At 60.0% G+C, this 225,493-nt stretch carries 220 protein-coding genes, 6 tRNA genes and 10 pseudogenes (1 of these 236 cut by a window edge); 156 read left to right on the top strand and 80 right to left on the bottom strand.

Annotated features, from left to right (window positions below):
• Window positions 1-452, top strand: the 3' portion of a protein-coding gene (locus ABRP86_RS01140; protein WP_349862132.1) for a mannosyltransferase family protein. Its footprint begins 634 nt before the window's first position; only the last 452 of its 1,086 coding nucleotides appear in the window; the start codon falls outside the window, past its left edge; its stop codon occupies window positions 450-452.
• On the opposite strand, the gene ABRP86_RS01135 is transcribed toward ABRP86_RS01140, so the two are convergent.
• Window positions 449-1,291, bottom strand: a complete 843-nt coding sequence (locus ABRP86_RS01135) for a DMT family transporter (protein WP_284770731.1) — start codon at window positions 1,289-1,291, stop codon at window positions 449-451. The genes ABRP86_RS01140 and ABRP86_RS01135 overlap by 4 nt on opposite strands.
• A gap of 240 nt (window positions 1,292-1,531) precedes the next feature.
• Between ABRP86_RS01135 and ABRP86_RS01130 the strand changes: the two genes are divergently transcribed.
• A complete protein-coding gene (locus ABRP86_RS01130) occupies window positions 1,532-2,797 on the top strand; it encodes an aspartate kinase (RefSeq protein ID WP_349862131.1) in 1,266 nt (421 codons plus the stop codon).
• 43 nt (window positions 2,798-2,840) lie between these two features.
• Window positions 2,841-3,872: an aspartate-semialdehyde dehydrogenase gene (locus tag ABRP86_RS01125; RefSeq protein WP_349862130.1), complete on the top strand. Its 1,032-nt coding sequence runs from the start codon at window positions 2,841-2,843 to the stop codon at window positions 3,870-3,872.
• Between the two features lie 133 nt (window positions 3,873-4,005).
• Here the strand turns inward: ABRP86_RS01125 and ABRP86_RS01120 are convergent, their stop codons facing one another.
• The gene (locus tag ABRP86_RS01120) at window positions 4,006-5,364 is read right to left on the bottom strand and encodes a YkvI family membrane protein (protein ID WP_349862129.1); all 1,359 of its coding nucleotides are present in this window, start codon (window positions 5,362-5,364) and stop codon (window positions 4,006-4,008) included.
• A gap of 260 nt (window positions 5,365-5,624) precedes the next feature.
• On the bottom strand, window positions 5,625-6,167 hold the full coding sequence (locus ABRP86_RS01115) for an RNA polymerase sigma factor (protein WP_349862128.1): 543 nt from the start codon (window positions 6,165-6,167) through the stop codon (window positions 5,625-5,627).
• A 183-nt stretch (window positions 6,168-6,350) separates the two neighbouring features.
• Between ABRP86_RS01115 and ABRP86_RS01110 the strand changes: the two genes are divergently transcribed.
• Entirely contained in the window at window positions 6,351-7,901 is a 1,551-nt protein-coding gene (locus tag ABRP86_RS01110; RefSeq protein WP_349862127.1) for a catalase, read from the top strand.
• Between the two features lie 137 nt (window positions 7,902-8,038).
• Here the strand turns inward: ABRP86_RS01110 and ABRP86_RS01105 are convergent, their stop codons facing one another.
• Window positions 8,039-8,263 carry a hypothetical protein gene (locus ABRP86_RS01105; protein WP_349862126.1) on the bottom strand — a complete coding sequence of 75 codons (225 nt, stop codon included), beginning with the start codon at window positions 8,261-8,263 and terminating at the stop codon, window positions 8,039-8,041.
• Window positions 8,264-8,327: 64 nt separating this feature from the next.
• Here ABRP86_RS01105 and ABRP86_RS01100 point away from each other — a divergent pair, with 64 nt between their 5' ends.
• Together ABRP86_RS01100 and ABRP86_RS01095 are read left to right on the top strand one after the other, a co-directional pair.
• Entirely contained in the window at window positions 8,328-8,588 is a 261-nt protein-coding gene (locus ABRP86_RS01100; RefSeq protein ID WP_349862125.1) for a hypothetical protein, read from the top strand.
• 107 nt (window positions 8,589-8,695) lie between these two features.
• Window positions 8,696-10,159 (top strand): YhgE/Pip domain-containing protein, encoded by a 1,464-nt coding sequence (locus ABRP86_RS01095; protein WP_239268950.1) that lies wholly within the window; start codon window positions 8,696-8,698, stop codon window positions 10,157-10,159.
• Between the two features lie 264 nt (window positions 10,160-10,423).
• Here ABRP86_RS01095 and ABRP86_RS11585 read toward each other — a convergent pair.
• Both ABRP86_RS11585 and ABRP86_RS11580 read right to left on the bottom strand, forming a co-directional pair.
• Window positions 10,424-10,559 (bottom strand): annotated as a pseudogene (locus ABRP86_RS11585) (IS1249 family transposase); the annotation flags it as partial.
• A 37-nt stretch (window positions 10,560-10,596) separates the two neighbouring features.
• Window positions 10,597-10,718 (bottom strand): annotated as a pseudogene (locus tag ABRP86_RS11580) (transposase-like zinc-binding domain-containing protein); the annotation flags it as partial.
• Window positions 10,719-11,049: 331 nt separating this feature from the next.
• Between ABRP86_RS11580 and ABRP86_RS01090 the strand changes: the two are divergent.
• The gene (locus ABRP86_RS01090; protein WP_349862124.1) at window positions 11,050-12,414 is read left to right on the top strand and encodes a CitMHS family transporter; all 1,365 of its coding nucleotides are present in this window, start codon (window positions 11,050-11,052) and stop codon (window positions 12,412-12,414) included.
• A 534-nt stretch (window positions 12,415-12,948) separates the two neighbouring features.
• Here ABRP86_RS01090 and ABRP86_RS01085 read toward each other — a convergent pair.
• The gene (locus ABRP86_RS01085) at window positions 12,949-13,152 is read right to left on the bottom strand and encodes a hypothetical protein (RefSeq protein ID WP_349862123.1); all 204 of its coding nucleotides are present in this window, start codon (window positions 13,150-13,152) and stop codon (window positions 12,949-12,951) included.
• Window positions 13,153-13,806: 654 nt separating this feature from the next.
• Between ABRP86_RS01085 and ABRP86_RS11575 the strand changes: the two are divergent.
• Both ABRP86_RS11575 and ABRP86_RS11570 read left to right on the top strand, forming a co-directional pair.
• A pseudogene (locus tag ABRP86_RS11575) lies at window positions 13,807-13,928 on the top strand (transposase-like zinc-binding domain-containing protein); the annotation flags it as partial.
• 37 nt (window positions 13,929-13,965) lie between these two features.
• A pseudogene (locus ABRP86_RS11570) lies at window positions 13,966-14,101 on the top strand (IS1249 family transposase); the annotation flags it as partial.
• A 128-nt stretch (window positions 14,102-14,229) separates the two neighbouring features.
• Here ABRP86_RS11570 and ABRP86_RS01080 read toward each other — a convergent pair.
• Both ABRP86_RS01080 and ABRP86_RS01075 read right to left on the bottom strand, forming a co-directional pair.
• A tRNA-Pro gene (locus tag ABRP86_RS01080) sits at window positions 14,230-14,303 on the bottom strand.
• A gap of 68 nt (window positions 14,304-14,371) precedes the next feature.
• Window positions 14,372-15,259 (bottom strand): metallophosphoesterase, encoded by an 888-nt coding sequence (locus ABRP86_RS01075; RefSeq protein WP_349862122.1) that lies wholly within the window; start codon window positions 15,257-15,259, stop codon window positions 14,372-14,374.
• A gap of 43 nt (window positions 15,260-15,302) precedes the next feature.
• Here ABRP86_RS01075 and ABRP86_RS01070 point away from each other — a divergent pair, with 43 nt between their 5' ends.
• Window positions 15,303-15,767, top strand: coding sequence for a GatB/YqeY domain-containing protein (locus ABRP86_RS01070; protein ID WP_349862121.1), 465 nt, complete (start codon window positions 15,303-15,305; stop codon window positions 15,765-15,767).
• 3 nt (window positions 15,768-15,770) lie between these two features.
• Here the strand turns inward: ABRP86_RS01070 and ABRP86_RS01065 are convergent, their stop codons facing one another.
• The gene (locus ABRP86_RS01065; protein WP_349862120.1) at window positions 15,771-18,242 is read right to left on the bottom strand and encodes a transglycosylase domain-containing protein; all 2,472 of its coding nucleotides are present in this window, start codon (window positions 18,240-18,242) and stop codon (window positions 15,771-15,773) included.
• 145 nt (window positions 18,243-18,387) lie between these two features.
• Between ABRP86_RS01065 and ABRP86_RS01060 the strand changes: the two genes are divergently transcribed.
• The 4 genes from ABRP86_RS01060 to ABRP86_RS01045 all read left to right on the top strand — a co-directional run bounded on the left by ABRP86_RS01060 (window position 18,388) and on the right by ABRP86_RS01045 (window position 20,274).
• Window positions 18,388-18,711 (top strand): WhiB family transcriptional regulator, encoded by a 324-nt coding sequence (locus ABRP86_RS01060; RefSeq protein ID WP_005276491.1) that lies wholly within the window; start codon window positions 18,388-18,390, stop codon window positions 18,709-18,711.
• 90 nt (window positions 18,712-18,801) lie between these two features.
• Complete coding sequence (gene sp36, locus ABRP86_RS01055; protein ID WP_126318073.1) at window positions 18,802-18,960, top strand: Sp36 family protein; 159 nt, start codon at window positions 18,802-18,804, stop codon at window positions 18,958-18,960.
• Window positions 18,961-19,419: a RidA family protein gene (locus ABRP86_RS01050; RefSeq protein WP_349862119.1), complete on the top strand. Its 459-nt coding sequence runs from the start codon at window positions 18,961-18,963 to the stop codon at window positions 19,417-19,419.
• Between the two features lie 18 nt (window positions 19,420-19,437).
• Window positions 19,438-20,274, top strand: coding sequence for an MBL fold metallo-hydrolase (locus ABRP86_RS01045; protein WP_284771980.1), 837 nt, complete (start codon window positions 19,438-19,440; stop codon window positions 20,272-20,274).
• An 88-nt stretch (window positions 20,275-20,362) separates the two neighbouring features.
• Here the strand turns inward: ABRP86_RS01045 and glxR are convergent, their stop codons facing one another.
• Complete coding sequence (glxR, locus tag ABRP86_RS01040) at window positions 20,363-21,046, bottom strand: CRP-like cAMP-activated global transcriptional regulator GlxR (protein WP_005276495.1); 684 nt, start codon at window positions 21,044-21,046, stop codon at window positions 20,363-20,365.
• A 341-nt stretch (window positions 21,047-21,387) separates the two neighbouring features.
• Between glxR and nth the strand changes: the two genes are divergently transcribed.
• The 4 genes from nth to ABRP86_RS01020 all read left to right on the top strand — a co-directional run bounded on the left by nth (window position 21,388) and on the right by ABRP86_RS01020 (window position 24,599).
• Window positions 21,388-22,041 (top strand): endonuclease III, encoded by a 654-nt coding sequence (nth, locus tag ABRP86_RS01035; RefSeq protein ID WP_349862118.1) that lies wholly within the window; start codon window positions 21,388-21,390, stop codon window positions 22,039-22,041.
• Between the two features lie 4 nt (window positions 22,042-22,045).
• On the top strand, window positions 22,046-22,642 hold the full coding sequence (locus ABRP86_RS01030) for a TlpA family protein disulfide reductase (RefSeq protein WP_349862117.1): 597 nt from the start codon (window positions 22,046-22,048) through the stop codon (window positions 22,640-22,642).
• The gene (locus tag ABRP86_RS01025; protein WP_349862116.1) at window positions 22,639-23,340 is read left to right on the top strand and encodes an NUDIX hydrolase; all 702 of its coding nucleotides are present in this window, start codon (window positions 22,639-22,641) and stop codon (window positions 23,338-23,340) included. The genes ABRP86_RS01030 and ABRP86_RS01025 overlap by 4 nt, the downstream gene beginning before the upstream one ends.
• A gap of 62 nt (window positions 23,341-23,402) precedes the next feature.
• Window positions 23,403-24,599: a MarP family serine protease gene (locus ABRP86_RS01020; protein ID WP_349862115.1), complete on the top strand. Its 1,197-nt coding sequence runs from the start codon at window positions 23,403-23,405 to the stop codon at window positions 24,597-24,599.
• A 33-nt stretch (window positions 24,600-24,632) separates the two neighbouring features.
• Here ABRP86_RS01020 and ABRP86_RS01015 read toward each other — a convergent pair whose 3' ends face one another.
• Window positions 24,633-25,541 carry an alpha/beta fold hydrolase gene (locus ABRP86_RS01015; RefSeq protein WP_349862114.1) on the bottom strand — a complete coding sequence of 303 codons (909 nt, stop codon included), beginning with the start codon at window positions 25,539-25,541 and terminating at the stop codon, window positions 24,633-24,635.
• A 78-nt stretch (window positions 25,542-25,619) separates the two neighbouring features.
• A complete protein-coding gene (locus ABRP86_RS01010) occupies window positions 25,620-26,123 on the bottom strand; it encodes a phage holin family protein (protein ID WP_023025036.1) in 504 nt (167 codons plus the stop codon).
• A gap of 126 nt (window positions 26,124-26,249) precedes the next feature.
• Between ABRP86_RS01010 and ABRP86_RS01005 the strand changes: the two genes are divergently transcribed.
• The 8 genes from ABRP86_RS01005 (at window position 26,250) to ABRP86_RS00970 (ending at window position 31,911) form a co-directional block, all read left to right on the top strand.
• Window positions 26,250-26,966: an oxidoreductase gene (locus ABRP86_RS01005; protein WP_349862113.1), complete on the top strand. Its 717-nt coding sequence runs from the start codon at window positions 26,250-26,252 to the stop codon at window positions 26,964-26,966.
• A 350-nt stretch (window positions 26,967-27,316) separates the two neighbouring features.
• Window positions 27,317-28,387, top strand: coding sequence for a septum site-determining protein Ssd (ssd, locus tag ABRP86_RS01000; RefSeq protein WP_349862112.1), 1,071 nt, complete (start codon window positions 27,317-27,319; stop codon window positions 28,385-28,387).
• A complete protein-coding gene (locus ABRP86_RS00995; RefSeq protein WP_349862111.1) occupies window positions 28,384-29,586 on the top strand; it encodes a TadA family conjugal transfer-associated ATPase in 1,203 nt (400 codons plus the stop codon). The genes ssd and ABRP86_RS00995 overlap by 4 nt, the downstream gene beginning before the upstream one ends.
• Window positions 29,579-30,358: a type II secretion system F family protein gene (locus ABRP86_RS00990; RefSeq protein WP_349862110.1), complete on the top strand. Its 780-nt coding sequence runs from the start codon at window positions 29,579-29,581 to the stop codon at window positions 30,356-30,358. Before ABRP86_RS00995 ends, ABRP86_RS00990 begins: the two co-directional genes overlap by 8 nt.
• A complete protein-coding gene (locus ABRP86_RS00985) occupies window positions 30,355-30,978 on the top strand; it encodes a type II secretion system F family protein (RefSeq protein WP_349862109.1) in 624 nt (207 codons plus the stop codon). The genes ABRP86_RS00990 and ABRP86_RS00985 overlap by 4 nt, the downstream gene beginning before the upstream one ends.
• 65 nt (window positions 30,979-31,043) lie before the next feature.
• Window positions 31,044-31,247 carry a DUF4244 domain-containing protein gene (locus ABRP86_RS00980; RefSeq protein ID WP_005276515.1) on the top strand — a complete coding sequence of 68 codons (204 nt, stop codon included), beginning with the start codon at window positions 31,044-31,046 and terminating at the stop codon, window positions 31,245-31,247.
• Between the two features lie 33 nt (window positions 31,248-31,280).
• Entirely contained in the window at window positions 31,281-31,595 is a 315-nt protein-coding gene (locus tag ABRP86_RS00975; RefSeq protein ID WP_023016597.1) for a hypothetical protein, read from the top strand.
• Window positions 31,588-31,911, top strand: a complete 324-nt coding sequence (locus ABRP86_RS00970; protein WP_349862108.1) for an Rv3654c family TadE-like protein — start codon at window positions 31,588-31,590, stop codon at window positions 31,909-31,911. Before ABRP86_RS00975 ends, ABRP86_RS00970 begins: the two co-directional genes overlap by 8 nt.
• On the opposite strand, the gene ABRP86_RS00965 is transcribed toward ABRP86_RS00970, so the two are convergent.
• Window positions 31,908-34,280 (bottom strand): DEAD/DEAH box helicase, encoded by a 2,373-nt coding sequence (locus tag ABRP86_RS00965; protein ID WP_349862107.1) that lies wholly within the window; start codon window positions 34,278-34,280, stop codon window positions 31,908-31,910. The genes ABRP86_RS00970 and ABRP86_RS00965 overlap by 4 nt on opposite strands.
• 180 nt (window positions 34,281-34,460) lie before the next feature.
• Between ABRP86_RS00965 and ABRP86_RS00960 the strand changes: the two genes are divergently transcribed.
• Complete coding sequence (locus ABRP86_RS00960; protein WP_005276524.1) at window positions 34,461-34,664, top strand: cold-shock protein; 204 nt, start codon at window positions 34,461-34,463, stop codon at window positions 34,662-34,664.
• Window positions 34,665-34,679: 15 nt separating this feature from the next.
• Here ABRP86_RS00960 and ABRP86_RS00955 read toward each other — a convergent pair whose 3' ends face one another.
• A complete protein-coding gene (locus ABRP86_RS00955; RefSeq protein WP_239268918.1) occupies window positions 34,680-35,318 on the bottom strand; it encodes a DedA family protein in 639 nt (212 codons plus the stop codon).
• Window positions 35,319-35,564: 246 nt separating this feature from the next.
• On the opposite strand from ABRP86_RS00955, the gene topA reads away from it, so the two are divergent.
• Together topA and ABRP86_RS00945 are read left to right on the top strand one after the other, a co-directional pair.
• Window positions 35,565-38,570: a type I DNA topoisomerase gene (gene topA, locus ABRP86_RS00950; protein ID WP_349862106.1), complete on the top strand. Its 3,006-nt coding sequence runs from the start codon at window positions 35,565-35,567 to the stop codon at window positions 38,568-38,570.
• Between the two features lie 26 nt (window positions 38,571-38,596).
• Window positions 38,597-39,355 (top strand): hypothetical protein, encoded by a 759-nt coding sequence (locus ABRP86_RS00945; protein WP_349862105.1) that lies wholly within the window; start codon window positions 38,597-38,599, stop codon window positions 39,353-39,355.
• Here the strand turns inward: ABRP86_RS00945 and ABRP86_RS00940 are convergent.
• Entirely contained in the window at window positions 39,348-40,556 is a 1,209-nt protein-coding gene (locus tag ABRP86_RS00940) for a DUF418 domain-containing protein (protein ID WP_349862104.1), read from the bottom strand. The genes ABRP86_RS00945 and ABRP86_RS00940 overlap by 8 nt on opposite strands.
• A complete protein-coding gene (locus ABRP86_RS00935) occupies window positions 40,556-42,088 on the bottom strand; it encodes an adenylate/guanylate cyclase domain-containing protein (RefSeq protein ID WP_034659466.1) in 1,533 nt (510 codons plus the stop codon). Before ABRP86_RS00935 ends, ABRP86_RS00940 begins: the two co-directional genes overlap by 1 nt.
• Window positions 42,089-42,125: 37 nt before the next feature.
• Here ABRP86_RS00935 and ABRP86_RS00930 point away from each other — a divergent pair, with 37 nt between their 5' ends.
• From ABRP86_RS00930 to ABRP86_RS00920, 3 genes are all read left to right on the top strand, one after another.
• Window positions 42,126-43,325 carry a DNA polymerase III subunit delta' gene (locus ABRP86_RS00930; RefSeq protein WP_349862103.1) on the top strand — a complete coding sequence of 400 codons (1,200 nt, stop codon included), beginning with the start codon at window positions 42,126-42,128 and terminating at the stop codon, window positions 43,323-43,325.
• A 101-nt stretch (window positions 43,326-43,426) separates the two neighbouring features.
• Window positions 43,427-43,502: transfer RNA gene (locus ABRP86_RS00925), tRNA-Thr, on the top strand.
• Between the two features lie 89 nt (window positions 43,503-43,591).
• The gene (locus ABRP86_RS00920; RefSeq protein WP_034666791.1) at window positions 43,592-44,068 is read left to right on the top strand and encodes a hypothetical protein; all 477 of its coding nucleotides are present in this window, start codon (window positions 43,592-43,594) and stop codon (window positions 44,066-44,068) included.
• On the opposite strand, the gene ABRP86_RS00915 is transcribed toward ABRP86_RS00920, so the two are convergent.
• On the bottom strand, window positions 44,052-45,674 hold the full coding sequence (locus ABRP86_RS00915; RefSeq protein ID WP_349862102.1) for an AMP-binding protein: 1,623 nt from the start codon (window positions 45,672-45,674) through the stop codon (window positions 44,052-44,054). The two genes, ABRP86_RS00920 and ABRP86_RS00915, sit on opposite strands and share 17 nt — an antisense overlap.
• A 151-nt stretch (window positions 45,675-45,825) precedes the next feature.
• Here ABRP86_RS00915 and ABRP86_RS00910 point away from each other — a divergent pair, with 151 nt between their 5' ends.
• Genes ABRP86_RS00910 through ABRP86_RS00900 form a run of 3 tightly spaced genes read left to right on the top strand, consistent with a single transcriptional unit; the run spans window position 45,826 to window position 48,393 of the window.
• Window positions 45,826-46,641 carry a GDSL-type esterase/lipase family protein gene (locus tag ABRP86_RS00910; protein WP_349853423.1) on the top strand — a complete coding sequence of 272 codons (816 nt, stop codon included), beginning with the start codon at window positions 45,826-45,828 and terminating at the stop codon, window positions 46,639-46,641.
• 52 nt (window positions 46,642-46,693) lie between these two features.
• The gene (locus ABRP86_RS00905; RefSeq protein WP_349862101.1) at window positions 46,694-47,779 is read left to right on the top strand and encodes an S-(hydroxymethyl)mycothiol dehydrogenase; all 1,086 of its coding nucleotides are present in this window, start codon (window positions 46,694-46,696) and stop codon (window positions 47,777-47,779) included.
• Window positions 47,779-48,393: an MBL fold metallo-hydrolase gene (locus tag ABRP86_RS00900; protein ID WP_298695095.1), complete on the top strand. Its 615-nt coding sequence runs from the start codon at window positions 47,779-47,781 to the stop codon at window positions 48,391-48,393. Before ABRP86_RS00905 ends, ABRP86_RS00900 begins: the two co-directional genes overlap by 1 nt.
• Here the strand turns inward: ABRP86_RS00900 and rfbA are convergent.
• The 6 genes from rfbA to ABRP86_RS00870 all read right to left on the bottom strand — a co-directional run bounded on the left by rfbA (window position 48,390) and on the right by ABRP86_RS00870 (window position 55,931).
• Window positions 48,390-49,238, bottom strand: coding sequence for a glucose-1-phosphate thymidylyltransferase RfbA (rfbA, locus tag ABRP86_RS00895; protein ID WP_298695097.1), 849 nt, complete (start codon window positions 49,236-49,238; stop codon window positions 48,390-48,392). The genes ABRP86_RS00900 and rfbA overlap by 4 nt on opposite strands.
• A 2-nt stretch (window positions 49,239-49,240) precedes the next feature.
• The gene (rfbD, locus tag ABRP86_RS00890) at window positions 49,241-50,626 is read right to left on the bottom strand and encodes a dTDP-4-dehydrorhamnose reductase (protein ID WP_349853418.1); all 1,386 of its coding nucleotides are present in this window, start codon (window positions 50,624-50,626) and stop codon (window positions 49,241-49,243) included.
• Between the two features lie 2 nt (window positions 50,627-50,628).
• Entirely contained in the window at window positions 50,629-51,633 is a 1,005-nt protein-coding gene (gene rfbB / locus ABRP86_RS00885; protein ID WP_298695101.1) for a dTDP-glucose 4,6-dehydratase, read from the bottom strand.
• Window positions 51,634-51,766: 133 nt separating this feature from the next.
• Window positions 51,767-53,323 (bottom strand): DUF222 domain-containing protein, encoded by a 1,557-nt coding sequence (locus tag ABRP86_RS00880; protein WP_349862100.1) that lies wholly within the window; start codon window positions 53,321-53,323, stop codon window positions 51,767-51,769.
• A 163-nt stretch (window positions 53,324-53,486) separates the two neighbouring features.
• Window positions 53,487-54,812: a M1 family metallopeptidase gene (locus ABRP86_RS00875; RefSeq protein ID WP_349862099.1), complete on the bottom strand. Its 1,326-nt coding sequence runs from the start codon at window positions 54,810-54,812 to the stop codon at window positions 53,487-53,489.
• Window positions 54,813-54,851: 39 nt separating this feature from the next.
• Window positions 54,852-55,931 (bottom strand): alpha/beta hydrolase, encoded by a 1,080-nt coding sequence (locus ABRP86_RS00870; protein WP_349862098.1) that lies wholly within the window; start codon window positions 55,929-55,931, stop codon window positions 54,852-54,854.
• A 643-nt stretch (window positions 55,932-56,574) separates the two neighbouring features.
• Here ABRP86_RS00870 and lpdA point away from each other — a divergent pair.
• Window positions 56,575-57,987: a dihydrolipoyl dehydrogenase gene (gene lpdA / locus ABRP86_RS00865; protein WP_349862097.1), complete on the top strand. Its 1,413-nt coding sequence runs from the start codon at window positions 56,575-56,577 to the stop codon at window positions 57,985-57,987.
• 92 nt (window positions 57,988-58,079) lie between these two features.
• Here the strand turns inward: lpdA and ramB are convergent, their stop codons facing one another.
• Window positions 58,080-59,489, bottom strand: a complete 1,410-nt coding sequence (gene ramB / locus ABRP86_RS00860) for an acetate metabolism transcriptional regulator RamB (protein ID WP_349862096.1) — start codon at window positions 59,487-59,489, stop codon at window positions 58,080-58,082.
• A 372-nt stretch (window positions 59,490-59,861) separates the two neighbouring features.
• Here ramB and ABRP86_RS00855 point away from each other — a divergent pair, with 372 nt between their 5' ends.
• From ABRP86_RS00855 to ABRP86_RS00840, 4 genes are read left to right on the top strand one after another with little or no spacing between them, the layout of a single operon-like run.
• Window positions 59,862-60,617, top strand: coding sequence for a succinate dehydrogenase cytochrome b subunit (locus tag ABRP86_RS00855; protein WP_005276563.1), 756 nt, complete (start codon window positions 59,862-59,864; stop codon window positions 60,615-60,617).
• A gap of 15 nt (window positions 60,618-60,632) precedes the next feature.
• The gene (locus tag ABRP86_RS00850; protein WP_284636605.1) at window positions 60,633-62,648 is read left to right on the top strand and encodes a fumarate reductase/succinate dehydrogenase flavoprotein subunit; all 2,016 of its coding nucleotides are present in this window, start codon (window positions 60,633-60,635) and stop codon (window positions 62,646-62,648) included.
• The gene (locus ABRP86_RS00845) at window positions 62,648-63,397 is read left to right on the top strand and encodes a succinate dehydrogenase/fumarate reductase iron-sulfur subunit (RefSeq protein ID WP_005276565.1); all 750 of its coding nucleotides are present in this window, start codon (window positions 62,648-62,650) and stop codon (window positions 63,395-63,397) included. Before ABRP86_RS00850 ends, ABRP86_RS00845 begins: the two co-directional genes overlap by 1 nt.
• A 56-nt stretch (window positions 63,398-63,453) precedes the next feature.
• Window positions 63,454-63,828 (top strand): hypothetical protein, encoded by a 375-nt coding sequence (locus ABRP86_RS00840; RefSeq protein ID WP_349862095.1) that lies wholly within the window; start codon window positions 63,454-63,456, stop codon window positions 63,826-63,828.
• 219 nt (window positions 63,829-64,047) lie between these two features.
• Here the strand turns inward: ABRP86_RS00840 and ABRP86_RS00835 are convergent, their stop codons facing one another.
• The gene (locus tag ABRP86_RS00835) at window positions 64,048-66,633 is read right to left on the bottom strand and encodes a DEAD/DEAH box helicase (protein WP_349862094.1); all 2,586 of its coding nucleotides are present in this window, start codon (window positions 66,631-66,633) and stop codon (window positions 64,048-64,050) included.
• A gap of 2 nt (window positions 66,634-66,635) precedes the next feature.
• Entirely contained in the window at window positions 66,636-68,519 is a 1,884-nt protein-coding gene (locus tag ABRP86_RS00830; RefSeq protein ID WP_349862093.1) for a site-specific DNA-methyltransferase, read from the bottom strand.
• Window positions 68,520-68,717: 198 nt separating this feature from the next.
• Here ABRP86_RS00830 and ABRP86_RS00825 point away from each other — a divergent pair, with 198 nt between their 5' ends.
• The 4 genes from ABRP86_RS00825 to ABRP86_RS00810 are packed head-to-tail and all read left to right on the top strand — an operon-like array spanning window position 68,718 to window position 71,259.
• Window positions 68,718-70,049: a DUF445 domain-containing protein gene (locus tag ABRP86_RS00825; RefSeq protein ID WP_349862092.1), complete on the top strand. Its 1,332-nt coding sequence runs from the start codon at window positions 68,718-68,720 to the stop codon at window positions 70,047-70,049.
• A 33-nt stretch (window positions 70,050-70,082) separates the two neighbouring features.
• Window positions 70,083-70,517, top strand: coding sequence for a CGLAU_01105 family protein (locus tag ABRP86_RS00820; protein WP_349862091.1), 435 nt, complete (start codon window positions 70,083-70,085; stop codon window positions 70,515-70,517).
• Between the two features lie 5 nt (window positions 70,518-70,522).
• Window positions 70,523-70,813, top strand: coding sequence for a DUF2516 family protein (locus tag ABRP86_RS00815; RefSeq protein ID WP_349862090.1), 291 nt, complete (start codon window positions 70,523-70,525; stop codon window positions 70,811-70,813).
• Window positions 70,814-70,815: 2 nt separating this feature from the next.
• Window positions 70,816-71,259, top strand: coding sequence for a deoxyribose-phosphate aldolase (locus ABRP86_RS00810; RefSeq protein WP_349862089.1), 444 nt, complete (start codon window positions 70,816-70,818; stop codon window positions 71,257-71,259).
• Here ABRP86_RS00810 and ABRP86_RS00805 read toward each other — a convergent pair.
• Genes ABRP86_RS00805 through ABRP86_RS00795 form a run of 3 tightly spaced genes read right to left on the bottom strand, consistent with a single transcriptional unit; the run spans window position 71,256 to window position 73,443 of the window.
• Entirely contained in the window at window positions 71,256-72,059 is an 804-nt protein-coding gene (locus ABRP86_RS00805) for an LmeA family phospholipid-binding protein (protein WP_349862088.1), read from the bottom strand. The genes ABRP86_RS00810 and ABRP86_RS00805 overlap by 4 nt on opposite strands.
• A gap of 49 nt (window positions 72,060-72,108) precedes the next feature.
• Window positions 72,109-72,918 (bottom strand): class I SAM-dependent methyltransferase, encoded by an 810-nt coding sequence (locus ABRP86_RS00800; protein WP_349862087.1) that lies wholly within the window; start codon window positions 72,916-72,918, stop codon window positions 72,109-72,111.
• 33 nt (window positions 72,919-72,951) lie between these two features.
• Window positions 72,952-73,443, bottom strand: a complete 492-nt coding sequence (locus ABRP86_RS00795; protein ID WP_349862086.1) for a DUF2505 domain-containing protein — start codon at window positions 73,441-73,443, stop codon at window positions 72,952-72,954.
• 24 nt (window positions 73,444-73,467) lie between these two features.
• Between ABRP86_RS00795 and ABRP86_RS00790 the strand changes: the two genes are divergently transcribed.
• Window positions 73,468-74,595: a UDP-N-acetylmuramate dehydrogenase gene (locus ABRP86_RS00790; RefSeq protein WP_349862085.1), complete on the top strand. Its 1,128-nt coding sequence runs from the start codon at window positions 73,468-73,470 to the stop codon at window positions 74,593-74,595.
• 160 nt (window positions 74,596-74,755) lie between these two features.
• On the opposite strand, the gene ABRP86_RS00785 is transcribed toward ABRP86_RS00790, so the two are convergent.
• Window positions 74,756-75,232, bottom strand: coding sequence for an S-ribosylhomocysteine lyase (locus ABRP86_RS00785; protein ID WP_023025084.1), 477 nt, complete (start codon window positions 75,230-75,232; stop codon window positions 74,756-74,758).
• Window positions 75,233-75,302: 70 nt separating this feature from the next.
• Between ABRP86_RS00785 and ABRP86_RS00780 the strand changes: the two genes are divergently transcribed.
• Window positions 75,303-76,472 carry a YihY/virulence factor BrkB family protein gene (locus tag ABRP86_RS00780; protein WP_349862084.1) on the top strand — a complete coding sequence of 390 codons (1,170 nt, stop codon included), beginning with the start codon at window positions 75,303-75,305 and terminating at the stop codon, window positions 76,470-76,472.
• 65 nt (window positions 76,473-76,537) lie between these two features.
• On the opposite strand, the gene ABRP86_RS00775 is transcribed toward ABRP86_RS00780, so the two are convergent.
• From ABRP86_RS00775 to ABRP86_RS00760, 4 genes are all read right to left on the bottom strand, one after another.
• Window positions 76,538-78,091, bottom strand: coding sequence for an AMP-binding protein (locus ABRP86_RS00775; RefSeq protein ID WP_239268862.1), 1,554 nt, complete (start codon window positions 78,089-78,091; stop codon window positions 76,538-76,540).
• Window positions 78,092-78,102: 11 nt separating this feature from the next.
• Window positions 78,103-79,812, bottom strand: a complete 1,710-nt coding sequence (locus tag ABRP86_RS00770) for a long-chain-fatty-acid--CoA ligase (protein ID WP_349862083.1) — start codon at window positions 79,810-79,812, stop codon at window positions 78,103-78,105.
• A 70-nt stretch (window positions 79,813-79,882) separates the two neighbouring features.
• Window positions 79,883-80,410, bottom strand: coding sequence for a methylated-DNA--[protein]-cysteine S-methyltransferase (locus tag ABRP86_RS00765; RefSeq protein ID WP_349862082.1), 528 nt, complete (start codon window positions 80,408-80,410; stop codon window positions 79,883-79,885).
• Window positions 80,411-80,432: 22 nt separating this feature from the next.
• Entirely contained in the window at window positions 80,433-82,151 is a 1,719-nt protein-coding gene (locus ABRP86_RS00760) for a long-chain-fatty-acid--CoA ligase (RefSeq protein WP_239268856.1), read from the bottom strand.
• 66 nt (window positions 82,152-82,217) lie between these two features.
• Between ABRP86_RS00760 and mshA the strand changes: the two genes are divergently transcribed.
• The 4 genes from mshA (at window position 82,218) to ABRP86_RS00740 (ending at window position 86,309) form a co-directional block, all read left to right on the top strand.
• Window positions 82,218-83,483: a D-inositol-3-phosphate glycosyltransferase gene (gene mshA / locus ABRP86_RS00755; protein WP_349862081.1), complete on the top strand. Its 1,266-nt coding sequence runs from the start codon at window positions 82,218-82,220 to the stop codon at window positions 83,481-83,483.
• Window positions 83,484-83,524: 41 nt separating this feature from the next.
• Window positions 83,525-84,271 carry a phosphoglyceromutase gene (locus ABRP86_RS00750; protein ID WP_005276632.1) on the top strand — a complete coding sequence of 249 codons (747 nt, stop codon included), beginning with the start codon at window positions 83,525-83,527 and terminating at the stop codon, window positions 84,269-84,271.
• A 68-nt stretch (window positions 84,272-84,339) separates the two neighbouring features.
• Window positions 84,340-85,602 (top strand): sensor histidine kinase, encoded by a 1,263-nt coding sequence (locus ABRP86_RS00745; RefSeq protein ID WP_502880292.1) that lies wholly within the window; start codon window positions 84,340-84,342, stop codon window positions 85,600-85,602.
• The gene (locus ABRP86_RS00740) at window positions 85,599-86,309 is read left to right on the top strand and encodes a response regulator transcription factor (RefSeq protein ID WP_239268850.1); all 711 of its coding nucleotides are present in this window, start codon (window positions 85,599-85,601) and stop codon (window positions 86,307-86,309) included. Before ABRP86_RS00745 ends, ABRP86_RS00740 begins: the two co-directional genes overlap by 4 nt.
• A gap of 14 nt (window positions 86,310-86,323) precedes the next feature.
• Here the strand turns inward: ABRP86_RS00740 and ABRP86_RS00735 are convergent, their stop codons facing one another.
• Window positions 86,324-87,223 (bottom strand): DUF3109 family protein, encoded by a 900-nt coding sequence (locus ABRP86_RS00735; RefSeq protein ID WP_239275275.1) that lies wholly within the window; start codon window positions 87,221-87,223, stop codon window positions 86,324-86,326.
• Window positions 87,224-87,256: 33 nt separating this feature from the next.
• Here ABRP86_RS00735 and ABRP86_RS00730 point away from each other — a divergent pair, with 33 nt between their 5' ends.
• The 6 genes from ABRP86_RS00730 (at window position 87,257) to ABRP86_RS00705 (ending at window position 91,754) form a co-directional block, all read left to right on the top strand.
• Window positions 87,257-88,186, top strand: coding sequence for a Ppx/GppA family phosphatase (locus ABRP86_RS00730; protein WP_198010509.1), 930 nt, complete (start codon window positions 87,257-87,259; stop codon window positions 88,184-88,186).
• Between the two features lie 9 nt (window positions 88,187-88,195).
• On the top strand, window positions 88,196-89,416 hold the full coding sequence (locus ABRP86_RS00725) for an Rv0497 family membrane protein (RefSeq protein WP_349862079.1): 1,221 nt from the start codon (window positions 88,196-88,198) through the stop codon (window positions 89,414-89,416).
• An 81-nt stretch (window positions 89,417-89,497) separates the two neighbouring features.
• Complete coding sequence (proC, locus tag ABRP86_RS00720) at window positions 89,498-90,289, top strand: pyrroline-5-carboxylate reductase (RefSeq protein WP_239268844.1); 792 nt, start codon at window positions 89,498-89,500, stop codon at window positions 90,287-90,289.
• A gap of 252 nt (window positions 90,290-90,541) precedes the next feature.
• The gene (locus ABRP86_RS00715; protein ID WP_005276651.1) at window positions 90,542-90,730 is read left to right on the top strand and encodes a helix-turn-helix domain-containing protein; all 189 of its coding nucleotides are present in this window, start codon (window positions 90,542-90,544) and stop codon (window positions 90,728-90,730) included.
• Between the two features lie 345 nt (window positions 90,731-91,075).
• Window positions 91,076-91,177, top strand: coding sequence for a 30S ribosomal protein bS22 (locus ABRP86_RS00710; RefSeq protein WP_003855542.1), 102 nt, complete (start codon window positions 91,076-91,078; stop codon window positions 91,175-91,177).
• A 211-nt stretch (window positions 91,178-91,388) separates the two neighbouring features.
• A complete protein-coding gene (locus ABRP86_RS00705; protein ID WP_349862078.1) occupies window positions 91,389-91,754 on the top strand; it encodes a DoxX family protein in 366 nt (121 codons plus the stop codon).
• 75 nt (window positions 91,755-91,829) lie between these two features.
• On the opposite strand, the gene ABRP86_RS00700 is transcribed toward ABRP86_RS00705, so the two are convergent.
• Complete coding sequence (locus ABRP86_RS00700; protein ID WP_239268842.1) at window positions 91,830-92,867, bottom strand: HAD family hydrolase; 1,038 nt, start codon at window positions 92,865-92,867, stop codon at window positions 91,830-91,832.
• Window positions 92,868-92,964: 97 nt separating this feature from the next.
• Here ABRP86_RS00700 and ABRP86_RS00695 point away from each other — a divergent pair, with 97 nt between their 5' ends.
• The 9 genes from ABRP86_RS00695 to ABRP86_RS00655 all read left to right on the top strand — a co-directional run bounded on the left by ABRP86_RS00695 (window position 92,965) and on the right by ABRP86_RS00655 (window position 102,344).
• Window positions 92,965-93,204, top strand: a complete 240-nt coding sequence (locus tag ABRP86_RS00695; RefSeq protein WP_239268840.1) for a glutaredoxin family protein — start codon at window positions 92,965-92,967, stop codon at window positions 93,202-93,204.
• Window positions 93,205-93,280: 76 nt separating this feature from the next.
• Window positions 93,281-94,615 carry a glutamyl-tRNA reductase gene (locus tag ABRP86_RS00690; protein ID WP_239268838.1) on the top strand — a complete coding sequence of 445 codons (1,335 nt, stop codon included), beginning with the start codon at window positions 93,281-93,283 and terminating at the stop codon, window positions 94,613-94,615.
• Window positions 94,616-95,512 carry a hydroxymethylbilane synthase gene (gene hemC, locus ABRP86_RS00685; protein WP_239268836.1) on the top strand — a complete coding sequence of 299 codons (897 nt, stop codon included), beginning with the start codon at window positions 94,616-94,618 and terminating at the stop codon, window positions 95,510-95,512.
• A 209-nt stretch (window positions 95,513-95,721) separates the two neighbouring features.
• Complete coding sequence (locus ABRP86_RS00680) at window positions 95,722-97,398, top strand: bifunctional uroporphyrinogen-III C-methyltransferase/uroporphyrinogen-III synthase (protein WP_239268834.1); 1,677 nt, start codon at window positions 95,722-95,724, stop codon at window positions 97,396-97,398.
• 29 nt (window positions 97,399-97,427) lie between these two features.
• Window positions 97,428-98,411, top strand: a complete 984-nt coding sequence (gene hemB, locus ABRP86_RS00675) for a porphobilinogen synthase (RefSeq protein ID WP_239268832.1) — start codon at window positions 97,428-97,430, stop codon at window positions 98,409-98,411.
• 9 nt (window positions 98,412-98,420) lie between these two features.
• On the top strand, window positions 98,421-99,290 hold the full coding sequence (locus tag ABRP86_RS00670; protein WP_349862077.1) for a hypothetical protein: 870 nt from the start codon (window positions 98,421-98,423) through the stop codon (window positions 99,288-99,290).
• Entirely contained in the window at window positions 99,287-99,841 is a 555-nt protein-coding gene (locus ABRP86_RS00665) for a tellurium resistance protein TerC (protein WP_349862076.1), read from the top strand. The genes ABRP86_RS00670 and ABRP86_RS00665 overlap by 4 nt, the downstream gene beginning before the upstream one ends.
• 85 nt (window positions 99,842-99,926) lie before the next feature.
• Window positions 99,927-100,961 carry a uroporphyrinogen decarboxylase gene (gene hemE / locus ABRP86_RS00660; RefSeq protein ID WP_239268826.1) on the top strand — a complete coding sequence of 345 codons (1,035 nt, stop codon included), beginning with the start codon at window positions 99,927-99,929 and terminating at the stop codon, window positions 100,959-100,961.
• Window positions 100,962-102,344, top strand: a complete 1,383-nt coding sequence (locus ABRP86_RS00655; protein WP_239268824.1) for a protoporphyrinogen oxidase — start codon at window positions 100,962-100,964, stop codon at window positions 102,342-102,344.
• Between the two features lie 419 nt (window positions 102,345-102,763).
• Here ABRP86_RS00655 and ABRP86_RS00650 read toward each other — a convergent pair whose 3' ends face one another.
• The gene (locus ABRP86_RS00650; protein ID WP_239268822.1) at window positions 102,764-103,804 is read right to left on the bottom strand and encodes an HNH endonuclease signature motif containing protein; all 1,041 of its coding nucleotides are present in this window, start codon (window positions 103,802-103,804) and stop codon (window positions 102,764-102,766) included.
• Window positions 103,805-103,919: 115 nt separating this feature from the next.
• Window positions 103,920-104,759, bottom strand: a complete 840-nt coding sequence (locus ABRP86_RS00645; RefSeq protein ID WP_349862075.1) for an NAD(P)-dependent oxidoreductase — start codon at window positions 104,757-104,759, stop codon at window positions 103,920-103,922.
• Between the two features lie 135 nt (window positions 104,760-104,894).
• Here ABRP86_RS00645 and hemL point away from each other — a divergent pair, with 135 nt between their 5' ends.
• The 7 genes from hemL to ABRP86_RS00610 all read left to right on the top strand — a co-directional run bounded on the left by hemL (window position 104,895) and on the right by ABRP86_RS00610 (window position 111,387).
• Entirely contained in the window at window positions 104,895-106,205 is a 1,311-nt protein-coding gene (gene hemL / locus ABRP86_RS00640; protein ID WP_349862074.1) for a glutamate-1-semialdehyde 2,1-aminomutase, read from the top strand.
• Window positions 106,206-106,283: 78 nt separating this feature from the next.
• On the top strand, window positions 106,284-106,892 hold the full coding sequence (locus ABRP86_RS00635) for a histidine phosphatase family protein (protein ID WP_023025111.1): 609 nt from the start codon (window positions 106,284-106,286) through the stop codon (window positions 106,890-106,892).
• Window positions 106,892-107,509, top strand: coding sequence for a TlpA disulfide reductase family protein (locus ABRP86_RS00630; RefSeq protein WP_298693957.1), 618 nt, complete (start codon window positions 106,892-106,894; stop codon window positions 107,507-107,509). The genes ABRP86_RS00635 and ABRP86_RS00630 overlap by 1 nt, the downstream gene beginning before the upstream one ends.
• Window positions 107,510-108,313 carry a cytochrome c biogenesis CcdA family protein gene (locus ABRP86_RS00625; RefSeq protein ID WP_298693955.1) on the top strand — a complete coding sequence of 268 codons (804 nt, stop codon included), beginning with the start codon at window positions 107,510-107,512 and terminating at the stop codon, window positions 108,311-108,313.
• 7 nt (window positions 108,314-108,320) lie between these two features.
• Window positions 108,321-109,952: a cytochrome c biogenesis protein ResB gene (locus tag ABRP86_RS00620; RefSeq protein WP_298693954.1), complete on the top strand. Its 1,632-nt coding sequence runs from the start codon at window positions 108,321-108,323 to the stop codon at window positions 109,950-109,952.
• An 82-nt stretch (window positions 109,953-110,034) separates the two neighbouring features.
• On the top strand, window positions 110,035-111,129 hold the full coding sequence (gene ccsB, locus ABRP86_RS00615; RefSeq protein ID WP_298693952.1) for a c-type cytochrome biogenesis protein CcsB: 1,095 nt from the start codon (window positions 110,035-110,037) through the stop codon (window positions 111,127-111,129).
• Complete coding sequence (locus tag ABRP86_RS00610; RefSeq protein ID WP_298693950.1) at window positions 111,130-111,387, top strand: helix-turn-helix domain-containing protein; 258 nt, start codon at window positions 111,130-111,132, stop codon at window positions 111,385-111,387.
• Here ABRP86_RS00610 and ABRP86_RS00605 read toward each other — a convergent pair.
• Window positions 111,384-111,659, bottom strand: a complete 276-nt coding sequence (locus ABRP86_RS00605; protein ID WP_298693948.1) for a hypothetical protein — start codon at window positions 111,657-111,659, stop codon at window positions 111,384-111,386. The genes ABRP86_RS00610 and ABRP86_RS00605 overlap by 4 nt on opposite strands.
• Before the next feature lie 38 nt (window positions 111,660-111,697).
• Between ABRP86_RS00605 and ABRP86_RS00600 the strand changes: the two genes are divergently transcribed.
• Window positions 111,698-112,021 carry a DUF4229 domain-containing protein gene (locus tag ABRP86_RS00600; RefSeq protein WP_298693946.1) on the top strand — a complete coding sequence of 108 codons (324 nt, stop codon included), beginning with the start codon at window positions 111,698-111,700 and terminating at the stop codon, window positions 112,019-112,021.
• Between the two features lie 7 nt (window positions 112,022-112,028).
• On the opposite strand, the gene ABRP86_RS00595 is transcribed toward ABRP86_RS00600, so the two are convergent.
• The 5 genes from ABRP86_RS00595 to ABRP86_RS00575 form a co-directional block, all read right to left on the bottom strand.
• A complete protein-coding gene (locus tag ABRP86_RS00595; protein ID WP_349862073.1) occupies window positions 112,029-112,934 on the bottom strand; it encodes a 1,4-dihydroxy-2-naphthoate polyprenyltransferase in 906 nt (301 codons plus the stop codon).
• Window positions 112,935-113,012: 78 nt separating this feature from the next.
• The gene (menE, locus tag ABRP86_RS00590; RefSeq protein WP_349862072.1) at window positions 113,013-114,149 is read right to left on the bottom strand and encodes an o-succinylbenzoate--CoA ligase; all 1,137 of its coding nucleotides are present in this window, start codon (window positions 114,147-114,149) and stop codon (window positions 113,013-113,015) included.
• Between the two features lie 66 nt (window positions 114,150-114,215).
• Window positions 114,216-114,356 (bottom strand): hypothetical protein, encoded by a 141-nt coding sequence (locus tag ABRP86_RS00585; RefSeq protein WP_023028231.1) that lies wholly within the window; start codon window positions 114,354-114,356, stop codon window positions 114,216-114,218.
• Window positions 114,357-114,371: 15 nt separating this feature from the next.
• Window positions 114,372-115,340 carry a 1,4-dihydroxy-2-naphthoyl-CoA synthase gene (locus tag ABRP86_RS00580; protein WP_349862071.1) on the bottom strand — a complete coding sequence of 323 codons (969 nt, stop codon included), beginning with the start codon at window positions 115,338-115,340 and terminating at the stop codon, window positions 114,372-114,374.
• 303 nt (window positions 115,341-115,643) lie between these two features.
• The gene (locus tag ABRP86_RS00575) at window positions 115,644-116,105 is read right to left on the bottom strand and encodes a DIP1984 family protein (RefSeq protein ID WP_284628522.1); all 462 of its coding nucleotides are present in this window, start codon (window positions 116,103-116,105) and stop codon (window positions 115,644-115,646) included.
• Between the two features lie 104 nt (window positions 116,106-116,209).
• Here ABRP86_RS00575 and ABRP86_RS00570 point away from each other — a divergent pair, with 104 nt between their 5' ends.
• From ABRP86_RS00570 to ABRP86_RS11560, 3 genes and pseudogenes are all read left to right on the top strand, one after another.
• Window positions 116,210-117,232: an o-succinylbenzoate synthase gene (locus ABRP86_RS00570; RefSeq protein ID WP_349862070.1), complete on the top strand. Its 1,023-nt coding sequence runs from the start codon at window positions 116,210-116,212 to the stop codon at window positions 117,230-117,232.
• Window positions 117,233-117,366: 134 nt separating this feature from the next.
• Window positions 117,367-117,488 (top strand): annotated as a pseudogene (locus tag ABRP86_RS11565) (transposase-like zinc-binding domain-containing protein); the annotation flags it as partial.
• A 37-nt stretch (window positions 117,489-117,525) separates the two neighbouring features.
• Window positions 117,526-117,661: pseudogene (locus ABRP86_RS11560) on the top strand (IS1249 family transposase); the annotation flags it as partial.
• A gap of 158 nt (window positions 117,662-117,819) precedes the next feature.
• Here ABRP86_RS11560 and ABRP86_RS00565 read toward each other — a convergent pair.
• Window positions 117,820-118,365 carry an OsmC family protein gene (locus tag ABRP86_RS00565; protein WP_239268790.1) on the bottom strand — a complete coding sequence of 182 codons (546 nt, stop codon included), beginning with the start codon at window positions 118,363-118,365 and terminating at the stop codon, window positions 117,820-117,822.
• A 227-nt stretch (window positions 118,366-118,592) separates the two neighbouring features.
• Between ABRP86_RS00565 and ABRP86_RS00560 the strand changes: the two genes are divergently transcribed.
• Genes ABRP86_RS00560 through ABRP86_RS00550 form a run of 3 tightly spaced genes read left to right on the top strand, consistent with a single transcriptional unit; the run spans window position 118,593 to window position 121,415 of the window.
• Window positions 118,593-119,762 carry an ABC transporter substrate-binding protein gene (locus tag ABRP86_RS00560; protein ID WP_349862069.1) on the top strand — a complete coding sequence of 390 codons (1,170 nt, stop codon included), beginning with the start codon at window positions 118,593-118,595 and terminating at the stop codon, window positions 119,760-119,762.
• Between the two features lie 14 nt (window positions 119,763-119,776).
• Window positions 119,777-120,658, top strand: a complete 882-nt coding sequence (locus ABRP86_RS00555; RefSeq protein WP_284628528.1) for an ABC transporter permease — start codon at window positions 119,777-119,779, stop codon at window positions 120,656-120,658.
• Window positions 120,651-121,415, top strand: a complete 765-nt coding sequence (locus ABRP86_RS00550; RefSeq protein ID WP_349862068.1) for an ABC transporter ATP-binding protein — start codon at window positions 120,651-120,653, stop codon at window positions 121,413-121,415. Before ABRP86_RS00555 ends, ABRP86_RS00550 begins: the two co-directional genes overlap by 8 nt.
• A gap of 77 nt (window positions 121,416-121,492) precedes the next feature.
• On the opposite strand, the gene ABRP86_RS00545 is transcribed toward ABRP86_RS00550, so the two are convergent.
• Window positions 121,493-123,487 (bottom strand): FAD/NAD(P)-binding protein, encoded by a 1,995-nt coding sequence (locus ABRP86_RS00545; protein WP_349862067.1) that lies wholly within the window; start codon window positions 123,485-123,487, stop codon window positions 121,493-121,495.
• Window positions 123,488-123,762: 275 nt separating this feature from the next.
• On the opposite strand from ABRP86_RS00545, the gene ABRP86_RS00540 reads away from it, so the two are divergent.
• The 6 genes from ABRP86_RS00540 to ABRP86_RS00515 all read left to right on the top strand — a co-directional run bounded on the left by ABRP86_RS00540 (window position 123,763) and on the right by ABRP86_RS00515 (window position 131,142).
• Entirely contained in the window at window positions 123,763-126,177 is a 2,415-nt protein-coding gene (locus ABRP86_RS00540; RefSeq protein WP_349862066.1) for an excinuclease ABC subunit UvrA, read from the top strand.
• 78 nt (window positions 126,178-126,255) lie between these two features.
• Window positions 126,256-127,011, top strand: a complete 756-nt coding sequence (locus tag ABRP86_RS00535) for a hypothetical protein (RefSeq protein WP_302522616.1) — start codon at window positions 126,256-126,258, stop codon at window positions 127,009-127,011.
• Window positions 127,012-127,093: 82 nt separating this feature from the next.
• Window positions 127,094-128,716, top strand: coding sequence for a 2-succinyl-5-enolpyruvyl-6-hydroxy-3-cyclohexene-1-carboxylic-acid synthase (menD, locus tag ABRP86_RS00530; RefSeq protein ID WP_302521614.1), 1,623 nt, complete (start codon window positions 127,094-127,096; stop codon window positions 128,714-128,716).
• A complete protein-coding gene (locus ABRP86_RS00525; RefSeq protein ID WP_349862065.1) occupies window positions 128,717-129,166 on the top strand; it encodes a DUF3592 domain-containing protein in 450 nt (149 codons plus the stop codon). It begins immediately after the preceding gene.
• A 60-nt stretch (window positions 129,167-129,226) separates the two neighbouring features.
• Window positions 129,227-130,426 carry a glycosyltransferase family 4 protein gene (locus ABRP86_RS00520; RefSeq protein WP_349862064.1) on the top strand — a complete coding sequence of 400 codons (1,200 nt, stop codon included), beginning with the start codon at window positions 129,227-129,229 and terminating at the stop codon, window positions 130,424-130,426.
• 11 nt (window positions 130,427-130,437) lie between these two features.
• Window positions 130,438-131,142, top strand: a complete 705-nt coding sequence (locus ABRP86_RS00515; protein WP_005276807.1) for a demethylmenaquinone methyltransferase — start codon at window positions 130,438-130,440, stop codon at window positions 131,140-131,142.
• A gap of 16 nt (window positions 131,143-131,158) precedes the next feature.
• Here the strand turns inward: ABRP86_RS00515 and ABRP86_RS00510 are convergent, their stop codons facing one another.
• Window positions 131,159-132,427: a geranylgeranyl reductase family protein gene (locus tag ABRP86_RS00510; protein WP_349862063.1), complete on the bottom strand. Its 1,269-nt coding sequence runs from the start codon at window positions 132,425-132,427 to the stop codon at window positions 131,159-131,161.
• A 98-nt stretch (window positions 132,428-132,525) separates the two neighbouring features.
• On the opposite strand from ABRP86_RS00510, the gene ABRP86_RS00505 reads away from it, so the two are divergent.
• Together ABRP86_RS00505 and ABRP86_RS00500 are read left to right on the top strand one after the other, a co-directional pair.
• Window positions 132,526-133,530 carry a polyprenyl synthetase family protein gene (locus ABRP86_RS00505; RefSeq protein ID WP_349862062.1) on the top strand — a complete coding sequence of 335 codons (1,005 nt, stop codon included), beginning with the start codon at window positions 132,526-132,528 and terminating at the stop codon, window positions 133,528-133,530.
• A gap of 110 nt (window positions 133,531-133,640) precedes the next feature.
• Window positions 133,641-133,722: transfer RNA gene (locus ABRP86_RS00500), tRNA-Tyr, on the top strand.
• Between the two features lie 900 nt (window positions 133,723-134,622).
• Here the strand turns inward: ABRP86_RS00500 and ABRP86_RS00495 are convergent.
• The 4 genes from ABRP86_RS00495 to ABRP86_RS00480 form a co-directional block, all read right to left on the bottom strand.
• Window positions 134,623-135,054 (bottom strand): hypothetical protein, encoded by a 432-nt coding sequence (locus ABRP86_RS00495; protein ID WP_284639975.1) that lies wholly within the window; start codon window positions 135,052-135,054, stop codon window positions 134,623-134,625.
• A 351-nt stretch (window positions 135,055-135,405) separates the two neighbouring features.
• Window positions 135,406-136,209 (bottom strand): ABC transporter ATP-binding protein, encoded by an 804-nt coding sequence (locus tag ABRP86_RS00490; protein ID WP_349862061.1) that lies wholly within the window; start codon window positions 136,207-136,209, stop codon window positions 135,406-135,408.
• A 22-nt stretch (window positions 136,210-136,231) separates the two neighbouring features.
• On the bottom strand, window positions 136,232-137,287 hold the full coding sequence (locus ABRP86_RS00485; protein WP_237791537.1) for a FecCD family ABC transporter permease: 1,056 nt from the start codon (window positions 137,285-137,287) through the stop codon (window positions 136,232-136,234).
• The gene (locus tag ABRP86_RS00480) at window positions 137,284-138,231 is read right to left on the bottom strand and encodes a FecCD family ABC transporter permease (RefSeq protein WP_005276827.1); all 948 of its coding nucleotides are present in this window, start codon (window positions 138,229-138,231) and stop codon (window positions 137,284-137,286) included. Before ABRP86_RS00480 ends, ABRP86_RS00485 begins: the two co-directional genes overlap by 4 nt.
• Window positions 138,232-138,372: 141 nt before the next feature.
• On the opposite strand from ABRP86_RS00480, the gene ABRP86_RS00475 reads away from it, so the two are divergent.
• The gene (locus ABRP86_RS00475) at window positions 138,373-139,410 is read left to right on the top strand and encodes an ABC transporter substrate-binding protein (protein WP_284611438.1); all 1,038 of its coding nucleotides are present in this window, start codon (window positions 138,373-138,375) and stop codon (window positions 139,408-139,410) included.
• A gap of 164 nt (window positions 139,411-139,574) precedes the next feature.
• Here ABRP86_RS00475 and ABRP86_RS00470 read toward each other — a convergent pair whose 3' ends face one another.
• The 5 genes and pseudogenes from ABRP86_RS00470 to ABRP86_RS00450 form a co-directional block, all read right to left on the bottom strand.
• A complete protein-coding gene (locus ABRP86_RS00470; RefSeq protein ID WP_349862060.1) occupies window positions 139,575-141,152 on the bottom strand; it encodes a phospho-sugar mutase in 1,578 nt (525 codons plus the stop codon).
• A 3-nt stretch (window positions 141,153-141,155) separates the two neighbouring features.
• A complete protein-coding gene (deoC, locus tag ABRP86_RS00465; RefSeq protein ID WP_349862059.1) occupies window positions 141,156-141,815 on the bottom strand; it encodes a deoxyribose-phosphate aldolase in 660 nt (219 codons plus the stop codon).
• 11 nt (window positions 141,816-141,826) lie between these two features.
• A pseudogene (locus tag ABRP86_RS00460) lies at window positions 141,827-143,175 on the bottom strand (MFS transporter).
• Window positions 143,176-143,206: 31 nt separating this feature from the next.
• Window positions 143,207-143,932: a purine-nucleoside phosphorylase gene (deoD, locus tag ABRP86_RS00455; protein WP_023025153.1), complete on the bottom strand. Its 726-nt coding sequence runs from the start codon at window positions 143,930-143,932 to the stop codon at window positions 143,207-143,209.
• 92 nt (window positions 143,933-144,024) lie between these two features.
• Window positions 144,025-144,981, bottom strand: coding sequence for a sugar-binding transcriptional regulator (locus tag ABRP86_RS00450; protein WP_349862058.1), 957 nt, complete (start codon window positions 144,979-144,981; stop codon window positions 144,025-144,027).
• 175 nt (window positions 144,982-145,156) lie between these two features.
• Here ABRP86_RS00450 and ABRP86_RS00445 point away from each other — a divergent pair.
• The 7 genes from ABRP86_RS00445 to rplA all read left to right on the top strand — a co-directional run bounded on the left by ABRP86_RS00445 (window position 145,157) and on the right by rplA (window position 148,503).
• Window positions 145,157-145,232: transfer RNA gene (locus ABRP86_RS00445), tRNA-Thr, on the top strand.
• Between the two features lie 48 nt (window positions 145,233-145,280).
• Window positions 145,281-145,352, top strand: a tRNA-Met gene (locus tag ABRP86_RS00440).
• A 137-nt stretch (window positions 145,353-145,489) separates the two neighbouring features.
• Window positions 145,490-145,562, top strand: a tRNA-Trp gene (locus ABRP86_RS00435).
• A 172-nt stretch (window positions 145,563-145,734) separates the two neighbouring features.
• Window positions 145,735-146,067 carry a preprotein translocase subunit SecE gene (gene secE, locus ABRP86_RS00430; protein ID WP_284869936.1) on the top strand — a complete coding sequence of 111 codons (333 nt, stop codon included), beginning with the start codon at window positions 145,735-145,737 and terminating at the stop codon, window positions 146,065-146,067.
• 129 nt (window positions 146,068-146,196) lie between these two features.
• Window positions 146,197-147,117, top strand: a complete 921-nt coding sequence (nusG, locus tag ABRP86_RS00425; protein ID WP_349862057.1) for a transcription termination/antitermination protein NusG — start codon at window positions 146,197-146,199, stop codon at window positions 147,115-147,117.
• A gap of 169 nt (window positions 147,118-147,286) precedes the next feature.
• Window positions 147,287-147,730: a 50S ribosomal protein L11 gene (gene rplK / locus ABRP86_RS00420; protein WP_023016714.1), complete on the top strand. Its 444-nt coding sequence runs from the start codon at window positions 147,287-147,289 to the stop codon at window positions 147,728-147,730.
• Window positions 147,731-147,798: 68 nt separating this feature from the next.
• Entirely contained in the window at window positions 147,799-148,503 is a 705-nt protein-coding gene (rplA, locus tag ABRP86_RS00415) for a 50S ribosomal protein L1 (RefSeq protein WP_023025157.1), read from the top strand.
• 110 nt (window positions 148,504-148,613) lie between these two features.
• On the opposite strand, the gene ABRP86_RS00410 is transcribed toward rplA, so the two are convergent.
• Window positions 148,614-149,954 carry a cryptochrome/photolyase family protein gene (locus tag ABRP86_RS00410; RefSeq protein ID WP_349862056.1) on the bottom strand — a complete coding sequence of 447 codons (1,341 nt, stop codon included), beginning with the start codon at window positions 149,952-149,954 and terminating at the stop codon, window positions 148,614-148,616.
• A gap of 286 nt (window positions 149,955-150,240) precedes the next feature.
• Here ABRP86_RS00410 and rplJ point away from each other — a divergent pair, with 286 nt between their 5' ends.
• The 7 genes from rplJ (at window position 150,241) to ABRP86_RS00375 (ending at window position 161,088) form a co-directional block, all read left to right on the top strand.
• Complete coding sequence (rplJ, locus tag ABRP86_RS00405; RefSeq protein WP_023025159.1) at window positions 150,241-150,762, top strand: 50S ribosomal protein L10; 522 nt, start codon at window positions 150,241-150,243, stop codon at window positions 150,760-150,762.
• A gap of 88 nt (window positions 150,763-150,850) precedes the next feature.
• Window positions 150,851-151,240: a 50S ribosomal protein L7/L12 gene (gene rplL, locus ABRP86_RS00400; protein ID WP_023025160.1), complete on the top strand. Its 390-nt coding sequence runs from the start codon at window positions 150,851-150,853 to the stop codon at window positions 151,238-151,240.
• A 173-nt stretch (window positions 151,241-151,413) separates the two neighbouring features.
• Window positions 151,414-151,692, top strand: a complete 279-nt coding sequence (locus tag ABRP86_RS00395) for a type II toxin-antitoxin system RelE/ParE family toxin (protein ID WP_084529702.1) — start codon at window positions 151,414-151,416, stop codon at window positions 151,690-151,692.
• Entirely contained in the window at window positions 151,667-152,002 is a 336-nt protein-coding gene (locus ABRP86_RS00390; protein ID WP_349862055.1) for a HigA family addiction module antitoxin, read from the top strand. The genes ABRP86_RS00395 and ABRP86_RS00390 overlap by 26 nt, the downstream gene beginning before the upstream one ends.
• A gap of 76 nt (window positions 152,003-152,078) precedes the next feature.
• Entirely contained in the window at window positions 152,079-153,071 is a 993-nt protein-coding gene (pgfA, locus tag ABRP86_RS00385; protein ID WP_349862054.1) for a cell envelope lipid trafficking protein PgfA, read from the top strand.
• 394 nt (window positions 153,072-153,465) lie between these two features.
• Window positions 153,466-156,960: a DNA-directed RNA polymerase subunit beta gene (rpoB, locus tag ABRP86_RS00380; RefSeq protein ID WP_349862053.1), complete on the top strand. Its 3,495-nt coding sequence runs from the start codon at window positions 153,466-153,468 to the stop codon at window positions 156,958-156,960.
• 132 nt (window positions 156,961-157,092) lie between these two features.
• Complete coding sequence (locus ABRP86_RS00375) at window positions 157,093-161,088, top strand: DNA-directed RNA polymerase subunit beta' (RefSeq protein WP_349862052.1); 3,996 nt, start codon at window positions 157,093-157,095, stop codon at window positions 161,086-161,088.
• Between the two features lie 161 nt (window positions 161,089-161,249).
• Here ABRP86_RS00375 and ABRP86_RS00370 read toward each other — a convergent pair whose 3' ends face one another.
• The gene (locus tag ABRP86_RS00370) at window positions 161,250-162,005 is read right to left on the bottom strand and encodes a hypothetical protein (protein WP_349862051.1); all 756 of its coding nucleotides are present in this window, start codon (window positions 162,003-162,005) and stop codon (window positions 161,250-161,252) included.
• Window positions 162,006-162,517: 512 nt separating this feature from the next.
• On the opposite strand from ABRP86_RS00370, the gene ABRP86_RS00365 reads away from it, so the two are divergent.
• The 8 genes from ABRP86_RS00365 to tuf all read left to right on the top strand — a co-directional run bounded on the left by ABRP86_RS00365 (window position 162,518) and on the right by tuf (window position 171,051).
• Window positions 162,518-163,132 (top strand): ECF transporter S component, encoded by a 615-nt coding sequence (locus ABRP86_RS00365; protein ID WP_349862050.1) that lies wholly within the window; start codon window positions 162,518-162,520, stop codon window positions 163,130-163,132.
• Between the two features lie 13 nt (window positions 163,133-163,145).
• Window positions 163,146-164,573 carry an ABC transporter ATP-binding protein gene (locus tag ABRP86_RS00360; protein WP_349862049.1) on the top strand — a complete coding sequence of 476 codons (1,428 nt, stop codon included), beginning with the start codon at window positions 163,146-163,148 and terminating at the stop codon, window positions 164,571-164,573.
• Window positions 164,566-165,336: an energy-coupling factor transporter transmembrane component T family protein gene (locus ABRP86_RS00355; protein ID WP_349862048.1), complete on the top strand. Its 771-nt coding sequence runs from the start codon at window positions 164,566-164,568 to the stop codon at window positions 165,334-165,336. The genes ABRP86_RS00360 and ABRP86_RS00355 overlap by 8 nt, the downstream gene beginning before the upstream one ends.
• A 26-nt stretch (window positions 165,337-165,362) precedes the next feature.
• The gene (locus ABRP86_RS00350) at window positions 165,363-165,914 is read left to right on the top strand and encodes a nucleoside/nucleotide kinase family protein (protein ID WP_349862047.1); all 552 of its coding nucleotides are present in this window, start codon (window positions 165,363-165,365) and stop codon (window positions 165,912-165,914) included.
• Between the two features lie 263 nt (window positions 165,915-166,177).
• A complete protein-coding gene (rpsL, locus tag ABRP86_RS00345) occupies window positions 166,178-166,549 on the top strand; it encodes a 30S ribosomal protein S12 (protein ID WP_005276879.1) in 372 nt (123 codons plus the stop codon).
• A 6-nt stretch (window positions 166,550-166,555) separates the two neighbouring features.
• Window positions 166,556-167,023 carry a 30S ribosomal protein S7 gene (gene rpsG, locus ABRP86_RS00340; RefSeq protein ID WP_023025169.1) on the top strand — a complete coding sequence of 156 codons (468 nt, stop codon included), beginning with the start codon at window positions 166,556-166,558 and terminating at the stop codon, window positions 167,021-167,023.
• Window positions 167,024-167,341: 318 nt separating this feature from the next.
• Entirely contained in the window at window positions 167,342-169,471 is a 2,130-nt protein-coding gene (gene fusA, locus ABRP86_RS00335) for an elongation factor G (protein ID WP_023016729.1), read from the top strand.
• Window positions 169,472-169,860: 389 nt separating this feature from the next.
• Window positions 169,861-171,051 (top strand): elongation factor Tu, encoded by a 1,191-nt coding sequence (tuf, locus tag ABRP86_RS00330; protein WP_349862046.1) that lies wholly within the window; start codon window positions 169,861-169,863, stop codon window positions 171,049-171,051.
• A 201-nt stretch (window positions 171,052-171,252) separates the two neighbouring features.
• On the opposite strand, the pseudogene ABRP86_RS11555 reads toward tuf, so the two are convergent.
• Window positions 171,253-171,388: pseudogene (locus tag ABRP86_RS11555) on the bottom strand (IS1249 family transposase); the annotation flags it as partial.
• Between the two features lie 37 nt (window positions 171,389-171,425).
• Window positions 171,426-171,547: pseudogene (locus tag ABRP86_RS11550) on the bottom strand (transposase-like zinc-binding domain-containing protein); the annotation flags it as partial.
• Window positions 171,548-171,976: 429 nt separating this feature from the next.
• On the opposite strand from ABRP86_RS11550, the gene ABRP86_RS00325 reads away from it, so the two are divergent.
• Window positions 171,977-172,321 (top strand): hypothetical protein, encoded by a 345-nt coding sequence (locus tag ABRP86_RS00325; RefSeq protein ID WP_349862045.1) that lies wholly within the window; start codon window positions 171,977-171,979, stop codon window positions 172,319-172,321.
• Here the strand turns inward: ABRP86_RS00325 and amaP are convergent.
• Genes amaP through ABRP86_RS00295 form a run of 6 tightly spaced genes read right to left on the bottom strand, consistent with a single transcriptional unit; the run spans window position 172,310 to window position 175,596 of the window.
• Window positions 172,310-172,885, bottom strand: a complete 576-nt coding sequence (gene amaP / locus ABRP86_RS00320; RefSeq protein ID WP_023025173.1) for an alkaline shock response membrane anchor protein AmaP — start codon at window positions 172,883-172,885, stop codon at window positions 172,310-172,312. The genes ABRP86_RS00325 and amaP overlap by 12 nt on opposite strands.
• Window positions 172,878-173,444 carry a DUF6286 domain-containing protein gene (locus tag ABRP86_RS00315; RefSeq protein WP_349862044.1) on the bottom strand — a complete coding sequence of 189 codons (567 nt, stop codon included), beginning with the start codon at window positions 173,442-173,444 and terminating at the stop codon, window positions 172,878-172,880. The genes amaP and ABRP86_RS00315 overlap by 8 nt, the downstream gene beginning before the upstream one ends.
• Complete coding sequence (locus tag ABRP86_RS00310) at window positions 173,437-174,567, bottom strand: Asp23/Gls24 family envelope stress response protein (RefSeq protein WP_239269117.1); 1,131 nt, start codon at window positions 174,565-174,567, stop codon at window positions 173,437-173,439. Before ABRP86_RS00310 ends, ABRP86_RS00315 begins: the two co-directional genes overlap by 8 nt.
• Window positions 174,567-174,761: a hypothetical protein gene (locus ABRP86_RS00305; RefSeq protein WP_023025176.1), complete on the bottom strand. Its 195-nt coding sequence runs from the start codon at window positions 174,759-174,761 to the stop codon at window positions 174,567-174,569. The genes ABRP86_RS00310 and ABRP86_RS00305 overlap by 1 nt, the downstream gene beginning before the upstream one ends.
• 2 nt (window positions 174,762-174,763) lie before the next feature.
• Window positions 174,764-175,111 carry a Rossmann-fold NAD(P)-binding domain-containing protein gene (locus ABRP86_RS00300; protein WP_023025177.1) on the bottom strand — a complete coding sequence of 116 codons (348 nt, stop codon included), beginning with the start codon at window positions 175,109-175,111 and terminating at the stop codon, window positions 174,764-174,766.
• 5 nt (window positions 175,112-175,116) lie between these two features.
• Window positions 175,117-175,596 carry an Asp23/Gls24 family envelope stress response protein gene (locus ABRP86_RS00295; RefSeq protein WP_005276899.1) on the bottom strand — a complete coding sequence of 160 codons (480 nt, stop codon included), beginning with the start codon at window positions 175,594-175,596 and terminating at the stop codon, window positions 175,117-175,119.
• A 711-nt stretch (window positions 175,597-176,307) separates the two neighbouring features.
• Between ABRP86_RS00295 and rpsJ the strand changes: the two genes are divergently transcribed.
• From rpsJ to rpsQ, 11 genes are read left to right on the top strand one after another with little or no spacing between them, the layout of a single operon-like run.
• Window positions 176,308-176,613 carry a 30S ribosomal protein S10 gene (rpsJ, locus tag ABRP86_RS00290; protein ID WP_003848085.1) on the top strand — a complete coding sequence of 102 codons (306 nt, stop codon included), beginning with the start codon at window positions 176,308-176,310 and terminating at the stop codon, window positions 176,611-176,613.
• Between the two features lie 23 nt (window positions 176,614-176,636).
• Window positions 176,637-177,293: a 50S ribosomal protein L3 gene (rplC, locus tag ABRP86_RS00285; RefSeq protein WP_349853299.1), complete on the top strand. Its 657-nt coding sequence runs from the start codon at window positions 176,637-176,639 to the stop codon at window positions 177,291-177,293.
• Window positions 177,290-177,943: a 50S ribosomal protein L4 gene (rplD, locus tag ABRP86_RS00280; protein WP_005281229.1), complete on the top strand. Its 654-nt coding sequence runs from the start codon at window positions 177,290-177,292 to the stop codon at window positions 177,941-177,943. Before rplC ends, rplD begins: the two co-directional genes overlap by 4 nt.
• Window positions 177,943-178,245 (top strand): 50S ribosomal protein L23, encoded by a 303-nt coding sequence (gene rplW, locus ABRP86_RS00275; RefSeq protein WP_005276934.1) that lies wholly within the window; start codon window positions 177,943-177,945, stop codon window positions 178,243-178,245. Before rplD ends, rplW begins: the two co-directional genes overlap by 1 nt.
• Before the next feature lie 35 nt (window positions 178,246-178,280).
• Window positions 178,281-179,117 carry a 50S ribosomal protein L2 gene (gene rplB, locus ABRP86_RS00270; protein ID WP_349862043.1) on the top strand — a complete coding sequence of 279 codons (837 nt, stop codon included), beginning with the start codon at window positions 178,281-178,283 and terminating at the stop codon, window positions 179,115-179,117.
• 13 nt (window positions 179,118-179,130) lie between these two features.
• A complete protein-coding gene (rpsS, locus tag ABRP86_RS00265; protein ID WP_005276936.1) occupies window positions 179,131-179,409 on the top strand; it encodes a 30S ribosomal protein S19 in 279 nt (92 codons plus the stop codon).
• 3 nt (window positions 179,410-179,412) lie between these two features.
• Window positions 179,413-179,775, top strand: coding sequence for a 50S ribosomal protein L22 (rplV, locus tag ABRP86_RS00260; protein WP_005276938.1), 363 nt, complete (start codon window positions 179,413-179,415; stop codon window positions 179,773-179,775).
• Complete coding sequence (gene rpsC / locus ABRP86_RS00255) at window positions 179,775-180,521, top strand: 30S ribosomal protein S3 (protein WP_005276941.1); 747 nt, start codon at window positions 179,775-179,777, stop codon at window positions 180,519-180,521. The genes rplV and rpsC overlap by 1 nt, the downstream gene beginning before the upstream one ends.
• A gap of 3 nt (window positions 180,522-180,524) precedes the next feature.
• Window positions 180,525-180,941, top strand: coding sequence for a 50S ribosomal protein L16 (gene rplP, locus ABRP86_RS00250; RefSeq protein WP_005276943.1), 417 nt, complete (start codon window positions 180,525-180,527; stop codon window positions 180,939-180,941).
• Entirely contained in the window at window positions 180,941-181,171 is a 231-nt protein-coding gene (gene rpmC, locus ABRP86_RS00245; protein WP_005276944.1) for a 50S ribosomal protein L29, read from the top strand. The genes rplP and rpmC overlap by 1 nt, the downstream gene beginning before the upstream one ends.
• Window positions 181,172-181,173: 2 nt before the next feature.
• Complete coding sequence (rpsQ, locus tag ABRP86_RS00240; protein ID WP_023025182.1) at window positions 181,174-181,482, top strand: 30S ribosomal protein S17; 309 nt, start codon at window positions 181,174-181,176, stop codon at window positions 181,480-181,482.
• A gap of 71 nt (window positions 181,483-181,553) precedes the next feature.
• Here the strand turns inward: rpsQ and ABRP86_RS00235 are convergent, their stop codons facing one another.
• Window positions 181,554-182,348 (bottom strand): siderophore-interacting protein, encoded by a 795-nt coding sequence (locus ABRP86_RS00235; protein ID WP_349862042.1) that lies wholly within the window; start codon window positions 182,346-182,348, stop codon window positions 181,554-181,556.
• A 127-nt stretch (window positions 182,349-182,475) separates the two neighbouring features.
• Here ABRP86_RS00235 and ABRP86_RS00230 point away from each other — a divergent pair, with 127 nt between their 5' ends.
• From ABRP86_RS00230 to ABRP86_RS00215, 4 genes are all read left to right on the top strand, one after another.
• Window positions 182,476-183,423: an ABC transporter substrate-binding protein gene (locus ABRP86_RS00230; protein WP_349862041.1), complete on the top strand. Its 948-nt coding sequence runs from the start codon at window positions 182,476-182,478 to the stop codon at window positions 183,421-183,423.
• Entirely contained in the window at window positions 183,424-184,503 is a 1,080-nt protein-coding gene (locus tag ABRP86_RS00225; RefSeq protein ID WP_349862040.1) for a FecCD family ABC transporter permease, read from the top strand.
• Window positions 184,500-185,534 carry a FecCD family ABC transporter permease gene (locus ABRP86_RS00220; RefSeq protein WP_349862039.1) on the top strand — a complete coding sequence of 345 codons (1,035 nt, stop codon included), beginning with the start codon at window positions 184,500-184,502 and terminating at the stop codon, window positions 185,532-185,534. Before ABRP86_RS00225 ends, ABRP86_RS00220 begins: the two co-directional genes overlap by 4 nt.
• 84 nt (window positions 185,535-185,618) lie before the next feature.
• Entirely contained in the window at window positions 185,619-186,446 is an 828-nt protein-coding gene (locus tag ABRP86_RS00215; RefSeq protein WP_349862038.1) for an ABC transporter ATP-binding protein, read from the top strand.
• 38 nt (window positions 186,447-186,484) lie between these two features.
• Here ABRP86_RS00215 and ABRP86_RS00210 read toward each other — a convergent pair whose 3' ends face one another.
• Complete coding sequence (locus tag ABRP86_RS00210; RefSeq protein ID WP_023016742.1) at window positions 186,485-186,880, bottom strand: hypothetical protein; 396 nt, start codon at window positions 186,878-186,880, stop codon at window positions 186,485-186,487.
• The gene (locus ABRP86_RS00205) at window positions 186,877-187,761 is read right to left on the bottom strand and encodes a carbohydrate kinase family protein (protein WP_349862037.1); all 885 of its coding nucleotides are present in this window, start codon (window positions 187,759-187,761) and stop codon (window positions 186,877-186,879) included. The genes ABRP86_RS00210 and ABRP86_RS00205 overlap by 4 nt, the downstream gene beginning before the upstream one ends.
• Before the next feature lie 20 nt (window positions 187,762-187,781).
• Between ABRP86_RS00205 and ABRP86_RS00200 the strand changes: the two genes are divergently transcribed.
• Window positions 187,782-188,990, top strand: coding sequence for a glycoside hydrolase family 32 protein (locus tag ABRP86_RS00200; RefSeq protein ID WP_349862036.1), 1,209 nt, complete (start codon window positions 187,782-187,784; stop codon window positions 188,988-188,990).
• 124 nt (window positions 188,991-189,114) lie between these two features.
• On the top strand, window positions 189,115-191,130 hold the full coding sequence (locus ABRP86_RS00195; RefSeq protein WP_349862035.1) for a sucrose-specific PTS transporter subunit IIBC: 2,016 nt from the start codon (window positions 189,115-189,117) through the stop codon (window positions 191,128-191,130).
• 293 nt (window positions 191,131-191,423) lie between these two features.
• Here the strand turns inward: ABRP86_RS00195 and ABRP86_RS00190 are convergent, their stop codons facing one another.
• Window positions 191,424-191,915, bottom strand: coding sequence for a hypothetical protein (locus ABRP86_RS00190; RefSeq protein ID WP_349862034.1), 492 nt, complete (start codon window positions 191,913-191,915; stop codon window positions 191,424-191,426).
• Window positions 191,916-192,303: 388 nt separating this feature from the next.
• Between ABRP86_RS00190 and rplN the strand changes: the two genes are divergently transcribed.
• From rplN to rplE, 3 genes are read left to right on the top strand one after another with little or no spacing between them, the layout of a single operon-like run.
• Entirely contained in the window at window positions 192,304-192,672 is a 369-nt protein-coding gene (gene rplN, locus ABRP86_RS00185) for a 50S ribosomal protein L14 (protein ID WP_023025193.1), read from the top strand.
• Window positions 192,673-192,676: 4 nt separating this feature from the next.
• A complete protein-coding gene (gene rplX / locus ABRP86_RS00180) occupies window positions 192,677-192,991 on the top strand; it encodes a 50S ribosomal protein L24 (protein WP_005276967.1) in 315 nt (104 codons plus the stop codon).
• A 2-nt stretch (window positions 192,992-192,993) separates the two neighbouring features.
• A complete protein-coding gene (gene rplE / locus ABRP86_RS00175; RefSeq protein WP_023025194.1) occupies window positions 192,994-193,545 on the top strand; it encodes a 50S ribosomal protein L5 in 552 nt (183 codons plus the stop codon).
• A 1,202-nt stretch (window positions 193,546-194,747) separates the two neighbouring features.
• On the opposite strand, the gene ABRP86_RS00170 is transcribed toward rplE, so the two are convergent.
• Window positions 194,748-198,164 (bottom strand): choice-of-anchor M domain-containing protein, encoded by a 3,417-nt coding sequence (locus tag ABRP86_RS00170; RefSeq protein WP_349862033.1) that lies wholly within the window; start codon window positions 198,162-198,164, stop codon window positions 194,748-194,750.
• A gap of 233 nt (window positions 198,165-198,397) precedes the next feature.
• Window positions 198,398-198,895, bottom strand: a complete 498-nt coding sequence (locus ABRP86_RS00165) for a sortase (protein WP_349862032.1) — start codon at window positions 198,893-198,895, stop codon at window positions 198,398-198,400.
• Window positions 198,896-199,533: 638 nt separating this feature from the next.
• On the opposite strand from ABRP86_RS00165, the gene ABRP86_RS00160 reads away from it, so the two are divergent.
• A complete protein-coding gene (locus ABRP86_RS00160) occupies window positions 199,534-200,319 on the top strand; it encodes a formate/nitrite transporter family protein (RefSeq protein ID WP_349862031.1) in 786 nt (261 codons plus the stop codon).
• Here ABRP86_RS00160 and fdhD read toward each other — a convergent pair.
• Both fdhD and ABRP86_RS00150 read right to left on the bottom strand, forming a co-directional pair.
• Window positions 200,316-201,134 (bottom strand): formate dehydrogenase accessory sulfurtransferase FdhD, encoded by an 819-nt coding sequence (gene fdhD / locus ABRP86_RS00155; protein ID WP_349862030.1) that lies wholly within the window; start codon window positions 201,132-201,134, stop codon window positions 200,316-200,318. The two genes, ABRP86_RS00160 and fdhD, sit on opposite strands and share 4 nt — an antisense overlap.
• Window positions 201,134-201,382, bottom strand: a complete 249-nt coding sequence (locus ABRP86_RS00150) for a DUF6457 domain-containing protein (RefSeq protein ID WP_005276987.1) — start codon at window positions 201,380-201,382, stop codon at window positions 201,134-201,136. The genes fdhD and ABRP86_RS00150 overlap by 1 nt, the downstream gene beginning before the upstream one ends.
• A 353-nt stretch (window positions 201,383-201,735) precedes the next feature.
• On the opposite strand from ABRP86_RS00150, the gene rpsH reads away from it, so the two are divergent.
• The 7 genes from rpsH (at window position 201,736) to ABRP86_RS00115 (ending at window position 204,662) form a co-directional block, all read left to right on the top strand.
• Window positions 201,736-202,119 carry a 30S ribosomal protein S8 gene (rpsH, locus tag ABRP86_RS00145; protein WP_005276990.1) on the top strand — a complete coding sequence of 128 codons (384 nt, stop codon included), beginning with the start codon at window positions 201,736-201,738 and terminating at the stop codon, window positions 202,117-202,119.
• A 15-nt stretch (window positions 202,120-202,134) separates the two neighbouring features.
• Window positions 202,135-202,671 (top strand): 50S ribosomal protein L6, encoded by a 537-nt coding sequence (rplF, locus tag ABRP86_RS00140; protein WP_023025203.1) that lies wholly within the window; start codon window positions 202,135-202,137, stop codon window positions 202,669-202,671.
• 3 nt (window positions 202,672-202,674) lie between these two features.
• The gene (rplR, locus tag ABRP86_RS00135; protein ID WP_023025204.1) at window positions 202,675-203,076 is read left to right on the top strand and encodes a 50S ribosomal protein L18; all 402 of its coding nucleotides are present in this window, start codon (window positions 202,675-202,677) and stop codon (window positions 203,074-203,076) included.
• Window positions 203,077-203,116: 40 nt separating this feature from the next.
• Complete coding sequence (gene rpsE, locus ABRP86_RS00130) at window positions 203,117-203,740, top strand: 30S ribosomal protein S5 (protein WP_349862029.1); 624 nt, start codon at window positions 203,117-203,119, stop codon at window positions 203,738-203,740.
• Between the two features lie 3 nt (window positions 203,741-203,743).
• Window positions 203,744-203,929 carry a 50S ribosomal protein L30 gene (rpmD, locus tag ABRP86_RS00125; protein ID WP_005276997.1) on the top strand — a complete coding sequence of 62 codons (186 nt, stop codon included), beginning with the start codon at window positions 203,744-203,746 and terminating at the stop codon, window positions 203,927-203,929.
• Between the two features lie 3 nt (window positions 203,930-203,932).
• A complete protein-coding gene (gene rplO, locus ABRP86_RS00120; RefSeq protein WP_005277000.1) occupies window positions 203,933-204,379 on the top strand; it encodes a 50S ribosomal protein L15 in 447 nt (148 codons plus the stop codon).
• Window positions 204,380-204,521: 142 nt separating this feature from the next.
• The gene (locus tag ABRP86_RS00115; protein WP_284639917.1) at window positions 204,522-204,662 is read left to right on the top strand and encodes a hypothetical protein; all 141 of its coding nucleotides are present in this window, start codon (window positions 204,522-204,524) and stop codon (window positions 204,660-204,662) included.
• Between the two features lie 105 nt (window positions 204,663-204,767).
• On the opposite strand, the gene ABRP86_RS00110 is transcribed toward ABRP86_RS00115, so the two are convergent.
• Together ABRP86_RS00110 and ABRP86_RS00105 are read right to left on the bottom strand one after the other, a co-directional pair.
• A complete protein-coding gene (locus tag ABRP86_RS00110) occupies window positions 204,768-206,270 on the bottom strand; it encodes an FAD-binding oxidoreductase (protein ID WP_349862028.1) in 1,503 nt (500 codons plus the stop codon).
• An 11-nt stretch (window positions 206,271-206,281) separates the two neighbouring features.
• On the bottom strand, window positions 206,282-207,589 hold the full coding sequence (locus tag ABRP86_RS00105) for a class I SAM-dependent methyltransferase (protein ID WP_349862027.1): 1,308 nt from the start codon (window positions 207,587-207,589) through the stop codon (window positions 206,282-206,284).
• Window positions 207,590-207,973: 384 nt separating this feature from the next.
• Here ABRP86_RS00105 and secY point away from each other — a divergent pair, with 384 nt between their 5' ends.
• From secY to eccB, 12 genes are all read left to right on the top strand, one after another.
• On the top strand, window positions 207,974-209,299 hold the full coding sequence (gene secY, locus ABRP86_RS00100; RefSeq protein ID WP_349862026.1) for a preprotein translocase subunit SecY: 1,326 nt from the start codon (window positions 207,974-207,976) through the stop codon (window positions 209,297-209,299).
• Window positions 209,299-209,844 (top strand): adenylate kinase, encoded by a 546-nt coding sequence (locus ABRP86_RS00095; protein ID WP_349852287.1) that lies wholly within the window; start codon window positions 209,299-209,301, stop codon window positions 209,842-209,844. Before secY ends, ABRP86_RS00095 begins: the two co-directional genes overlap by 1 nt.
• Window positions 209,844-210,638 (top strand): type I methionyl aminopeptidase, encoded by a 795-nt coding sequence (map, locus tag ABRP86_RS00090; RefSeq protein WP_349862025.1) that lies wholly within the window; start codon window positions 209,844-209,846, stop codon window positions 210,636-210,638. Before ABRP86_RS00095 ends, map begins: the two co-directional genes overlap by 1 nt.
• Window positions 210,639-210,704: 66 nt before the next feature.
• Entirely contained in the window at window positions 210,705-211,496 is a 792-nt protein-coding gene (locus tag ABRP86_RS00085) for a L,D-transpeptidase (protein WP_349862024.1), read from the top strand.
• Window positions 211,497-211,755: 259 nt separating this feature from the next.
• Window positions 211,756-211,974 (top strand): translation initiation factor IF-1, encoded by a 219-nt coding sequence (gene infA / locus ABRP86_RS00080; protein WP_003854422.1) that lies wholly within the window; start codon window positions 211,756-211,758, stop codon window positions 211,972-211,974.
• A 182-nt stretch (window positions 211,975-212,156) separates the two neighbouring features.
• The gene (gene rpsM / locus ABRP86_RS00075; RefSeq protein ID WP_023025213.1) at window positions 212,157-212,525 is read left to right on the top strand and encodes a 30S ribosomal protein S13; all 369 of its coding nucleotides are present in this window, start codon (window positions 212,157-212,159) and stop codon (window positions 212,523-212,525) included.
• Between the two features lie 3 nt (window positions 212,526-212,528).
• Window positions 212,529-212,933: a 30S ribosomal protein S11 gene (gene rpsK, locus ABRP86_RS00070; protein ID WP_005277076.1), complete on the top strand. Its 405-nt coding sequence runs from the start codon at window positions 212,529-212,531 to the stop codon at window positions 212,931-212,933.
• 21 nt (window positions 212,934-212,954) lie between these two features.
• Window positions 212,955-213,560, top strand: a complete 606-nt coding sequence (rpsD, locus tag ABRP86_RS00065) for a 30S ribosomal protein S4 (protein WP_023016758.1) — start codon at window positions 212,955-212,957, stop codon at window positions 213,558-213,560.
• A 114-nt stretch (window positions 213,561-213,674) separates the two neighbouring features.
• Window positions 213,675-214,685: a DNA-directed RNA polymerase subunit alpha gene (locus tag ABRP86_RS00060; protein ID WP_349862023.1), complete on the top strand. Its 1,011-nt coding sequence runs from the start codon at window positions 213,675-213,677 to the stop codon at window positions 214,683-214,685.
• A 67-nt stretch (window positions 214,686-214,752) separates the two neighbouring features.
• On the top strand, window positions 214,753-215,250 hold the full coding sequence (gene rplQ, locus ABRP86_RS00055; RefSeq protein ID WP_349862022.1) for a 50S ribosomal protein L17: 498 nt from the start codon (window positions 214,753-214,755) through the stop codon (window positions 215,248-215,250).
• 392 nt (window positions 215,251-215,642) lie between these two features.
• The gene (gene truA, locus ABRP86_RS00050) at window positions 215,643-216,524 is read left to right on the top strand and encodes a tRNA pseudouridine(38-40) synthase TruA (protein WP_349862021.1); all 882 of its coding nucleotides are present in this window, start codon (window positions 215,643-215,645) and stop codon (window positions 216,522-216,524) included.
• A gap of 92 nt (window positions 216,525-216,616) precedes the next feature.
• Window positions 216,617-217,900 (top strand): type VII secretion protein EccB, encoded by a 1,284-nt coding sequence (gene eccB / locus ABRP86_RS00045; RefSeq protein ID WP_349862020.1) that lies wholly within the window; start codon window positions 216,617-216,619, stop codon window positions 217,898-217,900.
• On the opposite strand, the gene ABRP86_RS00040 is transcribed toward eccB, so the two are convergent.
• Together ABRP86_RS00040 and ABRP86_RS00035 are read right to left on the bottom strand one after the other, a co-directional pair.
• Window positions 217,897-219,147, bottom strand: a complete 1,251-nt coding sequence (locus ABRP86_RS00040; RefSeq protein WP_349862019.1) for a S8 family serine peptidase — start codon at window positions 219,145-219,147, stop codon at window positions 217,897-217,899. The two genes, eccB and ABRP86_RS00040, sit on opposite strands and share 4 nt — an antisense overlap.
• Complete coding sequence (locus ABRP86_RS00035; RefSeq protein ID WP_349862018.1) at window positions 219,147-220,595, bottom strand: ubiquitin family protein; 1,449 nt, start codon at window positions 220,593-220,595, stop codon at window positions 219,147-219,149. Before ABRP86_RS00035 ends, ABRP86_RS00040 begins: the two co-directional genes overlap by 1 nt.
• A gap of 152 nt (window positions 220,596-220,747) precedes the next feature.
• Between ABRP86_RS00035 and ABRP86_RS00030 the strand changes: the two genes are divergently transcribed.
• The 5 genes and pseudogenes from ABRP86_RS00030 to ABRP86_RS00010 form a co-directional block, all read left to right on the top strand.
• Complete coding sequence (locus ABRP86_RS00030; RefSeq protein WP_349862017.1) at window positions 220,748-222,091, top strand: cell division protein FtsK; 1,344 nt, start codon at window positions 220,748-220,750, stop codon at window positions 222,089-222,091.
• Complete coding sequence (locus tag ABRP86_RS00025) at window positions 222,070-223,572, top strand: recombinase family protein (RefSeq protein ID WP_046202906.1); 1,503 nt, start codon at window positions 222,070-222,072, stop codon at window positions 223,570-223,572. The genes ABRP86_RS00030 and ABRP86_RS00025 overlap by 22 nt, the downstream gene beginning before the upstream one ends.
• 405 nt (window positions 223,573-223,977) lie before the next feature.
• A complete protein-coding gene (locus tag ABRP86_RS00020) occupies window positions 223,978-224,406 on the top strand; it encodes a hypothetical protein (RefSeq protein ID WP_248100326.1) in 429 nt (142 codons plus the stop codon).
• A gap of 204 nt (window positions 224,407-224,610) precedes the next feature.
• Entirely contained in the window at window positions 224,611-224,865 is a 255-nt protein-coding gene (locus ABRP86_RS00015) for a hypothetical protein (RefSeq protein ID WP_034659529.1), read from the top strand.
• A pseudogene (locus tag ABRP86_RS00010) lies at window positions 224,865-225,107 on the top strand (recombinase family protein); the annotation flags it as partial. The gene ABRP86_RS00015 and the pseudogene ABRP86_RS00010, both read left to right, overlap by 1 nt.
• 36 nt (window positions 225,108-225,143) lie before the next feature.
• Here the strand turns inward: ABRP86_RS00010 and ABRP86_RS00005 are convergent.
• The coding region (locus ABRP86_RS00005; protein ID WP_349862016.1) for an integrase core domain-containing protein at window positions 225,144-225,493 on the bottom strand (350 nt) is incomplete at its 5' end.

Genomic DNA, 225,493 nt, shown 5'->3' with positions numbered 1-225,493 from the left:
CGGTATCGGCGCTACCCTTAGCCGGCTATATCTGGTGGGCGAATCGCCATTTATCCGGCGCCGGCGGCTACTTTGGCCTGCAGGAAAAGCACTGGAATTCCGGTTTCGACGGCGGCCGGGCGACGGTGTCCTGGGTGGCGGAGACGCTGTCTAGCGCCACGAACGGCGGGTATTTGCTCAGCGCCGCGGTGATCATCGCCGCCCCCATCTGCCTGCTGCTGGCCTGGGGGCGCCTGCCGCTGCCAGCCTGGCTCTTTGCCGCGGTGCTGATGGCTAATGTGCTGCTTTCCGATGGCATCATGCACTCCCGCCCCCGCCTCTTACTGCCCGCAGCGGTGGTCTTGGTGCCGTGGGTGGGCAAGAAGGGGGCATCGGCAAGCGTGGGTGCCTGGGTGCTCTTCGGGGCCTGGTTTTCTGCCTATATGCTGGCCGTATTCGAGTGGGCCATCTAGCTGCGCTGGCTGACCGGGTTGCGGGACAAAATGATGGTCGCGGCAATCATGACGCCGAGCGCTGCCACCATGACGAGCCAGCCGGCGGTGGAATCGATGAGGAATTTTTCGCCCAAGACCATATAGCCTAGGCCGAAGGCGACGATGGGCTCAAAGATGGTCATGGCCGGCAGCGACTGTGCCAGCGGGCCGGCGTTAAAGGAGTATTGCTGCACTACGGTGCCGGTCAGGGCGAGGCCGATGAGGCCGTAGAACTGCCAGCTGCCCACCAGGACGCTCAAGCCCTCGTGGGTGAAGATATCGACCACGGCCTTAGAAAGCAGGGCAACGAAGCCGTAGATGACGCCGCACGCCGTGCCCAGGGCGAGCGGACGCTGCTCGCGGAATTTATGGCCGGCCACGCCCAACGCGACCAGGGTGGCCAGGCCCAATAGCAGCGCGGGCCACCACTGGCTCCACTCGGGCCGGGGATTGCCGGCAACGGGGCGGCCGTAGACCACCATCACGCCGACCGCCACCGTCAGCGCAATGGACCAGAACGTCTCGTGCACGGGCATGGGGCGCTTGGCGTACCAGGCCGAAAGCGGCAGGGTAAACATGAGCGAGAGGACCAAAATGGGCTGGACCACCAGCAAGGTACCAAACCCCAGGGCAACGACCTGGAGGCCATAGGCGAGGATGGCCGCGCCAGTGCCGACCCACCACAGTGGGTTGGTCATAGCGGAGCGCATGACTGAATCGTCTGCTTCAAGGGCGATGCGGTGGCGAACGACCGTGCCCCAAGCAACCGTAAGCGCGGAGGCGAGCGCGAAGAATACGGCGAGGAGGTTGCTTAACACCCGCTCAACGCTAGTAAAAAAGTGACGGAGATGCATTTTGCTTATCGATGCCGCCCCCGCCCCGCCACCCAGCGCGCGCACGGGGGTGGGTGTGAATAAAATAAAAGTATTGTTTCGGAATTATGATGAGGTGTAGCGCCTTGCGGGGTAGCATAGGAATTTGACTAGTGTCCGACAGGTATTTCTGTGGCGCGTCTGCGCGCAGGGGTGCCTTTTAAAACGAAAGGTGGCAACCACACCGTGGCCCTGATCGTTCAAAAATACGGCGGCTCCTCCCTCGAATCCGCAGATCGCATCCGCGCGGTAGCGGAGCGGATTGTGGCCACTAAAAAGCAGGGCAATGATGTCGTCGTGGTGTGCTCCGCTATGGGGGATACCACCGATGAGCTTCTTGACCTTGCAGCGCAAGTCAATCCCGTTCCCCCGCAGCGCGAAATGGATATGCTCCTTACAGCGGGCGAGCGCATCTCCAATGCGCTCGTGGCCATGGCGGTGGAGTCCCTCGGCGCGAAGGCCCAGTCCTTTACCGGCTCCCAGGCGGGCGTGCTGACGACCGAGCGCCACGGCAATGCGCGCATCGTTGACGTCACCCCCGGCCGCCTGACCGAGGCCCTAGAGGAGGGACAGATCTGCATCGTCGCCGGATTCCAGGGTGTGAATAAGGACTCGCGCGATGTGACCACCCTGGGCCGCGGCGGGTCCGATACCACCGCGGTGGCCTTGGCCGCGGCGCTTAAAGCGGATGTGTGCGAAATCTACTCCGATGTCGATGGCGTCTATACCGCCGATCCGCGCATTGTTCCGGATGCGCAAAAGCTAGAAAAGCTCTCTTTTGAAGAGATGCTGGAAATGGCCGCCGTAGGATCCAAGATTCTGGTCCTGCGCAGCGTGGAATACGCCCGCGCTTTCAATGTTCCGTTGCGAGTTCGCTCGTCTTATTCAAATGACCCCGGCACGTTGGTGACCGGCTCGATGGAGGATATCCCCGTGGAAGAAGCAGTACTTACTGGTGTAGCAACTGATAAATCCGAGGCGAAGGTAACCGTGCTGGGCATCCCAGATCGCCCGGGCGAGGCCGCGAAGCTTTTCCGCGTCATCGCCGATGCGGAGATCAATATCGATATGGTGCTGCAAAACGTCTCCTCCTTGGAGGATGGCACCACCGACATCACCTTCACCTGCCCGCGTGCCGATGGTCCCCGCGCGATGGAGCTATTGAGCAAGCTGCAGTCTGAGGACGGTTGGTCCAATGTGCTTTACGATGACCAGGTGGGCAAGGTCTCCCTCGTCGGCGCCGGCATGAAGTCTCACCCAGGCGTGACGGCGGACTTTACCGAGGCCCTGCGCGATGTGGGAGTGAACATGGAGCTTATCTCCACCTCCGAAATCCGCATCTCCATGCTGACGCGCGAGGCAGACCTGGAGAAGGCGGCGCGCGCCCTGCACGATAAATTCCAGCTCGGCGGCGAGGAAGAAGCCACCGTCTATGCTGGAACCGGACGCTAAACCAGAGCACTACAGAGCAGTTCAGAGCAATTAAAGGAAGACAATGACTACCGTTGCAGTCGTCGGCGCCACCGGCCAGGTCGGCCGCGTGATGCGCTCAATTTTGGAAGAACGCAATTTTCCGGCGGATAAGGTGCGCTTTTTCGCCTCCGCCCGTTCCGCCGGCACCGAGTTGGAATTCCGCGGCGAGCAGATCGAAGTGGAGGACTTGGCCGAGGTCACCGAAGAATCCGTGGCCGATGTCGATATCGCGGTATTTTCCGCGGGCGGTTCCACCTCTGAGAAGTGGGCCCCGGTCTTTGCCGCCGCGGGCGCTACCGTGGTGGATAATTCTTCGGCCTACCGCAAGGACCCGGAGGTCCCTCTGGTGGTAACTGAGGTAAACCCCGAGGAGGCGAAGAACCCGCCGAAGGGCATTATCGCCAATCCGAACTGCACCACCATGGCCGCCATGCCGGTGCTGAAGGTCCTGCACGATGCCGCCGGCCTCAACAAGCTGCACGTATCGTCCTACCAGGCAGTATCCGGCTCCGGCCTGGCGGGCGTGCAGACACTCGCCGCGCAGGTCTACAGCGTGGGCGATCACAACGTGGATCTGGTCCACGATGGTTCTGCCCTCGATGATGAGGACCTGGGTCCCTTCGTTGCGCCCATCGCCTACAACGCCCTGCCCTTTGCCGGCAACCTCGTCGATGACGGCAGCAATGAGACCAACGAAGAGCAGAAGCTGCGCAATGAATCCCGCAAGATTCTCGGCCTGCCGGACCTCAAGGTCGCCGGCACCTGCGTGCGCATCCCTGTCTTTACCGGCCACACCCTGACGATCCACGCGGAGTTCGCCAAGCCCATCACCCCGGAGCAGGCCACCGAGCTCCTGAGCGATGCCCCAGGCGTGACGCTTGCCGATGTCCCCACCCCTCTCGCCGCCGCCGGCAAGGACGATTCCTTGGTCGGGCGCATCCGCCAGGATCAGACGGTAGATGACGATAAGGGACTCGTGCTTGTTGTCTCCGGTGATAACCTGCGCAAGGGCGCTGCGCTCAATACCATCCAGATCGCAGAACTCTTGGTATAGCCGCAAGGCACCACCGCGCCGGGCAGAGCTGTGAAGCCTTGCCCGGCGCTTTGCAATATGAAAAATCGGCTCCTCGCTTCCCACTGCAGGAAGGAGGAGCCGAATTGCGTTTTGCTTCGCTAAGGCTTAGTCCTTAGCCTTCGTCTTTCTTGCCAAAGTCCAAGTCACTATCGACGGAAGGTACTTCCGGCTTCGTGTGCTGGACGTAGGTGACGGAAGGCGCAGGCTCCGAACGGTCGTAGTCGAGTTCATCGTCCTCTTCGAGCTCCTCGTGGATATCCTCGGCGAGGTGATCGATGAATTCTTGCGTCCCCATATTGGATGCTGCGGCTAGCATGCGCAGCTCGCGCTCATTCTTCTTGGTAAAGCGCTCGCGCGGGTCCAACTTGCGGGCGACGAGATCGTGGGCGCGCATGCGGCGATCGGATTCATCGGCAAGCATGCCGCGGTTTTTAATGCGGTTATAAACCATCACGACAATCATCAGCAGGCCGAGGTAACCCAGGATGGGGTAGACGTTGCTGACTAGGGACTGGAAGCCGATGAAGGACAGGATGAAGCCGATGATGCAGGATGCGGCATATACGGGGTAGAAGCGCTGTGGGTTATTGCGGGTCAGGCGCTTGCCCAGCGCGTAGAACATACCGATGGCCGTGTTAAAGACCATGCCGTAGATGACGAAGGTCATCAAGACGCCGAGAACCGGGTGGATACCGGTAATCAGCTTCAGCACCGGCATGTCCTCGCCGTTGACGTCCTTGGCCTCGAAGAAGAGGGCGAAGACGAGCAGGGCCAGCAAGATGAGGTAGAGGAAACCACCGATGACGCCGCCGATGCCCACGGCGCGGTTATCCAGGAAGTTACCGCCGATGACGATGGACATGGACACGGCCGTCATGACGTTCAGGCCGGTGTAGTTTAAGGCGGAGAGCCACCAGTTAGGCAGCGAGGTATTGACATTATCGATGGCCCACGTGTTTAGGGACGCGAAGTCCACATCGGCCGTAAGGATGGTATAACCGGTGGCCAACACCACGAAGAAGATGATGAACGGGGTGATGGTACCGATGACGCGGGTGACGCGGTCCACGTCCATAAGGCCCACCAGCAGCACGAGGATCAGCATGACGGTGCCGCCGACCCACACAGGGATGCTGGGGAATTGCTGGTTGATATTGGAGCCACCACCGGCGAACATGACGAAACCGATGGAAAACAGCGTAATAAGCGTGGACCAGTCCAAGATCTTGGCGGTGACTGGTGAAGCGATCTTGTTATAAACAGCGGTGTGTTCCACCGCTTGGAAATAGGAGCCCAGCTGCAGGATGGACACGCCGGTGACCATCATGAGGGCGGCGGCGAGGGCGATGCCCCACAGGCCCCACTCGCCGAAAGCTACGAAGTACTGCATGGCTTCTTGGCCCGAAGCAAAGCCTGCGCCCACAACGATGCCAATAAACGCCATGGAGATTCCGATTGCGCGTTTAATCATGAGGGGAGAAACTCTCTTACTCACACTCGCCGGGCCCGGCTTTGGGAACGCGCGGGCCCGGATCGACGGTCGATTTATCACGTGTGTGTATCTAATAGAATCACATTTCACCCGTGACTTCACAGCTGAAATCGTGTCACTTTAGTATTTTTCTACCCCGACCTCAGGCCGCATGCGCCCGCTGCGCTGCCCTAAGTACCTGCACGTTGATAAGTATTGCGGCGAAAGTATGTGTCCAAGCGCTCGAACATTCGGGGGTATTAATTTGCGCCCTCGATGAGGTCCTTGCGGGCGCGCGCCACGCGGGAGCGGATGGTGCCAACGCGCACCCCGGCAATCTTGGCCGCTTCCTCATAGGTATAGCCCAGTACCTGGGTGAGGATGAGGGCTTCGCGGCGGTCGGCCGGCAGGGCATCGATAAGCGTCCGGGCATCGATCCAATCGCTCCAGGAGCCGGAATTTTCCGCGGCGGAGCTCATGGCATCCTCGTATTGTGTGGCGGACTTGCGGGGCCGGGCCATATCGTGGCGGATATTATCCACCCAGACGCGCCGGGCCAGCGAGAGCAACCAGGTGCGGGCGGAAGAGCGGGCGGCAAAGCGCGGCAAGGCACCGATGACGCGCAGGTAGGTCTCTTGGGTGAGGTCGTCGGCGATTTCGGGGCCGCCCAGGTGGGCGAGCAGCCGCCAGACATCATCCTGGGTAGCCTTGATGAACTCCGTAAGTGCTGCTCGGTCGCCGCGCCCAGCCCGGAGGGCGAGCTCGGTGACGCGGGCGTCGTCTGCTGCGGAGTGGTGTGTCACCTGAATGAATTTACCAGTAGCTGTTGTATTTCTTAGCCAAGGTTGCGGTGGCTGGGGCATCGGCAAGCAGCATATGCGCGCATAAGGTAGCGCAGCACCGTTATACGTAGTAAACTATGGGTTGTCCGTGATTGATAATTGACCCCAAATTATCGACTGATTGCCAGGAGGCAAAGACATACCATGACTGATTCCACCGCTGATGACATCCTGAACAAGGGACAGCGTCCCGCAGGTAAGGGCAATACTACTCGCCCGTCCGGCCAGCCCGTGCCTTCCGAGAACACGTCCGTGACCGCCGGACCCCAGGGTCCGCTCGCGCTCAACGATATTCACCTCATTGAAAAGCTCGCCCACTTCAACCGCGAGCGCGTACCCGAGCGTACCCCGCACGCCAAGGGTCATGGCGCCTACGGCGAGCTGCACATCACCGAAGATGTGTCCGCCTACACCAAGGCCAAGGTCTTCCAGAAGGGCACCGTCACCCCGATGATGGGCCGCTTTTCCACCGTCGCTGGCGAGCAAGGCTCCCCGGATACCTGGCGCGACGTGCACGGCTTTGCCCTCCGCTTCTACACCGAAGACGGCAACTTCGACATCGTGGGCAATAACACCCCGGTATTCTTCGTGCGCGATGGCATGAAGTTCCCGGACTTCATCCACTCCCAGAAGCGGCTTGGTTCCAATGGCCTGCGCGATGCCGATATGCAGTGGGACTTCTGGACCCGCAACCCGGAATCCGCCCACCAGGTGACCTACCTGATGGGTGACCGCGGCACCCCGAAGACCACCCGCCACCAAAATGGCTACGGTTCCCACACCTTCCAGTGGGTCAACGAAGACGGCGAGGCATTCTGGGTGAAGTACCACTTCATCTCCCGCCAGGGTGTTGAGAACTTCACCGATGAAGAGGCCACCGTGGAAGCCGGTAAGAACCCGGATAGCCACCGTGCGGATCTTTACAACGCCATCGAAGAGGGCAACTACCCCATCTGGGACGTCAAGGTGCAGATCATGCCGCTTGCGGAGGCAGAGGACTACCGCTTCAACCCCTTCGATCTGACCAAGGTCTGGTCCAAGAAGGACTACCCATTGCACGATGTGGGCTACTTCGAGCTCAACCGCAACCCGCGCAACTTCTTTGCTCAGATCGAGCAGGTTGCGCTGGATCCCTCCAATATCGTGCCGGGCGTTGGCCTGTCCCCGGATAAGATGCTGCAGGCCCGCGTCTTTGCCTATGCGGATCAGCAGCGCTACCGCATCGGGCCGAATTACAAGCAGTTGCCGGTCAACCAGCCGCGCAATGCGGAGAAGGTCAATACCTACGAGCACGAGGGTCCAATGCAGTATTTCTACAATGCTCCAGAGGATCCGGTGTACTCGCCCAACCGCCATGCGAAGGGTACGGGCGTGCTTGACGATGCCTCCGTAAACAACCGCGAGGACCTAGAAACCACCACTGCGGCGGACCTCTACGTGAATCCGGACCCCCACGGCCAGGACTTGGTCCGCGCGCCGTACGTGCGCCACGCGGAAGACGATGACTTCGTCCAAGCTCGCGACCTGTACGAAAACGTCTACGACGACGCCGCCAAGGAGCGCTTGGTCACTAATATCACCAACGCGATGGCCGGCGTGTCCGAAGAAACCGAAGAGCGCGTGTACCAGTACTGGACCAACGTCCACCCGGACCTGGGCCAGCGCGTGCGCGAGGTCTTCGCCGAAAAGAAGTAGCCTGCCACTGCGGTTGTATTGCTTTTAGAGGCATAAAACAAGGCCGCCTTCGACCATCCCTGCGTCCTCACCCCACAGCGAGCTGCTGTGAGTTGGGTGGAGTAATTGGTCGAAGGCGGCTTGTGCGTTAGGCGGGATTAATCGCAGCGGCGCATATTGTCTGCAACAAAGCTCGGCGCGCCCTGATTGATCCATTTGTCCACGTCATAGCACGGTACGGTCAAACCACTATTTGTTTCACCGATGGGTTCAATAGTTGTCCATGCGCCATCGCTAAATCGTGCCCAAGCGGTCCAATCTGTACTGTCTTTGCCAAAATGAGCCCATTCCCCGTCGCAATCCGACACCAAAATATTGCCCATATCGGGCTCTAGAGAAGAGAAGGCGCTTGGGGAACAATCACCTTTGGCCTGCGTGGTAGTGGTAGTGACTGTTGTCTCCTGTGGTGCAGGTGGTTGTGTAGTAGTTTCTACCGTTTCTACCGGGGAGGTTGTGGGTGAGTCCGTCGCAGTCGCCGTTTGTTCCGTGGAGCTTGCAGGGCTGGAGCTAGAGCTAGAGCTGGATTGTGCCACGGCATCAGAAAACTGGGGCTCACTGGAATCGCCAGAGTTATCGGCATCATCGGTGCAGGAGACCAATGCCATGCACAGCGGAAACGCGGCTACGCACGCCAAGGCGCGGGAGTGAGAGAGTTTTAGAGGATTAGACATGTCTTAATAGTAGATTCTCTTTGTAATGCGTGGGGATCGGCGCGCCTGCAGAAAGGGAATGACCTGCAGCGATAGGTTACTAGCATGACCAAACGCCTTGCCTCGACCGCGCCCACCGCGTCCGCGAGTTCCTCGCGGTGGCGCACACTCTTACTGCTCGTATTGCTCGCCGTACCGCTTATCGTTGGTACCGCAGTGGCGGCCTGGTCGCAGTGGGAACCGGCGCATGCGTGGTCGAGCGCCGCGCAGCCTTATGGCGCGCCGCAGGCGAATTCGACCTCGCCAGAGCTTAAGGAAGCCGCCGAGGCCGCCAGCCACGCCCAAGCGCAGGCTAGCATCCTGAAATCTGGCGCGGATCGGTTAAACAAGGGCACCAGTGAGCTGGATAAGGGTGCTGGGGAATTAGGCGAGGGCGTCGAAAAGCTCGCCGGTGGTTCGCAAGAGCTGGTGTCGGGGCTTAACCAGTTGCAGTCAGGGACCAATACCCTCGGCGGTGGGGCGACGGAACTGGCCAATACCGTCGGAGGGGCCGTTGACCAGGTCGTGGGCCTGGGAGCCGTCCAAGGCCAAATCCTAGAAGCCATCGACGGTACGGTGCGCGACCTGAAAGGAAATGATTCCAAGGAAGCGAAACAAGTTCGTTCCCAGCTGGGGGATTTGCGCAAGCAGGTGGAAAACTTCCGCCTCGATGAATCCCTGACTGGGGAGCTGAAGAAGCTGAAGGATGGCTCGCGCGATCTCTCCAATCAGCTCGCGGTCAGCGGTTATGCCTATCACGATGGCATCAATCAGGCCGTGGCAGGCGCGCAGCAGCTCAACCAGTCCATAGCGGAGCTCAATAGCCGTGTGGATGAGGCTCTCGATGGGGTGGGCCAGCTTGACGATGGCGCCGGCAAGCTCACCGGCATGGCGGAACAAAACCAATCGAACCTGGGCGCGGTTCAGCGCGCCCTGCCTCCTGCGCACGTAGCCGCAGAAGAGGACGCACGCCAGCTAAGCCCGGTCATCGCCATGCTCATTTCCGCGCTCGTCCTGCTGGCTGGTTCCGCCGCTGGGGTGGCATGGAAACTGGGCTTCCGCCCGTGGCTGATGGTTCTAGGCGGATCGCTGGCCGCGGTGGCCATCGGGGAAATCCTGCTCTTCGTCTTGTCCATCGGCCTGACCCCCATCGCTGCGGTAGCCGCCGGAGGGGCGCTGTTCTTGGGCGCCCTGTCCTCTGCACTTATCGTGCGGGGCTTGCTCGAACTGTGTGGCATGACTGTGGGATCCATCCTCGCCGCGATCTTTGGCATTGGGCAGACCGCATTGGTGGGGTGGCTGTGGAAATCCGCGGCCATCGCCGGGGTGGACAAGGTGTGGCAGGTAGTAGCTAACCTTTTGCCGCTCAACTGGACAACGGCCGCAGTCACCGTGGCGGGCAACGACGGTGAGGCAGTGGTGCTGTGGACTGGCCTGGCTGTCTTGGGCGCTATCACTCTCGTAGGTCTGAGTGCAGTGAAATGGATCGTGCCTGCCAGGAAGAACCCAAAAACAGGCGCTAAAGTATGAAATTGTATACTTAAATAGGCAAAAGCTTGTATGAAGCTGGCAATATTTGCCATCGCTATGGTTGGAATGCGAGGAGTGTTATTCTTGCTAGTGCTCACACCGTCTACTTAGGGGGTAGGCGAACGGCTTGCGCCGTTGTGAGTGATAGGGAATAGGGACGACGCGGTGCTGTAGGGGCGCCGCGTCGTTTGGGTTAAACGACAAAATGTGTTGTTTTCTGGCGTGTCGGGGTAAACGACATTTTGTGTTGGTGGACTGCGTGGTTTAGGGCATGTGGCCTTTGCGTATTCCCATAGAGTGGTTGTAGGCAACTGTCGAAAGTTGCTGGTCGGCCGTATTCACGGCCGATGGTGGCTTGTGTTTCTTGGTTGGCTAGGGTGTGTGCTTTGGCTCGTGGGTCTGCGCCCTGATTCGCCCACTTTCCTGGGTCGGCCTCTAGCGCGAGTGACAGTGGCTTTACAGGCGTTCCATCGCCATCGCTGGTGCATAGGTGCTTGTAGTCCCGTATTTTGGTGCACACCTCGCTACAGACGGGGCATCGAGGATGATTCTTACTCATCCATTCATCGTGAACCTCAGCGCTTAGCACATCAGCACGCCCCCGGCGGTATTTCAGGTCCGAGGCTGCGTTATGTCTCCGGATAAGTGAAATAATCCTAATACCAGCAGGCCAGACGGGCTAAACATATAACTTCACCAACACATCCTGTCGTTTAGGCCCGTCGTTTCCCGTTTTGCCCAAAGCTATTTATCCACGGCCGGGCCAGGGTTGATGCATGCGGCCCACGGCAGAAATGTGCGCTACCACACAGTAATGTTTAACATTAGCTATACGTCCATTGGCTAATGGCGTGCGCCAGGCGGGCGCCAGTGACTTTTGAAGGAGCGCAATGCAGACCTCCCTGGGGCTGACCCTGATGGGATTGGCCATCATCTTTGTGACGGTGGGCATCCTCATCCGCGGACGCGTTAATCCCATCATTCCTATGACCTTGGTGCCCGTCATTGGCGCTGTGATAGCCGGTTTCGGCGTAGAAGATATCGCGGATTTCTTTGGTGAAGGATTAAGTTCTGTCATCAACGTCGTGGTGATGTTCATCTTCGCCATCATTTTCTTCGGCATTTTGCAGGATGTGGGGCTTTTTACCCCGGTGATCCGCAGCCTCATCAAGGCGACCCGCGGCAATGTCATGGCCGTGACCATAGGCACGGCCGCCATCGGCATCGTGGCACACCTCGATGGATCGGGTTCCACGACCTTCCTTATTACGATTCCCGCATTGCTGCCGCTGTACCGGGCGCTGCACATGTCGCGCTATGTCCTAATTACCATCGTGGCCCTAGCCGCTTCGGTGATGAATATGGTCCCGTGGGGCGGGCCACTGGGGCGTGCCGGTGCGGTGGTTGAGCAAGACCCGAACGATATTTGGCTGCACTTATTGCCCATTCAGGGTGTGGCAGTGGTCCTCATCTTTGCTACTGCCACCCTGTTGGGTTGGCGCGAAAAGCGCCGCTTGGCCAAGCTACAGGAAAGCGGCGAGATTAAGGGCACCATCTCTGTGGACGTGAACTCCTTGGCGGATGATTTTTCCGCCAAGCAGGCCGAGGAACAGCAGAAACTCGGGTTCAGGTACCGGAAATCCCGGTGGGTTACCATCGCGAATATCGTCGTTGCTTTGGCTGTGCTCGCAGCCTTGCTTTCTGGCTTGTTGCCACCGGCGCCCGCGTTCCTCATTGCTACCACCATTGCCTTGGTGGTGAACTTCGACGGCGCGATGGAGCAAGGCGATGCCTTGCGGCGTCATGCCCCCAACGCCTTGTCCATGGCCGGAGTGATCATTGCGGCCGCGATGTTTTTGGGCGTGCTCAATGAGACCAAGATGCTAGAAGAAATCGCGCTGAGCCTGGTGAATGTCCTGCCGGAAAGCGTGGCGCCGTATCTGCACGTCATCGTGGGATTCTTTGGGGTTCCGCTGGATCTGTTGACCTCCACGGACGCGTATTACTTCTCGGTACTGCCCATCGTGCAGGGCACGGTGGAGTCCTTCGGCGTCAGCGGTATGGGCGCTGCGAGCGCCCTCATTATCGGCAACGTGGTGGGAACCTTCGTCTCCCCATTCTCGCCGGCGCTGTGGCTGGCGCTGGGACTGGCGGAGGGGCAGATGGGCAAGTACCTCAAGATAGCCTTCCCCATCGCATGGGTATTTTCCATCTTCCTCGTTGCCATCGCGTTCTTTACTGGGATGCTGGCCTAAGAAGCAGCGGCCCTGGAATCCAAGGCGAAGGGTCTTTTGCGAAACTACCCGCCCACCTGCACAATCAGTTTCCGTAGCCGGTTCCGTTGGGAAAACGCAGTTTGAAGTGTTCCAGATTTTCTCATCTGCTCAAACGGAATAAAACCTAGGACACTTCAGTCTGAAGAAGAAACCCACCTTCACGGACGAAGGTGGGGTTGAAGATTTTGTCGGTGGTTATGCTTCATTCATGGGGGCCAACGTACAGAACCTTAATATTGTCAGGTCCCCAGTAGCACCAGTAAATCCTCCATGCTTGGGGAGTGTGATTCTCTACATAAGAGATATAGATGGTCTCACCATTATTGGCCGTCTTACCCTTCATGGTATGCGTTTTAAGGCTTGGGTATGAAGGACCTGGGTCTTCCAAGAACCCAATTGCTTTCTTGACCCTTTTCCTCTTGTCGGGATACTTGGCTAGCGCTTTCTCAAGGTCTTCTGCGGCGGATAGAGCAAACTGGATCTTGAAGCGTGGCATTTCTTCTTGCTGGTCAGTTAGAGTTCAAAATCCACAAATCGGCCGTCTGCGTAATCTTCCAGGCTATCTCGGAATACGCGAAGGGCATCGGGATTGGAGTAAAGAAGCTCGATATCTTGGTTCATATCTTCTTTCGCAACGTGGGTTACGCGACCTGTGGAGTCCGAAAATGCAAGCATCTTCCCGCAATCAGCCGCGTTCTTGTGAAGCGTGTTGCTCATGCTGCGTCCTTTCTGTGTTCAACCCGTCCAGTTTAAATCCGGTTGGGTTTCCCGTTGATTGTCTCCGTCGGGCTGCTTTCCATTTTCTCATAAAGTGTGACAGCGGTGCACTTGCTTGAGGCTGTGTGCGCTCTGAGCTTGTGGTTCTGGATCGGGTGTCTAGAATATCGAAAGAAAGGAACCCCAAACAGGGGGTGATCTTATCTCGTCCCTAGATTCATCAGGTCTGGGTATCAAGGTCGGTGAATGCAGGAGCCAATGTTATGTTCGCCCCACCTTTGAATGTTGTGTCATTTTCTTCATCTTCCCTGCACAAATAGGGTATCGTGGTCGGTTAGTAGGCATCGGAAACTTCAACCAACTCACCGCACACCACATGCAGGTGCCATTCCGATGGATTGAACAAACAGCAGGACCGAATAGGTCACAACAGCTTATTCAGCTCCTATTTAGACAAGCTAACCAAGGCTTACGCTGAAACCGAGACACATTTGGCCTAAACGACAGGATGTGTTGGTGAAGTTATATGTTTAGCCCGTCTGGCCTGCTGGTATTAGGATTATTTCACTTATCCGGAGACATAACGCAGCCTCGGACCTGAAATACCGCCGGGGGCGTGCTGATGTGCTAAGCGCTGAGGTTCACGATGAATGGATGAGTAAGAATCATCCTCGATGCCCCGTCTGTAGCGAGGTGTGCACCAAAATACGGGACTACAAGCACCTATGCACCAGCGATGGCGATGGAACGCCTGTAAAGCCACTGTCACTCGCGCTAGAGGCCGACCCAGGAAAGTGGGCGAATCAGGGCGCAGACCCACGAGCCAAAGCACACACCCTAGCCAACCAAGAAACACAAGCCACCATCGGCCGTGAATACGGCCGACCAGCAACTTTCGACAGTTGCCTACAACCACTCTATGGGAATACGCAAAGGCCACATGCCCTAAACCACGCAGTCCACCAACACAAAATGTCGTTTACCCCGACACGCCAGAAAACAACACATTTTGTCGTTTAACCCACACATTTTTTGCTATTTGATCCGAAAAAGCCCGCAGTTTCCTGCGGTCTACTGTCGGGATAACAGGATTTGAACCTGCGACCTCTTCGTCCCGAACGAAGCGCGCTACCAACCTGCGCCATATCCCGGTTTACTGCTTAAAAGCAGTACTGAGATACTTTAACGCATGGTGAATGAGATCGACAAAACGGCAGGTCTAGTCCGCCTCAGTGATCCTCAGCAGGGTGGCAGAGGGGCGGCAGAATAAACGCACCGGGGCGAATTTGGACGTGCCCAAGCCATTGGAGACGTGCATCTTCATAGGGCCAAAATCATGCAGGCCCTGTGCGCGCGGGCGATCAATGCCGCAGTTGGTCACGATGGCGCGCGACCCAGGTAGGCAAATTTGCCCACCGTGGGTATGACCGGAAAGGGAAAGCTGGTAGCCATCGGCGGCGAACTTTTCGATCACGCGCGGCTCGGGGGCGTGGAGCAGGGCGAGCGATAGATCGGCATCCTCGTGGGGCGGGCCGGCGATTTCGGAATAATCATCCAAGTCGTGGTGCGGATCGTCCACCCCAGCCACGGCGAGGCGGACATTGCCTACCTTGAACTCGTGGCGGGCTTGGTTGCCGTCGTACCAACCGTGCTCCACGAAGGCCGCGCGCATGCCGCGCCAAGGCAGGTCAACGTAGGAAGGCTCGCGCTTTTTGCCCAGCAAGTACTTGAAGGGGTTGACCGGGCGCGGCGCCCAATAATCATTGGTGCCAAACACGAAGACGCCGGGCCGGGCGAGCAGCGGGCCGAGTGCGCGCAGGGTATCGGGTACGGCCTGCTTATCGGAGAGGTTGTCGCCGGTATTGACCACGAGGTCTGGCTCCAGCGCATCGAGGGCGGAGACCCAATCGATCTTGGTCTGTTGCCCCGGGATCATGTGCAGGTCAGAAATGTGCAGCAGGCGGAACTCTTCTTCGCCGCGCAGGGTGCCTTTGGGCAGGAGCGGAAGGGTAAATTCCTTGAGCTCGAATTTCGTGAGCTCGCTAAAGCCCCAAGCAGCAACACCTAGGCCGGCGGCGACGCCGCCAAGAATCCGTTGAAGTTTCACAGCTTCTACACTACCTGCCTTAAATGGACGTATATTGAAAGGCATGAGCGAGCTAAAAGATACTATCCGAGCAGATCTGAAAACGTCGATGAAGGCCAAGGAAAAGCAGCGCACCAGCGCCATTCGCGCGCTGCTCGCGGCAATCCAGGCCGAGGAAACCACTGGCTTCCGCCATGAGCTGGAGGATGAAGACATCCTCAAGGTCATCGCGCGCGAGATTAAAAAGCGCCGCGAGTCCGCAGAGGTCTATGAAGAAAATGGCCGCCCGGAACTGGCAGAGGCTGAGCTTGTCGATGTCCCCTTCTTCGAGGCCTACCAGCCGCGCCAGCTCGATGACGCGGAGCTGAAGGCATTGGTAGAAGAAGCAATTGCTGAGGTAGAAAAGGAAAACGGCGAAGCACCCACCATGAAGCAGATGGGTGCGGTCATGAAGGTGGCCAATGCAAAAGCCGCCGGCCAGGCCGACGGCAAGCGCCTTTCCGCTGAGGTAAAAGGCCAGCTTAACTAATCTTTAGCGGCCGAGGAGATTGCGGATATCGTTGCGGAAGTTATCGATATCTTCTTGGCGGATTCCAAAGTCCTCTGGGCTGAGGTTTAATCCGCCGCCGTTATTTCCTCCCCAGTTGCTCACACCGGTAGTGTTCGCGCTGCCGGTGTTATTTTGTGTGCCGGTCGTATTCGCACTGCCCACACCGCTGGAGGGGGATTGGGTGGCAGAGGTGCCATCGGAAAGCTGCAGGGTAATCTCGGCGCCGTCCTTCTTGCCATCCTTGCCGGTAATCGCGCGCACCACGCGGCCGTAGGGAACATCCCCGCCGACGACGCGGGAGGTCTTTACCACATAGCCCTTGGCCTCAAGGGTGCTGCGGGCCTGCGACTCGTTTTTCCCGCGCAAGCTATCGAGCAGCTTATCCCCGGTGGTGCCGTCATCGTATTTCTTATTGTAATTGGGCAGACCACCCTGGGTAGCCCGCGGCAGCTGCGATGCCATGGTGAAAAATGTCTGCGCGGGCTCCAAGCCACCAAAGAGGTTGCCGGCGCCGGTGCACTGGCGCACAGGTGAGGTACACAACGGCTGGGTATCGGTGCCGTCGTTATAAATATAAGGAGCGGCGGCGAGCCCATCGTTGAATCCCAAAAACGCCGAGGACTGGTTGGACTCGGTGGTACCGGTCTTGGCGGCGACGGGGGAGCTAAAGCCAGCAGCGTGGGCGGCATCCTTGGCGGTTCCCTGCTTGGCATCTTCAGACAGCGCATTGGCCAGGGCGTGGGCCACATCCTGGTCTACCGCCTGCTCACACGGGGTCTCCTTGAGGTAGACCTCATTGCCGTCCTTATCCAGGACCTTGTCAATGGGGTTGGGCTCGCACCACCGGCCATTGGAGGCAATCGTTGCGCCGACATTGGATAGCTCCAGCGGATTTACCGGGTTGGGGCCCAAGGTAAAGGAACCGGAATTGGCGTCCTTCGTGCGCTGCGCGATGGAGGTGTCCTTATCAAAGGTGCCCTTTTCGTCATAGGAGCGCAGGCCAAGGCGCACTGCCATATCTACGATGGGTGCCACGCCAACCTGCTCGGTGAGCTTGATAAATGGCGTATTGGGCGAGTGGGCCAAGGCCTCTTGCAGTGTCATCGTGGCCTTATAGTTGCCCGCGTTTTCCACACAGTAGCGGTTGGCGGGGCAGTTATCGGCGCCGCCGTGGCCAAGGCCTTCGGCTTCGTAGCGGGTGGGCACATCCACCGTATTTTTAATGCCGTAGCCAGATTCGAGGGCGGCTGCGGCGGTAAAGGCCTTAAAAACCGAGCCGGCGCCATTGCCCACCAAGGAGTTGGTCTGCGGCAGCAGGGTTTCATTATTGTCTTGGTCCAGCCCGTACGCACGGGACGAGACCATGGCCAGGACCTTGCGGTCCGACGTGCCCGGTTCGATAACGTCCATCACCTCAGCGACGCCCTGGGCATTTGGGTTGGTGCGCGACTGCACTGCGGACAGCGCCGAATCCTGCACCTGCGGGTCCAGCGTGGTCTTTACGGTGTATCCACCGTGGGCGAGCTGGTCTTGGTCTATGCCCTTTTCCTCGAGGTACTGCAGCACATAATCGCAGAAAAAACCGCGATCATCTGCGCCGATGCAGCCATTGGCCAGGGTATTGGGCTGCTTGCCGACGCCCAATTCTTCCCCCTTATACTCATCCGCATCCGCCTGCTCCAGATAGCCGTTATCCACCATGGATTGGAGCACGACGTTGCGGCGGTCAAGCACCTCTTCCTCATTGGTATAAGGGTTGAGGCGCTCTGAAGACTGCACCATACCCGCCAGCATCGCCGCCTGCGGCACCGTGAGGTCCGCGGCGTGGCTATCAAAGTAGGTCCGCGCGGCGGCTTCCACACCGTAGGCATGGTTACCAAAGGAGACCAGATTGAGGTAATTGGTGAGGATTTCCTGCTTATCCAACTCCTCATTCATCTGCGTTGCCATGCGCATTTCGCGCAGCTTGCGGGTGGCGGACTGCGCGGTCGCAGCAGCCCGTTCTTCATCGTTTTGTGCGGAGACGAGCAGGAGGTAGTTCTTGACGTACTGCTGGTCAATGGTGGATGCGCCCTGAGATACCCCGCCGGAGGTCAGGTTGGTCCACAGAGCGCGGAAATTGCCTTGGAGATCAACGCCGCCGTGCTCGTAAAAGCGCTCGTCTTCAATGGAGACGATGGCGTTTTTCATCGCATCCGAAATCTCGTCACCATCTACGGGGTGGCGGCGTTGGCTATAGACATAGGCCATATCTTTGCCCGAGGCATCCTGCACCGTGGTAACACCAGGGATATTGCCCGCTGTTAGGTCTTGCAGGTCCGATTGCATGGTCTGGTTGGTGCGGGCGATCGCCACGCCGGAAATGCCCGCAAAGGGGGCGAGCGCGAGCGCGATGAGCGCGGCTACCAAGACCGTGGACAGGGCTATCTTGGACAAAGATTTGAAGACAGTCACGCCCAATACCCTACGTGGTCTGCCTGGCAATGGGGAAGGTGACCTGCACCCCCTAAAGTGTGACCTCGTAGACAATCTCGCGTTCTAGTGAATAGACTCAGGCTTCGGTACATAGTATTCCGTCTGGGAAGGAGAACACTCACCCATGACCGTTCGAGTGAAGACTGCGGGAATGTCCAATACAGCCCGAAATCCCGAGCGTGGTGAGTGGGTCACTCAAGCAAAGTGCCGCAATGAGGACCCGGACGCATTATTCGTGCGCGGCGCTGAACAGCGCAAAGCCGCCGTCATTTGCCGCCACTGCCCCGTATTAACGGAATGCCGCGCAGATGCCCTTGATAACCGCGTGGAATTTGGCGTGTGGGGCGGGCTGACCGAGCGCCAGCGCCGCGCGCTGTTGCGCAAGAACCCCCACATCACGGACTGGGCCAATTACCTGGCTAAGGGTGGCGAACTCGTCGGTATTTAAGGCGGTCAGGGGTGTGACTGCCCGCGTAGCGGTGGCAGCGCTGCCAAATAGGGGCGGCATAAGTCGTACTAAATCGCTAGAATGAACCCCATGACTAAATGGGAATACGCAACCGCACCAGTACTGACCCACGCCACCAAGCAGATCCTTGATTCTTGGGGCGAAGACGGATGGGAATTGGTCTCCATCACCCCTGGCCCGAACCCGGAGAACGTGGTGGCCTACTTCAAGCGCGAGGTGGCAGAGTAAATGAGCTTTTCCGCTCGCTTGAAAGAATTAGGGGTGGAGCTGCCGGGTGTCGCAAAGCCGCTGGCTTCCTATGTGCCGGCGCTGCGCGTGGGCAACCAGGTATGGACTTCTGGCCAGCTTCCCTTGGTAGATGGCTCCCTGCCGGTGACCGGCAAGGTCGGCGCTGATGTCACCACGGAGCAGGCCCAGGAACAGGCTCGCACCGCCGTGCTCAACGCGTTGGCGGCTGTCGATGCGGAGATCGGGCTGGACAATATTTCCCGCGTGATCAAGATCGTTGGCTTCGTGGCTTCGGATCCCAGCTACGAAGAACAGCCCGCGGTGGTCAACGGGGCATCGGATTTCATCGGGGAGGTATTCGGCGAGGCTGGCACGCACGCGCGTTCTGCAGTCGGCGTAGCTGCCTTGCCAAAGAATGCTCCGGTGGAGATCGAATTGATCGTAGAGATCGCTGAGTGATCGGTTAGGCTGGTAGGCATGGAGCACCCCGCATACAGTCAATTGCGTCCCGTAAGCCAATCCGTTGGCGTAGTTCTTTGTGATAATCCCAGCTATACCGCCCTCGAGGGCACGAATACCTGGATTATCAGTGCCTCTGAAGACTCTCGGTCGATCGTCGTAGACCCGGGGCCGGAAGATGAAGGCCACCTCAACGTTGTGCATCGCCATGCCGGTGAGGTGGCTTTAATTCTGCTTACCCACCGCCACGATGACCACGCTTCGGGCGCGCAACGGCTTCGGCAGATGACCGGCGCGCCCATCCGCGCCTTCGATCCCAGCTATTGCAATGGCGCGGAGGCGTTGCAGAATGGTGAAATTCTGACTTTGGAAGGCATCACCCCGCAACTGGAGGTCCTGCACACGCCGGGCCACACCGCGGATTCCACGTCCTTTTTCGTGTGGAGCGGTGAGGTAGAACATTCCCGGCTAGAAGGCATTATCACCGGCGATACCATCGCGGGGCGCCACACCGTTTTGCTCTCAGAAACGGACGGCGATTTGGCCGATTACCTGCATACCCTGGATGTGCTGGAATCTCGCGGCAAGGATGTTCCGCTCTTCCCGGGCCACGGGCCGGATTTGGAGGATACCTCGCAGGTGGCGCGCAAGTACATTGACCGCCGCCACTACCGCCTCGACCAGATCCGGGAAATTCGCTCCCGGCTGGGCGATGACGTGGACCTGACCACCTTGGTCAATGAAATGTATGACGATGTGGATCCGGTGCTGCGCCATGCCGCAGAGCAGTCCACGCGCACCGCGTTGAAGTACCTCGACGGTACCGGTACCGATGGTACCGGTACCGAAAACTAACGCGCTGCGCGGCAGGCAGCCGGCTTAAAACGTTTATTCCCTCCACCCCTAGTGCTTATGCACGGGGGACGGAGGGAATTGTTTGGTTTTAGCGCGCTCGGCGGGCGAGGTGCTCGGTATCGACGATGAGCACGGACTTGCCCTCGAGGCGAATCCAGCCGCGGTGGGCGAAGGTGGCTAGGGCCTTGTTGACGGTCTCGCGGGAAGCGCCCACCAACTGGGCAATCTCTTCCTGGGTGAGATCGTGGTTGACGCGCAGCGCGCTGCCTTCCTGGACGCCGAAGCGGTTAGCCAGCTGCAGCAGGGTCTTGGCAACGCGGCCGGGCACATCGGTGAAGATGAGGTCCGCCAAGTTGGCGTTGGTGCGGCGCAGGCGGCGGGCCAGCACGCGCAGCAGCTGCTGGGCGATGGCGGGGTGATCGCTGACCCACTTATCCAGCAGCTCGGAGTTCATGGTGGCGGCCTGGACCTCGGTCACGCAGACGGCGGACGAGGTGCGTGGGCCCGGATCGAAGATGGAGAGCTCACCGAACATATCGGAGGGACCCATCACAGTCAGGAGGTTTTCGCGTCCATCCGGGGCGTGGCGGGCGAGCTTAATCTTGCCGGAGGTGATGATATACAAACGGTCACCGGGCTCGCCTTCATCGAAGATGGTGGTACCGCGCGGGAAGCGCACTGTCTCCATCTGCTCGAGAAGATTCTGCACTGCTACGGGATCAACGCCTTGGAAGATTCCGGCGCGGGAGAGGGTGTCCTGTACGCCTTCCACGTTTTACTCCTTGGATGTCGACTGCGAAAAGTCACTAAAGTGCTTGGGCCACATCCTTTTGCGGGCTCCAGGGAGGCACGCTAATGCGGAACAAGCGGGGTCAATTTTTAGCCTACCCCATTTTACAGTGCAGTTAGTCACTTTTGGACACTGTCCCCATAATGGTCACACGACAGAAATGGGTTCACTTACGCCCCTAGCGTTACAGCCAGCGGATTTCCGGCTAATCGGCGAAGACAACTGCTTCCAATTTTTCCATGAGGAGGGCGAAAAGGGCGATACCAAGCGGTACAAAAATAACAAGTGAAATCATGTATTCCTATCCTACTAAGCTTGGCGGCATGAGTTCATCACTGCCGGCCACCGCGGCCCCGAGTAAGAGAGCGCCCATCATTAACGAGCGATTGGCAAGCGAACACCCCGATGCGCGGTGCGAGCTCGATTTCGACTCTCCCCTCCAACTCTTGGTGGCCACGGTGCTTTCCGCGCAGTGCACGGATGCGCGCGTGAACTCGGTAACCCCTGAGCTGTTTCGCGCCTATCCCACCGCGGCCGATTATGCGGCAGCCAGCCGGGAGGATCTGGAGGCGATCCTGCGGCCGCTGGGGTTTCAGCGGGCGAAGGCGGGGCATCTTATGGGCATCGGCGAGCGCCTAGTTTCTGAATTCGGCGGCGAGGTGCCACAGACCGTAAAGGAACTGACCTCCCTGCCTGGGGTGGGCCGCAAGACGGCGCTGGTGGTGCTGGGCGATGCCTTCGGGGTACCGGGCCTTACCGTGGATACGCACTTTAGCCGCCTGATGCAGCGCCTGGAGCTGACGGGGGAGAACACGCCGGTGAAGATAGAAAGGGACATCGCCAAGCTCATTGCAGAGGCCGAGTGGACGATGTTTTCCCACCGCATCATTTTTCACGGCCGGCGCGTCTGCCATGCCCGGAACCCGGAGTGTGGGAATTGCGTGGTGCGGGATCTGTGCCCAGCTGCATTAAGCTAGCGGTATGAAAAAATACGTCTTCGGCACCGTCATTGCGGCCATTGTCATCGCAGCCCTCGTGGTGGTGGGGGTCATGCAGCTGCGTGGGGATGACAACGGCACGGGCGATTCGGCGCAGGCCCCTGGCGCGGGATCGGAATCGGGCGCGGCGGGTGACCAGGACGTGGCCGAGCGCCCAGATTGCCCCGCGGGGCCCATCGCCGGAGTGGAACTGGAATGCTTGGGCGGCGATGATGCACGCGAAGGGGACAAGGCGGATGAAGGCATTACCATCGCCAATGTGTGGGCATGGTGGTGCGAGCCGTGCCGCGCGGAATTGCCCCACCTGGACGAGGTGGCAAAGTCTCACCCTGACTGGAAGGTCATTGGGGTGCACGCGGATAAAAACGCCGCCAACGGGGCTGCCTTTCTCAACGATGTGGGAGTAGACCTGCCGAGCTTCCAAGATCCGGATAATAGCTTCGCGGGCACGCTGGGACTGCCGGGCGTGGTTCCCGTGACTGTGATTCTCCGCGATGGCGAAGTGATAAAACAGGCGGCGCAGCCGTTTACCTCTGCGGGCGAGATCGAAAAGACGGTTGAGGAGGCGCTTGCTGGATGAGTAAATTATGGCCCGAATACGCGCCCGAGTGGATAAAACCCGCGCTGGGCGTCGATACGAGTCAGGTGCAAGAGCTCATTGGTAAACGGCAGGCATCGCAGCTCAATGGCTCGGAGGAAGAAGTGCCGATCAAGCGAGAAGCCGCTGTGCTGATGCTGCTGAGCGGGAACAGCGTGGAGAGTGGCGAGATTTTGCTGACGCACCGCTCGCCGTCCATGCGCTCGCATTCCGGCCAGATTGCCTTTCCCGGCGGCCGGCGGGATCCGGGCGATACCTCGCTGGTAGACACCGCGCTGCGGGAGGCATGGGAGGAAACCGACCTGCAGCGCCACACGGTCACGCCCTTAGAACAGTGGGAACAGCTGCACATTCGCGCCACTGGAAATCCGGTAAGCCCGATTTTGGCCCACTGGAAGCAGCCGGGCGAGGTCTATCCCGCAAGCCCGGCGGAGACCGACGATGTGTTTTTCGTTCCGATTAAGGAGCTCATTGATCCCCGCAACCGCCTGCTGGTGGGCTTCAAGCAGTGGCAAGGGCCGGCGTTTTATGCCAATGACTACGTGATTTGGGGCTTTACTGCCGGGGTGCTGGCAGCGTTATTGGATCATTCTGGGTGGAGCGTACCGTGGGATAACAATTCGGTCATAGACCTGCGTGACACCCTCAAAAAGTCCCGCAATAATGAGAAGATGTCCTAATTGCCCGCGCGCTTAAGGCGTCGGGGGACGCACGAGATTTCGATGAAGAAAGAACCAAATCCATGACTGCTGCGCTCATTGTTGACGGCTTGATCGTGCTTGCCGTATTAGCAGCACTGCTCAGTGGTTGGCGCAATGGCGCGCTCGCCGCGGTGCTCTCTGCCATCGGCGTGGGCGCGGGCCTTGTGGTGGGTATCGCCGTAGCGCCTAGCGTATTGCGCAAGGTAGACGAGCCTTCGCTGCGCCTGCTCCTGCTCGTTGGCATCCTGGTTTTGCTGGTGGGCATTGGGCAAATCATCGGTTCCTCCCTGGGCACCAGCGTGCGCGATCGCATGAAGGCGCGCAGCACCCAGCGGATAGATTCGTTATTCGGCGCGGTTTTTCAGTCCTTCATCGCGCTCATTGTCATCTGGATGATTTCCATTCCCGTGGCCACCAATTTGGGCGGATCCGCGGGGCAGGGGCTGCGCGATTCCCGCATCCTGAGCAACCTCAACGCGGCCGCACCGACGCGCCTGGCTTCCCTTCCCAATGGCGTGGCGGCGTTGCTCAATGAATCGGGGCTTCCGCCCTTGGTCTCGCCGTGGGAAAATTCCATCAGCGGCAAGGACGTTGAGGACCCCGCCCCAGACGTGCAGGATCCGGAGCTGGTGCGCAGCATCCGCCCGTCCATCATTCATGTGCTTGGCGATGCCGAAGAATGCTCCCGCCGCCTCATGGGTTCCGGTTTTGTGGTGGATAATGACTACGTGGTCACCAATGCGCACGTAGTGGCCGGCACCCAAACGGTGAGGTTGGATACGAAGCTCGGGCTGAAAGACGCCACGGTGGTCTACTACAACCCAGAGGTCGATATCGCCGTCTTGCATGCGCCGGATCTGGGTATCCAGCCCCTGCCGTGGGCGCAGCAGTCGGCGCAGACCGGCGATGATGCCATGGTTATGGGCTTCCCACACTCCGGTCCCTTTAATGCGGAAATGGCCCGGGTGCGCGATCGCATCACCATCGCCGGGCCAGATATCTACTCCCAAGGCCGGGTAGAGCGCGATTCTTATACCGTGCGTGGCAATATCCAACAGGGCAATTCTGGCGGCCCCCTAGTCAATACCGCGGGCGAGGTCTTGGGTGTTATCTTCGGTGCCTCAGTGGATGATTCTGAGACCGGATACGCACTGACTGCAGATGAGGTCATCGGCAACATTGGGGATGTCACCCAATTGCAGCGCCCGGTAGAAACCGGCGAGTGCGTGGCGCACTAGCTTTCGCGTTGGACCCGCGTAGGGCAATCCGCCCTACGCGTCGAGCCAGCGGCGCAGCTCGTCGACGAACTGTTCAGGGGCCTCGAGGAAGGGCAGGTTCTTGGCGCCAGGAATCGAAGTGGCGCTAAAACCAGCGCGGGCGCGCAGGGAGGCCCGCTGGATGACGGGGTTCCACAGGCGCTGTTGGGCGTGGATGAAAAGGACGGGGCGCTTGACGGCTAATTCGGACCAGTTCAACGGCACCACGGCGGTGCGCATTCGGTGGTTCCATAGGATCCCGCGGCGCACCTTGCCAATCTGGGAGGCGCGCAGGCGCAGGGCAAGGATGGACTCTAAGGTGGCATTGGCAAGCGCGGGCCCCGTATCCAAACTGAGCTCCTTGCGGTAGGCCCGGGGGCTGAGCAGCAGGGTATTCGCGCGGGTGACCTTGGGCAGGTGGCAGAGGAGGGAACGCAGGATCATCCACCCAAAATCCCAGGGGCGGGCGGCGATGGCGCGGCGGATATCAACCGGGTGCGCGGCCGAGACCGAAACCAAGCCGCGCACGCGATTGGGGCGCTCGGCGGCCAGGCACCACGCCACCGCGCCACCGGTATCGGCGCCGACGATATAGGCATCATCGTGGCCCAATGCCTGGATGAGGCCATCCAGATCCCCGACCAGGGTGCGGATATCTTGGCCGGGATCGATGGGCGGCTTATCGGACATGCCAAAGCCGCGCATATCCACCGCGGCAACGTGGTACCCGCACTGGGCGAGGGGCCCGATGACCTCCTGAAAATCGAACCAGCCGCCAAAAGCGCCGTGAATAAAAACAACGAGGGGGTCGGCACTATCGCCCGCTATGGCCACGTGCAGGCGGATGCCCCGGGTGTGGACAAACTCGTGCGCAAAGGGTCCTTCCAGCTCAACCGTGGAGGGGGGCAGTGGTGCTAAGGCCATGGAGGACAAGGCGCCTTTCTATGTGTACAGAAAATCCGCCCCAGGAAAGGCTGAGGCGGATCTAATAGTGCGTGCGGTTTAGGTATACAGGCCGTGAGTGTCCTTCCGGTCCAGCGACTTCTGCGCCTTGCCCGGAATGAGGTTCTTGAGTTCCTTGGTGGAATCTATGGTCTTCTGCGGTGCCTTAACCTTCTTGACATTCTTGACGCCGAGTAGGGCGAGGGCACCGGCCGCCACGATCATCACGAGGAAGACGATCAAGAAGGCAGCCCAGCGGTCCAGCCAGAGGGCGAGGAGCTCAGCGAGGAAGAAGAAAAAGAAGAAGGAGCTGTACAGCGCGATGGTGCCCGCTGCGCCGAAGAAGCCGGCGCCAATGCCGCCCTTCTTGGCGGACTCCGCCAGCTCCGTCTTGGCGAGCTCTACCTCAGAGCGCACGAGCTGGGACATCTGCTCGGTGGCATTGGAGACCAACTTGCCGATGGAGGTTTCGGAGGACGATGCATCAACATCGCTCAAAGGAATCGAATTAACCTTTGGTGCGAATTGATCGGTGCCGTCAGTAAATAATCCATCGTTGCTCACGATTAATTCTCCTCGTTTTCATCTAAACCTTGTAACGGCCCCAATGATAATAGATACAGCGCGGTTTTATGGTGCCGCGCCAGTCACAGGGGGCGTTCGGGGCTCGGGGCGTCTAGGGCTATCCTAATGTATATGCCAGAAAATGACGCGTTATCCCCGCTATTTCGCTTCCCGGGGGTGAAAGAAGGTGCGGAAAAAGCCGCAGCAGCCATCGCGCGCGCCCACCGCAGGCCGGCCGGGCTGCGCAGGTATGAGGTCATCTCCGCGGAGTCCTTGATGCGCGGGGCGCGCGCCAGCGTGGCCTTGGATGGGCACGCCATCCCCCCACACCCTGGCCCGGGCGATGTGGAAAGCGGGCCGCTCGCCGGCGCGGTCAGCGCGTATTCCGTGGCGGCGCCTGAGGTGGTGGATTCCACCGTCCGCTCCTTTGCCCGCGCGCCGCTGCAGGTGCTCGCGCGCATCGACGTCGCCGCCGGAGGAAACGGGATTCCCAGCGGCGATAGTACGCGCTTGCAGGGCTTGGCGCGCCTGATTGCGCAGGGCAGCGGCCCCGCATTCCGCGATCTCTTGCCAAGCGTCGTGCATGCCGAAATCGCGGCCGGTGAATTCTTTGGCCCGCGCAGCGGTGTCGTAGCGCGCGTTGCGGCCCGCCTTGCCGCTATTCATACCGGCTTTGATCCCCGCGGGTTCGCCGTTCCAGAGGTGTATTTCCACCGCCATTCCAAGGACTACCGCGAGTGCCGCGCGAACTACCGCGACAGGCCCGGTGAGGTGGTGCTTTTTCACCTCTCAGCCTGGGCGGCAGGCGGTAAAGAAGCCGATGCCATCGCCCGCGCGGCCTAGCCGTATCCTCGTATTCGGTAGGCGGCGAACATCCATTCGGCGCAGGTCAGCGCCGTGCAGGTAGATTATTTTTCTTAGCTGTTGTGATCGGGTAATGAACGTGTCATAATAATCGGTGCAAGGCCCCGATATACTGTGTGGCCTGCCCCGGCTCGCCCCCCGAGGCCGGGTTACTGACGGCCCGCGCGCACCCCCCGATGCGCGGGCCGTCACCTATATCTACGGTTATCCACAAGGTTTTGTTGGAAATTCAACTAACTGAGCGCTAAGTGGTGGCTTTCGCCCGCTTATCCACAGGCGGGAAGTCCCGTCCCTAGTGCAGGTGGCGCGGGTGCTTCAGGCTAGGGGACATGAATACAGCACACTCTCGCTCCACCATCGTCGTCGCCATAGGCGAGGAAGCCCTGCGCGCCGAGGCGGTCCATGCCGCCGCCGCGACCAGCCACGAGGTCATCACGGTAACCGATCCCCGCGATATCCCGCGCAGCCTCCCCGGAGCCTATACGGTCTTGGTCGACGCGCTCATGGCGCGCGTTATCGCCTCGGCCCAAGCCGCGCAGACCGCTCCCGCTCCGGTGCTTTTCCTCGCCGCGGACCCAGGGCCCATCGATTATGAAGCGGCGCTTGCCTGCCATGCGGACCACGCCTTTATAATCCCCGCGGAGATTAAAGACCTGTTGGCCGCAATCGCCCAAGCCGCGCACCCACCAGAAGATCGCCCCGGTAGCGCCACCATCGCGGTGGTGGGCGCCAGCGGTGGGGTAGGCACCTCCACCTTTGCCGCCGCCCTGGCGCGCTCCCACTGCATGGCGGGTGAGCAGGCGCGGGCGCTGCTTATCGATGCCACCGCGCACTCCGGCGGCCTCGATCTCCTCCTCGGCGTGGAAGCTTTGCCAGGCGCTCGCTGGCCAGAGCTCAATATTGGCGATGGCAGCATCGACGCCGCCGATCTCTACCGCGCCTTGCCTTCTACCGCCGATGGCATAGCGGTGCTATCCGCAGCGCGCAGCACGGTGAAAGACACCTTCACGCTAGATGCCACGCTTTTGGCGGCGGCGACGTCCGCGGCGCACGCGGGCGAGGGCTTGTGCGTGGTGGATTGCACGGCCGAAAATATCCCGGCTGCCTGCACGCACGTGGTGTTGGTGGTGGCCGCGGAGGTGCGCTCGGCAGCGGCGGCCGCACAACTCATCCTGCGCATGGATGAGGCCCGGCGCGACATCGTGGTGGTCCTGCGCCAACGGCAGTGGGCGGCTCTCAGCGCGCCAGAGGTAGAAGACATCATCCACCACCGAGTCAGCGCCCAATTGCCCACCGTGCGCGGGCTCACCCGCAGCATCGAGATCGGTGGACTACCGGCCCGGCTTCCCGCAGCGCTTGCCAAAACCGCCCGTGCGGTGCGCGAGGAGGTAGGGGCATGAGCGCGGCGATGGATAGTTCGGCCGAAACCATGGAAAAGACCATGGAGAAGATGCAGCGCGTCATTGCCGCCGAGCCGGATCTGGTGCACGACGCCCCTAGCCTGGCCCGGCGGATCCGGGAAGAAGCAGGGGTTATCAGTGACGTCGCCGTGGTAGATCTGCTCCGGTGCCTGCGCCAGGATGCCACCGGCATGGGGCCACTGGATGCCTTATTAGCCCGGCAGGGCGTCACTGATGTCGTGGTCAACGGGCCAGAGGACGTCTTTATGGACCGCGGTGAAGGATTAGAGCGCAGCGATATCACCTTTCGCAACGATGGGGAGGTGCGACAGCTCGCTTCCCGGTTGGCCGCGGCCTCGGGAACGCGGCTTGATGATGCCCAGCCTTTTGCCGATGGCCGCGTTACGCGCCCCGATGGCGTCGTGCTCCGCGTGCATGCCCTTTTAAGCCCACCCGCCGTGGGCGGAACGTGCATTAGCCTGCGAGTATTGCGTCAGGCGCAGACCACCCTGCCGCAGTTGGTGGCCAATGGCACCGTGCCGGCGGACATCGGCCAGCTGCTTGCCGCGATGGTGGACAAGCGATTGTCCTTCCTCGTCATTGGCGGCACCGGTTCCGGAAAGACGACGCTGCTCTCGGCGCTTTTAGGGACCGTATCCGAGCGTGAGCGCATCGTGGTCATCGAAGATACGGCGGAGCTATCACCCCACCACCCGCATTGCGTGAGCATCGTCTCGCGCCGGGCAAACGCGGAGGGCAGCGGGGAAATCACCATGGCGCAATTGCTGCGGCAAGCGCTGCGCATGCGCCCGGACCGCATCGTCGTCGGTGAGATTCGAGGTCCAGAGGTAGTCGATCTCCTCGCCGCGCTGAATACGGGCCACGATGGCGGCGCGGGTACCTTGCACGCCAATTCCCTCTTTGAGGTACCCGCCCGCATGGAGGCCCTCGGCGCACTCGGCGGCCTGGACCGCAGCGCCCTGCACTCGCAATTAGCGGCCGCCGTCAACGTGGTGCTGACCATGGAGCGCACGCCACATGGCCGGCGCCTGGCTCATATCGGCGTCTTAGAGGGCAATCCGGTCACCCCGCGCATCGTCTGGAGTGCAACCGAGGGCCCCGCGCCCGGCTTTGCGGAATTCTCGGCCGCGCTGTTGGAGGAACCGCACGAAGAAGCAGGAGGTCAGGCGGATGCTTAGCTTCTTATTGCTCGCCGCAGCGCTGTTGCTGTCTGTGCCCTCGAGCGCGGCCCGCATTGCTGGCAAGGGCAGCCGGATAAAGGCCAGCTCCTTAGCCATTTTGGGCGCCGTATTCTGTGGCAGCTTGGTCTTCTTCTCGGTCGGGCGGATGAGCATTGCGGTTGCGGCAGCGATCATCGCCTGGTGCGTGTCGTGGTATATCAAGGACATCATGGCCGCCCGCGCGCGCCGGCGCGGCCGCGAAGCCCTAGCCGGATACTTTGGGGTCGTCACGGCTGACCTGCGCGCCGGGGCAACCCTTGGAAGCGCGCTATCGCGCGGGGCGGAGTCCCTTCCCGCGACGACGCCGCGGGATATGATCGCAGCCTTAGAATCCACCGCTACCGCCGCTGCGCGCGGTGCGCCCCCACACGTGGCGCTCTCTGGCGCCCATGCGGATGCAGAACTTACCCGGCTGGGCCACCTGCTCGAATTATCGACACAGCACGGCATTGCGGTAGCAAGCCTCTTTGAGCAGGCCCAAAGCCGGATGGATGCGCTGCGCCGCCACCACCAATCCACCGCGGCCGGCCTGCAAGGGCCCCAAGCTACGGCCACGGTCTTGGCCTGCCTGCCCATTGCGGGCATCGCCATGGGTGGGGCGATGGGGGCCAATTCGCTGGGCTTCTTGCTCGGCGGGGGATTAGGCGGAATCCTGCTGGTCATCGGGGTGGGGCTTGCCTGCGGCGGCTTTGCCTGGTCCCGCGTCATTATCAGGAAGGCGGCACCATGATGGCCTTTATCTGCCTGGCGCTGGCCGTGCTCGTTGGGCTGCCGGCCACCAAGGGGCGGCTGGGGCCGGCTACGGCACAATACACAGCGCAGCACACGGCGAAGACCCCGCGCGCCGGCCCAAGAAAGCGCGATGGCGCAACAGCGCGCGGGGGATTGATGAGCAAACTCCAGCCATCTACCACCGTGGATCCACTCCTCGTGGCCGGGGATATCGAACTTTTCGCAGCTTGCCTGAGTGCGGGCCTGACGGTGCACGCGGCTGCTACGGCAGTCGCGCGCACGGCAGAGGCCGATACCCAGCACCTGTGGGAGACGGTATCCGCGCTCCTAGGGGTTGGCGTGCCCACGGAATCTGCATGGGACCACATGAAAGGCCATGCGGGACTAGAGGACGTGGCGGGGCTTGTCATCTTATCGGGCCAATCCGGCGCCACCATAGCCGCCGGATGTACGCGAATCTGTACTTCATTGCGCGCCGAAGCATCTGCTCACGCTACGGCTAAAGCAGAGCGTGCAGGAGTATTCATTGCCCTCCCACTGGCGGTGTGCTTCCTGCCAGCATTCATCGTTCTAGGCCTCGCGCCCGTAGTGATCAGCTTGGGCGCGCAGCTTTTCTAGACGCACCACCTTTCACTTCTACTCAACCACTCAACCACCACACCTTTTAAGAAAGGACTCCTAAAATGTCTGCACTATTTATTAAGTACTCCCAGCTCACCCGCGCCCTCGTCCGCAACGATGAGGGGATGAGCACGATTGAATACGCCATGGGATCGCTCGCGGCCGCAGCGCTTGCCGGCGTGCTGTACATGGTTATCAACGGCGGCGGTGTGGTCGATGCCATCGAGGGAATTATCACCGATGCGCTATCGAATACTCCAAGCTAGCCGGGCGCACTAGAACACAAGAAAGGAGGAATCATGCGCACGGTAGTCGATGACGATGGTTCCGTGACCATCGAGGCCGCCCTGGCATTAAGCTCCCTCGTCCTCGTGGCGGCGGGCATCATCGGTGCGATTGCGACGATGGCGTCCTATATCGCGGCGGTGGATATGGCGGGCGCGGCGGCTAGGTCGCACGCCATTGGCGTCGAGTACCAACCGGCGCGCGAGGATGCCCGGGTGAGCGTGCAGGAAAGTGCGGGGCTTATCAGGGCATCGGTAAGCGTCGATGCTCCCATTGGCACTATGAGCGCGGAAGCGGTCTTTCCCGCCGAGGTGGCCGGCAATGACTAGCAGGCTCCACGGCGAGGATGGATACGCCACCATCGCAGCCACCGGAATCATCGTCGCCATTATCAGCTTATTGCTGGTCATCGCGGCGGTGGGATCCCGTGTGACCGCGCGCCATGAAGCGCAAGTGGCCGCGGACCTTGCCGCCGTGGCCGGCGCGTGGGCCTTAGCCACCGGCAAGGATGCATGTGCGGCCGCAGAAAGCACCGCGCGGGATAACGGCGCGAGCCTCGAGGAATGCACAGAAAATGTACCCGATATCATCGCCGTTGCCGCGGTGCGCGGCCAGAGCGCCACGGCCAAGGCGGGCCCGGTCTAAACCGCGGCCTCCTGCGTCATGGTGACGAGCGCGCCGAGCAGCTTGATGGCACCGTCCTTGCTCAGCGGGTTATTGCCATTGCCGCACTTGGGCGATTGCACGCACGATGGGCACCCGGCCTCGCAGGGGCAGGAGCGCACCGCCTCAAAGGTGGCCGCGATCCACTCGGGGAAGCGGCGGAAGCCTTCTTCGGCAAACCCGGCGCCGCCGGGGTGGCCGTCGTAAACAAAGATGGTGGGAAGCTGTGTATCCGCGTGCAGGGCGGTGGATACGCCGCCGATATCCCAGCGGTCGCAGGTGGCGATAAGCGGCAGCAGGCCAATGGCGGCATGTTCGGCCGCATGCAGGGTGCCGGGGATATCGGCGGCGGTAATGCCCATCGCAGAAAGCGCCAGCGGGTCGATGGTATAGGCCACGGCGCGGGTGGTCAGCCGCTGTTCGGGGAGATCGAGGGGGATATCGTCGCCGATGGTGCCATCGGCAAGCCGCACCTGATAGCCGGTGACGCGGTCGGTGACCTCGACCTCCACGTCCGCCACCCACAGGCCTGGGGAGTAATTGACCAGGTTATCGGCCTCGCGCACGATGCGAATATCCGTCGTGGAGCGCGGGGTGGTCGAATACTCGGGGGTCTCCGGGCGGGCAAGCGCCACATAATCGGATAGGAGGAGCTCCTCGATGACAAAACTTTCGCCCTGGTGCAGGTAGACCGCGCCGGGGTGGACCTGGCTGGTCGCGCGCGCTGCATCGATGGTGCCCAAGAGCCGGCCATCTGAGGCATCCACGATCATGACCTCCTCGCCCGCCCCACCGCGCAGCGATACCGCCGAGTGGGCGGTTTCTGGCGAAAGCTCTTCCGCGCTAGAGGCAGGAATGGGCACGGCAAACCACCCGCGCTCGCGGCGGCGGACGAGTCCCTGCTCCGCAAGCTGGTGGATGACCTCGCTGGCACCCCACTTAGCAATGGTGGCATCATCGAGCGGTTTTTCCACCGCCGCGCAGTAGATATGGCCAAAGAGGATATAGGGATTCGTGGGGTTGAACACGCTCGCTTCCACCGGCTTGCCCAAGAGCGCATCGGGGTGGTGCACCAGGAAAGTATCCATGGGTTCATCGCGGGCGACGAGCACCACGAGCGAGCCTTGCCCGCGCCGGCCCGCGCGCCCGGCCTGCTGCCAAAAACTGGCCACCGTGCCAGGAAATCCGGCGGTGACCACGGCATCGAGCCCGCCGACGTCGATGCCCAGCTCGAGGGCGGAGGTGGTGGCGACGCCTAAAAGGGAGGCATCGTCAAGCGCCTGCTCCAGGCGGCGGCGGTCCTCGGCCAGGTAGCCGGCGCGGTAGGCGGCGATGCGCTGCGCGAAATCCGGCCGACCCAAGCTGCCGGAAAGGGTCTCGGCGGCTACCATCGCCACGACCTCGGCGGAGCGGCGGGAGCGCACAAAGGTCATGGTCCGGGCGCCTTCCGCGATGAAGGTCGCCATCATCTCGGCGGCCTCGGTGGTGGCCGCGCGCCGCACGGGGGCGCCGTGCTCGCCCTCCGCGCCCTCCAGATACCCAGGTTCCCAGAGCGCGACCGTGCGCGCGCCGGTGGGGGCGGAATCCTCAGTAATAGCGTGCGCCGGGCGGCCGGTCAGGCGCTCGGCATGCCGGGCCGGGTCATTCATCGTTGCGGAGGCATAAATGACGGTGGGCCGCGATCCATAATGCCGGCACAGGCGGAGCAAGCGGCGCAGAACCAGAGCCACATTGGCGCCGAATACGCCCCGGTAGGAGTGGCATTCATCGATGACGACGAACTCCAGGTGGCGCAGCACCCGCGCCCACCGCGCGTGCGCGGCCAGCATGGACATGTGCACCATATCGGGATTGGAAAACACCAGGCGCGAATGATCGCGCACGCCCGCCCGCGACTCCTGGGGCGTATCGCCGTCATAGGGCGCGGGCACCACGTTTTTAAGCTCCGGAATCCCGCGGCACAGCTCGAGCGCGGACTGCAGCTGATCCGATCCCAGGGCCTTGGTGGGGGTGAGGTAGAGAGCGCACGCGGTCTGATCCTCTGCCAGCCGGGTGAGGATGGGAAGCTGGTAGCCCAAGGATTTGCCGGAGGAGGTGCCGGTAGAAATCACGGCGTCGCGGCCCTGCCACGCGCATTCGGCGAGCTCGGCCTGGTGGGCATAGAGCTTGCCGATGCCCCCATCTACCACCTTCTCCTTCAGCCCCGGCAGCACCCACTCTGGCCAGTCGGCGTAGCGCGCCCGTTTTGCCGGGAGCGTGGTGTGAAACGTCAGGGTGGACTCAGAAAGGCGCCGCTGGATGAGTTCTAGGAGCTCTTCACCAATGGGGTTATCACCAGCCGGGTGAGACAATTTTTACCCCCTTGTGAGTTAAATCTATCGCTTTGGCGTGGAACGTGTCACACTGTTGACAGGCCAATGTCGTCTTGGTGCGGTTTTATACTTCACGGTACTGCTCGAGGACCCATTTACCGAATAACTACCGGCGCGGCATTCCGCGCTACCTCTTTAAGAAAAGGAACTTAGTTCACCATGACACAAGGAACCGTTAAGTGGTTTAACTCCGAAAAGGGATACGGCTTCATTGAGCGCGAGGACGGCGGCGGAGACATCTTCGTGCACTACTCCGAAATTCAGGGCAGCGGCTTCCGCACCTTGGAAGAAAACCAGAAGGTCAGCTTCGAGGTTGGATCCGGCCCGAAGGGCGACCAGGCGCAGGCCGTTTCCATTCTCTAAAATTCTCTAGGGTTTTTAAGCGCCGTAGGGCGTTTCGGCGTAGCCGCGGCGGGTGTCCCACCACTCTATGATGCTGTTTTGGGCCTTTTGCAGCCCCAAGCCGATGAATACGGCGGCGATAATGCTGATAACCATCGCAAACAGTGGGGTATCGGAGAACGCCATGCCGCCCACATAGCCAATGGCCAAGGCCTGGAATATCCAGAGCATTACGCCAATGGTGTCGAAGAAGAGGAAGACCGGCCAGGGAAAGCGCATTGACCCCAGCAAAATGGTCATAAAGAGCCTGGCTGAGGGGATGAAGCGGGCAATGATAATGGCCGCTCCACCGCCGCGGCGCACATTGCGTTTTACCCAGGTGAGGGCCTCGTAGGCCTTCGTTCCTTTTTGGATGCGGTTAAGCAGCGGCATAAACCGCGTTCCCAGCAAAAAGCACAGGTTATCACCCAGCATGGCGGCTACGAGCGCCACAAAGAACATGGTGGGCAGGTGCGGAAATCCCTGCGAACCGGCCCAAGCGCCGACCATATTCAGCGGGATTTCAGAGGGGAGCACTGGAAAGAAACAGTCCCCGAAAATGAGCAGGCCCACGATGGGATAAACCCACTCCGTGCCCATGATGGCTTCAATCCACATCGTTACTGTGTCAACCATCTAATCCTCCACGGGGTGTGTTGTGGGTGTGCTATCGTCCCTAACAATGCTTTCACAGCTGCTGGACTTTCTAAAAAGGTCAGTATAGACCGGTTCGGTGGGGGTGCGAAGCGCCCCCTACTAAGCCTTTTGGTAGTACCAAGTATATGGTGCGAAGAACGGTATAAACCACCTGTGTACGCTAGGGGCGATTGCTGAAAGCGCACAAATTTTAATGTTCGCATCATCGAAAGGGATGAAGTCGAAGTGGCAGAAGCGGCCGAGCCGGGCAAAACTTTAGTGATTGTGGAGTCGGCAACTAAGGCGAAAAAGATCCAGCCGTACCTGGGAGATAACTACATCGTGGAGGCCTCCGTGGGCCATATCCGCGATCTCCCGCGGGGCGCTGCCGACGTGCCGGCGAAGTTCAAGAAAGAATCTTGGGCCCGCTTGGGTGTTAACCCGGAAGATGACTTCGCCCCGCTCTACGTCGTTAGCCCGGATAAGAAGAAAAAGGTCGCTGACCTCAAATCCAAGCTGAAGCAGTGCGATAACCTCTTGCTGGCAACAGACCCGGACCGCGAGGGCGAGGCCATTGCTTGGCACCTATTGGAGGTTTTAAAGCCCAAGGTGCCGGTGCGCCGCATGGTCTTTAATGAGATCACCAAGTCCGCCATCTTGGAGGCGGCGGAAAACACCCGCGACTTGGACTATGACCTTATCGATGCCCAAGAAACCCGCCGCATCCTCGACCGCCTCTACGGCTACGAAGTCTCGCCGGTGCTGTGGAAGAAGGTCATGCCGCGCCTTTCGGCTGGGCGCGTGCAGTCGGTGGCCACGCGGGTCATCGTCGAGCGCGAGCGCGAGCGCATGGCGTTTATCTCCGCCGATTACTGGGATTTGCTCGCCACCTTGGACGCGGGCACCGGCAGCGGCGAGGGGCCGTCGGCCTTTGACGCGCGCCTGACCGCGGTCAATGGCAAGCGCGTGGCTGTGGGCCGCGACTTCGACGATCGCGGAAACGTGAAGACAAAGGACGTCATCGTCATCACCCAGGCGCAGGCGGAGGCCTTGGAAAAGGCCCTGCAGGGCGCGGGCATGACCGTAGCCGGGGTTGAGCACAAGCCTTATACCCGCAAGCCTTATGCGCCGTTTATGACCTCGACGCTGCAGCAGGAGGCGGGCCGGCGCCTGCACTTTACCTCGGAGCGCACGATGCGCATTGCGCAGCGCCTCTACGAAAACGGCCACATTACGTATATGCGTACGGACTCCTCTTCGCTGTCCAAGCAGGGCTTGAACGCCGCGCGTAGCTCCGCTACCAGCATTTATGGCGAAGAATACGTCTCGGATTCCCCGCGCGTCTATGACCGTCGCGTCAAAAACTCGCAGGAGGCGCACGAGGCGATCCGCCCCGCCGGTGAGTCCTTTGCCACCCCGGGCCAGCTGTCTAGCCAGCTGGATGCGGAGGAATTTAAGCTCTATGACCTGATTTGGAAGCGCACAGTGGCCTCGCAGATGGCCGATGCCAAGGGCACCTCCATGAAGGTGGCCGTGGCTGGCACCGCGACGACGGATAATGGCGCCTATGACGTCGAGTTCTCCGCAACCGGCCGCACCATTACCTTCCCGGGTTTCTTGAAGGCTTACGGCGCCGACGAGGATACGAGCAAAAAGAGCGAAAACCGCCTGCCACACTTGGAGGAGGGCCGCGATCTGAAGGCCGAAGAGGTATCGGCAGAGGGCCACTCCACCAACCCGCCGGCGCGCTATACAGAAGCCAGCCTGGTGAAAAAGATGGAAGACTTGGGTATCGGCCGTCCTTCGACGTATGCCTCGATCATCAAGACCATCCAGGACCGCGGTTACGTGGTCTCGCGCGGCAACGCCCTGGTTCCTTCCTGGGTAGCCTTCGCTGTGGTGGGCCTTTTGGAGGAAAACTTCACCGAGCTGGTGGACTATGACTTCACCTCCTCCATGGAAGATGAGCTGGACTCCATTGCCACCGGCACGGAGGATGGCACGGACTGGCTGAACGGCTTTTACTTTGGCAACGCTGAGGCCAACGAGCACAAGGCGGCATCCATCGCGCGGCATGGCGGGCTGAAATCGCTTATCGATGTCAACCTCGAGGCCATCGATGCCCGCAAGGTCAACTCGTTGAAGCTCTATACCGATTCGGAGGGCCGCGAGGTCTTTGTGCGCGTCGGCCGCTACGGGCCCTATATCGAGCGCGCGATCGGCACCAACGAGGACGGCAGCGTGGAATACCAGCGCGCCAACCTTTCGGAGACCGTGACCCCGGACGGGTTGAACGAGCAGCTGGCGGAAAAGCTCTTCGCCACCTCGCAGGGCGGACGCCAGCTGGGCGAAAACCCTGAAAACGGCCGCATGGTGGTGGCGAAGGAAGGCCGCTTTGGCCCCTATGTCACCGAGGTCGTCCGCGATGATGAGCGGGAAAAGGCCGAGGCGGAGGCCTTGGAGATCGTCGCGAAGGAGCGCGCCGAAGAGGATAAGCAGCGCGCCGAGGAAGGCAAGCGCGCCAAGAATTGGGAGACCAAGACCGCAGCGAAGCAGAAGGAAAAGCGCATCAATGACTACATTGATGAGAAGCTGAAGCCGGGCACAGCTTCGCTGTTTAGCTCGATGGAGCCGCTGACCGTCACGCTGGAACAGGCCCTTGAGCTGCTGTCTTTGCCGCGCGAGGTGGGCGTGGACGACGGGGAGATGATCACCGCCCAAAACGGCCGCTACGGCCCGTACCTGAAGAAGGGCACGGATTCGCGCTCCCTGGCTAAGGAAGAGCAGATCTTTAGCATCACCTTGGAAGAGGCCCGCCGCATTTATGCGGAGCCGAAGCGCCGTGGCCGCGCGGCCGCACAGCCGCCGCTGAAGCAGCTGGGCGATAATGACGTCTCGGGCAAGCCCATGACCGTTAAGGATGGCCGCTTCGGCCTGTACGTCACGGACGGCACCACCAATGCGTCCCTGCGCCGCGGTGACGATCCGGAGCAGCTTACCGATGCCCGCGCCAATGAGCTCCTTTCCGAGCGCCGTGCCAAAGAGGCCTCTGGGGAGACGAAGAAGAAATCAACGAAAAAGTCTTTTAAGAAGAGCACAAAGAAGTCGACGAAGAAATCGACGAAAAAGGCCACCAAGAAGGCGACCAAAAAGTCGAGCAAAAAGGCCACTAAGAAGGCAGCTAAGAAATCCAGCTCGAAGCCTTCGCCCGGCACGAAGAACGTGGTGAAGGCCGGCTCGCGCAAGAAATAAGTACTGAGATAAGTAAGGTGGCGGGCATGAATGATTTTCTTGCGCGCACCGAGGAAGGCACCGCGGCCTTGACCCGCGCGGTGTCCGAAACTTTTGCTGATGTCACCGACCCAGCCCGGCGCACGCCGCGGGGCTGGCGGCGTTTTGCGTACCTAACGCTAGGCGAGTCCACGGTGTGGTCCCGCCTTTTTGGCTGGAAGAAGGCCCACGCCGTCACGAGCGCGCCGCTTTTGCCGCTATTGGCCGCGGAGGCGCAGGACCCCACCCTGAGCCCCGCCCTGTTGGCCGGCGCGGTGGGGCAGGCGGAAAAGTCGCGCCGCTTGCACCGCCCCTCCCTCCTCGGGGTAGCTGGCGTTAGCGCTAGCCACGCGGCTTATTCGTGGGTGCTTTATCGGCACGGCGCGCGCAACGATGCCCGCGGGTGGGGCCTGCGCGCCATCGCTTGGGTAGCGGCGATCGTCGCTGCGCGCAAGCAGCCCACCCGGACCGCGGTAGCGGTCGGCGGCGCGGCGGTGCTCACGACCTCGGCGCTGGCGGGCGATCCGTGCCTGCGCACCGATGCGACGAAGGGCTTGAGCCACGGCGCGAACCTCTTGGTTGCGGCGGAAGGCCTGACGGCGCTGCGGGCGCGGCTGTCTTTTGCTGAGTCTCAGCAGAAGACGCGGATACTGAAGAAAAACAAGAAACAGGCCAAGCCCACGAAGGCGGCCCGGGCGGTGGGCGCAGCGGAGGCCGGCGCTTTTGCCTTGGGGCACTTCCTGCTAGTCGATGCCCTGACTAGGTAAGGTCCTGACTGGGTACGCTCCGCTCCGGCTGCATGCTCGGGCCATAAGATAGCCGGCGGTGCACCACTTCGAAGGGCCCGCGCAGGCCCAGCGCTTCGAGCACGCAGGCGCCGATTACGGTCACCAGCCACACGCCGCAGGCGAGCCCGGCTTGTCCAAAGGCACCAAGCTCGTGGCCGAAGTCCAGCGTGAAGGGGTGCACGAGCAGGAAAAATAGTATCGACTGGCCCACGTAACCGCTCATGGATCGCTTACCCAGCGCGACGAAGGGCCACAAGAGCGCAGGCACGGAAGCGCCGGCGGCTAGGCGCTCTTGCACGGGTTGCAAGATAAGGGCGAGCCCGGCGAGGATTCCCGGCCCGGTCAGCACGCCGAGGAAGGAATTGGCGCTACTGGCCGCGCTTGCCCAGCGCTGATCGATAACCCCGAGGGTACCCAAGGACCACAGCGTGCCAATGACCAGCGTTACGGCGGCGGCGATGGCCACCCAGCGCAGGAGTTGGGGGCGGTGAGAGGGGACATCGGCAAGCACGCCCTCGCGCGCCCACACAAAGCCCACCAGCATGACCGGCAGATACATCAGCACGATGAGCGGGGCGGAGATTATCTGCGCGCCTAGGGTGAGAAGCTGGCTCAGCAGCAGGTCACCGTAGGAATTTACCGTGCCAATGGCATCGACGGGGATATCGAGCCCGCCGTCAACCGCGGAGAAAATAAACGCGGCGATGCCGAGCACCGTCAGCACCCCGAGCGCGATATGAGAAATCTTGCGCAGCGTAGAATTATGCAGCGTGAGCAGCAGCGCAATGACTATGCCCGCTATGCCATAGACAAACATGATATCGCCCCAAAACAGCAGCACCATGTGCACCGCGCCTAGCAGCGCGAGGAAGCCATAGCGCTTGGCGATGACCCTCCTTGCCTCCCCCAGCGGAAATCCCCGCCGCCACAGGCTCATCGCAATAAGCCCCACGCCGAAGCCCAGCAGGGTAGAAAACATGGGCAGGCCGCGATTGTGCACGAAGAAAGCGCCGAAGACGACGGCGATTTTATCGAGCACGCTGTCATCGAGGATGCCGCCGAAATACGCGCCCGGCCGGTTCTCAGTGATGATCCACGCGGTGGTCATATTCGCTATCGCGATGCCTAAAAGCGCCATTCCGCGCGCAGCATCGGGCACGATGAGGCGGGTTCTGGCCACTAGATTTCGCACCGTTCTGCCAGGCTGGCGCGAATGGGGCGGGCCAGCTGGGTCATGCGGCGGCGCCCGCGCAGCTCAATGGATTTCATGACGGTCCAGCGGGCCTGCTCGGCCTCGTTGGCCGTCTTTAGGGTGGCGGCGTTGGTCAGGACCTGGCCGGGGGTGTCCTTAGCCATTTCGGTCAGGCGGGCGGCCTCGTTGACGGCATCGCCAATGACGGTGTACTCGAAGCGATCCGCGCCGCCGATGTGGCCTGCCACCACGTGGCCGGAGGCGACGCCGATGCCGGCCTGCAGCTCGAGCCCGCGCAATTCCCCGCGCAGCTCGCGGGCGGCCTGCAGGGCCATCGAGGTCGAGTCGTACACATTGAGCGGTGCGCCAAAAACGGCGAGGGCGGCATCGCCCTGAAACTTATTAATGATGCCCTTATTGCGGTGCACCACCGTTACGACGTGCTCGAAGAATTTATTGAGCTCCGTGACCACTTCCTCTGGGGAGTGGTTGACAGCGAAGGTGGTGGAACCGATGACATCGATAAACAGCACCGCGACCTTGCGGTCCTCGCCGCCCAATTCTGGGCGCTCATCAAGGGCGCGCTGGGCCACCTCGGTGCCCACGTAGCGCCCGAAGATATCGCGGACGCGCTGGCGCTCGCGCAGCCCGCGCATCATCTCATTGAAACCGGCTTGGAGGACGCCGAGCTCGGATCCATCGTAAATATCGACCTCGGCATCGGCTTCGCCGCGGCGCACGCGGTTAATCGCATCCTGCAGCTCCACGATGGGATCGACCACGCTCATGATGGCAAAGCTGGTGCCGATAAACCCGGTGGCCAGCGCGGTGAGCGCCAGCGCCACGATGGCCGGGATGATCTCGCTGGCATCGCCAGAGAAGAGCCCGGTGTGCTGCCCCAACAGCACCAGCACGATGCCGAGCAGCGGCACGCCGGAGGTCATCAGCCAGGTGGAAAACAGGCGGTATTTGATGGGCGGTTCGACGGTGGAATCTTCGAAGCGGCGGGCGACGGCCTGGGCTGCGACGGGTCGCACGAGGCGCTCGGCCTGTAGGTAGGTCAAGATGATGACCACCAGGCCCGCCAGGGTGGTGGAGACACCCACGACGAGCCCGAGGCGCCCGGATTGCCCGCTGGAGATAGCCACGGTCAAGATGATGCCGATGAGCCAGACTGCGGCCGCTACCAGGGATTGGTAAACAGGGATGCGCAGTACGAGGGTGCGCACCATATTCGGATCGTGTGCATCGGGATTGCGCTGCCAGTCCAGCACGGGGCGGAAGAGCAGCAGGGTAGCGGCGATGCCGATGATGACCGCAAAGATGAGGTAGACCGCCGCCACTCCCTTCAGGTTGGGCAGCTCGGCGGCAAAGTCTTCGATTTCCGGCATGGGCAGGAAATAGAGGATGAAGGTCATGATCGCGATGGCGCCGATGATATTGGCGCCCAAGACCAAGGCAGCGTATACCGGCCATTGGGTTCCCATAAGCCAACGAGCGCCACGCAATAGTCTGTTCATAACTACTTACTGTAGTAAGACCAGTAGGCTAGAGCGAGTGAATACGGGAAGCGTTGCGCAACGATTGGCAGATACCCCAGGTGTGGCCCGCACTATCTTGGGTGCCGCGCGGGCGGCGCGGGGGATGCCGGGGGCAGATCCGCGGGCGATGAGCCACTCCTGGCTCTTTACCGGCCCGCCCGGTTCCGGGCGCTCCTTGGCCGCAATCGATTTCGCGGCCGCGCTCATGTGCGCGGATCCGGAGGAGCCGGGCTGCGGAAAATGCGAGGCCTGCCGCGCCGTGCTGGAGACTAAGCAGCACACGGACCTGGTCTTGGTGGACCCGCAGGAGGTCATCATCCCGGTGGATACGGTGCGCGAGGTCATCGGACGCGCCGCGAGCTTGCCCACGGTCGCCCCGTGGCGCGTCGTGATCTTCAATAACGCGGATCGCCTGAACAATAATGGCGCCAACGCGCTGCTGAAGACGGTGGAGGAGCCGCCGGAGCGCACCGTGATCATCATGTGCGCGCCTTCCGATGCCCCCGAGGACTTCTCCCAGACCCTCCGCTCGCGCTGCCGGCACCTGTACATCCCCTCGCCGTCGGTGGAAAATATCGTTGCGCAGTTGGTGAGCGAAGGCGCCTCGGATCACGATGCCCGCCTCGCCGCCGTGACTTCCCTGCGCCACGTGGGCAGGGCGCGCCACTTGGTGGCAGATCCTACGGTGCAAAAACGCCGGGCGGTGGCCATCAACCTAGCAGAGGACATCTTCCACGAATCCCAAGGCTTCCAGGCGGTGACCTCGCTCCTCAAGCTGGTGGATGCGGATGCGAAGGAATCGCACAAGGAGGAAGAAGAAGCGGAGCTTGCCAAGCTGGAAAATACCTTTGGCGTGGGCGCAAAGGGCAAGGGCGCGGCGAAGGCGCAGCGTGATGCCCGCTCCGCTATCAAGGATTTGCAAGAACAGCACAAGAAGCGGGCGAAGCGACGGGTTATCGATAATCTCGACCTGGTACTCGTCGATCTCTCCGGAATCTACCGCGACGCGCTGATGAGAAAGGTGGGCGCGCAGGTGGAGATGACCCACCCGGATTTCGCGGGGCTATCTGGCGAGCTGGCGCAGCGGGTGAGCGAAGAGGGCCTCTTGGAGTGCCAGTCCGCCATTTCTTATTGCCGCGAGCAGCTGACCCAGAACGTGGGCACGCAGATTGCCTTCGACGGCTTGGTGGGCAGGATGCGGCGGGCCTGCCTCTAGGGCCGGTCTTTAGCGCCGGCCCGCCAAAAACCGACCCTGAGCCCCGATTTCTTTTCCGCGCCACCCCTGCGATAGAATCGCCAGTGCTGCTTATACAGCGCGCCGCCTTAGCTCAGTCGGTAGAGCATTTCACTCGTAATGAAAAGGTCGCGAGTTCGATTCTCGCAGGCGGCTCCATTTTTATATGTGCGGGTTCTCTTCTTTAATGTAAACTCTCCTTCAATAGAAGCAGGCTATATGGCCTCGATGAGAGAGCGGACGATACATTGCTTATTGCTACCGTCGCAGCAGAAATCCTCTTTTGGGCGTGCCTTATTCTGGGTGGTGTTCTCCGCTACATCGTCAAGGCCCCAAGAATTGGACTGGCATTCTTTATCGCTACGCCAATTATTGACATAGTCTTGTTAATTTTCTCATTTTTCACTCTGCATACTGACGGCGAAGCGGGATTCATGCACGGTTTCGCAGCTTTTTATATCGCATTTTCGCTGGTCTTTGGCGGCGACATCATACGCGCGGTTGATCGGAAACTCAGCGGGAAGTCGAAAACCGAGTCTGGGAATCAGTCCGATAATAATGTAAGAAAATCCGTATATGCCAGTGCAGTGACGGCTGCGATCCTTATAGTTAGCATCGCGGTGGTAGGGCTAAACGGCAGCTTCTGGTTGATTTATTGGCTTATTGCCGTGCTCTTTACCCCACCGATGTGGTGGGGCATTGAAAAACTTAGTCGCCGTGCTTAAGCAGGCGCGGAACCACCTTGCCGGTGGCATTGCGCGGCAGCTTGGATAGGAAGTGCACGTCGCGGGGCACGGAGTGCTCGGCGAGCTTATCGTGCACCCAGGCGCGGATGGCATCGGCAGTCAGTTCGCGGCCGGCGGCATCGGCAGTAGGCACCGCCCAGACGGCGATGCGGCTGAAGGTCTCGCTATCCTCCACGCCACCCGCGTGCACCTCATCGATGCCGGGCATGGCCTCGAGCACCTCGGTCACGGACTGGGGATGAACATTCTCGCCGCCCACGATGATCATGTCATCGGCCCGGCCCACGACGTGGAGGAAGCCCTGCTTGTCGATGTACCCAAGATCGCCGATCGACAGCAGCCCATCGACCCGATTGAGCTTGAGCTTGGGGTTGGTATAGCCGGTCATGGCGGTGGAATTGGTGAGGTAGATTTCACCCACCTCGCCGCGGGGAACGGGGTGGCCCTCCTTATCGAGGATGCGCAGCTTGGTGCCATTGGCCACCTTGCCCACCACGTCGGGGTTTTCTGCGACCTGTTCCATCGTGGCCGTTGAGGCAAGCGCCAGCTCCGTGGAACCATAAACATTGCAGAGGATGGGACCGAAGCGCGCGTTGGTGTCCTTGACCACCTGCGGGGTAAGGGCATTGCCGGCAGAGGCGATGAAGTTCAGGCTGGAGGTATCGAAGGAACCCTCGGGATCGTGATCCACCAAGCGCTTGAAAAAGATGGGGGAGGAGAGCATGCCGTCGAGGCGGTAGCGTTGGACATCATCAAGCACCTGCTCCGGTTCAAAAACGCGGCGGGTAACGATGGTATTGCGCAGCCCCAGAGCGATATTGATGCAGGCCCACCCCCAGGTGTGGAAGATGGAGGCCGTCATCTGCACGCGCTGATCGGCGCGCCACGGGATATTGCCCACGATGGAGGCGAGGACAACCGGCAAGGTCGGCTCGGGACGGACGATGCCTTTGGGGATGCCGGTCGTGCCGGAGGACATCAGCACGATGGGGCCGTGCTTGGGAAAGGCGGGCAGCTCGATATCCAGGGGATTTTTCACGATCTTATCGAGCGTGGGCAGATCGCTTGCTCCCGTATCGTGGGCAATGATGACCGGGATATCGAGGTTGGGGTCGACGCGATCGATAAATTCATCATCGATGACGAGGACGTTAATGCCATTTTCTTCGATGCAGCCGGCGAGCTGCTCTGGGGAAGAACCGACATTGAGCAGGTAGATCCCGGCGCCGGCGTAACCCTTGGCTCCCAAGGGAATGATGATGCCGCGGCCGTTGCGGGCCATGACGCCGAGCCGGATCTCCGGCAGCTGCAAGGACTGCAGGTAGCGGGCGAAATTCTGCGCGTGGGATCGCAGCTGGCGGTAGGTGAGGGTGCCGTCGTCATCGATAAGCGCGAGGCGATCTGGGCAGGTTAAATAGGCCTGCTCAATTTCGCGCGCCGTGGTGAAGCGGTAACGCGCGAGGTTGGGCAGGAGCTTGAGCTGCCCGCCAAGCCCGCCTTGCCGGGTGATAAGCCCCGACTTGAAGAGGGCAGGGAAGAACTGGCTGAGCGCGGAGGCGTGTAAGGGAACATCAGTCAATTTCATGGAAGAGAAAGCTCCGAAAAGAGAAGATAACGAAAATATAACTACAAACGATATCGTCAGAAGAAAAGATCGTGTTGCTTTTAACTCGAAAAATGTTACTAGAGTGACTAATATACACTTAAGTGACGACGTGTGAAGAAAAGGTCTCTCGATGAAATCCATAAAACTCAAAGCATTTTCGGTCGTAGCTTCCGCGATCGCGGTGGTAGGTGCGGTGGCCGCGCCGCAGGCTAGCGCGGCAGAACGCAATCTCGTCTCCTTCGGTGACTCGGTCATGGCGGATCCGAATGGCGGGGAATACTTGGCGGACCGCTTCAATCCCTCCCGGGTGATCGGGGAGAACTGCCCCACTTCCTTCAACTATGCGAAGCGCACCGGTGCCAAGATTGGCCTGCCGGTGCGCGATTTCTCCTGCGCTGGTGCGGTGTCGATGTCCAACGGCCCGCAGATCTGGCAGCAGGTGGATGCCGCCATCGGATCTGGCGCGCTGACCCCGGATACGGCGCGCGTGCTGATTACCACCGGTTTTAATGACACCTATAACCACCCTGATTTGAACATGACGCAGATCCGTCAGGAATTTACGGATCGCACCGCCCCGCAGGTTGAGCGGATTAAGCGCGCCGCGCCGAATGCCCGCATCCAGATCGTGGGCTACCCCACCATCGGTTCGGGGTCGCACTATTGCCTCATTCACGTTGGTCCGACGCCGCTGGATTCGACCTTCCTGCCCATGGCCCAGGACTACGAGAATAAGGCGCAGTGGATGCAGGTTGATTTGGCGGCGCGCACCGGCGTGCAATTCTTGGATATGAAGCCCTCGACCCGCAATAACGGCATGTGCGCTAATGCGAATGACCGTATGTGGGCAGGTCTCGTGGACTTTACGGCGGGTCCCGGCAACCTGCCTATTCACATGAACCAGCGCGGCCACGAGCACGCGGCCAACGTCATTGCCGCTTCCTAGCAACCATTTTCATTACCGCGGCCATATTGAAAATGTAGGTATGGTTGTGGACATGACTGTAAAAGCTGTTATTGCCCGCTCTAAGGGCGCGGAAGTTGAGACCGTAAATATCGTTGTTCCCGATCCCGGCCCCAATGACGTCATCGTGCGGGTACAGGCCTGCGGTGTATGCCACACCGACTTGGCCTACCGCGATGGTGACATCGAGGATGCCTTCCCCTTCCTGCTGGGCCACGAGGCGGCAGGCGTGGTGGAGACCGTAGGTTCTGCGGTCACCCACGTGGAGGAGGGCGATTTCGTCGTCCTGAACTGGCGCGCAGTGTGCGGCGAGTGCCGCGCTTGCAAGAAGGGCGAGCCCAAGTACTGCTTTAATACCCACAACGCTTCCAAGGCCATGACCTTGGAGGACGGCACCGAGCTCACCCCTGCGCTGGGCATCGGTTCCTTCGCAGAGAAAACCCTGGTCCACGAGGGCCAGTGCACTAAGGTCGATGACATGGACCCCGCAGCTGCCGGCCTACTGGGCTGCGGCATCATGGCCGGCCTCGGCGCATCCGTTAATACCGGCGATATCCAGCTGGGCGAGTCCGTAGCCATCTTCGGCTGCGGCGGCGTCGGCGTGGCGGCGATTGCCGGTGCGAAGCTGGCGGGCGCGGCGAAGATCATCGCCGTAGACATCGACGAGTCCAAGCTGGAGACCGCGCGCGAGTTCGGCGCCACCGACACCATTTGCTCGAAGGGCATGTCGGAGCAGGAGGTCATCGATGCGGTGCGCGATATCACCGGCGGCTTCGGCACGGACGTTTCCATTGACGCGGTGGGCATCCAGCCGACGTGGCGCCAGGCCTTCTACTCCCGCGATCACGCCGGCCGCATGGTGATGGTGGGCGTGCCTAACCTGACCGATCATGTGGACATCCCGGCCATCGATCTTTACGGCCGCGGCGGTTCCATCAAGCCGGCTTGGTACGGCGATTGCTTGCCGGAGCGCGATTTCCCCGCATACGTTGCCCTGCACAAGGCCGGCAACTTCCCGCTGGATAAGTTCGTTTCTGAGCGCATCGCGCTTGACGATGTCGAGTCTGCCTTCCAAACTATGAAGGACGGCAAGGTACTGCGTTCGGTGGTGGAATTTTAATGCAGATTGACAGCACGGTAACTTCTGGCAAGTTCCGCCTGGATGGCGGCGAATGGGACGTGGACAATAACGTCTACGTACTTGGCGATGCCTCCAGCGTCTACATCGTCGACCCCTCCCACGATCTCGATGCCGTGGCGGAGCTGGTGGGCGATCGCAAGGTCGAGGGCATCATCTTGACCCATGGCCACAACGATCACTGCGAACTCGCGCCAGAGGCGGCGAAGCGCTTTGACACGGATGTCTACATGCACCCGGACGATGACATGCTCTGGCGAGAGGCGAATGGCGATGCCCACTACATCGACCTAGCCGATAACGGTCAGTTCGACATCAACGGCGAGAAGATCACCGTCTACCACACCCCGGGCCACTCGCCGGGCTGCGTCGTCCTCTACGTCGATGGCACGCTGCTGTCTGGCGATACCCTGTTCAACGGCGGCCCTGGCGCGACGGGGCGCAAGTACTCGGACTTCGATGTCATCATCGAATCCCTGCGCAACGTCGTCTTCAACCTGCCGGATGACACGAAGGTCTTGCCGGGCCACGGCGATGCCACGACGGTGGGTGCGGAAGCGGCGCGCATCGACGAGTACATCGAGCGCGGCTACTAATAATCGCGCAAGTACTCCCCGTAGCCGGATTTGAGGAGGGGCTGGGCTAGCGCTTCCAGCTCCGCCTGGGAGATGAATCCGGCTTCATAGGCTGCCACTTCGGGGGAACCGATGACGATGCCCGTCCTTTTTTGCATCACCTCTACATAGGCGGCGGCCTCGCTCATGGAATCGACGGTGCCGGTATCCAGCCAAACACTACCGCGGTGGAGGCGCTGCACGCTCAGCGCGCCGCGGCGCAGGTAGGCCTCGTTAATGGAGGTAATCTCGAGCTCCCCGCGATCGCTAGGCGTAATGGACTTAGCGATATCGATGACAGAATTATCGTAGAAATACAGCCCGACGACGGCGTGATTAGACCGCGGTTCCTCCGGCTTTTCTTCGATGCTCAGTGCTTGACCGGCCTGGTCGAATTCCACGACTCCGTAGCGCTGTGGATCCGATACCTCATAGGCAAAGATGATGCCGCCTTCTGGATTGCGGCACTGGCTTAGCTCCCCGCCAAAGCCGTGGAAGATATTATCGCCGAGGACCAGCGCAACGCTATCATCACCAATGAAATCCTCCCCAATCAAAAAGGCCTGCGCCAATCCTTCTGGGCGGGGCTGGACGGCGTAATCGATCATCAACCCGAGTTGGGAACCATCCCCGAAGAGCCGTTGAAACGCCCCAGCGTCCTCTGGGGTGGTGATGATGAGGATCTCCCGAATGCCCGCTTGGATGAGCGTGGTCAACGGGTAGTAGATCATCGGTTTGTCATAGATGGGCATGAGCTGCTTAGAGATGCCCTTAGTGATGGGATAAAGCCGCGTACCGGATCCGCCGGCAAGGATTATGCCTTTCATCGCTACTCCTCGCTGGCCTTGCTGGGCTCGCCAGGTACGCTAGGGTACAGCGCGAGGTACAAGGCGAGGGCGGCCCGCCAATTCTGCGGGGAAAAGCCCGTGGCTTCGATTTTATCTAGGGCAAGCGTCGATTCTTTGGGCCGTGGTGCCTCGGGTCCGGCGATTTCCCGATACTGTTCGGTGCTTACCGGCGTGACCTCTGATGGGTCGTGGCCTAAGCCGATGAATACGGACATCGCCATTTCATCGCGCCCGACGGTATCGCCGGAGTTGGAGATATTATAAATCCCGTACTCGGGGCGGGTGCACAAGAGATGCGCGATGCCCTTCGCCAAATCCTCGGCAAAGGTGGGGCGCCCGCGCTGGTCATGGATGACCTTCGGCTCCTTATCCGCTTCGGCGAGGCGGCGCATGGTGGCGATGAAGTTCGGGCCATCGCCAAATACCCACGAGGTGCGCACAACATAATGCTGCGGTGCGGTTTGCGCGGCGGTTTCGCCAGCGGCCTTCGACGCTCCGTAGGCGGAAAGGGGCGAGGGGATCTCGTCTTCGGTATGCAGCTCCTTGGATCCATCGAAGATGTAGTCGCTGGATACGTGCACGAAGGCCAGCTGGTTTTCGGCAGCGATGCGGGCGAGCTTCGCCGGGGCTTCGGCGTTGACGGCCCAGGCGGCGGCGCGATCGTCCTCGGCGCCATTGACGTCGTTGTAGGCGGCGCAGTTGATGATGGCCTCGTATTGCTTCCACTGGCGCTGCGGGGGATTGGTGATGTCGAACTCCGTATGGGTGCAGAACTCGGCATTCTTGAGAACCCGCTTCAGCGCCCTGCCGAGCTGACCATTCGCACCGGTAACGAGGATTGTGCGGGGAGGCATGGGCTCTACATCTGCAAGCGCCGGCAGGCGCTTATCCTTTTCTGATACCTCGCGTGGTTCGAGGGGCCACTCCACGGCGTCGAGGTTGATTCCGGTATAGCGAGCATCGGGGGACCAGTGCTCGTTAACCAGGTAGGAGTAGGAAGTTTCCTCGAGCGCTTGAAAGCCATTGGCAACCCCGCGCGGTACAAATACGGCGGTCTCCGGCCCCACTTCATGGGTGACGATTTCCCCGAAAGTTTCGGATCCTTCCCGCAGATCGCACCACGCGCCAAAGATCTTGCCGTGCGCGACGGAGACGAGCTTGTCCCAGGGCTCGGCGTGTAGCCCTCGCGTGGCACCAGTGCGGTTATAAGAAATATTATTTTGCACCGGCTGGAACGAAGCCAGATCTGGCGCGGCCTCGCTAAGTTTTTCGCGCTGCCAGTTTTCCTTGAACCAGCCGCGGTTATCCCCGTGCACGTCTAGCTCAATGATGAGTAGGCCTTTAATGGCGGTGTTGTGTACCTGCATAATTACTGTCCTTGCTCTTTATAGCGGGCTTCTACAGATTCCTTTTGGGAGCGCCACCACGTTTCGTTATCGCGATACCAGGCGATGGCATCTTCCAGTCCCGCCCGGATATCGGTATAGCGGGGATGCCAATCCAATTCGCGGCGCAGCTTGGAGGCATCCATGGCATAGCGTTGGTCATGGCCGGGCCGGTCCGCCACGTGCTCGTACAGGGCTCGACCTTCCTGGGTGTGGCCCATGAGTTCGCAGATTATCTCGATGATGCGCTTATTATCGATGTCCGGCTGGTCAGCGCCGATATTATACGTTTCGCCTATCCGCCCTTCCTCGATGATTTTTAGCACCGCCGCGTTGTGATCGTCGACGTGGATCCAGTCTCGAACCTGCTCGCCCGTGCCGTAGAGCTTGGGGGTATGCCCGGAGAGGATATTGGTGATTTGGCGCGGGATGAACTTTTCGATGTGTTGGTATGGCCCGTAATTATTTGAGCAATTGGAAATGGTGGCGCGCAGGCCAAAGGATCGGACCCATGCCCGCACGAGGTGATCGGAGCTCGCCTTGGTAGCCGAATAAGGGCTGGAGGGCGCGTATGCGGTATCCTCCGTGAACTTGGTATCCGCCCCAACTTCTAAGTCCCCGAATACCTCATCGGTAGAAACGTGGTGAAAGCGGACATCGTTTGTCCGGCACGCCTCTAGAAGGGTATAGGTGCCCACCACATTGGTGTGGATAAACGGGGACGGATCCCGCAGGGAATTATCATTATGGGATTCGGCGGCGAAGTGCACGACGATATCCGCCTTGGCGACGAGCGGATTCACCACCGTAGCGTCCGCGATATCGCCCTCCACTAATTCCACATCGAGCCCCGCAAGGTTATCCCGGTTGCCGGCGTAGGTCAGCTTATCCAAGACTGTGATGCGGGTATCTGGGCGCACCTTGGCCATGAGGCGCACGAAATTGGCGCCGATGAAGCCGGCGCCGCCAGTAACGAGCATGGTGTGCATGAGTCTCCAGTGTAGGGCAGTCCGCATAAGCGCTGCGCGTGGACAGCCCCAAAACGCTTGTACACGCACTTCTAGGCCGTACGGCATGATCGTACGGCCTGAAGGCACGGTCGCGGGTGGATAGTAGGGCAGCTCACGCTGCACCGGGAGGCGGCGGAGAAGATGGTGAGTCCGTCCCTGAAGCTTGTGGCGATTCGGCCGGGGAACCGGGTGGTGAATCCACCGGTTCATGAGGCTGAGCAGGTGGGTCGGCGAGCTTGCGCGCCGGGGCTTGCTCTGCAGCGGGGGAGTTATTGAGCTCCACCGAGGGCGAAAGCCCGCCGGTATGCGCTGAGCGGTAGCCCACGCGTCCCGTTTCCGGGTCTCTTTCCGCATGCCCCATGCCATTGTGGCCATCGCGGTTATCGTTATTGTCCACGTGGTGCCGACGGCAGAGCAGGGTGAGGTTCCGGAGGTCTGTAGCTCCCCCGTGGGACCATGCCTGCAGGTGGTGGACATCGCAGTCTTGCCACGGCCGGTTGCAGTCCGGGTGGGTGCACACGATTTCACTGGCGGCAAGCGCCAGCTTTTGCCACAGCGACGCGGTGCGCTTGGTGCGCCCGAGCTCGAGCGGGAAGCCTTTGTCATCGACGGCGCAGAAAAAGTCGTGCTGAGCAGCGCCCAGGCGGAGGAGATCGAGCGGGGATAGGTCGATTCCCACGCTCGTGGTGAAGCGGGTGTCGCTGTTCATCGCTTGTAGCTCTTCAAGGGTAGTGGCCACAAAGAAGGAGCCGAGGCCGTCCGATTTCTTTTGCCCTGCGGACAAGTAGCTACCTAGAGCCGCGGTCAATTGATCCGCCATGCGCTGGGCATAGGTACGCGTATCGTCTTCGGGGCTCAGGCTCTCGCTGCCCTTATTCTTGGCAGGGGCGAAGGCACTAGCCAAGACCGCAGCGGCGGAGGCATCAAGGTAGCCGGAGATGTGCACGCCACCGTCTGCATCTTGGTGAGAAATGCTGAAGCGGCGCTTGCGCGTGGCCGCGTGTGGATCGCGCTTCCCGGAGGGATCGACGGCATGCTTATTCGCCTTGCGGATGGCCTGACGTAGCCAATCGCGCAGGGACTCATAGGAGCGGCGCTTGGCTTCCTCTAGAGCCTTATTGCGCAGCTCTCGCGGCCCAGGAACCGCGAACTTATTGAGGTTGCGCAGTTCCCGTTCGATGAGGTTGAGGACGCGCTCCGGGATGGGGTCTTCCTCGAAGAGCTTCTTGCGGCGTTGTTCTTCCGCCCGGCGCTCACGATCGGCGCGGCGGCGCGCTTCCTCCTCGGCTTTCTTTTGCGCCACCGCGTCCGCCTCGTCGTCTGCTGGCGGGGGAGTAGGTTCAGGATCCTCGATGGGAGCAAAGAGGTTCTTGCCATTGCGCAGGCGGGCAGCGGCTTCGGATTCCGTGAGGCCAAGGCGAGCGACTAAGTAGTCCTTGGCCTTAGAGGAGCCGACCCGCCTGCCGGCATCATCGCGCTCTGCAATGAAGGCAAAGGCGGCATCGATGGTGGATTTATTGCCCAGCGCTCGCTCTAAATGTTCGAAGTTGGGGTGGAGCAACTCGAAGGAGAGATCGTCCGGATTCTGCATAAGGTTGCGCAGGCGCGTAAGCCCCGCAGCCACATCTGAAATGGCTGAATTGATTTCCGTGTGCTTTGCAGTTTCCATGGTTCCCTCCTTCCTGTTTCGCTTTCATGTTCTATTTTAATCCAATAAAACGCCAGCGCAACAGCAAGAAAGGAAATGGTCAATAGACTGTACATTCCCCACTCAAACGGGTTCAGCTACAACCAAACACGCCCAAAACGCACCTAAAACGCAACCAAAACCACTAATCCGGAAACTTAGGCAACGCTGTTTCATCGAGCCATGCGGCAACGGTGGCATCGAAAAGAGCGGCGTCCGGCGCGGCCTCACGGAAGGCGGAGAGGAGATCGGAGGGCTGAACCACGGAGTGCTGGTGCTGGGTGAGGTAAAAGGAGAGGGTGGGGAAGAAGGCATCGCCAAGCAGCCGGTGAATGGCGTGTACCGCGAGGGCGCCGCGCTTATACACGCGGTCATCGAACATATCGCGCGCGCCTGGATCAGAAACCTTGATGTCTTGGCGCTTGCGCGTCAGGACTTGGTAATGCGAGCGCGCAGCCTCGCGCGCGGACGCGCCTCCCTTATGCTCGCCCCACAACCACTCGCTGTAGCAGGCAAAACCCTCATTGAGCCAAATATCCTTCCACTCAGAAAGGCCAACGGAATTGCCAAACCATTGGTGGGACAGCTCGTGTGCGATGAGCCGCTCGAAGGCGTGATCACCCTTCACATGGTTGGAACCAAAGATGGACAGGCCTTGGGCCTCGAGGGGAATCTCCAGCTCATCCTCGGTAATGACGACCTGATAGGTGGGGAAGGGATAAGGCCCGTAAATAGAGGAGAAGAAATCCACCATCTCCTGCTGCCGGGAAAACTCTTCGCGTACGCGCTCGCGCAAGAACGCCGGCGCCCACGCCTGGGTATCAGCCCCCAGCGAATAAGAAGAGAACTCGCCTACCTGTACCGTTGCCAGGTATGTGGCCATGGGGTGGCGAGTGCGGTAGTGCCACCGGGTGGTGGAACCGCCGGCCTTGCGGGAGACCAATTCGCCATTGGAAACGACGGTAAAGGGGCTATCAGCGGTGATGATGATGTCATACGTCGCCTTTTCTGAAGGTGTGTCATCGCATGGGAACCAGCTGGGCGCGCCATTGGGCTGGCTGGCCACCAACGAGCCGGATTCGGTTTCCTCCCAGCCAATTTCTCCCCACGTGGTGCGGATGGGGCGCGGGCTGCCGCCGTAGCGAATATGCAGCTCAAACTCGGTACCGGCGGGAATTTCGGACGCAAAACGCAGGCGCAGCTTCCCGGAAGATTGGCGGAATTTAGCCACCCGCGGGGCGTGCTTGGCGGTCACGCGCCGCGCCACCATCGCCCCGCCGAGGTCCAAAGTGAAGGAGGTCAGCTCTTCCACCGCGCGCACGTTTAAAATGGCCTCACCCTGCAGCAGGTTAGGCTCCACGCGGTAGTTCAAGTCCAGCGTGTAGTGGGTGACTTCAAACCCAAGGTTGAAGTCCACGCCGGTATAAGGATCAGTATGCGCACGCGAAAAGGCGGTAGGAAGCAATGTCATAATATTGCGATCCTACCGCCCGTCACGCGCAGCCGAAATTTAGCTATTGAATGCCCGCTCGAAAACTGGCCAAGAATCCTTCAGATCCTCTTTCCAGTGCGGCCACGAGTGGGTTCCGGTATTGCGGAAGTTGTAGGTGGCTGGCACTCCGGCCTGGTCAAGCTTGGCCTTGAAGTTGTGGGTGCAGTAGTTCACTCCAGCTTCGATGCCGCCGCCCTCAACCTGCAGGGTGGAGGAACCGCGTACTGCTTCTTCTTGGTCCAGACCCATAGAGCGCAGGTAGCTATAGGTGTCCTGTTCACTTGCCAAGCCGGAACCGGAAGAAATGTAGAGCTCGGTACCGTGCAGCTTATCGGCGTTCATCATGGCGTCGTTGTAACGGTTGGTCTCGGAGCCGTACGGGCCCCACATCTGGTCCACGCTGCCGCCGCCGCGGTTGACGGTCAGCTCTACGGCCTGGCGCTCCAGCGGGTAAGCGGTAGCTGCACAACCGGCGTATGAGCCCACTGCATCGTAGAAGCCTTGGTTGTGCTGTGCCAGCAGCAGGGAAGAGGTAGCGGACATGGACATGCCGGCAATGGCGCGGTGGTTATCCGCGTTGATGTGCTTTTCAATTGCACCCGGCAGTTCCTTGGTCAGGAAGGTTTCCCACTTTTGTGGTCCCTGCAGGAATTCTGAATTCGGCTCAGAGATCCAGTCGGTGTAGTAGGAGAATGCACCGGCCTGCGGGACTACGACGTTGACGTCCTTTTCGTGGTAGAAATCAACGGCATCAGAAAGCTTCAGCCAATCCATGTCTTGTTCTGCTCCGCCTGCGCCATTGAGCAGGTAGATGGTTGGGCGGTTTTCGCTTTTGGCGCGGATGACGGCTAGCGGAATCTTCCGGTCATTCATTGCCGGCGAGGTTGCCTCGAGCGCTTCAACGCGCGCGTCGTCCTTGTACTTCTTGTACCAAGACTTACCCTCGATCTCCGGGGTAGGTTCCAGCGGGGAAATCGTGGACTGTGCGGCTTCGCCCGCCACCTGCTGCGGGGTGAGCTCGGCTGCGCCCGCCACGGGAGCATAAGCTAAGCCCGTGCAAACCGCAGCTGCCGCGAGGATAGAATTAAGACGCTTCATGGTGCTTCTTTCCAGTGGGGAGTGGACTCGATAACTATACTTCGGCCGCGAAAAATCGGCATGTTGAGGGAAGTATATTCAGTATTCCTACATGTAGACCTAACCATTAATAGTGCCCAATAAATGCTTGCCGGTAAAGACTTTCACTGATGTGGGGGAGTAGCGGGGGTAGGCATACCTTTATTGCCTTTTTCGCTATCAATGATAAGTAACGCTGTGATAACTGAGGTTCCTGTGTCATAATTTTCCAGTGAAGCACGGCGTGACGCGGTTGCTTTCTGTATGACATCAGTAGCGGCTGCGTTAGTGCTTTTTGTGTGAAAAGCTAAGCAGTGCGTTTGTGTACTCGCGCCCCCATCAAGAGAAAGAACAGCAATGAACGTTTTCGATTCCGCCCTCGTGTCCTTCAACGAATTCATTGGGCCATTCGTCCACTCGGCAATGGATGCATATTCCAAGCTGCTTGCATCCTTGGGCTTGATTTAAGCCCACGGTTGCTCAGGGCCCTGCGGGGGTGCATCTGCTGCTTGCCGATGCCCCCTTGCACGGCCCTTTCCTTATCCTCGCCGCGCCCTGGGGTGGGGTGCCCCCAACTGTGAGCAATTACGCGACATTGAGGACAAAGTTACGTATCCTGTAGGGCGTGACTAACGAACATTATGACGTAGTAGTACTCGGTGCGGGCCCTGGCGGCTACGTTGCCGCCATCCGCGCAGCTCAGCTTGGAAAGAAAGTCGCTGTTATTGAAAAGCAGTACTGGGGCGGAGTCTGCCTCAACGTAGGCTGTATTCCCTCCAAGTCGCTGCTGAAGAATGCAGAGGTTGCCCACACCTTCAACCACGAGGCGAAGGCTTTTGGCATCTCCGGCGATGTTTCCTTTGATTTCGGTGTAGCCCACAAGCGTTCCCGCAAGGTTTCTTCGGGCATCGTCAAGGGCGTTCACTACTTGATGAAGAAGAACAAGATCACCGAGATCAACGGTCTGGGTTCCTTCAAGGACGATAAGACCATTGAGATTACTGAGGGCGATGACGAAGGTAAGACCGTTACCTTCGATGACTGCATCATCGCCACCGGTTCCGTGGTCAAGTCCCTGCCTGGCGTTGAGCTGGGCGGCAATATCGTTTCCTATGAAGAGCAGATCCTGAACGAGGAAGCACCGAAGTCCATGGTCATCGTGGGCGCCGGCGCCATCGGCATGGAGTTTGCTTACGTGCTGGCCAACTACGGTGTGGACGTCACCATCGTGGAGTTTATGGACCGCGTCCTGCCGAACGAGGACAAGGACGTATCCAAGGAGATTGCCAAGCAGTACAAGAAGCTTGGCGTTAAGCTCCTGACCGGTTACAAGACCACCTCTGTGAAGGACAACGGCGACGATGTCACCGTTGAGGTGGAATCCAAGGATGGCTCCAAGCAGGACACCTTGACCGTGGACCGCGCCATGATCTCCATCGGCTTCGCCCCGCGCGTTGAGGGCTTTGGCCTTGAGAACACCGGCGTTGAGCTGACTGAGCGCGGTGCCATCGACATCGATGACCGGATGCGCACCAACGTTGACCACATTTACGCCATCGGTGACGTCACCGCGAAGCTGCAGCTGGCACACGTGGCAGAGGCGCAGGGCGTTGTAGCGGCAGAAACCATTGCTGATGCAGAAACCCAGCTTTTGGGTGACTACAACAACATGCCGCGCGCTACCTTCTGCAACCCGCAGGTTGCATCCTTCGGTTACACCGAAGAGACAGCCAAGGAGAAGTTCCCGGATAAGGACATCAAGGTTGCTACCTTCCCGTTCTCTGCAAACGGTAAGGCCGCCGGCCTGAATGAGACCGCCGGCTTTGTCAAGCTTATTGCTGACGGCGAGTTCGGCGAGCTCATCGGCGGGCACATGGTGGGCTCCAACGTGTCGGAGCTCCTGCCTGAGCTGACCTTGGCGCAGCGTTTCGACCTGACCACTGAGGAAATCGGCCGCAACGTACACACCCACCCGACCTTGTCTGAGGCCATGAAGGAAGCCGCCGAGGGCATCAGCGGCCACATGATCAACCTCTAAACAAGCGTCCCCTATACCGCATAACGGCACCGCAGCGTTCTCCAGAAAGGAGGACCGCGGTGCCGTTTCGCTGTGTGCGGATAAAAGCCCAGCTAGTAAGGCGCGACCGCCGAGCGGTGGATATCGATATTGATTGCCTCGTTGATGGGCGGGAAAGCGCGCTGCGAGCAGTTTTCCCGGGCGCAGGTGCGACACCCTGGCCCGATGGGGGTGGCGGCGTGGAGATTGGTGAGATCGAGGCCCTCCGCATAAACCGTGCGATCGGCGTGGCGGGCCTCGCAGCCTAAGCCAATGGCGAAGAGCTTATTAGTATCGCCGTAGCGTCCTTGGTGGTGCTGCACGGCGCGGGAAATCCACAGGTAGTTGCGGCCATCGGGCATTTGCGCGAGCTGGCGCGAGATGACACCTGGACGGGTGAAGGTCTCGTAGACATTCCACAGCGGGCAGGTGCCGCCGTTATTGGAAAAGTGCACGCCGGTGGCGGATTGCCGCTTGGACATATTGCCGGCGCGATCCACGCGCACGAAGGTAAACGGAACGCCGCGCAGGTTATCGCGCTGCAGGGTGGAGAGCCGGGAGGCGACCGTCTCGTATCCCACGCCGAAGACCTGGCACAGGTATTCCACGTCATAGCCGGCGCGCTCGGCCTCGCTGTGCATCATGGCATAGGGCATGAGCGTGGCGGCGGCGAAGTAGCTGGCTAGGCCTCGTTTGGCCAGGCTGCGGGAGGAATCAGAGGTAAAGGGTTCATCGGCCACGAGCGCTGAGATCTGGTCTTGGGCCTCGAGCAGCCCGAGCTCGGCGGCCATGCGGAAGGCGCGTTGGCCCTCGCTCAGGCGCGAGGCGAGCGTGAACTGCCCGCTCTCGCGGTCAAAGCGGTGCAGCGTGCCATCCATCTGCGCCGTCAGCTCGATTTCTACGCCGTGTTTCTCGCGCAGCCGGTTTGCCAGCGCTTTTTCGGTATCGCGAATGCCGAACCCGGAAACGCCGAGGTCACCGGCAAGCTCCTCTGCGTGATGGTCCAGCCCGTCCAAGTAATTCTGCCGGGCATAAAAGAAGTCCCGCACCTCATCGTGTGGCATGGATAGGGCAGCGGCGCTTTCCGATGTCCTCCTCGTATCCGTAGCCAGCGACAGCTTATCGCGCACATTGCGGTAGCGGCGGTGTACATCGACAAGCGTGCGGGCAACGGTGGGGTGGTTATACACCAGCTCCGATAGCTCCTGCAGTTCCACTGGGGAGGGGCATAGCTCCTTGTCTTGGATGACGTCCTGGATCTCTGCGAGGAGGCGGGAATCATCATCGCGGGAGAAAAACGTGGCGTCGACGCCAAAGACCTCGGTAATGCGCAGCAGCACCGGCACCGTCAGCGGGCGGACGTCGTGTTCAATCTGGTTGACGTAACTAGCGGAAAGGCCGAGGGTGCCAGCTAGGGAGGCTTGGCTGAGATCGCGTTCGCGGCGAAGCTGGCGAAGGCGAGATCCCACATACGTCTTACTCATGCGCCAAAGGTTACTAGTAGCGAGCGCGGCTGTGCATCTTTATGGCGAAAATTTTGTGAAGACTCTTCGCTACCTGGACACGCTGTTTGTGGGGTTTCATGCGAAAGTTTGACACATAAAGGGGTGGGTTAATCACTTGCGCAACATGGAGTGGCGAAGCTCACAATTTAAGCTACAAATATGAAACATCTGCATTGCGGAAATGAAGGTACCCAAGGTAACAGCGTTTTCGCATTCTTGTTCTCAGGATACCCTTACCTAAAAGATCTCACCGCCTAGTCGCGCTTGCGAACCAGGAGCAATTGGCCGCTCGAAAATAACTAGTAACCAGCGGTTAAGCCCAGTTAAGGTAAGTACGACTATGGAGGTGTCATGACTTTAAGAAATCCGGACCGTGAGGCAATCGCTCACGGCCACATCACTAATGAACCAATTCGTCAGCAGCCCGGAACGCCATCGTGGGTACTGAAGCTCATCATGGCCGTTACCGGTTTGCTCTTTGCGCTTTTCGTCGTCGGCCACATGGCCGGCAACCTGAAGCTGTACATGCCGGCACACAACGGTGAGCCCGCCCTGGATGAGTACGGCGAGTTCCTGCGCTCTATGGGTGAACCGCTGTTGCCGCATGGCTCTGCCCTGTGGATCATCCGCATCGTGCTGATCGTGGCAATCCTTGCCCACATCTACGGTGCCTTTACCTTGGCTTCCCGCTCCAAGGCATCCCGCGGCAAGTTCAAGCGCACCAACCTGATGGGTGGCCTGGATTCCTTCGCCACCAAGTCCATGCTGGTAACCGGTGTCGTGCTGCTGCTCTTCATCATCTTCCACCTGCTGGACCTCACCATGGGCGTACAGCCGATGGCCCCAGAGGGCTTCGTTGAAGGCTCTGTCAAGGCCAATATGATCGAAACCTTTAGCCGTTGGCCGGTCACCATCTTCTACGTGCTGGCAATGTGCTGCCTCTTCCTGCACCTGACCCACGGCATCCGCCTTGCCGCATCTGACCTGGGTATCACCGGTGCAAAATGGCGTCAGACCTTCTTGGTCTTGGCCTACATCATTCCGGCCGTTGTATGCATCGGCAACATCGTTATGCCTTTGTCCGTTGCCCTGGGCTTGGTCAGCTAAAGGAGATAGGAACCCATGACTACTACTGAACTCAAGCGTGAACACCCCAACTTCTCGCACCCAAAGTCCATCGTTGAGGGCGTCTCCGCTGGTAATATCCTGGAATCCCAGGAACCGCACGGCGTGCCGATGAAGGATATGTGGGCTCACCACGTTGACCACATGAACCTGGTCTCCCCACTGAACCGCCGCAAGTTCGAGGTCCTCGTCGTAGGTACCGGCTTGTCCGCGGGTGCCGCTGCGGCAGCCCTTGGTGAATTGGGCTACGGCGTCAAGGTTTTTACCTACCACGACTCCCCGCGCCGCGCGCACTCCATTGCTGCGCAGGGTGGTGTCAACGCCTCCCGCGCCAAGAAGGTGGATAACGACTCCGCTTACCGCCACACCAAGGACACCGTGAAGGGCGGCGACTACCGCTGCCGCGAGTCCGACTGCTGGCGCCTGGCCAACGAGTCCGTTCGCGTTATCGACCACATGAACGCCATCGGCGCCCCGTTCGCCCGCGAATACGGCGGCACTCTGGCTACCCGTTCCTTCGGTGGTGTGCAGGTTTCCCGTACCTACTACACCCGTGGACAAACAGGTCAGCAGCTGCAGCTGTCCACGACCTCGGCACTGTACCGCCAGATCGGCTTGGGCAATGTGGAGCTATTTGCCCACAACGATATGCAGGACATCATCACCTATGATGACAACGGCAAGAAGCGCGCGGGCGGCATCGTCACCCGCAACCTGATTACCGGTGAGCTCAAGGCCTTCACCGGCCACGCCGTCATCCTGGGTACCGGTGGTTACGGCAACGTCTACCACATGTCCACCCTGGCAAAGAACTCCAACGCCAGCGCCATGATGCGCGCTTATGACAAGGGCGCTTACCTGGCTTCCCCGGCGTTCGTGCAGTTCCACCCGACGGGCCTGCCGGTCAACTCCGATTGGCAGTCCAAGACCATTTTGATGTCGGAGTCCCTGCGCAACGATGGCCGCATCTGGTCCCCCAAGGAAGAGGGCGATGACCGCGACCCCAACACCATTCCGGAGGAAGAGCGCGACTACTTCTTGGAGCGCCGCTACCCGGCCTTCGGTAACTTGGTTCCCCGTGACGTTGCTTCCCGTGCAATTTCCCAGCAGATCAACAAGGGTCTGGGCGTTGGACCGCTGAAGAACTCCGTCTACCTTGACTTCCGTGACGCCATCGAGCGTCTGGGTAAGGATAAGATCCGCGAGCGTTACTCCAACCTCATTCAGATGTATGAAGAGGCCATTGGTGAGTCCGCGTACGAGACCCCCATGCGCATCGCTCCTACCTGCCACTTCACCATGGGTGGCCTGTGGACCGATTTCAACGAGATGACCTCTATTGACGGTCTCTTCGCCGCCGGTGAGTGCTCCTGGACCTACCACGGTGCTAACCGCCTGGGCGCGAACTCCCTGCTTTCGGCTTCCGTTGACGGCTGGTTCACCCTGCCGTTTACCATCCCGAACTACTTGGCTGACCACCTCAACGAGGACAAGCTGGCCGAGGACTCCGCTGAGGCACAAGAAGCCGTGCAGAAGTCCCAGGAGCGCATCGACAAGCTGATGCAGGTCCACGGCGACGACCCGCACGGTCCGTCCCACTACCACCGCCAGCTGGGTGACCTGCTGTACTTCGGCTGCGGTGTGTCCCGTAACGTCGATGACCTGAAGGACACCATCGAGAAGATCCGCGCGCTGCGCGATGACTTCTGGAAGAACGTCCGCATCCCTGGTGAGGCGAATGACATGAACCAAGTCCTGGAATACGGCCTGCGCGTTGCCGATTACCTGGACCTGGGTGAGCTCATGTGCATCGACGCCCTCGACCGCGATGAGTCCTGCGGCGCTCACTTCCGCGAAGATCACCTTTCTGAAGAAGGCGAAGCCGAGCGTGACGATGAAAACTGGTGCTTCGTTTCCGCCTGGGAGCCGGGCGCAAACAAGAACGAGTTCATCCGCCACGCAGAACCCCTGTACTTTGACTCGATCCCGCTGATGACAAGGAACTACAAGTAATGAAATTGACACTTGAGATCTGGCGTCAAGCCGGACCCACCCAGGAAGGTAAATTCGAAACCGTCCAGGTGGATGATGCCTCCGAGCAGATGTCCATTCTGGAGCTATTGGACCACGTCAACGAAGGCTATGTTGAGCGCGGCGAAGAGCCGTTCGCTTTCGCCTCTGACTGCCGCGAGGGCATCTGCGGTACCTGTGGTTTGACCGTCAACGGTCGCCCACACGGCCCGGGCCAGAACACCCCTGCCTGCCAGCAGCGCCTGTTCAACTTCAACGATGGCGATACCATTCAGCTCGAGCCCTTCCGCTCCGCTGCGTACCCCGTCATCAAGGACATGGTGGTTGACCGCTCCGCACTGGACCACGTGATGGAGCAGGGCGGTTACGTTTCCATGGACGCCGGCACCGCCCCGGATGCCGATACCATGCACATCAACCACGAGACCGCCGAGTACTCGCTGGACCACGCTGCCTGCATCGGTTGCGGTGCCTGCGTTGCTGCCTGCCCGAACGGTGCGGCACACCTGTTCACCGGTGCCAAGCTGGTGCACCTGTCCATGATGCCGCTGGGTAAGGAAGAGCGCGGCAGCCGTGCCCGCAACATGGTTGCTGACTTGGAATCCAACTTCGGCCACTGCTCCCTCTACGGTGAGTGCGCCGATGTTTGCCCGGCTGGCGTCCCACTGACCGCAGTGTCTGCCGTTACCCGCGAACGTGCACGTGCTGCTTTCCGTGGCAAGGACGACTAAGCTAGAGTTATTCCGTAGGAATACTAGGAACGAGAGAAAGACAGAAAGACTCCGCCATGAGCGATAACACCCACGTAGTTGCTGACTACCAGAGCGAAACGTATCCGGAGTTCTCCGGCAAGATTCAGGACAACTACATCGAAGGCTACGACCCAGTATCCTTCGCAGCTCCTCACTCTTCCCTTCTCCGCACCTCCACGTGGATCGGCATGGGTTTGATCCTGTCTTGCCTGCCGGCAGCCGGCATCCTCATCTGGGGCCTCGGCGTGTGGGACACCCCGCTGGGCACCGCAGGTGAGGGCAACTACGGCCTGACCATCGCCATCGGCGTCATCTCCCTAGTTGTGGTGGCCATCAGCGCCGCCGCTACCATTCATTTCGGACGCCGGTACTACCGCCAGTACCGCAAGGAAACCGGCCGAGTTAACTAAGGCGTACGCCTAGTTCAGGCAACGCCTCAGTTTCTGTACTGACTCCACACAACCCCCGCCTCCACAGCATTTGAATCATGCAGGAGGCGGGGGTTGCTTGTGCTTTAAGCGGGCAGTAGGGGAGGAGCCATGCGCTTGCCGATGCCTCCCCAGCACGCCCGTTGCTCACACAGTTCTGGGGAGGCGTGGTCCGAGCTCGGCCTAGAACTCTTGTGGTATTTATGGTCTTAAGTCGTCGAAAGATTGTGCGCTCTTGATTTCACTCTCGAAAGCTAAGACGTACTCCCAAGTCTGATCTTCAAAGTCGTCGACCATGTACAGCTTGCGTAGAGTGTCTTCCATTGCTGCTTTCTTATTCTCTACTGTTTCGTCACCTCGTTCGTTGTCAGCTTTGGCCTCGATGATCCAATACACTCCATCGGTATCAAGAACGACAAAGTCTGGGTAGTAGTTCTGATTGACTGTGTAGGCCACGCAGGCACCGTCGTTGGTATAGAGCCTTGTCCACCAAACCACATCCGGATCGAGATCGAGCAGACAGGCTAGACGGTACTCCGCGTTGAATGAGTCAAACTGCGCAGCGTTGAATAGTCCCCGATTCCATGGACCATAAAAGTTTTTCCGGTCATAGCCTGCTCTTGAAGCACTGGTCGATCCCTCAATTTTTAACCGCTCATGAATCTTTGGTACTGGAATCGAGCGCTGAGCTGGAAGGGGCTTGGCTGCAATAGCGCGCTCTAAGGTGGGGGTTCGCTTGAAGTCTTCGTAAATACTCCGCACATAGGCAGCTAGTTGATCTGCAGCAGACTGTTTCGCATTTTCAGTCCAAGCCTCGATGTCGCTGTGCTTCATGAAATACGGGATAACCTGTTCTTTGAGGTAGCGTTGATTGCGGCCGACGTTGTGGAAAATTCCCATCTTCGATACTCGTTGGACCAGCTCGCTGATGACTTGCGTCTCGGATTGGCGGTAGGACTGGACTTTAACGCGTTCCATGGATTTAGCCTCCACGGTCTGGGAATCGGCATCCGTCATGATTTTTCTGCGTTCGAGGACAGCCATAGTGTCTTTGACTTTTGCAGCGTATTCTTTCACGTCTGCCAAGGGATAATCATCAAGCATGAAAGGCTTGACGGTTTTCTTCAACGAAGATGTGGGGAAGCTATACACCACATTCTTAAAATCTTCGTTGATGGTGACGTATTCATTGGTCAGCGGAGGCTGGTTCTCACCGCCCAGGACAATGGTCTCATCATCACCTACGCTGCGTGCAGAAACGCCACGTTGGCGTCCCACAGCACCGCTCGAACTCCTGCTAGACGCCGGTTCTGAACTCGTGGTGCCAGTCTTGTCTTCCGCTACCTCATCATGATCTGTGTCTGGGTTTACGGCGCTGACGGTGAGAGTGTGAGACCCAGACAATGAGGTGTTTCCGCGGGAGGAATCATGACCGTTGTTATTACCACCGGCGATGAGCTTAGAGGTATCAACTCCACCTTCGATAGCCCCATCAAGACCGAACTCTCGTAAGACGTCTTCTTTGTTTAATAAGTCCACAAAAGACTGGTGGCTAAGAATCTCGAGTTCATCAATGGCAGCTTCGTCGGTAATCGACCCAAAAGGTAGCCGGAGACCGCGTCCCATGACCTGCTGGGTGAGGACTTCAGAGCCCATCGCACGCAAGGTACACATCACCGCAATTCGTTTTGTATCCCATCCTTCGCGGAGCTTGTTAACACTGACAATGCATCGCACCGGTGAGTAGTCAGCGTCAAGGTAGCGCAGCTTAGCTTCGGTAGCTGCATCGGTGTGCTGGCTATCGACTTGTAGGACGGCTTCTGTGGAGTCAAAGTAGTCTGGCTCTCGCAATCGAGTCGCAATAGTGGTCGCATGCTCTACGTTTTGGCAAACCACAAAAAGCAAGGGTTTAGTCTGCTTACCGTCTGGATGAGCGAGTCTCCATTCTGAGTAGGCTTCTTCCTTGCGCCTGAGGAGTGAGAGAGCATCTTGGAGTTGCCGCTGCTCTCCTTGGGCATCACTGGCGTAGCCGCCATTTCGGTAAACAAGAACCGGTTGTTTCACATAGCCATCGGCGAGAGCCTTGTAAAGCGGATATTCGAAAACGATGTCATCGTTCTTGGAGGCTGAAGCGGTTAGGCCAAAGGTTGCTGCAGGCAGTAACGCCTTAAAAGCTGACTGATATATTTTGGCGGAGGTACCGAACAGATGCACCTCATCGATAATGACCACAAGATCATCAATCTCTGCAAGATGCTCGCCTAGCACGCCGGAGGTCTCTTGGAATTTCCAAGTCTTTCGGCGTGCATCTTCGACTCCAGTTGCTACGTTCTTACCGCCCTCTTTAGGCGGATAGAGCTGCTGGACATTGAAGATATACACATCAGATGGGGTCGCTTGCCCCAAAGAAAGCTGACCGGCATCCGTGCGTAGATGATGCACATCATTAGGAGTAATTACGTGAGGAGGTACTCGAAAGCCTCCCAGGTAGCGTTTGCTACCCAGATTGAAATCATCCACCGTCTTGTTTTGGACAACGGTGCTTGGAGTAATCACCATGACGTTGTTGTGGCCTTGGTGACGCAAATACTCAATTAGAGCAGCCATGACATAGGTCTTGCCAGCACCAGTGGCAAGGTTAAGAATCTGTGGTTGCTGCGGATCGAAATCACCGGATTCAAGCCGTGTTACAGCGGCCTTGAGCGCTTCGCGGTTGGGCTCACGCAGATTGAAATCACTCGCGATTTCAGCAATTAGATTGTTATCAACGGTTACGTTTAGAGACATTGTTAACGGTCCTCTCGTGAATCAGCAATGGAGATGGGTTCAACGATTTCTACTTTTTCGTCTTCATCGGGATTTGACGGTGCGTTTGGGAAGACTCCGAATGGTATGTGGATAATGCGTGAGCCGTTTTCGAATGAGGAGAGATAGTCGCGCACGTCTTCGTCGACCATCGTGGCAGCGATGTCTACGCTGCATCCTTCTGGTAGATGCGATAAGGCTTCATCTACCTTGGCTTTGTCTACGAGGCCTTCTACTACGGCGAGTCGCTTTCGGTTGTAATGCCCGTCGAAGTAGGAGTCCCCGGAGCTGATATAAAAGCCGAGGTTGGCGGCAATACAACGAACGAGTGTTTCACCTTCTGCGGCTTCAGTGAGGAAGGTCAGTCTCAGTTCTGGGTCGTAGTCAAAGCACTCGGGTGCTAGGTGAGCGATGGTGAATCCTCCGCCTCCGCGCCAGTTCACCGTGTCTTTGGACTTTTTGGTCTTGACGAGATTTTTTACTGCCTTGATGGCTGGATTTATTTTAAGTTCAGGTTCGTCCTGTAGCGCCTTATTGAGCAAAGAAGTAAGTTTCTGGGCATCTTCTGGGTTAAGGCGCTCAGGTAGACCTGTTTTGGTTGCATCCACGCGTTTTCCCTTGGTGAGCGTGATTCCGCCGTAGTCTTCATTGTTGATGACTTTTTCTAAGCGGGGTTTGGTAAACCGGTGGAAGGTATCTTCCACCAATTCGCAGGTTACCCAGCGCCGGCCCATTTTCTGAGCTACCGCTGCTGTTGTGCCTGAGCCGGCAAAGCAGTCCAATACAATATCGCCGGGGTCGGTGGCTATGTGGATAATGCGTTCCAACAAACGCTCCGGCTTAGGGGTGGAAAAGGGGTCGGTTCCTGGGAAAAGGGCTTGAATCTCCCGTTTGGCAGTGGTAGTCGAGCCCAACTCATCTGCTTTCCAAAAGGTATCGGGTACTACTACTGAGTCAATTTCGGATTGGAACCGTTTGATCTGGGGGGCAGCATCTCCTTTAGGACCAAACCAAATTCGCCCATCCTTAAGAAGCGCTTCGTATCCTTCAAGCGGTCGCGGCCAGCAACGTCCTACTGGCGGTGTGATTACTCGGCCAGAAGGAAGCGTAATCGGGTACTCCATATTTGGGCGGTGGCCTGGTGCTGCAAACGGAGCCGTTTTCCACGGCCCTCTTGGATCGTCATCCAAATTTTTAAACTCAGCTTTTAAGGGGATTTTATTCAAAGTTTTCCGAATTTTGCCGCGATCCTTAGCGAAACAGATGATGGTGTCGTGGGAAATGGAAATGTCTGCATCATTCGACTTAGACGTACGCTTCTGCCAAATAAATTCCGCTACAAAATTTTCTACTCCGAATATTTCATCCAGTAAAAGTTTCATACGGTGGTTTTCTACGTCGTCAAGGTGTACCCATATTAAGCCATTATCACTGAGTAAAGTGCGCATGTTGAGCAGGCGGTCGCGCATCATTGTCAGCCATACGGAGTGCTCTAGGTTGTCTTCGTAGCTGGCAAAGGATTGTGCAGTGTTAAAAGGAGGGTCGATGTAGATACATTTGACTTGCCCTATGTATTTGTCCGATATTTCGGGACTACGGGTTAATGCTTCAAGAACGTCGCCAGACTCACCAAGAATGAGCAAGTTATCGTCTTGAGGCAGAAAGTCTGCCCTTTCAGAGTAGGTAGTACTGTCATCCTTGTTTTCCTGTTGGGCCGTGAAGTGCTTATCAAAGACTAGAGGCCGTGTTTGGCAATACCGGGGATCAGTAGGCTCAACCCATGCATAACCGTACTTTCCTTCGTCCAGCGGAATGAGAGCTTTACCTTTGTTGTACCACGTCAGCTCAAGTTTGCTGCGTTTGATCATAGAGAATTTACCTTTCAAACTCAGTTGATGTCATTCTACGTGGCGTCCCGACATTGGGCAGACAACTTATTATCTAAAAGCTTGGGCCCAGTTGGTTGGGGAATCACGGTAGATTCATCGTGGCAGCCCCACGCACTAATGTTGAGCAAAGGATTCGCTGTCCACCACGAAATTTCATCTAATCCCCAAGGAGAACACATGACGCACCGCTCGGACGCAGAGCTCGATACGGCTAGGGGGCCGGCATCGTCAGGCACCGGTGTGCCACAGGCCGGCAACCAGGAGGCGCGCCGGGCGGACCTGCGGCGGTGGAAGGCGATTGCGCTGTCGCTGCTTTTGCTGGCGGCGGTGATCTTTTTGGGGTGCTCGTGGTGGCAGGCATCGGAAAGCGCGGCGCCGGTGTGGGTCGGCTACGTGCGTGCGGCGGCGGAGGCTGGCATGGTCGGTGGCCTGGCGGACTGGTTCGCGGTGACGGCATTGTTCCGCCGGCCGATGGGCCTGCCCATCCCGCACACGGCGCTGATTCCGAATAATAAGGACCGCGTGGGCGATGCGTTGAGTGACTTTGTGGAGGAGAACTTCCTCACCGCGGATGCGCTGAGCGCCAAGGTGCGGGATGCGGAGCTGCCGCTGTGGCTGGCGCGCCAGGGGGCAGAACCCGGCAAGGCGGAGGAGGTCTCCGAATGGATTGGTGAGCGCGCCGCCAGTGTGGTGGAGGACCTCGACCCAGCCGAGGCGGAGCAGTTCATCCGCACCCAGGTCATGGACCGCCTGGCGGAGCCGGAGTGGGGGCCGCCATTGGGCCGGTTGTTGGAGGGCTATATCGCGGACGGCAAGGCGCGCCCGCTGGAGGATGACCTCATTGATTGGGCGCACAAGAAGATTCTTGGCATGGAATCGACGGTGGTCACGGCCATCGATGAGCGCATGCCTGGGTGGGCGCCGCGCTTTGCCCGCGAGATGGTGGGGGACAAGGTCTATAGCGAGCTCGTTAATTTCGCCGACGAGGTCCGCCGCGATGGCAATCACGAGGCCCGCCTGGCCATTCGCCGCAACCTGTCCAAGCTGGCTGCGGACCTGCAATGGGATGCGGATATGCGCGAGCGCATTGAGAACATCAAGCAAGAGATGCTGGCCTCTGACCAAGTGCAGCAGGCGCCGGCAGCGATGTGGCGCACGATTTCTACCACGCTCATTGATCAGTTCAATGACCCGGAGTCATTCCTGCGGCAGAAGATGACGGCCAAGGTGAAGGAATTGGCGCACCGATTGCTCGAGGATTCCGAGTTCTTGGCCCAGGCCAATGACCTCGTGGACAAGGCCGCGCGCTACGCGGTGGAGAAATTCGCCCCGGAGATCATCGCGATCATCCCGGAGACCATCAAGCGCTGGGATGCGCAGGAGGCTTCGCAGAATATCGAGCTGATGGTGGGCAAGGATCTGCAATTTATTCGCCTTAACGGCACGATCGTCGGTTCCCTGGCAGGATTGGCCATATATGCTGTTAATCATCTCATTTTCGGCGCCTAATGCGCCGGAATAATACGTCACACGGAGGATTTCATGACTGAGAAGAAGAAGCTTTTTGATTCCCTGAAGGAAGCCGGTGCGTCCGCGCTAAATACCGCCAAAGACTTCGGTGGCCGCCTGCAGGAAGAGCGCGAGAACCAGGGTGCGCAGGGCACAGGTGCGCAGGCCCCACAGGGGGACAAGGACGGCATGCTGGATAAGGCTACTAACACCGCTAAGCAGTGGGGCGCGTCCATTAAGAAGGCCGCGGAAGAAACCCGCGACTCGGAGGCTTTCTTTGCTGCCAAGGACAAGTTCGCGGATGCGTACCAGGAAACCCGCGAGGGCGTGAAGGAAGCGTATGACTATGCCCAGGAGCGCGTGAACGAGAAGAAGAACGCGTCCAAGAATGGTAATTCCGCTGCTGCGGGCACGGACGATAATATTATCGATGGCGAAGTTATCGATACCGACGAACCCACGAATTAATCTGCATGTACCTCTTACTTGAAATTGCCTATAAGTTTCCCATCTACTTCTTCCAGGTCCTAACCATTACCGCCATCATCGGCGCAATCCTGGCGGCATCAACGCGCGAGGACGCGTTTCGGGCCGGCGACCGCAAGGGTAAATGGGTATGGGTAGGCCTGCTTGCGGGCTCGGCGGTGGCGATGGCTACTGGCCTGGAATTCCTGGCGTGGATTGGCACGGTCATCACCGGTATCTACTGGTTTGACGTGCGCCCGCAGCTCAAGGCCATCATCAACGGCGACTACAGCTACTAAGCATGAAAAATCTCCTGCACGCTTCCGCCGCTGAGGTCAGGGAGCAGGCCGCTGGGCAGCATGTGCTGGTCTCGCCGCACCACGTGACGGTGGCGGCTGCAGCCGATCCGGCGGGTATTACCGCCGTGGCGGGCTATCCCACCGGCCGGCACCATACCCTCATCAAGGCCTCTGAGGCCCGCCTGGCCATCCAGTCCGGCGCGGACGAGGTGTGGGTCAGCATTGACGCCACGCTTGCCGTTGCCACCCCTATCCTCTCCGAGCTCGTAGCCATCCGCGAGGCCTGCCCGGACCCTGCCCGCGTGGGCCTCATCCTGCCGGAGGCGGAACCGGCGCGGTCCCTCGCGGAAACCGCCGCCGCCCAGGCGGGATTTCACAAACTTGTCATAGAAAAAGGCAGCGAGCTTTCCAGCTCACTGCCCGTCGTAGAATTTCCCGCTACCTAGGCGGCCTTCTTCTGTTCGCCGTTTTCGTCTGAGAAGTGTCCCAAATCCTTCAACGGGACATCGGTGCCCGTAAAGGTGAGAGTGACCTTGCCATCGCCCACATCCACGGATTCGACCTGCAAGTCCTTGGCTATGAGATCATCGGACATGCCTTCCTGCAGCGCCTCTGAAATGGAACTGGTTGCTTGCTCAGGCAGCGAGAGACCAAAGATAGCGGCCTCGGTGGCATTGATCTCCAGCTTGCCGTCGCGGGCAATGGGCTTGAGCGAAAGGCTAGCCAAACCGCCGCCGAATTTCACTTCCAGCTCGTCGCTCTGGTCATTCGCGGTAATTTCAGTGACCACCATATTCCCAACGGTGTCGCTGCCGGATTGGTCTGAGATTCCTTTTTGGAAGCTAGCCAGCAGATAGTCATCCGGGACGGTGGTGGTGGCGCGGAGGGAGCCGGCTACTGGATTATCGGTATCCGTCGACATATCCTCCACGTGGATTTCGGTGGCGGGCTGCCCCTTGATCTGCGATCCTTCGATCTGCAGGGTCGACGGCGTGGTCATATCCATCTGGGAAATCGAGCCGCGCATAAGTCCAAAGAGGAGGGGGCTGCCGCCAAAGCTTACCGAGGGATCTTCCGTTGCCTCGATGCCTTCTTCTTTGGCGCTGTTTTTAAACTCCTCGGTCATCTGATTACTAATGAACCAGCGCAGGCCAAACTCGGCGATGAGGATGATAATAAGCAGCGCTACGAGGACGCCTACGACAATTTTCCAAGCGAGCGATCCGCCCGATTTCTTTGCAGCCATGACTACCAGTGTGGCGCATGAGACGGCCGGTGGCAATGTGTGCTGGATATTAGCGGGGCGCGATGCTCTCCCAGCTCACAGTGAGCGTATTATCGCGCAGCCGGCGGCGGGGAGGCTGGAGGTTAAAGGGGGCATCGGCAAGCAAGGCATGCGCCATGCGCCACCGCACCCGTGGGCCGTGCGGGGCCCACCCGGCGGCGCGATCCCAGGCCCTATCGGCGGCCTGCAGGAGCTCGTGGATGGGCTCGCCGGGCACATTGCGGTGGATGAGCACCTTGGGCAGGCGCTCGGCCACATCGGAGGGGCGGGCCACATCGAAGGGATCCCACGCGAGCGTCAGCGTCTTCGGACCATGCTGATCGAGCAGGATCCACGCCGCGCGCCGGCCCAACTCATCACAGGTGCCCTCCACGAAGAACCCGCCAGGCGCCAGGCGGGAACACACCGTCTGCCAGGCCTCCGCAACCTGGTCCACATCGTATTGGCGCAGCACGTTAAAGGCGCGTACCACCTGCGGCTGGTAGCCCGCAAGCTCAAATCCGCCCAGCTCAAAGCGCACGCCATCGCGCGGCGGCAGCACCCTGTCCGGGTGGATTTCCAGCCCGCGCACATCCACGCGGGGGTTGATGCGGCGCAGCCATCGCGCCCACTCCACGGTGGTGGTATGGGAGGCGCCATAGCCCACGTCGAGCGCGAGCGGGGTGCGCACGTGGCGCAGCAACGCCGAGATTTCCGGGTGGGCCACCATCCACCTATCGCAGCGCCTGAGCCGGTTGTAATTGGTGGTGCCGCGGGTAATAACGCCAAAAGGCCGACCCGCTGCTGCGCTGGCGCGCAGGTTATGAGCGTGGTCGGCCATGGGCGTGAAGGAATCCTAAGGGCTGTGAGTGCCTTAGGAGTTTTCAGAAATCCACTGTTCGGTCAGCTTGCCCTCGTTATCAAAGAGCTCTGCCAGGGATTCGCCCACCTTTGGCTCGATGGCTGCGCCCATCATCGGGATCTTGACGGAGATCTCGTTGGTGTAGGTCAGCTTGGTCATCTCGCCCTCGCCGGCCAGGGAAATATCGCCCTTGAAGTCCACCGGGGTGCCCTTGACGTCTGCGGTGTAGTTGACGTCAGCGGCCTGGCCGTTGAGCTCGCCCACGGTGACCACGCGCTTGACCTTGAGATCCTGCGAGACCATGGCGCGCACTGCCTCTGGCAAGAGGGTGGTCGGCAGAACCTCGTAGAGCGTTGCTACGTTATCGGAGAAATCGTGAACCTGGCCTGCCTCCGGGGAAAGGTTTTCCACGATGTACTCCCAGTATCCCTGGGTAAGCAGCGCCTTGTGAACCATGTCGATAGGCTGATTGATGGTTACGGTGTTTTCACTACGAGTTGACATGCTTAACAGACTACCTTGGTATACGTGCTTGATAAATTTTTGACGCAACAACTCACAGCAATCGACGGCGTAGACGTGGATCCCACGGCGAGCTTTGCCGATCTCACCACCTTGCGCGTGGGGGGAAAGCCACGGGTCACGTTGCGTTGTTCGCGGCCTGAAGCAGCGGTTGCGGCACTGCGGTACCTCGCGAAAGAAAAAGTTCCTTTCATCGTGGTCGGCGGCGGTTCCAACCTGCTGGTTTCTGATGGCGAGGTTGACGTAGTCGCCGTTGTCCTCGACTTTGCTGCGGTGGACATGGATACCGAGACCGGCCTCGTGCGCGCCCAGGCAGGTGCGGTATGGGACGAGGTCGTGGCGGAATCCGTGGCGCAGTCCCTGGGAGGCATCGAGTGCCTTTCCGGAATCCCTGGCACGGTGGGCGCGGTGCCCGTGCAAAACGTGGGTGCCTATGGCGCCGAGATTTCTGAGGTCTTGACCCGCGTGCGCCTGTATAACCTGCGTACCGATGCCGATGAGTGGGTTCCCGTCTCCGATCTTGATCTGGCCTACCGCTATTCCAACCTGAAATTCACCGGCCGCGCGGTGGTGCTCGAGGTCGAATTGCAATTGACCACCGATGGGCTGTCGCGCCCACTGCGCTTTGGCCAGCTTACCGATAACCCCGGTGAGCGCCGCCCCGTCGCCCAAGTCCGCGAGGAGGTCCTCGCTCTGCGCCGCGGCAAGGGCATGGTGCTCGATGCTGCCGACCACGACACCTGGTCCGCCGGCTCCTTCTTCACCAACCCCGTGGTCGAATCCAGCATCGCTGACGCCATCCAGGACAAGGTGCGCGCCACGCTTGGCGATGCCCCCGCCGACCGCATGCCCCGCCACCCCGCCACCACTCCAGCACAGGGCGAATCGTTTCCGCGCGAGAAGCTATCGGCCGCTTGGCTTATTGATAACGCCGGGTTCACGAAGGGCTACCCCGGCTCCGGGCCGGCAACGCTATCCACCAAGCACACCCTGGCGCTGACCAATCGCGGAAACGCGAGCGCCGCCGACATCGTCGCGCTGGCCCGCACGATCCGCGATGGCGTGCGCGAAGCATTTGGCGTTGAGCTCGTGCCCGAGCCGGTGTGGCTGGGCGTATCCATGGACGAGGACTAGGCCGCGCCTCTCGGCGCGACGGGGCCGCAGACACTAGGTTCGCGCGGGTTTTAGGCCTGCGCTCACATAAAAACGTCCAAAACAACCGCGTTCTTCTAAAAATCGCCCTCATTTGTGGCGAAACGCGGTTGTTTTGGACGGAAGTGTTGCTTGCGGGCTCCTAGGCAGCCATGACCTCGAGCCACTCCGGCTTGGCGTCCAAGAACTTGCGGGCCGCATCCTGCGCGCCCTTCAAGCTGTGGTGCGCGCCCCAACCGCACTGCTCTTCGTTGGCGGCGGGAACCTCGGTGGCGGTGAGGATATCGTTCAGCGCACCCTCAACGGCGCGCAGCAATTCATCCTGCTCCATGCCGTTGGTGATGGCGTAGAAGCCGGTGCGGCAGCCCATAGGGGCAAAGCCGATGAGCTTATCGGTGTAGTTGCGCATAAAGTTGGCCATCATGTGCTCCACGGAGTGCAGCGCCTCCGTGTCCAAGTGCTCCTTATTGGGCTGGCAGAAGCGCAGGTCATACTTGATAATCTCGACGCCGCCGCCCAAATCGGTGCGGTCAGCCACGCGGATATAAGGCGCGCTGACGAGGCGGTGGTCGAGCTCGAAGGACTTGACGTTAATCTTTTCTTGGTTCTGTTCAGTCATACTCCCCAGCCTAATCGCTGCGAGTGTCACTTCACAGAATAGATTCTTAGGCCGCATACGCTGCGTAACTATGAGTGCCTTGGACGATGCCCCCGCAACCGGCAGCAAGCAAGCCCGGAAGCAGACTGCCCAGCAGCAAAAAATCGTGCCAAGCACCGTTGCCACCCTGGTCACCGTGGAAAGCTCCGCCGCCGATGTCGATCCTTGGGCGCGCGGCAATCGCCTGCGCAAGGACAGCTGGGGCCTAGTAATGCGACGCGTGTGGGCTGATTTCTTCCACGATGCCTTAATGGACCGCGCCGCGGCGATGACCTACTTCACCCTTATGGCCTTCGCGCCCACCGTCCTGGCGGCATATTCCATTGCCACGCTGATCTTTTCCTCGCGCCAGGGCGAAGTGGAGGCGCTGACCGCGCAGTTCATCGATACGTACGTGCCCCGTTCCATGGCGGAGGAGGCCGGAAATATCGTCAGCTCCATTATCGGTTCCACGCGGGAGGGCACGTTTGCGTTGGTGGTCTCCGTCCTGATTTCACTCTTCGCCGCTTCGGCGTATGTGCGTGCCTTCTCGCGCACCGCCAATACTGTCTACGGCCGGGTGGAGGGACGCGGTACCATCCGCACATGGGCGTTGATGTGGGCCATTACCGTGGTCCTCGTCATCGGCGCGGTGGTGGTGCTGTGCGCCAATTTATTGCGCGATACCGTCGTGGACAGCGTCATCGAACCCGTGGCACTCCGCCTAGGGTTGCACGGAACCGTGGACTTTTTCGGCGGCATTTTTATGCCGGTGTGGAATTGGCTGCGCTTTCCCATAACTGTCGTGGTGGCGCTGGCGCTTATTGCCGTGTGGTACCACTTTGCGCCGAACGTTCGGCCCAGCCGTTTTCGCTGGATCACCTTGGGCTCGGTGGTAGCGCTAGTGACGAATCTGGTGGTGTGGGGCGCATTTTCCCTCTACATCAAGTACCTGGCCGGGGTGAGCATTTACGGGGCATTCGGTACGGTCATGGCGGTATTCATGACCGTTTGGCTGTCCAATACGATGCTGATCTTGGGCATCAAGATCGATGCGGAGGTCCTGCGTGCCAAGGAGCTGCAACTTGGATTGCACGCAGAGCGCTATATTCAAGCCCCGCCGCGCTCCGAATTCGCGGCGCAGCAGCAGGTTCGGGCGAAGAAGAAACTAGAAGAGCGCTCGGGGCGCATCTTTGCCGATGCCGCCCGCGGCGGGCAGTAGCCCCTCATCGGGGAGTAGCTCCCACCGGGACGTAGCCCGCGCCGGGACACCACCGCTGCCGAGGATTAGCGGGAGGACACTTCCGCTACCAAGATTTCCTGCACCTGGCGCCGGCGCAGCTTGCCCAGCTGATCGGTGGGCAATTCTTCTTGCACCACGAAATGGCGCGGGACCTTATAGCGCGCCAAGAGGCCGCGGCAGTGCTCGCGCAGCGCTTCCGCGTCGAAGGTGGCGCCGGGGTGGAGCACCAGGCAGGCGGCGACATCCTCGGAACCATCGGCGCGCGGGACGCCGGCCACCGCGGCTTGGCTTATCGCGGGGTGGCTCAACAATGCATGTTCCACCTCGCTGGGAAAGACGTTAAAGCCACCGGTGATGATGACCTCTTTAATCCTGCCCACCAGCCGGAAATGGCCATCGGCTTCGCGCACCCCCATATCGCCGGTGCGCAGCCAATCGCCGTGGAATGCCTCCTGCGTGGCGGCGGGATTATTGAGGTAGCCCGCAAAAACCTGGGGCCCGCGGGCAAGGATCTCACCGGGCGTGCCATCGGGTTGGCTGCGGTCAAGGTCAGCGGGATCCCCGATGCGCAAGTCGGTATCGGCAAGCGGCTTGCCGATGGTCCCCACGCGCCGACCCTCACCAAGCGGGTTAATGGTCAGCACGGGGGAGGCCTCGGTAAGCCCGTAGCCCTCGACGAGCATGCCGCCGGTGCGGTCTTGCCAGGGCTCGATGATGCGCGCGGGCAGCGATGCCGCGCCGGAAATGGCGTAGCGCACCCCGCCCAGGTCTGTGGCCTGCTCGGCGGCCTGTTCGGCGGCCGCCCCGGAGGCAGATTCTGCCGCCAGCTCGCCCATGGCGCGCTCATAAATGGTGGGCACACCCGGCATCCACGTCGGGCGGCGCTGTGCCAAGGCGCTGACCACGGCCGCTGGGCGCGGGGCGGGCAGCAGGATGATCTCGGCGGCACAGCGCACCGCGAGCAAGACGCTCATGGTCAATCCATAAGAGTGGAACATCGGCAGCGTGGCGAGGAAACGCTCGTGGCCCGGGCGCAGATCGGCCTGGGCTTCCAATTGGATACAGTTCGCGGCGAGGTTGCCGTGCGTGAGCACCACGCCCTTGGGCTGGCCGGTGGTGCCGGAGGTGTAGAGGATGAGGGCGGCATCGGCAAGCGCGGCCTGGCGGTGCGGAACCGGGGCACCGGAGAGGGGAAAGGGCTCCTCCAAGGACACGGGGATCACCGTGCTGGCCAGGCCATCGACCACGGCAGCGACCTCATCCCAGACCAGGGCGATGCGGGCGCCGTGGTGGGCAAAGAGCGGGGCCAACTCGTGGGCGGTGTACTGAGGGTTGTGTTCGACTACGACCGCGCCTAGGCGCAGCACCGCGAAAAAGGCAATGAGGTGCTGCGGGGAGTTGGGCAAGACCAGCGCTACCCGGTCGCCGGGGCGGATTCCCATCTCCCGCAGGGCGCCGGCGGCAGCGGCGATACGGGTATCCAGCTCCGCGTAGCTCAGGGTCTCGCCCGCGAAAAAGGTGGCGGGACGGTGGGGGAAGTTGGCTACGGCGGTGGCGAGGAAATCCGTCAGCGTGGCGTCGTACTCGAGGTCTGACATGATGGTTAATACTAAGCCTTCTGTTTGAGGAGATCGAGGAGATCCTGCTGCACCATGCGGCGGCGGACCTTGCCCAGCTGGTCCGAAGCCAGCTCCTCAAAGTGGTAGAAGGTGCGCGGAACCTTGTAGCGGGTCAGGCGCTCGCGGCAGAAGGATTTGAGGCCTTCTGGGTCCAAGACGGCGCCATCGCGCAGGATGAGACAGGCGACGACGTCCTCGGAGCCATCCTTGCGCGGGCGGCCCACCACGGCGACCTCCTTGACATCTGGGTGCTTGCGCACCACCTCTTCGACTTCGGCCGGGTAGACGTTAAAGCCGCCGGTGATGATGATTTCCTTGATGCGGCTAACCAGCTTGACCCAGCCGTCCTCATCCATGGTGGCCATATCGCCGGTGCGGAACCAGCCGTTGTGGAAGGACTCCTCGGTGGCCTTTTCGTTATTGAAATAGCCCTGGAAAATCTGCGGCCCGCGAGCCAGCATCTCGCCCGGCTCGCCATCTGGCTGGGTTTCATCGAGGTTATCCGGGTTGCCAATGCGCACCTCGGTATCGGGAAAGGGCAGGCCCACATAGCCCGGGCGGCGGTTGCCGTTCATGGGGTTACCAATAAGCACGGGGGAGGTCTCGGTCATGCCGAAGCCCTCCACGAGGCGGCCGCCGGTCATGGATTCCCAGCGCTCCATCACGTCAACCGGCAGGGTAGCGGCGCCGGAGAAGGCGTTGCTGATGCCGGTAAGATCCACGCCTTTTTCCTCGGCGGCGTCCATGATCTTCTCGTATAACGTGGGCACGCCCGGTAGCCAGGTGGGGGTGTGCTTCTTAACGATGTCCATGATGAGCGGCATCTGCGGGGATGGAACCAAGATGAGCTCAGCGCCGAAGTAGATGCTGAGTACGCACAGCGTGGTCATGCCGTAGGCGTGGAAGAGCGGCAAGGCAGCGAGGAAGCGCTGCTCGGTGGCGTCCATATTCGTCAGCCAGGCCTCGCCCTGCACGCAGTTGGAGATGAGGTTGCCGTGCGAAAGCAGCGCGCCCTTGGGCTTGCCTGTGGTGCCGGAGGTGTAGAGGATAAGCGCGATATCGTCCTGCGTGACCTTGGCAATCTCGAGGTCCTTGCCGTCGCCGCCGATGGCAGAACCGATAAGCGTGGACCAGGCCACGGTATTCGGGGCCGCGCCGGTTAGCTGCTCGCGCTTGGCGGCCAGCGGCGGCAGGGGAATCCGGAGCGCGAGGCGCTTGAGCGGTGGCATCGCGTCGATCATGTTGACGGACACGATGGTCTCTAGCGGGGTAGTGGCGCGAAGCTTTTCCAAGGTGGCAGCGGTTTTATCCCAGGCGATGGCCACGCGCGCGCCGTGGTCTTGGAAAAGTCCCTCGAGTTCGTGGGCGGTGTAGAGGGGATTGTGCTCCACCGCGGTGGCCCCCAGCAGCTGGATGGCATAAAACGCCACCACGTGTTGGGGGCAGTTGGGCAAGACGATGGCGACCCTATCGCCAGGCCGGATGCCAAAGGCCTTAAGGCCCGCGGCGGCGGCGCGCACCTGGGCGTCTAGCTCCGCGTAGTTCTGCGTATTGCCGAAGAAGTAGGTCGCGGACTTATTCGCATTGATGCGCAGGTTATTGACGTAGTAGTCAACGATGGTTTTATCGCCGTAATCAAGCGTGGCGGGGGTCCAGTCGCTGTAGTGCTTAATCCAGGCCCGGGATTCGTATGCGGACACGCGCTGCCCTTTCGTTTGCTAAAGAAAAATATTACAAAGGGCGAGTATACCCAGAACGTGAGGAAATCCTCTAGTTTTCTTCGAGTGTCAGCAAAAAACGCTTGATATCCAGGCCACCGGCATAGCCGCCGAGCGTTCCATCGCTGCGCAGCACGCGGTGGCAGGGCCGAATAATTGGCAGGGGATTGGCACCGCAGGCGGTGCCGACCGCCCGGGTAGCGGCGGGGTGCCCCACGGCGGCGGCGAGCTCGCCATAGCTTGAGACCTCGCCGTAGCCAATGGAGTCGAGTTGCGCGTGAATTTGCGCGCGGAATTCGGTCGTCGGCACCGGGTTGAGCGGCAGGTCAAACTCACGGCGGCGCCCAGCGAAATACTCCGCGAGCTGCTCTTGCGCCGCATCTAGGATGTCTGCACCGCGCTTGTCGATGCCCCCGTGTACTCCGCCGCTCACCTCGCCGCGAACCTTATTGGTTTCGCGGTGTCCCTTGCTGGTTCCGTCGCGACCCAACTGGATCGCGACGAAGTCAACGCGGGACAGCCCGTCTGCATCCGCGGTGAGCAGCAGCGGGCCGATGGGGGTATCGATGGTGCGCAGCATGGTGGTGGGAACTCTAGGTGTTTTAGGAGTTCTTCTCCGCTTCGAGGCGGTTGATGAGGTCTTCTTGTACCTCACGGCGGCGGATCTTGCCCATTTGGTCCTTGGCCAGTTCTTCGAAGTGGTAGAAGGTGCGCGGGACCTTGTAGCGGGTCAGGCGCTCGCGGCAGTACTCCTTGAGGCCTTCGGGGTCGAGCGCGGCGCCATCGGCAAGATCGAGGCAGGCCACGACGTCTTCGGAGCCGTCCTCGCGCGGGCGGCCCACGACAGCGGCGTCGTCGACGCTGGGGTGCTCGCGCAGGATTTCTTCGACCTCGCCCGGGTAGACGTTGAAGCCGCCGGTGATGATGATTTCCTTGATGCGGCTGACCAGGCGGATGAAGCCGTCTTCTTCCATGATGCCCATGTCACCGGTGCGGAACCAGTCACCGTGGAAGGCGGCATCGGTGGCTTCTTGGTTGTTGAGGTAGCCCTTGAAAATCTGCGGGCCGCGGGCCAGCACCTCGCCCTCGACGCCGTCTGGCTGGGTCTCATCCAGGTTATCGGGGTTGGCGATGCGCACCTCGGTATCCGGGAAGGGAATGCCCACGTAGCCGGGGCGGCGGTCGGTGCTCATGGGGTTGCCCACGATAATGGGGGAGCACTCGGTAAGCCCGTAGCCTTCCACGAGTAAGCCGCCGGTGGCGTTTTCCCACTTATTGACGGTTTCAGAAGGCAGGGTGGATGCGCCAGAGAAGGCCGCGCGCACGCCCTTGATGGGTACTTCTTGCTCCTCGGCGGCTTTGACGATGCGCTCGTACAAGGTAGGAACGCCCGGGACCCAGGTCGGGGTGTGCTTCTTCATCAGCTGCATGATGAGCGGGATCTGCGGCACGGGGAGGATGACCAATTCGCCGCCGATAAGCTGTGCCAAGGTGACGTTCATGGTCAGGCCATACGCGTGGAAGAAGGGTAGGGCGGCGAGCATGCGCTCTGGCTTATCACCCAGGCCCGGGACCCACGCCTTGCCCTGCAGCAGGTTGGATACGAGGTTGCCGTGCGAGAGCATCGCGCCCTTGGGCGCACCGGTCGTACCGGAGGTGTACATCACCAGCGCGACGGTGTCCTTATCAATGTCCTCCGGCGTCTTAATATCGCTGCCGTTGCCACCGATGGCATCGCCAATCAGCGCCTCCCACGGCACGGTATTCGGCGCTGGGGCGGAAAGCTGCTCGCGCTTGGCCTTGAGCGGGGGAAGCGGCAGGCGCAGTGCGGCGCGCTGCAGGGTGGGCATGGCGTTGATCATGTTGATGGACACGACCGTTTCCAGGTTGGTGGTAGCCCGCAGCTTCTCCAGGGTGGGGGCGGCCTTGTCCCAAGCGATGGCGATGCGCGCGCCGTGATCCTGGAAGAGGCCCTCGAGCTCGTGGGCGGTATAAAGCGGGTTGTGCAGCACAACCTGGGCGCCGAGCTTCAAGATGGCATAAAAGGCCGCAATGTACTGCGGGCTATTAGGGGCAACGATGGCTACGCGGTCACCGGGGCGCACGCCGAAGGCCTTCAAGCCGGCTGCGGCGGCGCGCACTTGGCGGTCCAGCTCGGAATAGTTTTGGCTGCGTCCAAAGAAATACGTGGCTGACTTATCGCCATTGACCTTGAGGTTGTTGTCATACAGGTCTAACAGGGTGGTGTTGCCATAGTCGAGGCTATGCGGCGTCCACTCCGGGTAATACTGGAGCCATGCCTTTGATTCATAAGCGGACAATGCGTGACCTTTCGGTAGCGTAGGTTATTGGCAGGGGCTAGTATAGCGCCGCTAAGATGGGTCACCATGCGCATCGCCATGATTTCTATGCATACCTCCCCCATTGAGCAGCCTGGCTCCGGGGATGCCGGCGGAATGAATGTCTACGTTTTAAATATTGCCTGCCAATTAGCCCAGCTTGGCGTCGAGGTCGATGTCTATACCCGCGCTACCCGCCCGAGCCACAAAGAAATCGTGGAAGTGGCCCCCAACCTGCGGGTGATCAGCATTGTGGCAGGCCCCTTTGAGGGGCTAGAAAAAGAAGATTTACCCACGCAGCTCGCGGCCTTTTCCGGCGGCGTGGTGCAATTTGCCAAGTGGCAGGGCAAAAAATATGACCTTATTCACTCCCACTACTGGCTTTCTGGCCAGGTGGGGTGGTTGCTGCGCGATCTCTGGGGAATCCCCTTAGTCCACACCGCCCATACCTTGGCCGCGGTGAAAAACGCCTACCGCACCGCAGAGGACACCGTGGAATCGGAGGCGCGGCGCATCTGCGAGCAGCAATTGGTGGATAACGCAGACCTCCTCGTGGTCAATACCGATCAGGAAGCCCGCGACCTAGCCGAGCATTACGATGCTGACCGCGACATCATCCGCGTAGTCTCCCCAGGCGCCGACGTGGGCCTTTTCACCCCAGGCACCGACCGCAACACTGAGCGTTCCCGCCGCGAGCTGGGCATCCCGTTGCATACCAAGGTCGTAGCCTTTGTGGGGCGGCTACAGAAATTCAAGGGGCCCGAAGTCCTTATCCGCACCGCCGCCGAGTTGTGCCACCGCGAGCCCACCCGCGATTTTCGGGTGCTGATCTGCGGCGGGCCATCCGGGGCCAATGCCTCGCCGGAGGCGTATAGGGAATTGGCGCGGGAGTTGGGCGTCCAAAAGCGCGTGCGCTTTTTAGGCCTCCGCCCGCCCGAGGAGCTGGTGGGGGTGTACCGCGCCGCGGATATCGTGGCGGTGCCCAGCTACAACGAGTCCTTTGGCTTGGTGGCGCTCGAGGCCCAGGCCTCTGGTACGCCGGTCGTCGCCGCGGCCGTGGGCGGGCTGCCCATCGCCGTCGTCGATGGCGAGACCGGGCTGCTGGTGCCATCCCACGAGCCGAAGGAGTGGGCGGATTACTTGACCCAGCTGCTTGATGATGACCCCCGACGCATCGCCATGGGCGAGGCCGCCGTCGCGCACGCCGCGCGCTTTAGCTGGACCAACACGGCCCGCGAGCTGACGGAGATTTATGCCGAAGCCCAGCAGATTCCCGTGCCCGACTGCCACCAACGCCGGGCGATGGGAGACTAGCTTCACTGACGCGCCGGGCGGTTTCGTGGCATGCTGGAGGCATGACTAACGGAAAACTGATTCTTCTTCGCCACGGCCAATCCACCTGGAATGAATCCAACCAATTTACCGGTTGGGTCGATGTTGATCTGACAGAAAAGGGCGAGGCAGAGGCCAAGCGCGGCGGCGAGCTGCTCGCGCAAGAGGGCATCCTGCCTAACGTGCTGTACACCTCGTTGCTGCGCCGCGCCATCCGCACCGCCAATATCGCGCTGGACGCGGCTGACCGCCACTGGATCCCGGTCATCCGTGACTGGCGCCTCAACGAGCGCCACTACGGTGCGCTGCAGGGCCTGAACAAGGCTGAGACCAAGGAAGAATACGGCGAGGACCAGTTCATGGCATGGCGCCGTTCCTATGACACGCGCCCGCCCGAGCTTGCCGATGACGCCGAGTACTCCCAGGCCAACGACCCCCGCTACGCGGACCTGGACAAGGTCCCGCAGACGGAGTGCCTGAAGGACGTTGTCGAGCGCTTCGTGCCTTACTTCGAGGAAGAGATCCTGCCACGTGCCAAGAAGGGCGAATCCGTCATGATCGCAGCGCACGGCAACTCCCTGCGCGCGTTGGTCAAGCACCTCGATGGCATTTCCGATGATGACATCGCAGGCCTGAATATCCCGACCGGCATCCCGCTGGTTTACGAGATTGCGGAGGATGGCTCCGTGGTCAACGAAGGCGGCACCTACCTGGATCCAGAGGCCGCCGAGGCCGGGGCCGCTGCCGTTGCCGCGCAGGGTGGCAAGTAACCCACTGCTGCATATAAGTCCCCGGGGAGGTACTCCCTGGGGACTTTCTAATGATTAGGCTTAATGACGTGGAATTAATTTTTGTCTTTCTCGCGGGCGTGCTCGTCTGCGCGGTGGCGCTGCCGTTAATTTCGCGGGTGCGCGAGCGCATGGCACGCCGCCAGCGCGCCAGCGATGCCCAGGCAAATCAGGTCACCACCGTGAGCCAAGGCCTACATCTTGCGGTTCAGGGCTCTCCCACGGCGCTGACGGTGCTCGATAGGAACCAGGAAATCATTCTGTCCAATCCCGCGGCGCACGAGATGTCCGTGGTCCACGATCGCGCCGTCAATCCGGAAATCTGGAAGACAGCGGAGCAGGTCTTTGAGGATAAGGAAACCCGCACCGTGGACTTGGCCATCCCCAAGCGTCGCACCGGGCACCGCGTCACGCAGGTGAGGGCCGTTATCAAGCCGCTGACGCTGAACGATGGCCGCTTCATCATCATCTACGGCACCGATGAGAGCGAAAACGTGCGCATGGAATCCGCGCGCCGTGACTTCGTGGCTAATGTCTCCCACGAGCTGAAAACCCCGGTGGGTGGCATCGCGTTGCTGGCAGAGGCCCTACTGCAAGACCCCGAGGACCCGGAGCACGTGAAGTACTTCGGTACCAAGGTGCAAAAAGAGGCCAACCGCATGGCGGATATGGTCAGCGAGCTGATTTCCCTGTCCAAGCTGCAGGGCGCCGAAGCGCTGCCGGAGATGGAACCGCTTTTTATAGACGATCTCATTGACGAGGCGATTTCGCGCAACCAGCTCGCCGCAGACGCGCGTTCCATTAGGTTGACCCAAGGGCCGTCCGAAGGCGTGCAGGTCATGGGCGACCGTTCCCTCCTCGTAACCGCGTTATCCAACCTCATTTCCAACGCGATTAATTATTCGCCGGAGGAATTGCCGGTCTCCGTCTCGCAGAAAGTAGTGGGAGAGGACGTCGTGCTGATCCGGGTGACAGATCGTGGCATCGGCATCCCGCCGGAGGATCAAAAGCGCGTCTTCGAGCGCTTTTTCCGCGTTGACCAAGCCCGGTCGCGGCAGACTGGAGGCACTGGCCTAGGATTAGCAATTGTCAAACACGTGGTGGCCAACCACGGGGGCAATATCAAGCTGTGGTCGCGGCCTGGCACGGGCTCTACTTTTACCATCGAGTTACCCATATATAAGGAAGAGAAGCCAGCGCACGAGGCTGACTTGCAGGATAATGAAGACAAGGATTCCGTCGATGCGGCGGCTCCTGGGCTTCAGCGTGCGGTAGCACGCGTAGCAGCACGTCGAAAGGATAAAGCACAATGACCACCATTCTCATCGTGGAAGATGAAGAGTCGCTGGCCGATCCGCTGGCATTCTTACTCCGCAAGGAAGGCTTCGAGCCGATTATCGCCCTCGATGGCCCATCCGCGCTGGAGAAATTCGCCGACAATGACATCGACATCGTGCTGCTTGACCTCATGCTGCCCGGCATGTCCGGCACCGACGTGTGCAAGCAGTTGCGCGCCACCTCCTCCGTGCCGGTCATTATGGTCACCGCGCGCGATGCGGAAATCGATAAGGTCGTGGGACTCGAGCTGGGCGCGGACGATTACGTCACCAAACCGTATTCCTCCCGCGAGCTTATCGCCCGCATCCGCGCCGTGCTGCGCCGCGGCAACGATCAGTCCTCCCACGCGGACGCCGCGGAGGGCGCCGAGGTAGAAGACCAGCAGATCTTATCCGGCGGCCGCGTGAAGATGGATGTGGAGCGTCACATCGTCACCGTGGCGGACGAGCCGGTGGCCATGCCGCTCAAGGAGTTTGACCTGCTGGAATACCTCCTGCGCAACGCCGGGCGCGTGCTGACCCGCGGCCAGCTCATTGACCGCATCTGGGGTGCGGATTACGTGGGCGATACCAAGACGCTCGACGTGCACATCAAGCGCCTGCGCACCAAGATTGAGGAGCACCCCTCCCGCCCGAAGCACCTGGTAACGGTGCGCGGACTGGGCTATAAATTCGAGCTCTAACGCCGGTCAGCGCTTTAGTACCAGCCGGCCTTGATGCTGGCTGGGTGCTGGGTAAGCTTTACGCCGTGCTCAGCGGCTTCTGCGCGGGCACAGCATTGTTGAGCCAAAATATCGTAGCTTTCGCGCCCCATGAGCGCGACGAGCTCGTCCTCGTGCGATTGCCACATCGGCAACGGATTGGCGTGGCAGGCGCCATCGGTAGAGCAGTACCAATCAAAGTCTTCGCCGCCATTGCCCCAGCCACGGCGGTCATATTCGCCGATGGTGGTGCGCAAAATTTCCTGCCCATCGGGACGTTCTTCATAATCCTCGTAGCGCCGCAGCGGCAGCTGCCAGCACACCTCCGGCTTGACCACGGTGAGCTCCTCGCCGCTATCTACGGCCCATTGGTGCAGTGCGCAGCCCGTGCCCGTTTCCCAGCCGGCGCGGTTGGCAAAGATGCAGGCGCCATCCACGATGGGCGTTTTCAGCGCCGGTTCCGGTTCGCCGTCCTCGCCATCGAGCTCGTCCCATTCCAACCAGGGCTCTAGCTCATCGGTGTTTTCTTGCGCCAGGAACTCATCTACCCCCGCTGGGCGCAGCTGCCAGTAGCGCGCGGGCATGCGAGAGACGGCATCGTAAAGCTGGTCGCGGTCTTGTTCATCGGCCATATATGCACCGTGCACGCAGCAGCCCACATCGGGCTGGCTCTTATCGATGCCCCGGCACGCCGACGTGCCAAATTGGCAGCTGTAGTGCGATTCCACCCACGTGAGATCGATGGAAAAGACGTGGTAAGGGTCGTTTGGGTTGGTAAATTCGAACCACTCTCGCGGAAAATCTGGAGCCTCTTCGTGCCCGGCTTTAATGGATGCCGCCGCTGGCGAGCTCGCGGGAAAACCTAGGTAAACGGTGTCAGATTTTGGGCGATTCACACCTAACCACGGTAGACCTACTACGCTATGGGTGTGCGATTAGGTGTATTAGACGTCGGAAGTAATACCGTCCACCTCGTTGCGGTCGATGCCGCAATGGGGGGACGGCCTACTCCGATGAGCGATTGGAAGACCCCACTCCGGCTGGTAGAACAGCTGGATAAGAAGGGAAACATCCACGAAAAGGGCCTGAAAAAGCTCGTTTCCGCCGTGGGTGAGGCAAGTGAGCTGGGTGACAAACTCGGGTGCTCCGAATTCATCGCCTTCGCGACCTCCGCGGTCCGCTCTGCCCCTAACTCTGAAGAGGTACTCGATGAGGTGGAAAAGCAGACCGGCGTGCGCCTGCAGATCCTCTCGGGCGTGGAGGAAGCACAGCTTACCTTCCTCGCTGCCCGCCGCTGGTACGGCTGGTCCGCCGGGCGCATCACCAACTTGGACATCGGCGGTGGCTCCCTAGAGCTATCCACCGGTACCGATGAACACCCTGACCTGGCTTTCTCGCTCGATCTGGGCGCAGGGCGGCTGACCCACAACTGGTTCGATACCGATCCGCCGGAGAAAAAGAAGGTCAGTGCGCTGCGCGATTTCATCGATGCGGAGCTCGAGGATGCCGTCACACAGATGAAGGCGATGGGTCCTGCCGGCCTGGCCGTGGGTACCTCGAAAACCTTCCGTACCCTCTCGCGCCTTACCGGCGCGGCACCCTCGTCTGCAGGGCCATACGTCAAGCGCACATTGACCGCGCCGGGCCTGCGCCAGTTGATTTCATTCATCACGCGCATGACTGCAGCAGACAGAGCGGACCTCGAGGGTGTAAGTTCGAACCGATCGCACCAAATCGTCGCCGGCGCTTTGGTTGCCGAGGCAAGCATGCGAGCTCTGGGAATCGAGAAGTTGGAAATCTGCCCATGGGCGCTGCGCGAAGGTGTTATTTTGCGCCGGACCGACAAGGGATTGGAATAGGAAGAGATCATGGCTGACGAAAAACAGTTGACCGTGGCCGAGCTGCTGGCTCGCAATAAGAAGGACCGCACGGATAAAGACGAGAAGACCTCTCGCCGTCGTCGGCGGAGCCTCGATGAGGGCGGCGTAACCGTTGCCGAGCTCACCGGCAGCCTGAAGAAGGTAAAGTCCACCCCGCCTGAGGCGAAGCACACCAACGTATCCATCGACGATGACGCCCCTGTCATCCGCGCGCCGAAGTCCAAGGACGAACAGTCCGCTGAGAAAAACGCCACGACGAAGCCGACCAGCTCCAAACCAGCTGGTTCCAAGCCTGCCGGGGCTAAGCCTGCTGGCGCCAAGTCCGCCGAGACCAAGTCCGGCGATGCCAAGTCTGTTGCAGGCAAGCCAGCTGCGGGACAGGCGGGCATCGGCAAGCCTGCGCAAAGCAAGCAATCTCAGTCCCCATCCGCCGCTCCTAAGCCGGCCGCAGAGAAGCCTTCCGCTGGTACCCCCACCGCGTCCCCTTCGCCGAAGAAGAACGGAAAGCCGAGTGAGCCGACCGCTTCTCCCAAGCCTGCGGCGGGGTCTGCCTCCCAGCCGACGGCCAAGCCTGCCCCGGCGCAGAAGGCAAACGCGCAGGAGGCAAAGAAGCCTGCGCAGTCGGTGCCGGAGGACAAGGCGAGCGCAAAGGACGGCGAGAAGAAGTCCCATCAGCCATCCGCGGATGACACGGCGGTAATGCAGCGCATCGGGAAGTCGCAGGCCTCGCAAGACAAGCGCAAGGACGCCGCTGATACCGCTGAATCCGGCGCCAAGGAAGCCAAGGAAAAAGCTAGCGCTGCTGGCGCTGCCGGGGCAGGCGCTGCTGCAGCCATCGCAGCGGGCGCCAAGGCCGGCGCGCCTGAGCAGAAGCCTGCGGCGGCTGCGAAGAAGTCTGACGATACCGGCGAGCTGTCTCAGGTGCGGGACGAGGAAGTCACCGAAGAGCACGAGAAGCTCAACCCCATGTCCATCCTCATCATGGTGGTCGTGGGCATCGTCTTGGCCATCGTCATCTTCAAGGGCTTTGAAGTGCTCTGGGATAACTTCCCGCGCGTCGTCGTATCTATCTTGGCACTCGGCGTGACCGCAATTATGGCTGGCGTTACGCATGCGCTGCGCACGGCCCGCGATGGGTTCTCCATGTTCCTTGCAGGCATTACCGGCCTCATATTGACGTTCGGACCACTGCTTTTGGTCATGCTCTAAACCAGCGAATTGCTGAGAACCACCCGGCTGCCTCCTTCGTGGAGGTAGCCGGGTGGCGTTATTTTTGGCATTGTGGAGACTATGACAAAGATTGCAATTTTAGGTGGAGGACAAATCGGTGAGGCTTTGACCTCGGGTCTTGTGGAATCGGGCTTCAATGCTTCCGATATCACGGTGACCAACCGCACGGCCTCTCGCGGTGAAGAGCTCAAGAGCAACTACGGCGTCAACGTCACGACGGATAACGCTGAGGCGGTGGACGGCGCGGATTATATCTTCGCCTCCGTCAAGCCTTATGCCATCCTGGACCTGCTGGGCGAGATTAACCCAGCTAAGGACGCCGTGGTGGTCTCTATGGCCGCAGGGCTGACGCTGGAGGCCCTGCAGGCTGCTGCGGGCGACGGCGTGCCGGTTGTGCGCGTTATGCCCAATACGCCGATGCTGGTGCGCCGCGGCATGTGCACCTGCGCCGCCGGCGAGCACGTCACTGAGGCCCAGATGCAGGGCGTGACGGAGCTGCTCGAGGCCGTGGGTGAGGTCGCGGTCATTCCGGAGAAGAACATCGACGCCGCGACAGCCCTGGCTGGTTCCTCGCCGGCCTACTTCTTCCTTGTGGCAGAGGCGCTTGTCGATGCCGGCGTGCAGCTCGGCCTTCCCCGCGATATCGCCGAAAAGCTCGCCGCCCAGGCAGCTGCCGGCTCCGGCGATATGTTGGCCAACTCCGGCCGCTCGGCAACGCAGCTGCGTGCGGGCGTGACCTCGCCAGGCGGCACCACCGCCGCGGCCGTGCGCGAGCTGGAAGAGTCCGGCCTGCGCGGTGCGTTCTACCGCGCCGCCCAAGCCTGCTCCGATAAGGCTAAGGAGCTGGGCTAAGAGCCCACCTAATGCGGCCCCGTTCCCCGTGGTGGGGGTGTAGGTACCTCTCACCACTCAGGGGCCGTACGGGAGCCATGGGGTGGTTGTTACGCAGCGCTTTTGGCGGTGAACTGAACAACTGCTGTGAAAAAATTTGGCACTTGGGTCGCATTAGTCACATGTTTCACGATAGGCTGGAACGAGCACGTGCGTGAAGTCCTGTGGGAGGGGAAGCCTACAGCGCGTAACGAGCTGAAGGGTTAGATAATTATGGCAAATGAAGAAAAAGGAACCTTTCTGACGATCGCGGAGGTCGCCGAAATCATGCGCGTCTCCAAGATGACTGTCTACCGTTTGGTTCACGCAGGCGAAATGCCGGCCGTGCGCGTCGGACGCTCTTTCCGCGTTCACGAGTCTGCCGTTAACGAGTACCTCGAGGCATCCGTTTACGGAGCGTAGGTGCTCGCGCCTTTAAGGCAGCGCCCACTTCTGTTGGCCACTCTTGGTCAGCGGTGGTGGGCGCTGTCTCGTTTCCCGTGTGTCGTCCGATTACCGCACATCACCCTTGTGCAGCGCGCTTCACCCTTTTGCGGCGCGCAGCGATATGCTGCGCGCCGTTTCCGCGGGTCGCCGCCGGGGCCACTTTTGGAGACGCGCTGGGGACTAGGTAAGATGGGATGCATTCGTGTCGGCACGCCGTGATGGCCCGCATATGTGCGGCCAAGGTGGCAAAGAGTGCACCTTTGTCGTTTCAGGCGCCGGCAGGTTCACAGTACGTACTAAAAGAAAGTGAGGACGCCTGTTATGGGTTCTGTCATCAAGAAGCGCCGCAAGCGCATGTCCAAGAAGAAGCACCGCAAGATGCTGCGCCGCACCCGCGTGCAGCGTCGTAAGTTGGGTAAGTAAACCCAACAGCCCACGAATCCTCCGCACCGTGCCTTAGCGCGGCGGCGGAGGATTTCTGGTTTTCGGGCCGAGCTTGGATTCTCGGTCGTTACTCCGCTGCACATCTCCACATACGTTTGCTTGTTTTGAGCTGTAGAATCAATTCAACCCACAAAAGTTGGGTCATGCGATGCTTCATGTGCTTAGCATCTGATTCAAGGGAGGTTCCCGAGTGGGGTTCTTAGCTGTCTTTGGTACGTATCTTTTAGCCATCGTTTTGATCGGCGATGCCGTGCTTTCTGTGAAGCCACCCAAGTTCATTAGTCGCTGCCTTAGAGGGGTCAATTTTCCTCAAGACTGGTGGTGGGCGCTTATCGGAATTAAGGCGCTGGCCGCGCTTGGCTTGATCGTCGGAGCCGTTTTGAATAACCCGTCGATTACAGCCACTGTCTCAGTCGGCGTACTTGGTTACTTTATTTTCGCCATCATCGCTCATATCAAGGCGAACTTCGTAGGTAAGGAGTTCTGGGTAAATTGTCTCGGGATGACGGCTCTTAGTGCGGTTGTTCTGGTGTTCAACGTCGCGGCGATGGGGTAGCAGTAGCCACACCGAGGGGCTTGAGAAAGTAATGTGCTGAGCGCCCGTTGTGAGACGGCAGTGCTGGCTGTATTGCTACTTCCGGAAATAGCGCCAGCCGCCATAGGAGAAGGCAGCCGTGACAAGCGCTGGAAGGCCGTAGGTGCGGATGGCGCGGCGGATGGAACGGTAATCGCGGACGATCCAACCGCGCTCTTCTGCGATATTGCGCAGCTTGCGGTCTGGGTTGATGGCCACGGGGGTGCCCACCATGGTGAGCATGGGCATGTCATTGGCGGAGTCGGAGTAGGCGGTGCACCGGTCCAAATCGAGGCCCTCGATGGTAGCGAGGGCGGCTACGGCGTGCTTCTTACCTGGGCCGTGGAGGATATCGCCCACCAAGCGGCCGGTGAACTTGCCGTCTTCTACCTCCGCGACGGTGCCGAGGGCACCGGTAAAGCCAAAGCGGCGCGCCAAGACCTGGGCGAGCTGGACTGGGGTAGCGGTCACCAGCCACACTTGCTGGCCGGCAGCCAGGTGCATTTCAGCGAGCTGCGTGGTGCCGGGGTACGCGCGGCGGGCGAGTGAGGCTTCGACGATTTCCTCGCACAGGTCAATGAGCTCGTCCACGCTGCGGCCTTTGACAAACTCCAAGGCCTGCGCGCGGCCCTCGGCAACGTCTTTTGCATTCTCCGTGCCAGAAAGGCGGAATTTAAGCTGCTTCCAGGCAACCGGGAGTATCTCAGAAATGCGGATATAGCGCCGGCGGGCGAGCCCAAAGCCGAATTCCACCAAGGAGGAACCCTGAACGAGGGTATTGTCCACGTCGAAAAAAGCGGCGGCGCCGACATCGACGGGGACGTCCGGATCCTGGGCCGTGATGCGTTGGGAGCCTGCGGCGTCATAGGAACCGGAGACGGAGGCTATGCCGGAGGCGAAGTCCTCGAGCTCGAGCCCGAATTCCTCTAAAGCGGCGGCAGCGGCCGCCTCACCTGCGGCGCGCTGTTCTTCCTCGCCCAAGGGGGCCAGCGCCTGGTTTTCTAAGAAGTTGCGCAGATTGCCGCGCGAGGCCGTCCAATTGGCCAAAAAGTCGCGGGGAGATTCGGGGAATCCGGGGGGAGGTAAAGCGGACACGAGTGGAATAAACAGCTTTCGCAAACGCGGGGTGGACTAACATGTCCATAGTAAACGTTTCCCCCGTCTGCGTCCTTATGAGGAGAATCCCGCCCCTATGTCCCAGCATCTAGTCGAGCTCATGGTGCGCCCCACCTGCGGTTCCTGTAAACGGGTAAAAGAGCAGATTACCCCCGTTATCCAGGAGGCCGGTGCCCAGCTGGAAGTGCGCAACGTGGAAGATAGCCGCGAGCTCGAGATGGAATTCGGTGACCGCGTTCCCGTTGTAGTGATAGACGGAGAAGAATTCGCCTGCTGGGAAGTCGATAACGAAGAGTTGGCTGCGGAGCTGCGCTGACGATTCGGGTTCCGCGCCCACGCGGGGTAGTCTTTGGAACCATTGCGGTCAATCAAAAGGTTGAGGAGTGTGGAGCATGAGCGTGCTCGTTGTGGGAATGTCCCACCAATCGGCACCCGTGGCGTTGCTGGAAAAATTGAGTATGGACGATGTGGTGCAGCATTCCGCTTGCGGGCGGTTGGTTGACACCGAGTCCCTTACTGAGGCGATGATCATTTCCACGTGTAACCGCCTCGAGGTCTATACGGTGACCAATTCCTTCCACACCGGCGTGCAGGACGTCATCCGGGTGCTGCAGGAAGTCTCCCACGTCGATGAGGAAGAGCTGCGCAATTACCTTTACGTGCGCTATGCCGATGCCGCCGCGGAACACCTCATGTCCGTTACCTCCGGCCTGGATTCGATGGTGGTGGGCGAGCAACAGATCATCGGTCAGGTGCGTTCTGCCTACCAGTCCGCCTCCGAGCAGGGCACGGTTGGCCCGCGCATCCACGCCTTGGCGCAGTCCGCGCTGCGTGCCGGCAAGCGCGTGCACTCGGAAACGGAGATCGATAAGGCCGGCGTCTCGATGGTGACTTTCGCCTTTGACCAGGCGCTGCAGCGCCTGAATACGGAGGATCTGCAGGGCAAGTCCGCGCTCGTACTCGGCGCCGGGGCGATGGCCTCGCTTGCGGCCACCCACGCCGGCCGGCTGGGCATCGGCGAGCTGGTGATTGCCAACCGCACCCGCGAGCGCGCCGAGCGCCTCGCCGGCCACGCTGAGGAGGCCGGCGTGCGCACCCGAGTGGTGGACTTTCAGGACCGCGCCACCGCGCTTGCCGATGTCGACCTTGCCATCTCCGCCACCGGCGCCGAGGGCTTTACCATTACCGCGGCCGACATACCACCTGCGCACCCGCTGATGCTCATTGACCTCTCCCTTCCACGCGATATCGATGACGAGGCAACGAAAATTGATGACGTGGACTTGGTGAATATCGAGCGCCTCAGCAAGTCCCTGTCTGCGGCCGCCACCGATGTCGCGGCTGGCACGGACCCGCACGAGCAGGCCCGCGCCATCGTGGATGAGGAGCTCGCCGCCTATACCTCCGCCCAGCGCGTGCGCGATGTGGCACCGGCTGTCAGCGCCCTGCACCGCCGCGCGGCGGACCTCGTGGAGTGCGAGGCGGCTCGCCTGCAGCAAAAGCACCCAGAGCTAGAGGGCAAGCAGCTTGCCGATGTCCAAGGCGCCCTCAAGCGCGTCGCCGACAAGCTGCTGCATGAACCGACGGTGCGGGCGAAGAAGCTGGCGGCATCGGATAGCAGTTTTAGCAGCGAAAATGCCCTGCAGGAACTCTTTGGCCTGCAGCTGGAAGGCTCCGGCGTTGCCGTGGCCGTCAATGAATTGCCCACGCTGAATAAGGAGGCGTAAATGTTCCAGATTGGTACCCGTGGCTCCAAGCTCGCCACCACCCAGGCAGGACACGTCCGCGATTGGCTTATCGATGCCGGATTCGATTCCGAACTCCACATCGTCACCACCGCCGGCGATACGAATATGGCCCCGGTCGAGCGCATCGGCGTGGGCGTATTCACCCAGGCGCTGCGCGAGGCGCTGTACCGCGGCGAATGCGATATCGCCGTGCACTCTTTCAAGGACCTGCCCACGGCCGAGGATGATCGCTTCCGCTTGGTCATCCCGCAGCGCCAGGACAGCCGCGAGGTGCTGGTCGCCCGCGATGGGATGACCCTGATGCAGCTGCCAGAGGGTGCGCGGGTGGGAACCTCGGCGCCGCGCCGCATCTCCCAGCTGACCGCCCTGCGCCCGGACCTGGAGATCCGCCCGCTGCGCGGCAATATCGATACCCGCATGTCCAAGGTGACCGACGGCGAGCTTGATGCCGTGGTGCTGGCCTATGCCGGCTTGCTGCGCGGCGGCTACGAGGATCGGGCGAGCGATATCTTCGATCCAGAATTATTCATGCCCGCCCCAGCCCAGGGTGCACTGGCCATCGAGGCCGCCGCCGGCACCGAGGCGGCCGCGGCACTGGACGCCATTGTTGATGATCAAGCCACCTCCGCCGCCCTTGCCGAGCGCGCCGTTCTCGCCCGCCTCGAGGCGGGCTGCACCGCGCCCGTGGCCGCTACGTCCCGCTGGAACGGCGATCAACTCACGGTGCGCGGCGGCGTCTTTGCGCTGGATGGTTCCCGCCAATTGACCGCCACCGCCTCCGGCGCTGCGACGGACGCAGCGGAAGCGGCGGAGTTGGGCACGCGGGTCTCTGATGAGCTTTTCGCCCAAGGCGCGGCCGACCTGCTAGGTCAGTAATTTCTACTTTAAGCGCTAATAATTTAAGGTGTAGATACCATAGATCATTTTTTGCAATGATACCCGGCCCCCTTTAAGGGCATCCCAGGACGTCGCGCCTGGGATTTTGGCCGTTATGACCTTGATACCCACCGACGGCGCGGGGAGAAACACTGCAGGCGATCATGTCCGTGTGCGGTGCCGCGGGCCCAGATCTAGAAAAGAACTTTATGAGCAATGCTGTGTCAGACACCCAGTTGGGCAAGATCGTCTTCGTGGGCGCTGGTCCGGGAAACCCAGACCTGCTGACCGTCCGCGCCCGCGAAGTTCTGGCCAATAACGCTATCGCCGTGGCCGATCCGCAGGTCATGCAGGGCGTGCGCGATGCCGTCGCCACCGCGCTGCCCGTCCCGCAAGAGCTGCTGGACGCCGCGGAAGAGGAATACGCGCAGATGTGCGCAGATGCCAAGGCCAAGGGCGCGCGCCGCAAGCCGCCCCGCCCGCCGGCACCGACCGCCGCGGTGCTCTATACACCGGGCGAGGACATCGTAAGCCAGCTGCGTGAGTGCCTTGCGGAGGCCGATGGCGAGGACGTCATCCGCCTCGTGACCGGCAACCCGCTCAACCGCGAATCCATCAAGACCGAGATCAACGCCGTGGCCTCCGCCGGCCTGGAATTCCAGGTCGTGCCGGGCATGTCCCTGCCCTCAACTGTGCCGTCCTTTGCCGGGCTGGCGCTCGGATCGACGTACACCGAAGCCGATGTCACCGATGGCGCCGACTGGGACGCGCTCGCCAATGCCACCCAGCCCATCGTCTTGCAGGCCACCAAGGAAGATTTGGCGGAGATTTCCACCGAGCTGCAGCAGCGCGGCATGCCGGCAGAAACCGAGGCTTTCGTGACCGTCCACGGCACCACGCGCCTGCAGCGCACGTACGAGACGACGCTGGGGACCATCGCCAAGCTGGACGCGGATTTGTCCGGCCCGTTGGTGGTCACGCTCGGCCGCAGCATCGATGACCGCACCAAGTACTCGTGGTGGGAAAACCGCCCGCTCTACGGCTGGCGCGTGCTGGTGCCGCGCACCAAGGAACAGGCCGGGCCCATGTCCGCGCGCCTGGCCGGCTACGGCGCCATCCCGCAGAACGTGCCGACGATTTCCATCGAGCCGCCGCGCAACCCGGCGCAGATGGACCGCGCCATCAAGGGCATCGTCGAGGGCCGCTACAAGTGGATCGTCTTTACCTCCGTCAACGCCGTGACCGCCGTGTGGGATAAGATTTCCCAGCTCGGCCTGGACGCGCGCGATTTTGCCGGCGTGCATCTTGCCGCCGTGGGCACCAAGACCGCCGATGCCATCCGCGCCAAGGGCATGGTGCCGGAGCTTTTGCCGCACAAGAAGAAGCAAAACGCCGAGGGGCTGCTCGATGTCTTTCCCAATTACGTCGAGGACATCGACGCCGTGAGCCGCGTGCTCCTACCGCGCACCGATATCGCCGCCGATACGCTTGTCGATGGCCTCCAAGCCCTCCAGTGGGACGTCGACGACGTCGTGGCCTACCGCACCGTGCGCGCCGCCCCGCCCTCGGCAGAAATCCGCGACATGATCAAGACTGGTGGCTTCGACGCCGTGGCCTTTACCTCCGGTTCCACCGTGCGCAACCTGGTGGGCATCGCCGGCAAGCCGCACCAGCGGACGATCATCGCGTGCATCGGGCCATCGGCAAGCGCAGCAGCAGAAGAGCTGGGCCTGCGCGTCGATGTCGTGCCAGATGTTGCGGACGTGCCCGCGCTTGTCGATGCCCTCGCCAGCCACGTCGCCGCCCTCCGCGCCGCCGGTAACCTGCCCGCGCCCCGCAAGAAGCGTCGCGCGCGCAAGAAGACTACTAAGGTCGAGAAGGCGTAAGTTTTTAGTCTCGCTCTAAGGAGTACCCAATGAGCTCATTTCCTGCCCGCCGCCCCCGCCGCCTGCGCTCCACGCCGCAGATGCGCAACCTCGTCGCCGAAACCACGCTGCGCCCATCGGACTTAATTCTGCCGATGTTTATCGCAGACGGCCTCGATGAGCCGAATGAGATTTCCTCCATGCCCGGCGTGTACCAGCACACGTTTGACTCGCTGCGCCGCGCGACCGAGGAAGCCCTCGAGGCCGGCGTTACCTGCGTGGACCTGTTCGGCGTTCCGCTGGAAAAGGACAAGGACGCCACCGGCTCCGTGGCCTGGAATCCCGACGGCATTTTGAACCGCGGGATTGCCGCTCTGCGCGAGGAATTTGGCGATGACCTCATCATCATGGCCGATACCTGCCTTGACGAGTTCACCTCGCACGGGCACTGCGGCGTCCTCGATGACCAGGGCCGCGTGCTTAACGATGAATCCGTCCAGCTCTACCAAAAGATGGCCCGCTCCCAGGCCGAAGTCGGCGCGCAAATCATTTCGCCGTCTGGCATGATGGACGGCCAGGTTGGCGCCATCCGCGCTGACCTCGATGAGGCCGGGCGCGACGACGTCTCCATCATGGCCTACTCCGCGAAGTACGCCTCCGCCTTCTTCGGCCCCTTCCGCGAGGCCGTCGGCTCCTCCCTAGAGGGCGACCGCCGCACCTACCAGCAGGACCCCCGCAACTTCCGCGAATCCCTCCTGGAGGCCGAGCTCGATATCGAGGAGGGCGCCGACTTCGTCATGGTCAAGCCGGGCTTGCCGTATTTGGATGTCTTGTCCGCAATCGCGGAGACTTCCTCGGTACCCGTCGCCGTGTACCAAGTCTCTGGCGAGTACGCGATGATCAAGGCCGGTGCCGCCAACGGCTGGGTCGATGGCGAGGCCATCATGCTCGAGTCGCTCACCGCCTTCAAGCGTGCCGGTGCCGATCAGATCCTGACGTACTTCGCCACCGAAGCCGCACGCCTGCTCAAGTAAAGGATTCTTGTGACACAGCCTTCTTCTCGTCCGTCGCCGCAGCCCGCTTCGCCGGAGCCGGGCGATCCGGGGCCGCAGCCTGGGTCGCCGCAGGCCGGCCGCCCGGGGCCACAGCGCGATAAGCAGCGAGAGCCTCAACGAGAATCGCGGCCTAAGCTGCAGCCTGGGCCGCCGCAGCCCGGTGACCCGCGTGACCAGCGCGGCAAGGGCTCGCAGGGCGGCGCCAAGCGCCCCGAGACTGTGGTCTACATGCTGTGGCTCTGGTTGGGCGTCGTCGCCGGCGAGACCGTCCACCAGATCCTCAACGTGGTGCTGACCCTGCTCAACCACGATGTGCTCATGGCGCAGGCCAAGCAGATGGTCGAAAGCACCTCGGGTGGCGAAGACGGCGAGGAAGTATCGGATTCCTTTATCGAAATGGCCGCCTATGGATCGGTGGCTCTGTCGGCCGCCATTGCCGTCGGCGTGTTGGTGCTGCTGCTCTTTTTGCTGAAGTCGCTGGCGGGGCCATCAAAACGCGCGGGCACCTCGCGCCGCATCTGGTTTGCCTTTTCCATTTACTTCGGTTTCCGCATCCTGCTGACCTTCATGGTCACGCCCGCGGGCGCTGACGTCCCCGACTGGCTCTTTGCCGCCGACGGCATGGTGCAAATCTTGGTCGGCGTCGCCGCCGTATTGGGGCTCATATTCTCCGTTAAGCCCGACACCCTCGACTACACCGGCGAGCTGGAGCAGATGCGCGAGCTGGAGAAGGAACTCGAGCAGGCGCGACGGGATAAGGAGCGCGAGAAACGCGAAAAGCAGGAGGCCAAGGAGAAGGGCGGCAGGGACAAGTCCTCCCAGCAATCGCTTGGCGATGACCACAAGGACAACCGATGACCAGCATGTTCCCCGGTCACGGCCGGCGCGATGATGACCAGAACGGCGGTTCTGCGGACAAGAATCATCGCCCAGGGCCTCGCGATTATAACCGCCCCGTGCAGAACACCACCCAGAATCAAGACCTGTCCGTGTGGCCGCGCCCGCTCCAGTGGGCGTACTGGGTACTCGTTGTTGCCGCCGTCATCATGCTGGTCAGCGGCATGGTCGGCATCTTCGGCGGAGGCGGCGAGCAGATGGAGCCTTCGGATTCGCGCATCGCCGAGTATGTGCGGTCGAACCGCCTTTTCGTCTCGGTATTTAATATCATCGGCGCGATCATTCTGGCGCTCTTTTCTGCCCAACTCGCCAACGGATCGAAGTGGGCGCGCCGCATTATCTCCCTCGTCATTGCGATTGCCCTTTTCTTCAACATTGCAGCCTTGGCGCTTGGTATCGGCGGGCTCGGCCTGCTGCTTATCGCCGTGACGCTGCTTATCGCGGTGGTTCTGCTCTTCCGACCCCAGTCCAACCGGTTCATTGCCCACCGCAGCCTCCACGGGCGGGGCTGACGGGCGCTGATCGTACGATTGACGCGCGAGGGCAAAGGCGCGGCAAATTAGCCCCTGCTCCAACTTTTGATTCATAATGAAGAGTATGTCTCGACTTAACCGCGCCCCCATTATTGATGCCGCGCTCGGCCGCACCCCCTCCCGTCCGCCAGTGTGGTTGATGCGTCAAGCTGGTCGCTCCCTGCCGGAGTACCGCGCCGCCCGCGAGGGCATCGGCATGCTGGACTCTTGCTTCATGCCGGAACTCCTGGCAGAAATCACCCTGCAACCGGTGCGCCGCCACGACGTGGACGCTGCCATTCTCTTTTCCGATATCGTGGTCCCACTCAAGGCCGCCGGCGTCAACGTTGACATCGTGCCCGGCCGCGGGCCGGTGATGGAGAAGGCGGTGAGGGAGAAGGGGGACATCGGCAAGCTGCCTATTCTGGAAGCTGACGTGCCTGAAGTCGCCCAAGGCATTGCGGGCATCCTCGACGAGCTGACCGAAACCCAAGCGCTTATCGGCTTCGTCGGTGCGCCATTTACCCTGGCCAGCTACCTCATCGAGGGCGGGCCGTCCAAGAACCACGAGCGCACCAAGGCGCTCATGCACGCCGAGCCCGAGACGTGGCATATGCTCATGCGCCGGCTCGTGCCCACCATCATTAACTTCCTGCGGGTGCAGGTCGATGCCGGCATCGACGCCATGCAGCTTTTCGATTCCTGGGCCGGCTACCTCAACGAGCGCGACTACCGCGAGTTCGTGCTGCCGTATTCGCAGGAAATCCTCGCCAGCGTCGATATTCCGCGTATCCACTTCGGCGTGGGCACCGGCGAGCTGCTACAGGCGATGTCCGAAGCCGGCTCCGAGGTCATGGGCGTGGACTACCGCGTTGCCATGGACGACGCCGCCCAGCGCGTGAACTCGCGCGTGCTGCAGGGCAACCTCGACCCGGCGCTGCTTTTTGCCGGCGACGATGCCGTGCGCCAGGCCGTGCGCACCATCCGCGGCGAGGTCGAGCGCGCCCAGCAGCGCGGCGATATCGACACCCATATCTGGAACCTTGGGCACGGGGTGCTGCCCACCACCGACGCGGAGGCCATTACCCGCGCCGTATCCATCATTCACGAGGAGGGCTAAATGCGTATTGCCATCATCGGTGCCGGTCTCGCCGGCCTTACCGCCGCCTACGAACTGCGCGATCACGACGTCGAGGTTTTCGAGGCCGCCGGGCGCATCGGCGGCAAGCTGTATTCCGTGCCGTTTAATGACGGCCCCACCGACATGGGCGCCGAGGCCTTCCTCGCTCGGCGGCGCGATGCCGTGGAGTTCTTCCACTCCCTCGGCCTTGCCGGCAGTTTAGTTGACCCGTCAGGTTTGCGCTCGCTGGTCTACAGCGGGGAGCTCAAAGCCCTGCCGCAGGGCGGGGTGATGGGCATTCCGTCGCATTCCGAGCCGGTTGCGCACCTGGTTTCGGAGGAGACGGCGCGGCGCATCGATAACGAGCAGCCCTTCGAGTGGACCGTGGGCGGCGACGTTTCGGTCGGTGAGTTGGTGCGTCAACAATACGGCGGCGACCTAGTGGACCGCGTGGTTTCCGCGCTGCTGGGCGGAGTGTACTCATGCACCGCCGATGACCTGGGCCTGCGCGCCACCATCCCCACGCTTGCCGATGCCCTCGATGCCCTCGCCGCCTTCGGCCCCGTCACCCTTTCTGCGGCCGTGCGCTCCCTCGAGGAAGCCCGTGCGGATAACCCCAGCGGTTCCGGGCCCGTTTTCCAAACCTTCCGCGGCGGCTACGCCGAGGTTTACGAGACCCTGGCGGAAAAATCCGATGCGAAGATTTTCGTTGACACGTTCATTTCTGGCATCACGCGCGATGGCGATAAGTTCCGCCTGACCGGCGCGCCGGGCGATACCGAGCCCTTCGACCGCGTGCTGGTAGCTACCCCGGCACCGACTGCCGCGCGGCTGCTGCCCAAGGTGGCTCCGGACGCGGCGACGCGGTTGAAGGGGGTGAAGCTGGCGGCATCGGCAGTCGTGGGCCTCAAATTCGAGTCTGACACCGATCCCTCCGGCACCGCGCTGCCGCAAAACTCCGGCATCCTCGTCGCCACCGACCAAGATGACGTGCACGCAAAGGCGTTTACGATGTCATCGCGCAAATGGCCCCACCTGGCAGAGCGCGGCGGGGCGCTGGTGCGTGCCTCGTTCGGCCGGTTCGGCGATGACGCCATCGTCCGCGCCGAGGAAGACGACCTCGTGGACTACGCCCTCGATGACCTGCAGCACCTGACCGGCTTCGACGGCCGCGCGGCTGGCGTTGCCGAAATCTTCACCCAGCGCTGGTTCGGCGGCCTGCCGCGCTTTGATGCCACCCACCTCGACACCGTGGCAGCCGTGCGCGATGCCTTGTCCCAGTCCCCAGGTGTCGACGTCACGGGGGCTTGGGCCGGCGGCGTGGGCGTTCCTGCGGTCATCGCGGATGCGCGCGCTGCTGCCGCCCGCATCGCTGGCAGCTAGCTCGCGTGGTTGGCACCCGCATTTAGCATCAGAACCTGGTCTCGGCTGCAACTAGCGCCGGCTGCAACTGGCGTCGGTTGTAGCTAACGCAGTCGGTGGCTGGCGCTACCGGTGATTAAGAATCGCCGGCGGTCCCGTACTTGAACCGTGTCGCGGTCCGGAGCTGGAGCGCGACGGTTTTGGGCATGCCTAAACAGGCAGCAGGGTTACTGCTGCCTGAACAGGCGTTTGCGGCCGATTCCGCGCGTGCGGAAACCTGACATGCGCGCAGATAATTGGCATGTGTGAGGGCCTGTCCCTCGGCCGGGAATGGTGGCGGGACCTGGGCGCGAGGTTCCAGTGCTGGGAACCGGTGCTAGAAACCAGCGCTATGGGGCAGTGCCGGAAGTCCGTGCTGGGGCCTATGCTAGGTGCGAGCACTAGGTTTCGGCGCTCGGGTCGGGCACGGCTTCGGGCACGGTGTCGGCCCAGGGTGGTTGCCACACCACCCGCCCGCGCCTGCGGGCGAGGCGACCGCGGCGCGGCGGTGCATTCGGGTCGTCGTCGTTGACGCCGTTGTGGTACGGGCAGCAGGCTGCAAGGTTGGCCATATTGGTATCGCCGCCGCGCTGCCAGGCTTCCAGGTGGTGGATTTGGCACTTATCCGCGGGATAGTTGCACCGCGGCCACGGGCAGACGGGATTTTCGGCGGCGGCCATGAGCCGCTGTTTCTCGTTGGCCATGCGCTCGGTGCGGTAGAGGTTTACCGCGCCCTCGAAGGGATGCACGAGGGTGATAAGGCCGCGCTCGGAAAGGGTGCGCGCGACCAATTCGGCGCCGGTGAGCCGCGCGCCGTTGGTGAGTTGGATGGTGATTTCTTCGCCGTCGCCATCGATGATGCGGTCGAGCTCGTCGAGCGTGATGATCGCATTGGTCGTCACCGTGGGGTGCGGGGCGGCGGAGCCGGAGAAAAGCCCCGCGACGGAGTCTAAGGGTGCATTTTCGTCCAGGTTGGACTCCAAGTCAGCGATGAGGGCGGAGGGCCCGGTAATCGCGAGCGTCCACGGCGCATCCTTGCGGCGTCGAATGCGCACGCCGGGGCGCGGCGGGGTGGGCGGATTAATCTCGCGCAGCTTCTTGCGCGCGAGCTTTTCCATCTCATCGGTATCCGCGGCGGTGCGGCAGAGCTCCACCCGCAGCTGCCATGCCTGGCGCTTGGTCTTGGCGCGAGTGGCGTAGCGCTCGATGACCTCGAGCGTTGGCAGCGCGTGGGCGCGTTCGCGAGCGGCGGCCACGGCGCGGCGTTGTTGCCGGGAAAAGGAGGTGGGGGAGAAGAAGGCATCGGCAAGCGTGAGCAGCGTGCGCGCCGTACGATTCGGCGCACCGGCCGCGCGCAGCTCGCGGGCGGACATGCCTGTGCACCCGGCGACGATGTCGATGCCGGGCGCCAGGGCCGCGAGGTATGCCTGAAGTGCTGTCATGCCCCGCAGCTTAAGGTGATAGCGCAACTAAAGCGCGGCGCGCGAGCGCAGCCTGTGGATAACTCGCCCGAAAAGCGCTAAAAGGCCGCGGTTCGTTGACGCGACATGTGAATAACTAGCCCTTATTGCGGAAAACGAAGATGGATGAGAAGTCCTGGTTCCCGTGGCCCATGTCCTGCATCTCGGCGAAGCGCTCGATGGCAGCGGATACGGCGGGCAGGGGCTTATCGGAGGTGCTCTCCATGAGCTTGGCGTCCTTGGCCAGGGCGTCGACGGTGAAATCGCCGGGGTCGGTATTGCGTTCGCCGGTGATGAATGGGCCTTTCATCTTCGACATGAACGACAGGCCGGTGATGTCGAGCATCTGCAGGATGACCTCGGAATCGAGCCCCTCGGATTCGCCGAGCTGCAGGGCCTCGAGCAGGCCTTCGGCGGTCACGGCGAGGGCGAGGTTGGCCAGCAGCTTGCCGATGGCCGCCGTCGCCGCCGTTTCCACCCCAATCAGCTTCTCTTCGCCGGCCCAGGCCTCGGCAAGGCCGAGGGCGACCTCGCGGCGGTCATCGTCGGGCGTGCCGACATAAACGCCCAGGTTGCCCTCGCGCGCCGGCCCCAGCGAGCCCACGACGGGGGAGTGGACGTAGGAGTCGACGGCGGCGGCGAACTCGCGGGCATCGTCAGGCGAGACCGTCGTGGTGTCGATCCAGGTAATGCCCTCGGGGATAAGCTGCGGCTCGATGATCACCTCGCGGATCTGGTCGGGGCCGAAGAGGGAGGTGATGATGACCTCGGCGCCCTCGATGGCCGCGGCAGGGGTATCGGCGCGCGCCGCGCCCTCGTCCACGAGCGGTTGCGCGCGCTCAGCGGTGCGGTTCCACACCGTCAGCTCGTGCTCAGATAGTAGGTGGCGGGCAAGCTCGGTGCCCATGCGTCCGGTTCCTAAAAATGCGATCTTCATACCTCCCCAGTGTGCCATCTCAGCGGGAACGCCGTTTCTATGACGTATCACGGAAACGCGGGAAAGCTTAGTGGGTTGCTGTGAATTCCACCGACATGCACAGTCAAACTTTTGTATGGCGCGCGAGTCGCTAGAATGACAGACATGCCTAATACTTCCCAGTCGCAACAGTGGTTCGAGCGTTCCTCCAAAGTGATCCCGGGCGGGGTGAACTCGCCGGTGCGCGCTTTCGGCTCCGTGGGCGGCCAGGCCCGCGTGATTGAGCGGGGCGAGGGATCGCGCCTGTGGGATGTCGACGGCAATGAGTACGTCGACCTCGTAAGCTCCTACGGCCCGATGATCCACGGCAACGCGCACCCGGAAATCGTCGAGGCCGTGCAGCGGGCTGCCACCGGCGGGCTGAGTTTTGGCACGCCGACAGAGGGTGAGGCGCTGCTGGCGGAGGAAATCGTCAAGCGCACTGCGGCCGATAAGGTGCGCATGGTTAACTCCGGTACGGAGGCGACCATGTCGGCGGTGCGTTTGGCCCGCGGTTACACCGGCCGCGCAAAGGTGCTGAAGTTTGAGGGTTGCTACCACGGGCACGTGGATGCGTTATTGGCATCGGCGGGCTCGGGCGTGGCGACGTTCGGCCTGCCGGATTCGCCGGGCGTTACGGGTGCGACGGCGAAGGACACCATCGTCGTTCCTTATAACGATCTGGATGCGGTGCGCGAGGCCTTCGCAGAGAACGAGGGCCAGATTGCCTGTATCATTGCGGAGGCCTCTGCCGGCAATATGGGCACCGTGGCCCCGAATGAGGGCTTCAACACGGCGCTGAAGGAAATTGCGCATGCCGATGGCGCCCTGCTCATCCTCGACGAGGTCATGACCGGCTTCCGCACCTCGTATAAGGGTTGGTACGGCGTCGATGGCGTGGCGGCGGACTTGGTGACCTTTGGCAAGGTGGTTTCCGGTGGCTTGCCGGCTGCGGCCTTTGGCGGTCGCGCCGAGGTCATGGACTACCTGGCGCCGGATGGTCCGGTCTACCAGGCGGGCACCTTGTCCGGTAATCCGGTGGCGATGGCCTCGGGCCTGAAGTCGCTGCAGCTTGCCGATGAATCCCTCTACCCCCGCCTGCAAGAAAAGGCCGACCAGCTCGGCGCGATGATTTCTTCCGCGCTGGAGGCCGAGGGCGTGGCGCACCACATTCAGCGCGCGGCATCCATGTTCTCCATTCGCTTTGCAGAGGGCGAGGGCCGCAACTTCGCGGACATGCAGTCCGCGGAGAACTTCCGCTTTGCCCCGTTCTTCCACGCGTTGCTTGAAAACGGCATCTACGTGGCACCGAGCGCGTTCGAGACTTGGTTCGTCTCTGATGCACTTGGCGATGCCGACTTTGAGCGCATCGATGCCGCCCTCAAGCCCGCCGCGAAGGCCGCGGCCGCAGCGCGTCCCGCACAATAAGATCTGCGCAACAAGATCTGCGCAACAAGGTCTGCGCAACTAGGTCTGCACAATTAGGCCTGCTCAACAAGGAGAGACATGACACGCACCATCGTTCACCTCGTGCGCCATGGCGAGGTACACAACCCGGGCAAGATTCTGTACGGGCGCATTCCGGGCTATCACCTATCCTCGCGCGGGCATTCCATGGCCGCGCGGACGGCGGAAAGCTTCCGCGATCATGATGTGACCTATTTGGCGGCCTCGCCGCTGCAGCGCGCGCAGGAAACGGCGCGGCCGATTGCGCAGGTGACGGGGTTAAATGTGGACGTCGATAAGACGCTCATTGAGTCCGGCAACCAATTCGAGGGCTTGCGCACCAAGGGCCTGCGATCGGCGCTGTGGAACCCGCGGCACTGGCCCAAGCTGACTAACCCGCTGGAGCCGTCGTGGGGTGAGGCGTATGAGGGCATCGCCGAGCGCATGCTCGGTGCGGTCGACCGCGCGCATACCGCGGCAGAAGGCCACGAGGCCGTGCTGGTGAGCCACCAGCTGCCCATCGTGATGGTGCAGCGCACGGTGCTGGGCCAGCGCCTGCCGCATGCGCCGTGGAACCGCGAGTGCGCGTTGGCCTCGGTAACCTCGCTGCTTTTTGAGGATAACCAGGTCACCGATATCTTCTATTCCTCGCCGGCGCAGGAGATTTAATGGCACGCACACGCACCCGTGCGGCAACGCGCGTTGTGGCAGCCGCGCTTTCTATAACCGCCCTGACCTTGACCGCCTGTACGCAGGACGCCGACAATGCACAAAACGCGGTGGCTACCGGCGGCGAGTTTGAATTCATCTCCCCGAGTGGGGAGCGGGAAATCCACTACGAGGAAGCCGATAGGAAACCGCTGCGCAGCTTCAGCGGCGCCGATGTCCGCGATACGGATAAGACCATTTCTTTGGACGATTACGAGGGCCAAGTCGTGGTCTTGAATTCTTGGGGCCAGTGGTGCGCGCCGTGCCGCGCTGAGGCCGATGACCTGCAGGCGGTGCACGCAGAGCTGCAAAAACGCGACCTGGGTACGGTCTTAGGCATCAACGTGCGCGACTATAACCCGCAGGTATCCAATGACTTCTTGGACGATAACGGCCTGGAGTACCCCTCCATCTATGACCCGCCGTTTAAGACGGCCGCGGCGCTCGGCGGCGTGCCTACGTCCGTGGTGCCGACCACGATCGTCTTGGATAAGCAACACCGTCCGGCTACCGTTTTCTTGCGGTCCATCACTACCGATGACGTGATGGATGTTGTGGATAAGTTAGAAAAGGAATAAATGGATTACGCAGCAAATATCGGCGGTTCGTTTGCCGAGGCTGCCACCTCCGGCCCGTTGATCCTCGGCATCCTCGCCGCGGCTCTGGCGGGTCTTGTCAGCTTTGCCAGCCCCTGCGTCATCCCGCTGGTGCCCGGCTATATCTCCTACCTCGCCAGCGTGGTTGGCGGTGAGGTGAGCTATGACGAGAAGCTGGGGGTGGGCGTCGGCAAGCGCAGGCAATGGGCCGTCGTGCTGGCGGCAGCGCTGTTCATCTTGGGCTTTACCGTGGTCTTTGTGCTGGCGACGGTCTCGGTCTTTGGCGCAATTTCTGCGCTCACGCTCAACGCCGATACGCTGATGCGCGTGGGCGGCGGCGTCACCATCTTGATGGGCGTGGTTTTCCTAGGTGCGATTCCGGCGCTGCAGAAAGACACCCGCCTGGCGCCGAAGCGCTGGACCACGTGGCTGGGCGCGCCGCTTTTGGGCGGCGTTTTCGCGCTGGGCTGGACGCCGTGCCTGGGACCCACGCTGGCGGCGATTGTGTCCATTTCCGCCGGCACCGAAGGCGTGACCGCAGCCCGCGGCGCCTTGCTCATCGTGGGTTATTGTCTGGGCCTTGGCCTGCCGTTTCTGCTGGTGGCGCTGGGGTCCGCGCGGGCGATGCGCACCATCTCGTGGGCCCGCAAGCACTCGCGCACCATTCAGATTATCGGCGGCGTGGCGATGATCCTCGTAGGCCTTGCCCTGATTACCGGCCTGTGGGGCGAGTTTATTTCCTATATCCAGAAATGGACCGTGGACTACGGCGCAACCCTCATTTAGGAGAAACGTGAAATATATCCGCAAAGCCTGGCGCTGGCTTATCAGCATGCGCACCGCGCTGGCCCTGCTTTTCCTGCTGGCGCTTGCCGCCATCCCCGGCTCCCTCTTGCCGCAGCGCGATCTGAACGAGCAGAACGTGCAGGAGTTCATCGAATCCAATGGCACCGTGGCGGAAATCTACGATAAGCTGCAGCTTTTTGATGTCTTTTCCTCCATCTGGTTCCAAGCCATCTTTCTGCTGTTGACGGTCTCGCTCATTGGCTGCATCATTCCGCGCTCCATCGATCACTACAAGGCGTGGCGCACGCAGCCCACGCGCGCGCCGAAGTACCTGCACCGCCTACCGCTCAGCGCCGAGGGGCATTCGGGAAAGAGCGAGGAAGAACTCAGCGCGGAGATCCACAAGCGCCTGAAAAAGTGGCGCGTGGCCGAATACACCCCGGATGAGGACCGCGCCGGGGTGCACGCCTTTTCCGCCGAGCGCGGCTACGGCCGCGAGCTGGCCAACCTCATTTTCCACGTCGCGTTGGTGGCGATCCTGGTCACCGTGGCCGCCGGCCGCCTGGTCAACTACGAGGGCCAGGTCATCGTGGTTACAGAGTCCGGTTCGCAGGGCGGCAATACTTCGCTGGAGCAGTCCACGGAGTTTTGTAATACTTCCACCTCGAACTTTGACTCCTTCCGGGCAGGACCGCTTTTCGATGGCACCGGGCTCCACCCCTTCTGCATGACCGCGCACGACTTTACCGCGAAGTACCTGCCCAATGGCCAGGCGGAGATGTTTACTTCCAACGTTTCTTACGCAGAGGGCGACGATATTTATAAGGATTCTTCCGAATGGAAGGACTATGAGCTCAAGGTCAACCACCCGCTGCGGCTGGCGCAAAACCGCGTCTACCTGCAGGGGCATGGCTATGCGCCGACGGTGACGGTGGAGTGGCCGGATGGTGAAAAGCGCACGCAGACCATCCAATTCCAGCCCACTGACACGACCTTCTTCCTGTCTTCGGGCGTGCTGCGCTTTGACCCGCCGGCGGGCATGTACCCGGATCTTTTCGAGCGCCGCCAAAACCAGCTGGCCATCCAAGGCCTCTTCGCCCCGACGGCCGAGTGGAGCGGTGAAAACGGCAAGCTTTTGCAGTCCTCCCACCCGGGCCTGAATGATCCGGCGCTGGCGGTCGATATTTACCGCGGCGATGCCGGCCTCGATACAGGTACCCCGCAGTCGCTCTTTTCGCTGGATTCAAGCCTCGTGCACTCCGGGCAGCTGCAGAAGATCGACCGCGTGAACCTGAGCCAGGGCGATGACGTCACGCTTGACGATGGCACCAAGATCACCTTCAACGGCGCCAATGAGTTTGCCAATTACCAGGTCTCCTATGACCCATTCCAGAAGTGGGTGCTGGTGTCAGCACTTGTCATGCTGGTATCCCTCGTGGCCTCGTTGATGATTAAGCGCCGCCGCGTCTATATTCGCCTGCGGCCGGATTCCGCTGGTGGTACCGCCATCGAGATGGGTGGTCTCGCCCGCACCGACCGCGCCGGCTGGTCCGAGGAATTCCACGAGCTGCACCGCGCGCTCTTGGAGCTTCCGGATCCAGATGAGGTGGAAGAAGACAAACTCTATACTGATGATTGATCCAACTATAGTTGGATCCCGCTGTGTGCATGAGTAAGGTAATCAGCATCATCCCGCACGTGTGAAGGCTAGGTGGACTCCCTTGCAGATCGATCAGAATCTGTCGAACTTCTCGGATCTCGCGGTGCAGACCGCATTCGTGGTGTACTGCGTCGCGCTTCTTATGTCGCTGTTGTACTACGGCCGCATACGTAGCCTCATCGAGGCGCGTCGCGTCAACCGCTCGGAGGCGTCCAAGGTATTGGTCGGCGCCGGGGCCGAGGCTGCCGCGGCTGCTCCCGCCGCCGGGGCTGGCGGCGGCGATACCGGTGCTGACGCTGCAACCGGCACGGGCGCAACGGATGTAGGCACCGACTACGAGGCTGAGGCGGCGTCTGCGGCCGCAACCTTGAGCGAGGAAGAAGTCGCGGAGAAGGAACGCAAGCTGGATAAGCTCGGCGGCATGACCAGCTCACTGATGTGGGTTGGCATTGCCCTGCACGCCGCGGCCATCGTGCTGCGCGGGCTGGCCACGGGCCGTTTCCCGTTTGGCAACCTTTACGAGTACGTGTTGATGGTGTCCTTCGGCGTGCTCTTGGTGGGCAATATCGCCATGCAGCGCAAGGAATGGCGCACGGTCTGGCCGTGGATCCTTACCCCTGTGCTGGCGCTGATGTTTTACGGCTCCACCAAGCTATATGCGGAGTCCGCACCTGTGGTGCCGGCCCTGCAATCGCACTGGCTGCCCATTCACGTCACGGTGGTGTCCTTGGGCGCGTCCATCGGCATCATTTCCGGCATCATCTCGCTATTGACCCTGTTGCGCCAATGGCAGCCAAAAAACGCGGAGCGTGGCATCTTTGGTGCTCTGGCTTATCCGCTGCCATCCGCGGCCAAGATTGACCGCTTGGCGTACCGCTTGGCCGTTATCACCCTGCCCACCTTGGGCCTGGGCATCATCTTGGGCGCCATCTGGGCCGAATCCGCGTGGGGTCGCTTTTGGGGCTGGGATCCGAAGGAAACCATGTCCTTTGCCACCTGGATTCTCTATGCGGCCTACCTGCACGCGCGGGCGACCCCGGCCTTCCGCAAGGCGGCGCCGTGGATCAACGTTTTGGCCATGGCGGCGATGGTATTCAACCTCTTCTTCATCAATATGGTGGTCTCCGGCCTGCACTCCTATGCGGGGCTGAACTAAATGGCCACGAACCATAGCCCGCGCAATAAGCAGGGTAAGCCCGCCGGCGATAACGAGCTCATCCTGGGCTTGGGCGCGCAGATTGCGCAGCGGCGGCGTGAGTTGGGCATCGTCCAGCAGCAGCTTGCCGATGCCGCCCACATCTCCCGCTCCACCCTCCACACCATCGAACACGGTGGGGCAGGCGTGCGGTGGGAAAAGGTTACCGCCGTGGCAGAAGCGCTGGGACTTGAGATTCGGTTCGTGCCAAAGGATTAATCCTGGTTGTCGTTCTGGCCCTTTGAACCATTGTTGCCGTCGGCGTCGCGAGTGCGGCGCTGGCGGCGTTTTTCTTCCTCGGCCTCCTGCCTGCGGCGCTGCTTGAAGCGCTCCTTTTCCAGGTTCCACAGGAATTCCTCGTCATCATCGGGGCCCTTGATGGAACGCGGTTGTTCTTCAACCTGGCGGGACTTCCAGGATGATGGCCCAAAGGCCTTCCACACCAGGTAGGCGGCGAGGACAAAAAGCAGTAGGAGGATTAGTCGACCCATGCAGATTATTCTACCTGTACGGCGTACAATCGACCCCCATGACGCACAACCCTGAGCCACCGAAACCGGACCCCGAACTGCGCCGTCGCTCCCGCAAGGCGCTATGGAAATACGGGCTCGCGCGCGTGGTGCTTTTTATCGCGCTCACCGCGGTCATCGAGCTGCTGGCGGTAGCGATTGGTTTCCCCATCCCTATCCTCATGGCAGCGCTCCTGGCGCTCTTTGTCGCCCTGCCGCTATCGATGCTGATCTTTAAAAACTGGCGCATCGAGGCCACGCAGACGCTGGCGGAATACTCCGCGCAGCGCAAGGCACACAAGCGGTGGGTGCAGGCCGAATTGGAAGGCCGCGCGGAGGCCTAGGCGCGGACTAGACCAGGGCGACGGCGATGGCTTCGATCACTGCCCAGATGAGCATGGCGCGCCCGGTCAGCCCCAGCACGGGGATGAGCTGGGGCCCAGTGTCACCGCGATTGACGGTGCGCACCGCGCGGAGTGCAAACGGGAAGTAGACCAGGCCAGCGAGCGCGAGCCAGCTGCCGAAGGCGACCGCGATGGTAAGCACGAAGGGCAAGAGCAGCAGGCCGGTAAACAGCAGGCGGGCGTTCTTATTGCCCAGCCGCACCGCGAGGGTGATCTTGCCGGCCTCGGCATCGGAGGGAATATCGCGGATATTATTGACCAGGTTCACCCCGGAGCTCATGGCGCCGATGCCGATGGCCAGGGCTAGGCCGGTCCAGGAAATGCGGCCGGCTTGGGTAAATTCGGTGCCGAGCACGGCGACGAGGCCGAAGAAGACAAAGACGGCGATCTCGCCCAGGCCGCGGTAACCGTAGGGGTTCTTGCCGCCGGTATAAAACCACGCGCCGGCGATGCACAGCGCGCCGATGAGGATGAGCCACCAGGCACCGGCCGCCAGCGACAGGATGATTCCGGCTAAGCCTGCGACGGCAAAGCACCCGAACGCGGCGTATTTCACGTGGCGCGGCTGCGCAAGTCCGCTGCCGGTCAGCCGCTGCGGGCCGGTGCGGTCATCATCGGTACCGCGGATGCCATCGGAGTAGTCATTGGCATAGTTCACGCCGATGATAAGCGCCCACGCCACGATGAGCGCGAGCAATGCGCGGCCGATATGCCCGCTATTAATGCCGAAGGCCGCGCCCGTACCTGCGACAACGGGTGCGAAGGCATTGGCCCACGTATGCGGGCGGGCGCCATTGATCCAATCCTGTGCGGTAGCGGAATAATTACCGGCTGATGAAGTCATAGCCACCATTGTGCCACTGGGCTAGCAGCGTTCAGCAATCAGGAAGCCGGGGCCGGGGCTGGAGCCGGAGCCGGGCCCCGGTGGAGGTTAGGCGCTAAAGAGGGCGGCGACGGCCTGGCGGTCGACCTTGCCAGGGCCGGTGGTGGGAAAGTCCGCGAGGCGCTTTAAGTCCTTAGGCAGCTGCCAGCGGGGGAGTTCGGCGTCTTCGAGGGCCTCGAAGATATCGCCAAGCTCGGCATTACCGGTATAGGCGGCCACGATGGCCTGGCCCAGCCGCGGGTGCGGGATGCCGAGGACGCACGCCTCGTCAACCCCCGGCACCCGGAGGATCTCGCGTTCCAAGACTTCTGGGTGCAGCTTCAGCCCGCCGGAGTCGATGACATTATCGAGGCGCCCGGTGACGGTGAGGATGCCGTCTTCGATGACGCCGGCATCGGATGTGGCAAACCACCTATTCCCGGGAAACGCCTCGTGGCTCGGGGCATTGCGGTAGCCCCGCGCGATGGTGGGCCCGCCGAGCAAGATGCGTCCATCCTGGACGCGGGCGGTCGTCCCAGGCAGGGGGCGGCCATCGTAGACGCAGCCGCCGGCGGTTTCGGAGGAACCGTAGGTGGTCGTGATAGTGATGCCCCGGTCCGTGGCCGCGGCGTGCAGGCGCGGGTGGATGGCGGCACCGCCCACCAAGATGGCATCGAAACTCTGGAGCGCGTCGATACCTTCCGGTGTATCCATGGCCTTGGCCAGCTGCAGCGGGGTCAGCGCGGTGTAGGTGCGGTCGCCGGTGCGGGAGAGCTCCGCGGCGGCGCGGGAGAAGGCGGAGATATTAAAGCCCGCGCTGAGATCGAGGCAGAGCGGATCCACCCCGGCCACCAGGGAACGGATGAGGACCTGGATGCCGGCGATGTGGTGGGCGGGCATCGCCAAGAGCCATTGCCCAGGGCCACCGAGGACCTGGTGGGTGGCATCGGCGCTGGCCACCAGGTTGGCCGGCGTTAATTGCGCGCCCTTTGGGGTGCCGGTGGACCCGGAGGTGGAGACCACGAGCGCGATGTCCTCGGCGATGGGCTCGCCGGCGCGCTGGGAATTGCGCAGGAGGGTGGCGCGGGTGGCATCGGCAAGCGGCAGCGGCAAAAAGCAGGACCTACCGGCAATGGCGGATTCGAGGTCCGGCAGGATGGCCGCGGGGTCGTGCGGATCGACGGGCAAGGGGGCGAGGATAGTCACGGCACTAGATCTTAGGGCCACGGCGGGACAAACCCCGGTTGCGGCCGGGGTGAGTCGATACAGGGATCAGCGGTAGGTGTCTTCTTGATCAAAGGGCCGCTCGTTATTGGCCTCAGCCTCCTTAATGCGGCGCAGCATCCACACGCGGGAGCCGAGAACGCCCGCGACGGCGAGGACCGCGAGCAGGATACAAAATGCGATGAGCACGGTGCGGGGCACTCCTTAGTAGTAGTACGGGAACTCGTCCCAGTTGGGCTCGCGCTTGTCCAGGAAGGCCTGCTTGCCCTCGACGGCCTCATCGGTCATATAGGCCAAGCGGGTGGCCTCGCCGGCGAAGACCTGCTGGCCCATCAGGCCATCATCGGTGAGGTTGAACGCGAATTTCAGCATGCGCTGGGCGGTGGGGGACTTCATATTGATTTCCTGGCCCATGCGGATGGCAGCGTCCTCCAGCTCACCGTGGTCCGCGACCTCATTGACCGCGCCCATCTCATACATGCGCTGGGCATCGTACGTGCGGCCCAAAAAGAAGATCTCGCGGGCGAATTTCTGGCCCACCAACTTGGCCAGATAGGCCGATCCATAGCCCGCATCGAAGGAACCGACATCCGCGTCCGTCTGCTTAAAGCGCGCCTCCTGGCGGGAGGCCACGGTCATATCGCAGACCACGTGCAACGAGTGCCCGCCGCCGGCGGCCCACCCATTGACCACGGCGATAACCACCTTGGGCATGGTGCGGATGAGGCGCTGGACCTCCAGGATGTGCAGGCGGCCGCCTTCGACCTTGGCGCGGGCCTCATCGACGCTGGATTCATCCGCCGTGGCATCATCGTGGGCGTGCTCAGTGGCGTAGCGATACCCCGAGCGGCCGCGAATGCGCTGGTCGCCGCCGGAACAAAACGCCCAGCCGCCATCTTTTTGCGAGGGCCCATTGCCGGTAAGCAAGATCGTGCCCACATCCGGCGTGCGGCGGGCGTGATCCAAAGTGCGATACAGCTCATCCACGGTGTGCGGCCGGAAGGCATTGCGCACCTCCGGTCTGTCGATGGCGATGCGCACGATGCCATTCTTCCGACCGTCCGCCGCCAGACGGTGGTAGGTGACGTCCGTGAGATCCCCAAAGCCCTCAACCGGGCGCCACAATTCCTCACGGAATGGATTATCGGTGCTGTATTTCTTCTGCTCGCTCATAGCGCCCAGCATAGTGGGCGCGAAAAAGTTTAGTCCCCATTCCCAACCCTCACCTCTACGCACTGCCCAGCATGCTGGTAATAATCGATACTCAATAACTGCGAGGGGGTTACCCCGCAATGTACCCGTGTACCCTATGCCGGCGCGGTCATCAATACCGTGGGAAGACTCGAACTTCCTCAACCCTTTAACGCCAAAGGGTGCCTAGATGTCCTCGAATTTCCCCTCGAAGGCGGGGGCATACTCGCTGCAAGTGCGTAAAGGCTACCGCCACGCGCGCAGCGTGGCATGACTAAAGCTTCGCTATGGAGTTATCAGTTCCGTATTCCAGTTCAACTGCTGGATCCGGGTATCAAGCTCCCGGTACTGCTTGGACAGGTCATCGACCCGTTTGCGCAGTTCTGCTACCGGAAGCGTGGCCACGAACTTAATCTCCGCGCGGGAGTAGCGGTCCTGGCGCGCGCCCGCGGCTTGGGCGAGATCGTGGTAGATGCGGCGGGTGCGCACGAGGCCATCGCGAAGCGCCAGCGCCTGCATCAAGTTTTTCTCGCCATCAAAATCGGTAGCCACGTTCGTGGCATTGATGGCTTGCACGAGCTTATCGATGCGCCCGGTAATGCCCTCCAACTCGCGCAAAAGCTCGGCTGGATCCTCGTCCGGGGTATCGCCCTCCTGCACGCGCACGACGGAGAGCAGGCGCTCGCGCAGCTCATTGAGCCGTTCCTGCGCCTGCGCGCGTTCTGCTAATGCCTCTGCCAGTAACATGGTTCCTCCTTCAGGGTAGGTAGGAACCAACGTAGTCTGGGTGGGGGCTGGGGTCAATGGGTTGTGGTCCGCATCGCGGGCGGCGTGCCAGCTATCATGACCTTATGAACATCGATGACGTTCTCGACCGCGCCCACGTAGTCTCCCTCCCGCTGGCCGTGAAGTTTCGCGGCATCACCACGCGGGAGGCGTTGCTCATTGATGGGCCTGCCGGTTGGGGTGAATTTGCGCCGTTCCTGGAATACGGGCCCGCGGAATCGGCCGCGTGGCTGCGCGCCGGGCTGGAGGCCGCTTACGAGGGATTTCCGGAGCCGGTCCGAGAGTGGGTAGAGGTCAACGCCACCATTCCCGCCGTTCCCGCCAGCGAGGTACCCGCGATCGTGGATCGCTATCCAGGCTGCCGGACGTTCAAGATCAAGGTGGCGGAGAAGGGCCAGACGCTTGCCGATGACATCGCGCGCGTCCATGCCGTCCGCGAACACGTGAGTGCCCGGGGCGTTATCCCGGTGCTGCGCGTGGACGCCAATGGCGGCTGGAGTGTGGCCGAAGCGGTAGAGGCAGCCCAAGCACTCATGCCGCTGGACTATATGGAACAACCCTGCGCGAGCGCGGAGGAACTCGTGGAGGTGCGCAGGCAGCTCATGCACAACGGGCTTTTTGTGCGCGTGGCCGCGGATGAATCCATTCGCAAGGTGGAGGATCCATACCGCGTGGCGGATCTGCAGGCGGCAGATGTAGCGGTGGTTAAACCCGCTCCGCTAGGCGGGGTGCGCCGCGTCCTCGAGGTGGCACAGCACCTGCGCGAACGGCACATGGACATTACGGTGGCCTCGGCGCTGGATACCTCCATTGGTATCAATATGGGCTTGGCAGCGGTGGCGGCGTTGCCGCAAATCTATGATGACGAGGACATCGACGTCACCCCGGCTGCGGCGGGCCTGGCCACGGGAAGCCTTTTCGAGGAAGACGTCACCGCGCCGCGTCAGCTACACGACGGGCACCTGCGCGCCGAGATCCTCGCCCCTGAACCGGACCGCCTGTCCGCCTTGGCCGCCCCGGCCAACCGCCGCGACTGGTGGTTCGAGCGCCTGCGGGAATCGGGCCTAAACGACAGGATGTGTTGGTGAAGTTATATGTTTAGCCCGTCTGGCCTGCTGGTATTAGGATTATTTCACTTATCCGGAGACATAACGCAGCCTCGGACCTGAAATACCGCCGGGGGCGTGCTGATGTGCTAAGCGCTGAGGTTCACGATGAATGGATGAGTAAGAATCATCCTCGATGCCCCGTCTGTAGCGAGGTGTGCACCAAAATACGGGACTACAAGCACCTATGCACCAGCGATGGCGATGGAACGCCTGTAAAGCCACTGTCACTCGCGCTAGAGGCCGACCCAGGAAAGTGGGCGAATCAGGGCGCAGACCCACGAGCCAAAGCACACACCCTAGCCAACCAAGAAACACAAGCCACCATCGGCCGTGAATACGGCCGACCAGCAACTTTCGACAGTTGCCTACAACCACTCTATGGGAATACGCAAAGGCCACATGCCCTAAACCACGCAGTCCACCAACACAAAATGTCGTTTACCCCGACACGCCAGAAAACAACACATTTTGTCGTTTAACCCGGGAATCGTGGCAATTCCTGTAGTTGCGCCTAAAGCATAAGAAAAGCGCCTGGCACGTGCCAGGCGCTTTTATCTATCTAAACCTTAGACCAACTCGTGGGTGAGGTTGGCCGGGCGGGTGTAGGTATTAACAACCGGGGACCACTTGATGGCGTCGTCCACGATCTTCTGTAGGGTCTCCTTGTCGGCGTCGCCGTCGATGTTGACCTTAACGTTGACGTCAGAAACGCCCGGGCGCTTGTCCTCGCCCAAGTCACCAACGCCCCAGGTTGGGGAGAGGTCGATGTCGCCAACGATGTCGAGCTCCAGCTTGGTCAGGGTAACGCCGCGGTGCTGGGCGATGGCCTGGATACCAACGTTAATGCAGGCGCCAAGACCAGCCTGGGCGACCTCGGTGGGGTTGGGTGCGGAGTCATCGCCAAGCAGCGGCAAAGGCTCGCCCACCTTGATGGTGTGGTCGCGCACGGTGGTGTTATTGCGGAAGAAACCGTCAGCCTCGGTGTGGGTGCGGACGTGCTTCTTAGCACCCTCAGGGTTGTCGATGTTCTTCTGTGCTAGGTCGTTGAGCTTCTCGCCGTCGATGGGCTCGAGAGCGTCGCCTTCGTTGTGATTCGGGGTGAGATCAGACATTAAATTGCTCCTTGTATCAGATGTTTATTAACTGATGGCGCCATCGTAACGCGAAGGCACATATAAATCTAGAACAAGGGGTCTATTTTGTGGAGAAAGGCAGGTCTAGAGTGAATATAAATGTGTGCACCGCATTTGCTGACCTGTGAATTTAGAAATTGACACCTTGGTACACCTAGCCTAGGTTCATTCTGAACAAACCACTTGGTCTAGTTAAGAAAGAACGTATGGTGCATAACCGGAACCTGTCGCGACGGCAGATACTGCGCAGCGCGATGGCAATGGGCGGGGTAGCACTCGGCTCGCAGGTGCTATCCGCATGTTCCACGCCGCGGCAGGGGGACAATGCCCAGTCCGGAAAATCCGAGCAGGGCGGGGAAACCCTCACCATCGGATTCGTGCCCATTGCGTGCGCGTCCCCGCTGGTCGCCGCCGACGGCCTGGGCGCCTTCGCAAAGCAGGGCCTCAACGTTGAGCTGCGTAAATTCGCGGGATGGGCAGACCTCTGGACCGCCTATGCCACCGGCGCCTTAGACGTGGCGCACATGCTCTCGCCCATGCCGCTGGCCATCGATGCCGGGGCGACCAATGCCTCCCGGCCCACTGAGTTGGCCTTTACACAAAACACCAACGGGCAGGCACTGACCTTGTCCACCTCTCACATGGATACCGTGTCGCGGCCGGCGGACCTGAAGGGCATGGTGCTGGGCATCCCCTTTGAGTATTCGGTGCATGCCCTCTTGTTGCGCGATTACCTCGTGGCCGGCGGAGTGGATCCGGTCTCTGATGTGGAACTGCGCCTCTTGCGCCCGGCCGATATGGTGGCGCAACTTTCGGTAGGTACTATCGACGGCTTCATTGGCCCAGAGCCCTTCAACCAGCGCGCCCTAACTACCGGCTCAGGCCGCGCCTTTGTTCCCACCCGCCAGATGTGGGATAACCACCCGTGCTGCTCGGTGGCCGTGGCAAAGGAAGTGGACCGGGACGTGCGCGACCGCGTGGTCGCGGCGCTGCACGAAGGCGCGCAGTACGTCGATAGCCCGCACCACGTCCATGAATCGGCCTCCATGCTGGCCAAGGAGAAGTACCTGAATCAGAAGGAAGAGCTGATCTCGCGGGCGCTGGCCGGAAATTACACCACCTGGGACGGCAAAGACCTGGTGGATCCACAGATGATTAAGTTCGGCGGCAGCACCTCTGCCACCGCAATTACGTGGATGGCCGCCCAAATGGCCCGCTGGGATCTGGGCGGAAAGGCAATGCCGATGGATGATCAAGCGCTCATAGACGTCACAAAATCCGTCTTGCCGCGCGAGGCCGATCTCACTACGGACCCAGTGGAAATCAACGGCCATACCTTCGATCCCCTGCACCCCACCGCCGGATACCAGCGTTAAGGACCCCCACGCTTATGACCACACTGAAAAATCACAGCGCTAGCACCAGCACCGCGCACTCCACTGGCACCCACACCGCAGCGCCCAATTCGGGCCGCACCGTCGGCCGCAAGAAGAAGCGCCGGGAGAGCCCGTGGCAGGCGATGGGCCTGGGCATTGCGCTTTTTATTGCCTTCATCGCCATATGGCAGGCGGTGGCGGCTGCGGGCTGGCTTTCCGATATCGCCCCCACCCCCGCGCGTACCTGGGATAGGGCCGTAGAGATCCTTTCTGATCCCTTCTACCGGGATGGGCCGACCTCGGTGGGCATCTTTTGGCACATGGTGGCCTCCCTGCGCCGCGTGCTCATTGGCTTTGTCATCGCCATGGCGATTGCTATTCCGCTGGGCTTTTGGTTGGGTTCTTCTGCCACCTTCCGCCGCGCGACGGATCCCTTTGTCCAAATCCTGCGCCCCGTGTCCCCGCTGGCATGGCTGCCACTAGGCCTGGCGCTGCTTCGCGATGCCGAAAATACCGCCGTCTTCGTCATTATCCTCTCTGCCTTGTGGCCGACGCTGCTCAATACCATTGAGGCGGTGCGCGGGATTCACCCCACGTATAAGAACCTGGCATCCACGCTGGGAACGAACCGGATGCAACAGCTTTTCTATATCGTCGGCCCGGCCGCACTTCCCGGGATTATTACCGGCATGCGGCAATCGTTGTCCACCGCCTGGTTGGTCATCGTGGCCGCAGAAATGCTCGTCGGTGGGCAAGGTGTCGGCTTCTTTGTCTGGAATATGTGGAACCGCCTCGATATTGATGCCATCGTCGTGGTCATCGTCTTAATCGGTGTCATCGGATTGGCTCTGGATTACCTCGTTGCCTCCCTGCAGAAAGTGGTGCGCTATGACTAATGCCCATATCGAATTTGCTGGTATTACCAAAAGCTACGGCCCAACCAAGATCATTGGGGATACCTCAGTTTCCATTGGGGAAGGCGAGTTCGTGTCCGTGCTGGGGCCATCGGGCTCTGGCAAATCCACCATGCTGAATATGATCGCGGGACTGGCATTTCCCTCTACCGGCGAGGTGCGCGCGCGAGGAGAGGCCGTGACCGGCCCAGGTCCTGACCGGGGCGTGGTATTTCAAAATCACGCGCTCCTGCCCTGGATGACGGCGCGCGGGAATATCGAATTCGGGCTGCGATCGGCCCGCCCGGAGCTGTCGAAGGCAGAGCGCACCAAGATTGCGCAGGACTTCCTCGACGAGGTCAGCTTGGGCCATGCGGCCGACCGGCGCCCGTCGCGGTTATCCGGAGGCATGCAGCAGCGCGTCGGTTTGGCGCGCGCCTTCGCCATCGGCTCGGATATCTTATTGCTCGATGAACCCTTCGGCGCGTTGGATGCGCTTACCCGCCGCCAGCTGCAGTCGCTGCTGTTGAATGTGTGGGAAGAAAACCGCCGCACGGTGGTCATGGTCACCCACGACGTGGATGAGGCAGTATTGCTCTCGGACCGCATCTTGGTGATGTCGCCAGGGCCAGAAGCCACCATCATCGAGGACATCGAGGTGGGGTTGCCGCGCCCGCGCAGCGGCAGCGATGACTCCGCTGTGGTGGAGCGGAAGAATGAGCTGCGCGAGAGGTTACTCGGGCTGCTAGAAAACGGCTAAAGCGGGCAGGCGGTTGCCTACCCGCTTCTTCGCTTTGGACATACGGGCTGCGACCCCCGCCTAGGCCGGGGTTAACCTTACTGCTCGGGCTGCTGGTTCGACAGCCCGAGCGCTACCTGGGCCGCGTGCACGGCGGCCTTATCGGCTTCCTGGATGAACCACGAATCGGTGCCGGGAATCGGCGGGGCCAGGGTGGTATCTGGGTACTCGGCGTGGGCGGGGATTCCTACGAGGTGCAGGCGCTCATCCACGGTGCCGTCGGCGTTGTGGACCTGGCGGGTTTCGGGGTCCTCGGCAGGCGAGCCGGTGGGTACCTCGATGCCATCGCGGGCGGTTTCCGTAAACGCGCGCACGCGGCCGGATTTCACGAGGGAGTGCATGAAGGAATCGTGCGGGGTGCGACGGATATCGGGCTTGTGTACCCAGGCATCGAGAAGCGTCGTGCCCGGGATGCGCTTGCCGCCGGATGCGCTGGAGCTGATGGTCCATTCGCCGGCGTCGGCATTCGTGCCCAGGACGGGATTGCCGCCGACGAAGCTGACAATGCCGGCATCGACAAGCGCCAGCAATTGTTGCGTGCGGAAAGGCGGCGGGCCGGAGCACGTGGTCTGACCCAAGGAAATGGCCTTATCGAACATGTGGTGGCGCGACTCCAGGGTATAGCGGCCCTCGGCGCCCAGCACCTGGGTGGGCTTGCGGGAGAAACCGACTGACCACAAGGCGGCGCGCACCGGGCTTTCCGGGCCCTTCTGGGCCTCTGCCAGGTCCTCGCACAGGCTCTGCGCAATGTGCTCGGTGAGCTCTTGTTGGCTGGAAAAGTCCTCCGTGAGCAGGTGGATCCAGCGCAGCAGGCTGAAATCTTTGGTGGTATGGCGGTGAATGACCTCATCGAGCTGGGCCAGGCCGTTATAGGCCACACTAGCATCTACCGGGGTGGCATCGAGCGCAGCGATGATCTCCTCGCGGGAGGCGCGCAGGCTCTCCGGCTCGACGCGGGCGAGGGTATCGATATAGGCCTGGTAAGCATCGCGGGCAACCGCTGGCCACACCTCGGTGTCATAGTTAATGGAGCGCGCGCCCGTGCGGTGGGATAGCTCGGCGACGACCTTCTTCAGGCGCGGGATTTCCGCGGCCGGTGGCAGGGAGCCTTCATCGGATTGCGGCAGGAAGGGATACCCGCGCCGGGAGGCCGCTGCAAAGGTGGGCTCGGTGCCGGTGGCCTCATAGCGCATACCCCAAGGCTTGGAGGAATCCTCGACAAACTTACCGCCGCGGCCCACGGTAGACAGGATGAGGATATCGAAAAAGCCCATGCCAAGCCCGCGCACGAGGACCTTCTCATTGTCCTTGATGGAGTCAACGCCCTGGTCAATGGGGTTATCGGCGCGGATCCAGCGCAGGCTGGGGTTTTCTTCCAAGGTCTTTAAGATCCACCGCTCGTTTTCGGTATAGCCCTGGTTCTGCCAGCCTGTGACCGCCAAGGTGGAGCCGGCCTCCACGGTGGTGTCGTTGTTGAGGTGCAAAATATCCGCGCCATCGCGGGATTCAATATCCACCACGCGGGCGTGGTATTGCTTGACCTCAACCCACTCCGGCACGTCCTGCAAGACCGAGCGGAAGACCCACAGGATGTAGTGGCCGTAGAGTGCGCGCGGCAAATAGGATTCGGGGCTCAATTTTTCCAGTTCTGCGCGGCCAAATTCCTCAACCACTTGCGGATCGAGTGGGTGGGCGGCGACGTAATCGCGGGCGCCGGGGGACACGTGGGCATCGCCAAGCGTCAGGCGGATCCACTCGTAGATGGTGGGGCCTTCAACCACTGGGGCCTCCACGGTGGAGCCGGGTTCAGAAAACAGCGTCATGCCGTGCGCGAAGGTATTCATGCACAGGTACTTGGGCTGGTTGATATCCCAAATCTTGCCGCCGCCGTGCTGGGCGTCATCGATAAGGTGCAGCGTTAGCTTCTCTGGCGGGTGAGACACGGTATTGAGTTGTGCCACGAGGCGCTCGAGGACGGAAATGCCGCGGGGGCCAAGTCCTATCAGCGCGATGGATGAAGTGTTAGCGGTCAACGCGGAGCCCTACCTTCTAGCTTATAGACCAAGCGGAATCGTCATAATAGACAATAAAGTCTAGCAATAAGCGTGGTGGGAAAATATTCACTGGCAGTGGCTTGGCGCTGGCAGGGCGCGCTCGCCAGCCGGAACGCCCCGAGCAGGTGTGAAATTAATTCTTGGCTAGGCAGATTGGTAGACAGATCGGTAGGCGAAGTGGCGTGTGGAGGGGTGCGGGGGTGTCGGGCTGAGGCGTTGCCTTAGGAAGCTGGTGCGCGGGTAAGATCGCGGACATGACAATCAAGGTTCGCGATGCCCACTTATACAACCTGCGCAATGTCGATGTGGATATGCCGCGCGGCCAACTCGTCGCGGTGACGGGAGTCTCCGGTTCCGGAAAGTCCTCCCTGGCCTTTGGCACCATCCACGGGGAAGGGCAGCGCCGCTACCTGGAATCGGTGGCGCCGTTTGCGCGCCGGCTCATTAGCTCCGCGGTGGACCCGCAGGTAAGCCAGGTGGAGGGGCTGCCGCCCACGGTGGCGCTGCAGCAATCCACCTCCGGCGGCGGGGCGCGCTCCACGGTGGGCACGGTCTCCGCGCTATCTAATAGCGTGCGCCTATTGTACTCGCGCGCCGGGGATAATCCTGAAGGCCTGTACTCGGATGCCTTTTCACCGAATACTCCTGAGGGCATGTGCCCGCAGTGCCAAGGCGCGGGCGTGGTGCACGAGCCCACCGAGCAATCGATGGTGCCCGATCCCACCTTGTCCATTGAGGAAGGCGCCATTAAGGCCTGGCCCGGTGCGTGGGCGGGCAAGAATTTTCACGATATCCTCATGAACTTGGGCTATGACCTGGATTCGCCTTGGCAAGACCTGCCGCAGGAAGACCGCGACTGGATCCTATTTACCGAAGAACGCCCCGTAGTCACCGTAAAACCGCTGCGCGGTGCGGACCAGATTCAGCGCAATTATGAGGGGACGTGGCGCTCGGTGGCCAGTTACCTCACCAAGACGCTGCAGGAGACCCAATCGGAATCGCTGCGCAAGCGCACGTTGTCCTTCATGGAATCCCGCGAGTGCGATACCTGCCACGGCCGCCGGTTGAACCCGCGGGCGCTCGAGGTGACGTATGCGGGCATGAGCATCGACAAGCTGGGCGCGCTGCCGCTGGACCAGGTCTATGAGGTGCTCAGCGCGCAGGAACCGGAGGAGAATTCCGCGGAGGATCTGCTGCTCAAGCAGGTGCTGCCGGCGCTGACCTCCGCCCTGGAGCTGGGGCTGGCGCACCTGAGCCTAGACCGGCCCACCCAGAGCCTTTCGGCGGGCGAATTGCAGCGCATCCGGCTCGCCGCCCAGCTGCGTTCCGGCCTCTTTGGCGTGGCCTATGTGCTCGATGAGCCATCTGCCGGCCTGCACCCCGATGAGCGCGGGGCGGTGTTGGAGATGTGCCGCCGATTCATCTCCGCCGGCAATTCGGTGCTGCTCGTGGAACACGATATGGATCTGGTGGCCCAAGCGGATTGGCTCGTGGACGTCGGCCCCTACGCCGGCGAGGGCGGCGGCAAGGTGGTCTATTCCGGGCCGGTCGAGGACTACGACGCCGATACCCCCACCGCCCGCGCCTTGGCGCAGCGTGAGCTCGCGCTTGCCGATGCCCCCCGTACCCCCTCCAACCACCTCCGCCTGCGCGGCATCTCCGCGCGCAGCATCGACGGGCTCGATGTGGACTTTGGCCTGGGGCAATTTACCGCGGTGGCCGGTGTATCGGGCTCCGGTAAGTCGACGCTGGTGAGCACCGTGCTGGCAGAAACCCTCAAGGAGTCCGCCACCGCCGTGGCCGATGAGGATAAAGATGATGCAGACGAGGGCGGCCACGAATTCTCCCTTGCCGGGGTAGAGGGCCTAGATAAGGTCTCCCGGCTGGTGCAGATTTCCCAAAAGCCCATTGGCCGCACCCCGCGGTCCACGTTGGCCACCTATACCGGCCTTTTCGATAACGTGCGCAAGCTCTTTGCTTCCACCCCAGAGGCCAAGGAGCGCAAGTGGACGGTCTCGCGCTTTTCCTACAACGTGAAGCAGGGCCAGTGCCCTACCTGTGGTGGCGCCGGAAAAATCGAGGTAGAGCTGGTCTTTTTGCCGGGTTCCTATACCACCTGCCCGCAATGCGGCGGTGCCCGCTTCAACGATGAGACCCTCGAGGTGACCTGGCACGGGCGCAGCATCGCAGAGGTGCTGGAGCTTACCGTGGATGAGGCCGCCGAATTCTTTGCCGATGAACCAAAGATCCACCGGGCCATCGCCACGCTGCAGGCCGTGGGTTTGGGCTACCTCCGCTTAGGACAAGGCGCGCCGGAGCTTTCCGGCGGTGAGGCGCAGCGCATCAAGCTCGCCACGGAGTTGCAGCGCTCCCGCAATTCGCGGCGCGGGCACACGGTCTACATGCTGGATGAGCCCACCACCGGCCTACACCCGGCCGATATTGCCCTGCTCAATGCGGAGCTGCACAAGCTTGTCGATGCCGGGCATACCGTGATCGTCATCGAACACGATCTCAACGTTCTGGCGAGCGCGGACCGCATCATTGAGATGGGCCCCGGAGCCGGTGCAGACGGCGGGCGAATCATCGCGGATGCCACCCCAAGCCAGCTGGCCGCTGAAGATACCGCGACCGGCCGGGCGCTGCGGGCACGCCAGCGGCAGAGCTAGCACCTCCCCCTCGGTTCAGCGCTGGCATCTGGGAGATTCCCTGGGATCTCACAGGAAAATGATGTACATCTGGTAGGCATGACAAATAATGGCTTTGGTGAAAACGGTTCCAATGGCCGAAAAGGCTCTCATGATGATGGCCGCGGCACTGACGAGACCCGCCAGTGGTCTGGCCCGGCCGAGGATGCCACGCGCCAGATAGGCCGCGTTCCAGATAGCGCGGCCGGTGATGCCCGCAACCAGCGCCCGCAGCAGTATTTCCCGGGCGCGCAGCAGCCGCAGAATGAGACGCGGCAATTCGATGCAAGCGCCGATTACCAGCAGAATTACCAACAAAACTACCAGCAGCCCGGCGGGCAATATGGCCAGCAGCAGTACGGTCAGCAACAGTATGGCCAGCAACAATACGCCCAGCAGCAGTATGAGCCGGTGCCGTCGGACTATGACCCGGATCAGCGAGGTAGGGGAAAGAAGAAAAACGGCGGGATGGCCGGTGTCTTTGCCGCCATCGCCGTGGTTGCCATCTTGGCGGCGGGCGCCCTGTTTTTCTTGTGGCGCAATGCCGCGAGCGATGCCGATAAGCCGGCGCCAGAACCGGTGACGGAGACCACGACCGCGCAGGTGCCCACCACGGTGACCGAAACCGAGGATGCGGGCCCTGGCATTTCTGAGCGCTTGCGCAATCTGCCAAACCTGCAAGACGAGCTCCCCGAAGATATTCCTTCCGAGCTGCCACCGGAAATCCAGGACCGCCTGGAAGAAGGCAATGACCTCGACGTGGAACGCCTCTTGCGGGATCTCCTAGGCAATAGCGGCAACCAGCAGCAGGGCTAACACATAGTAACGGCGGCGCGGTACGGTGCGGCGGGATTGCCGATTGCCGGCCGCCGCGCCGCAGTAGGTAAAATCTGGCAGCATGAATGAATCGATGCAGCTGGCTGAACAGGTAGCCGCCCAATTGGCGCGCCACCTTACTGATGTGGTGCTGTGCCCGGGATCCCGCAACGCACCGCTGTCCCTAGCGCTCTTGGCGCGCGAGGATATCCGGGTGCATACGCGCATTGATGAGCGCGGCGCTGCGTTTACTGCCTTAGGAATGGCGCGCGTGCAGCACCGCCACGTCGGGGTGGTGATGACTTCCGGCACGGCCGTGGCCAATACGCTGCCCGCGGTGGTTGAAGCGCACTATTCGCATACCCCGCTCGCCATTATTAGCGCCGACCGCCCAGAGCGGCTGATCGGCACTGGCGCCTCCCAAACCATCGTGCAAGACGGCATCTTTGGCGTCTATGCGGATACCACCCAGGTCAACGAGCACAAAGATATCGCCGCTATTGCGGAGCGATTTGAGCGCGATCTTCAGGTGCACATCAATATCGCCTTTGACGCGCCGCTGGTAGGAGATAGCCTGCCGGAACCTGTAGGTGGCGATGGCACTCGCGCGGCTACCCCGCGGTTTTATAACCACGGCGAGGTCGCTGTGAACTTGAGCAAAAATACCCTCGTCATCGCCGGCGATGAGGCCTGGGAGGTCGAGGGCTTAGAAGACGTGCCGACCATCGCGGAGCCCTCCGCGCCGGGGCCCTTCCACCCCGTGCACCCGGCCGCGGCGCATATTTTCCGCAAGGCGCAGGTCTCTGCGAATGACTACGTGGTCAATACCAAGGTTGAGCAGGTCATCGTGGTGGGCCACCCCACGCTTCACCGCGGGGTGCTCGCGCTGATGAATGACCCGGATATCGAGCTCGTGGTGCTCTCGCGCACGGCGGACTTTACCAACCAGCGTGGGGATAACGCGCGGCTTGGCACCACCGTCAAGGTCACCGGCGAGCCAAGCCGCGAGTGGCTCAAGATTTGCCAGGGCGCGACCGACATGACCGGCGAGGCCGTGCGCGCAACCCTGGAGGATGAAGAGCTCGGGTTTACCGGTCTGCACGTAGCGGCGGCGGTAGGCGATACGCTTGCGGTCAATGACACGGTGGTACTGGGCGCCTCGAATCCGGTGCGCGATGCCTCCCTCATCGGTATGCCCTTCGATGGCGTGGATACCTACGCCCCGCGCGGGGTGGCGGGCATCGATGGCACCGTCTCCCAAGCCATTGGCGTCGCCCTAGCTACGCAATCGCTGGACCCCACCAATTGGCGCGCCCCACGCGTGATGGCCCTGGTAGGGGATGTGACCTTTTTGCACGATGCCAATGGGCTGCTGATCCCGGAGGACCAGCCGCGGCCAGAGAACCTCACCATCGTGGTGGCCAATGACAATGGCGGCGGCATCTTCGAGACCCTGGAGCAAGGCGCGCCCGCGCTTCGCGATGCCTTCGAGCCAGCCTTTGGAACGCCGCATGGGGTGGGCATCGGCAAGCTGGCAGAAGCGTATGACGCAGACTACCGCCTGGTGACCACCCCGCAGGAGCTGCTGGATACCCTGGCAGAGCTCAAGGAATACTCCACTGGCATTACCATCGTGGAGGCGCAGACCACCCGTGCTACGCGCCGGGCGCTGCAGGATAAGCTCACGCAGAAGGTGGGCCAGTAAGTGTCCCCGCGCTATAGGCCCGCGGTTTTTCGGCGCCGGCTGCACCAGCTCGTGCTGGCCGTCTATGTGGCGCTGATCGTGGGCTCGGTGCGCCTGGTGGTAGGGCCCTTCCTCAATGACCGCGCCATTTCCGCGCAGCCTAGCCGGGCCTTGGCAACGGTCAAGGACGTCGGCGCGCTGCGCACCACCGTGGATTTCCAAGATAGCGACGGGATCTATCATTCCCCGCGGCAAGGCTTGCTCTATCCCACGGACTTGGGTGAGGGCCAGCAGGTATGGGTGCAGTACGCCGAGGATAACCCGGATTTGGTGAAGGTAGAAGGCCGCGAGTGGACCTTGGCGGTCATACCGGCGCTATCCGTGGCGGTTGTGTCTACGCTTGCCGCCGTGGGGTTGTGGCGGCTTATTACCGTGACCACCCGCCGCGCTGAAAATCGGGCTGAAAAATAATTTACCCAGATTTTTCATTGGATTCACCAAAGGCCAAGAAAAATAGGCCATTATGGTGGCATGCGAGTTGCAATCGTGGCCGAATCGTTCCTCCCCAATGTCAATGGTGTGACAAACTCGGTGCTGCGCGTTTTGGAGCACCTGCACGAAACCGGACACGATGCGATTGTCATCGCCCCCGGTGCCCGCGAGGGCCAAGAAGAAATCCCTGATTACTTGGGCTTTCCCATCTACCGCGTGCCCACCGTGCGCGTGCCGCTGGTGGATTCGCTGCCGGTGGGCGTGCCGACCACGGCCGTGGATGACGCGTTGCGGAAGTTCAAGCCCGATATTATCCACCTGGCTAGCCCGTTTGTGCTGGGTGCAGCGGGCGCATTTTCGGCCCGCCAACAGCGCATTCCGGCAGTGGCGCTTTACCAAACCGATGTCGCAGGCTTCGCCACCAAGTACCATGCCTCCGCCTTGGCCTACGCCGTGTGGGAGTGGCTGCGCACGATCCACAACTCTTGCCAGATGACCCTGGCACCGTCCTCGCTGACCATCCGGGATTTGGAAAAGCACCACATCAAGCACGTGCGCCACTGGGGCCGCGGCGTCAATGCCGAGCTTTTCCATCCCGAAAAACGCTCTGCTGCGCTGCGCCGCAGCTGGGACCGGAGTGGAAAGAAAAACATCGTCGGCTTCGTCGGCCGCTTAGCCGCGGAAAAGGGCGTGCACCGCCTGTCCGCACTCAATGGCCGCGAGGATATTCAGCTGGTCATCGTCGGCGATGGCCCAGAGCGCTCACTGTTGGAGGCGCAGCTTCCCAACGCCGTGTTTACGGGGGCGCTGAGCGGTGAGGAACTGGCCCAGGCCTATGCCTCGCTCGATGTCTTTGTGCACGCCGGCGAATTTGAAACCTTCTGCCAGTCCATCCAGGAGGCCCAAGCCTCTGGCGTGCCCACCATCGGCCCGCGGGCAGGCGGGCCCGTGGACCTTATCCAGGAAGGCTATAACGGCCTGCTCTTAGACGTGGATAGCTTCGTCGAGGACCTGCCCAATGCCGTCGATGCGCTCCTCAACCCGGAGATACATGCGGAGTTGCAGGATAATGCCCGCGCCTCCATTTCTTCTAAGACGTGGACCGCGCTGTGCGAGCAGCTGGTGGGCTATTACGAAGAGGTGCTGGAAGATACCCGCCGGGTGCCGCTGACCATTTTGGGACAGCGCCCGGAGCTACCGCGGTGGGCGGCTCGTGCCCTTGGGGCGCGCGTAGCCTAGACTAGGCATTTGTGTCTAAGGCAGATCTGGATAAAAAGCCCTTCGACGTCGCGCGCATGTTTGACGCCGTCGGCGAAAAATACGACCTCACCAATACCGTCTTGTCCTTTGGGCAGGACAAGCGCTGGCGCAAGCGCACCCGCGAGCGCCTTAACCTGCAGCCGGGGGAAAAGGTCCTCGACCTCGCGGCCGGAACCGCGGTATCCACAGAAGAGCTGTCCAAATCCGGCGCGTGGTGCGTAGCCTGCGATTTTTCGCGCGGCATGCTCGCCGCCGGAAGCGAGCGCGACGTGCCCAAGGTGGCCGGCGATGGCATGAAATTGCCCTTTGCGGATAATACGTTTGACGCCGTCACCATCTCCTATGGCCTGCGCAATATCCACGATTACGAGCTAGGGCTGCGGGAAATGGCGCGCGTGACCAAGCCGGGCGGGCGCCTGGCGGTGGCGGAATTTTCCACCCCCATCGTCCCGGTATTTGGCACCGTGTACAAGGAATACCTCATGCGCCTGCTGCCCCCGGTTGCGCGCGTGGTCTCCTCCAACCCGGATGCCTATATTTACCTCGCGGAATCCATCCGCGCTTGGCCTGGCCAAGAGGAGTTGGCGGCGGCCATCAACCGCAATGGTTGGGCCGACGCGGGTTGGCAAAACCTCACCCTAGGCATCGTCGCCTTGCACTCGGCAACGAAGCCGCTTGCCGATGCCCCACAGTAAACCTCTTGCAGCCCTCCTAGACCGCCGCGGTGGAGGCCCACAGGGGCGTATCGCGCCGGACGGCCCCTACGGTGCGGCTGGCCGTGCGCCACAGGCGGGCGATAAGGTCGCGGTCCTCCTCCGTGATGAGGTTGCCCATGAGGCGGGCCGCCGCGGGCATCAGCAAGCGGCCCACCGGACCGCGCAGCGCCAATGGCCCCGCCACGGGCAGGAATTGCGGGTAGGTCAACAGGCGGGCAGCCGTGCGCGCGAGCAGGAAGGATTCGCCGTAGTGCTCGCGCAGGGTGGCCGGCCACGCGAGGGTGAAATCCTTCGGGCCGAGCATGGCTACTGCGAGCGCTGCGGTCTCGAGGCCGTAGTCGATGCCCTCGCCGTTTAAAGGATTCACGCAAGCGGCGGCATCGCCAATGAGCATCCAGTTGGCCCCCGCTACATCAGAGACCGCCCCACCCATGGGCAGCAGGGCAGAGGTGACGTGTTCGATGTCTCCAAGGCCCCACTCCGCGCGCTGTTGGGTGGCGTAGAACTCCAGCAACTTTTTGGTATTAATCTTGGCCGGCCGCTGCGCGGTCGATAGCGCACCGACGCCGATATTAACCTGGCCAAGCTCTGCTCCCAACGGGAAAATCCACCCGTAGCCGGGCTGGACGGAATCGTCTTCATCTTTTAATTCCACGTGCGAGTGCATCCATGGCTCGGTTGCTTGAGGGGAGGCGGCATAGGAGCGCGCGGCGATGCCATAGACCTCATCCCGGTGCCAGGTGCGGCCCAGTTGCTTGCCAAAGGTAGAACGCACGCCATCGGCCACGATGAGCCATTTCGGCTGAATAATCTGCTTGCCGATGCGAAACGAGGTCACCCGGTTGCCCTCCATCACCGGGGCGCTTGCGGGGGTACCAGATATTAGCGTGGCACCTGCGGCGGTTGCGGCCTCTACCAGCTGCGCATCGAGCCTAAAGCGCGGCAGGGCGGTACCTACCTGGGAAGGATAGGTCTGCGGCCACGGGGCGGTGACGTCCCCGCCGTAGCCGTGCAGTTTGAGCCCGCGGTTGCGGTAGGAGGCGTTAACAGTAATGCCGAGCTTATCTAGCTGGTGCATTGCCCGCGGGGTAAGACCATCGCCGCAGGTTTTATCGCGGGGGAAGACGGATGAATCAATGAGGACAGTCTCATAGCCAGCGCGGGCGGCGTGGATGGCCGCGGCACTTCCTGCGGGTCCTGCACCGATGATGGCGACTTCGACAGGGCGGGGGGAATCGATCTGTTCCGACATAGGGACTATCATTGCACTAGTTCAACCCCTCAAGTGTGTTAAGGGGGCTGGTTTGGACTACGGTAGATAAACGATTATCTCTGGCTTTTAATTGCAAGGAACGCTATTTAATGACTCACGGCCACTCGCATGCCACTCACGTGGATCTTGGTGATCCACAGCTTAATGAACGCATTGGCGCGGGCATGGAAGCAGTAGAAGAAAAGCTGCGCAGTGAAACTGACCGCGGCCAGGACTTCTTGAAGGACAAGGTAAGCCATCTGTCCAAGGCAGGCGGCAAGCGCTTTCGCCCGATGATGGCCCTGCTTGCCTCTGAGTACGGCACCAAACCGGGCTGTGAAGAGGTTATTAAGTCCGCCACCGTTGTGGAGATGGTGCACGTTGCCACCCTGTACCACGATGATGTGATGGATGAGGCGGATCGCCGCCGCGGCGTGGAATCCGCCAACTCCCGGTGGAATAACTCCGTAGCCATCCTTGCCGGCGATGCCCTTTTGGCGCACGCCTCCCGCCTGATGAGCCAACTAGATACCCATACCGTAAGCCACTTTGCGGATACCTTTGAAGAGCTGGTGACCGGCCAGATGCGCGAGACCATCGGTGCCGGCGAAGCCAACCCCGTGGACCACTACATGGCCGTTATTCAGGAAAAGACCGCGGTGCTTATCGCCTCTGCCGGTTACCTCGGCGCGTACCACTCCGGCGCCTCGGCCGACCACGCTGCGGCCCTGTACCGCATTGGCGGTGCCATCGGCATGATCTTCCAGATCGTGGACGATGTCATCGATATCTTCTCCGATCCGAAAGACTCCGGAAAGACCCCGGGCACCGACCTGCGAGAGGGCGTGTTTACCCTCCCGGTCCTCTACGCCTTGGAGGAAGACGGCGAGGTGGGCGACCAGCTGCGTGAGCTGCTGACAGGCCCCCTAGAAACCGATGCTGAGGTCGAGCGTGCTATCGAGCTCCTGCGCCAGTCTGGCGGCCGTCAGAGGGCGCTAGAGGACATTAACGCCTACCTGCGCACCGTAGAAGAACAGCTTTCCGTACTGCCGGAAAATTCCGCTAGCCAAGCGCTGCGCCAGCTCGCGGATTACACCGTCCGCCGCGTGGGCTAGCTGCTTGTCGATGCCCCCTCCTACACACCCCATTTCTCCCTGCTGCGCTGGCGATTTGGAGGTAGGTGGGTGCTTCATAGTAAAGTACATACACGCACCACAGAGTGCATGCCAGGTTGCCCGAGCGGCCAAAGGGAGCGGACTGTAAATCCGCCGGCATTGCCTTCAGAAGTTCGAATCTTCTACCTGGCACAACACAGAGCCCCACAAGCATAAGCTTGTGGGGCTTCGTCGTGGTTAGCGCGATGGAGTGACTCCATCGGCTTGGGTCAAACGACAAAAGGGAATATTCCAGTTATGTCTTGCGAAGGGCAATCGAAGTTTTTATCATTTACCTGAGTTTCTTCCTATTTGGGAATTTAGAAGGAGGTTTTCCTTATCAATGAAACTGATAAGAGTGGGTACTCCGCTGAAGTAGTAAATGGTATTGATCGTAAAGAAGCAGACACGGTGTTTGTAGAAAGCCCGAATAGCGGAGAAGAAGCTCTGCTCACTTCAAAGACTCTCAACACTGGAGGGCAAGTAAACATCGAATACTCGGTTGGGGGCGACCAGATCACTGCAAAGTACTCGACGAATGTTGATCCAGAGTTGGTCGACGCAACCCTCATTCAGACTCGGTCTGCTGCTGGGTGTGCGGGGGCTGTCCTTCTAGGGGGCGCAGCAACTGTGGGATCCGCACTCGAAGTCGCGTCCGCGCCGCTCACAGTCCCTATTGGGCCTACGATGGCTGCGGCTACCATGGCAACCGGATCTGGTCCTATCGTAATAGCCGCTGACCGGTGCGGATAAATATAAGTAACACGAAAAAGTAAGGGATAAAAATGGGTCTTGGACGTAGAATGCTGATCATTGCGTTGAGTACAAACGTTGCAATGATGTGCTTTGTGAGTGCTGTTCTAGAGATAGTTCTGCCGAATGATATACCGCAGTGGATCATCTTTGGAAATATTGTTGTATTCGTGGCATGTGTCTACTACACATACAAAGCAGTGACGGTATGGCCGGATAATGAGGAAAATGATGTATTAATCCTCAATGGTTTAACATGGAAAAGGGCTTGGACTAAAAATTATGAGTCTCAAGAAATGATTAGCCGTGATTCGTTAGCGGAATATAAAGCTCTGAGTCTTCCTTTTTGTCTGCTTTCATCCTTGTCAATTCCATAAAATGCTGAGGAACGTTGTTGCTAGCTTTCCCGAGCCACTCGATTTTATCTCCTGAGTCGTAGTCCAAATCCCCGGCGAAGTACTCGCCAGCAAGTTTATCTGCCCAACCTTTTGCAGCGGTATCTTCCTCCGAAGAGACACCTCCAGTACTCGGTATCGGGGGCAATTCCATACCAAGATACGCAATCCCTCGGGTGGATTTTACAGAAAATACGCAGTAGACGAACCGGGACGTTCTCCAGGCTGTTCTAAGCTCGACAGCCTCGGGGGAAATTACGTTTTCTTCGGCGAAATATCTTTTCAAAAGAGAATTCATATAGCCCCCGAAAGCTGATGAGCTCCACTCAGTTTTCATACTCCGCACTCCACTTTTCAATGAGTGGCAAGATTTTTGCCCTGCACCATTTCGCAGCATCTTACATCAAAGAAATAACTGGGGTTTATTCCCAGACTTGGGCTCTGGCTTTTGTTATCTCCTAGGGCGCGCGTGTCAAGTTGTGTGTGAGGTTGGGTTTACAGGTATTTGTCGAAGCAGTTGGTAAAGTCCACGGCCATTTGGTTGATGGTTTGTTTCCAGCCGGATACGGTCAAGTCCTCTCTCCCCGCGGAGGACCACCTATCCTCACAAAAGGTCGCAACAGGACCAATAGCGCCAGTTCAGCCCCTCTAACGAGGCAAAATCAACAACATATTCTGTCATTAAGTCCTAATCTGGAACGATAACTGTGCGCCCTTGGCGTCCAGCTCTGGTGACCTCGACGGGTAAGCCATAAAGTTGCTCGATCAACTCTGCGGTAACGATGTCTTCAGGGTTGCCATGGTCCACCAGCTCACCACCTTGCATGGCAACTATGTGGTCTGCGAATCGTATCGCTTGCTGGAGGTCATGTACTACGGCGATGACTGTTTTGTGCTCGTTTTTGCTGAGGTTTCTCACGAGAGTGAGTAAGTCATGCTGGTAGCCCAAATCCAAAAAGGTTGTGGGCTCATCTAGTAAGAGCACCGGGGTGTCTTGGGCTAGCGCCATGGCCAACCAAGCGCGTTGGCGTTGACCGCCGGATAATTCATTCATCCGCCGGTCAGCCAGCGAATCCAGTTCTACCGTCGATATTGCTTGGGATACCTTGTCGAAGTCTTGGCTGCTGCGTTGCCCGAGCGGTCCTAGGTGTGCGAACCGGCCACGTGCTACCAGTTCCGTCACGGTGAGATGTTCAGGTGCTATTGCATCTTGGGCCATGAGCGCGATGCGCCGCGATAATTCTTTGCGGCCAAAAGAATCAATCTCCTTGTTTTCTAAGGAAATAGTGCCTGCCTCTGTGGGCAATACTCGCGCCATAGCGCGCAGAAGCGTGGATTTGCCACAGCCATTGGGGCCAATAATGCACGTAAACTTTCCGCGCGGGAAGTCCACGCTTACGTTGTTTACGGCGGTGAAGTCGCCGTAAGTGACGGTAGCGCCCTGTACTGCTACCGCGATGTCTCCATCGCTGTCTGAATCTGGGAAAGCCATTATGGGAAAAGTCCTTTCAAAATTACCTGCGGTAGGTGCGGTGCGCGAAGAGCATGAGGATGATCAGGTATGTGCCGCCCAAGGTGACGGTTACGACGCCAACCGGAAGCATGGTGGGATGGAAAAGCTGTTGCCCTATGATGTCGCAGACCAATAGCAAGGTGGCGCCGATAAGTGCACCAGCAGGGAGGCTGACTCGTTGGCCGCCGGTAAGGAACCTTGTCAGGTGTGGTGCCGCTAAGGCTACGAAAGAAATCGGACCGGCCAGCGCGGTGCACAGTGCTGTTAAAAGGGCAGAGAGAAACACTAGAACAAGGCGGGTGCGGGTTACATTTAGGCCGAGGGAGTAGGCGGTGTCATCGGCAAGTTCTAGGGCCTCGCAGCGCGACCTCAACGTGAAAGCTAGCACGATGATTAGTGCCAGCACGATGGCCGCTGGGCCGACGAAAATCCATTCAATGCCGTTGAGCGAACCAGCAGCCCACGTGGCCGCAGCCATAGCCGTGTCCAAATCTGCACTCAAGATGAGGTAACGGTTGACCGCGGAGAGCGTAAGGGAGACTCCAATACCGACCAGGATGAGTCGCATGCCGCTGACCTGCCTGCGCAGGGCCAGGACGACGATGATCAGCGCGGTAATCCCGCCCCCAATCACCGCCCCTAATGCGACGTTAATAAAGCTGCTAAATCCTAAGTAGCTCACCACGATCACCCCGGTATAGGCACCGGTGTTAAAACCAATGATATCGGGCGAGCCCAGCGGGTTGCGGGTTACGGTCTGAAAAAGTGTGCCGGCGATAGCGAGGCCAGCTCCTACCACGATGGCAGCGGTGACCCTGGGCAAGCGCCATTCGTAGATTACGGTGGTGCCGAAGCCGGAGTCGGGGTGAATAAGCGCCTGCCAGGCCGACACGCGATCTAGTCCTGCGCCAGGGTACGTCAGCGCTACGACGGCAGCGAGAAGGACAGCGGCGATGCCCACAAAAAGCACAATTGTTTCGCGGCGGCGGTATCGCGCAGCGATGGTGCGTACCGAGGTGGTAGCGGTCCTCGTGGCGTCTAGTTCTGTGGGCCTCATAGAACCACCTGCTTGCGTTGTGCAAGGAAAATGAGGAAAGGAGCACCGATTATCGCGACGGTTACTCCGGCGGGTAATTCGCCGGGCAAGATAAGCCGCCCGATGATGTCGGCGAAGAGAAGCAGATTTGGACCGATTAACCCACTAATCCAAATCTGATCGCGCTCATTGGTGATGCCCACTTGGCGGACCAAGTGGGGGACAAGCATGCCGACAAATGCTAATACGCCGACTGCGGCAGTGGTTGTTGCGGCGAGCAAAGATACAACAAAGAGGGCCAGCGCGCGGGTTTGGGCTACGTTGATGCCAAGTGCTTCTGCAGCGTGTTCACCTAGCGGCAGGACGGTCAGGCGGGGTGCTAGGAAAAGCAGCATCACTGCGGCGATAGCCAATCCACACCCCATGAGATAAAGCGGGGTGGTAGCGGCTATATCCATGCTGCCCACCATCCACGCCTTGATTCGGGCGAAGGCTTGCGGATCTAGGAGCGACATGCCTTCAGAAAGGCCTTCGAACACAGCGCTTAACGCCACGCCGGCAAGGACGATACGGAGCGGATCAATGGCTCCAGACACGTCACGTCCTAGGCGCGCAACTAATAGCATGGTGCCACTCGCGCCGATCAAGGCGGCGGCGGTAAAAGCTATGGGCGAAGATAGTCCGAACACGCTAAGTGCGAGCGCGGCCGCAAAGGCGGCGCCGGCGTTCATACCGAATACTCCGGTATCTGCCAGCGGGTTTCGGGTGATGATTTGGAGAATGCAGCCGGCGACCGCGAGCCCAGTGCCCGCAAGGATGGCGGCGACGGTGCGTGGGATTCGTCGCTCGTAGAGGATGTCTCCAGCCGTGCCGCTGCCGGGGCCACCGCGGAGGCCTGCGACTATTTCAGAGGGGCTAAAAGACTGCGCGCCGATGAATAGGCTGAGCACAATCAGAAGCACCATTAGCAGAAGTGCAAGTGCAAGGAATACGCCGACCCGCCACCTGCGGCGACGAGCATTCGGTACACCCATTGGGGGGAGCGTTGATTTGGTATGCGTCATATTATTTTCAACAAATAAGTAAGTTAGCTTAGGCTAACCATTATGTCAGAAGTATTGTTCAACAAAAAACGCCTGCTATCAAGCATGGCTGCCGCCGTCGCCATTGCCTTGTCACTGTCTGCCTGCAGTGCCGCCGAAAATGACGAATCCAAGGGTGGTCCGGGCAATGAAAGCGTCTCCCATAGTGGTGAGCGCTTTGGTACCGCAGATGAAGAAACCGCTAAGTTGGGAACTGACGCTGAGCCCGGCCAGTTCCCGCGCACCATTAAACACGCCAATGGTGAAACTGAGATCAAAGAGAAGCCAGAGCGCGTTGTGGTGCTGGACATGGGCGAGCTCGACTCCGTGCTGTCCTTGGGGATTAAGCCGGTAGGCATGGTTACCTCTAAGGGTGCGAATCCAGTGCCGGATTACCTGGCTGACAAGGTGAAAGACGTACCTTCGGTTGGCACCATTCAAGAGGTGAACGTCGAAAAAATCGCGGAGCTAAAGCCTGATCTCATTGTGGGCAGCCAGCTGCGCGTGGACGATCTGTACGGGCAGCTTTCCGATATCGCGCCGACCGTGTTGGCTATCCGCCCAGGCTATCCATGGAAGGAAGACTTCCGGCTGATCGGTGACGCGCTCGGTGAAGAGGAGAAAACCGTCGATATCCTCAACGACTATGCGGATACCTTGGCTCAAATCAAGGAGAAAATGCCGAAGGACACGACGGTCTCCATGCTTCGATTCATGCCAGACAAGATCCGCCTGTACGCCAATAAGTCCCTCATCGGTGTCATTCTGCGCGATGCAGGACTGGCTCGCCCAGAAAACCAGGACATTGATGAGCTGGCAGCGGAGATTTCTCCAGAGTCCATTTCTGAAGCAGACGGAGATTACCTGTTTTACTCCAGCTACGGTGATCCATCGGCCACTGGTGAGGACAAAATTGTCGAATCCGAACAATTTAAGAATCTATCAGCGGTGAAGGGGGGCAAGGCCTTCCGCGTCAGCGATGACCTCTGGTTCTTGGGCCTCGGCCCAACGGGTGCGAAAAAGATCGCGGAAGAACTAGTCGAATACTTGGATGTTAAGTAATTGACCTGATGGCACCAGGGCTCGCCCGAGTTGGGCGCTTCCCGTGAAGGGAAAGAAGAGCCCTTGTGCTCTAGGGCGCCTTATAAAGCCTTATGGGCCAGCAGATTCGCGCTATGGTGGCGAAATCCTGCTGGCCCATAAAACTGTTTCCAGTAGGCGCCGGCTTAGAGCCCGAAGTAATCGCGCAGGTCGGCCGCGATGGCATCGAGGCGACCGGCGTCGGGGGACTCCAGGTAGCACTTGAGCTTGGGCTCGGTGCCGGAGGGGCGAACGATGACGCGGTCATCGTTATCGGTGAAGAACTTCGAGCCTTGGGCAAACTTTTCCACCTTGGACACCGGGGAGCCGGCGAGCTCGGTCGGTGGGGTGGCAGAGACCTTGTCCATTGCTTGGGCAATCAGGCTCAAGTCCTCGACACGGAAGGTCAGCGGCTGGGTGTGCAGGGCACCAACCGTGGCGTAGATATCATCCAAGCGGTCCAGGAGGCTGCTTCCAGCGGCCTTGCATTCGGCGGCGAGGCTGGCGAGCACTACGGAGGTGGAAATGCCGTCCTTGTCGCGCACTGCGTTGGGATCGGGGCAGAAACCAATGGCTTCTTCGTAACCGAAGGCGAGCTCCGGAGTGCGGGCGATCCACTTGAAACCGGTCAGGGTTTCCTCGTGACCGAGGCCGTAGTGCGCGGCGATGCGCCCGAGCAAGCGGGACGATACGAGGGAGTTGGCGAAGTTGCCGGTAGCGCCGCGGCGAGCGAGGTAATCACCAAGCAAGGCACCGGTTTCATCGCCACTGAGCTGGCGCCAGGTGCCATCGGTAGGCACGGCGGCGGCGCAGCGATCGGCATCGGGGTCGTAAGCGATAAGGATATCGGCACCGATTTTCTCGGCATGCTGGATGCCAAGGTCCAGCGCGCCGGGCTCTTCCGGGTTGGGGAAAGAAACCGTGGGGAAATCTGGGTCAGGATCGGCCTGTTCTGGCACCAGCGAGACGGTAAAGCCGCAGCGAGACAGCAGTTCCTTACCCAGCTCGGCGCCCACGCCGTGCATGGCGGTCAGCGCGATGGTGATATCGGAATTCTCACCAACCAACGTGGTGGCGCGCTCGAGGTACTCCGTGCGGGTATCGACGTCCTCGATGTGATCGGAGGTGAGCGGGACCTCGTCGGCGTAGGGGGCCTTAGCAATGGCGGCGGCGATTTCCTTATCGGCTGGGGAAATAAGTTGCACGCCCTCGCCCGGGCCGGTGGCAACGCGGCCACCCAGGTAGACCTTGTAGCCATTATCGGCAGGCGGATTGTGGGAGGCGGTGACCATAATGCCGGCATCCGCGCCCAGGGAACGCACCGTGAAGGCGGTCAGCGGGGTCGGATTCTGCGCAGGCAGGACCAGGGCCTTGCCACCGGCGGCGGAGATAACCTGCGCGGCATCGCGCTGGAACTGCGCGGAGCCGTGGCGGGCATCGCAGCCGACGACAACGACCGGGGTATCGACCTGCTGCTTGAGCCAGGTGATAAGCCCATAAGTGGTGCGGATGACCACGGCGCGGTTCATGCGGGATTCGCCCGCGCCCACGGCAGCGCGCAGGCCCGCGGTACCAAAGTTCAGGGGACCCGCGAAGGCGGCGGCGAGTTCTTCGGAGTTATTTTCTTCAATCCAAGTCAGCACTTGGCGGGCGGTGTCCGCATCCGGATCGTGTTCGGCCCAGGTGCGGGCGTACTCGATATCGAAGGTCTTATCCACAGACATGGCTTAAAGCTCCTCGAGGATCTTGGCGGAGGAGGATAGCCCCAGACGGCTGGCGCCGGCCTCGATCATGGCGAGGGCATCCTCGGCGGTGCGGATGCCGCCAGAGGCCTTCACACCCAGCTTGTCGCCCACGGTCTCGCGCATGAGCTTGACCGCGTGGGTGGAGGCACCGCCGGCGGGGTGGAAGCCGGTGGAGGTCTTGACAAAGTCCGCCTGAGCGGCAGCGGCGGCCTGGCAGGCGAGGACAATGGCGGCATCGGCAAGCGCGGCAGACTCGATGATGACCTTGAGTACCGTGCCTGGGATGGCATCGCGCACGGCCTGGATTTCTGACTGCAGCTCCTCAGCGCGGCCCTCGATGGCCAGCGGGATATTGATGACCATGTCTACTTCCTCGGCGCCATCGGCAACCGCGCGGGCTGCCTCAGCGGCCTTGATTTCCGGCTTGACGGCGCCGGAAGGAAAGCCCACGACAGTGGCGACATGGAGGGACTCTGGGGTCTCGAGCGGCAGGGCGGAAGGGGAGACGCACACGGCGTAGGTGCCAAGCTCGGTGGCCTCTTCTACCAAGGCGCGGAACTGCTCCGGGGTGGCCTCTGGCTTGAGCAGGGTGTGGTCGATATAGGAAGCAACGTCTGAGCGGGTGAGGTTCTGGGAAGTCATGATTTTCTCCTTTAGGAAACTGGGGCGGGTTCGTTTTTAGTCATCTTTAGATCCGAAATGATGTACAGCGCGGAACCGAAGAGGGCGATGACGGTGAGAATGAGCAGGGTGGTGGTGTAGCTGGTGGACTCCATCAGCTTGGCGGTGTACGCAATGCCTAGCGGGATGGCGATATTGATGGTGAGGTTATAAAAGCCGATGGCGATACCGGACTTGGCTGCGGTGATATTGCGCAGCGCGGTATTGACCAGTGGTGCGTACATCAGGGGCTGGCAAAGGCAATGATGGTGATAACAAGCATGGCCACGTGAACCTGTGCAAAGAGCGCGGCAATGAATAAGGAACCTGCAACCAAAGCAAAAGCAGTATAGATGGTGGATCGAGACGAGAGCACCGTGCCGATCTTGCCGGATAAAACACCGACGAGCACGGCGCAGGCATACCCAGGAATGAGCAACAACGAAGCGCGGTCAAGGCTCATCCCGTGCATGTCCTGGGCTGCATAGGGAAGCAGGAAGATAAAGCCCAGCTGGGTGGAATAGACAAAGAGCACCATGACGATGGTCCACACGTAGCGTCCATTGGTAAAGAAATCCGGGGTGACCACTGGGTTCTTCGCGTTCTTGATGTGCACGATGAACAGGACTAAGCCAATGGCCGCCACGACGAGCCAGTACCAGAGGTAATCCTGCATAAACAAGATGAGGGCGCTGGCGAAGAGGGCGACAAAGAACAGGCCAAGTGCGTCCAGGTGACCCTCCACGGCCTCATCTTCTGGCACATTCTTAATGATGGGCGGAATGGTGAGCAGGAGGATAAGTGGGATGAGGAACATCGCCGTCCAGGACACATAGGTGGAGATGAACCCGGAGGTCAGCGCGCCAATGAGCAGGCCGGCCTGGAAGGCAGCGGTGGAAAAGCCGAGGTAGGTCTTTTGGTCATCCTCGCTCAAATGTTTGGTCACGTAGATAACGTAGAGCGTCTCAGCGGCGGCCAAACCAGTGGTTTGAATCAGGCGGCCGGTCAGCACCATGGCCCATGAACCAGAGAAGATGAAGGCCAAGATGGAGCCTACGGCCACAAAAACTATGCCGGTAAGCATGAGCTTCCGAATAGAGATGGAGTCTGCCAAGGCGGCGTAGACGACGGCGCCGATACCAATGATGACGCCAGCAAGGGAGGCCTGCAGCGAAGCGGTCTTATCGGAGATCTCCAGCGCTTCCGCGATCGGCATGGTCATCGTCTTGAACCCATTGTCAATGACGAGGGAGAAGACGAAGACGAAAAGGAGGATAGGGACGGCCGCCTTGGGGTTGACCTGGGTGCGATCCCCCGGCATGGCCTTAACTTTTTTCAGCATTGAAGTAGTAGTCCTTTGTGGGAGGAGGAGCTTAGTCGACTGCGTTAAGCGGCAAAGCGAGTTTCATCATGGTGTGGAATGCGCTCTGGCGGTCCTCGGCAGAAAGCTGGGTGCCGTTGACCACATTGTCTGAGACGGTAAATAGGCCCAATGCATCCACGCCAGCCTCGGCGGCGGTGGCATAGAGCGCGGCGGATTCCATCTCCACGCCAAGCACGCCCATGTGTGCCCAGCGGCCGTTGACGGTCTGGTCCATGTGGTAGAACGTGTCGGTGCTTAGGATATTGCCCACGTGAATCGGGGTCTCCTGGCGCTCGGCCTCATCTACCAGCGCCTTGAGCAGCTTCCAGGATGCGGTGGGGGCGTAGGTACCAGGCAGGTCATACTGTGACAGGAAGTTGGAATCGGTAGAAGCAGAAGCTGCCACGATGACGTCGTGCAATTCGATGTCTTCCTGCATAGCACCGATGGAGCCGACGCGGATGAGCTTCTTCGCACCGAACTTATGGATCAATTCCCAGGAGTAGATACCGATAGAGGGAATTCCCATACCCGTGCCCATAACGGAGATGGGCTTGCCGTTGTAGGTGCCGGTAAAGCCCAGCATGTTGCGGATTTCATTGAATTGGACGACATCTTCCAGGAAGGTATCCGCGATGAATTTGGCGCGGAGGGGATCGCCGGGCAGCAAAACGGTCTCTGCGATGGGGGCGCCATGCGGATTGATGTGCGGGGTGGAAATCTCGGTCTGAGACATGGAGTACTCCTCAACGTTGACTGGTGGACTGTGTCACCAGTCAGTTTAGCCCCCGTGGCACCAATGTCAATGAAATAATTAACAAATGTGCATTAATGGTGAGGAAGGCGCCTCTCTGTAGAGTTCACCAGTTTGTGTGCCGTAGTTCGATCCGTGACTAGGTGGGTGGCAAGGCCCATATCCAAAGCGACCTGTAGTGCCTCGGCCTTATGGGCACCGCCGGCTACTAAGACGCGGGTGGGGCGCGTTGTTAAATCGCTCAGGCTAATGCCAACGGTGCGCTCATCCACCGCCTGACTGGCAACATCGCCTTGGGCGGTGAAAAAGCGCGAGCATACATCTCCCACCGCATTGGTGAGCAATTCTTCCTCTTCGCTTTCGGTGAGATATCCCAAGTTAAGCGCGAGCGATTCTTTTTCCATGGCGCCGACGGTAAATACTGCCACGCTTACTGATGCCCCCATCTGCAAAATCTTGGCAATATGCCTATCGCGGGAGACCCATTCCTTGGCTTCAACGGAATCGAAGATGACCGGGAGGGGGAGTAGGTGCGCCTCGGCATTAAAGGCCTGGGTAAACGCCTGCATGGTGTGCAGATCCTTGGTGGAGCGCTCCGAGTGGGAGTGTCCGCCCTTGAGCTGGACGATGTCCACACCCTCTAGCGGACGCTTGCGCAAATGGGAGGCCACCGCGGACATGGTTTCGCCCCAGGACAAGCCTACCGAAGTGTGATCGGTAATGAGCTCTTCCAATAGGGCGGCGCCAGCGCTGCCCAAATCCGCAAGCAGGGAGCCGCCGGGAGGGGTGGCGGTGATGCGGGCATCGGCAAGCGAAAAGCGCTCGCAGAGCGCAGAAACCAGCTCATCGGACTGCTCGCGGGGATCGGTAATACTCACGGTGACAAAGCCGCGCTCGGCGGCGTGGGTGAGCAATTTGGAGACCGTCGGCCGGGAAATTCCCAGGTGTGCCGCCACCTCCGCCTGCGAAAACCCGGAGTTGTAGTAGAGCTTCGCGGCGTCGATAGAAAGACAGTCTTTATGATCTAACATGCCTTTCATTCAAGCACAGCGGGCGGGGAGGGTCAGCATCGTATAAGCCCCAGAAATTTCCTCGCTTATGGGGCGCTGACGTGGCGATTTGTGCAAAGTGGAGGTGTCAGGTTACATTATTGAAGTCCGCAACGGAGAGCACAACGAAATATTGACGTGCTTGATGCTGGGATATGCCCCCTTAGCTCAGTCGGCAGAGCGTTTCCATGGTAAGGAAAAGGTCGACAGTTCGATTCTGTCAGGGGGCTCCATTCATGTCTGGAGGAAATATTTTCCTGCAGGATGAAGGTGTTCACCATGGCGGTGTAGCTCAGTGGTAGAGCAAGCGACTCATAATCGCTGTGTCGCGAGTTCAATTCTCGCCATCGCTACCGGGAAAGAAAAGCGCCACTACGGCGCTTTTTTACTACCGTGCCTATGGCCTTAGCGGCGTACTGGTTTCCGTGCGGAATTAGGGATCTGGTAAGGTCATCGGCGCGTGGCGCTCAAGCGTCACGGATAACAAAATAGGGGCGTGGCGCAATTGGTAGCGCAACGGTCTCCAAAACCGTAGGTTGCAGGTTCGAGTCCTGTCGCCCCTGCAAGGATCCCCGTCATCTGCTTTCCAGATGGCGGGGATATTTTTGTCACAGCGGCGCGCATCCGCCCCGGCGTGCTTTCCTGCCCGTGCACCTTTTGCTAGGGTTGACAAAGTTATGTTTGGGCGGAATATCGCGCTCGGAAAAAGAATTCATTTCCCAAGGAGGGTTAGCTGTGAGCGATGAGCAGCAGCCGAAGGACTCGGCGGCCCCGCGTCCCACCGGTAAGCGCCAGCTTTCTGGTGCGGCTTCCACGACCTCCACGGACTCGGCGAACAAGAACGTCGTCCGCGTTGAGGATAAAAACCGCACCGACAGCCCGGGTGGCGGCGTCGCCGCATTCCCTGGCGAGGTTGTTTCTGAAATGAAGAAGGTGGTGTGGCCCACCCGTGGAGAGATGCTGCAGTACACCCTCATCACGTTCGCCTTCTTGATCGTCATCACCGCCTTGGTCTGGGGCGTTGACACCCTGGCTGGCCTCGGAGTTGAGAAGATTCTGACCAATTAGTTAGAATAACTCCATAAACTTTTATCCCGCTGTTTCCGCACTCCGGAACGGCGGGATACTTTTTGCCCACACGCGCCGCGGGTAGGCTGGTTCTACAACACGCGCCGATGACATTTTGGAGTACCACTCATGAGTGACGAGAATAACGTCGAAAACCCAGGAACCTCCCCAGAGGAGGCCATGCAGTCCAACGTGCAAGAGCAGGCGGCAGAGCACGCCAGCGCAGTCGAGGACGCCCAAGAGGAGGCCGCAGCGCCTGCTGAGGCTGGCGCAGGTGACGCAGAAGACGCTGCGCTTGCCGATGCCCCCGCGGCGGAAGCCGAGTCCGCCGAAGAGACCGGTGCAGAGTCCGAAGAGGCCGCTGCAGAGGCTTCCGCCGAAACCGAGGAAGAAGCCGAGGACGCCGCTTACCGCAAGCGCCTGCGCGAGTTCACCCGCGAGCTGAAGAAGCAGCCGGGCCAGTGGTACATCATCCAGTGCTACTCCGGCTACGAGAACAAGGTGCGCACCAACCTCGACATGCGTGCGCAAACCCTTGAGGTGGAAGATTCCATCTTCGAGGTCGTCGTCCCCATCGAGCAGATCATGGAAAACAAGGACGGCAAAAAGAAGATTGTAAAGCGCAAGCTGCTGCCGGGCTACGTTCTGGTACGCGCTGAGCTTAACGATGCCGCCTGGTCCGTCATCCGCGAAACCCCCGGCGTGACCTCCTTCGTGGGAAACGAAGGCAACGCGACGCCGGTGAAGACCCGCGACGTGGCAAAGTTCCTCATGCCGAATGAAGCTCCCGCCACCAAGGGCGAGGCCGCCCCGAACGAGCAAGAGGGCGAGCAGGTCGTCGAAATGCCGGAGAAGGAAGTGGCCAAGAAGTACGCCCACGACTTCGAGGTGGGCGAGGCCGTTACCATCCTGTCCGGCCCGCTGGCTGCCGTGTCCGCTACCATCTCCGAAATTGACCCGGAGACCGGCAAGATGCAGGGCCTAGTCTCCATCTTCGGCCGCGAAACCCCAGTGGAGTTGTCGCCGACGGAAATCGAGCGCATTTCTTAAAAATGATTTTGTGCAGGGCGCACGGTGTTCTAGACTGGAACGCCGTGCGCCTTTTGCGTGCGCACACGTAAATCGTTTCATCCTCCGGTGGCCCACTGAGGTGAGCATCCGGACGGGCCGCGTTATTCATCGTGACGCAGGTCCGGTACCACAGGAAAGAGGTAATTCGATGGCTCCAAAGAAGAAGGTATCTGGCTTCATCAAGCTGCAGATCGAGGCTGGCGCCGCTAACCCGGCACCGCCAGTTGGCCCGGCACTGGGTGCCCACGGCGTCAACATCATGGAATTCTGCAAGGCTTATAACGCCGCTACCGAGAACCAGCGTGGCAACGTGGTTCCTGTTGAGATCACCGTCTACGAAGACCGCTCCTTCGACTTCAAGCTGAAGACCCCGCCGGCAGCCAAACTGCTGCTGAAGGCCGCAGGCGTCCAGAAGGGCTCCGGTGTCCCGCACACCGATAAGGTCGGCACCGTCACCTGGGATCAGTGCAAGGAAATTGCACAGACCAAGTTCGAGGACCTCAACGCCCGCGACATCGAGGCCGGCGCACACATCATCGCTGGTACCGCCCGCTCCATGGGCCTTAACATTGATGGCGCACCGGAGAAGTAAAAACTTTATGTGGTAGGGCCAGCTTCGGCCCGCCAAATACCACGCCAATCCAGAAAAGGAATTGTTAAATGAGCACCAAGTCTAAGGCTTATAAGGCCGCTGCGGAACTGGTAGATAAGTCCCGCCTGTACCGTCCGATCGAGGCTGCAAAGCTGGCCAAGGAGACCTCCTCCAAGAACTTTGACGCCACCGTTGACGTCGTCTTCCGCTTGGGCGTTGACCCACGCAAGGCTGATCAGCTGGTGCGCGGCACCGTGTCCCTGCCTAACGGCACCGGTAAGGACGTTCGCGTCGCCGTCTTCGCAGAGGGCGAGAAGGCAACCGCAGCCCAGGAAGCTGGCGCTGACATCGTCGGTACCTCCGAGCTGATCGAGCAGATCAACGAGGGCAACCTGGACTTCGACGTTGCCATCGCTACCCCGGACCAAATGGCCAAGGTTGGCCGCGTCGCCCGCGTCTTGGGCCCACGTGGTCTGATGCCTAACCCGAAGACCGGTACCGTGACCAATGACGTTGCTAAGGCAATTAGCGAGGTTAAGGGCGGTAAGATCTCCTTCCGCGTGGACAAGGCTGCAAACCTGCACGCCATCCTTGGTAAGGCTTCCTTCGATGCTGAGAAGCTCGCTGAGAACTACGGCGCCCTCATGGATGAGATCCAGCGCCTGAAGCCTGCTTCCGCTAAGGGCATCTACATCAAGCGCGCCACCATCTCCACCACCTCCGGCCCAGGCATTCCTGTGGACGGCTCCGTACAGAAGGGCTACACCGACTAAGACGGTGATAGCGCATAGCGCGTGAATGAAGACCCCGAGGATTTTCCTTGGGGTCTTTTGCATCGTTCAACAGGCCTTGCGGTGTGAACGAAAAGTCTAGGTATTGAGCGTTAGTCTGCGCCTTTGACCTCGGCGTAGGCATCTAGGGCCGCCTGGCGCGACTGCCTGAGATCCACGATGGGTGGGGCGGATAGCGTGGGAGCCCAGCGGCGGATATAGGCGCCTTCGGGGTCGAAGCGCTGTGCCTGGGTTTCAGGGTTGAAGATGCGGAAAAAGGGCGCGGCATCATCGCCGCAGCCGGCCACCCATTGCCAGTTAAATGGGTTGGACGCGGCATCGGCATCCACCAGGGTGTCCCAAAACCATTCCTCGCCTAGGCGCCAATGGATTCCCAGGTTCTTGGTGAGAAACGATCCCACCACCATGCGCACGCGATTGTGCATGTATCCGGTTTTCCAGAGTTCGCGCATACCGGCATCGACAAGCGGTATACCCGTCGTCCCGTCCTGCCAATCCCTCAGCCGCGGGTCATCCCAGGACCAGTCGAAGCGGTCGAACTGTTGCCGCACGTTGCGGGTGGCCAGATCGGGCAGGTGGTAGAGCCGGTGCCAGGCAAAGTCGCGCCACAGCAACTCGGAGTGGAACTTCTCCGCGTCGGGTTCCTCGGCGGCGGCCAGCCAAACTTCGCGTGGGGATACCTCGCCAAAGCGCAGGTGCGGCGATAGCAGAGAGGTGGCGTTGTGCGCGGGTATATCGCGTTCTCTGGCATAGTGAGTTAAGTCGAGCTGGGCTAGGCGTTCGCGCGCACCGGCCTCTCCGGGAGTCCAATACTGGGCGAGCGACGCAGCCCACTGCGGTTCATCGGCGCTGGGGTTGGGCCAGCTGCTGCTTGCCGATGCCCCCATCTCCCGCCGCGACAGCAATTCCGGCACGGGCAGCGGTTCGTCATCAGCGAGTTGGGACCGCGCGGCGGCCCCAAAGGGAGTAAAGACCTTATAAGGCTTGCCCTGGCCATTAGTTACCTTCCATGGCTCCACGAGGGTGAAACCGGGGTAGGAGGTGGCGTTAATTCCGGAATCTGCGAGCGCTGCTTTTACTGTGGCGTCGACTTCGCGCAGCGGGCCGTGGTAGCGGCGGGTCCAGGTGACGGTATCGGCGCCAATCTCCCGGGCGGTGCGGGGAATGACGGCGCGGGCATCCCCGGTAGCGCGGAGGAGCTTCACCCCGCAGGTTGCGAGGTCCTGCGCAAGGGCATAAAGCGAGCGCTCCCGCCACCAATTGCTGGCACCACCGAGTGGTCGGGTCCCGGGGTAGGCGGGCTCATCGAGAACTATGGCCACTAACTCTGGCTTTGAACCGTCTTTATCATCGGTGGCGGCTTGCGCTGCGCGGGTGAGAGCCTGGTTATCGGATAAGCGCAGGTCATCGCGAAACCACATGAGGGAAGTCATAGTAGATAGCCTACGCGGCTGGGCAATTTGGGAATACGAGGAAAGTACGGTAGTATCGCTTGTGAATTTTGAACGGCCTTGTGGCCGAGTCAAAGTTCACCGAAGACCGTTGGTCATCCAATAAGGATTGAAAGTTCTCCACCATGGAGGCGGCCCACGCAGGAGACACTTTGCGCATTCCGCGGCATTTCTCATGTCGCACGCCCTGTGCTCTTGCACGGGGCTTTTCTTTTTGGAAGGCCCCGGCGGAAAATAAAAGAGATGTTTTGGAAGGAGGCGAGAGACAATGGCAAACCCAAAGAACACTGCAGACTTGGCAGAGCTGAAGGAGAAGCTGGCCGATTCTAGCTCCGTCGTTTTGACTGAGTACCGCGGCCTGACCGTATCCCAGCTGCAGGAGCTGCGTAACAACCTGGGCTTTGACGTTGACTACTCCGTCGCCAAGAACACCCTCTTCAAGATCGCTGCCAACGAAGCTGGCATCGAAGGTCTTGATGATTTGCTGACTGGCCCGACCGCAATTGCGTTCATCAAGGGCGAGGCAGTAGATGCTGCGAAGGTCATCACCAAGTTTGCTGATGACAACAAGGCACTCGTCATCAAGGGTGGCTACATGGACGGCGACGCATTGTCTGCGGAGCAGGTTCAGGCCATCGCCAAGCTGGACAACCGCGAGACCACCCTCGCAAAGCTGGCTGGCGCTATGAAGGGTTCTATGGCGAAGGCAGCCGCTGTCTTCAACGCTCCTGCAACCAAGGCGGTTCGCACCGTTGTTGCTCTGCAGGACAAGAAGGAAGCAGAAGCTTAAGTCGTCACAACAGACGCACACATAAAACACCGTGCTTGCTACCTCATCACCGGGGAACAAGCACACAACACAGAAAGGACTTGCCATCATGGCTAAGCTCACCAAGGACGAGCTCATTGAAGCTTTCAAGGAAATGACCCTCATCGAACTGTCTGAGTTCGTTAAGGAATTCGAGGACGTCTTCGACGTTGAGGCTGCTGCACCGGTTGCTGCTGCTGCACCGGGCGCTCCGGCTGAGGGCGGCGCTGCCGCTGCTGAGGAGCAGACCGAGTTCGACGTCGTTCTGACCGACGCTGGCGCTAAGAAGATTGGCGTTATTAAGGCTGTCCGCGAGCTCGTCTCCGGCCTGGGCCTGAAGGAAGCTAAGGAAATGGTTGAGGGTGCACCTAAGGCCATCATCGAAGGCGCTTCCAAGGACGACGCTGAGGCGGCTAAGACCAAGCTGGAAGAGGCTGGCGCTTCCGTCGAGCTCAAGTAATTTTACTGAGCTTCACGCTTTCGAAGCCCCCACTCTTACCGCGCTATACGCGGTGGGAGATGGGGGTTTCTCCCGTTTTGCGGGTTCCTTGAGCTTAGTGGGTCGTTGCGACGACTCTAATAATGATTGTCTCAGCGGTAGACTCAAGTTTCAAAGTGTGACACTATAGGATTGTGGAATTTAGGAGAGATAGCTTAGAGCTGTTTCACATTAATGGTAAATCGCCCAAGTACGTACCTCCTGAATTGCGGAAAGGATTACGCCGGAAGTTGATCATGATTGATCGATCTGCGACAGTTTCTGATTTAAGAGTTCCGCCAGCGAATCACCTGGAAAAGCTTAGAGGTCAGTTCGAAGGCTTTTATTCGATTCGAGTAAATGCACAGTGGAGGATAATTTTCCGGTGGACAGAGAAGGGAGCTATCGATGTTGACTTCATCGATTACCACTAATGGGTCTGAAGGAGCACTGGACATAGTTCCTGTGCCGCACCCAGGTGAGGTATTAAACGAGGAGTTTTTAACGCCTTTAGGTATTACTCAATATCGCTTGGCTAAGGACGTTTTTAGCAGCAAATCCCAGATTTCGAAGCTTGTCCGAGGGCGAATTGGATTGAGCGCGGATATGGCTTTGCGTCTTTCGGCGTATTTTGGCAATTCCGCCGAATTCTGGTTGGGATTGCAAGAAGAATATGACCTTTGGTGCGCTCGCCGCACGACGGATACGAGCGGCATTATCGCGTGGGATAAGCACACGGCGTAGGAATCTTAGGTTTAGTCCGCTCAGGCCCGCCTGTAGAAACTAGGATTCGGGGGCTAGCGCTGTAGAATTAGCCCCCATGCTGCCCAAGTCCCGCATCTTTTCCGTCCTTTTACTTGGCCTCGGCGTAGCGCTGGTGGCCGCCGGAGTAGCGGCGCCGGCGTTTTTGGATTTCTCGCCGCGGTTGCCGTTGGAACTTAAAAACACCACGTGGACCCTCAAAGATGAGTCCGCGGATTCCCAAGTGGTCAATAAGGATGGAACTTCGCCTTATTCTGGACCGATGACCTACCAGATTAATGCGGGCATCCAAGAACCTTCGGATGAAGATACCGCGACGTTGCGCATAGGGGAGACGCGCCTGCGCGGCGATGGCCAAGGTCTCGACGATTTAAGCCAAGCGCAGGTGTGGACCTATCCCATCGACCGCCTGAGTGGTGAGGCAGAGGCAGAAGCCAGCCTGAGCCACACTTTGGCTAGCCCCGAAGATCAGGTGGCCATCGACGGGTACTGGCTGAAATTCCCAGCGGATGCGGAGAAAACGAACTACCCGGTCTTTGACCCCACCCTGCGCAAGGCGGTGGACGCGGTCTTTGAAGAAGAGACTGAAATAGAAGGCCGCACGGTGTATCGCTACCACCAGGAAATCGAACCAACGAACGTAGCGCAGCTTTATGCGGCCGATGGCAATACCACCTCCTTTCCTAAAGAAGACGGAGGCCAAGAACCTGGCTATTTGATGCACTCGGGCAGCCGAGACTTCTACGTCGACCAAGCTACGGGCCTAGTTGTGGGCATGGATATGGACATCGATGACTACTACGCGGACCGCGAGGGCGTAGGGCGCGAGCGAGCCTTTGTGTTTAATGGCTCCACTTCAGAGGAATCCCGCGCGGTGTTGCTGGAGGAAGCGGAATCGTTCCCACGCAACCACGTGGCGCAAATAGCGCGCTGGACAGCCCTGGGCATTGGCATCGTGCTTACCTTTATTGGGGTTATTGGGGCGCTTGGAATATATGACCGCAAAAACAAGCATGTGCAGCGGCGAGGTAAGAAAACGCCAGCGAAGTGAATAACGAAAGTGCCAGCTAAGAGCCTTAAGCGCGATTCGGGTTGCGGTCGAATGAGTTTTTAGTGGTACGGTGCTTGTGGTTGGCCCGATAGACGCGGTGCAACATTATTGCCGCGCTGGCGCAGCGGCGAGCGAGAGCTTGCCCCCTAGCGCGGAAAGAAAACCCTTAAGAGTGGTGTGTCTTTACATGCCTGAGTTTTTCCTATATACTAATTCGTTGCGCTGGAATCTGGATCTTCGGTGCACATTTAGCCTTTCGGGTTGGTGATGGCAAAACCGACTTGACAAGGTGATTTTGTGCATTCTGAACCCAGACACTCCACAGCAGACCGAATGCTAAAATTACCAGCGGTTTTGTTGCTCGTCGGCCAGGGCGAGTAGCAATCCGCGTGAGGTGCTGGAAGGACCCATCTTGGCAGTCTCCCGCCAGACCAAGTCAGTGGCCAATATCCCCGGAGCCCCGAAGCGATACTCGTTTGCAAAAATTAGCGAGCCTATCGCCCTGCCGGGCCTCCTTGACGTACAACTCGATTCCTTTGCTTGGCTCGTCGGCTCGCCGGAATGGCGCGAGCGTGAGCAGGCTGAGCGCGGCGATAACGCACGCGTGACGAGTGGCCTTGAGGATATCCTCGAAGAGCTCTCGCCGATTCAGGACTACTCGGGCAATATGTCCCTGTCCTTGTCGGAGCCTCGCTTCGAGCCGGTGAAAAACACCGTCGATGAGTGTAAAGAAAAGGACATCAACTACTCCGCGCCGCTGTACGTGACCGCAGAGTTCATCAATAACGACACCCAAGAGATTAAGTCGCAGACCGTCTTCATCGGTGATTTCCCGATCATGACGGATATGGGTACCTTCATCGTGAACGGTACCGAGCGCGTCATCGTCTCCCAGCTGGTGCGTTCCCCGGGCGTGTACTTCGACCGTTCCATCGATAAGTCCACCGAACGCCCGCTGCACTCCGTGAAGATTATTCCTTCCCGCGGTGCTTGGCTGGAGTTCGACGTGGACAAGCGCGATACCGTCGGCGTGCGCATTGACCGCAAGCGCCGTCAGCCGGTAACCGTCCTGTTGAAGGCTCTGGGTTGGACCGAGGAGCAGATCAAGGAGCGCTTCAGCTTCTCTGAGCTCATGATGTCCACCTTGGAATCTGACGGTGTATCCAATACCGATGAAGCGCTGCTGGAGATCTACCGCAAGCAGCGCCCAGGCGAGCAGCCTACCCGCGAGTTGGCGCAGTCCTTGTTGGATAACTCCTTCTTCCGCGCTAAGCGCTATGACCTTGCGAAGGTTGGCCGTTACAAGGCCAACCGTAAGCTGGGCCTTGGCGGCGACCACGACGGTCTGATGACCCTGACTGAAGAAGACATCGCCGTCACCCTGGAGTACTTGGTACGCCTGCACGTTGGCGAGCGCGAGATGAAGGCGCCAAACGGCGAGATGATTTCGCTGAACACCGACGACATCGACCACTTTGGTAACCGTCGTCTGCGTACCGTAGGTGAGCTCATCCAGAACCAGGTTCGCGTGGGCCTGTCCCGCATGGAGCGCGTCGTGCGTGAGCGCATGACCACTCAGGATGCCGAGTCCATCACGCCGACGTCCCTGATTAACGTGCGCCCGGTCTCCGCTGCTATCCGCGAGTTCTTTGGTACCTCGCAGCTCTCGCAGTTCATGGACCACAACAACTCCCTGTCTGGCCTGACCCACAAGCGCCGCCTATCCGCGCTGGGCCCGGGTGGTCTGTCCCGTGAGCGCGCCGGCATCGAGGTGCGAGACGTGCACGCTTCGCACTACGGCCGCATGTGCCCGATTGAGACCCCTGAGGGTCCAAACATTGGTCTGATTGGTGCGCTGGCGTCCTACGCCCGCGTGAACCCCTTCGGCTTCATCGAGACCCCGTACCGCAAGGTCGTTGACGGCAAGATTACGGACCAGGTGGAGTACCTCACCGCTGATGAGGAGGACCGCTTCGCCATTGCTCAGGCCGAGGTCGAGCAGGACGAGGAAGGCCGTTTGATTGGCGAGCGCATCGAGGTCCGCCTGAAGGAGGGTGACATCGGAGTGACCGATGCCTCCGGTGTGGACTACGTTGACGTTTCCCCGCGTCAGATGGTCTCCGTTGGTACCGCCATGATTCCGTTCTTGGAGCACGACGATGCTAACCGTGCCTTGATGGGTGCGAACATGCAGAAGCAGGCGGTTCCGCTGGTTCGTTCCGAGGCCCCACTGGTGGGTACCGGTATGGAGCAGCGCGCTGCCTATGACGCTGGTGACGTCGTCATCACGCCAAAGGCCGGTGTGGTTGAAAACGTCACCGCCGACGTCATCACCATCATGGACGATGAGGGCCAGCGCGATACCTACATCCTGCGCAAGTTCGAGCGCACCAACCAAGGCACCAACTACAACCAGACCCCGCTGGTTTCCATGGGGCAGCGCGTAGAGGCCGGCCAGGTTTTGGCCGATGGCCCGGGTACCCACAATGGTGAGATGTCGCTTGGTCGCAACCTGCTGGTTGCGTTCATGCCGTGGGAAGGCCACAACTACGAGGACGCCATCATCCTCAACCAGCGCATCGTGGAAGAGGACATCCTGACCTCCGTCCACATCGAGGAGCACGAGATCGACGCTCGTGACACCAAGCTGGGCGCTGAGGAAATCACCCGCGAGATTCCAAACGTCTCCGAGGACGTCTTGAGCGACCTCGATGAGCGCGGCATCATCCGCATCGGTGCTGACGTTCGTGCCGGCGATATCCTGGTGGGTAAGGTTACCCCGAAGGGTGAGACCGAGCTGACTCCGGAAGAGCGCCTGCTGCGCGCCATCTTCGGTGAGAAGGCCCGCGAGGTGCGCGATACCTCCATGAAGGTTCCGCACGGTGAGGTGGGCAAGGTTATTGGCGTTGCCCGCTTCTCCCGCGATGATGACGACGACCTGGCACCTGGCGTCAACGAGATGATCCGCGTGTACGTGGCACAAAAGCGCAAGATCCAGGACGGCGATAAGATGGCCGGCCGCCACGGCAACAAGGGTGTTGTGGGAAAGATCCTGCCGCCAGAGGATATGCCGTTCATGGAGGACGGCACCCCGGTGGACATCCTGCTGAACACCCACGGTGTGCCGCGTCGTATGAACATCGGCCAGGTTCTTGAGCTGCACTTGGGCTGGTTGGCTCATGCTGGTTGGAAGGTCGACACCGAGGATCCGGCTAACGCCGAGCTCCTCAAGACCTTGCCAGAAGAGCTTTACGATGTCCCTGCGGACTCCCTGACCGCCACCCCGGTCTTCGACGGTGCTACCAACCACGAGATCGAGCGCCTGTTGGCATCGTCCCGCCCGAACCGCGACGGCGACGTACTGGTCAACGAGCACGGCAAGGCCACGCTTTTCGATGGCCGCTCGGGCGAGCCGTACAAGTACCCCATCTCCGTGGGCTTCATGTACATGCTCAAGCTGCACCACCTGGTCGACGAAAAGATTCACGCTCGTTCCACTGGTCCTTACTCCATGATTACCCAGCAGCCACTGGGTGGTAAGGCTCAGTTCGGTGGCCAGCGCTTCGGCGAGATGGAGGTGTGGGCAATGCAGGCTTATGGCGCTGCCTACACCCTGCAGGAGCTGCTGACCATCAAGTCCGATGACGTGGTAGGCCGCGTGAAGGTCTACGAGGCCATCGTGAAGGGCGACAACATTCCAGATCCGGGCATCCCTGAGTCCTTCAAGGTGTTGCTCAAGGAGCTGCAGTCCCTGTGCCTGAACGTGGAAGTTCTTTCCACTGACGGCACGCCGATGGAGCTGTCTGGCTCTGATGACGATGACATGGATAGCCCATCGCTTGGCATCAACTTGTCCCGCGATGAGGGCTCTTCCGCTGACATCGCCTAAATAGATTCTCGGTCCACTGCGGAATGCACGGTTCCGGTGTTTACCACCGGGGCCGCCGCAGGCGGGCAATAAAGATTAATTCATTAAAAGCCATCAATTCCTCATATGACGAGGATGAAAGGGAGACATTACGTGTTTGACGTAAATCTCTTCGACGAGCTCCGCATCGGTCTGGCCACTGCTGACGATATCCGTCGCTGGTCTAAGGGCGAGGTTAAAAAGCCCGAGACCATTAACTACCGCACGCTGAAGCCGGAAAAGGACGGCTTGTTCTGCGAGCGCATTTTCGGACCTACCCGTGACTGGGAGTGTGCTTGTGGTAAGTACAAGCGCGTCCGTTACAAGGGCATCATCTGTGAGCGTTGCGGCGTAGAGGTCACCAAGTCCAAGGTGCGCCGTGAGCGCATGGGCCACATTGAGCTGGCCGCTCCGGTAACCCACATCTGGTACTTCAAGGGCGTTCCTTCCCGTCTGGGCTACCTGCTGGACCTGGCTCCGAAGGACCTTGAGCGCATCATCTACTTCGCCGCCAACATCATCACCTCCGTTGATGAAGAGGCTCGCCACAACGATCAGTCCACTCTGGAAGCAGAAATGCTGCTGGAAAAGAAGGACGTTGAGGACGATACCGAGTCCGAGATCGCAGAGCGCGCTTCCAAGCTCGAGTCCGACTTGGCAGAGCTGGAGGCAGCCGGTGCGCGTGCCGATGCCCGCAAGAAGGTACAGAACGCTGCCGATAAGGAAATGCAGCACATCCGTGAGCGCGGCGAGCGCGAGGTCGCACGCCTGGATGAAATCTGGAACACCTTCCTGAAGCTTGCTCCGAAGCAGATGGTCATCGATGAGACCATCTACGAAGAGCTGGTTGACCGCTACGAGGATTACTTCACTGGCGGCATGGGTGCAGAATCCATCCAGACCTTGGTCCGTAACTTCGACCTCGAGGCAGAGGCCGAGGAGCTGCGTGAGATCATCAACAACGGCAAGGGCCAGAAGAAGATGCGCGCGCTTAAGCGCCTCAAGGTTGTTGCCGCATTCCTGAACTCTGGCAATGACCCGGCAGGCATGGTGCTGGACGCTATTCCGGTTATCCCGCCTGAGCTGCGCCCGATGGTGCAGCTGGACGGTGGCCGCTTCGCCACCTCGGACCTGAATGACCTGTACCGCCGCGTTATCAACCGCAATAACCGCCTAAAGCGCATGATCGACCTGGGTGCACCAGAGATCATCGTGAATAACGAGAAGCGCATGCTGCAGGAGTCTGTGGACGCGCTCTTCGATAACGGCCGCCGTGGCCGTCCGGTTACCGGCCCGGGTAACCGCCCGTTGAAGTCCTTGTCTGACTTGCTGAAGGGTAAGCAGGGTCGTTTCCGCCAGAACCTGCTGGGTAAGCGCGTGGACTACTCCGGTCGTTCCGTTATTATCGTCGGTCCGCAGCTCAAGCTGCACGAGTGTGGTCTGCCGAAGCTGATGGCACTCGAGCTGTTCAAGCCCTTCGTTATGAAGCGCTTGGTCGAAAACGACTACGCCCAGAACATCAAGTCTGCAAAGCGCATGGTGGAGCGCCAGCGCCCAGAGGTGTGGGACGTGCTGGAGCAGGCCATTTCTGAGCACCCTGTGATGCTCAACCGTGCGCCTACGCTGCACCGCCTGGGCATTCAGGCCTTCGAGCCGAAGCTGGTTGAGGGTAAGGCTATTCAGCTGCACCCGCTGGCCTGTGAGGCCTTCAACGCCGACTTCGACGGTGACCAGATGGCAGTTCACCTGCCGCTGTCTGCAGAAGCACAGGCGGAAGCTCGCGTGCTGATGCTGGCTTCCAACAACATTCTGTCTCCGGCATCCGGTAAGCCACTGGCTATGCCGCGTCTGGATATGGTGACCGGCTTGTACTACCTCACCATGGACAAGGCAGAGGACGAGATCGGCGGCAATGGTCGCTACCGCGAGGCTGGCGAGGACTACCCGGCAACCGGTGTGTACTCCTCTTACGCTGAGGCCCTGATGGCTTATGACCGTGGCACCGTTGGTCTGCAGGCACCGATCAAGGTTCGCATCGATCACCTGCGCCCGCCAGAGGACATCGAGGCAGAGCTCTTCCCTGATGGCTGGTCCAAGGGCCAGGCATGGTTGGGCTACACCACCATCGGCCGCATCATGTTCAACGAGCTGCTGCCGTGGAACTACCCGTACCTTGAGGGCATCATGGTCCGCAAGGGCGGCGGCACCGATGGCAAGGTGCTCATTGGTGACGTGGTCAATGACTTGGCCACCAAGTACCCAATGATCACCGTGGCCCAGGTTCTGGACAACATGAAGGACGCTGGCTTCTACTGGGCAACCCGTTCCGGTGTGACCATTACGATGTCTGACGTGCTCGTGCTGCCGAATAAGACCGAGATCCTCGAGTCTTATGAGAAGGAAGCAGAGCGCATCGAGCGTAAGTACTGGGAGCAGGGTGCGCTTACGGAGCGCGAGCGTTATGACCGCCTGGTGGAGCTGTGGAAGGACGCTACCGATACCGTCGGTGAGGCTGTCGAGAGCATCTACCCGGATTACAACCCAATTCCGATGATTGTGAAGTCGGGTGCTGCCGGTAACATGCGTCAGATCTGGACGCTGGCCGGTATGAAGGGCATGGTTGTGAACTCGCACGGTGATTACATCACCCGCCCGATTAAGACCTCCTTCCGCGAAGGCCTGTCCGTGCTGGAGTACTTCAACAACTCCCACGGTTCCCGTAAGGGTCTGGCCGATACCGCACTGCGTACCGCTGACTCCGGTTACCTCACCCGTCGTCTGGTGGACGTCGCCCAGGACGTCATCGTCCGCGAAGAGGACTGTGGCACCCGCCAGGGCGTGCGCGTTCCTATCGGCGAGGTCTCCGGCGACAAGGTCGTACTCTCCGAGCTGTGGGAAACCTCCGCTTCCGGTCGCGTGCTTGCTACGGACGTCAAGGACGAGAACGGCGAGGTCGTTGCAGAGGCCGGTGCAGACCTGACCGAGGAGCTCACGCAGAAGCTTCTCGATGCCAAGGTCACCGACGTCAAGGTCCGCTCCGTGCTGACCTGCCAGACCCCGGCCGGTGTCTGTGCGAAGTGCTACGGCAAGTCCATGGCGTCCGGCCAGTTGGTTGACATCGGCGAGGCCGTCGGCATCGTGGCTGCACAGTCCATTGGTGAGCCTGGTACCCAGCTGACCATGCGTACCTTCCACCAGGGTGGTGTCGGTGGCGACATTACCGGTGGTCTGCCGCGTGTTCAGGAGCTCTTCGAGGCCCGTAACCCGAAGAACCGCGCACCGATTGCCTCCGTGGACGGCACCGTGTCCCTGTCCGATGAGGGTAACTTCTGGACCATGACCATCACCCCGGATGACGGTTCTGATGACGTGGTTTACGAGAAGCTCTCCAAGCGCCAGGGCCTGGCCCAGGTGCGTCGCCCGATGGAGTCCAACCCGGATGCGATGATCGAGCGTTCCTTGAAGGACGGCGACCACGTTGAGACCGGTGACCGCTTGATGCGTGGTGCGGCTGACCCGCACGACGTGCTCGAGGTTCTGGGTCGTCGCGGTGTGGAGCAGCACCTCATCAACGAGGTGCAGGCCGTGTACCGCACCCAGGGTGTGGCCATCCACGACAAGCACATCGAGATCATCATCCGCCAGATGCTGCGCCGCGGTACCGTCATCGACGCCGGTACCACGGAGCTGCTGCCGGGCAACCTGATCGACCTTTCTGAGGCCAAGCAGATGAACGCTGCACAGGTTGCAGAAGGCGGCGAGCCGGCGCAGCTGCGCTCGGAGATCATGGGTATTACCAAGGCCTCCTTGGCTACCGAGTCTTGGCTGTCCGCTGCTTCGTTCCAGGAGACCACGCGTGTGCTTACCGATGCCGCCATTAACAAGCGCTCCGATAAGCTCATCGGCCTCAAGGAAAACGTCATCATCGGTAAGCTGATCCCGGCCGGTACCGGTATCTCCCGTTACCGCAATATCTCCGTCAAGCCGACCGAGGCTGCGCGCAACGCCGCTTACTCGATTCCGACTTACGGCGATTCCATCTACGGTGATGACGGCTTCGGTGAATTCACCGGCGCTTCCGTTCCGCTGGATGAGGACTTCACCTTCTAAGTCCTAGAGCGCGTGCCCCTCGGCACCGCGTCCAGTCAGAGCCCCCGCTTCCGTGCACACGGTAAGCGGGGGCTATTTCAGGATATTTCTCTATTAACGCAGATGGCCTATAAATATTTTAATTTTCAAATATGGGCTTTGAATTGGGATACAATTTAACGTCACTTTGAACGAGGATCGTTTTTCAGAATTTCCGGAAGGGGATCGCTCGCCGAAAAATATTGAAGAACGCTAGGATCCAAGCAATTAAGTAATTCAAAAATTTCCTTCCGGTAGATGCTGCAATCGATATCGATCAGTGACTCTTGGTGGCTAATTCTATTTCTAAGCAAAACGGCGTGATGCATGATAAAACTGGCTCGATCAGGGGAAATAGTCTTAGGACCCGATGACAGCGCCCGGCTAGTTATCTCTTTGTACACGGACTTGAGATTCGTATAGGTGGTCTCGTTAGGGTAATACTTGCGGGTGCCATCGGGGCGAATTGTCGGTTCTCGGTAGAAGAAAGCTTCCTTCCATTGAGTTAAGGTGACTTGGGCAATAATGTCATTACGGTTAATGGGTTGACCTTTTCGCGGATGAGTTCCTTCGACGATCCCAGTTCCGTTGTCGCGAATCCCTTTAGCATTCCTGGCTTTTCCTAGGGCTCTGTTTGCAATTTGTTGGCTGACTTTGGAGTGAGGGAAGGATACATTGCAAGTGGGATGTTCAATCCAATTTTTATTGCTTTGAGGCTCCTGCTCATCGCTCCATTCATCGATCGCTTTGCAAATCTTGTTTCTGAGGACAATCTCAAAAACGGATAATAAGTTCCAAAGCGCCGCAGATAGTTGAAGGTCCCACCTATAAAGCGTGAGGGCTCGACCAGCATGATTTCCCATTTGGGTTAAATATTTTTCAATGCGCTGTTCTCCCAACGTCTGTAGTACATGCTGTTCATGTCTGGATCCGTGCATTGCTTCGTCTTCCTCGGCATAGCGGATTAGGTGATCTTGTCATAGTGTGCTTTTTGGTCTATTCTCGGAATGGAGAGAGTGATATAGCCACCTAGGATCTTAATTCACTCCAGTAGGAAGGGCCACGTTCGAACACCGGTTACAAACCGAAGCATCGGACGGGGCCCTTTCGTTTTGAGAGCGTCTGATGGATTGTGTATAGGTTTCCCGTTACTGGGAGCCCAATTCGGCCGCCGAATTGGTTGTGAGAACCCGTATGCGTGCCTGCTAGTATGAGTAAAGCCTGTGGCCCAGATAAGTAAAACGTGGGCCCTGGACTACTTGATTTAAAGCAATACACGGGAGCTTTCAGAATCTGTGGGCCCGCGGGCGCACAGGCCGCACCGGCGCAGAAATGAAGGCTGAGATACTGCGATATGACGCGGTGAACCGTTGAACCTGATCCGGGTAATTCCGGCGAGAGGGAGGAAATAATGACTACTAATGCAGCTGCGTCCGCAGCGCCAAAGCGCAACCTGAACTGGCGCGTGGTGGATATTGTGGTGGCATCCGTCTTGGGTGTTGCCTGTGGCTTCGTATTCTTGAGCTGGAATGCCGTGGGCTATGCCTGGTATGAGGCCATGGATGCGCTCACGCCGGGGCTTGGCGGTTTGGCCACGGGCATTTGGCTGTTGGGCGGCATCCTGGGTGGATTGGTCATCCGTAAGCCGGGTGCGGCGGTGTACGTGGAGGTCCTTGCCGCCACGGTGTCGGCCGTCTTGGGCTCGCAGTGGGGTATTAGCACCCTGTACTCGGGCCTGGCACAGGGCATTGGCGTGGAGATCATCTTCGCCATCTTCATGTACCGCCAGTTCAACCTTGGCGTGACCATCCTGGCCGGTATGGCAGCAGGCTGGGGCGCCTTTGTTCTAGAGCTGTTTACCTCCGGTAACCTCGCCAAGTCCTTCGAGTTCAATATGATCTACTTGGTTACCCTGACCATTTCCGGTGCCATCTTGGCCGGCGCCCTGGGCTTCTACCTAGTGAAGGCATTGGCTAAGACTGGTGCCCTTGACCGCTTTGCAGTAGGCCGCGAACAGCGCGTTTAGGGCCTAGACTGCCGTGACTGATTTTTCACGCTTAGCAGGAAACGCCACAAAAATCGCGGCCCGCGGCTACGGCTGGACCCACGCTGGGCGTTCCCAACCGGCGCTGCAGGACATAGACCTTGTCATCGAACCCGGTGAGAAGGTCTTGCTGTGCGGGGATTCCGGCTCCGGAAAGTCCACGCTTTTGGCGGCGATCGCCGGCGTCTTGGGCTCCGATGAAGAAGGCACGCGCTCCGGCGAGATCACCTTGGAGGATTCTGCCGGCACGGTCGAAGAACCGGGCCGGACCATCCCGGTGGGGTTGGTTCTGCAGGATCCGGATTCGCAGGTTATCTCCGCGCGCGTGGGCGATGATATCGCCTTTGGCTGCGAGAACCTGGCATATCCGCGCGAGGAGATCTGGCGCAGGGTGCGCCAAGCCCAAGAGTTGGTAGGCCCATATGTGGACCTGGATTTTCCCACCGAGCACCTCTCCGGCGGGCAGAAGCAACGCCTGGCACTGGCCGGGGTCATCGCCATGGGCGCGGGCGTGGTCCTATTGGACGAGCCCACCGCCAACCTGGATCCGGAAGGCGCGCGGGACGTGGTGCGGGCCGTCGGCAAGCTGGTGGAGCACACCGGTGCCACCTTGGTGGTAGTCGAGCATCAGCATGCAGCGTGGGAAAGCGTGCTGGACCGCGCGGTAGAGCTAAAGGATGGGCGCATTATTTCCGATGGCCCCTTTGCTGACGTCGCTCGCAAGCGCCAGGTTACTGGCCTGCCGCAGGCGCGGTCGCTGGGAAGCGATGCACTCGAAGAGTCCACTGCAGCGCTGTGGAGCAAGGATTTGGTAACCCGCTATGGGCCGCCGCGATCCATCTCACTGCCGGCGGGTGCGTCGACCGTCATCACCGGCCGCAATGGGGTGGGAAAATCCACCTGGCTGATGACCATGGCCGGCCTGTTGCCGGCCGATTCCGGGGAAATCGGGGTTGCTGATTTCATCCGCCGCGGCGTGAAAGGCCCGCCTGCTCGGTGGAAATCCCGCGAATTGGCTGACCGCATTGGTTTTGTATTCCAAAATCCGGAACACCAATTTGTCTCCCGCACCGTGGAAGAAGAATTGCGGGTCGCGCCCAAGGTCATGCGCGTCGATCCCCCAGAAGAGCGCATCGCGCAACTGGTGGAATCGTTGCGCTTGGGACACCTGCTAAAGGCCAATCCGTTCACGCTATCCGGCGGCGAAAAGCGCCGGCTTTCGGTAGCAACGGCGCTGGTGACCGCGCCGGAGGTACTGCTTTTGGACGAGCCGACCTTTGGCCAGGATCCCGGCACCTTCATGGAATTGGTGGGGCTGTTGCGCCAATTGGCCGATGACGGCACCACCATCGCCTCCATTACCCATGACCCACAATTCATGGCGGCCTTGGGTGACCACCAGGTGGAGGTGCGCGGTGCCTAATCTTTTGCGCGATGTAAACCCGTTGACCCGCATCTTCTTGATGTTCGTCTGGGTCACGCCGCTGCTTGCCTCCATTGACTGGGTATCGGCGGCGATATCGCTAAGCCTGACGCTCATCTTGGCGCCGCTGTGCGGCGTGTCCTGGGTGCGGTTGTGGAAGGCCGGCTGGTTCTTATTCCTCATCGCCCCGCTTTCGGGCATTTCCATGCTGCTCTATGGCGCCCCCGGGGGAGAGGAGTACTTCAGCTGGTGGCTTATTACGGTGACGGAAAATTCGGTCACCTTGGCCATCGCGATCACGCTGCGTGTGCTGGCGGTCGCGCTACCAACGGTGGTGCTCGCACGCGATATCGATCCCACCGAGCTTGGCGATGCCCTCTCGCAGATCCTCCGCCTTCCCTCCCGCTTCGTCATCGGGGCCGTGGCGGGCGTGCGCATGATGACGCTCTTGAAATTGGATTGGCAATCGCTCGGCATGGCGCGCAGGGCTCGTGGGCTTACGGATGAGGGGCGCTTCAAGCACCTGCTCACGATGTCCTTTGGCCTGTTGGTGATTGCTTTGCGCCGCGGCGGCAAGCTCGCAACGGCGATGGAAGCGCGCGGCTTTGGCCGCACCCCACCCGGAGGAGGGGAGCGGACCTGGGCCCGAGAATCCAGGTTGCATGCCCGTGATGGGTGGGTTATGGCCTGCGGCCTCGCCCTTGCTTGTGTACCGGTGGTAACTTCGGTACTTACTGGGGCCTGGAAATTCTTTGGCCTTTAATCCGCGAAAGCAGTGATTCAAGCACTATGGACATTGATGCCGAACAAGAGCGCCTCTTGGAGGACATCGTTAAGCTAGCAGCTTCGCGAAAGCGTGCGTTTAAACCCGTCACGGTGCTTATCGATGGCCCCTCTGGCTCCGGCAAAACCTGGACCTCCGCCGCCTTGGCAGATCGCACCAACTGGCGGGTAGTTCACCTCGATGAATTCTATCCCGGTTGGCATGGCTTGGAGAAGGGATCCGAGATGGTGGGCGAGCAGGTCTTGCGCACCATGAATCCCGGATATTGGCGCTGGGATTGGGAAGCAAATTGCCCCGGGGACTGGGCAAGCCTCGATGTGCGCGATGACCTCATTGTTGAAGGCGTCGGCTCCGTAACCGCAGAAAATATAGCGGCGGCGAAAAAGCGGGGCGCGGTGGTGGCCGTGCGCATCGATGGCCCCCGCGAGCAGCGCTATGAGCGTGCGATTGCGCGTGAGCCGGCCTACGAGAAATGGTTTACTACCTGGGAAGAGCAGGAGAAATCTTACTTTTCTGACAAGGCTGCAGAGCCGGACTTGTCATGGGAGTGGGAGTAGCCCGCCCGCGCTGCTGGCAGGGTGCATTCCCTGTTTTGTGTTCATAGCGCTGGCTTTGCTAGTCTTATCTCCAGTTCACTATGTACTGCGCACCCTGTGTGAATATGGCGCGCAAAGAACATGGTGAAAAGTCTGATCCTTAACAAGGCGCCCGCCTTGGGAAGAGTTCTGGACATGCGGAAGCGCCCCGGGAAAGAGCGCCCATTTTTGCATGTTTGGTTCCCTTCTTAAGAAGTGGTGCAATTCGACAGAAAGACTGTTTAATGCCAACTATTCAACAGCTGGTCCGCAAGGGCCGCCAGACCAAGCGCAAAGAGGTATCCACCGCTGCGCTGAAGGGTTCCCCGCAGCGTCGTGGCGTGTGCACCCGTGTGTACACCACCACCCCGAAGAAGCCGAACTCCGCTCTCCGTAAGGTTGCTCGTGTGCGCCTTACCAGCGGCATCGAGGTTTCGGCCTACATCCCAGGTGAGGGCCACAACCTGCAGGAGCACTCCATGGTCCTCGTTCGCGGCGGCCGTGTGAAGGACCTTCCAGGTGTTCGTTACAAGATCATCCGCGGCTCCCTGGATGCCCAGGGCGTCAAGGACCGTAAGCAGGCTCGTTCCCGTTACGGCGCAAAGAAGGGACAGTAATAAACAATGCGTAAGAATGCTGCTCCGAAGCGTCCTGTAGTAAAGGACCCGGTATACAACTCCGAGCAGGTAACCATGCTCGTCAACAAGATCCTCCAGGACGGCAAGAAGTCCACCGCAGAGCGCATCGTCTACGGCGCGCTTGAGGCTTGCCGTGAGAAGACCGGCACCGACCCGGTTGGCACCCTGGAAAAGGCCCTGGGCAACATCCGCCCAGACCTCGAGGTTCGCTCCCGCCGTGTGGGTGGCGCTACCTACCAGGTGCCAGTTGAGGTTCGTCCGGACCGTGCCAACACCTTGGCACTGCGCTGGATGGTGACCTTCACCCGCCAGCGTCGTGAGAACTCCATGATCGAGCGTCTCTCCAACGAGATCCTGGATGCTTCCAACGGCCTCGGTGCTTCCGTGAAGCGCCGTGAGGATACCCACAAGATGGCTGAGGCTAACCGCGCCTTTGCTCACTACCGCTGGTAATTTTCAGCACCTTCATCAATGGCCTAAGCAACGAGAAACGAGTTTCGCGCTGATTTCCGGGTTTCCCGGCGGCGACATAAAACTTCATATCTCTTGCTTAGGCCATTTTGGTGGCATGGGGTGTGATTTAGTCCAGCACAGCTGGTCTAGTCCAGCGCATCCGCTTGGTGTCCAGTACACTGAAGCGATGGAAGTCTAGGAGCCGCTAGGCACCTAGCACGGCCACTCAATGGCAAACTTTTCAAGAACTTATCCATGCAGGCGTCTTAGCCAGGTTTCTGGTCACGGCGTCGACGACTATTAAGTTGGGGTATAAACGTGGCACAAGAAGTGCTCAAGGATCTGAACAAGGTCCGCAACATTGGCATCATGGCCCACATCGATGCTGGTAAGACGACCACTACCGAGCGTATTCTCTTCTACACCGGTATCAACCGTAAGGTGGGCGAGACCCACGACGGTGCATCCACCACTGACTGGATGGCACAGGAGAAGGAACGCGGCATCACCATTACCTCCGCTGCCGTGACCTGTTTCTGGAACAACAACCAGATCAACATCATTGACACCCCGGGTCACGTTGACTTCACCGTTGAGGTTGAGCGCTCCCTGCGTGTCCTCGATGGCGCCGTCGCCGTCTTCGACGGTAAGGAAGGCGTGGAGCCACAGTCCGAGCAGGTGTGGCGCCAGGCTGCTAAGTACGACGTTCCGCGTATCTGCTTCGTCAACAAGATGGACAAGCTGGGCGCAGACTTCTACTACACCGTTGACACGATCGTTGAGCGCCTGGGCGCTAAGCCGCTCGTTATGCAGCTGCCTATCGGCGCTGAGGATGACTTCGACGGCGTCGTTGACCTGCTGAACATGCAGGCCATCACCTGGCGCGGCAAGGTCGAGACCGGTGCTGAGCCAACCTACGAGGAGATCCCTGAGGACCTCAAGGAAAAGGCTGAGCAGTACCGCGAGCAGCTGGTTGAGGCCGTTGCAGAGTCTGACGAAGAGCTCATGGAGAAGTACTTCGGTGGCGAAGAGCTCTCCATCGACGAGCTGAAGGCCGGCATCCGCAAGCTGACCATCAACTCCGAGATTTACCCGGTTTACTGCGGTACCGCTTACCGCAACAAGGGTGTCCAGCCGCTGCTGGACGCTGTTGTGGACTTCCTGCCTAACCCGCTCGACGTGGGCGAGGTTATCGGCCACGCTGTGGGCGATGAGGACCAGCAGCTCACCCGTAAGCCTTCCGTTGAGTCTTCCTTCTCCGCGCTGTCCTTCAAGATTGCAGCTCACCCGTTCTTTGGTCAGCTCAACTTCGTGCGCGTGTACTCCGGCCAGGTCACCCCTGGTACCGAGGTCATGAACTCCACCAAGGGCAAGAAGGAGCGCATCGGTAAGCTCTTCCAGATGCACGCCAACAAGGAGAACCCGGTGGAGCAGGCTGACGCCGGCAACATCTACGCCGTTGTTGGCCTGAAGGAAACCACCACCGGTGACACCCTGTGTGACAAGAATGATCAGATCATTCTTGAGTCCATGGACTTCCCGGATCCGGTTATCAAGGTCTCCATCGAGCCGAAGACCAAGGCCGACCAGGAGAAGCTAGGTAACGCCATTCAGAAGCTTGCTGCTGAGGACCCAACCTTCACCGTTGAGCTGGATGATGAGACCGGCCAAACCGTCATCGGCGGTATGGGCGAGCTCCACCTCGACGTGCTGGTTGACCGCATGAAGCGCGAATTCAAGGTCGAGGCAAACATCGGTAACCCACAGGTTGCTTACCGCGAGACCATTCGCCGCAAGGTGGAGTCCATCGACTACACCCACAAGAAGCAGACCGGTGGTTCCGGCCAGTTCGCAAAGGTTATCTGCACCATCGAGCCGTACAACCCGGACCCAGAGACCTTGGAAGAGGGCGAGTCCGCAACCTACGCTTTCGAGAACGCCGTGACCGGTGGCCGCGTGCCGAAGGAATACATCCCTTCCGTCGATGCTGGTATCCAGGATGCAATGCAGTACGGCTACCTGGCTGGCTTCCCGATGGTCAACATCAAGGCAACGCTGGAAGACGGCGCTTACCACGACGTTGACTCCTCCGAGATGGCCTTCAAGTTGGCCGGCTCCCAGGTATTCAAGGAAGCTATGGCCAAGGCAAAGCCGGTTCTGCTGGAGCCAATGATGGCCGTTGAGGTTGTTACCCCTGAGGAGTACATGGGTACCGTTAACGGTGACATCTCCTCCCGTCGTGGCCAGGTCTTCGCCATGGAAGACCGTTCCGGTGCCAAGGTCGTCAAGGCTAAGGTTCCGCTGTCTGAGATGTTCGGCTACATCGGTGACCTGCGTTCTTCCACCGCAGGCCGCGCTAACTTCACCATGGTCTTCGACTCCTACGCTGAGGTTCCTTCCTCCGTGGCTCAGGAGATCATCGAAGAGCGCACCGGCGGCGCAAACTAATAGCGACGCCCCGCCCGTTCAGCGGTGGTTAAGGGCTGGTAGTCTCTGCCAGTAGATGCCAGCCTCACCGCTAAATGTGGCAACTGGGCCGGGTAGCGGCGGGCTGAGTTTGCAGCTAAAACCATTGGTTGTGAATTGAGCCGGCCGTTACCCTCCCAGGATCCTTTATTTGAGACTCTTGTTGAGGGAAATGGCCGCGAAAATACGCGGGGTTACCTCCTATAATGGCGGTTTGAAAAAACCGCGGGATAAATCTAGGATCGTGTAACTGGCACGTAAAGAAAGCGTCATTAGCGCTTTGTCCCAGACGATGGGTCAGGTGCCAATGACAACTGTCAACCACGTGGCTGCGAAGGTCGTAGCCACCATATAGTCCAGGAGGACATACAGTGGCAAAGGAGAAGTTCGAGCGTACGAAGCCGCATGTGAACATCGGCACCATCGGACACGTCGACCACGGCAAGACCACCACCACCGCAGCGATCACCAAGGTTCTGTCTGACCAGTACCCTGAGGAGAACCAGGCATTCGCGTTCGACATGATCGACAAGGCTCCTGAGGAGAAGGAGCGCGGTATTACCATTAACATCTCCCACGTGGAGTACTCCACCCCGAAGCGTCACTACGCACACGTTGACGCCCCGGGCCACGCCGACTACATCAAGAACATGATTACCGGCGCAGCTCAGATGGACGGCGCTATCTTGGTTGTTGCTGCAACCGATGGCCCGATGCCGCAGACCCGCGAGCACGTTCTGCTTGCTCGCCAGGTTGGCGTTCCTTACATCCTCGTTGCACTGAACAAGTGCGACATGGTTGACGATGAGGAAATCATCGAGCTTGTGGAGATGGAAATCTCCGAGCTGCTCGCAGAGCAGGACTACGATGAGGAAGCTCCTATCGTTCACATCTCCGCTCTGAAGGCACTCGAGGGTGACGAGAAGTGGGTACAGTCCATCGTTGACCTGATGGAGGCTTGCGACAACTCCATCCCTGACCCGGAGCGCGCTACCGACCAGCCGTTCCTGATGCCTATCGAGGACATCTTCACCATTACCGGTCGCGGCACCGTTGTTACCGGCCGTGTTGAGCGCGGTCGTCTGAACGTCAACGAGGACGTTGAGATCATCGGTATCCAGGAGAAGTCCCAGAACACCACCGTTACCGGTATCGAGATGTTCCGCAAGATGATGGACTACACCGAGGCTGGCGACAACTGTGGTCTGCTTCTGCGTGGTACCAAGCGTGAAGACGTTGAGCGTGGCCAGGTTGTTATCAAGCCGGGCGCTTACACTCCTCACACCAAGTTCGAGGGTTCTGTCTACGTCCTGAAGAAGGACGAGGGCGGCCGCCACACCCCGTTCATGAACAACTACCGTCCTCAGTTCTACTTCCGCACCACCGACGTTACCGGTGTTGTGAACCTGCCTGAGGGCACCGAGATGGTTATGCCTGGCGACAACGTTGAGATGTCCGTTGAGCTCATCCAGCCTGTTGCTATGGACGAGGGCCTTCGCTTCGCTATCCGCGAGGGCTCCCGCACCGTCGGCGCTGGCCGCGTTACCAAGGTTCTCGACTAATCGAGGCCCCGTAACCGCTCAGTAGAGCTTTTAAAGTCCGCTGCACCGCATGCCGGTGCGGCGGACTTTTTTGATCCCTAGACGCGTCTTGAGTTCAGAGGGTCGTTGCAACACTTTCCCCTTTAGGGGGTTAAACGACAAAATGTGTTGTTTTCTGGCGTGTCGGGGTAAACGACATTTTGTGTTGGTGGACTGCGTGGTTTAGGGCATGTGGCCTTTGCGTATTCCCATAGAGTGGTTGTAGGCAACTGTCGAAAGTTGCTGGTCGGCCGTATTCACGGCCGATGGTGGCTTGTGTTTCTTGGTTGGCTAGGGTGTGTGCTTTGGCTCGTGGGTCTGCGCCCTGATTCGCCCACTTTCCTGGGTCGGCCTCTAGCGCGAGTGACAGTGGCTTTACAGGCGTTCCATCGCCATCGCTGGTGCATAGGTGCTTGTAGTCCCGTATTTTGGTGCACACCTCGCTACAGACGGGGCATCGAGGATGATTCTTACTCATCCATTCATCGTGAACCTCAGCGCTTAGCACATCAGCACGCCCCCGGCGGTATTTCAGGTCCGAGGCTGCGTTATGTCTCCGGATAAGTGAAATAATCCTAATACCAGCAGGCCAGACGGGCTAAACATATAACTTCACCAACACATCCTGTCGTTTAGGCCCCTTTAGGAGGGTGTTGTTGTGCCTGGAGTTGTTGGCCCGTTTCATTCGTTGTCTGAGCCGGATCGTCGTGGCTTGGTGTCCATGGTTGGCAGAGGGCGTAGCGTTCGCTCGGCTGCTGGTGAGCTTGGCTGTCATTACGTGCATGCTTTGAATTTTTGCCATGCTCACGGAGTGCCAGTCATACATAAAGCCAAACTAGTTGATCGCCGCGGTAGCCAGGCTTTACAGCTTGTAGAACTAGTTCAAGGCGGGCCTGGCCGGCCCTTTGTGGTTACGGATACTGAGGGCTTTGAGCACCGTCTTGGAATCGTCTCCAGCATCATGCGCTTGGCTGACCGGCTACCAGAACTCAGCGGCCTTAAACGCTACGAGTTGGGTGATTTTGTCTATGTCCTCCGCTTCGAGGACGCGATTGCAGTTCTAGACCACGGATTGCATCTCTTTCATAAGGAGAATCGGCGGGTGGTGGCCCGCGATTATGCGTGGAAAAGGATAGAAAAATGCCGCCCCGGCGAGGAGCTGGAAGTACTCCTCGAGGGCGGCGATTATGCGCGATTGGGTAAGGTGGTTGAGGTCCTTGTTGCTGAGACCCCAAACCCCTTATTCAGCTAAATCCTTCATCGGCTTAACCTTGGTGAAGTGCAGCTTATAGCTGGTATCCAAGTCAGCGTTTGGGAAAGCCTCCCGGAAGTCGCGTTCATTGGTCTCCACAGCATCAGTCAGTCTCTCCAGCGGGGTATCTGGGTTAGCAACCACCGTGTACTGCAGCGTTGGGCGGGCGCGGTCGTATGCAACCAAGCGGTCTACGCGTTCCACTCCATCGAGCGAGTCCAGATCCTTGGCCACCGCGGTGGCGATGGCGTTCATGGATGCAGAGATTGCGCCTTGTTCATTGGAGGCTGCGGATTCCACATTATTAAAGCGGCGGTGACGAAGGTTCACGACGATGAGCCACAAGCCAATGATGAGCAGCAGGGCAGAGGCGCCAGCCAAGACCCAGACCCACCAATTATTATCGCCCAAAGTGCGCCACGTATCGTGGTCTACCCACTCGGCCAAGTACTCAGCAAATTCCACATTGAAGTTAATGAGGATCGGCCATACACCTAGCGCGATGAGGATAATTCCAAGCAAGCCGAGGAGGATTCGGTCAAAGGTAGCAAGCTTTTTAGACATGATTATCCATCTCCGATATCTTCTCTACGGCTACGGTGACCTTGGGTGGGTCTGCAAGGACCTCTAAAGCGCGGGTGACAGCCTTTTCCACGCGCCCAGGCAAATCGGCGTCTTGCTCATCGCCATTAACGGTGACCTTCGCGCTCTTGGTATCCGCCGAAGTCTGCGCGGAAGCAACTCCCGGAACACGGCGTGCTGCAGCAGAGCTCAGTCGCGCGACATCAACTGGCCGCATCCACATGGAAGCGGACTCGGAAGCGACCTGGGTGTGGGTATTGCGACGGGTCTTTACCGCAGCGAATACAAAGATGAGACCAACCACGATGGAAGCCACGCCAGCCCAGATCATCCACGTCTCTAATTGCTCGGTGGCAATAAGATCAAGGACCGGCTGAACCCACGATTGGGCATTGGCGTCTGCGCCGACGAGCCAGGTTTCGCGGACACCCACAATGCCAATGGCAAGCAGAACGAAACCCAGAATTACGGTCCACGTGCGCACTGCAGGAGACGCCTTGGGCCGCTGCCCGAAATGCTCAGGCAAATTCATTTCAGCCATTATTGCCTCCTTGCTCGTGGTACGGGGTAATGGAAATGGCACGCAGCGGCTCAGGCCGTGGCGCATAGACGTGCAACGGGCGCTGGCTAGCTGGCGATACCTCAATGCGCTTTAGCGGTTCCTGACGCGGGGTCTGAACCTTGCGCAGGGACGCGGGCCTAACGGTCCGCACGCGTTGCTCGCTTCGGGAATTGTCGATCTCGATCTTGCGCAGCGGCTGCGGGCGCGGTGGCTGCACCTTGCGCAGGGGAGCCGGGCGGGCAATGCGAACGCGCTTTTTCTGTTCTGAATTGTCGATCTCGATTTTGCGCAAAGGCTGCGGACGGGGAACAGAGACCTTTGCCTTTTTGACAAAGGGGCGTACCTGTCCGCTCGGAAGCAACCTGCCAGGGCGCGGAGCGCGAACGCTGCGTACCTGCTCTGGGCGTGGTTCGACGATGCGACGCGGTTCGTGATCTTCTGGAGCGCTAATTTCTAGCAGCTGGTGGTCTGGAAGAGCAGCGGAAATGCTGCGCACCGATGCTTCTCGCGGCGTATCGACGGAGCGCACTGGCGTGTCACCAGAGGGTGTCGATACTCCGCGAACCGCAACTTCCTTTCCAGAAGAAATTTCGCGGATTTCCGCCTCTTGCGGGGTGTCGACGTTGCGAACCGTGGCTTCTTCCGGAGTCTCGATGCTTCGCACTTCGACCGAGTCCTGAGTAACGGGTTGGGTCACGGTAGAAGGACTGACCTCCGGGGTAAAAGCTGAAGCGGCAGGACGCTGCGCAAGCTGTTCTGCGGTAACCCGGGTATCCGGAACCGATTCACCGACGGTGACATTAACGCGGGTGGTGGAATAGCCGGTATGGGCAGCAATAGCCTCTGAAATGGCGGCACGCGTACTTTCCGCGACTGCGGTAACCGGAGACGGCCACACCACAGCGATGGTCGCGCTCACGGCAGCGACTTCACGCTCTGGATCCATCTGTACCGAAACCCGTGGATAACCGCGTCCGCCAATGCCAGCAAGCTTGGCATCTAAATCTTTTGTGCCAGGCACGCTAGCAATTGCGGCGGTCACGATTCGTTCCATGGTCCGCAGCGAGAAACGCGTGTGGCCCTTAGTGGAACCTTCTGACATTAGCCTTGGCCTTTCTCCTTGCCAATGAGGCCATTCCACACAGCGCTGAGGTCGATGCGGCCATCAAAGTGGGAGCCCAAAAGGCCACCGACGGCAGCAAGCAGCACGGCGAGCAGCGTCCAACCCCAACCTAAGTACAAAAAGAAGGCAAGTAGTAGGCCGATAACAATGCCCAATGTGGTGTAATTCTTCATATCTAATCCTTCGAGGGAGCAGCGGATAAGCCATCTACGGCGTCAGAAAACTCAACGTCGACGCGTTCCAGCTCCGTACATGCCTTGCGGGCGGCCGAGCGGATTTCTTCCGCTAGGCGGTACAGATCAGGCTGCGCACTGATATCAACACGGACGTTGATTTGCAGGTGGCGATCGTCGCGGGGATCGGGCCGGCGCATGCCGGTAACCCTTTCGCCCGGGAAGAGTAGGCTCACCGAGCCGTAGGGTCCGCCGTCAAGGCCCGCGACACCGTTGAGCTTTTGCACCGCTTCCGCAATTGCGTGAGCGTGGCTTACCTCGAGCTCAAATTGTGCTCGGGGTTCAGGCATTGTTCTTATGCCTGGCCCTGGTTCAGTGCAGCCTGCTCTTCAGACTCGGAGTCTTCCTTCGGCAGCTTGACATTGTGAACAACAACATCAACGCGTTCTACGGTCAGGCCGGTCATGCGCTCGACAGCGTTCATGATGTTGCGGCGGATTGCCTCAGCCAGCTCGTGGATAGCAACACCGTACTCAGCGGTGATGGCGATCTCGATCTTTGCGGAGCCGTTTTCTACCTCTACGTCAACACCCTGGCGTACGTCCTCGGATGCACCGAAGGACTCGCGGATGGTGCCCATCATGCGAGCGCCGCCGCCACCGAGGGAGTCAACGCCGGAAACTTCGCGGGCTGCAATGCCAGCGATCTTGGAAACAACGACGTCATCAATGGTGGTGGTGCCGTACTGAGTCTCCAGGTTGTTGTTTACCTCGCGCTCTTCAGAAGCGGCAACGTTGTTCTCAGAGTGCTTTGCAGGAGTGTTGTTCTCAGACATGGTCTTTAAGGCCTTTCCTTAAATATTGACTTGCATGGTCGCAATATGAAATTGAAGGACCAAGAACCAGCGGTTCAAAATCCTAACTTGAGCGTACCTACCGCTTAACCACACGTGGGGTCTGGGACAACAATATTTACCAAAACGTGATTATTGGCACTATTGCTGGGATGGTTTGAAAAACACCAGCCCATCGTGCTTAAATACATAGGTTGCTTTAACAGGGCAGCGCGAACCGGTAACGCACCGTTTTAGACACGGTGCATATCGGCGAGACGCTGAGCTGGTAAAGCGAACATGACACCTTCGTTGTCACCGTGGATCAGGATTTTCCTGAAACACAGACTGGAAGGTCATCCGATCGGGCTAGGTCCGCGCTAGAGCAGAGACACCCCGAGACGATGGACCGGAGAAGGGGCATGGCAAATAAACAGCGGCAGTTAGCGAATAGGACACTCTCCACGTGTAATGCGTGAAAACCGTCCTCTTCACAATACTTTGACTACGGGTCTTGTGCCCCGTCAGGAGCACTGCAGACTGGCATTTGCCATGTGCTGTATCTCTTGGTTGTCATGACAGTCAGACCACTGGCGTTGTGTCAGGCCCCAAGCCCGGACAACGTTATAGAGAAATCGAGAAGCAATTTCCCACCGCTTCACGCCCTGGAAACGCCGGGAATGTGAAAGTGGGGAAGCGAGGAAGAGGATAAGCGTGGCGGGACAAAAGATCCGCATTCGGCTGAAGGCCTATGACCACGAGGCAATCGACGCTTCTGCAAAGAAGATCGTCGAGACCGTTACCCGTACGGGTGCTCGTGTAGTTGGCCCAGTGCCGCTCCCAACCGAGAAGAACGTGTACGCAGTTATTCGTTCTCCGCACAAGTACAAGGACTCTCGCGAGCACTTCGAGATGCGCACGCACAAGCGCCTGATCGATATTCTCGACCCGACCCCGAAGACCGTTGATGCTTTGATGCGCATCGATCTTCCGGCAAGCGTCGACGTGAACATCCAGTAAGCGACTTTGGTGGAGAACTAATAATGAGTGAAAACGAGATCAAGGGCATTCTGGGCAAGAAGCTCGGCATGACCCAGGTCTTCGACGACGAAAACCGCGTTGTTCCGGTTACCGTCGTTGAAGCAGGGCCATGCGTTGTCACCCAGATTCGTACCCCCGAAATCGATGGCTACAGCGCCATCCAAATCGCCTTTGGCGAGATTGACCCACGCAAGGCAAACAAGCCTGAGTCTGGTCACTTCAAAAAGGCTGGCGTAACCCCGCGTCGTCACGTTGCGGAAATCCGCATGGACGACACCTCCGCATACGAGGTTGGCCAAGAGGTCAAGGTAGACATCTTCGAAGACATCACTTTCGTTGACGTCACCGGCCAGACTAAGGGCCACGGCTACGCTGGTGCTATGAAGCGCCACGGCTTCCAGGGTCAGGGCGCAGCTCACGGTAACCAGGCCGCTCACCGCCGCGTTGGTGGTATCGGTGGCGCTGCTACCCCGGGCCGCGTCTTCAAGGGCAAGCGCATGGCTGGCCGCATGGGCCACGACCGCGTGACGACCCAAAACCTGAAGATTCAGAAAGTCGATGTCGAGTCCAACCTGCTGCTCATCAAGGGTGCTATCCCTGGTGCGCGCGGTGGCCTCGTCACCGTTAAGACCGCAGTGAAGGGCGGTGCACACGCATGAGCAACCTCAAGCTAGACGTCCACACCTCCGAAGGTAAGACCAATGGCTCCGTGGACCTGCCGGCTGAAATCTTTGACACCGAGGCATCCGTTGCTCTGATGCACCAGGTAGTCAACGCACAGCTTGCTGCTGCTCGTCAGGGCACCCACGCCACCAAGACCCGCGGCGACGTCCGCGGTGGTGGTCGCAAGCCTTTCCGCCAGAAGGGCACCGGTCGTGCGCGCCAGGGTTCCATCCGTGCGCCGCACTACACCGGCGGTGGCACCGTCCACGGCCCGCAGCCACGTAGCTACGCACAGCGCACCCCTAAGAAGATGATCAAGGCTGCTCTCTTCGGTGCGTTGTCTGACCGTGCTCGCAACGAGCGCATCCATGTCATCGAAGAGTTGGTTCCTGGCCAGAAGCCGTCCACCAAGGCGGCCAAGGCTTTCCTCGAGTCCCTGACCGAGCGCGACAACGTGCTGCTGGTTATCGGCCGCGAGGACATCAACGCCCGTCGTAGCGCTAATAACCTGCCGAACGTTCAGATCTTGGACGCCGGTCAGCTCAACACCTACGACGTTCTCTACTCCGATGACGTTGTGTTCTCCGTTGAGGCGCTACACACCTTCATCACTCGCGCTACCGGCGCGGATAAGGAGGAGAACTAATGGCTAAGATTTCTAACCCGCGCGATGTCATCATCGCCCCGGTTGTATCTGAGAAGTCCTACGGTCTGATGGAGCAGAACGTCTACACGTTCTTCGTCTCCCCAGACTCCAACAAGTCCCAGATTAAAGATGCCGTCGAGCAGATCTTTGACGTGAAGGTCGACTCCGTGAATACCGTAAACCGTGCAGGTAAGCGCAAGCGCACCCGCACCGGCTTCGGTCAGCGTAAGTCCACCAAGCGCGCATACGTGACGCTCCGTGAAGGCAGCGACTCCATCGACGTCTTCGGCGCAGGCGCTTAAGCGCCACCGGAGAGCCGAAAGGAAAAGGAAGAATTATGGCTATTCGTAAGTACAAGCCGACAACTCCGGGTCGCCGCGCATCCTCCGTATCTGAGTTCGACGAGATCACTCGCTCGACTCCGGAGAAGTCCCTGCTGCGCCCGCTGAGCAAAACCGGTGGTCGTAATAACTACGGCCGCATCACCACCCGCCACATCGGCGGTGGACACAAGCGCCGTTACCGTCTGATCGACTTCCGTCGTAACGACAAGGACGGCATTCCGGCAAAGGTCGCTCACATCGAGTACGACCCGAACCGCACCGCAAACATTGCATTGCTGCACTACGTAGATGGCGAGAAGCGCTACATCATCGCGCCGAAGGGCCTGAAGCAGGGTGCTGTTGTCGAGTCCGGCGCGAACGCAGATATCAAGGTGGGCAACAACCTGCCGCTGCGCAACATCCCGACCGGTTCGATCATCCACGCCGTTGAGCTCAAGCCGGGCGCTGGCGCTAAGCTGGCTCGTTCTGCTGGTGCTTCCATCCAGCTGCTGGGTAAGGAAGGCAAGTACGCCGTTCTGCGTATGCCGTCTTCTGAAATCCGCCGCGTGGACATCCGTTGCCGCGCAACGGTTGGTGAAGTTGGCAACGCCGAGCAGATGAACATCCGCTGGGGCAAGGCCGGCCGCATGCGTTGGAAGGGCGTTCGCCCGACCGTCCGTGGTGTCGTTATGAACCCGGTTGACCACCCACACGGTGGTGGTGAGGGAAAGACCTCCGGTGGTCGCCACCCAGTGTCCCCATGGGGTCACAAGGAGGGTCGCACCCGCAACCCGAACCGTTACTCCAACAACATGATCGTGCGCCGTCGTCGCCCGAACAAGAAGCGCTAAGAGGAGGTAAACAATGCCACGCAGCCTTAAGAAAGGCCCGTTCGTCGATGAGCACCTCCTCAACAAGGTGGATGCTCAAAACGATGCAGGCACCAAGCAGGTCATCAAGACCTGGTCTCGCCGCTCGACCATTCTCCCCGATTTCATCGGACACACCTTCGCCGTCCACGACGGCCGCAAGCATGTGCCGGTCTTTATCGAGGACTCCATGGTCGGCCACAAGTTGGGCGAGTTTGCACCAACCAAGACCTTTAAGGGTCACGTCAAGGATGACAAGAAGGGACGTCGATAAGCGATGAGTGAGACCATCACCTCCGCATCCGCCACGGCCCGCTACGTCCGCGTTACCCCGATGAAGGCACGTCGTGTGCTCGATCTGGTCCGCGGCAAGTCCGTAAGCGAAGCTTTGGCAATCCTGAAGTACGCACCGCAGGGTGCTTCCAAGCCAGTTGCAAAGGTCGTTGCTTCCGCAGCCGCTAACGCTGAGAACAACTTCGGCCTCGACCCACGCACCTTGGTCATCTCCGAGGCATACGCCAACGAGGGACCGACCATGCGTCGTTTCCAGCCGCGTGCACAGGGTCGTGCATTCATGATTCGTAAGCGCACCAGCCACATCACCGTGGTTGTCGAAAGCCAGCAGGAAGGGGCCAAGTAATGGGCCAGAAGATCCATCCTCACGGCCTACGTTTGGGCATCACTTCCGACTGGAAGACCCACTGGTTCGCGGATAAGGACTACGCGAACTACGTAGCCGAAGACATCAAGATTCGTAACTACCTCAACAAGGGCCTCGAGCGTGCCGGCATCGCCGACATCGTCATCGAGCGCACCCGTGACCGCGTCCGCGTGGACATTCACACCGCTCGTCCGGGCATCGTGATCGGCCGCCGCGGTGCTGAGGCTGACCGCATCCGCCGCGAGCTGGAAAAGCTCACCGGCAAGATGGTTGCCCTCAACATCCTCGAGGTCAAGCAGGTAGACGCAAACGCAACCCTCGTTGCTCACTCCATCGCGGAGCAGCTGGTTAACCGAGTCGCATTCCGTCGTGCAATGCGCAAGGCTATCCAGTCCGCTATGCGCCAGCCACAGGTTAAGGGCATCAAGATTCTGCTGTCCGGCCGCCTGGGCGGTGCAGAAATGTCCCGCGTCGAGCGCTACCACGAGGGCCGCGTTCCGCTGCACACTCTTCGCGCCGAGATCGACTACGGCACCGCAGAGGCCCACACCACCTTCGGCCGCATCGGCATCAAGGTGTGGATCTACAAGGGTGACGTCGTCGGTGGCGTACGCGAGTCCGAACTGAACGCTCCGGCACAGGGCCGTGGCCGTGGTGACCGCAATGGTCGCTCCCGCCGGGGTGGCCAGCGCCGCCAGCGTGCACAGCAGAAGCAGGAGGGCTAATCCATGCTGATTCCTAAGCGTGTTAAATACCGCCGTCAGCACCGTCCGAGCCGTCGTGGCGTGTCCAAGGGCGGAAACCGCATTAACTTCGGCGATTACGCAATCCAGGCACTGGAGCCTGCGTACATCACCAACCGTCAGATTGAGGCCGCACGTATTGCCATCAACCGCCACGTTAAGCGTGGTGGCAAGGTGTGGATCAACATCTTCCCGGACCGTCCGTTGACCCAGAAGCCGCTCGGTGTTCGTATGGGTTCCGGTAAGGGCCCGGTTGAAAAGTGGGTGGCTAACGTGAAGCCTGGCCGCGTACTTTTCGAGATGAGCTACCCAACTGAGGCTGTTGCAATCGAGGCTTTGCGCCGCGCTGGCCAGAAGCTTCCTTGCAAGGTCCGCATCATCAAGAAGGAGGACCAGTTCTAATGGCAACCGGTACCCCCGCCCACGAGTTCCGTGAGCTCGACAACGCAGAGCTGGAAACCCGTCTGAAGGATGCGAAGGAAGAACTGTTCAACCTTCGTTTCCAGAAGGCCACCGGCCAGCTGACCAACAACCGCCGCATCGGCACGGTTAAGCGCGACATTGCCCGCATCTACACCGTTCTGCGCGAGCGCGAGCTGGGCCTGTCTGTCGCTCCGGGAGCTGAGGCTTAATCATGAGTGAGGCTAACGTGACTGAATCCAAGAAGGGACCAACTCCGAAGAAGGAGAAGGTCAAGGGTGCTCCTAAGGTCCGCACCGGCTACGTCGTCTCGGACAAGATGTCCAAGACCATCGTTGTCGAGTTGGAGGACCGTAAGCAGCACGCTCTGTACGGCAAGATCATGCGCTCTAACAAGAAGGTTAAGGCGCACGACGAGGAAGAAACCGCAGGCGTAGGCGATCTCGTACGTATCGCTGAGACCCGCCCGCTGTCCAAGGACAAGCACTTCCGTCTCGTAAAGATCATCGAGAAGGCTAAGTAAAACCTAGCCAGCGCAGCCTCTGTACCGGACCATATGGTTCGATACAGGGGCCTTTCGCTGTTTTAGAGCTCTTAAGGCCGGGCCCTTCCGTAGAACCAGTAGGGCACCCAGGTGACGTCGTCGGAAGAAAGGCCCCAATCTCTCACCGCGAGGCCCCGGACCTTCTTCGCCAAGTCCCCCTCGCCGGAGACCCACACGTATCCTGGCGTCGGCGCACCGGCATAATCTGCTTTCAGCGCGGCAACGACAGAATCCGCCTCCTTGTGCGGCTCGGTGCGAAGGACACGCAGGCTACGCACGCTGGGCTCCCACCTGGCCGCGAGCCCGGGCTCTACTTCGTCATCGCTGGTCACTACGGCCATAACGTCGGTGCGGCTGAGCATCGCCGGGTTATGGTCCTCTTGGTAGGCCAGGATATGCCGCAGGGCCGGCAGGGCGGAGGCATCGGCGACCAATAGTTGTGCTGCTTCGGTTGGCCGCCACAGCTCGTTGCAGGTAAAGAACCCCGCTGTATCGCCGGGTTGCGCGCGCAGAATCCATCGCGAGCCGGGCCCGGAATCGCCGTGGGTGACCACGTCGACATCGATAGTGGCCTCCTCGGGGTGGAGCGCGCGGATGGTGTACCAGCGCAGGTCCGGCCGCGTCTCCTCGTCTATAGCGGCGACGGCGGCTCGGAGGTTAACGCCGTCGACGGGGAAGGGCGTAAATTCCTGCCCGGTTTGGGGCATGACAAGGCCAAAGAATTCATCGGGGCCGGCGAGGTCATACGTCCGGAACGCCTCGGCATGAAACGTCAGGCGGTGCAGGCGCGGCCGGATCAGTTCATTCGCGGTCAGGGTAACGGGAATCAGTTGGTGTTCAGGCATCGGGGACGATTGTAGGGAACAGCTCATGTATCCAACATACTCTTTCGAAGCTAAGCCTTGCCTAATCCTTTGATTGGGGTCTAGGATAAGCAACGTCAATTTCTTCCTTTTTGAAAGGGCCAGCTTCATGAAGATTTTCGGACGCCGCACCGGGGGCGTTGTGGCACTGCTGTCAGCCGGAGCCGTCGCATTAGCCGGTTGCTCGCGTGGTGAGGGCGATGAAAGCACGCAGTCCACCGACGCCGCCAGCGAAGAGCGCGTGGCTAGCCTGGGCCTGGGGGATGCCGATACGCTGCTCGCCCTAGGCATTACTCCCGTGACGGTGGCGCCGTGGGGCGCTGAGGGCGATGGCGATCCTTCCGGCGTTGGCCCGTGGTCAAAGAAGCTGCTTGGCGATGCCAAGCCTGAGGTCATCTACAACACCGCAACTGGTTTCACCGCGGATACCTTCGAGCAGATTACCGCTGCTGATCCCACCAAGATCATTGCTGTGAACCAGGCAGTAGATGCGCGCACGAAGGAATCCCTGGAGGATATCGCGCCGACCACCGTCAAGCCGGATGGCTATGAAGACTGGCAGGTTCCCTGGGAGGACCAGGTTGAGGCCATCGCGGATGCCGTGGATAAGGAAGACGAAGGCGATAAGCTTATCGCTGATACCGAGAAGGCCTTCGAGGAATTCCGCCGCGAGCACACCGAATTGCAGGGCAAGTCCGCAGCCATCGTCATGCCTTATGACGGCAAGATTGGCCTGTACACGGATGAGGACGGGCGCGGACAGTTCATCGAGGATCTTGGCATGGAGATCCCCGATGAGTTGAAGGGCGATGGCAGCAGCTTCTTCGTCGACATTGCCCCGGAAAACTACGCAAAGCTCAACCAGGTTGAGCACCTCTTTGTCCTGGATTACAACGGTTCCGCGGATGCCTTGAAGAAGGATAAGACCTTCCAGGGCCTCGATGTAGTCAAGGATAAGCGTGTGCGCTACCTGGACACGGATACCGGCAACGCCATGAGCATGCCCAACCCAGTGACCATTCCCTGGGCAATAGATAAGTTTGAAGAGAAGCTGTAATTGTCAGCAACCACGAAGGACGGCCAGACTATCCAGACGGGTCTCACAGCGCAAAACCCCACAGCCACACCGGTGATGGCGCGGGGAAAGGGCCGCAAGACGTTCCTTGTCGCCCTCATCCTCGCCAGCCTGGCGCTGGCGGTGGCGTCCTTGGCGTTGGGTTCCCGTTCCATTCCGCCCGATGAGGTCATCGCCGCGCTGCGCGGGGCAGGCGAGCAGGATATCCGCGATATCGTGTGGAACCTGCGCATGCCGCGCACCTTCTTGGCCTATTTCGCCGGCGCAGCCCTTGCCGTCGCCGGTGTCTTGGCGCAATCGTGGACCAGGAACCCGCTGGCGGACCCGGGCTTTATCGGTATTACCGCGGGCGCGTCGTTCTTCGTTGCCCTAGGCACGGCCATCGGCATTGCTACCACCACCGGCATGCGCACCACCCTCGCGCTTGCAGGGGCGGGCATTACCACGCTGCTGGTTCTGGCCGTCTCGCGGCGGTTTCAGGATCCGCTAACGCTCATTCTCGTCGGCGCCGGTGTCTCCGCCGCCTTGGGATCGGGCGCGGCGATCATCGGCCTGTATTCCACGGACGTCCTCGATAGCATGCGGCGCTGGACCATCGGTTCGACCTTTGGGCGCGGCCCAGAAGACGTTGCCATTGCGGGTATTGGCCTGCTCATTGGCCTCGCGTGCGCGGCGATGGCGGCTAGGCCGCTCGACCTTTTGGCCATGGGGGAGGAGTCCTCGCTCGCCTTGGGCGGGTCTCCCACCACCGCGCGGGTGGGCGCAGCACTCAGCGTCGTGGTGCTGGCCGGCAGCGCCACGGCGGCAACGGGCCCCATTGCCTTCGTCGGCTTCGCCATTCCCCACATTGTGCGGCGGGCGGTTGGCCCCAGCGTTGCCACGATGATCCTGCCCTCTGCTCTCCTGGGCGGTTGCGCCGTGCTCGCCGCCGATATCATCGGCCGGCTCATCGTCGGTAACTCGGAGCTAGAGATGTCTATCGTGCTTGCCATCGTGGGCGCGCCCTTCCTCATTTGGGGCGCCCACCGCGGCGTGGGTAGATCGTGGGGCGATAACGCATGACAACAATTAGCAGTATCCTGCAAGCGCAGCAGCGCCGCAGGCACGTCCGCGTGCTAGCCTCTACGCTCGTATTTGGCCTCATCGCACTTGCCGCCTACCTGGTATTACTGGGGCAAGGCCCGCTGGAGTTGAGCCCGCGGCAGGTCATCGATGTGCTTACCGGCGGCGGCAGCGAGAGCCACATCAGGGTGGTATGGGACTTGCGTCTGCCGGTAGCCATCGCCACCGTCATCGTCGGCGCCGCCCTCGGCGTGGCCGGTTCGTGGACGCAGACCATGGCCCGCAACCCGCTAGCATCGCCGGATATCCTCGGCGTTACTGGCGGCGCATCGGTCCTGGTGGTGCTGGGCACCATGCATTCGCGCCCCGGTTTCGCGGACGGTATCCCGGACTTCTGGTGGCGGGCATGCTTGGCGATGTGCGGCGCCCTCCTCGTCGTTATTCTCCTCGCCGTCTTGGGTGGCATCGGCACGAGCAATCGCATCGTCATCGTCGGCATCGCCCTATCGCTGATGTTTCAGGCCATCGTGGCGTATTTGATGCGCAGCGCCCAGATCCAGCGCGCGGCCGAGGCGCAAACGTGGCTGGCGGGATCGACCGGGTTCGTGCGCATGGAGGTCATCGTTCCCCTGCTGGTGGCCTTGGCGCCGTTCCTCGCCATAGGCATCTGGTGCGCGCGGGAGCTGCCGCTGCTTGCCCATGATGATTCCTCCGCGACCACCCTGGGCGTCAATATCTCCCGCCAGCGCGCCCTGCTGCTCATCGCGGCAACCGGCATCTGCGCCGTGGTGGTTTCGGTGGTGGGGCCCATTGGATTTATCGCCCTGCTGGCACCGCACCTGGCGCGGATGGTGGCGCGCACGCCTACGCCCTCGCCGGTGGCATCGGCAGCCGCGGGCGCAGCGCTGCTGACCGTGTGCGCCGTCATCGCTGGCGCGATTCCGGTCAATGCCCCGGTAGGCGCGGTCTCCTCGGTCATCGGCGGCTGTGCCCTGGTGGTATTGGTGTGGAATGCGGCCCGGCGCAGCTAAGCGCCGTGGCGCGGCACAGCGAGGTTCAGCTCAGCGCGCCACCCAAATAGTGCTACACACTCGTACGTGGATGAAGGAAAAGATATGACGGATAATCAGCCCACGCGCTCGAAGCGCCGGTGTAGCCTCCAGGCCACCGGCATCCATGCGGGATATAAGGACGGCGAGGATATCCTCGCCGGCGTTGACCTGCACGCCCGCGCCGGTGAAGTCACCACGCTCATTGGCCCCAATGGCTGCGGCAAGTCCACGCTGCTCAAGACGCTATCTAAGATCCTGGCCCCGCGGCAGGGCAGCGTCATAGTCGGGGAGGCTGACCTGCATGCGATGAACGCGAAGGAAGCCGCGCAGCAGGTGGCACTTCTGCCGCAGCACCCCGTGGCGCCGGATGGGCTGCGGGTAGGCGAGTTGGTCGCGCGCGGGCGCCACCCCTATCAGGGCAGGATGCGCGGCCTTTCTCCTACGGACCGAGAGATCATCGCCCAGGCCTGCGAGGCCACGGAGATTGTGGACTTCCTCGATCGCGATATCGCCTCCCTGTCGGGCGGGCAGCGCCAGCGCGTCTGGCTGGCTTTGGCGCTCGCGCAAGATACGCCGGTGCTGCTTCTCGATGAACCCACAACCTTCCTCGACCCCGCCCATGCCATGAGCATGCTGGAGCTGGCTCGCGCACAGGCGCGCGCCGGCAAAACAGTGGTTGTGGTCCTGCACGATCTCATGCTCGCGGGCCACTACTCCGATTCCATGGTGGTGATGAAGGCCGGCGAAATCATCGCGCGCGGGGCGCCGAAACAAGCGCTGGCTCCGAAGGTATTGGCGCAGGCCTATGGCATCGAGGCGGAGGCCTGGGACGACCCGCTTGGCGATGCCCCCATTATCGTCCCTCGCCGCGTCCTCCCCAGCGACCGCTGAGCGCACCCCGCGCTAAGCGCCAGGAGCGCTTGGTCCGGCTACTGCCGCGCCAACCGGCGGATATCCAAAACCGAAATGGCGATGATGAAGAGGTTGAGCACGCAGCCGACACTCAACAGGAAATTGCCAATGCGGTAGGTACCCGTGCCGACTGCCGCCATGTTGCCGTAAATGTAGATCCAGATTCCCCAGCCTACCAGCAGCACGATGCCGGCGATGCCGGAGAGTAACTTGAGGCTGCGTGGGGAGGCGGGGGCGAAGAACTTAAAGGCGGCATCGATAAGCGCGCCCGCTGCAAGGATGATGCTTACTCCACCCGAGAGCCAGAGGGGGAGTAGGGCTGCGGTGCCGACGACGACGGGGAGGATGAATGCGAGGAATGCTAAGAGGAATAGGCCCAGGTGTATCCACAGCGTGCGCTTGGTATAGCTCATAGGGCAGACTCTACTTCCTTGCGCAGTGGGGGATTGGCGCCGGTGCGGGAGACGGTGATGCCGGCAGTGGTGGCAGCAAAGTGGAGGATATCGCGCCACTCTTCGGAGATTAGTGCTGCGGCCTTGTCCGCATCGAGGCGGCGTTCATCTAATTGCGCCAAAAGGGCTGCCATGATGGTGTCGCCGGCGCCGATGGTATCGGTGACTTCAACCGCGGCTGCAGGAACGTCGAGAGAAGTATCCCCAGCTCTGACGCTAATTCCGTCGCCGCCGCGGGTGGTGACCACGATGGGTACCTGGTTGGTGAAGTCTTCGCCTAAAAAGTCCACCTCTTCATCCGATAGCTTCAGCACCGAGACGTGTGGCAGCAAATCAGCCAAGAATTTCTTATGCGCATCGGTGGCATAAAAGTGCCGGATATTGGGGTCTAAGGCCACGAGTGTTCCCTGTGCGGCGAAGTCCTTGAGCAGCTGCGCATAGCGCGAAGCGCCTGGTTCCAAGGCCAGGGAGACGGTACCGAAGCAGGCGATATCTGCAGGAACTAGTTTGGGCTCAACGAAGCGATCTGCTGTGCCTTCCACATAAAAGTTATAAGAGGCCGTGCCATTATCCGCGATGGTGGTCACCGCCAGGGTGGTCGGTTCTTCGCCGCGCTGCACGTGGGCGGTTACGACGCCTTCTTCTTCCAAGCGTCGGAATAATTCCTGGCCAAACCCATCGGTAGAAATCCGCGATTGAAACTCCACATCCGCGCCCAGGCGTGCCGCGGCGATGGCCACGTTGAAGGGGCCGCCGCCCAGCGCCGGGGTGAGGTCATTCAAGCGGCCGGGGGATACCGGAACCAGGTCCACGAGGCCTTCGCCGCACACATGAATAGTCATAGTTCCATAGTATCGGGGACATGAACCACCGACCGAACTTTCACCTTGCCCCACCAGTTGGCCGCCTCAATGACCCCAACGGTCTTTTTGTGGATGGCGATATTCTGCACGCGTATTACCAGCATGACCCTGCCTTTCCGCACAAGCCCAAGCGGACTGGCTGGGGTCACGCCACCACCACGGTGTCCGCGCCTACTCCATGGCGGCATTATCCCGATGCGCTTTATCCTGACCTGCCCTATGACAAGGATGGGTGCTACTCCGGCGGGGCCGTTGTTGACGGCATTGACGTGTGGCTTTTTTATACGGGAAACTTGAAAGAAGACGGGCGCCGCATCCCGTCGCAGAACCGCGTGCGGGTCATGGACCCCTCTGGGCCGGAAGGCGGGATTTATGTCCGCGATGCCGACAACCCGCTCATCGCTGATTCTCCGGAGGGATATACCGGCCATTTCCGCGATCCCCATATTTCCCGCGCCGGGGAGGGATGGCGCATGGTCATTGGTGCGCAAACGGAAGACGAACGCGGAACCATCGTGCTGTATTATTCACAGGATTTAAGGCAGTGGGAGTTTCAGGGTGAGCTTGTTTTTGATGATCCCGCGCAGCTTCCTGGTGGCTATATGTGGGAGTGCCCCAACCTGCTGACCTTTGGGGATAAACACGTGCTGATCTTCTGCCCACAGGAGGAAACGGACCGGTGCGGCTACGTCGTCGGTACCTTGGACGGGCTTAATTTCCACGTTGAGCGTGGCTTTACCCTTCTGGATCACGGCACGCAGTTCTATGCGCCGCAGGCAACCGAGGAAAATATCCTGCTGGGCTGGATGGGCATGCCCGCTCATGATGAGACTCCAACGCAGGGGTGGGTGCATACCTTGACTATTCCGCGGCAGCTGTGGCTGGAGGATAATTACCTGTGCCAAGAACCGCTGTGGTCTGCGCTGCCGGAAACCCGCGGCAGGGACGGCTTTGGCTCGACCATTGATATAACGGGGGAGGGAGCTTATGCGCTTGTCGATGCCACTGGCAAGGAAGCGTTTCGCGTGGTGCAAGGCAGTGGCACCATCGCTTTCAACGGTGGTGAGCCGATCGCATGCCCCGATGGGGAAATGCGGCTCATCGCAGATGGCTGCGCCGTAGAAGTCTTTGCCGGCGGCGGTCGTATCGCCGCGTCCTTCGCAGTCTTTGGGGAAGCTCCCTGGCATGCATGGGAGCCGCTGGACTAAGACCCTGCGGAACTAGGATCGACAGCTTTTTGCTTTGTGGACATTTGGGCCCAAACAGACTTAAATGGGAAGTAGTCAATCACATTCGGTCACTTAATGTGACCTAAATAACGAAGGTTGGTCCATGGAGCATAAAGAGGTCGCCGCCCGCACCCTGAAGGCATTAGGCGGCGAAGATAATATTATTGCCCTTGCCCACTGCGCCACGCGTTTGCGCATGGTCTTGCATGATTCGGACAAGGTAGATACCGCAGCGCTAGACAACGATCCGGATCTGAAGGGCACCTTCGAAGCCGGTGGTATGTTCCAGGTCATCGTGGGCCCAGGCGATGTCAATATCGTCTTTCAGGAAATGACCAAGTCCATTTCCAAGGACGTCGCCGTGTCCACTGATCGCCTCAAGGATATTGCCGCGGAATCTGGGAACTGGTTCTCCCGTGCGGTCAAGGTCTTGGCCGATATCTTTGTTCCGCTAATCCCCATCCTGCTTGGCGGCGGTTTGTTGATGGCATTAAATAATGTGCTGACCGCGCCGGGATTATTTGGGGATCAATCCGTCATCGAAATGTATCCCTCGTGGGAAGGTTTTGCTGGACTGGTCAATCTCCTGGCATCCGCTCCCTTTGCTTTCTTGCCCATCCTCGTGGGCTTTACTGCTACTAAGCGCTTTGGCGGCAATGAATTCCTCGGTGCTGGCATGGCCATGGCGATGGTCATGCCGGATTTGGTTAGCGGCTATAACGTTGCTGAGGCCATTGATAATGGCGAGATGCCCTACTGGGATATCTTTGGCATCGACGTTGCCCAAGCTGGCTACCAAGGCTCCATCTTGCCCATTCTGGTCATCGCCTGGATCTTGGCGACGATTGAAAATTTCCTGCACAAGCACCTCAAGGGCACCGTGGACTTCATGCTCACGCCCCTGCTTACCCTGCTGGTGACGGGCTTTATTACCTTTATGGGCCTGGGACCCATCTTGCGTACCGCCGGTGAGTGGTTGGGCATGGGGCTGGCCAACTTGTATGACTTTGCCGGTCCCGTGGCGGGCTTCCTTTTCGGTCTGGTTTATTCGCCGATCGTCATTACCGGCCTACACCAATCCTTCCCGCCCATTGAGACGATGCTGTGGAATGAAGGCGGTTCCTTCATCTTCCCCATTGCCTCGATGGCCAATATTGCCCAGGGTGGCGTGGCCTTGGCAGTGTACTTCTTGGCGCGTTCCGAAAAGCTCAAGGGCTTGGCCGGTGCCTCCGGTATCTCGGCGCTGTTTGGTATTACTGAGCCCGCGATTTTCGGCGTTAACCTGCGCCTGCGTTGGCCGTTTTATATCGGTATGGCGGCATCAGCCATTGCGTCTACGTTCATCGCCATTTTTGGCGTGCTTGCGGATGCCCTCGGCGCCGCTGGCTTCATTGGTTTCGTTTCCGTTCCGCGCTTTGTCCCAACCTTCTTGCTGTGTGGTGTCATCTCCTTCGCCGTAGCCTTCATCGGGGCCTACCTGTACGGGCGCGTGCTCATCCATCGCAATGGCACCATTGATCCTGATGAAGTTAATCCTCCCGCAGCACAGGCTTTGGCTGCCGAGGCTGCTGCCGCTGGCTCCGCCGGTGAGAATGCCGCGACAATCTTTTCCCCGCTAGAGGGCAACGCCGTGCCCCTATCCAAAGTTGAGGATCCCATGTTTGCCGGGGGCAAGTTGGGCAAAGGCGTTGCTATCGAACCGACCGTCGGCAAGCTCGTCGCGCCTGCCGATGGCACCATCACCGTGACCTTCCCTTCCCACCACGCTTACGCCCTGCGCGTCGAAGACCCAGCGGTGGGGCCGATTGACATCCTTATGCACATTGGCTTCGATACGGTAAACCTCAAGGGCGAACACTTCACCTCGCACGTCAATAAGGGCGATACCGTCAAGCAAGGCGAGGTCCTGGCTGAATTCGATATCGAGGCCATCAAGGAAGCGGGCCTGCCGGTAACGACGCCAGTGGTTGTGTCCAATGCCAAGAAGACTGGCCCCGTTATTCCCACCGCGGCTTTCCGCGAGGGCGAGCTCATCGGTTCTGGGACGGACCTATTTACCGTTGATCCAAAGGCTAGGCAGGAGACTGCGGAGACTTCTACGAAGGAAGCTACGTCTTAAGGGGCTGGGGTTTCTGATACAAGAAAGGCTGGGGATAAACCCAGCCTTTTACTTGTTGGTGTTCATTAGGCGCCGTTGCGCCGTTGCCCAGGCTTTGGGCGGCTGGTGTCACCACGGTGACAATGGCTACGGTATCGATCCCCTAGAAAACCATAAGAGACCGCCAAGTCGGTCGCTACCAACACCGGCACGGCTAAGTTTTGCTGTGGGCCAATCGCGTGGGAAATTGCCTTAGGGCTACTCAGGGATACGAGTGCTAACGCACACCTACCGTTTAGTACAAGAGAATTGAATCATGCGAAGAATTTCCGGCGGGCGGTGAACACGCCGCCAAGCATCATTGCTGCAATGCTGAGGGCTGCCAGGAGCCGAGCGACAGTGTTCGAGCCGGTTTCTGCCGCCATGCCACGCGGAGCCTCAACAGCTGCAGGTGCTTCGGCTTCCACCGGTGTTTCGACGGGGGCCTGCTCAGGAGCTGTTTCCTCGATTGCGCCACTTTGAGCGATTACTTCTTCTTTGTTGTTTTTGATCATTTCTTGGGAGGCGGCTTTCTCTTCTGGAGTAGGCTCCAAGTGAGTCCGAGATTGATCTCTGATGTAGGTAATGCCGTCCTTGGCGAGGTACCACGTCACGCCACCGATTACGAGAACTGCTGCTAAGGCAGCAATTCCAATTCCACTTTGCGCCTGAGCGTTTGCTTCCGGCGTAGGGGCGGTGGGTGTGACGCCGAAGGTGAGGGCGCCAGCTAACGCAGTGGCGGTCAGAACTTTAGGTATGCGATTCATTTTTGTCCTTAGGGGGCAGTGGAATAGGGAAGAGCCCGTCTGAGAGATAAACGGATCTAAAGATTAACAGGATTCTTTGTGCTGCATTACCGCTGCGCAAAGAAAAATCGTCCGATTATTAAAACCAGGCACAGCTGTCCTAAATAGGGGGTGCTAGGGCGAAAAGTTGCTTCGCATTCGAAGTTTGGAAAGCGCCACCCCCATATGGTTGAATGTATAGGTTGCAAGAGCTGGTCGGTCCGTAGCGGTGCGTTTCCGAATCGCCGGTCCGAGACCCATCGACGCTTTACGGTGTTCGTTGTAAAGGCTCGAGCACAGCAAGTTTGTAGACCGCGTGTGGCAAGGACGGAAATCTTGTCGCACATCAATCCAGGTCAGGAGACCCATAGTGATTCAGCAAGAATCGCGTCTGCGCGTCGCCGACAACTCTGGTGCACGTGAAATTTTGTGCATCCGCGTTCTCGGTGGCTCTGTCCGACGCTCCGCTGGCATCGGCGACGTAATTGTCGCGACCGTCAAGGACGCTGTTCCAGGCGGCAGCGTAAAAGAAGGCGATGTAATTAAGGCAGTTATCGTCCGTGCGAAGAAGGAGACCCGTCGTCCAGACGGTTCCTACATCCGCTTTGATGAGAATGCTGCAGTTATTCTGAAGGGCGATAGCGAACCTCGCGGTACCCGTATCTTCGGCCCGGTTGCTCGTGAACTTCGTGACAAGCGTTTCATGAAGATCGTTTCTCTAGCACCGGAGGTGATCTAATCTTATGAAGATCCATAAGGGAGATATGGTGATTGTCATTTCGGGCCCAGATAAGGGTGCGAAGGGCAAGGTCATCGAGGCATACCCGAAGCGCGAAAAGGTCCTCGTTGAGGGCGTTAACCGCATCAAGAAGCACGTCGCAAACTCCGCTACCGAGCGTGGCGCCGAGTCCGGCGGAATCGTTACCCAAGAAGCCCCGATCCACGTGTCCAACGTTGCGATCGTTGACTCCGAGGGCAACCCGACCCGCGTGGGCTACCGTTTCGACGAGAACGGCAAAAAGGTCCGTATCGCGCGTAGCAACGGGAAGGACATCTAAAAATGAGCGAGAACTACACCCCGCGTCTGAAGACTCGCTACCGCGAGGAAATCCGCAAGAACCTGAACGAAGAGTTCAAGTACGACAACGTCATGCAGATCCCTGGCGTCACCAAGGTCGTCGTCAACATGGGTGTTGGCGAAGCTGCCCGTGACTCCAAGGTCATCAATGGCGCTCTCGAGGACCTGACCGCTATCACCGGTCAGAAGCCACAGCTGCGTCGCGCAAAGAAGTCCATCGCAAACTTCAAGCTGCGCGAAGGCATGCCTATCGGCGCACGCGTTACCCTGCGCGGCGACCGCATGTGGGAGTTCCTGGACCGTCTGCTGACCATCGCGTTGCCACGTATTCGTGACTTCCGCGGTCTGTCTGACCAGCAGTTCGACGGCCACGGTAACTACACCTTCGGTCTGTCTGAGCAGTCCATGTTCTACGAAATCGACATCGACAAGATCGATCGTCCCCGTGGTATGGACATCACCGTCGTTACCAGCGCTACCAACGACGAAGAAGGCCGTAAGCTCCTGCGCGAGCTCGGCTTCCCGTTCAAGTAAATAGAGCGCTAAAAAATCCCAACTCCATGCAAGGAGTTGGGATTTTTTTAGTTTTATTGTCATCCTTGGATTCTAGTGGTCGTTTCAACGATGATGGCTGCTTTGGTGTGATACTACCGGTTTGTGTCAGGGACGACTTTGGCTGGGGTGCGCCAGTTGAGTGCTTTGCGTGGCTTGTGGTTGTGAATGTTGGCGATCATCTCTAGGGCCTCGGTGCTGTAGATGGACAGGTCGCTGTTTTGGGAAGGTTTCTCTTGAGACTGCTGTTGGTGTTTTCGTTGCTGCCTCGTTCCCACGGCGATCCTGGATGGCAGAAGTAGATGGGAATACTAGTGGCCATGGTAAAGGCTTAATGGCCAGCCATTTCACTTCCTTGGTCGGGTTGGTCACGCCTTATTAAGTTTTAAAAACATAAGGAATGTCGAAGCTATCATAAGCCCAAGAGCGAATGCATGGTTTGAACCATTCATTAATCCACCAAAAATGGATAGTGCAAACCCGACGATAAATACCCCAGATTCCGATCTTGGGCAAAAATCTCTACGTATAGAGGCGTTGTACAGGGTCATGTATATTACCGCCATAGCAAGAGGAAAAGCCCTTAATTCTCCCCAGAAAAATCCCGCTAGAGAAGTGGATACAAGAATGATTAAAGGAAGTAAAACAGATTTCGATATACGACTAAACAAAGCTAATCACATTTCTCACGGGGGAGCCTTCGTCCATCCATTGGTTATAAATAGCTCAGGTCATCACGGTGATCGGCATAGACCCAATTTCTCTTAGTGGTCAGTCTATTCTATCACTTATTTGGGTCATCACTGCATACGGGCTCAATTTCCACTGACTTTCTCAAGAACCCGTAAACAGTTAGCTAAAATTATTATGCATAGTTTTTCTTTGTTAAAGGGAATGAATCAGGAAGGTAGGTAGATACCCGGCATATTCCATTGAACTATGTTTAACATGCTGAATGCAGCAGTCCAGGTTAGCTTCCAACCTATTCGGGCAGAGATTAAAGGCTTGGTGCGTAAAAACCACTTTAAAACGCAAAATGAGCCCGGCCCGAGCTAGTAATCGACCATGCTCGGGACTGAGCTCTGCGTTAGGGGTTGATGCTTCTTGGGTTCTAAGGTCGTGGAGCAGTTCCTCGGTGAGAGTTCGTTGCGGTTGGGCGGTCAACGAACCCCGGAGCTTAAGGGCTACTGACTGCCTTTAGACCGCTTTTTCACCAGTACTATGCCGCCGACAATAAAGAGTGCGGCGAGCACGAGAACCCAACCGATATTGGCACCCGTAGAGGCTAGTGCGCCGTTGTGGGAGCTGGAAGAGCCTTCGCCGGATCTGGAGCTTGGACCAGAGCCACTGCCTGCGCCCTTAGCAGTAGTGGACTTGGTGGAGCCGTCCGACTTCCCAGCGCCATTTCCCATGGATGCCTTAGCGCCCGCATTCGATCCAGATGAGTTAGTTGCCTTGGACTTATCGGACCCCGGCTTATTAGTGCCGGTGCTATTCGAGCCGTTATCTGGCTTGGTAGCGCCTGGCTGCTTAACCTTCGAGGAGTCTGCGGGCTTGTTGTTTTCCTTATCTCTTTCTTTGTCGGTGTCCTTTCCACCGGGCTGGGTGGTTGAATCGCCCACGAGGAAGGTCACGGTGTGCCAGTCGGTGAGTTTGTCGCCGTCGTTGTTGACGGTGCGCATGTCCATTTCGTAGCGGCCTGGTTCGGTAAAAATCCAGTGCGCGTGGACATGGAAAGGACCATCCTCAACGCCTTTGATCGTATGGGTGCCGTTGCTATCGGCTAAGGTGCGTGCCGGCGTGTTTAGGGAGGCAGTGTGGCCGGCCCACCATTTTCCGTCCGTAGGCGCCGACTTAGGGCGAACTTCGATCGCGGCGTCACGGTAGTCTTGCCCCACCTTGATCGTGTCCCACCCCGGCCACACAGCGTCGTGGTCCTGTTGCAATGGTAGGTGGTAGATCGTTGAGCCAGTCTTTACCATTCCGGTAAAAGACAGCGTCTTAGCCAGGGAGTCAGCGACCGTCACGCGGCGGGCATCGTGAATGCGCAGCGCTACGTCTTCAGGCACGTTGTGTTGGTCGTCTTCGTTGACATAGAAGCCGAGCTTGTTGTCCACAACCTTTGGCCCGAAGTCGATGTGGCCCTTGGTAATCTCGCGCTTCTTAGACGGTTCTGCGCTGGGAGCAGGTTCCGTTGTCTCTGGGCTTGGTTCCTTCGACGGTGTGGTGCTTTCCGTGCCGTTGGAGTCGCCTTCAGTGGCACTGTCGTTCCCAGTAGTGGGTGGGGCAGCAGATGATGAATCCTCGGTAGCTACCTTGAAGCGCAGAACAGCCTTTTTCGCAGGCTTACCGTCTTTTTCTGCGACCGTGACACCAACTTCATACGTACCGGGTTTGTTGAATGCCCAGTTGAGGTGTATGTGTTCTGCGGTTTCGGTGGTGTAGGAATGCGTGCCATCGCTGCCGGCAAGGCGCTGGTCCAGCCCGGTCTGATCAGCCTGGTATGCCAACCATTCGCCGTCCTTCGGGGCGCTGACGGGGGTGAAGGTAAAGGTGTAATTCTTCTTGGTGTCCTTGTAAGCATCCTCAGTGCTGAGCCCAGGCCACACTACACCGGTGCGCTGTGTCTCTGGCAGGACGTAGGCAGCGCTGCCTTTCTTTCCAAAGTGCGGAATGTCTTTGTTCAAAGTGGACTTGACCTGCTTTGGAACGGTGAAAAAGACATCGGAAGGCTTACGCCAGATTGCACCAATGTGGTACAGGTTCGTCTCGTCCTTGATGCCTAGGTGCAGCTCACCATCTTCGTGGATCGGGGCGATATCTACGTGACCCCGGTGCAGATTGAGCTCCTTGTGCGGGGTGTCTTTATCCTTCGGGTTCTGCGGCTTGGGTGAGGGGATCTTGGGAACAGAAGGCTTCGAGGTCGTGGAAGGCGAGGGATTCTTGGATGGGGCAGAGCCTTCTGATTCTTCCGAATCCTGCGGCTTCTCTGGGGCGTCGGAGTCTTCTGGCTTCTCCGACCCTCCTGGGTCCTGTGAATCCGTGGAGTCAGAAGCCTCAGCGAACGAGACGGTGGTCTCAGCGATCGGCTCATAAGCATCCTTGTGAGTATGGCTAAATAGCGAGGCTCCGGCGGCATCGGAGCGGGAGTCAGGAACGATGCGCAGCATGAGTTGGTATCCGGGTTGCTTACAACTGTCGATGAGTTGCCTGCTCGTTCTTTGCCCCGGCCCGGAAGTAAAGCCGATTTCGCAATCTGCAATAGCGTTCTGCGGCAGGCTGGTCATCGGTTCGCCATCTACTTTGTAGAAGCCGCCGGTAACGCGCACCGTGGTGCGGTCATCCTCGGGAGCTACGGTGATGTCGATATTACGGTCGCCCTCGCCGTACACTTTACTGGTGGAAACGGTGACATCAGAGCTCGTGATCTCAAGGGGATCGGTCTCAAACGGCTCTATCTCTTCCATCTCTGGGGTAGGAAGCTCGCCGCTTTTCGTTGTATAAGCTTCGGCATCTTCATCGTCCTTTTCCCCATCGGTGCTGGTCCAGAACTTTACGGGTTCGGATACCCAGCGAGGGCTTGGGGAATTATTGTCGGGAATAAAGATGGCTTGGAAGTTGGATTCTTCATCACCAATCATTTCATCCCACGAAGCCTTACCGCCTTCTACCTTGCGCTCGGCAAGGTAGTGGCCGTTGATGGTGAATACGGCGCGGCCGGAGTCTTTGGCATTGCCGGTATCGAGGGAGAGTGTGGTGAGGATGCCTTGCTTCGCGCCCTTTGTATCGGCCTTGGAGGGAGCCATCTTAAATATAGGAGCGTTGGACTCGGCCCCTTCGGAGCCTGAGTATTCAGACTTGGCGTCATTAAAGGCGGTATCAAGGTCGGTGATCGTGCGCTCGGCGGGGTTGGTTCCGCCTACCTGCCAGACCAAGGTTTGTGGCTCGGAGTGGATGAAAGTGCCATCCTTCTTTCGAGCCGAAGCGCGGTAGGTTACTTCGTAGTGGCCAGGACGGGTAAACGTCGTGGCGTTATGCGTGTGCGTGCCTGCATTGACCCAGGTGGTACGGAATCCCGGGTCGTGGGAGGACCAGAGGCGGTTCAGAGGATAGTTCTCGTCGCTGTAGGTAAACAGCTCCATGCGGCCGGGGCCCTTAAAATCAACGATTTCCATGTTGAAGGATTTATCGCGGAATTGATCGGTGGGAAGATCCGCGGCGGCACCGAACCCAGCCCAGATGGGCATGGTGTTTTTCGGGAAGCCTACTGCGGGGCCGCCGTAGTACATGAGCTGGTTTTTCTCGGCATTGAGAAACTCGAAGCGCGGGTCATCGGGAACGCGCCAGGCATAGGCTCCTAGGCCGCCATCGACGCGGCCGTGGCTGACCCAGTTGATCGTGTCCTCGATGGGGACTAGGCCCGCACTATTGGACATGAGTTTGAAGTTTCCGTCCTTCCACACCGCGTGCGGGGAATCTACGTGCGTTTGGGTGCGGACAAGTGGGGCGTCCTCAGCGAGGGCGAAGGGAGCGTGGAATAACGCGAGCGCCAAGGTCACGACTATGGTGGCAAGGTGCGGTAGTGAGGTGCGCCACGGCATAAGGTTCTCCCAAGGTTAGGTGCAGTGAACTTTTATATAGGTTGCGACGAATACTATACTATTGCAAACCGTTATCGTTAGCGTTGTTGAAAATAGTGAACCTTTGCCCGCGAGCTGGGAAAGAAGATATAGAAAGTCCCCACCTCCGGTTGCGGAAGCGGGGACTGTGTAAAGCTGAGGAAAAGGGGCGGATAAGCGGAAGGCGGGCGAGTGACCGCAGTGCTGCTGAGCGGTTAAGATTTGTCGTCTGCGGTGTGGGTGGTGCCCTCGAATTGCCATCCCACGACGGCATTGCGAACGGCTGCCTTGAGGGGGTTAGCGGGTTGAATGCAGCTAATGGTCAGCAGCCTGCCTGGCATCGCCTCGTCTCCCCATACGCTTGAGTCCCCGGCTAGGCCTTGTTTATCGGGAGCGTGAAGATCGGTTGCGGTGTAGATGAGCCAGTTCTGGTCGGAATTCTTGGTGCGTACGTACAGCTTGTCGCCGATGCTGACCTTGTGCTCGTTGGCAGCGCCATCGTAAAGCTTATTGAATACGGCAGGCACGCCGGCGCCGGTGTGCCCAGCGATAACGACGATATCGTCGGCATTTGTTCCCGGCAGGGAGTAGGGGCGGTCATCGGCAGTATAAGTGCAAGCCTTATCCATGGTGTCAGGGTTTATGGCGCCATCGACTACGCGGCACGTGCCATCCTCAAATTGCGCATGGACGTCGATGGCAGGGATATACATTTCTAGTGCCGCCGACGGTTTGATTACGGGAGATGTTTCTCCAGGGGCCTCGTTGGTTTCTAACCCTTTAGGTGGGCTTATGCTTTGCTCGGTCGTATTGATGCTGCGATCGATCGTGCTGATGACGAGGATCGTTGCAACGATGCCGGCTGAGACTCGAAGAACTCCGGAGGACGCCCATGCGCCTTTAAAGCGATCCCAAGGGGAAGAAGGGGCTTTTCGGTGCCTTGGAACTGAAGTCTCTTTTATTCTGCGATTCGGGTAACGGCTTTGGATGTGACGCGCGTGATGCTCTGCTTTCCGCCAATCGCGCTCTGTGGAATGGTGCCGGCCAGAGCCACCTTTGGGCCGGGAATTTTTATCAGCAACGCTAGAAGCATGGCCTGGAGTGTTGTGATTTAAGGATATAGTGTGGCGCGGTTGCGCTGCGGATAAGTGAGATCCCTTCCTCCGTGGGTGGTCTTGGTGCTCCACTGTGACCTCCGAGGAAACTAGGGACAATAGGGATGGGTGTGAGTCCAGCTTAGAGTAATAATTTTCTTTTCCGGCTTATCGAGGTAGCGGTTGCGCTAACCGCTACGATAATCCGTGGTTCTCTTGTCCGTATAAGTAAAGCTAAATAAGGAAAATAAGAAACGGTGTCTCTCAACGAAGCTGCCAAGGGCGCATCCCTGAAAAAGGCCGCCCTGCTCGATCAATCATTTGCACGATTTTCTGTCCGCGCAATCCTCGCCGGTGTCTACTTGTGCATCGGTACCGTGTTTGCCGGCGTCGTAGGCCAAGCGGTAGAAGGCGTTGCCCCGGGCTTGGGGTCTGTGGCATTTGCCCTGTTCTTCGGCTTGGGCCTATTTGCCATCGTTATCCTCGGCGCTGAGCTGGCCACCGGCAATATGATGTACATGGTCTACGGGGCGATACAGAAGCACCTATCTTGGGGAAAGGCTGTCTATGTACTGCTTGTTACCACGATCTTTAACCTTCTAGGTGCCATCATCTTTGCCGCCGTCATCGGCATGTCCGCCAAGCTCGCGAATATGGATCCCTCGCACCTTCTGGTCACCATCTCTGAAGGCAAGCTGACCAAATCCCCGCAGGGAATGCTCGTAGAGGGCATGGCCGCAAACTTCGTGGTCAATATGGGCATCGTTAGCGCGGTCTTTGCCAAGGACGTTGTGTCGAAGTTCTTTGTTATCGTCCCGATCATCGGTATCTTCGTGGGCCTGGGTTTGGAGCACGTAATTGCCAATTTCTGCCTCTTTGCGCTTACCTTCTTCGGCAGCGATCCACTGCCGGCCGCACTGACAATTGGCAATGTTGCTCTCAACTGGACGCTGGTGTGGATAGGCAACTTCATCGGCGGCGGCCTGCTCATCGGTGGCGTGTACGCCTGGCTCAATAATGGGCCGGAAGACTACCGCGACTAGGCCAGCGTGCCCGAATAAAGATTAAAGCGATCGGTGCGGGCAAAGCCAACCAGTGCCATGCCGGTCTCGCGCGCGGTCTCTACGGCAAGGGAGGAAGCGGCGCTGACGGCAACGAGCATGCCAAAACCTGCCATGGCGGCTTTTTGGACCAGCTCGAAACTGGCGCGCGAGCTCATGACCATAATGAGGTCATCGGCGGGCAGGCGCTCTTCCATGAGCAGATTGCCAATGACCTTATCAGCGGCGTTGTGCCTGCCGATGTCCTCCCGGATGACCACCGGCTCGCCCTCGAGGGTAAACGCGCCGGCGGCGTGGATTCCGCCGGTTTTGCGGAATTCCTTTTGGGCGGCGCGCAGCTTCTCCGGCAGCTGGACCACCAGCTGTGGGTCCACGGGGATCTGGGGAATGGGGTAGCGCGACTTCTTTGCCAGCGCCTCAATAGACGAGGTGCCGCATACCCCGCAGGCGGACGTCGTCGTGGTCAAGCGGAGATCGCTTAAGTCCAACGGCGTATTCTTCACCAAGTCTATGTCCAGCAGGTTATAGGTATTCATGCCCTCGACGGTGGCACCGGCGCAGTAGCGGGCAGTGGTGACATCGGAAAGCGCGGCGATATGCCCCTCGGAGTGGAGGAAACCGTGCGCCAATTCGATGTCGTGGCCCGGGGTGCGCATGGTGGTGGTGATGGTCTGCCCGCCTACGCGAATCTCAAGCGGCTCCTCGCCGGCGACGGTATCGGCGCGGGTATCTACCTGCGCGTGCTCGCCCAGGCGGACCTTCGTGACGGCAAAGGTGGCATTCTTGCGTCCGGCCATTACTTCAGCGCCTCCTTGAGGGTTTCGATATTTACTTTGGCTTCTGCCGTGCTTGCCGATGCCAACCCCACCACGAACGCCGTCAACGGTGCTGCCGGCCGCGATTGGGTATGGGCCACGTCCTTGGTTAAATCCAGCAGTTCCCGGGTCAGCGCCGTGGCCTCGTGTGGCTCGAGGTTTAATAGCCGTGCGGCTTCTTCAAGCCATTGGTGGGCGGTGCGGATCGGATCTTCGTTCTCGGTACTCATCTGTCTACTCCTCAATTATGTGGCGCTGTATCCGACTGTAATGAATGCAGGGGATTTATTTGGAAAACCGCAGGATATGGCGTAAAGTGTTCCCGCGTGCCTGCGCTACAACCGGTGGACGCGCAAAGCCCTGCGGGTTTTGCGTGTTGAACTGGCGAAACGCAGAGCCGAAAAAGAATTGAACATCAACTTTGTTGTAGGCCCCTCGCCGTTTATAGCGGACCGTTGTCTGAATCAAAGGGTGGCGAGCGCCTTGCGGTATTGACCGTGAGGAGCGTGAGTAGCCCGAAATCACACGGAAAACGCTTTGGTGAGCACGGGAACCGCAACGAGAAAGGTACACGGTCACTCATATGACTATGACTGATCCTATTGCCGACATGCTGTCGCGTGTGCGTAACGCAAGTAACGCACACCACGACGTCGTGTCGATGCCTACCTCCAAGTTGAAGGCAAACATTGCTGACATCTTGAAGCAGGAAGGCTACATCGCTGACTACACCGTTGAGGGTCACACCCTGTCCCTCGAGCTGAAGTACAACAACCGCGAGCGTTCCCTGTCTGGTCTGCGTCGCGTGTCTAAGCCGGGTCTGCGTGTGTATGCAAAGTCCACCGAACTGCCACAGGTCTTGGGCGGCCTGGGCGTGGCTATCATTTCCACGTCCCACGGTGTGCTGACTGACCGTCAGGCTGAGGAGAAGGGCGTAGGCGGAGAAGTTCTCGCCTACGTCTGGTAAAGGGAGGTTTGACACATGTCTCGAGTCGGTCTAGCACCGATCGCCGTACCAAACGGCGTCGAAATCAACATCAACGGCCAAGACGTTGAGGTCAAGGGCCCTAAGGGTACCCAGAGCGTAAACGTTCCGGATCCGATCACCATCAACGTGGAAGACGGCATCTTGACCGTTTCCCGCCCTGATGATCACCGCAAGCACCGTGCACTGCACGGCCTGTCCCGCTCGCTGCTCAACAGCGCCGTCATCGGCGTGACCGAGGGCTTCACCATCAAGATGGAAATATTTGGTGTCGGCTATCGTGTGCAGCAAAAGGGCCAGGACCTGGAATTCAGCCTGGGTTATTCCCACCCGGTCCTCATCAAGGCTCCGGAGGGAATCACCTTCGCAGTGGACGGCAACACCAAGCTGTCCATTACCGGTATTGACAAGCAACTAGTCGGACAGATCGCCGCTAATATCCGTCGCCTGCGTAAGGACGATCCTTATAAGGGCAAGGGTATTCGCTACGAAGGCGAGCAGATCCGTCGCAAGGTCGGAAAGACGGGTAAGTAAGCAATGGCAAACACTGAAAACACGAAGCGCACTCCAGTCGGCAAGGACATTTCTTCTCGTCGTCGCGAAGCACGCGCACGCCGCCACTTCCGTATCCGTAAGACCCTGCGTGGCACCCCTGAGTCCCCGCGCTTGGTCCTGCACCGCTCTTCGCGCCACATGCACGTCCAGGTCATCGATGACTTGGCAGGCCACACCCTGGTTTCCGCATCCTCCATGGAAGCGGACATCCGTGCATTCGAGGGCGATAAGAAGGCAAAGGCTGCCAAGGTGGGCGAACTGATTGCTGAGCGCGCCAAGGCCGCTGGCATTGAGCAGGTCGTCTTTGACCGCGCAGGCTACAAGTACCACGGCCGCGTCGCTGCGCTGGCAGACGCCGCACGTGAAGGTGGTCTGAAGTTCTAATGATCATCGTCAACGGAAACATCAACGGAAGGATCGCGTAATGTCGGACCGTGAACAGCGTGACGGCGGACGCTCCGCCGAGAACAACAAGAACAACCGCGGCGGCAACGGCCGTCGCAACGATCGTCGTAACCAGCAGGACAACGAGCGCGATAAGTACATCGAGCGCGTTGTGACCATCAACCGCGTCTCCAAGACCGTTAAGGGCGGCCGCAACATGTCCTTCACCGCTCTCGTCGTCGTTGGTGACGGCCAGGGTCAGGTAGGCGTTGGCTACGGCAAGGCTAAGGAAGTTCCGGCTGCAATCCAGAAGGGTGCAGAAGAGGCTCGCAAGAACCTCTTCCGCGTACCTATGGTTGCCGGCACCATCACCCACCCGGTAGAGGGTCGCGACGCAGCGGGCATCGTCATGATGAAGCCCGCCGCTCCTGGTACTGGTGTCATCGCCGGCGGTGCTGCTCGTCCAGTGCTCGAATGCGCTGGCGTGCAGGACATTCTGTCGAAGTCCCTGGGCTCCGACAATGCACTCAACGTCGTCCGCGCTACCGTGGACGGCCTCAAGCAGCTGGTTCGCCCCGAAGAGGTTGCCGCACGCCGTGGCAAGTCCCTCGAAGAGGTCACCCCGGCCCGTATGCTGCGCAAGCGCGCAGGTCAGGAGGCATAAACAATGGCTCTGAAGATTACACAGGTAAAGGGCCTGGTGGGCACCAAGCCGAACCACCGCAAGAACATTGAGGCTCTGGGCCTCAAGCGCATCGGTCAGTCCGTAGTTAAGCAGGACACCCCGATTATCCGCGGTATGGTTCACAAGGTTCGCCACCTGGTCACCGTCGAAGAAGTGGCAGGGGAGTAAACCATGGCTGATATCATCAAGCTGCACGACCTGCGCCCAACCGCAGGAGCAAATAAGCCCAAGACCCGCGTCGGCCGCGGTGAGGCATCCAAGGGTAAGACCGCTGGTCGCGGTACCAAGGGTACCGGCGCTCGTAAGCAGGTTCCCGCTGCTTTCGAGGGTGGACAGATGCCCATCCACATGCGTCTGCCTAAGCTCAAGGGATTCAAGAACCCGAACCACGTTGAGTACCAGGTTGTTAACGTGGCTGACTTGGCCGAGAAGTTTGCCGATGGCGGCGACATCACCGTCGCTGACATCGCAGCTGCTGGCCTCGTCCGCGCTAACCAGCCGGTCAAGGTTCTGGGCAGCGGCGACATCAACGTTAAGTTGAACGTCACCGCAGACAAGTTCTCCAAGTCCGCTGTAGAAAAGATTGAGGCTGCTGGCGGTTCCGCCAACACCAAATAATCTGGACTAGAGAATAGCTACACCCCCCTTCCTCGCACTTTATGTGCGGGGCGAGGGGGCGTTGTCGATCTGTGGGGACGTATGCATAGCAGTGGTAGTGTTATCACAGTAAACACTCATTGCTATTAGCTAGGAGTCTGCTATGTCGTCCATTTCTTCATTCCTTGCCGCTATTATCTCCGCTGCGCTGGCGCTCGCCGGCTCCACCGGACCCGTCGACGCAAACCCGCAGCTGTCTCAGCCGGATAACACTGAGACCGCGCAGGTGGCCCAGGCGCAGTAGTCGCTAGCTCTTGGGCCGCATAGTCGCCCCGGGATCGGCTTAAAGCTACGCAAAGGGTGGAACGCTTTCACGAGCGTTCCACCCTTATGTGGTTTTGGGTCCGTCCTAGGCCTCGTCCACGGTCTTTTCAAAAAGCCCTGGGAAGCGGTCGTCGGGGTCCGTTACGGCCTTGATGGCATCGGGGAGTTTCCCGCCATAGAGCTCCTCGAACCGCTCGCGGGAGTAGAAGGCCTCGGAGTACAGCGACTTGTGGCCGCCTAAGTCATTGACCTTCTCTTCAATGACGCGGTTGAACGCGCCATTGCCGGGGGCGCTGGGATCGACGTGATCGCCATCTACACCGGACCAGAAGCCGACGTTGACCCACGTCTTGCCAGGGCGCAACGGGTACAGCGGCCAGGGGTCCTGGGACTCGGCGGCAATATCGCCGGTACCCACGAGATCGCCCACGCCATCGCGCAGGCGGATGGGGCAGAGCCATACCGGTTGGATATCGGAGGCCTGGAAGAACCAGTGGAGGAACTCCGGAAGGTTTTCCGGGGTGACCTCGATATCCTGGACCACGCGCTCGGCGCGCGGCTTACCGTGTGGCTTTTTGATGAAGTTGTACTCCAACTCGTACTTGCGGTCCAAGCGCACCAACTTCCAATAGAACGAGCTGCGGCGCAGCTCGCGCGGCCAGACCTTGCGCACCTTGGGGTTCTGGGCGCCAAAGGCCCGGGAGCACCAGAACCAGTCGGTATCCCAGCGCCAGATATAGTCGCGGATGGTAAGGCGGTCGCGCCGCATGCCCTGGGCGTGTTGCAGGCTGCGGTAGTAGATCTTATCCCGGGTGTAATCGGAGGTAGGGCCCTCCTCATCGGTAAAGCGCGCGAAGACGAGGTAAGCCTCGTCCTCGGAAAAGACCACGCCGTCTAGGCCATCGACGGTCTCACCCTCGTGGGTGTGGTTAACGGAGACATCGGCAAGCGCGCGGCTTGCCTCTTCTACCGAGTGGAAGCGCTGCTCGCGCAGCTCCACGTAGGGCGGGACGGGCTCGAGCTCGATCTTGAGGCGCACCGCGTAGCCCAAAGAACCATAGGAATTGGGGAAGAGGCGGAAGAGGTCTACGTTTTGCTCGCGCGAACAGGTAAGAATCTCGCCGGTGCCGGTGAGGATGTCCATCTCGATGACGGACTCGTGCGGCAGGCCGTTGCGGAAACTGGTGGACTCCACGCCCATGCCGGTGACCGCGCCGCCCAGGGTGATGGTTTTTAGCTGCGGAACCACAAACGGCATAAGGCCGTGCGGCAAGGTGGCATCGACCAAGTCCTCGTAGGTGCACATGCCCTGCACATCGGCGGTGCGGGCGAGGGGATCGACCTCGATGACCCCGCCCAGGCCGGAGACGTCGAGGCCTACCTGATTCTCGCTGCGGCCGCGGAAGAGGTTAGAGGTTTTCTTGGCCAGGCGCACGCGCTTGCCGGCGGGGACCTCGCGGAAGCTGCGCAGCAAGGTGTCTACGCCGGCGCGGTGGGCCTGCCAGCCCACTGGCTCGATGCGCACGGCGTCGACGGGGCGCGGCTGCAGGGCAGAAACGCGCTCGCGTAAGTGATCCAAAAGGGTCATTTGGGCTCCTTTTAAAAGCGGCTGTCTTCCCACCAACGGCGCTCAGGCACGCCGGCGCGGGAGCCGGCCTCACCGAGCTTGATGCCCAAGAAATGGTAGAGGTTAATGATATTGCGCTCGAAGCCCCACTCCGAGCCGGCCATGTAGATGCCGTAGAGGCGGGCGGTGGGCAAGCCGACCAGATCGCAGGCCTCTTCCCAGTTTTCCTTCAAGTTCTCGCACCATTCGTGCAGGGTGCGCATGTAGTCAAAGCGAAGGGACTCGGTGTGGAAGACCTCGAAGCCATTGTCCTGCATGGCCTTGGTGACGTTGCCAGAGCCGGTGAGCTCGCCATCGGGGAAGATATAGCGGTCGATGAACCCGCCCTTGGGTGTCTTGTGGTTATCCGGGTAGGTGATGTTGTGGTTCAACATCAACCCGCCGACCTTGAGCTTGCTGTACATGAACTTGAAGAAGTCATTGTAATTCTGCACGCCGATGTGCTCGATGATGCCGATGGCGGAGATGGCATCGAAGCCTTGTTCTTTGACATCGCGGTAGTCCATGAAGCGGACCTCGGCCAGATCCTGCAGGCCTTCTTCCTCAATCTTCTTTTGGCCCCACTCGGCCTGCTCTTGCGACAAGGTCACGCCGATGGACTTCACGCCGCGGCGAGCGGCGTAGCGCACCATGCCTCCCCAGCCACAGCCCACGTCCAGGTGGGTGTCGCCTTCCTTTAGGCGCAGCTTGTCAAAGATCAGGCGGTACTTGTTTTCCTGTGCCTCCTCCAACGTGGCATCCGGGGTGGGGAAGTAGGCGCAGGTATAGGTCATGGAATCGCCCAAGAAGAGCTCGTAGAAGTCATTGCCCACGTCGTAGTGATCAGAAATGACGTCGGCATCGCGCTCCTTGGAGTGCTTGGACAGGCCGTCGTGCAGCTTACGGCGCAGCCAAGAGGCGCGCTCTACCTCAGGCACCGGCTGGATGCGGAAAGCACCCATGGAAGCAAGCGAACGAATCACGCGCGCCATGTCCTTGGCGCTGGGCTTTTCAAACTTGTCATACATCGCGTGCAGGGCGTTGAAGATGCCGTACGGGTGGGCGGGGTGCTCACCTTCTACAGAGATGCCATCGGTGACGTAGGCGCGGGCGAATCCGACGTCGCCTGGGTGGGTGGCGATATAAGCAAGTCCGCCAAGGCTATTGATGGTGACCTTGTATTCGGCATCGACAGGGCCGGTGGCCGAGCCATCAAAGGCCTCCCAGCGGAACGGGTTGGGACTAGGGATGAAGACGTCGATGATCTCAGCAACGGTCATCGGCGTGAATTTTTTGCTCATTCAGACTTCTTTCGCAATGTTGGGTTCACACCAATAACGACCTTGGTGTTTAGGGACCGCAAGGCCGGAATACTACGGGTAGAAAATTGCGCAGGGCAATAATTAACATGGTAAACCCCTAGCGGAATAAGCGCGAAAGAAAAGGCAATCATTGTCACATAATGCGGGTTAGATGTGGCTCGCAGTTATATGGCTGGTAGGGTTATGGGGTCAAAAGTGTTCCACCGTTCCTTTGGGACTCCTTGTCTTTACTTCATAACGCCGTGTGAGAAAGATGTGGAGCCCTGAGGGGGCCAACGAGTGTCCACCTCCGTGTGTTGCTGCAATAAGAATCCTTAAGATTCGCGTGTGGCAGTGACAGCGGTAGGCCAGGAGGATTTTGTAGTGTCCGCCATTTTGCAGGCTTTTAAGGATGCCGACCTACGCAAGAAGATCGTCTTCACCGTCGTGATGATCATTGCGTACCGCATCGGTGCACAGATCCCGTCGCCGGGTGTAGATTACGCGTCAATTGCAGGACGCTTGCGTCAACTGACAGAGGAATCAGGAGACCTGTACTCCGTGATTAACCTGTTTTCTGGTGGCGCCCTATTGCAGCTGTCGATCTTCGCCATCGGCATCATGCCCTACATTACGGCTTCCATCATTGTGCAGTTGCTGACCGTGGTTATCCCGCGCTTTGAGCAGCTGAAGAAGGAAGGTCAATCTGGGCAGGCAAAAATGACCCAGTACACCCGCTACCTCACGCTCGCCTTGGCGCTGCTGCAATCCTCCGGCATCGTCGCGCTGGCGGACCGCGAGCAGCTGCTGGGCCAGGGCGTGCCGGTCTTAGCGGAAGACCGCAATTTCTTCACCCTCATCCTGCTGGTGGTGACGATGACCTCCGGCGCCGTCCTCGTGATGTGGATGGGCGAGCTGATTACGGAAAAGGGCATTGGCAACGGCATGTCCCTGCTCATTTTCGCTGGTATTGCTACGCGCCTGCCTACCGATGGCATGAATATCCTGCAAAACAACGGCGGGATGGTCTTTGCCATGGTGCTGGCCGGCCTTATTGTCTTGGTCGTCGGCATTACCTTCATCGAGCAGGGCCAGCGCCGCATTCCGGTGCAGTACGCCAAGCGCATGGTGGGCCGTCGCCAGTACGGTGGCTCTTCCACCTACTTGCCGCTCAAGGTCAACCAGGCCGGCGTTATCCCAGTCATCTTCGCCTCCTCGCTTATCTATATGCCGGTGCTGATCACGCAGATCGTCAACTCCAGCTCCGTGAACACCCCGGATAACTGGTGGCAGCGCAATGTCATTGCGCACCTGCAGGCGCCGTCGTCCTGGCAGTACATCGTCTTGTACTTCCTGCTGACCATTTTCTTCGCGTACTTCTACGTTTCGGTGCAGTACGACCCCGCCGAGCAAGCGGATAACATGAAGAAGTACGGTGGCTTCATCCCAGGCATCCGCCCGGGCCGCCCTACGGCGGAGTACCTCGGCTTTGTTATGAACCGCCTGCTCAGCGTCGGTGCCCTGTACTTGGCGTTGATTGCCATTTTGCCGAATATCCTCCTGGACCTCGGCGTCGGCCACTCTTCTGCTAACGGCACCTCCGCCTTTGGTGGTACGGCCATCTTGATTATGGTCTCCGTTGCGTTGACCACGGTCAAGCAGATTGAATCCCAACTTCTCCAATCCAACTACGAAGGACTATTGAAATAATGCGTCTTGTACTTCTCGGCCCTCCCGGTGCTGGCAAAGGCACCCAGGCAGCAATCCTGAGCGAAAAGCTTGGTGTCCCGCACATCTCCACCGGCGATCTCTTCCGCGCCAATATTGGCGAGGGCACCCCGCTCGGGATTGAGGCGAAATCCTATATTGACGCCGGCAAGCTCGTGCCTACCGATGTCACCGCGCGCATGGTAGAAGAGCGCCTCGGCCAAGACGACGCCAAAAACGGCTTCCTCTTGGACGGTTTCCCGCGCACCACCGAGCAGGCAGACATCTTGGAAGAGCTATTGTCCAAGAAAGGTGAAAAGCTCGATGGTGTATTGAACTTCGAGGTATCTGAGGACGTCGTTGTCGAGCGCATGATGGCCCGTGGCCGCGCCGACGATAATGAAGAAACCATCCGCACCCGCCTCGGCGTTTACCGCGAAGAGACCTTCCCGCTCATCGAGCACTACGGCGATGCCATCATCCCCATTAAGGCAGAAGGATCCGTCGAAGAGATCAACGCCCGCGCCATGGAAGCACTGGGCAAGTAATGGCTTTTCGGCGCCGCACCAAGCGCATCCCCGCCCGCACCGCAGGCGAGCTGGATGCTATGCAGGCGGCTGGCGAGATCGTCGGCAAGGCGCTGCAAGCAGTCCGCGCTGCGGCGGCGCCGGGGGTGAGCACTCTCGAGCTCGATGCGGTGGCGGAACAGACCATCCGCGATGCCGGTGCCACCCCTACCTTCAAGGGCTACGAGGGCTTTCCGGGCTCCGTTTGTTCCTCCGTCAACGATGTCATCGTGCACGGCATCCCGGATGCTAAGACGGTGCTTGCCGATGCCGACCTCGTCTCCATCGACTGCGGCGCCACCCTCGATGGGTGGGTAGGAGACAGCGCGTGGTCCTTTCCCATCGGCGAACCCGATCCGGACGTTGCGGCATTGAACGCGGCGACCGAATGGGTGCTGATGGAAGGCCTGCAGGCGATGGTCCCGGGCAACCGCCTGACGGATGTCTCCCACGCCCTGGAGCAGGCGACTTACCGCGCCGAAGAAAAGTTCGGCGTATCCCTCTATATCGTGGACGGTTATGGTGGTCATGGAATTGGCCGGACCATGCACGAAGAACCCTACTTGGAAAATGAGGGAAAGCCTGGCCGCGGTCCCCTCATTCAAGAGGGCTCTGTGCTAGCAATCGACCCGATGCTCACTTTGGGCACCGTCGCTAGTGCGGTGCTGGAAGATGATTGGACGGTGGTCACGCTCGATGGCTCCACTGCCGCCCACTGGGAGCATACGGTAGCCGCGACGGCGGACGGCCCACGCATTCTCACTAGGCGCTCTTGATATACATTCCTAAAAATCGCCTCTTAAACTAGGCGATAATCCCCTGAAAGGTTTATACTCACCACTATGTCTAAATTCAGCCTCCGCAAGTTAAGTGCCACCGTTGCTGCACCAGCAGTGGCTGGTGTCATGGCATTGAGCACCATTGCCGGTGCCCCGGCAGCTTCTGCTCAGCAACTCCCTAATCTTGATCAGCTCACCGCGCAGGCCCAGCAGCAAGTTGATAACTTCCAGGGCCAGACCCGTGACCAGGCATGGCAGACCCGTACTGATATCCTGGATCAGGCTGAGAAGTACGCCCCAGAACTGGCACCGAATGTACAGTCCGCAGTGGATAGTGCACTGGAATTCCTTTTCCCGGGCCTAGTTGCGCAGAAGAACGAGGAAGCACGCCAGGCTCGCGAGGATGCTGAGCGCGCACACGCACAGCAGGTTGCGGAAGAAAAGGCGAAGGCTGAAGAAGCGGCGCGCCGTGCGGAGGAGCAGCGCCGCGCTAACGAATTCGACCGTGGCTCCTGCCCAGCAGACGCCAAGATCTGCGTCGACCTTGATGGCCGCCGCACCTGGTTGCAGGAAGGCGGCGAGGTTTCCTACATTTCCCCATCCATGTCCGCTGGCATGGTGGGTGAGGAAACCCCGCGCGGCACCTTCCACGTTAATCGCAAGGTGAAGGACGAGATCTCCCGCGAGTTCAACAACGCGCCGATGCCGTACTCCATCTACTTCACCAACAACGGCCACGCTTTCCACTTGGACAACACCAACGTTGACTCCAACGGTTGCGTCCATCTGCCGTACGATGCAGCAGTTCGCTACTGGAACGATGTCCAGATTGGCGACAAGGTCTACATCTACTAATTCGGTGTAGCTCACCGCGTTAACACGCTTTACCCTCGCGCTTGGTTCCGGAATAAGGAACTGAGCGCGAGGGTAACTTTAGTTTTCCTCCGCCGGTTAAGGATTTATGAAAGTGCGTACGGTTTGGAAATCGTGTCGCTGCAGCGTATGCTGGTTTGACGGTGTATAGCGCCAGTAGGTCTGGTTGGCTTGCACCACCGCAGTAGACAACAAACATGCAGGTGACAGGTACTTGTCTGTCGCCAGAAAAGTAGAGGTTATGGCTAAGGAAGGCGCAATTGAGGTAGAGGGTCGCATTGTCGAGCCTTTGCCAAACGCAATGTTCCGTGTCGAGCTCGACAATGGGCACAAGGTTCTTGCACACATTTCCGGTAAGATGCGTCAGCACTACATCCGCATCCTCCCGGAGGATCGCGTCGTCGTAGAGCTGTCTCCTTATGACCTGACCCGCGGACGCATCGTCTACCGCTACAAGTAAACACAGTCAGCCTCCTCACCCAAGGGCGAAGCATGACTTTGTCCTGTACACCTCAGGCTACGGTGGCCTGAGCCCGCACTGGTAAGCAACCCAAGGATCCCCGGCACGGTCCGGGCGAAGCGTTGCATGGAGCGGGACGGATGGGGAGAAAACCGCCGTAACAACCCGAAAGGACACGCCTTATGGCACGTCTAGCTGGTGTTGACCTCCCACGCAATAAGCGTATGGAGGTCGCTCTCACCTACATCTACGGCATCGGTCCAACCCGTGCCAAGGAATTGCTAGAAAAGACTGGCATTTCTCCTGACCTGCGCACCGACAACCTGGATGATGAACAGGTTTCGGCACTGCGTGACGCAATTGAAGGCTCCTGGAAGGTAGAGGGTGACCTCCGCCGCCAGGTTCAGGCTGATATTCGTCGCAAGATTGAAATCGGAAGCTACAAGGGTCTGCGCCACCGTCGCGGTCTGCCAGTACGCGGTCAGCGTACGAAGACCAACGCGCGTACTCGTAAGGGCCCGAAGAAGACGATCGCAGGAAAGAAGAAGTAGTTCATGCCTCCAAAGACTCGTTCCGGCGCACGCCGTTCCGGCCGTCGCGTCGTCAAGAAGAATGTGGCTCTGGGCCACGCATACATCAAGTCCACCTTCAACAACACCATCGTCTCGATCACCGATCAGACCGGTGCTGTTATCTCCTGGGCATCCTCCGGCCACGTTGGCTTCAAGGGTTCCCGTAAGTCCACTCCGTTCGCTGCGCAGATGGCCGCTGAAAGCGCCGCACGCAAGGCAATGGATCACGGCATGAAGAAGGTTGACGTATTCGTCAAGGGTCCGGGCTCCGGCCGCGAGACCGCCATCCGTTCCCTGCAGGCTGCAGGCCTCGAGGTTTCCTCGATCACGGATGCAACTCCACAGCCGCACAACGGCTGCCGTCCGACCAAGCGTCGCAAGGTTTAAGGGAAGGAAAGAGGTAAGAAAATGGCTCGTTACACTGGCCCCGCTACCCGCGTATCCCGCCGTCTTCGCGTCGACTTGGTCGGCGGAGACATGGCATTCGAGCGCCGCCCGTACCCTCCGGGACAGGCTGGCCGCAACCGCATCAAGGAATCTGAGTACCTGCTGCAGCTCCAGGAGAAGCAGAAGGCAAAGTACACCTACGGTGTGCTGGAGCGTCAGTTCCGCCGCTACTACACCGAGGCTAACCGCCTCCCAGGCAAGACCGGTGACAACCTGGTCATCCTGCTGGAGACCCGCCTCGACAACGTGGTTTACCGCGCAGGTCTGGCACGTACCCGCCGCCAGGCTCGCCAGCTCGTTTCCCACGGTCACTTCACCGTGAACGGCAAGAACATCAACATTCCGTCCTACCGGGTTACGCAGTACGACATCATCGATGTCCGACCGCGTTCCCAGAAGATGGAGTGGTTCGAAGACGCTCAGGACGCTCTTATCGATGCCAACGTACCGGCATGGTTGCAGGTCGTTCCTGATACGCTGCGCATCCTCGTGCACCAGTTGCCCGAGCGCGCTCAGATCGACATTCCGCTGCAAGAGCAGCTCATCGTCGAGCTTTACTCGAAGTAAACTGTTATACCGCACGGCCCTTCAAGGCCACGCGGTCCATCAGGAATCTTCAACCTCAAGATTTTTACCCCCTCTACCGGCGTCAAATAGCGGTCGCCGAAAAGGAGAATTGCAATGCTCATTTCCCAGCGTCCTCAGCTCACCGAGGAATTCATCGACTCGTCTCGTTCCAAGTTCGTCATCGAACCGCTCGAGCCTGGCTTTGGCTACACCCTCGGTAACTCGCTGCGTCGCACCCTGCTGTCGTCCATCCCGGGCGCAGCGGTAACCTCCATCAAGATCGATGGTGTGCTCCACGAGTTCACCACTATCAACGGTGTGAAGGAAGACGTTTCTGAGATCATCTTGAACATCAAGAGCATGGTCCTGTCCTCCGACTCCGATGAGCCGGTGGTTATGTACCTGAGCAAGGAAGGCCCTGGTGATGTCACCGCTGGCGATATCCAGCCGCCCGCTGGCGTGGAGATCCACAACTCGGATCTGCACATCGCTTCGCTGAATGACACCGCTAAGCTGGACATTGAGCTCGTCGTCGAGCGCGGCCGTGGCTACGTCCCGGCTGCCGCAACCTCTGGGGAAATCGGCCGTATTCCAATCGACCAGATTTACTCCCCAGTGCTGAAGGTCTCCTACAAGGTCGAAGCTACTCGTGTTGAGCAGCGCACCGACTTTGACAAGCTGACCATCGACGTCGAAACCAAGAACTCGATTTCCGCCCGCGACGCCCTGGCTTCTGCCGGCGGCACCTTGGTCGAACTCTTCGGCCTGGCTCGCGAGCTAAATAACGCAGCCGAAGGCATCGAGATTGGTCCCTCCCCGCAGGAGACCGAGTACATCGCCGCCTACGGCATGCCTATCGAGGACTTGAACTTCTCCGTTCGCTCCTATAACTGCCTGAAGCGTCAGGAAATCCACACCGTCGGCGAGCTTGCAGAATGCACCGAGTCCGACCTGCTGGATATCCGCAACTTCGGTCAGAAGTCGATTAATGAGGTAAAGATCAAGCTGGCTAACTTGGGCCTTGCTCTGAAGGACACCCCTGAGGACTTCGACCCCACCCAGCTCGAGGGCTACGACGCAGAAACCGGTGACTTCAAGGACCCGGCTGCGGACGATTCCGAGTAAAGAATCATCCTGAACTGCGGCACTCGTTGCCGCGCGCTCAACTTTTACCGCACACGAGGAGTAAACAATGCCTACCCCGAAGAAGGGTGCCCGTCTCGGTGGCTCCGCCAAGCAGCAAGCTCACATGCTGAGCAACTTGGCAGCTAGCCTGATCGAGCACGGCGCCATCAAGACCACCGATGCCAAGGCGAAGGTTCTTCGCCCGTACGTTGAAAAGATCATCACCAAGGCTAAGTCCGGCACCATTGCTGACCGCCGCGCAGTGCTGAAGCTCATCCCGCGCAAGGATGTTGTTTCCCACCTGTTCGACGAGGTTGCACCGAAGTTTGAGAACCGTGAGGGTGGCTACACCCGCACCATCAAGCTGGACAACCGCACCGGTGACAACGCCCCGATGTCCCAGATCTCCCTCGTTCTTGAGGAGACCGTGACCTCCGAGGCTAACCGCGCTACCCGCGCTGCCGCTTCCAAGGCCGCTGAGGCTGAAGAGGCTCAGGCAGACGAGGCTGCAGAGACCGAGGCTCCGGCCGAGGACACCGCAGCTGAGGAGTCCGAGGAGAAGTAATCTCTCCTGGCTGCTGAATTCACGCCGGCCCTAACGTCGCGTGTGGATTGCAGTTTCTACTCGCAGCAGTAGCGCCCAATCGCCGCCTTCCCATTCTCTTTACGAAGAGAGACGGGGAAGGCGGCTTTTGTCGTTTTGAACTTGCAACCTCATATACCCGGTCCCGCTCCGTCGTGCGGCTCCATCGCCCGACTCCATCGCGCGGCTTCGCCATGCAGCAGGCCACCCAACGTCCAACGCTCAACCTCCCATGGGCATCCTCCACTGCGATAACTGAGCAAATACGGCCCTCAGATATTGCATTTTCTGCTCAAAACGAACAGGGGAGGTGTAGCAGGAGAGGTTGCACATTTCGGGAACCCGCCGATGCCTCCGGTAGCATTAGGTTCACCATGACTGAAGCAGCACCGATCGCACATGAGGGACCAGCGGAAGGATTCGTTCGCCTCCGGTTAGACCTGGCCTATGACGGCACGGATTTCCACGGCTGGGCTAAGCAAAAGGGCGGACTGCGTACCGTCCAGGGCGTGCTCGAGGACCAGCTGGCAATGATCGCGCGGACAGAGGTTCCGCTGACGGTGGCTGGCCGTACGGACGCGGGTGTCCATGCCCGCGGGCAGGTGGCGCACGTGGACGTACCGCAGGAGATGCTGGAGCAACGGTCGGTGGCAGGCGATCCGGGCACGTTAGTGCGCAGGCTTGCCAAGCTGTTGCCGGAAGACGTCCGGGTACACGGCTGCGATTTCGCGCCAGAAGGTTTTGATGCCCGATTTTCCGCGCTGCGCAGGCACTACGTGTACCGAATAACCACTAGCCCTCGGGGCGCGCTGCCGACGCGGGCGCGCGATACGGCCGAATGGTTCAAACCGGTAGATATGGATCCCATGCAGGATGCGGCGACCGCGCTGGTGGGCCTGCACGATTTTGCGGCCTTTTGTAAGGCCAAGCCGAATGCCACTACCATTCGCGAATTACAGGAATTTAGCTGGCAGGATGTCTCGACGCCGGAGGAACCGCAGCTCTTTGAGGCCCGAGTGACCGCGGACGCCTTCTGCTGGTCGATGGTGCGCTCATTGGTTGGTTGTTGCTTAAGTGTTGGGGAAGGCCGCAGGGACGTCGACTTTGCCGCGGCATTGCTGCAGGAAACCAAGCGCTCCTCCCGCATTCCCGTGGCGCCGGCGAAGGGCTTGTCCTTAGCGCAGGTGGATTACCCGGAGGCGGGCGACATGTCCGCGCGGGCTGATGTGACGAGGGAAAAGCGCACGACCTTGTGAATACACGCTGCCAAGTGGCAGGGGTGTGGCACCTGCGCTAGCCTGAGGTCTGGGTTTATTTAGACTTTCGGGGAATTTTCGGGGGGAAATTCATGGCACGTCCATTGCCAACGACTAAGGCCCAAGTTTCGGGCCATAAATTTTTGCGCCGCCGCGTGGAACACGGTCTCGTGTTGGGCGATACGCGCATGATCCACGATCCGCTGGCCCGCCGCCGCAAAGCGATGATGTTTGGCGGAGTAGGAGTGGCCTTTTTGGCGGTCGGCTCTGGCCTATTGGCCTGGTTGCAGCCGAGCCCGCAACCAGGGGATGCGCCCATCGTCCGCTCGGAACAGGGGCAGCTTTTCGTGGACGTCAACGATAAGTACCACCCCGTTTACAACCTCTCTTCCGCGCGGATCATCGCCGGCGAGGCGGCCGAGGCGCAGACCATTGGGGACGAGCATTTGCGCGAGGCCTCGTTGGGCACGCCCGTGGGGATTTCGGATGCGCCCGGCTATTTGGCCGCACCGGGCGAGACACCGCAGCGCTCGTGGGCGGCGTGCCTTGCCGGACATGATGAGCAGCCTGCGGATAATCCCACCAGCATCGATGGCCAACAGGTAGCCCAAGAAGAGGTCATCGTGGTGGCGGATCCGCCGCAGGAGGGCTTTGAGGAGAAGCGCGCCGCGCTCGCAGAAACGGATGGTGCGCAGTGGCTGCTCACCGCGGACGGGCGGGTGCGCTTGCCCGATGCGCAGAGCACGGAGGGCCGGGTCATCCGCCGCGGGATTGGCATAGACGGGAGCACCCATGCGTGGCCCGTCCCTGCGGAGTTGCTCAATGCCTTTGCGGAGCAGCCGCCGCTGACGTTTCCCGATCCGCTGCCGGACATCATGGCTACCGGGCAGGGCCAGTGGGCCCGGACAGACGAGGGCGTGGCCGAGCTCTCCGCCACCCAGGCAGACATGCTGGTTAGCTACGGCGCGACGCGCAAAGAAGCCTCACCGCAAGAGGTAGGCGCGCTTGCCGATGCCCCCTTAAACTTCCGCCTGCCCGCCACCACCTTCGACTTCGTTGGCCCAGATGAGGGCTGGATGTGCGCCGATAGCGACGGCGGCGCAGCGATGGTCACCGAGAACCCCGGGACGGTAGCGCTCGCCGGAGAGGGCATAGCGGATCGTTTTGGTGGGCTATCGGCAGGAGGAGTTGGCGTGGATACCGGGCATGGCTATCACGTTGTCTCGCCTACGGGGCAGCGCCATGCGGTGGACAATAAGGAACTCTTGGAGGCCCTCGGCACCGGCATAGGAGCCGAGGTTCCGTGGGAAATCATCCGGCTACTGCCAGAGGCCTCGCGCTTGGACCGGGACGAAGCCCTGCAGGTCAGCCCTTAGGCCGACTTGGGTCGGCGTAGCCCGCGGGCAACCGCCAGGCCGGTCAGCAGCAGGACTAACCCGCCGAGCACCCACCCGGCACGGCTCGCCGCTGGGGAGTGTTCTTCTTTGGCGGGGTGGATAGTCAGATCGCGGGCGGGTGCGGCATATTCGCCATCGATATGGGTCAGGGCGGCGAGCGGGTCGATGAAACCGTTGCCGGGCTCGCCGGCAGAGAGAAGCCGTTGGCGTATATCGGCGGCGCTGGCTTCTGGGTAGCGCTCGGCTAATAAAGCGGCGGTGCCGCTAACCACCGGGGCCGCGAACGAGGTGCCGTGGAACTGTGCCAAGGAATCCTGCTGGTTCTTTCCGTCTGCCCAACCACCGGCGGGGTTTAGCGCTAAAGGAACGAAGCCGTGGGCGGATAGTTGTGGGCCATCGACGGGCGTGAGCGAGTATTCGGCGAGTGCGTGGGCATCCTCTTGGGCGCTAACGGATAAAACGGTCGGTGAATCAGCGGGAAAGACGTGATCGCCTTCTTCACAGGTGCCGGAGGAAATATTGCCGGAGGCTGCGATGACTACCGCGCCGGTATCTTCTGCATGGCCGAGCGCCTCATCTAAGCGGGAGCTATCGATGCGCTGTGCGGTCTTCTCTGGAACGCAGGACACCACGGAAATATTGATCACCCGGGCGTTGTCCTCCACGGCATGTTCGATGGCGCGGGCCAGCGTGTCGAGCGAGCCGGTGGTGCTGTCCTCGTCGGACTCACCGGCCGTGCCATCGTAGTGGCGATAATGCGCGCTGGTTTGGCGGATGGCGCGGATCTCAGCGCGCGGGGCGATGCCAATATCGTGCCCAGCAATGATGCCGGCTACAACGGTGCCGTGCAGGTCGCAATCCCGGTGCGGATCCGGTTCTTCCGGAGTGACCAGGTCCGCGCCTGCGGTGAGATTTGGCAACTGATCGTGGTGGGCAACGCCGGTATCGATGACGGCTACCTTTATGCCCTCGCCAGTGGCAAAGGAATGCAGCTGGGAGCGGTAGGCGCGCTGGTCTGCGGAAGGTTCTGGCGCTAGGGGAGAAGGATGCGCGGTGGCGCATTCCCGGTCCGGTTCCCGCGCGCTCGCGATGGGAGCGGTGGGAGCTGCTGTGATGAAGCCGCCGGTACCGGCGAGGACACACGCGGTGAGGACACAAGCAGCAAGCCTTGAACTGCCGTTGAAACCAGGCTGTGCGGAAGAATAACGCGAGCGGGTGTGGTGCATTATCCCAGCCCCCGAATGAGCTCGAAGATCCCGGCGAGGTGCGCGGCAAGCGGCAGGCAGGCGGCGATGGTGAGGGACTCGAGGCGTTCAAACCAGGCGATGGTCGTTGGCTCCACCTCGCTCATTTTGGCCGTCCACAGTGGGGCGCTTAGCATCGCGGCAAGCAGGAGAGCGGCGACCACCGTCGGCGCCCAAGCGCCGGCAAGCCCGTCCGCGGCAATCGCATGCACGGCGCACAGGCAGGCGGTGAGGCAGGCAACCATGGCGACGAGCATGAGCGCCCAGCTGGCAAGCACGCGCCCGTGACGCGCGGCGTGCATGACCACCGTTCCGGCAACAGAGACGCAGAGTGCTTGGACGAAGCCGAGCCCGGTTAAACCGGTTCCGAAAAGCACGGCGATGCGAGAACCGATGGTAGCGGCGGATCCCGCCTCGCCCACGGTCCCGTCCGTGGCCACGAGGGTGCCGGTGCCGGTGAAACTAAGCGCGATGAGGGCCGGTATGAGGCAAAGCGCGATTCCGCAGCAGATGCCCTCGTAGGCATACCCGGCGCGGATGGCGCGATCGTCCACATCGGGCTGGCGCTCATCCGAGACGGCGAGGTCTTGGCCCGCAGTGGGCAATTGCGGCACCTTGAGCCCCGCGGTGGCGATGGTCAGCGCGGGAGCGGTGGCAAGCAAAATGACTCCCGCGATAATGATGCCCGCGGCCGCGGCGGTGCCGTGGCTCGTGCCGATGCCCGAATTGCCACTCAGTCCAGGAAGCAGGTAGCTCACGGACGCAATGAGCACTAGCCCGGCGATGGTGAGCGCGCCGGAGGTCATGCGTACCGTGCTTAACCGGGTGAGGTGGCAGGCTAATAACGCCGCGAGCAGGGTGGCGCTGGTGGTGAGGGCGGCATAGGGGGCATCGGCAAGCGCGGGCGAAATAAGCGCCCAACCGCTCGCCGCCCCTGCCGCTAGGGTGAGCATGACAAGCGATAGCGCCCGCGTCCACAGGGCGAGCACGAAGGCCGCGATGGCGAGCCCGGCGCAGGCCACCGCCGGAAGTGAGAGTACCCACGCGACGGCGAAGGCCGCGGCAAGCCCAGCCCACGCCCAGACGATGGGAATGGCGGAGGTGGTGTCGTCGTGGGTCTGGGCGGCGAGGGATTCGGCGGCGTCGCGGATTACGGGCGCGGGGCGCTCCTCGCGCGGGGCGAGCACCAGGATGGAGCCCTCCGCAAGCGGCGTGGCGGCAAGCGGTGCGGTGAGGTCGATGGTGCGTCCAGAGGCCGTACTGGCGCGCCAGGGTGAGTCGATCGCGGGTGCATCGACAAGGTCAGTAAGTTCTGCCATGAGCTCGCCGAGGCTGGAGCTTAACGGCAATGCCACGTCTGCTTCCTTGTGGAAGGAATCTGCGTGGATGCGGATGGTAAGGCGCAGGTGATGCGCCGTTGGAGCGGTCATAATTCCCCCGAATTGTCTCTTGATTGTGGGCGTCCCCCTTGCCCAATGCCACATATTGTGGCTTACTGGTGGCGTCGTGTCCACCGCAGCGCGGGGAATCTTGGCAGGGGGCCAAGAGCGCTAAGCGCGTGGATCGGGGGAGGATTTTACCCATGCTTGGGATCGGGGAAACCCACATCGTGGAACCATTGACCGTGCCGCTCAGGGACGCGCCACCGCCGCTTCCCACCGGCACCATCGAGGCAGAGGAAGTGCCGGAAGCGGTGCGCCCACAGCCGGTGCCCTTGGTGCGCTTGCTGCTGCCCATCGTGATGATCGCCGCCATGCTGGGCATGGTGGTGCTGATGGTGCTGGGCGCGGGCGACTCGCGGCATATCAGCCCGGTATCCCTGATGTTTCCACTCATGATGCTGGCCAGCATGGCCATGATGTTTGGGCCACAAAATAGCGGGCAGGACCCGGATGAAACCCGGCGGACCTACTTGCGCCACATTAAGGCGCTGCGGGAAAAGGCCCTGGATAATGCCAGTGCGCAGCGTGTGCACGAGTTGTATCGACACCCGGATCCGGCGGGACTGGAACCGCTGGTGGGATCGCGGCGCATGTGGGAGCGCGGGCCTGATGATCCGGATGCCTTGGAGGTGCGCGTGGGCACTGGGCCCACCACGTTGTGCACGCCCATCAACGTGCCTGATTCTGGTGCGACCGAGGACCTGGACCCGGTCTGTGCGGTGAGCATGCGCCAGGCCATCAAGGCGGTGGGCACCGTTCCGGATCTCCCGGTGGTCATCCAATTGCAGGCCTTTAGGTTTTTATCCTTTACCGGCGATAATGCCCGCGATACGGTGCGCGCCCTCGTCATGCAGCTAGCCCTGGCGCACGGTCCCGAGACCATCGGGATCGAGGCTATCGGCGGCGAGTGGGAGTGGTTAAAATGGCTGCCGCACACCCGGGAGCCGGACAAGGCGCGGTTTCGCATTGTGCTTGTCGATGCCCTCCTGACCACCGGCACCGAAGACTTCTTCCACGGCGATTCTTATACCACCGTCATTGAGGTAGGTGGTGCGCCGTCGTCTGCGTTGAGCCTGCGCGCGGAACAAGAAGGCCTGTGCCTCGTCGCGGCGGATACCCTGCAGGCGGTCACGGCCGCGGGCGTGGAAGAACTGGGCACACCCGATAGTTTGGGCACTGCCGCGGCCACGATTATGGCCCGCCGGATGGCGGTCTTTCGCCGCCCCGATAGCACCTCTGGGCGCCGGGGCAATGATTTGCTGGGGCTGCTCGGTTACAGTGGCGTGGACGAATTGGTCGCCAGCGGCATGTGGCACGGGCGCGATGGTGCCTCGCGGCTCATGGTGCCCATCGGCATCGATTCCATCGGACAGCCGGTGACCGTGGATCTCAAAGAATCCGCGCACGGCGGAATGGGGCCGCACGGCCTATGCATCGGGGCAACGGGCAGCGGTAATAAGGAATGTGGGTTTGGGGTACAATAGGGCATATGACAGCGACTACATCACAGCGTGCGGCGATTTACGCACGTATTTCGTTGGATAAGCAGGAAGAAGCCGGTGTGAAACGGCAAATTCACCTCGCCACTAAGCAGGCTGAGGCTGACGAGGCTAAGGTGGTCGCCACCTACGTGGACAACAACATCTCCGCCTTCTCTGGCGACCCTCGCCCTGATTACAACAAGCTTATTCACGCCATCGAGAACCACGAGATTGACGTTGTTTACGTCTACGCACTCGATAGGCTGACCCGTCGCACCAAAGACACATTGGCGCTCTTTGAGTTGTGCGAGAAGTACAACGTCACCGTCAAAGCGAACCGTGGCTACAACATTGACCCTTCAGACCCCGCATCGCGGCTCACTATCGTGATTCTTGGTCTGATTGCTGAGCAGGAGTCTATTGATCGTGCTGCACGTATTCGAGCTGCCTACGAAGACCGGGCTCGGACAGGGCGGCCTAAGACAGGCGGGCGGCGTATGTTCGGCTACGAGGCTGACGCTGAGACCATCATCGACGAAGAGGCCAAGGCTATTCTCGACGCCGCCGCGATGGTCATTGCTGGAAAGACTCTGCGCGAAACCGTGCGCGAGGTCTTTCATGCACGCAGTCTTACTGCGACTTCAGGCAGGCCTATGTCGGCGCCAACGCTGCGAGACATTTTACTCAACCCACGCGTGCGCGGCTTGAGTACGTTCAACCCAACTGACCCGGATACGGGGAAACGTCTTGTTAAAGATCGCAAAATCATTGGTAAAGGCAACTGGTCTGCGATTATCGACGAGGTTACAGGTGAAAAGCTCGATGCAATCTTGCGCGACCCGTCGCGGCGGCTCTCACATAGCGGTAACGCACCGCGCTATTTCCTCGCTTCTGTCCTGACCTGCACCTGCGGAGAACCGATGTATTCGCGTAGTCGGCGGAACACGGATGGTAAACCTCGTCGTTTCTATACCTGCAAGCGCTCTGAGCCGGGCGGTACCCATGTCTCTATCGGTGCTGAGGTTGATGATCTTATCGAAGCTGTCATTCTTAAACGCATGGAGCAACCTGACGCCGTGGATGCGTTGCGTAAGGCCTTGGCACCAGAGAACAACACCCTTACCGAACGACTCCAAGAACTTTCAGGACGGCGAAACGCGCTGTTGGCCAAGCGTGAGCAGATTGAAAATTCTGCTATCGATGAAGAGATTGACATGCCAACATTCGTGCGAATGTCAAAGAAAATTGAAGCTCAGATTGCAGGTCTTGATGGAAAAATGCGTGAACTAACGACCAGTCATGCTGCTGACCCCCTTGCTGTAGAACTTGTCGACGTGCCGGACTTTGCCAAGTGGTGGGGCGGTGCCTCTGTTGAGGATAAGCGACGGCTGACTCGGCTGCTAATGGAAATTCGCATCCTGCCTGGCAAGCCTGGCGCTAAGAAATTCGACCCGCACCGCGTGAAGATCACCTGGCTACAGTAGCTGTCTGTGAAGCGCTTCTCCGAGGGAGTGCTGCGAGAGCTGGCAACCAATCTGTCCACGTTCCTCGGGGGCGACACCGCTCAACCGTAGCGTTTGGGAAAAATTAGACACGACTCTCGCAGCCTCGCATGTCGAGCGCTGGAAAGAATATCTTAACTGTCTGATATCGTTAATTTTTTAATTGGGTTACACTTCTCCGCTACAGTGGAGTTACATTCTCGACCTCCTGCCAACAGCGATGGCGGGAAGATTGGCGGTAGTAAATTGCGCACTTCCATCAAAGGCGGAGAAAGATGCGGATTTGTACATGAACAAATTCGGAAAATGTGCATAAAAGACACTGCTACCCTCAGCCTAGGTATGCAAATTCTGGAGCTTTCACAGTAAAAGGTGATCCGATTTAATATGTTGGGCGAAACTCTTCTTTTTACAACTTACTTCCTCGCTCGAGAGTCTGACCTTGAACAATTCCATAAACAGTATTTAAAAAGAGTGGATAAGGCTCGAGATATCACAGAGATACTCTATGTAACTGACGAAATTACACATGGGGGAGACGGAGTAATTCGCGAAGTCATGATGCAAGATTTCCGTAGGGATATGCGAGACTTTGGCACTTACCCATTTGATGAATCTGAATGGGGTTTGTATAGCCTTTCATGTGTGGCTAAAGACGTTGACGAACCCGCGATGGAAGGGGCTGGTGTCTCTCGGCTATGGCGTGATTTGGCATTAGGTGAAGAGACAGTACCTAGGGAATTTACCAGTCATGTAAAAGCCGTTAATGTGTCGAGCGATGGCAGAGGGTTCCCTCTGGGATCTATTTGTGCTTGATTGTGATCCGGAAATTCAACGGAATATCCATATGATAAATGCCGTCACCTCTTGATTAAGGCAGAGGGTGTATCAGGGTGGTACACCCTATTGTTACGCCGGTGTGCGGCAGAATGTTTCCTGTAAAATAGGGCCGTTCCTAGCATTGTTTTACACGTGTCTAGCGGGGTCTAAGCCTTATGTTTACAGAAAGTGGTGAGTGTGATGTTATCGTCTGACGGTTTCCATATTGAAAGTCATATTGACTCTGTACCCGCGTTGGCGCGGGTGAAAGATCTGCATGGTGGACTCTCGTCGGGGCAGCAGGCGTTGGGCAGGATTGTACAATCCTTGCTTGCTGACGCTGATGGCCTCGACGGTGTTCAGCTTTATGCCCTCTCGGATGCAATCGAGTCGTATCGTGATGCAGTCATAGAACAAGAGAATGCCGCCTTTAAACCTTCGCGGAGCGAAGACTAATGGTCAATGACTCTGGTTCGCATGGGCAGCGGGTGGGCTATATCCGTGTCTCCACGGTGGAGCAGAATAATCAGCGCCAGAAAGAACTACTCAATGCTTCCGGCAGGATTGACCGGTTTTTTGAAGATAGGATTTCCGGCCGCACCAAGACTGCCCGCCCTGGACTTGTCGAGTGTATGGCGTACGTGCGAGACGGTGACGAACTTGTCGTGTCGTCGATTGACCGTCTCGCCCGATCGCTGGGGCCCGAACCCCGGAAAGTGGACACGGGGATTTAATCAAGATGCGATAGTAAGTGTAGCTGATCCGGCGGCTTCGAAGGCGTTCGGCGAGCGATAGCCGCACCACGAGTGCAAGCGCTTGGTGTTGTAGTGCGTGCACCACCGGAACACGTCCCGACGACATACGAGCTGGCTTGGGAAAACGGACTCGTCCTGGAGGACTTCCCGTTTCAGCGTGGCGTTGAACGACTCCGCCAACGAGTTGTCCGCGCTCGTCCCGATTGCTCCCATCGACTGGGTGACACCGAATCGTTCACACAGCTTCCGGTATTGCCCAGAGGTATAGACGCTGCCATGATCGGAGTGGAAAATCGCCCCGTCAAGGTTGCCTCGGACCCCGTGGGCCA

This window comes from Corynebacterium sp. KPL3927, assembly GCF_040225835.1.
Lineage (GTDB): Bacteria > Actinomycetota > Actinomycetes > Mycobacteriales > Mycobacteriaceae > Corynebacterium.
Note: the sequence above shows the minus strand (reverse complement) of the source record. Positions and strands in the feature narration are given on the sequence as shown.

Bases quoted from the DNA above. Each gene is read 5' to 3' on its own strand.
- ABRP86_RS00985 (WP_349862109.1), top strand. From the start codon at position 30,355: ATGATGGCCTTTATCTGCCTGGCGCTGGCCGTGCTCGTTGGGCTGCCG.
- ABRP86_RS00970 (WP_349862108.1), top strand. From the start codon at position 31,588: ATGACTAGCAGGCTCCACGGCGAGGATGGATACGCCACCATCGCAGCC.
- ABRP86_RS00780 (WP_349862084.1), top strand. From the start codon at position 75,303: ATGAGTGCCTTGGACGATGCCCCCGCAACCGGCAGCAAGCAAGCCCGG.
- ABRP86_RS00795 (WP_349862086.1), bottom strand. From the start codon at position 73,443: ATGTCAACTCGTAGTGAAAACACCGTAACCATCAATCAGCCTATCGAC.
- ABRP86_RS00310 (WP_239269117.1), bottom strand. From the start codon at position 174,567: ATGTCAGAAGGTTCCACTAAGGGCCACACGCGTTTCTCGCTGCGGACC.
- ABRP86_RS00805 (WP_349862088.1), bottom strand. From the start codon at position 72,059: ATGGCTGCAAAGAAATCGGGCGGATCGCTCGCTTGGAAAATTGTCGTA.
- rplW (WP_005276934.1), top strand. From the start codon at position 177,943: ATGGCTAAGATTTCTAACCCGCGCGATGTCATCATCGCCCCGGTTGTA.
- ABRP86_RS00315 (WP_349862044.1), bottom strand. From the start codon at position 173,444: ATGGCTGAAATGAATTTGCCTGAGCATTTCGGGCAGCGGCCCAAGGCG.
- ABRP86_RS00555 (WP_284628528.1), top strand. From the start codon at position 119,777: ATGACCACACTGAAAAATCACAGCGCTAGCACCAGCACCGCGCACTCC.
- ABRP86_RS01015 (WP_349862114.1), bottom strand. From the start codon at position 25,541: ATGGCCTTAGCACCACTGCCCCCCTCCACGGTTGAGCTGGAAGGACCC.
- ABRP86_RS00565 (WP_239268790.1), bottom strand. From the start codon at position 118,365: ATGTCTGATCTCACCCCGAATCACAACGAAGGCGACGCTCTCGAGCCC.
- fdhD (WP_349862030.1), bottom strand. From the start codon at position 201,134: ATGGCCGGACGCAAGAATGCCACCTTTGCCGTCACGAAGGTCCGCCTG.
- ABRP86_RS00475 (WP_284611438.1), top strand. From the start codon at position 138,373: ATGTCAGAAGTATTGTTCAACAAAAAACGCCTGCTATCAAGCATGGCT.
- ABRP86_RS00540 (WP_349862066.1), top strand. From the start codon at position 123,763: ATGACAATCAAGGTTCGCGATGCCCACTTATACAACCTGCGCAATGTC.
- rpsH (WP_005276990.1), top strand. From the start codon at position 201,736: ATGACTATGACTGATCCTATTGCCGACATGCTGTCGCGTGTGCGTAAC.
- ABRP86_RS00095 (WP_349852287.1), top strand. From the start codon at position 209,299: ATGCGTCTTGTACTTCTCGGCCCTCCCGGTGCTGGCAAAGGCACCCAG.
- ABRP86_RS00845 (WP_005276565.1), top strand. From the start codon at position 62,648: ATGAAATTGACACTTGAGATCTGGCGTCAAGCCGGACCCACCCAGGAA.
- ABRP86_RS00015 (WP_034659529.1), top strand. From the start codon at position 224,611: ATGTTATCGTCTGACGGTTTCCATATTGAAAGTCATATTGACTCTGTA.
- proC (WP_239268844.1), top strand. From the start codon at position 89,498: ATGACAAAGATTGCAATTTTAGGTGGAGGACAAATCGGTGAGGCTTTG.
- ABRP86_RS00550 (WP_349862068.1), top strand. From the start codon at position 120,651: ATGACTAATGCCCATATCGAATTTGCTGGTATTACCAAAAGCTACGGC.
- rpsM (WP_023025213.1), top strand. From the start codon at position 212,157: ATGGCACGTCTAGCTGGTGTTGACCTCCCACGCAATAAGCGTATGGAG.
- ABRP86_RS00085 (WP_349862024.1), top strand. From the start codon at position 210,705: ATGTCTAAATTCAGCCTCCGCAAGTTAAGTGCCACCGTTGCTGCACCA.
- ABRP86_RS00575 (WP_284628522.1), bottom strand. From the start codon at position 116,105: ATGTTACTGGCAGAGGCATTAGCAGAACGCGCGCAGGCGCAGGAACGG.
- ABRP86_RS00220 (WP_349862039.1), top strand. From the start codon at position 184,500: ATGACAACAATTAGCAGTATCCTGCAAGCGCAGCAGCGCCGCAGGCAC.
- rplO (WP_005277000.1), top strand. From the start codon at position 203,933: ATGGCTGATATCATCAAGCTGCACGACCTGCGCCCAACCGCAGGAGCA.
- ABRP86_RS00600 (WP_298693946.1), top strand. From the start codon at position 111,698: ATGACGCACAACCCTGAGCCACCGAAACCGGACCCCGAACTGCGCCGT.
- rpsG (WP_023025169.1), top strand. From the start codon at position 166,556: ATGCGTAAGAATGCTGCTCCGAAGCGTCCTGTAGTAAAGGACCCGGTA.
- ABRP86_RS00995 (WP_349862111.1), top strand. From the start codon at position 28,384: ATGAGCGCGGCGATGGATAGTTCGGCCGAAACCATGGAAAAGACCATG.
- ABRP86_RS00715 (WP_005276651.1), top strand. From the start codon at position 90,542: ATGGCAAATGAAGAAAAAGGAACCTTTCTGACGATCGCGGAGGTCGCC.
- ABRP86_RS00230 (WP_349862041.1), top strand. From the start codon at position 182,476: ATGAAGATTTTCGGACGCCGCACCGGGGGCGTTGTGGCACTGCTGTCA.
- ABRP86_RS00935 (WP_034659466.1), bottom strand. From the start codon at position 42,088: ATGAACAGACTATTGCGTGGCGCTCGTTGGCTTATGGGAACCCAATGG.
- truA (WP_349862021.1), top strand. From the start codon at position 215,643: ATGACTGAAGCAGCACCGATCGCACATGAGGGACCAGCGGAAGGATTC.
- ABRP86_RS00960 (WP_005276524.1), top strand. From the start codon at position 34,461: ATGACACAAGGAACCGTTAAGTGGTTTAACTCCGAAAAGGGATACGGC.
- ABRP86_RS00485 (WP_237791537.1), bottom strand. From the start codon at position 137,287: ATGAGGCCCACAGAACTAGACGCCACGAGGACCGCTACCACCTCGGTA.
- ABRP86_RS00810 (WP_349862089.1), top strand. From the start codon at position 70,816: ATGAAAAATCTCCTGCACGCTTCCGCCGCTGAGGTCAGGGAGCAGGCC.
- ABRP86_RS00905 (WP_349862101.1), top strand. From the start codon at position 46,694: ATGACTGTAAAAGCTGTTATTGCCCGCTCTAAGGGCGCGGAAGTTGAG.
- ABRP86_RS00200 (WP_349862036.1), top strand. From the start codon at position 187,782: ATGAACCACCGACCGAACTTTCACCTTGCCCCACCAGTTGGCCGCCTC.
- map (WP_349862025.1), top strand. From the start codon at position 209,844: ATGGCTTTTCGGCGCCGCACCAAGCGCATCCCCGCCCGCACCGCAGGC.
- ABRP86_RS00710 (WP_003855542.1), top strand. From the start codon at position 91,076: ATGGGTTCTGTCATCAAGAAGCGCCGCAAGCGCATGTCCAAGAAGAAG.
- ABRP86_RS00975 (WP_023016597.1), top strand. From the start codon at position 31,281: ATGCGCACGGTAGTCGATGACGATGGTTCCGTGACCATCGAGGCCGCC.
- ABRP86_RS01045 (WP_284771980.1), top strand. From the start codon at position 19,438: ATGGAGCACCCCGCATACAGTCAATTGCGTCCCGTAAGCCAATCCGTT.
- rplA (WP_023025157.1), top strand. From the start codon at position 147,799: ATGAGCACCAAGTCTAAGGCTTATAAGGCCGCTGCGGAACTGGTAGAT.
- ramB (WP_349862096.1), bottom strand. From the start codon at position 59,489: ATGAGTAAGACGTATGTGGGATCTCGCCTTCGCCAGCTTCGCCGCGAA.
- ABRP86_RS00880 (WP_349862100.1), bottom strand. From the start codon at position 53,323: ATGGAAACTGCAAAGCACACGGAAATCAATTCAGCCATTTCAGATGTG.
- ABRP86_RS00750 (WP_005276632.1), top strand. From the start codon at position 83,525: ATGACTAACGGAAAACTGATTCTTCTTCGCCACGGCCAATCCACCTGG.
- rplP (WP_005276943.1), top strand. From the start codon at position 180,525: ATGCTGATTCCTAAGCGTGTTAAATACCGCCGTCAGCACCGTCCGAGC.
- rpsQ (WP_023025182.1), top strand. From the start codon at position 181,174: ATGAGTGAGGCTAACGTGACTGAATCCAAGAAGGGACCAACTCCGAAG.
- ABRP86_RS00480 (WP_005276827.1), bottom strand. From the start codon at position 138,231: ATGGTGCTTCTGATTGTGCTCAGCCTATTCATCGGCGCGCAGTCTTTT.
- ABRP86_RS00150 (WP_005276987.1), bottom strand. From the start codon at position 201,382: ATGAGTACCGAGAACGAAGATCCGATCCGCACCGCCCACCAATGGCTT.
- ABRP86_RS00580 (WP_349862071.1), bottom strand. From the start codon at position 115,340: ATGAGCGAGCAGAAGAAATACAGCACCGATAATCCATTCCGTGAGGAA.
- nth (WP_349862118.1), top strand. From the start codon at position 21,388: ATGAGTTCATCACTGCCGGCCACCGCGGCCCCGAGTAAGAGAGCGCCC.
- rplL (WP_023025160.1), top strand. From the start codon at position 150,851: ATGGCTAAGCTCACCAAGGACGAGCTCATTGAAGCTTTCAAGGAAATG.
- ABRP86_RS00505 (WP_349862062.1), top strand. From the start codon at position 132,526: ATGACTCACGGCCACTCGCATGCCACTCACGTGGATCTTGGTGATCCA.
- ABRP86_RS00560 (WP_349862069.1), top strand. From the start codon at position 118,593: ATGGTGCATAACCGGAACCTGTCGCGACGGCAGATACTGCGCAGCGCG.
- sp36 (WP_126318073.1), top strand. From the start codon at position 18,802: ATGACTAAATGGGAATACGCAACCGCACCAGTACTGACCCACGCCACC.
- ABRP86_RS00170 (WP_349862033.1), bottom strand. From the start codon at position 198,164: ATGCCGTGGCGCACCTCACTACCGCACCTTGCCACCATAGTCGTGACC.
- hemL (WP_349862074.1), top strand. From the start codon at position 104,895: ATGACAGACATGCCTAATACTTCCCAGTCGCAACAGTGGTTCGAGCGT.
- rpsL (WP_005276879.1), top strand. From the start codon at position 166,178: ATGCCAACTATTCAACAGCTGGTCCGCAAGGGCCGCCAGACCAAGCGC.
- hemB (WP_239268832.1), top strand. From the start codon at position 97,428: ATGAGCTCATTTCCTGCCCGCCGCCCCCGCCGCCTGCGCTCCACGCCG.
- ABRP86_RS01125 (WP_349862130.1), top strand. From the start codon at position 2,841: ATGACTACCGTTGCAGTCGTCGGCGCCACCGGCCAGGTCGGCCGCGTG.
- ABRP86_RS00035 (WP_349862018.1), bottom strand. From the start codon at position 220,595: ATGACCGCTCCAACGGCGCATCACCTGCGCCTTACCATCCGCATCCAC.
- ABRP86_RS00040 (WP_349862019.1), bottom strand. From the start codon at position 219,147: ATGCACCACACCCGCTCGCGTTATTCTTCCGCACAGCCTGGTTTCAAC.
- ABRP86_RS00205 (WP_349862037.1), bottom strand. From the start codon at position 187,761: ATGACTATTCATGTGTGCGGCGAAGGCCTCGTGGACCTGGTTCCGGTA.
- rfbA (WP_298695097.1), bottom strand. From the start codon at position 49,238: ATGAAAGGCATAATCCTTGCCGGCGGATCCGGTACGCGGCTTTATCCC.
- ABRP86_RS00510 (WP_349862063.1), bottom strand. From the start codon at position 132,427: ATGATAGTCCCTATGTCGGAACAGATCGATTCCCCCCGCCCTGTCGAA.
- ABRP86_RS00410 (WP_349862056.1), bottom strand. From the start codon at position 149,954: ATGACTTCCCTCATGTGGTTTCGCGATGACCTGCGCTTATCCGATAAC.
- ABRP86_RS01020 (WP_349862115.1), top strand. From the start codon at position 23,403: ATGACTGCTGCGCTCATTGTTGACGGCTTGATCGTGCTTGCCGTATTA.
- ABRP86_RS00610 (WP_298693950.1), top strand. From the start codon at position 111,130: ATGGCCACGAACCATAGCCCGCGCAATAAGCAGGGTAAGCCCGCCGGC.
- ABRP86_RS00635 (WP_023025111.1), top strand. From the start codon at position 106,284: ATGACACGCACCATCGTTCACCTCGTGCGCCATGGCGAGGTACACAAC.
- ABRP86_RS00470 (WP_349862060.1), bottom strand. From the start codon at position 141,152: ATGTCTGTGGATAAGACCTTCGATATCGAGTACGCCCGCACCTGGGCC.
- pgfA (WP_349862054.1), top strand. From the start codon at position 152,079: ATGCTGCCCAAGTCCCGCATCTTTTCCGTCCTTTTACTTGGCCTCGGC.
- ABRP86_RS00190 (WP_349862034.1), bottom strand. From the start codon at position 191,915: ATGAATCGCATACCTAAAGTTCTGACCGCCACTGCGTTAGCTGGCGCC.
- rpsE (WP_349862029.1), top strand. From the start codon at position 203,117: ATGTCGGACCGTGAACAGCGTGACGGCGGACGCTCCGCCGAGAACAAC.
- ABRP86_RS00830 (WP_349862093.1), bottom strand. From the start codon at position 68,519: ATGATCAAACGCAGCAAACTTGAGCTGACGTGGTACAACAAAGGTAAA.
- rplF (WP_023025203.1), top strand. From the start codon at position 202,135: ATGTCTCGAGTCGGTCTAGCACCGATCGCCGTACCAAACGGCGTCGAA.
- ABRP86_RS00815 (WP_349862090.1), top strand. From the start codon at position 70,523: ATGTACCTCTTACTTGAAATTGCCTATAAGTTTCCCATCTACTTCTTC.
- ABRP86_RS00235 (WP_349862042.1), bottom strand. From the start codon at position 182,348: ATGCCTGAACACCAACTGATTCCCGTTACCCTGACCGCGAATGAACTG.
- ABRP86_RS00060 (WP_349862023.1), top strand. From the start codon at position 213,675: ATGCTCATTTCCCAGCGTCCTCAGCTCACCGAGGAATTCATCGACTCG.
- ABRP86_RS00110 (WP_349862028.1), bottom strand. From the start codon at position 206,270: ATGACCCTTTTGGATCACTTACGCGAGCGCGTTTCTGCCCTGCAGCCG.
- ABRP86_RS00570 (WP_349862070.1), top strand. From the start codon at position 116,210: ATGAACATCGATGACGTTCTCGACCGCGCCCACGTAGTCTCCCTCCCG.
- ABRP86_RS00630 (WP_298693957.1), top strand. From the start codon at position 106,892: ATGGCACGCACACGCACCCGTGCGGCAACGCGCGTTGTGGCAGCCGCG.
- ABRP86_RS01095 (WP_239268950.1), top strand. From the start codon at position 8,696: ATGACCAAACGCCTTGCCTCGACCGCGCCCACCGCGTCCGCGAGTTCC.
- ABRP86_RS00870 (WP_349862098.1), bottom strand. From the start codon at position 55,931: ATGAAGCGTCTTAATTCTATCCTCGCGGCAGCTGCGGTTTGCACGGGC.
- ABRP86_RS01060 (WP_005276491.1), top strand. From the start codon at position 18,388: ATGACCGTTCGAGTGAAGACTGCGGGAATGTCCAATACAGCCCGAAAT.
- ABRP86_RS00495 (WP_284639975.1), bottom strand. From the start codon at position 135,054: ATGAAAACTGAGTGGAGCTCATCAGCTTTCGGGGGCTATATGAATTCT.
- rpmD (WP_005276997.1), top strand. From the start codon at position 203,744: ATGGCTCTGAAGATTACACAGGTAAAGGGCCTGGTGGGCACCAAGCCG.
- rplC (WP_349853299.1), top strand. From the start codon at position 176,637: ATGAGTGAAAACGAGATCAAGGGCATTCTGGGCAAGAAGCTCGGCATG.
- ABRP86_RS01105 (WP_349862126.1), bottom strand. From the start codon at position 8,263: ATGGGCAATATTTTGGTGTCGGATTGCGACGGGGAATGGGCTCATTTT.
- ABRP86_RS00210 (WP_023016742.1), bottom strand. From the start codon at position 186,880: ATGAGCTATACCAAGCGCACGCTGTGGATACACCTGGGCCTATTCCTC.
- ABRP86_RS00605 (WP_298693948.1), bottom strand. From the start codon at position 111,659: ATGGGTCGACTAATCCTCCTACTGCTTTTTGTCCTCGCCGCCTACCTG.
- mshA (WP_349862081.1), top strand. From the start codon at position 82,218: ATGCGCATCGCCATGATTTCTATGCATACCTCCCCCATTGAGCAGCCT.
- ABRP86_RS00645 (WP_349862075.1), bottom strand. From the start codon at position 104,759: ATGAAGATCGCATTTTTAGGAACCGGACGCATGGGCACCGAGCTTGCC.
- rplQ (WP_349862022.1), top strand. From the start codon at position 214,753: ATGCCTACCCCGAAGAAGGGTGCCCGTCTCGGTGGCTCCGCCAAGCAG.
- ABRP86_RS00365 (WP_349862050.1), top strand. From the start codon at position 162,518: ATGACTACTAATGCAGCTGCGTCCGCAGCGCCAAAGCGCAACCTGAAC.
- ABRP86_RS00955 (WP_239268918.1), bottom strand. From the start codon at position 35,318: ATGGTTGACACAGTAACGATGTGGATTGAAGCCATCATGGGCACGGAG.
- rplD (WP_005281229.1), top strand. From the start codon at position 177,290: ATGAGCAACCTCAAGCTAGACGTCCACACCTCCGAAGGTAAGACCAAT.
- ABRP86_RS00520 (WP_349862064.1), top strand. From the start codon at position 129,227: ATGCGAGTTGCAATCGTGGCCGAATCGTTCCTCCCCAATGTCAATGGT.
- rplR (WP_023025204.1), top strand. From the start codon at position 202,675: ATGGCAAACACTGAAAACACGAAGCGCACTCCAGTCGGCAAGGACATT.
- ABRP86_RS00490 (WP_349862061.1), bottom strand. From the start codon at position 136,209: ATGGCTTTCCCAGATTCAGACAGCGATGGAGACATCGCGGTAGCAGTA.
- ABRP86_RS00215 (WP_349862038.1), top strand. From the start codon at position 185,619: ATGACGGATAATCAGCCCACGCGCTCGAAGCGCCGGTGTAGCCTCCAG.
- ABRP86_RS00875 (WP_349862099.1), bottom strand. From the start codon at position 54,812: ATGACATTGCTTCCTACCGCCTTTTCGCGTGCGCATACTGATCCTTAT.
- ABRP86_RS00165 (WP_349862032.1), bottom strand. From the start codon at position 198,895: ATGTATATCCCTGCCATCGACGTCCATGCGCAATTTGAGGATGGCACG.
- ABRP86_RS00195 (WP_349862035.1), top strand. From the start codon at position 189,115: ATGGAGCATAAAGAGGTCGCCGCCCGCACCCTGAAGGCATTAGGCGGC.
- rplE (WP_023025194.1), top strand. From the start codon at position 192,994: ATGAGCGAGAACTACACCCCGCGTCTGAAGACTCGCTACCGCGAGGAA.
- ABRP86_RS00105 (WP_349862027.1), bottom strand. From the start codon at position 207,589: ATGAGCAAAAAATTCACGCCGATGACCGTTGCTGAGATCATCGACGTC.
- ABRP86_RS00785 (WP_023025084.1), bottom strand. From the start codon at position 75,232: ATGACTGAACAGAACCAAGAAAAGATTAACGTCAAGTCCTTCGAGCTC.
- ABRP86_RS01120 (WP_349862129.1), bottom strand. From the start codon at position 5,364: ATGATTAAACGCGCAATCGGAATCTCCATGGCGTTTATTGGCATCGTT.
- ABRP86_RS00775 (WP_239268862.1), bottom strand. From the start codon at position 78,091: ATGTCAGACCTCGAGTACGACGCCACGCTGACGGATTTCCTCGCCACC.
- ABRP86_RS01005 (WP_349862113.1), top strand. From the start codon at position 26,250: ATGTATATGCCAGAAAATGACGCGTTATCCCCGCTATTTCGCTTCCCG.
- ABRP86_RS00300 (WP_023025177.1), bottom strand. From the start codon at position 175,111: ATGCCTGAACCCCGAGCACAATTTGAGCTCGAGGTAAGCCACGCTCAC.
- ABRP86_RS01110 (WP_349862127.1), top strand. From the start codon at position 6,351: ATGACTGATTCCACCGCTGATGACATCCTGAACAAGGGACAGCGTCCC.
- ssd (WP_349862112.1), top strand. From the start codon at position 27,317: ATGAATACAGCACACTCTCGCTCCACCATCGTCGTCGCCATAGGCGAG.
- ABRP86_RS00595 (WP_349862073.1), bottom strand. From the start codon at position 112,934: ATGGTGGCTATGACTTCATCAGCCGGTAATTATTCCGCTACCGCACAG.
- ABRP86_RS00825 (WP_349862092.1), top strand. From the start codon at position 68,718: ATGACGCACCGCTCGGACGCAGAGCTCGATACGGCTAGGGGGCCGGCA.
- infA (WP_003854422.1), top strand. From the start codon at position 211,756: ATGGCTAAGGAAGGCGCAATTGAGGTAGAGGGTCGCATTGTCGAGCCT.
- ABRP86_RS00695 (WP_239268840.1), top strand. From the start codon at position 92,965: ATGTCCCAGCATCTAGTCGAGCTCATGGTGCGCCCCACCTGCGGTTCC.
- ABRP86_RS00305 (WP_023025176.1), bottom strand. From the start codon at position 174,761: ATGAAGAATTACACCACATTGGGCATTGTTATCGGCCTACTACTTGCC.
- ABRP86_RS00765 (WP_349862082.1), bottom strand. From the start codon at position 80,410: ATGCTGCGCACCATCGATACCCCCATCGGCCCGCTGCTGCTCACCGCG.
- ABRP86_RS00800 (WP_349862087.1), bottom strand. From the start codon at position 72,918: ATGGCCGACCACGCTCATAACCTGCGCGCCAGCGCAGCAGCGGGTCGG.
- ABRP86_RS00350 (WP_349862047.1), top strand. From the start codon at position 165,363: ATGGACATTGATGCCGAACAAGAGCGCCTCTTGGAGGACATCGTTAAG.
- rpsK (WP_005277076.1), top strand. From the start codon at position 212,529: ATGCCTCCAAAGACTCGTTCCGGCGCACGCCGTTCCGGCCGTCGCGTC.
- amaP (WP_023025173.1), bottom strand. From the start codon at position 172,885: ATGTCTAAAAAGCTTGCTACCTTTGACCGAATCCTCCTCGGCTTGCTT.
- ABRP86_RS00820 (WP_349862091.1), top strand. From the start codon at position 70,083: ATGACTGAGAAGAAGAAGCTTTTTGATTCCCTGAAGGAAGCCGGTGCG.
- ABRP86_RS00650 (WP_239268822.1), bottom strand. From the start codon at position 103,804: ATGACAGCACTTCAGGCATACCTCGCGGCCCTGGCGCCCGGCATCGAC.
- ABRP86_RS00910 (WP_349853423.1), top strand. From the start codon at position 45,826: ATGAAATCCATAAAACTCAAAGCATTTTCGGTCGTAGCTTCCGCGATC.
- deoC (WP_349862059.1), bottom strand. From the start codon at position 141,815: ATGACTTCCCAGAACCTCACCCGCTCAGACGTTGCTTCCTATATCGAC.
- ABRP86_RS00855 (WP_005276563.1), top strand. From the start codon at position 59,862: ATGACTTTAAGAAATCCGGACCGTGAGGCAATCGCTCACGGCCACATC.
- rpsS (WP_005276936.1), top strand. From the start codon at position 179,131: ATGCCACGCAGCCTTAAGAAAGGCCCGTTCGTCGATGAGCACCTCCTC.
- ABRP86_RS00020 (WP_248100326.1), top strand. From the start codon at position 223,978: ATGTTGGGCGAAACTCTTCTTTTTACAACTTACTTCCTCGCTCGAGAG.
- rfbB (WP_298695101.1), bottom strand. From the start codon at position 51,633: ATGCACACCATGCTCGTTACTGGCGGCGCCGGCTTCATCGGCGCCAAT.
- rplX (WP_005276967.1), top strand. From the start codon at position 192,677: ATGAAGATCCATAAGGGAGATATGGTGATTGTCATTTCGGGCCCAGAT.
- ABRP86_RS00840 (WP_349862095.1), top strand. From the start codon at position 63,454: ATGAGCGATAACACCCACGTAGTTGCTGACTACCAGAGCGAAACGTAT.
- ABRP86_RS00900 (WP_298695095.1), top strand. From the start codon at position 47,779: ATGCAGATTGACAGCACGGTAACTTCTGGCAAGTTCCGCCTGGATGGC.
- ABRP86_RS00030 (WP_349862017.1), top strand. From the start codon at position 220,748: ATGCTTGGGATCGGGGAAACCCACATCGTGGAACCATTGACCGTGCCG.
- ABRP86_RS01090 (WP_349862124.1), top strand. From the start codon at position 11,050: ATGCAGACCTCCCTGGGGCTGACCCTGATGGGATTGGCCATCATCTTT.
- rplK (WP_023016714.1), top strand. From the start codon at position 147,287: ATGGCTCCAAAGAAGAAGGTATCTGGCTTCATCAAGCTGCAGATCGAG.
- rpsD (WP_023016758.1), top strand. From the start codon at position 212,955: ATGGCTCGTTACACTGGCCCCGCTACCCGCGTATCCCGCCGTCTTCGC.
- ABRP86_RS00990 (WP_349862110.1), top strand. From the start codon at position 29,579: ATGCTTAGCTTCTTATTGCTCGCCGCAGCGCTGTTGCTGTCTGTGCCC.
- ABRP86_RS01030 (WP_349862117.1), top strand. From the start codon at position 22,046: ATGAAAAAATACGTCTTCGGCACCGTCATTGCGGCCATTGTCATCGCA.
- ABRP86_RS00680 (WP_239268834.1), top strand. From the start codon at position 95,722: ATGAGCAATGCTGTGTCAGACACCCAGTTGGGCAAGATCGTCTTCGTG.
- ABRP86_RS00980 (WP_005276515.1), top strand. From the start codon at position 31,044: ATGTCTGCACTATTTATTAAGTACTCCCAGCTCACCCGCGCCCTCGTC.
- ABRP86_RS01085 (WP_349862123.1), bottom strand. From the start codon at position 13,152: ATGAGCAACACGCTTCACAAGAACGCGGCTGATTGCGGGAAGATGCTT.
- ABRP86_RS00625 (WP_298693955.1), top strand. From the start codon at position 107,510: ATGGATTACGCAGCAAATATCGGCGGTTCGTTTGCCGAGGCTGCCACC.
- rpsC (WP_005276941.1), top strand. From the start codon at position 179,775: ATGGGCCAGAAGATCCATCCTCACGGCCTACGTTTGGGCATCACTTCC.
- ABRP86_RS01025 (WP_349862116.1), top strand. From the start codon at position 22,639: ATGAGTAAATTATGGCCCGAATACGCGCCCGAGTGGATAAAACCCGCG.
- deoD (WP_023025153.1), bottom strand. From the start codon at position 143,932: ATGTCTCAGACCGAGATTTCCACCCCGCACATCAATCCGCATGGCGCC.
- menD (WP_302521614.1), top strand. From the start codon at position 127,094: ATGAATGAATCGATGCAGCTGGCTGAACAGGTAGCCGCCCAATTGGCG.
- rpmC (WP_005276944.1), top strand. From the start codon at position 180,941: ATGGCAACCGGTACCCCCGCCCACGAGTTCCGTGAGCTCGACAACGCA.
- ABRP86_RS00655 (WP_239268824.1), top strand. From the start codon at position 100,962: ATGCGTATTGCCATCATCGGTGCCGGTCTCGCCGGCCTTACCGCCGCC.
- nusG (WP_349862057.1), top strand. From the start codon at position 146,197: ATGAGTGACGAGAATAACGTCGAAAACCCAGGAACCTCCCCAGAGGAG.
- rplB (WP_349862043.1), top strand. From the start codon at position 178,281: ATGGCTATTCGTAAGTACAAGCCGACAACTCCGGGTCGCCGCGCATCC.
- rfbD (WP_349853418.1), bottom strand. From the start codon at position 50,626: ATGCAGGTACACAACACCGCCATTAAAGGCCTACTCATCATTGAGCTA.
- ABRP86_RS00390 (WP_349862055.1), top strand. From the start codon at position 151,667: ATGTTGACTTCATCGATTACCACTAATGGGTCTGAAGGAGCACTGGAC.
- hemE (WP_239268826.1), top strand. From the start codon at position 99,927: ATGTCTCGACTTAACCGCGCCCCCATTATTGATGCCGCGCTCGGCCGC.
- ABRP86_RS00915 (WP_349862102.1), bottom strand. From the start codon at position 45,674: ATGAAATTGACTGATGTTCCCTTACACGCCTCCGCGCTCAGCCAGTTC.
- rplV (WP_005276938.1), top strand. From the start codon at position 179,413: ATGAGTGAGACCATCACCTCCGCATCCGCCACGGCCCGCTACGTCCGC.
- rplJ (WP_023025159.1), top strand. From the start codon at position 150,241: ATGGCAAACCCAAAGAACACTGCAGACTTGGCAGAGCTGAAGGAGAAG.
- ABRP86_RS00115 (WP_284639917.1), top strand. From the start codon at position 204,522: ATGTCGTCCATTTCTTCATTCCTTGCCGCTATTATCTCCGCTGCGCTG.
- ABRP86_RS00535 (WP_302522616.1), top strand. From the start codon at position 126,256: ATGACAAATAATGGCTTTGGTGAAAACGGTTCCAATGGCCGAAAAGGC.
- ABRP86_RS00835 (WP_349862094.1), bottom strand. From the start codon at position 66,633: ATGTCTCTAAACGTAACCGTTGATAACAATCTAATTGCTGAAATCGCG.
- ABRP86_RS00740 (WP_239268850.1), top strand. From the start codon at position 85,599: ATGACCACCATTCTCATCGTGGAAGATGAAGAGTCGCTGGCCGATCCG.
- ABRP86_RS00945 (WP_349862105.1), top strand. From the start codon at position 38,597: ATGAATGATTTTCTTGCGCGCACCGAGGAAGGCACCGCGGCCTTGACC.
- ABRP86_RS01070 (WP_349862121.1), top strand. From the start codon at position 15,303: ATGAGCGAGCTAAAAGATACTATCCGAGCAGATCTGAAAACGTCGATG.
- eccB (WP_349862020.1), top strand. From the start codon at position 216,617: ATGGCACGTCCATTGCCAACGACTAAGGCCCAAGTTTCGGGCCATAAA.
- ABRP86_RS00450 (WP_349862058.1), bottom strand. From the start codon at position 144,981: ATGTTAGATCATAAAGACTGTCTTTCTATCGACGCCGCGAAGCTCTAC.
- ABRP86_RS00690 (WP_239268838.1), top strand. From the start codon at position 93,281: ATGAGCGTGCTCGTTGTGGGAATGTCCCACCAATCGGCACCCGTGGCG.
- ABRP86_RS00295 (WP_005276899.1), bottom strand. From the start codon at position 175,596: ATGTCTGAGAACAACACTCCTGCAAAGCACTCTGAGAACAACGTTGCC.
- hemC (WP_239268836.1), top strand. From the start codon at position 94,616: ATGTTCCAGATTGGTACCCGTGGCTCCAAGCTCGCCACCACCCAGGCA.
- ABRP86_RS00850 (WP_284636605.1), top strand. From the start codon at position 60,633: ATGACTACTACTGAACTCAAGCGTGAACACCCCAACTTCTCGCACCCA.
- ABRP86_RS00665 (WP_349862076.1), top strand. From the start codon at position 99,287: ATGACCAGCATGTTCCCCGGTCACGGCCGGCGCGATGATGACCAGAAC.
- ABRP86_RS00025 (WP_046202906.1), top strand. From the start codon at position 222,070: ATGTGGGTTTGGGGTACAATAGGGCATATGACAGCGACTACATCACAG.
- ABRP86_RS00725 (WP_349862079.1), top strand. From the start codon at position 88,196: ATGGCTGACGAAAAACAGTTGACCGTGGCCGAGCTGCTGGCTCGCAAT.
- ABRP86_RS01050 (WP_349862119.1), top strand. From the start codon at position 18,961: ATGAGCTTTTCCGCTCGCTTGAAAGAATTAGGGGTGGAGCTGCCGGGT.